Source organism: Serratia sp. H402Y (genome assembly GCF_051172415.1).
In the GTDB taxonomy this organism is placed as follows: domain Bacteria; phylum Pseudomonadota; class Gammaproteobacteria; order Enterobacterales; family Enterobacteriaceae; genus Serratia; species Serratia ureilytica.
Window position 1 is genome coordinate 891,703 of record NZ_JBPIYZ010000001.1, and the last position, 221,035, is coordinate 1,112,737.

Annotated in this window: 248 protein-coding genes, 8 tRNA genes, 3 other RNA genes and 1 pseudogene (2 of these 260 running past the window's edge); 150 read left to right on the forward strand and 110 right to left on the reverse strand. The window is 57.5% G+C overall.

Translation table 11 applies throughout. The features are described from left to right. The 6 genes from rlmKL to rmf all read left to right on the forward strand — a co-directional run. Positions 1-130, forward strand: partial view of a bifunctional 23S rRNA (guanine(2069)-N(7))-methyltransferase RlmK/23S rRNA (guanine(2445)-N(2))-methyltransferase RlmL gene (gene rlmKL, locus ACSBQS_RS04375; protein ID WP_434989751.1) — the 3' portion only. Its footprint begins 1,997 nt before the window's first position; the window shows 130 of its 2,127 coding nt (coding positions 1,998-2,127); its start codon lies beyond the left edge, outside the window; it ends in the stop codon at positions 128-130. A gap of 5 nt (positions 131-135) precedes the next feature. Next, a complete protein-coding gene (locus ACSBQS_RS04380; protein ID WP_046686785.1) occupies positions 136-2,040 on the forward strand; it encodes an ABC transporter ATP-binding protein in 1,905 nt (634 codons plus the stop codon). Between the two features lie 76 nt (positions 2,041-2,116). Then, a complete protein-coding gene (gene pqiA, locus ACSBQS_RS04385; RefSeq protein ID WP_369825817.1) occupies positions 2,117-3,430 on the forward strand; it encodes a membrane integrity-associated transporter subunit PqiA in 1,314 nt (437 codons plus the stop codon). Further along, entirely contained in the window at positions 3,417-5,063 is a 1,647-nt protein-coding gene (gene pqiB / locus ACSBQS_RS04390) for an intermembrane transport protein PqiB (protein ID WP_033642587.1), read from the forward strand. The genes pqiA and pqiB overlap by 14 nt, the downstream gene beginning before the upstream one ends. Beyond that, positions 5,060-5,620, forward strand: a complete 561-nt coding sequence (gene pqiC / locus ACSBQS_RS04395; protein ID WP_117188721.1) for a membrane integrity-associated transporter subunit PqiC — start codon at positions 5,060-5,062, stop codon at positions 5,618-5,620. Before pqiB ends, pqiC begins: the two co-directional genes overlap by 4 nt. A 270-nt stretch (positions 5,621-5,890) precedes the next feature. Then, a complete protein-coding gene (gene rmf, locus ACSBQS_RS04400) occupies positions 5,891-6,061 on the forward strand; it encodes a ribosome modulation factor (protein ID WP_004928150.1) in 171 nt (56 codons plus the stop codon). 64 nt (positions 6,062-6,125) lie between these two features. Here the strand turns inward: rmf and fabF (ACSBQS_RS04405) are convergent, their stop codons facing one another. The 4 genes from fabF (ACSBQS_RS04405) to ACSBQS_RS04420 form a co-directional block, all read right to left on the reverse strand. Further along, on the reverse strand, positions 6,126-7,403 hold the full coding sequence (gene fabF, locus ACSBQS_RS04405) for a beta-ketoacyl-ACP synthase II (protein ID WP_197666398.1): 1,278 nt from the start codon (positions 7,401-7,403) through the stop codon (positions 6,126-6,128). Beyond that, a complete protein-coding gene (locus tag ACSBQS_RS04410; protein WP_033642590.1) occupies positions 7,400-7,927 on the reverse strand; it encodes a winged helix-turn-helix transcriptional regulator in 528 nt (175 codons plus the stop codon). The genes fabF (ACSBQS_RS04405) and ACSBQS_RS04410 overlap by 4 nt, the downstream gene beginning before the upstream one ends. Positions 7,928-8,393: 466 nt before the next feature. Beyond that, a complete protein-coding gene (gene fabA, locus ACSBQS_RS04415; protein ID WP_004928144.1) occupies positions 8,394-8,912 on the reverse strand; it encodes a bifunctional 3-hydroxydecanoyl-ACP dehydratase/trans-2-decenoyl-ACP isomerase in 519 nt (172 codons plus the stop codon). A gap of 68 nt (positions 8,913-8,980) precedes the next feature. Then, positions 8,981-10,729, reverse strand: coding sequence for an AAA family ATPase (locus ACSBQS_RS04420; protein WP_071997787.1), 1,749 nt, complete (start codon positions 10,727-10,729; stop codon positions 8,981-8,983). A 210-nt stretch (positions 10,730-10,939) separates the two neighbouring features. Between ACSBQS_RS04420 and matP the strand changes: the two genes are divergently transcribed. Next, positions 10,940-11,398 carry a macrodomain Ter protein MatP gene (gene matP, locus ACSBQS_RS04425; RefSeq protein ID WP_033642591.1) on the forward strand — a complete coding sequence of 153 codons (459 nt, stop codon included), beginning with the start codon at positions 10,940-10,942 and terminating at the stop codon, positions 11,396-11,398. Positions 11,399-11,499: 101 nt separating this feature from the next. Here the strand turns inward: matP and ompA are convergent, their stop codons facing one another. Continuing rightward, entirely contained in the window at positions 11,500-12,579 is a 1,080-nt protein-coding gene (ompA, locus tag ACSBQS_RS04430; RefSeq protein WP_197666396.1) for a porin OmpA, read from the reverse strand. 357 nt (positions 12,580-12,936) lie between these two features. After that, positions 12,937-13,443 (reverse strand): SOS-induced cell division inhibitor SulA, encoded by a 507-nt coding sequence (gene sulA / locus ACSBQS_RS04435; protein WP_033642592.1) that lies wholly within the window; start codon positions 13,441-13,443, stop codon positions 12,937-12,939. Between the two features lie 229 nt (positions 13,444-13,672). Here sulA and ACSBQS_RS04440 point away from each other — a divergent pair, with 229 nt between their 5' ends. Next, complete coding sequence (locus tag ACSBQS_RS04440; protein WP_033650692.1) at positions 13,673-14,329, forward strand: TfoX/Sxy family DNA transformation protein; 657 nt, start codon at positions 13,673-13,675, stop codon at positions 14,327-14,329. A gap of 4 nt (positions 14,330-14,333) precedes the next feature. Here the strand turns inward: ACSBQS_RS04440 and yccS are convergent, their stop codons facing one another. After that, positions 14,334-16,469, reverse strand: a complete 2,136-nt coding sequence (yccS, locus tag ACSBQS_RS04445) for a YccS family putative transporter (RefSeq protein ID WP_042784133.1) — start codon at positions 16,467-16,469, stop codon at positions 14,334-14,336. A gap of 26 nt (positions 16,470-16,495) precedes the next feature. Further along, complete coding sequence (locus ACSBQS_RS04450) at positions 16,496-16,948, reverse strand: YccF domain-containing protein (protein WP_025302313.1); 453 nt, start codon at positions 16,946-16,948, stop codon at positions 16,496-16,498. Between the two features lie 166 nt (positions 16,949-17,114). Here ACSBQS_RS04450 and helD point away from each other — a divergent pair, with 166 nt between their 5' ends. Beyond that, complete coding sequence (gene helD, locus ACSBQS_RS04455; protein ID WP_033642595.1) at positions 17,115-19,169, forward strand: DNA helicase IV; 2,055 nt, start codon at positions 17,115-17,117, stop codon at positions 19,167-19,169. Between the two features lie 33 nt (positions 19,170-19,202). On the opposite strand, the gene ACSBQS_RS04460 is transcribed toward helD, so the two are convergent. Beyond that, on the reverse strand, positions 19,203-19,661 hold the full coding sequence (locus ACSBQS_RS04460; RefSeq protein WP_033642596.1) for a methylglyoxal synthase: 459 nt from the start codon (positions 19,659-19,661) through the stop codon (positions 19,203-19,205). Positions 19,662-19,782: 121 nt separating this feature from the next. Further along, on the reverse strand, positions 19,783-20,448 hold the full coding sequence (locus ACSBQS_RS04465) for a DUF2057 family protein (RefSeq protein WP_033650694.1): 666 nt from the start codon (positions 20,446-20,448) through the stop codon (positions 19,783-19,785). 256 nt (positions 20,449-20,704) lie between these two features. Between ACSBQS_RS04465 and ACSBQS_RS04470 the strand changes: the two genes are divergently transcribed. After that, positions 20,705-21,118, forward strand: coding sequence for a CoA-binding protein (locus tag ACSBQS_RS04470; protein ID WP_033642598.1), 414 nt, complete (start codon positions 20,705-20,707; stop codon positions 21,116-21,118). Between the two features lie 58 nt (positions 21,119-21,176). Here ACSBQS_RS04470 and hspQ read toward each other — a convergent pair whose 3' ends face one another. Beyond that, positions 21,177-21,494 carry a heat shock protein HspQ gene (hspQ, locus tag ACSBQS_RS04475; protein WP_004928104.1) on the reverse strand — a complete coding sequence of 106 codons (318 nt, stop codon included), beginning with the start codon at positions 21,492-21,494 and terminating at the stop codon, positions 21,177-21,179. A gap of 60 nt (positions 21,495-21,554) precedes the next feature. After that, positions 21,555-22,745, reverse strand: coding sequence for a 23S rRNA (cytosine(1962)-C(5))-methyltransferase RlmI (rlmI, locus tag ACSBQS_RS04480; RefSeq protein WP_042784137.1), 1,191 nt, complete (start codon positions 22,743-22,745; stop codon positions 21,555-21,557). Between the two features lie 93 nt (positions 22,746-22,838). Between rlmI and yccX the strand changes: the two genes are divergently transcribed. Then, positions 22,839-23,117: an acylphosphatase gene (gene yccX / locus ACSBQS_RS04485; protein ID WP_042784138.1), complete on the forward strand. Its 279-nt coding sequence runs from the start codon at positions 22,839-22,841 to the stop codon at positions 23,115-23,117. A gap of 34 nt (positions 23,118-23,151) precedes the next feature. Here yccX and tusE read toward each other — a convergent pair whose 3' ends face one another. Both tusE and yccA read right to left on the reverse strand, forming a co-directional pair. After that, entirely contained in the window at positions 23,152-23,481 is a 330-nt protein-coding gene (gene tusE, locus ACSBQS_RS04490; protein WP_033642601.1) for a sulfurtransferase TusE, read from the reverse strand. 110 nt (positions 23,482-23,591) lie between these two features. Next, complete coding sequence (yccA, locus tag ACSBQS_RS04495) at positions 23,592-24,251, reverse strand: FtsH protease modulator YccA (protein ID WP_033642602.1); 660 nt, start codon at positions 24,249-24,251, stop codon at positions 23,592-23,594. 229 nt (positions 24,252-24,480) lie between these two features. Between yccA and ACSBQS_RS04500 the strand changes: the two genes are divergently transcribed. From ACSBQS_RS04500 to ACSBQS_RS04535, 8 genes are all read left to right on the forward strand, one after another. Continuing rightward, positions 24,481-24,568: transfer RNA gene (locus ACSBQS_RS04500), tRNA-Ser, on the forward strand. A gap of 228 nt (positions 24,569-24,796) precedes the next feature. Further along, the gene (locus ACSBQS_RS04505) at positions 24,797-25,009 is read left to right on the forward strand and encodes a hypothetical protein (RefSeq protein ID WP_004928089.1); all 213 of its coding nucleotides are present in this window, start codon (positions 24,797-24,799) and stop codon (positions 25,007-25,009) included. A gap of 821 nt (positions 25,010-25,830) precedes the next feature. Next, positions 25,831-26,427 (forward strand): fimbrial protein, encoded by a 597-nt coding sequence (locus tag ACSBQS_RS04510; RefSeq protein ID WP_369825806.1) that lies wholly within the window; start codon positions 25,831-25,833, stop codon positions 26,425-26,427. 54 nt (positions 26,428-26,481) lie between these two features. Beyond that, positions 26,482-27,177, forward strand: coding sequence for a fimbrial biogenesis chaperone (locus ACSBQS_RS04515; protein WP_046688451.1), 696 nt, complete (start codon positions 26,482-26,484; stop codon positions 27,175-27,177). 14 nt (positions 27,178-27,191) lie between these two features. Beyond that, complete coding sequence (locus tag ACSBQS_RS04520; RefSeq protein ID WP_434989757.1) at positions 27,192-29,687, forward strand: fimbria/pilus outer membrane usher protein; 2,496 nt, start codon at positions 27,192-27,194, stop codon at positions 29,685-29,687. A gap of 15 nt (positions 29,688-29,702) precedes the next feature. Continuing rightward, on the forward strand, positions 29,703-30,767 hold the full coding sequence (locus ACSBQS_RS04525; protein WP_004928073.1) for a fimbrial protein: 1,065 nt from the start codon (positions 29,703-29,705) through the stop codon (positions 30,765-30,767). Between the two features lie 136 nt (positions 30,768-30,903). Then, a complete protein-coding gene (locus ACSBQS_RS04530) occupies positions 30,904-31,428 on the forward strand; it encodes a hypothetical protein (RefSeq protein WP_049866670.1) in 525 nt (174 codons plus the stop codon). A 91-nt stretch (positions 31,429-31,519) separates the two neighbouring features. Next, the gene (locus ACSBQS_RS04535) at positions 31,520-32,035 is read left to right on the forward strand and encodes a response regulator transcription factor (protein ID WP_197666393.1); all 516 of its coding nucleotides are present in this window, start codon (positions 31,520-31,522) and stop codon (positions 32,033-32,035) included. Between the two features lie 73 nt (positions 32,036-32,108). Here the strand turns inward: ACSBQS_RS04535 and ACSBQS_RS04540 are convergent, their stop codons facing one another. From ACSBQS_RS04540 to ACSBQS_RS04555, 4 genes are all read right to left on the reverse strand, one after another. Continuing rightward, positions 32,109-32,909 carry a DNA/RNA non-specific endonuclease gene (locus tag ACSBQS_RS04540; protein ID WP_033650698.1) on the reverse strand — a complete coding sequence of 267 codons (801 nt, stop codon included), beginning with the start codon at positions 32,907-32,909 and terminating at the stop codon, positions 32,109-32,111. Between the two features lie 187 nt (positions 32,910-33,096). Beyond that, on the reverse strand, positions 33,097-33,411 hold the full coding sequence (locus tag ACSBQS_RS04545) for a hypothetical protein (protein ID WP_016928271.1): 315 nt from the start codon (positions 33,409-33,411) through the stop codon (positions 33,097-33,099). 236 nt (positions 33,412-33,647) lie between these two features. Then, a complete protein-coding gene (wrbA, locus tag ACSBQS_RS04550) occupies positions 33,648-34,247 on the reverse strand; it encodes an NAD(P)H:quinone oxidoreductase (RefSeq protein ID WP_033650699.1) in 600 nt (199 codons plus the stop codon). 78 nt (positions 34,248-34,325) lie between these two features. After that, positions 34,326-34,943 (reverse strand): LysE family translocator, encoded by a 618-nt coding sequence (locus tag ACSBQS_RS04555; RefSeq protein WP_434989761.1) that lies wholly within the window; start codon positions 34,941-34,943, stop codon positions 34,326-34,328. 68 nt (positions 34,944-35,011) lie between these two features. On the opposite strand from ACSBQS_RS04555, the gene ACSBQS_RS04560 reads away from it, so the two are divergent. After that, a complete protein-coding gene (locus ACSBQS_RS04560) occupies positions 35,012-35,935 on the forward strand; it encodes a LysR family transcriptional regulator (protein ID WP_197749728.1) in 924 nt (307 codons plus the stop codon). On the opposite strand, the gene ACSBQS_RS04565 is transcribed toward ACSBQS_RS04560, so the two are convergent. Together ACSBQS_RS04565 and ACSBQS_RS04570 are read right to left on the reverse strand one after the other, a co-directional pair. Further along, positions 35,919-36,386, reverse strand: a complete 468-nt coding sequence (locus ACSBQS_RS04565) for a helix-turn-helix domain-containing protein (protein ID WP_033650701.1) — start codon at positions 36,384-36,386, stop codon at positions 35,919-35,921. The genes ACSBQS_RS04560 and ACSBQS_RS04565 overlap by 17 nt on opposite strands. A gap of 117 nt (positions 36,387-36,503) precedes the next feature. Continuing rightward, positions 36,504-37,079, reverse strand: a complete 576-nt coding sequence (locus ACSBQS_RS04570) for a helix-turn-helix domain-containing protein (protein ID WP_033642611.1) — start codon at positions 37,077-37,079, stop codon at positions 36,504-36,506. A gap of 67 nt (positions 37,080-37,146) precedes the next feature. Between ACSBQS_RS04570 and ACSBQS_RS04575 the strand changes: the two genes are divergently transcribed. After that, entirely contained in the window at positions 37,147-38,070 is a 924-nt protein-coding gene (locus tag ACSBQS_RS04575; protein WP_033642612.1) for a DMT family transporter, read from the forward strand. Positions 38,071-38,120: 50 nt separating this feature from the next. Here ACSBQS_RS04575 and cycA read toward each other — a convergent pair whose 3' ends face one another. Continuing rightward, positions 38,121-39,521, reverse strand: coding sequence for a D-serine/D-alanine/glycine transporter (cycA, locus tag ACSBQS_RS04580; RefSeq protein WP_033642613.1), 1,401 nt, complete (start codon positions 39,519-39,521; stop codon positions 38,121-38,123). Between the two features lie 350 nt (positions 39,522-39,871). Here cycA and ACSBQS_RS04585 point away from each other — a divergent pair. Next, positions 39,872-39,947: transfer RNA gene (locus ACSBQS_RS04585), tRNA-Arg, on the forward strand. Positions 39,948-40,167: 220 nt separating this feature from the next. Here ACSBQS_RS04585 and ACSBQS_RS04590 read toward each other — a convergent pair. Together ACSBQS_RS04590 and ACSBQS_RS04595 are read right to left on the reverse strand one after the other, a co-directional pair. Then, positions 40,168-40,671 (reverse strand): DedA family protein, encoded by a 504-nt coding sequence (locus ACSBQS_RS04590; RefSeq protein WP_033642614.1) that lies wholly within the window; start codon positions 40,669-40,671, stop codon positions 40,168-40,170. A 74-nt stretch (positions 40,672-40,745) separates the two neighbouring features. Continuing rightward, complete coding sequence (locus tag ACSBQS_RS04595) at positions 40,746-42,059, reverse strand: MFS transporter (protein ID WP_434989765.1); 1,314 nt, start codon at positions 42,057-42,059, stop codon at positions 40,746-40,748. A gap of 384 nt (positions 42,060-42,443) precedes the next feature. Between ACSBQS_RS04595 and ACSBQS_RS04600 the strand changes: the two genes are divergently transcribed. Continuing rightward, entirely contained in the window at positions 42,444-42,746 is a 303-nt protein-coding gene (locus ACSBQS_RS04600; protein ID WP_033633403.1) for a putative quinol monooxygenase, read from the forward strand. Between the two features lie 111 nt (positions 42,747-42,857). On the opposite strand, the gene ACSBQS_RS04605 is transcribed toward ACSBQS_RS04600, so the two are convergent. The 7 genes from ACSBQS_RS04605 to ACSBQS_RS04635 all read right to left on the reverse strand — a co-directional run bounded on the left by ACSBQS_RS04605 (position 42,858) and on the right by ACSBQS_RS04635 (position 49,962). Beyond that, complete coding sequence (locus ACSBQS_RS04605) at positions 42,858-43,427, reverse strand: hypothetical protein (RefSeq protein WP_226772991.1); 570 nt, start codon at positions 43,425-43,427, stop codon at positions 42,858-42,860. Further along, the gene (locus tag ACSBQS_RS04610) at positions 43,402-43,968 is read right to left on the reverse strand and encodes a GNAT family N-acetyltransferase (RefSeq protein WP_042784150.1); all 567 of its coding nucleotides are present in this window, start codon (positions 43,966-43,968) and stop codon (positions 43,402-43,404) included. The genes ACSBQS_RS04605 and ACSBQS_RS04610 overlap by 26 nt, the downstream gene beginning before the upstream one ends. Positions 43,969-44,103: 135 nt before the next feature. After that, on the reverse strand, positions 44,104-44,823 hold the full coding sequence (locus ACSBQS_RS04615; protein WP_434989768.1) for an enoyl-CoA hydratase-related protein: 720 nt from the start codon (positions 44,821-44,823) through the stop codon (positions 44,104-44,106). After that, positions 44,816-45,988, reverse strand: coding sequence for an MFS transporter (locus ACSBQS_RS04620; protein WP_434989770.1), 1,173 nt, complete (start codon positions 45,986-45,988; stop codon positions 44,816-44,818). The genes ACSBQS_RS04615 and ACSBQS_RS04620 overlap by 8 nt, the downstream gene beginning before the upstream one ends. Next, complete coding sequence (gene hemA, locus ACSBQS_RS04625; RefSeq protein ID WP_042784152.1) at positions 45,985-47,196, reverse strand: 5-aminolevulinate synthase; 1,212 nt, start codon at positions 47,194-47,196, stop codon at positions 45,985-45,987. Before hemA ends, ACSBQS_RS04620 begins: the two co-directional genes overlap by 4 nt. A gap of 15 nt (positions 47,197-47,211) precedes the next feature. After that, on the reverse strand, positions 47,212-48,423 hold the full coding sequence (locus tag ACSBQS_RS04630; protein ID WP_342162919.1) for an acetyl-CoA C-acyltransferase: 1,212 nt from the start codon (positions 48,421-48,423) through the stop codon (positions 47,212-47,214). A 9-nt stretch (positions 48,424-48,432) separates the two neighbouring features. Then, positions 48,433-49,962, reverse strand: a complete 1,530-nt coding sequence (locus tag ACSBQS_RS04635) for a 3-hydroxyacyl-CoA dehydrogenase NAD-binding domain-containing protein (protein WP_042784155.1) — start codon at positions 49,960-49,962, stop codon at positions 48,433-48,435. A 347-nt stretch (positions 49,963-50,309) separates the two neighbouring features. On the opposite strand from ACSBQS_RS04635, the gene ACSBQS_RS04640 reads away from it, so the two are divergent. The 3 genes from ACSBQS_RS04640 (at position 50,310) to ACSBQS_RS04650 (ending at position 52,492) form a co-directional block, all read left to right on the forward strand. Beyond that, positions 50,310-51,026 carry an autoinducer binding domain-containing protein gene (locus ACSBQS_RS04640; RefSeq protein WP_033642622.1) on the forward strand — a complete coding sequence of 239 codons (717 nt, stop codon included), beginning with the start codon at positions 50,310-50,312 and terminating at the stop codon, positions 51,024-51,026. Positions 51,027-51,205: 179 nt separating this feature from the next. Then, positions 51,206-51,634, forward strand: coding sequence for a universal stress protein (locus ACSBQS_RS04645; protein ID WP_033642623.1), 429 nt, complete (start codon positions 51,206-51,208; stop codon positions 51,632-51,634). Positions 51,635-51,811: 177 nt separating this feature from the next. Next, entirely contained in the window at positions 51,812-52,492 is a 681-nt protein-coding gene (locus ACSBQS_RS04650) for a hypothetical protein (RefSeq protein ID WP_033642624.1), read from the forward strand. A 46-nt stretch (positions 52,493-52,538) separates the two neighbouring features. Here ACSBQS_RS04650 and ACSBQS_RS04655 read toward each other — a convergent pair whose 3' ends face one another. From ACSBQS_RS04655 to ACSBQS_RS04675, 5 genes are all read right to left on the reverse strand, one after another. Next, complete coding sequence (locus ACSBQS_RS04655; RefSeq protein ID WP_033642625.1) at positions 52,539-53,552, reverse strand: Ldh family oxidoreductase; 1,014 nt, start codon at positions 53,550-53,552, stop codon at positions 52,539-52,541. Between the two features lie 18 nt (positions 53,553-53,570). Next, entirely contained in the window at positions 53,571-55,136 is a 1,566-nt protein-coding gene (locus ACSBQS_RS04660; protein WP_262825309.1) for an APC family permease, read from the reverse strand. 44 nt (positions 55,137-55,180) lie between these two features. Continuing rightward, positions 55,181-56,797: an aldehyde dehydrogenase (NADP(+)) gene (locus ACSBQS_RS04665; RefSeq protein WP_197749734.1), complete on the reverse strand. Its 1,617-nt coding sequence runs from the start codon at positions 56,795-56,797 to the stop codon at positions 55,181-55,183. Positions 56,798-56,851: 54 nt separating this feature from the next. Next, positions 56,852-57,772, reverse strand: a complete 921-nt coding sequence (locus ACSBQS_RS04670) for a dihydrodipicolinate synthase family protein (protein WP_434989774.1) — start codon at positions 57,770-57,772, stop codon at positions 56,852-56,854. A 207-nt stretch (positions 57,773-57,979) separates the two neighbouring features. Next, positions 57,980-58,834, reverse strand: a complete 855-nt coding sequence (locus tag ACSBQS_RS04675; RefSeq protein ID WP_033642629.1) for an AraC family transcriptional regulator — start codon at positions 58,832-58,834, stop codon at positions 57,980-57,982. A 387-nt stretch (positions 58,835-59,221) separates the two neighbouring features. Between ACSBQS_RS04675 and ACSBQS_RS04680 the strand changes: the two genes are divergently transcribed. Genes ACSBQS_RS04680 through ACSBQS_RS04695 form a run of 4 tightly spaced genes read left to right on the forward strand, consistent with a single transcriptional unit; the run spans position 59,222 to position 62,811 of the window. Beyond that, positions 59,222-60,169 (forward strand): 4-hydroxyproline epimerase, encoded by a 948-nt coding sequence (locus ACSBQS_RS04680; RefSeq protein ID WP_434989776.1) that lies wholly within the window; start codon positions 59,222-59,224, stop codon positions 60,167-60,169. Next, on the forward strand, positions 60,169-61,293 hold the full coding sequence (locus tag ACSBQS_RS04685) for an NAD(P)/FAD-dependent oxidoreductase (protein WP_434989778.1): 1,125 nt from the start codon (positions 60,169-60,171) through the stop codon (positions 61,291-61,293). The genes ACSBQS_RS04680 and ACSBQS_RS04685 overlap by 1 nt, the downstream gene beginning before the upstream one ends. Further along, entirely contained in the window at positions 61,290-61,550 is a 261-nt protein-coding gene (locus ACSBQS_RS04690) for a (2Fe-2S)-binding protein (RefSeq protein ID WP_164106138.1), read from the forward strand. The genes ACSBQS_RS04685 and ACSBQS_RS04690 overlap by 4 nt, the downstream gene beginning before the upstream one ends. Next, complete coding sequence (locus ACSBQS_RS04695; protein WP_342162908.1) at positions 61,543-62,811, forward strand: FAD-dependent oxidoreductase; 1,269 nt, start codon at positions 61,543-61,545, stop codon at positions 62,809-62,811. The genes ACSBQS_RS04690 and ACSBQS_RS04695 overlap by 8 nt, the downstream gene beginning before the upstream one ends. 47 nt (positions 62,812-62,858) lie before the next feature. On the opposite strand, the gene ACSBQS_RS04700 is transcribed toward ACSBQS_RS04695, so the two are convergent. Beyond that, the gene (locus tag ACSBQS_RS04700) at positions 62,859-63,218 is read right to left on the reverse strand and encodes a hypothetical protein (RefSeq protein ID WP_033642634.1); all 360 of its coding nucleotides are present in this window, start codon (positions 63,216-63,218) and stop codon (positions 62,859-62,861) included. Between the two features lie 542 nt (positions 63,219-63,760). Between ACSBQS_RS04700 and ACSBQS_RS04705 the strand changes: the two genes are divergently transcribed. Both ACSBQS_RS04705 and ACSBQS_RS04710 read left to right on the forward strand, forming a co-directional pair. Continuing rightward, positions 63,761-64,075, forward strand: coding sequence for a hypothetical protein (locus ACSBQS_RS04705; protein ID WP_033642635.1), 315 nt, complete (start codon positions 63,761-63,763; stop codon positions 64,073-64,075). A 174-nt stretch (positions 64,076-64,249) separates the two neighbouring features. Beyond that, complete coding sequence (locus ACSBQS_RS04710) at positions 64,250-64,681, forward strand: hypothetical protein (RefSeq protein WP_033642636.1); 432 nt, start codon at positions 64,250-64,252, stop codon at positions 64,679-64,681. Between the two features lie 17 nt (positions 64,682-64,698). On the opposite strand, the gene ACSBQS_RS04715 is transcribed toward ACSBQS_RS04710, so the two are convergent. Then, a complete protein-coding gene (locus ACSBQS_RS04715; protein WP_025302360.1) occupies positions 64,699-65,040 on the reverse strand; it encodes a GlpM family protein in 342 nt (113 codons plus the stop codon). A 122-nt stretch (positions 65,041-65,162) separates the two neighbouring features. Further along, complete coding sequence (locus ACSBQS_RS04720) at positions 65,163-65,387, reverse strand: DUF2594 family protein (RefSeq protein ID WP_004927950.1); 225 nt, start codon at positions 65,385-65,387, stop codon at positions 65,163-65,165. Between the two features lie 694 nt (positions 65,388-66,081). On the opposite strand from ACSBQS_RS04720, the gene uvrY reads away from it, so the two are divergent. The 7 genes from uvrY to ACSBQS_RS04755 all read left to right on the forward strand — a co-directional run bounded on the left by uvrY (position 66,082) and on the right by ACSBQS_RS04755 (position 70,722). Further along, entirely contained in the window at positions 66,082-66,738 is a 657-nt protein-coding gene (gene uvrY, locus ACSBQS_RS04725; protein ID WP_004927947.1) for a UvrY/SirA/GacA family response regulator transcription factor, read from the forward strand. Then, entirely contained in the window at positions 66,731-68,563 is a 1,833-nt protein-coding gene (uvrC, locus tag ACSBQS_RS04730; protein ID WP_071845073.1) for an excinuclease ABC subunit UvrC, read from the forward strand. The genes uvrY and uvrC overlap by 8 nt, the downstream gene beginning before the upstream one ends. 58 nt (positions 68,564-68,621) lie before the next feature. Then, on the forward strand, positions 68,622-69,170 hold the full coding sequence (pgsA, locus tag ACSBQS_RS04735) for a CDP-diacylglycerol--glycerol-3-phosphate 3-phosphatidyltransferase (RefSeq protein ID WP_434989784.1): 549 nt from the start codon (positions 68,622-68,624) through the stop codon (positions 69,168-69,170). Positions 69,171-69,313: 143 nt separating this feature from the next. Continuing rightward, positions 69,314-69,389 (forward strand) — tRNA-Gly (locus tag ACSBQS_RS04740). A 359-nt stretch (positions 69,390-69,748) separates the two neighbouring features. After that, positions 69,749-70,201: a hypothetical protein gene (locus tag ACSBQS_RS04745; protein WP_047026313.1), complete on the forward strand. Its 453-nt coding sequence runs from the start codon at positions 69,749-69,751 to the stop codon at positions 70,199-70,201. A gap of 351 nt (positions 70,202-70,552) precedes the next feature. Then, positions 70,553-70,626, forward strand: a tRNA-Cys gene (locus ACSBQS_RS04750). A 10-nt stretch (positions 70,627-70,636) separates the two neighbouring features. Further along, positions 70,637-70,722, forward strand: a tRNA-Leu gene (locus tag ACSBQS_RS04755). A 164-nt stretch (positions 70,723-70,886) separates the two neighbouring features. Here ACSBQS_RS04755 and ACSBQS_RS04760 read toward each other — a convergent pair. Beyond that, positions 70,887-72,227, reverse strand: coding sequence for an anaerobic C4-dicarboxylate transporter (locus ACSBQS_RS04760; RefSeq protein WP_033642641.1), 1,341 nt, complete (start codon positions 72,225-72,227; stop codon positions 70,887-70,889). A gap of 237 nt (positions 72,228-72,464) precedes the next feature. Here ACSBQS_RS04760 and ACSBQS_RS04765 point away from each other — a divergent pair, with 237 nt between their 5' ends. The 3 genes from ACSBQS_RS04765 to ACSBQS_RS04775 all read left to right on the forward strand — a co-directional run bounded on the left by ACSBQS_RS04765 (position 72,465) and on the right by ACSBQS_RS04775 (position 73,858). Continuing rightward, a complete protein-coding gene (locus ACSBQS_RS04765; RefSeq protein WP_033642642.1) occupies positions 72,465-72,917 on the forward strand; it encodes a PaaI family thioesterase in 453 nt (150 codons plus the stop codon). Positions 72,918-73,059: 142 nt separating this feature from the next. Further along, positions 73,060-73,341, forward strand: a complete 282-nt coding sequence (locus ACSBQS_RS04770; RefSeq protein ID WP_033642643.1) for a hypothetical protein — start codon at positions 73,060-73,062, stop codon at positions 73,339-73,341. Next, positions 73,307-73,858, forward strand: a complete 552-nt coding sequence (locus ACSBQS_RS04775; RefSeq protein WP_033642644.1) for a hypothetical protein — start codon at positions 73,307-73,309, stop codon at positions 73,856-73,858. The genes ACSBQS_RS04770 and ACSBQS_RS04775 overlap by 35 nt, the downstream gene beginning before the upstream one ends. 55 nt (positions 73,859-73,913) lie before the next feature. On the opposite strand, the gene ACSBQS_RS04780 is transcribed toward ACSBQS_RS04775, so the two are convergent. The 7 genes from ACSBQS_RS04780 to ACSBQS_RS04810 all read right to left on the reverse strand — a co-directional run bounded on the left by ACSBQS_RS04780 (position 73,914) and on the right by ACSBQS_RS04810 (position 83,622). Next, entirely contained in the window at positions 73,914-74,183 is a 270-nt protein-coding gene (locus ACSBQS_RS04780) for a hypothetical protein (RefSeq protein WP_033642645.1), read from the reverse strand. Positions 74,184-74,435: 252 nt separating this feature from the next. Beyond that, the gene (locus tag ACSBQS_RS04785) at positions 74,436-76,061 is read right to left on the reverse strand and encodes a GMC family oxidoreductase (RefSeq protein WP_197749737.1); all 1,626 of its coding nucleotides are present in this window, start codon (positions 76,059-76,061) and stop codon (positions 74,436-74,438) included. A gap of 108 nt (positions 76,062-76,169) precedes the next feature. Next, positions 76,170-77,096 (reverse strand): LysR family transcriptional regulator, encoded by a 927-nt coding sequence (locus ACSBQS_RS04790; protein WP_117188673.1) that lies wholly within the window; start codon positions 77,094-77,096, stop codon positions 76,170-76,172. Between the two features lie 98 nt (positions 77,097-77,194). Then, positions 77,195-78,697 carry a glycine betaine/L-proline transporter ProP gene (gene proP / locus ACSBQS_RS04795; RefSeq protein ID WP_025302375.1) on the reverse strand — a complete coding sequence of 501 codons (1,503 nt, stop codon included), beginning with the start codon at positions 78,695-78,697 and terminating at the stop codon, positions 77,195-77,197. A gap of 414 nt (positions 78,698-79,111) precedes the next feature. Further along, positions 79,112-80,479, reverse strand: a complete 1,368-nt coding sequence (locus ACSBQS_RS04800; protein ID WP_047026309.1) for a TolC family protein — start codon at positions 80,477-80,479, stop codon at positions 79,112-79,114. Between the two features lie 3 nt (positions 80,480-80,482). Next, positions 80,483-82,420 carry a MacB family efflux pump subunit gene (locus ACSBQS_RS04805; RefSeq protein WP_033642649.1) on the reverse strand — a complete coding sequence of 646 codons (1,938 nt, stop codon included), beginning with the start codon at positions 82,418-82,420 and terminating at the stop codon, positions 80,483-80,485. After that, complete coding sequence (locus tag ACSBQS_RS04810; protein WP_434989788.1) at positions 82,417-83,622, reverse strand: efflux RND transporter periplasmic adaptor subunit; 1,206 nt, start codon at positions 83,620-83,622, stop codon at positions 82,417-82,419. Before ACSBQS_RS04810 ends, ACSBQS_RS04805 begins: the two co-directional genes overlap by 4 nt. A gap of 216 nt (positions 83,623-83,838) precedes the next feature. On the opposite strand from ACSBQS_RS04810, the gene cho reads away from it, so the two are divergent. The 5 genes from cho to ACSBQS_RS04835 all read left to right on the forward strand — a co-directional run bounded on the left by cho (position 83,839) and on the right by ACSBQS_RS04835 (position 86,215). Then, positions 83,839-84,687 (forward strand): excinuclease Cho, encoded by an 849-nt coding sequence (gene cho, locus ACSBQS_RS04815; RefSeq protein WP_033650719.1) that lies wholly within the window; start codon positions 83,839-83,841, stop codon positions 84,685-84,687. A gap of 112 nt (positions 84,688-84,799) precedes the next feature. Further along, positions 84,800-84,896: transfer RNA gene (locus ACSBQS_RS04820), tRNA-OTHER, on the forward strand. A 191-nt stretch (positions 84,897-85,087) separates the two neighbouring features. Then, positions 85,088-85,387: a sigma-S stabilization anti-adapter protein IraP gene (locus ACSBQS_RS04825; protein WP_033642650.1), complete on the forward strand. Its 300-nt coding sequence runs from the start codon at positions 85,088-85,090 to the stop codon at positions 85,385-85,387. Positions 85,388-85,510: 123 nt separating this feature from the next. Then, on the forward strand, positions 85,511-86,014 hold the full coding sequence (locus ACSBQS_RS04830) for a YlaC family protein (protein ID WP_047026308.1): 504 nt from the start codon (positions 85,511-85,513) through the stop codon (positions 86,012-86,014). Between the two features lie 69 nt (positions 86,015-86,083). Beyond that, positions 86,084-86,215, forward strand: a complete 132-nt coding sequence (locus ACSBQS_RS04835) for a hypothetical protein (protein ID WP_015377413.1) — start codon at positions 86,084-86,086, stop codon at positions 86,213-86,215. Between the two features lie 60 nt (positions 86,216-86,275). Here ACSBQS_RS04835 and ACSBQS_RS04840 read toward each other — a convergent pair whose 3' ends face one another. From ACSBQS_RS04840 to mdoC, 4 genes are all read right to left on the reverse strand, one after another. Continuing rightward, positions 86,276-86,404: a hypothetical protein gene (locus ACSBQS_RS04840; protein WP_033642652.1), complete on the reverse strand. Its 129-nt coding sequence runs from the start codon at positions 86,402-86,404 to the stop codon at positions 86,276-86,278. 243 nt (positions 86,405-86,647) lie between these two features. Then, positions 86,648-88,369: a potassium/proton antiporter gene (locus ACSBQS_RS04845; RefSeq protein ID WP_004927894.1), complete on the reverse strand. Its 1,722-nt coding sequence runs from the start codon at positions 88,367-88,369 to the stop codon at positions 86,648-86,650. A 283-nt stretch (positions 88,370-88,652) separates the two neighbouring features. After that, positions 88,653-88,877, reverse strand: a complete 225-nt coding sequence (locus ACSBQS_RS04850) for a hypothetical protein (RefSeq protein ID WP_033642653.1) — start codon at positions 88,875-88,877, stop codon at positions 88,653-88,655. Positions 88,878-89,178: 301 nt separating this feature from the next. Then, positions 89,179-90,309: a glucans biosynthesis protein MdoC gene (gene mdoC, locus ACSBQS_RS04855; protein ID WP_047026307.1), complete on the reverse strand. Its 1,131-nt coding sequence runs from the start codon at positions 90,307-90,309 to the stop codon at positions 89,179-89,181. 259 nt (positions 90,310-90,568) lie between these two features. Here mdoC and mdoG point away from each other — a divergent pair, with 259 nt between their 5' ends. The 3 genes from mdoG (at position 90,569) to ACSBQS_RS04870 (ending at position 95,097) form a co-directional block, all read left to right on the forward strand. Next, entirely contained in the window at positions 90,569-92,137 is a 1,569-nt protein-coding gene (mdoG, locus tag ACSBQS_RS04860) for a glucans biosynthesis protein MdoG (protein WP_169539530.1), read from the forward strand. Next, a complete protein-coding gene (gene mdoH / locus ACSBQS_RS04865) occupies positions 92,130-94,688 on the forward strand; it encodes a glucans biosynthesis glucosyltransferase MdoH (protein WP_033650723.1) in 2,559 nt (852 codons plus the stop codon). The genes mdoG and mdoH overlap by 8 nt, the downstream gene beginning before the upstream one ends. A gap of 163 nt (positions 94,689-94,851) precedes the next feature. Then, positions 94,852-95,097: a YceK/YidQ family lipoprotein gene (locus ACSBQS_RS04870; RefSeq protein ID WP_033642658.1), complete on the forward strand. Its 246-nt coding sequence runs from the start codon at positions 94,852-94,854 to the stop codon at positions 95,095-95,097. 6 nt (positions 95,098-95,103) lie between these two features. Here the strand turns inward: ACSBQS_RS04870 and ACSBQS_RS04875 are convergent, their stop codons facing one another. Both ACSBQS_RS04875 and ACSBQS_RS04880 read right to left on the reverse strand, forming a co-directional pair. Then, positions 95,104-95,649, reverse strand: a complete 546-nt coding sequence (locus ACSBQS_RS04875) for a GNAT family N-acetyltransferase (protein ID WP_434989793.1) — start codon at positions 95,647-95,649, stop codon at positions 95,104-95,106. Between the two features lie 33 nt (positions 95,650-95,682). Continuing rightward, positions 95,683-96,060, reverse strand: coding sequence for a MysB family protein (locus tag ACSBQS_RS04880; protein WP_015377419.1), 378 nt, complete (start codon positions 96,058-96,060; stop codon positions 95,683-95,685). Between the two features lie 209 nt (positions 96,061-96,269). On the opposite strand from ACSBQS_RS04880, the gene leuA reads away from it, so the two are divergent. Next, positions 96,270-97,958, forward strand: a complete 1,689-nt coding sequence (gene leuA / locus ACSBQS_RS04885) for a 2-isopropylmalate synthase (protein ID WP_434989795.1) — start codon at positions 96,270-96,272, stop codon at positions 97,956-97,958. On the opposite strand, the gene ACSBQS_RS04890 is transcribed toward leuA, so the two are convergent. Further along, positions 97,909-98,709, reverse strand: coding sequence for an AraC family transcriptional regulator (locus ACSBQS_RS04890; protein ID WP_434989797.1), 801 nt, complete (start codon positions 98,707-98,709; stop codon positions 97,909-97,911). The genes leuA and ACSBQS_RS04890 overlap by 50 nt on opposite strands. Before the next feature lie 137 nt (positions 98,710-98,846). Here ACSBQS_RS04890 and ACSBQS_RS04895 point away from each other — a divergent pair, with 137 nt between their 5' ends. The 4 genes from ACSBQS_RS04895 to ACSBQS_RS04910 are packed head-to-tail and all read left to right on the forward strand — an operon-like array spanning position 98,847 to position 100,408. Continuing rightward, a complete protein-coding gene (locus tag ACSBQS_RS04895; protein WP_033650728.1) occupies positions 98,847-99,164 on the forward strand; it encodes an ArsR/SmtB family transcription factor in 318 nt (105 codons plus the stop codon). After that, positions 99,154-99,588: a YeeE/YedE family protein gene (locus ACSBQS_RS04900; RefSeq protein WP_033650729.1), complete on the forward strand. Its 435-nt coding sequence runs from the start codon at positions 99,154-99,156 to the stop codon at positions 99,586-99,588. Before ACSBQS_RS04895 ends, ACSBQS_RS04900 begins: the two co-directional genes overlap by 11 nt. Before the next feature lie 2 nt (positions 99,589-99,590). Further along, the gene (locus tag ACSBQS_RS04905; RefSeq protein ID WP_033650730.1) at positions 99,591-100,019 is read left to right on the forward strand and encodes a YeeE/YedE family protein; all 429 of its coding nucleotides are present in this window, start codon (positions 99,591-99,593) and stop codon (positions 100,017-100,019) included. Then, on the forward strand, positions 100,010-100,408 hold the full coding sequence (locus ACSBQS_RS04910) for a VOC family protein (RefSeq protein ID WP_047026302.1): 399 nt from the start codon (positions 100,010-100,012) through the stop codon (positions 100,406-100,408). The genes ACSBQS_RS04905 and ACSBQS_RS04910 overlap by 10 nt, the downstream gene beginning before the upstream one ends. Positions 100,409-100,457: 49 nt before the next feature. Here the strand turns inward: ACSBQS_RS04910 and ACSBQS_RS04915 are convergent, their stop codons facing one another. The 4 genes from ACSBQS_RS04915 to ACSBQS_RS04930 form a co-directional block, all read right to left on the reverse strand. Further along, positions 100,458-102,011 (reverse strand): peptide MFS transporter, encoded by a 1,554-nt coding sequence (locus ACSBQS_RS04915; protein WP_197666379.1) that lies wholly within the window; start codon positions 102,009-102,011, stop codon positions 100,458-100,460. Between the two features lie 474 nt (positions 102,012-102,485). Further along, the gene (mdtG, locus tag ACSBQS_RS04920; protein ID WP_197749739.1) at positions 102,486-103,724 is read right to left on the reverse strand and encodes a multidrug efflux MFS transporter MdtG; all 1,239 of its coding nucleotides are present in this window, start codon (positions 103,722-103,724) and stop codon (positions 102,486-102,488) included. Positions 103,725-103,923: 199 nt separating this feature from the next. Then, the gene (locus ACSBQS_RS04925; protein WP_047026300.1) at positions 103,924-104,208 is read right to left on the reverse strand and encodes a YciI family protein; all 285 of its coding nucleotides are present in this window, start codon (positions 104,206-104,208) and stop codon (positions 103,924-103,926) included. 101 nt (positions 104,209-104,309) lie between these two features. Continuing rightward, positions 104,310-105,230 carry a Kdo(2)-lipid IV(A) acyltransferase gene (locus ACSBQS_RS04930; RefSeq protein ID WP_025159951.1) on the reverse strand — a complete coding sequence of 307 codons (921 nt, stop codon included), beginning with the start codon at positions 105,228-105,230 and terminating at the stop codon, positions 104,310-104,312. Positions 105,231-105,636: 406 nt separating this feature from the next. Here ACSBQS_RS04930 and ACSBQS_RS04935 point away from each other — a divergent pair, with 406 nt between their 5' ends. Continuing rightward, complete coding sequence (locus tag ACSBQS_RS04935) at positions 105,637-106,704, forward strand: rhodanese-related sulfurtransferase (protein ID WP_033638032.1); 1,068 nt, start codon at positions 105,637-105,639, stop codon at positions 106,702-106,704. A 43-nt stretch (positions 106,705-106,747) separates the two neighbouring features. Here the strand turns inward: ACSBQS_RS04935 and ACSBQS_RS04940 are convergent, their stop codons facing one another. Further along, complete coding sequence (locus tag ACSBQS_RS04940; protein ID WP_016928208.1) at positions 106,748-107,326, reverse strand: YceI family protein; 579 nt, start codon at positions 107,324-107,326, stop codon at positions 106,748-106,750. A 23-nt stretch (positions 107,327-107,349) separates the two neighbouring features. Next, the gene (locus ACSBQS_RS04945) at positions 107,350-107,904 is read right to left on the reverse strand and encodes a cytochrome b (protein WP_033642671.1); all 555 of its coding nucleotides are present in this window, start codon (positions 107,902-107,904) and stop codon (positions 107,350-107,352) included. 442 nt (positions 107,905-108,346) lie between these two features. Between ACSBQS_RS04945 and ACSBQS_RS04950 the strand changes: the two genes are divergently transcribed. Next, positions 108,347-109,405 (forward strand): AI-2E family transporter, encoded by a 1,059-nt coding sequence (locus tag ACSBQS_RS04950; RefSeq protein ID WP_172755735.1) that lies wholly within the window; start codon positions 108,347-108,349, stop codon positions 109,403-109,405. Here the strand turns inward: ACSBQS_RS04950 and ACSBQS_RS04955 are convergent. From ACSBQS_RS04955 to pyrC, 8 genes are all read right to left on the reverse strand, one after another. Beyond that, positions 109,353-110,357 (reverse strand): zinc-dependent alcohol dehydrogenase family protein, encoded by a 1,005-nt coding sequence (locus ACSBQS_RS04955; protein WP_197666376.1) that lies wholly within the window; start codon positions 110,355-110,357, stop codon positions 109,353-109,355. The genes ACSBQS_RS04950 and ACSBQS_RS04955 overlap by 53 nt on opposite strands. A 3-nt stretch (positions 110,358-110,360) precedes the next feature. Continuing rightward, a complete protein-coding gene (locus ACSBQS_RS04960; protein ID WP_004927822.1) occupies positions 110,361-110,477 on the reverse strand; it encodes a DUF2770 family protein in 117 nt (38 codons plus the stop codon). A gap of 122 nt (positions 110,478-110,599) precedes the next feature. Next, entirely contained in the window at positions 110,600-111,226 is a 627-nt protein-coding gene (locus ACSBQS_RS04965) for a LuxR C-terminal-related transcriptional regulator (protein WP_033642674.1), read from the reverse strand. A 216-nt stretch (positions 111,227-111,442) separates the two neighbouring features. Further along, entirely contained in the window at positions 111,443-112,558 is a 1,116-nt protein-coding gene (gene solA, locus ACSBQS_RS04970; RefSeq protein WP_342162891.1) for an N-methyl-L-tryptophan oxidase, read from the reverse strand. Between the two features lie 139 nt (positions 112,559-112,697). Continuing rightward, positions 112,698-112,952, reverse strand: coding sequence for a biofilm formation regulator BssS (gene bssS / locus ACSBQS_RS04975; protein ID WP_004927812.1), 255 nt, complete (start codon positions 112,950-112,952; stop codon positions 112,698-112,700). 199 nt (positions 112,953-113,151) lie between these two features. Beyond that, positions 113,152-113,433: a hypothetical protein gene (locus ACSBQS_RS04980; protein WP_046686854.1), complete on the reverse strand. Its 282-nt coding sequence runs from the start codon at positions 113,431-113,433 to the stop codon at positions 113,152-113,154. A 130-nt stretch (positions 113,434-113,563) separates the two neighbouring features. After that, positions 113,564-113,803, reverse strand: coding sequence for a DNA damage-inducible protein I (gene dinI / locus ACSBQS_RS04985; protein WP_033650738.1), 240 nt, complete (start codon positions 113,801-113,803; stop codon positions 113,564-113,566). A 75-nt stretch (positions 113,804-113,878) separates the two neighbouring features. Continuing rightward, the gene (gene pyrC, locus ACSBQS_RS04990; RefSeq protein ID WP_047026294.1) at positions 113,879-114,925 is read right to left on the reverse strand and encodes a dihydroorotase; all 1,047 of its coding nucleotides are present in this window, start codon (positions 114,923-114,925) and stop codon (positions 113,879-113,881) included. 213 nt (positions 114,926-115,138) lie between these two features. Between pyrC and ACSBQS_RS04995 the strand changes: the two genes are divergently transcribed. Beyond that, positions 115,139-115,426 (forward strand): putative quinol monooxygenase, encoded by a 288-nt coding sequence (locus ACSBQS_RS04995; RefSeq protein ID WP_025302406.1) that lies wholly within the window; start codon positions 115,139-115,141, stop codon positions 115,424-115,426. A 60-nt stretch (positions 115,427-115,486) separates the two neighbouring features. On the opposite strand, the gene rne is transcribed toward ACSBQS_RS04995, so the two are convergent. Further along, on the reverse strand, positions 115,487-118,855 hold the full coding sequence (gene rne, locus ACSBQS_RS05000) for a ribonuclease E (protein ID WP_089194554.1): 3,369 nt from the start codon (positions 118,853-118,855) through the stop codon (positions 115,487-115,489). Between the two features lie 552 nt (positions 118,856-119,407). On the opposite strand from rne, the gene rluC reads away from it, so the two are divergent. After that, entirely contained in the window at positions 119,408-120,367 is a 960-nt protein-coding gene (gene rluC / locus ACSBQS_RS05005) for a 23S rRNA pseudouridine(955/2504/2580) synthase RluC (RefSeq protein ID WP_004927787.1), read from the forward strand. 6 nt (positions 120,368-120,373) lie between these two features. On the opposite strand, the gene ACSBQS_RS05010 is transcribed toward rluC, so the two are convergent. Beyond that, positions 120,374-120,955: a Maf family protein gene (locus ACSBQS_RS05010; protein ID WP_072055804.1), complete on the reverse strand. Its 582-nt coding sequence runs from the start codon at positions 120,953-120,955 to the stop codon at positions 120,374-120,376. A 141-nt stretch (positions 120,956-121,096) separates the two neighbouring features. Here ACSBQS_RS05010 and yceD point away from each other — a divergent pair, with 141 nt between their 5' ends. From yceD to ptsG, 14 genes are all read left to right on the forward strand, one after another. Continuing rightward, positions 121,097-121,618 carry a 23S rRNA accumulation protein YceD gene (yceD, locus tag ACSBQS_RS05015; protein WP_004927780.1) on the forward strand — a complete coding sequence of 174 codons (522 nt, stop codon included), beginning with the start codon at positions 121,097-121,099 and terminating at the stop codon, positions 121,616-121,618. A 16-nt stretch (positions 121,619-121,634) separates the two neighbouring features. Further along, positions 121,635-121,802 (forward strand): 50S ribosomal protein L32, encoded by a 168-nt coding sequence (gene rpmF / locus ACSBQS_RS05020; protein WP_004927778.1) that lies wholly within the window; start codon positions 121,635-121,637, stop codon positions 121,800-121,802. Between the two features lie 11 nt (positions 121,803-121,813). Next, positions 121,814-122,848, forward strand: a complete 1,035-nt coding sequence (gene plsX, locus ACSBQS_RS05025; RefSeq protein ID WP_071841648.1) for a phosphate acyltransferase PlsX — start codon at positions 121,814-121,816, stop codon at positions 122,846-122,848. Positions 122,849-122,854: 6 nt separating this feature from the next. Then, on the forward strand, positions 122,855-123,808 hold the full coding sequence (locus tag ACSBQS_RS05030) for a beta-ketoacyl-ACP synthase III (RefSeq protein WP_033642683.1): 954 nt from the start codon (positions 122,855-122,857) through the stop codon (positions 123,806-123,808). An 18-nt stretch (positions 123,809-123,826) separates the two neighbouring features. After that, positions 123,827-124,756, forward strand: coding sequence for an ACP S-malonyltransferase (fabD, locus tag ACSBQS_RS05035; protein ID WP_033642684.1), 930 nt, complete (start codon positions 123,827-123,829; stop codon positions 124,754-124,756). A gap of 11 nt (positions 124,757-124,767) precedes the next feature. Further along, entirely contained in the window at positions 124,768-125,502 is a 735-nt protein-coding gene (fabG, locus tag ACSBQS_RS05040; RefSeq protein ID WP_004928729.1) for a 3-oxoacyl-ACP reductase FabG, read from the forward strand. Positions 125,503-125,656: 154 nt separating this feature from the next. Further along, complete coding sequence (acpP, locus tag ACSBQS_RS05045; protein WP_004719003.1) at positions 125,657-125,893, forward strand: acyl carrier protein; 237 nt, start codon at positions 125,657-125,659, stop codon at positions 125,891-125,893. 82 nt (positions 125,894-125,975) lie between these two features. Further along, positions 125,976-127,217, forward strand: a complete 1,242-nt coding sequence (fabF, locus tag ACSBQS_RS05050; RefSeq protein ID WP_033642685.1) for a beta-ketoacyl-ACP synthase II — start codon at positions 125,976-125,978, stop codon at positions 127,215-127,217. A 145-nt stretch (positions 127,218-127,362) separates the two neighbouring features. Continuing rightward, a complete protein-coding gene (gene pabC, locus ACSBQS_RS05055; protein WP_342162889.1) occupies positions 127,363-128,160 on the forward strand; it encodes an aminodeoxychorismate lyase in 798 nt (265 codons plus the stop codon). Positions 128,161-128,173: 13 nt separating this feature from the next. Next, positions 128,174-129,199: an endolytic transglycosylase MltG gene (gene mltG / locus ACSBQS_RS05060; protein WP_089196922.1), complete on the forward strand. Its 1,026-nt coding sequence runs from the start codon at positions 128,174-128,176 to the stop codon at positions 129,197-129,199. Continuing rightward, positions 129,189-129,827: a dTMP kinase gene (gene tmk / locus ACSBQS_RS05065; protein WP_434989813.1), complete on the forward strand. Its 639-nt coding sequence runs from the start codon at positions 129,189-129,191 to the stop codon at positions 129,825-129,827. Before mltG ends, tmk begins: the two co-directional genes overlap by 11 nt. Continuing rightward, positions 129,827-130,834, forward strand: coding sequence for a DNA polymerase III subunit delta' (holB, locus tag ACSBQS_RS05070; RefSeq protein WP_033650744.1), 1,008 nt, complete (start codon positions 129,827-129,829; stop codon positions 130,832-130,834). Before tmk ends, holB begins: the two co-directional genes overlap by 1 nt. Before the next feature lie 19 nt (positions 130,835-130,853). Then, complete coding sequence (locus ACSBQS_RS05075; RefSeq protein WP_033642690.1) at positions 130,854-131,630, forward strand: metal-dependent hydrolase; 777 nt, start codon at positions 130,854-130,856, stop codon at positions 131,628-131,630. A 343-nt stretch (positions 131,631-131,973) separates the two neighbouring features. Beyond that, positions 131,974-133,407, forward strand: coding sequence for a PTS glucose transporter subunit IIBC (gene ptsG, locus ACSBQS_RS05080; RefSeq protein WP_019455831.1), 1,434 nt, complete (start codon positions 131,974-131,976; stop codon positions 133,405-133,407). Between the two features lie 56 nt (positions 133,408-133,463). Here ptsG and ACSBQS_RS05085 read toward each other — a convergent pair whose 3' ends face one another. Together ACSBQS_RS05085 and mntR are read right to left on the reverse strand one after the other, a co-directional pair. Continuing rightward, positions 133,464-133,829, reverse strand: a complete 366-nt coding sequence (locus ACSBQS_RS05085; protein WP_046686859.1) for a DUF4180 domain-containing protein — start codon at positions 133,827-133,829, stop codon at positions 133,464-133,466. A 14-nt stretch (positions 133,830-133,843) separates the two neighbouring features. Next, a complete protein-coding gene (mntR, locus tag ACSBQS_RS05090) occupies positions 133,844-134,314 on the reverse strand; it encodes a manganese-binding transcriptional regulator MntR (RefSeq protein ID WP_089196924.1) in 471 nt (156 codons plus the stop codon). Between the two features lie 230 nt (positions 134,315-134,544). Here mntR and ACSBQS_RS05095 point away from each other — a divergent pair, with 230 nt between their 5' ends. Then, positions 134,545-135,849 carry an Nramp family divalent metal transporter gene (locus ACSBQS_RS05095; RefSeq protein ID WP_033642695.1) on the forward strand — a complete coding sequence of 435 codons (1,305 nt, stop codon included), beginning with the start codon at positions 134,545-134,547 and terminating at the stop codon, positions 135,847-135,849. 9 nt (positions 135,850-135,858) lie between these two features. Here the strand turns inward: ACSBQS_RS05095 and ACSBQS_RS05100 are convergent, their stop codons facing one another. After that, positions 135,859-136,764 (reverse strand): LysR family transcriptional regulator, encoded by a 906-nt coding sequence (locus ACSBQS_RS05100; RefSeq protein WP_047026288.1) that lies wholly within the window; start codon positions 136,762-136,764, stop codon positions 135,859-135,861. Between the two features lie 158 nt (positions 136,765-136,922). On the opposite strand from ACSBQS_RS05100, the gene ACSBQS_RS05105 reads away from it, so the two are divergent. Then, positions 136,923-137,441, forward strand: a complete 519-nt coding sequence (locus tag ACSBQS_RS05105; RefSeq protein WP_434989817.1) for a YybH family protein — start codon at positions 136,923-136,925, stop codon at positions 137,439-137,441. 49 nt (positions 137,442-137,490) lie between these two features. Here the strand turns inward: ACSBQS_RS05105 and ACSBQS_RS05110 are convergent, their stop codons facing one another. Beyond that, positions 137,491-138,240, reverse strand: a complete 750-nt coding sequence (locus ACSBQS_RS05110; protein WP_434989819.1) for an SDR family oxidoreductase — start codon at positions 138,238-138,240, stop codon at positions 137,491-137,493. Positions 138,241-138,339: 99 nt separating this feature from the next. On the opposite strand from ACSBQS_RS05110, the gene ACSBQS_RS05115 reads away from it, so the two are divergent. Beyond that, positions 138,340-138,717: a winged helix-turn-helix transcriptional regulator gene (locus tag ACSBQS_RS05115; protein WP_080273385.1), complete on the forward strand. Its 378-nt coding sequence runs from the start codon at positions 138,340-138,342 to the stop codon at positions 138,715-138,717. Here ACSBQS_RS05115 and ACSBQS_RS05120 read toward each other — a convergent pair. Beyond that, positions 138,714-139,619 carry a transporter substrate-binding domain-containing protein gene (locus ACSBQS_RS05120; protein WP_060659655.1) on the reverse strand — a complete coding sequence of 302 codons (906 nt, stop codon included), beginning with the start codon at positions 139,617-139,619 and terminating at the stop codon, positions 138,714-138,716. The genes ACSBQS_RS05115 and ACSBQS_RS05120 overlap by 4 nt on opposite strands. A gap of 221 nt (positions 139,620-139,840) precedes the next feature. Here ACSBQS_RS05120 and hinT point away from each other — a divergent pair, with 221 nt between their 5' ends. From hinT to ACSBQS_RS05165, 9 genes are all read left to right on the forward strand, one after another. After that, a complete protein-coding gene (hinT, locus tag ACSBQS_RS05125) occupies positions 139,841-140,191 on the forward strand; it encodes a purine nucleoside phosphoramidase (RefSeq protein WP_004928776.1) in 351 nt (116 codons plus the stop codon). An 11-nt stretch (positions 140,192-140,202) separates the two neighbouring features. Beyond that, positions 140,203-140,592, forward strand: a complete 390-nt coding sequence (locus tag ACSBQS_RS05130) for a YcfL family protein (protein ID WP_025302428.1) — start codon at positions 140,203-140,205, stop codon at positions 140,590-140,592. Between the two features lie 26 nt (positions 140,593-140,618). Further along, positions 140,619-141,209: a penicillin-binding protein activator LpoB gene (lpoB, locus tag ACSBQS_RS05135; RefSeq protein ID WP_044031470.1), complete on the forward strand. Its 591-nt coding sequence runs from the start codon at positions 140,619-140,621 to the stop codon at positions 141,207-141,209. After that, on the forward strand, positions 141,190-142,056 hold the full coding sequence (gene thiK / locus ACSBQS_RS05140; protein WP_147880241.1) for a thiamine kinase: 867 nt from the start codon (positions 141,190-141,192) through the stop codon (positions 142,054-142,056). The genes lpoB and thiK overlap by 20 nt, the downstream gene beginning before the upstream one ends. Before the next feature lie 37 nt (positions 142,057-142,093). Continuing rightward, entirely contained in the window at positions 142,094-143,113 is a 1,020-nt protein-coding gene (gene nagZ / locus ACSBQS_RS05145) for a beta-N-acetylhexosaminidase (RefSeq protein WP_201884695.1), read from the forward strand. A gap of 79 nt (positions 143,114-143,192) precedes the next feature. Beyond that, the gene (gene ycfP, locus ACSBQS_RS05150) at positions 143,193-143,735 is read left to right on the forward strand and encodes an alpha/beta hydrolase YcfP (RefSeq protein WP_015377468.1); all 543 of its coding nucleotides are present in this window, start codon (positions 143,193-143,195) and stop codon (positions 143,733-143,735) included. 332 nt (positions 143,736-144,067) lie between these two features. Continuing rightward, the gene (locus ACSBQS_RS05155) at positions 144,068-145,372 is read left to right on the forward strand and encodes an NAD(P)/FAD-dependent oxidoreductase (RefSeq protein WP_004928794.1); all 1,305 of its coding nucleotides are present in this window, start codon (positions 144,068-144,070) and stop codon (positions 145,370-145,372) included. Between the two features lie 356 nt (positions 145,373-145,728). After that, the gene (locus ACSBQS_RS05160) at positions 145,729-146,265 is read left to right on the forward strand and encodes a glycine zipper 2TM domain-containing protein (RefSeq protein WP_004928798.1); all 537 of its coding nucleotides are present in this window, start codon (positions 145,729-145,731) and stop codon (positions 146,263-146,265) included. 265 nt (positions 146,266-146,530) lie between these two features. Then, positions 146,531-147,010 carry an RrF2 family transcriptional regulator gene (locus ACSBQS_RS05165; RefSeq protein ID WP_033642703.1) on the forward strand — a complete coding sequence of 160 codons (480 nt, stop codon included), beginning with the start codon at positions 146,531-146,533 and terminating at the stop codon, positions 147,008-147,010. A gap of 65 nt (positions 147,011-147,075) precedes the next feature. On the opposite strand, the gene sdeB is transcribed toward ACSBQS_RS05165, so the two are convergent. Both sdeB and sdeA read right to left on the reverse strand, forming a co-directional pair. Beyond that, a complete protein-coding gene (gene sdeB, locus ACSBQS_RS05170; protein ID WP_046686866.1) occupies positions 147,076-150,219 on the reverse strand; it encodes a multidrug efflux RND transporter permease subunit SdeB in 3,144 nt (1,047 codons plus the stop codon). Between the two features lie 24 nt (positions 150,220-150,243). Further along, positions 150,244-151,431, reverse strand: coding sequence for a multidrug efflux RND transporter periplasmic adaptor subunit SdeA (gene sdeA, locus ACSBQS_RS05175; protein WP_434989827.1), 1,188 nt, complete (start codon positions 151,429-151,431; stop codon positions 150,244-150,246). Between the two features lie 297 nt (positions 151,432-151,728). On the opposite strand from sdeA, the gene ACSBQS_RS05180 reads away from it, so the two are divergent. Beyond that, positions 151,729-152,085 (forward strand): helix-turn-helix domain-containing protein, encoded by a 357-nt coding sequence (locus tag ACSBQS_RS05180; protein ID WP_033642706.1) that lies wholly within the window; start codon positions 151,729-151,731, stop codon positions 152,083-152,085. A 52-nt stretch (positions 152,086-152,137) separates the two neighbouring features. On the opposite strand, the gene ACSBQS_RS05185 is transcribed toward ACSBQS_RS05180, so the two are convergent. The 5 genes from ACSBQS_RS05185 to ACSBQS_RS05205 all read right to left on the reverse strand — a co-directional run bounded on the left by ACSBQS_RS05185 (position 152,138) and on the right by ACSBQS_RS05205 (position 153,180). Next, a non-coding RNA gene (locus ACSBQS_RS05185) (RtT sRNA) lies at positions 152,138-152,257 on the reverse strand. Positions 152,258-152,304: 47 nt separating this feature from the next. Next, positions 152,305-152,424: non-coding RNA, RtT sRNA (locus tag ACSBQS_RS05190), on the reverse strand. A 47-nt stretch (positions 152,425-152,471) separates the two neighbouring features. Then, positions 152,472-152,561, reverse strand: a tRNA-Ser gene (locus tag ACSBQS_RS05195). A gap of 364 nt (positions 152,562-152,925) precedes the next feature. Further along, positions 152,926-153,046, reverse strand: a non-coding RNA gene (locus tag ACSBQS_RS05200) — RtT sRNA. A 44-nt stretch (positions 153,047-153,090) separates the two neighbouring features. Continuing rightward, positions 153,091-153,180: transfer RNA gene (locus ACSBQS_RS05205), tRNA-Ser, on the reverse strand. 446 nt (positions 153,181-153,626) lie between these two features. Between ACSBQS_RS05205 and ACSBQS_RS05210 the strand changes: the two genes are divergently transcribed. From ACSBQS_RS05210 to ACSBQS_RS05235, 6 genes are all read left to right on the forward strand, one after another. After that, positions 153,627-155,093, forward strand: coding sequence for a peptide MFS transporter (locus tag ACSBQS_RS05210; protein ID WP_353440418.1), 1,467 nt, complete (start codon positions 153,627-153,629; stop codon positions 155,091-155,093). Between the two features lie 127 nt (positions 155,094-155,220). Beyond that, entirely contained in the window at positions 155,221-156,162 is a 942-nt protein-coding gene (gene ghrA / locus ACSBQS_RS05215) for a glyoxylate/hydroxypyruvate reductase GhrA (RefSeq protein ID WP_072627810.1), read from the forward strand. A 90-nt stretch (positions 156,163-156,252) separates the two neighbouring features. Further along, positions 156,253-156,990 carry a phosphatase gene (locus ACSBQS_RS05220; RefSeq protein WP_033642709.1) on the forward strand — a complete coding sequence of 246 codons (738 nt, stop codon included), beginning with the start codon at positions 156,253-156,255 and terminating at the stop codon, positions 156,988-156,990. A gap of 42 nt (positions 156,991-157,032) precedes the next feature. Then, complete coding sequence (locus ACSBQS_RS05225) at positions 157,033-157,611, forward strand: TorD/DmsD family molecular chaperone (RefSeq protein WP_033642710.1); 579 nt, start codon at positions 157,033-157,035, stop codon at positions 157,609-157,611. A gap of 149 nt (positions 157,612-157,760) precedes the next feature. Continuing rightward, entirely contained in the window at positions 157,761-158,414 is a 654-nt protein-coding gene (locus tag ACSBQS_RS05230) for a tellurite resistance TerB family protein (RefSeq protein WP_033642711.1), read from the forward strand. Between the two features lie 68 nt (positions 158,415-158,482). Next, positions 158,483-160,516 (forward strand): S9 family peptidase, encoded by a 2,034-nt coding sequence (locus tag ACSBQS_RS05235; protein WP_047026280.1) that lies wholly within the window; start codon positions 158,483-158,485, stop codon positions 160,514-160,516. A 35-nt stretch (positions 160,517-160,551) separates the two neighbouring features. Here ACSBQS_RS05235 and exoX read toward each other — a convergent pair whose 3' ends face one another. Continuing rightward, a complete protein-coding gene (exoX, locus tag ACSBQS_RS05240; RefSeq protein ID WP_033644251.1) occupies positions 160,552-161,220 on the reverse strand; it encodes an exodeoxyribonuclease X in 669 nt (222 codons plus the stop codon). Between the two features lie 26 nt (positions 161,221-161,246). After that, complete coding sequence (locus ACSBQS_RS05245) at positions 161,247-161,993, reverse strand: carbon-nitrogen hydrolase family protein (protein WP_434989830.1); 747 nt, start codon at positions 161,991-161,993, stop codon at positions 161,247-161,249. Between the two features lie 369 nt (positions 161,994-162,362). On the opposite strand from ACSBQS_RS05245, the gene dksA reads away from it, so the two are divergent. Beyond that, entirely contained in the window at positions 162,363-162,788 is a 426-nt protein-coding gene (gene dksA, locus ACSBQS_RS05250; protein WP_033652008.1) for an RNA polymerase-binding protein DksA, read from the forward strand. A 177-nt stretch (positions 162,789-162,965) separates the two neighbouring features. Continuing rightward, positions 162,966-163,919, forward strand: a complete 954-nt coding sequence (gene pip, locus ACSBQS_RS05255; protein ID WP_033644252.1) for a prolyl aminopeptidase — start codon at positions 162,966-162,968, stop codon at positions 163,917-163,919. 31 nt (positions 163,920-163,950) lie between these two features. On the opposite strand, the gene ACSBQS_RS05260 is transcribed toward pip, so the two are convergent. Then, positions 163,951-164,181, reverse strand: a complete 231-nt coding sequence (locus tag ACSBQS_RS05260; RefSeq protein ID WP_033642715.1) for a DNA polymerase III subunit theta — start codon at positions 164,179-164,181, stop codon at positions 163,951-163,953. A 340-nt stretch (positions 164,182-164,521) separates the two neighbouring features. Here ACSBQS_RS05260 and ftnA point away from each other — a divergent pair, with 340 nt between their 5' ends. From ftnA to ACSBQS_RS05280, 4 genes are all read left to right on the forward strand, one after another. After that, positions 164,522-165,040: a non-heme ferritin gene (gene ftnA, locus ACSBQS_RS05265; RefSeq protein WP_033642716.1), complete on the forward strand. Its 519-nt coding sequence runs from the start codon at positions 164,522-164,524 to the stop codon at positions 165,038-165,040. A 293-nt stretch (positions 165,041-165,333) separates the two neighbouring features. Further along, entirely contained in the window at positions 165,334-165,750 is a 417-nt protein-coding gene (gene copC / locus ACSBQS_RS05270) for a copper homeostasis periplasmic binding protein CopC (protein WP_434989833.1), read from the forward strand. Positions 165,751-165,752: 2 nt separating this feature from the next. Continuing rightward, positions 165,753-166,634 (forward strand): copper homeostasis membrane protein CopD, encoded by an 882-nt coding sequence (copD, locus tag ACSBQS_RS05275; protein WP_197666367.1) that lies wholly within the window; start codon positions 165,753-165,755, stop codon positions 166,632-166,634. 69 nt (positions 166,635-166,703) lie between these two features. After that, positions 166,704-167,045 carry a YebY family protein gene (locus ACSBQS_RS05280; protein ID WP_016928154.1) on the forward strand — a complete coding sequence of 114 codons (342 nt, stop codon included), beginning with the start codon at positions 166,704-166,706 and terminating at the stop codon, positions 167,043-167,045. Between the two features lie 317 nt (positions 167,046-167,362). Here ACSBQS_RS05280 and ACSBQS_RS05285 read toward each other — a convergent pair whose 3' ends face one another. The 8 genes from ACSBQS_RS05285 to ACSBQS_RS05320 form a co-directional block, all read right to left on the reverse strand. Then, complete coding sequence (locus ACSBQS_RS05285; protein ID WP_434989836.1) at positions 167,363-168,445, reverse strand: tyrosine-type recombinase/integrase; 1,083 nt, start codon at positions 168,443-168,445, stop codon at positions 167,363-167,365. Beyond that, the gene (locus ACSBQS_RS05290) at positions 168,420-168,695 is read right to left on the reverse strand and encodes an excisionase (protein ID WP_015377485.1); all 276 of its coding nucleotides are present in this window, start codon (positions 168,693-168,695) and stop codon (positions 168,420-168,422) included. The genes ACSBQS_RS05285 and ACSBQS_RS05290 overlap by 26 nt, the downstream gene beginning before the upstream one ends. Before the next feature lie 75 nt (positions 168,696-168,770). Beyond that, on the reverse strand, positions 168,771-169,838 hold the full coding sequence (locus ACSBQS_RS05295; RefSeq protein ID WP_434989838.1) for a RecT family recombinase: 1,068 nt from the start codon (positions 169,836-169,838) through the stop codon (positions 168,771-168,773). Next, entirely contained in the window at positions 169,835-171,502 is a 1,668-nt protein-coding gene (locus ACSBQS_RS05300) for a PD-(D/E)XK nuclease-like domain-containing protein (RefSeq protein WP_434989840.1), read from the reverse strand. Before ACSBQS_RS05300 ends, ACSBQS_RS05295 begins: the two co-directional genes overlap by 4 nt. Then, the gene (locus ACSBQS_RS05305) at positions 171,499-172,461 is read right to left on the reverse strand and encodes a RecE family exodeoxyribonuclease (RefSeq protein ID WP_434989842.1); all 963 of its coding nucleotides are present in this window, start codon (positions 172,459-172,461) and stop codon (positions 171,499-171,501) included. Before ACSBQS_RS05305 ends, ACSBQS_RS05300 begins: the two co-directional genes overlap by 4 nt. A gap of 521 nt (positions 172,462-172,982) precedes the next feature. Then, positions 172,983-173,291 carry a hypothetical protein gene (locus ACSBQS_RS05310; protein ID WP_434989844.1) on the reverse strand — a complete coding sequence of 103 codons (309 nt, stop codon included), beginning with the start codon at positions 173,289-173,291 and terminating at the stop codon, positions 172,983-172,985. A gap of 79 nt (positions 173,292-173,370) precedes the next feature. Next, positions 173,371-173,565 carry a hypothetical protein gene (locus tag ACSBQS_RS05315; RefSeq protein ID WP_060437647.1) on the reverse strand — a complete coding sequence of 65 codons (195 nt, stop codon included), beginning with the start codon at positions 173,563-173,565 and terminating at the stop codon, positions 173,371-173,373. A 510-nt stretch (positions 173,566-174,075) separates the two neighbouring features. Beyond that, positions 174,076-174,474 (reverse strand): helix-turn-helix domain-containing protein, encoded by a 399-nt coding sequence (locus tag ACSBQS_RS05320; protein WP_332108462.1) that lies wholly within the window; start codon positions 174,472-174,474, stop codon positions 174,076-174,078. Between the two features lie 88 nt (positions 174,475-174,562). On the opposite strand from ACSBQS_RS05320, the gene ACSBQS_RS05325 reads away from it, so the two are divergent. From ACSBQS_RS05325 to ACSBQS_RS05345, 5 genes are all read left to right on the forward strand, one after another. Then, positions 174,563-174,808: a transcriptional regulator gene (locus ACSBQS_RS05325; protein WP_197809094.1), complete on the forward strand. Its 246-nt coding sequence runs from the start codon at positions 174,563-174,565 to the stop codon at positions 174,806-174,808. 10 nt (positions 174,809-174,818) lie between these two features. Then, positions 174,819-175,280 carry a toxin YdaT family protein gene (locus ACSBQS_RS05330; RefSeq protein WP_149570737.1) on the forward strand — a complete coding sequence of 154 codons (462 nt, stop codon included), beginning with the start codon at positions 174,819-174,821 and terminating at the stop codon, positions 175,278-175,280. A 14-nt stretch (positions 175,281-175,294) separates the two neighbouring features. Beyond that, complete coding sequence (locus tag ACSBQS_RS05335; RefSeq protein WP_060443316.1) at positions 175,295-175,531, forward strand: hypothetical protein; 237 nt, start codon at positions 175,295-175,297, stop codon at positions 175,529-175,531. 63 nt (positions 175,532-175,594) lie between these two features. Continuing rightward, entirely contained in the window at positions 175,595-176,596 is a 1,002-nt protein-coding gene (locus ACSBQS_RS05340) for a DnaT-like ssDNA-binding domain-containing protein (RefSeq protein WP_434989847.1), read from the forward strand. A gap of 4 nt (positions 176,597-176,600) precedes the next feature. Then, positions 176,601-177,083 (forward strand): replication protein P, encoded by a 483-nt coding sequence (locus ACSBQS_RS05345; protein ID WP_434989849.1) that lies wholly within the window; start codon positions 176,601-176,603, stop codon positions 177,081-177,083. Positions 177,084-177,182: 99 nt separating this feature from the next. Here ACSBQS_RS05345 and ACSBQS_RS05350 read toward each other — a convergent pair whose 3' ends face one another. Both ACSBQS_RS05350 and ACSBQS_RS05355 read right to left on the reverse strand, forming a co-directional pair. Next, positions 177,183-177,647: a hypothetical protein gene (locus ACSBQS_RS05350; RefSeq protein WP_060445586.1), complete on the reverse strand. Its 465-nt coding sequence runs from the start codon at positions 177,645-177,647 to the stop codon at positions 177,183-177,185. An 8-nt stretch (positions 177,648-177,655) separates the two neighbouring features. Beyond that, on the reverse strand, positions 177,656-178,453 hold the full coding sequence (locus ACSBQS_RS05355; protein WP_060448333.1) for a GTPase: 798 nt from the start codon (positions 178,451-178,453) through the stop codon (positions 177,656-177,658). A 304-nt stretch (positions 178,454-178,757) separates the two neighbouring features. Here ACSBQS_RS05355 and ACSBQS_RS05360 point away from each other — a divergent pair, with 304 nt between their 5' ends. The 10 genes from ACSBQS_RS05360 (at position 178,758) to ACSBQS_RS05405 (ending at position 183,912) form a co-directional block, all read left to right on the forward strand. Next, positions 178,758-178,934, forward strand: a complete 177-nt coding sequence (locus ACSBQS_RS05360) for a hypothetical protein (RefSeq protein ID WP_154637669.1) — start codon at positions 178,758-178,760, stop codon at positions 178,932-178,934. A 59-nt stretch (positions 178,935-178,993) separates the two neighbouring features. Beyond that, positions 178,994-179,590 (forward strand): DUF1367 family protein, encoded by a 597-nt coding sequence (locus ACSBQS_RS05365; RefSeq protein WP_434989851.1) that lies wholly within the window; start codon positions 178,994-178,996, stop codon positions 179,588-179,590. Further along, positions 179,587-180,018, forward strand: a complete 432-nt coding sequence (locus ACSBQS_RS05370; RefSeq protein WP_434989853.1) for an HNH endonuclease — start codon at positions 179,587-179,589, stop codon at positions 180,016-180,018. The genes ACSBQS_RS05365 and ACSBQS_RS05370 overlap by 4 nt, the downstream gene beginning before the upstream one ends. Further along, positions 180,015-180,299 (forward strand): DUF1364 domain-containing protein, encoded by a 285-nt coding sequence (locus ACSBQS_RS05375; RefSeq protein ID WP_434989855.1) that lies wholly within the window; start codon positions 180,015-180,017, stop codon positions 180,297-180,299. Before ACSBQS_RS05370 ends, ACSBQS_RS05375 begins: the two co-directional genes overlap by 4 nt. After that, complete coding sequence (locus ACSBQS_RS05380; RefSeq protein WP_060445584.1) at positions 180,296-180,856, forward strand: DUF1133 family protein; 561 nt, start codon at positions 180,296-180,298, stop codon at positions 180,854-180,856. Before ACSBQS_RS05375 ends, ACSBQS_RS05380 begins: the two co-directional genes overlap by 4 nt. A 159-nt stretch (positions 180,857-181,015) precedes the next feature. Beyond that, positions 181,016-181,849: a hypothetical protein gene (locus tag ACSBQS_RS05385; protein ID WP_147095339.1), complete on the forward strand. Its 834-nt coding sequence runs from the start codon at positions 181,016-181,018 to the stop codon at positions 181,847-181,849. 127 nt (positions 181,850-181,976) lie between these two features. After that, on the forward strand, positions 181,977-182,699 hold the full coding sequence (locus tag ACSBQS_RS05390; RefSeq protein WP_434989857.1) for a protein mom: 723 nt from the start codon (positions 181,977-181,979) through the stop codon (positions 182,697-182,699). 63 nt (positions 182,700-182,762) lie between these two features. Continuing rightward, positions 182,763-183,035 (forward strand): hypothetical protein, encoded by a 273-nt coding sequence (locus tag ACSBQS_RS05395; RefSeq protein ID WP_015377501.1) that lies wholly within the window; start codon positions 182,763-182,765, stop codon positions 183,033-183,035. Next, entirely contained in the window at positions 183,035-183,529 is a 495-nt protein-coding gene (locus tag ACSBQS_RS05400; RefSeq protein ID WP_434989859.1) for a lysozyme, read from the forward strand. Before ACSBQS_RS05395 ends, ACSBQS_RS05400 begins: the two co-directional genes overlap by 1 nt. Beyond that, entirely contained in the window at positions 183,526-183,912 is a 387-nt protein-coding gene (locus ACSBQS_RS05405) for a hypothetical protein (protein WP_434989861.1), read from the forward strand. The genes ACSBQS_RS05400 and ACSBQS_RS05405 overlap by 4 nt, the downstream gene beginning before the upstream one ends. Positions 183,913-183,957: 45 nt before the next feature. Here the strand turns inward: ACSBQS_RS05405 and ACSBQS_RS05410 are convergent, their stop codons facing one another. Continuing rightward, on the reverse strand, positions 183,958-184,845 hold the full coding sequence (locus tag ACSBQS_RS05410) for a hypothetical protein (RefSeq protein WP_233788129.1): 888 nt from the start codon (positions 184,843-184,845) through the stop codon (positions 183,958-183,960). 356 nt (positions 184,846-185,201) lie between these two features. Here ACSBQS_RS05410 and lysC point away from each other — a divergent pair, with 356 nt between their 5' ends. After that, positions 185,202-185,471, forward strand: coding sequence for an Rz1-like lysis system protein LysC (gene lysC, locus ACSBQS_RS05415; protein WP_434989863.1), 270 nt, complete (start codon positions 185,202-185,204; stop codon positions 185,469-185,471). Between the two features lie 192 nt (positions 185,472-185,663). Further along, positions 185,664-186,200 (forward strand): hypothetical protein, encoded by a 537-nt coding sequence (locus ACSBQS_RS05420; protein WP_434989865.1) that lies wholly within the window; start codon positions 185,664-185,666, stop codon positions 186,198-186,200. A gap of 44 nt (positions 186,201-186,244) precedes the next feature. Here ACSBQS_RS05420 and ACSBQS_RS05425 read toward each other — a convergent pair whose 3' ends face one another. After that, on the reverse strand, positions 186,245-186,808 hold the full coding sequence (locus ACSBQS_RS05425; RefSeq protein ID WP_434989866.1) for a hypothetical protein: 564 nt from the start codon (positions 186,806-186,808) through the stop codon (positions 186,245-186,247). Between the two features lie 41 nt (positions 186,809-186,849). Between ACSBQS_RS05425 and ACSBQS_RS05430 the strand changes: the two genes are divergently transcribed. The 18 genes and pseudogenes from ACSBQS_RS05430 to ACSBQS_RS05515 all read left to right on the forward strand — a co-directional run. Further along, positions 186,850-187,581: a terminase small subunit gene (locus ACSBQS_RS05430; RefSeq protein ID WP_434989867.1), complete on the forward strand. Its 732-nt coding sequence runs from the start codon at positions 186,850-186,852 to the stop codon at positions 187,579-187,581. 71 nt (positions 187,582-187,652) lie between these two features. Next, the gene (locus tag ACSBQS_RS05435) at positions 187,653-188,828 is read left to right on the forward strand and encodes a PBSX family phage terminase large subunit (RefSeq protein WP_080437610.1); all 1,176 of its coding nucleotides are present in this window, start codon (positions 187,653-187,655) and stop codon (positions 188,826-188,828) included. Beyond that, the gene (locus ACSBQS_RS05440) at positions 188,825-190,288 is read left to right on the forward strand and encodes a DUF1073 domain-containing protein (RefSeq protein ID WP_434989869.1); all 1,464 of its coding nucleotides are present in this window, start codon (positions 188,825-188,827) and stop codon (positions 190,286-190,288) included. Before ACSBQS_RS05435 ends, ACSBQS_RS05440 begins: the two co-directional genes overlap by 4 nt. Further along, positions 190,245-190,892, forward strand: a complete 648-nt coding sequence (locus ACSBQS_RS05445) for a phage head morphogenesis protein (RefSeq protein WP_434989871.1) — start codon at positions 190,245-190,247, stop codon at positions 190,890-190,892. The genes ACSBQS_RS05440 and ACSBQS_RS05445 overlap by 44 nt, the downstream gene beginning before the upstream one ends. A gap of 75 nt (positions 190,893-190,967) precedes the next feature. Beyond that, complete coding sequence (locus ACSBQS_RS05450) at positions 190,968-191,393, forward strand: hypothetical protein (protein ID WP_434989872.1); 426 nt, start codon at positions 190,968-190,970, stop codon at positions 191,391-191,393. A gap of 61 nt (positions 191,394-191,454) precedes the next feature. After that, complete coding sequence (locus ACSBQS_RS05455) at positions 191,455-192,678, forward strand: DUF2213 domain-containing protein (RefSeq protein WP_434989874.1); 1,224 nt, start codon at positions 191,455-191,457, stop codon at positions 192,676-192,678. A gap of 11 nt (positions 192,679-192,689) precedes the next feature. Beyond that, entirely contained in the window at positions 192,690-193,181 is a 492-nt protein-coding gene (locus tag ACSBQS_RS05460) for a structural cement protein Gp24 (RefSeq protein ID WP_434989876.1), read from the forward strand. A 14-nt stretch (positions 193,182-193,195) separates the two neighbouring features. Beyond that, the gene (locus ACSBQS_RS05465; RefSeq protein WP_237159139.1) at positions 193,196-194,140 is read left to right on the forward strand and encodes a DUF2184 domain-containing protein; all 945 of its coding nucleotides are present in this window, start codon (positions 193,196-193,198) and stop codon (positions 194,138-194,140) included. Positions 194,141-194,174: 34 nt separating this feature from the next. Then, a complete protein-coding gene (locus ACSBQS_RS05470; RefSeq protein ID WP_197809067.1) occupies positions 194,175-194,567 on the forward strand; it encodes an STY1053 family phage-associated protein in 393 nt (130 codons plus the stop codon). Then, complete coding sequence (locus tag ACSBQS_RS05475) at positions 194,554-194,958, forward strand: DUF4054 domain-containing protein (protein ID WP_434989879.1); 405 nt, start codon at positions 194,554-194,556, stop codon at positions 194,956-194,958. The genes ACSBQS_RS05470 and ACSBQS_RS05475 overlap by 14 nt, the downstream gene beginning before the upstream one ends. Continuing rightward, a complete protein-coding gene (locus ACSBQS_RS05480; RefSeq protein WP_421117348.1) occupies positions 194,955-195,518 on the forward strand; it encodes a hypothetical protein in 564 nt (187 codons plus the stop codon). Before ACSBQS_RS05475 ends, ACSBQS_RS05480 begins: the two co-directional genes overlap by 4 nt. Further along, positions 195,505-195,894, forward strand: a complete 390-nt coding sequence (locus tag ACSBQS_RS05485) for a hypothetical protein (protein ID WP_015377517.1) — start codon at positions 195,505-195,507, stop codon at positions 195,892-195,894. The genes ACSBQS_RS05480 and ACSBQS_RS05485 overlap by 14 nt, the downstream gene beginning before the upstream one ends. Beyond that, positions 195,884-196,432: a phage neck terminator protein gene (locus ACSBQS_RS05490; protein ID WP_080436831.1), complete on the forward strand. Its 549-nt coding sequence runs from the start codon at positions 195,884-195,886 to the stop codon at positions 196,430-196,432. Before ACSBQS_RS05485 ends, ACSBQS_RS05490 begins: the two co-directional genes overlap by 11 nt. A gap of 2 nt (positions 196,433-196,434) precedes the next feature. Further along, the gene (locus tag ACSBQS_RS05495; RefSeq protein WP_103798644.1) at positions 196,435-197,916 is read left to right on the forward strand and encodes a DUF3383 domain-containing protein; all 1,482 of its coding nucleotides are present in this window, start codon (positions 196,435-196,437) and stop codon (positions 197,914-197,916) included. A gap of 11 nt (positions 197,917-197,927) precedes the next feature. After that, positions 197,928-198,368 (forward strand): phage structural protein, encoded by a 441-nt coding sequence (locus ACSBQS_RS05500; RefSeq protein ID WP_015377520.1) that lies wholly within the window; start codon positions 197,928-197,930, stop codon positions 198,366-198,368. Positions 198,369-198,378: 10 nt separating this feature from the next. Further along, positions 198,379-198,807, forward strand: a complete 429-nt coding sequence (locus tag ACSBQS_RS05505) for a phage tail assembly chaperone (RefSeq protein ID WP_434989883.1) — start codon at positions 198,379-198,381, stop codon at positions 198,805-198,807. A gap of 56 nt (positions 198,808-198,863) precedes the next feature. Beyond that, positions 198,864-198,989, forward strand: a complete 126-nt coding sequence (locus ACSBQS_RS05510; RefSeq protein WP_015377522.1) for a DUF6889 family protein — start codon at positions 198,864-198,866, stop codon at positions 198,987-198,989. Further along, positions 198,986-200,011 (forward strand): annotated as a pseudogene (locus ACSBQS_RS05515) (lytic transglycosylase domain-containing protein); the annotation flags it as partial. The gene ACSBQS_RS05510 and the pseudogene ACSBQS_RS05515, both read left to right, overlap by 4 nt. A 140-nt stretch (positions 200,012-200,151) precedes the next feature. On the opposite strand, the gene ACSBQS_RS05520 reads toward ACSBQS_RS05515, so the two are convergent. The 13 genes from ACSBQS_RS05520 to ACSBQS_RS05580 form a co-directional block, all read right to left on the reverse strand. After that, the gene (locus tag ACSBQS_RS05520; protein ID WP_434989886.1) at positions 200,152-200,481 is read right to left on the reverse strand and encodes a phage protein Gp27 family protein; all 330 of its coding nucleotides are present in this window, start codon (positions 200,479-200,481) and stop codon (positions 200,152-200,154) included. 26 nt (positions 200,482-200,507) lie between these two features. After that, a complete protein-coding gene (locus tag ACSBQS_RS05525; protein ID WP_041033460.1) occupies positions 200,508-200,870 on the reverse strand; it encodes a Mor transcription activator family protein in 363 nt (120 codons plus the stop codon). Positions 200,871-200,883: 13 nt separating this feature from the next. Further along, positions 200,884-201,309: a gp16 family protein gene (locus ACSBQS_RS05530; RefSeq protein ID WP_052475384.1), complete on the reverse strand. Its 426-nt coding sequence runs from the start codon at positions 201,307-201,309 to the stop codon at positions 200,884-200,886. A 132-nt stretch (positions 201,310-201,441) separates the two neighbouring features. Further along, a complete protein-coding gene (locus ACSBQS_RS05535) occupies positions 201,442-202,170 on the reverse strand; it encodes a DUF2786 domain-containing protein (protein WP_262120901.1) in 729 nt (242 codons plus the stop codon). Then, entirely contained in the window at positions 202,154-202,447 is a 294-nt protein-coding gene (locus ACSBQS_RS05540; RefSeq protein WP_060424514.1) for a hypothetical protein, read from the reverse strand. Before ACSBQS_RS05540 ends, ACSBQS_RS05535 begins: the two co-directional genes overlap by 17 nt. A 193-nt stretch (positions 202,448-202,640) precedes the next feature. Next, positions 202,641-203,165 carry a host-nuclease inhibitor Gam family protein gene (locus tag ACSBQS_RS05545; protein WP_434989889.1) on the reverse strand — a complete coding sequence of 175 codons (525 nt, stop codon included), beginning with the start codon at positions 203,163-203,165 and terminating at the stop codon, positions 202,641-202,643. Positions 203,166-203,180: 15 nt separating this feature from the next. After that, positions 203,181-203,396, reverse strand: coding sequence for a hypothetical protein (locus ACSBQS_RS05550; RefSeq protein WP_434989891.1), 216 nt, complete (start codon positions 203,394-203,396; stop codon positions 203,181-203,183). 3 nt (positions 203,397-203,399) lie between these two features. Then, entirely contained in the window at positions 203,400-203,696 is a 297-nt protein-coding gene (locus ACSBQS_RS05555; protein WP_434989893.1) for a hypothetical protein, read from the reverse strand. A 27-nt stretch (positions 203,697-203,723) separates the two neighbouring features. Further along, positions 203,724-204,887: an AAA family ATPase gene (locus tag ACSBQS_RS05560; RefSeq protein WP_434989894.1), complete on the reverse strand. Its 1,164-nt coding sequence runs from the start codon at positions 204,885-204,887 to the stop codon at positions 203,724-203,726. 8 nt (positions 204,888-204,895) lie between these two features. Further along, on the reverse strand, positions 204,896-206,668 hold the full coding sequence (locus ACSBQS_RS05565) for an integrase (protein ID WP_434989895.1): 1,773 nt from the start codon (positions 206,666-206,668) through the stop codon (positions 204,896-204,898). Between the two features lies 1 nt (position 206,669). Then, positions 206,670-207,581, reverse strand: a complete 912-nt coding sequence (locus ACSBQS_RS05570) for a DUF3102 domain-containing protein (RefSeq protein ID WP_434989896.1) — start codon at positions 207,579-207,581, stop codon at positions 206,670-206,672. Positions 207,582-207,594: 13 nt separating this feature from the next. Next, a complete protein-coding gene (locus tag ACSBQS_RS05575; protein ID WP_060424500.1) occupies positions 207,595-207,903 on the reverse strand; it encodes a helix-turn-helix domain-containing protein in 309 nt (102 codons plus the stop codon). Between the two features lie 3 nt (positions 207,904-207,906). Further along, positions 207,907-208,131: a hypothetical protein gene (locus ACSBQS_RS05580; protein WP_041033437.1), complete on the reverse strand. Its 225-nt coding sequence runs from the start codon at positions 208,129-208,131 to the stop codon at positions 207,907-207,909. A gap of 89 nt (positions 208,132-208,220) precedes the next feature. On the opposite strand from ACSBQS_RS05580, the gene ACSBQS_RS05585 reads away from it, so the two are divergent. Both ACSBQS_RS05585 and ACSBQS_RS05590 read left to right on the forward strand, forming a co-directional pair. Then, positions 208,221-208,637, forward strand: a complete 417-nt coding sequence (locus ACSBQS_RS05585; protein ID WP_434989897.1) for a helix-turn-helix domain-containing protein — start codon at positions 208,221-208,223, stop codon at positions 208,635-208,637. Positions 208,638-208,691: 54 nt separating this feature from the next. After that, the gene (locus ACSBQS_RS05590; protein WP_154610173.1) at positions 208,692-209,060 is read left to right on the forward strand and encodes a hypothetical protein; all 369 of its coding nucleotides are present in this window, start codon (positions 208,692-208,694) and stop codon (positions 209,058-209,060) included. Positions 209,061-209,082: 22 nt separating this feature from the next. Here the strand turns inward: ACSBQS_RS05590 and ACSBQS_RS05595 are convergent, their stop codons facing one another. After that, positions 209,083-209,850 carry a DNA adenine methylase gene (locus ACSBQS_RS05595; protein ID WP_434989898.1) on the reverse strand — a complete coding sequence of 256 codons (768 nt, stop codon included), beginning with the start codon at positions 209,848-209,850 and terminating at the stop codon, positions 209,083-209,085. Between the two features lie 604 nt (positions 209,851-210,454). Here ACSBQS_RS05595 and ACSBQS_RS05600 point away from each other — a divergent pair. The 15 genes from ACSBQS_RS05600 to ACSBQS_RS05670 all read left to right on the forward strand — a co-directional run. Further along, the gene (locus tag ACSBQS_RS05600; protein WP_434989899.1) at positions 210,455-210,736 is read left to right on the forward strand and encodes a hypothetical protein; all 282 of its coding nucleotides are present in this window, start codon (positions 210,455-210,457) and stop codon (positions 210,734-210,736) included. Between the two features lie 134 nt (positions 210,737-210,870). Continuing rightward, the gene (locus ACSBQS_RS05605; protein ID WP_434989900.1) at positions 210,871-211,239 is read left to right on the forward strand and encodes a putative holin; all 369 of its coding nucleotides are present in this window, start codon (positions 210,871-210,873) and stop codon (positions 211,237-211,239) included. A gap of 2 nt (positions 211,240-211,241) precedes the next feature. After that, entirely contained in the window at positions 211,242-211,856 is a 615-nt protein-coding gene (locus ACSBQS_RS05610) for a transglycosylase SLT domain-containing protein (protein ID WP_434989901.1), read from the forward strand. Then, positions 211,849-212,292 carry a hypothetical protein gene (locus tag ACSBQS_RS05615; RefSeq protein ID WP_434990906.1) on the forward strand — a complete coding sequence of 148 codons (444 nt, stop codon included), beginning with the start codon at positions 211,849-211,851 and terminating at the stop codon, positions 212,290-212,292. Before ACSBQS_RS05610 ends, ACSBQS_RS05615 begins: the two co-directional genes overlap by 8 nt. After that, positions 212,213-212,407 (forward strand): hypothetical protein, encoded by a 195-nt coding sequence (locus ACSBQS_RS05620; RefSeq protein WP_434990867.1) that lies wholly within the window; start codon positions 212,213-212,215, stop codon positions 212,405-212,407. The genes ACSBQS_RS05615 and ACSBQS_RS05620 overlap by 80 nt, the downstream gene beginning before the upstream one ends. Continuing rightward, complete coding sequence (locus ACSBQS_RS05625) at positions 212,397-212,699, forward strand: DUF2730 family protein (RefSeq protein ID WP_434989902.1); 303 nt, start codon at positions 212,397-212,399, stop codon at positions 212,697-212,699. The genes ACSBQS_RS05620 and ACSBQS_RS05625 overlap by 11 nt, the downstream gene beginning before the upstream one ends. 11 nt (positions 212,700-212,710) lie before the next feature. Beyond that, entirely contained in the window at positions 212,711-213,007 is a 297-nt protein-coding gene (locus ACSBQS_RS05630) for a VpaChn25_0724 family phage protein (protein WP_160125174.1), read from the forward strand. Position 213,008: 1 nt separating this feature from the next. Next, positions 213,009-213,560: a phage protein Gp27 family protein gene (locus ACSBQS_RS05635; protein ID WP_434989903.1), complete on the forward strand. Its 552-nt coding sequence runs from the start codon at positions 213,009-213,011 to the stop codon at positions 213,558-213,560. Then, positions 213,560-215,239 (forward strand): hypothetical protein, encoded by a 1,680-nt coding sequence (locus ACSBQS_RS05640; RefSeq protein WP_234721399.1) that lies wholly within the window; start codon positions 213,560-213,562, stop codon positions 215,237-215,239. The genes ACSBQS_RS05635 and ACSBQS_RS05640 overlap by 1 nt, the downstream gene beginning before the upstream one ends. Next, complete coding sequence (locus tag ACSBQS_RS05645; RefSeq protein WP_434989905.1) at positions 215,236-216,750, forward strand: DUF935 domain-containing protein; 1,515 nt, start codon at positions 215,236-215,238, stop codon at positions 216,748-216,750. Before ACSBQS_RS05640 ends, ACSBQS_RS05645 begins: the two co-directional genes overlap by 4 nt. Beyond that, on the forward strand, positions 216,740-217,951 hold the full coding sequence (locus ACSBQS_RS05650; RefSeq protein WP_434989907.1) for a PBECR2 nuclease fold domain-containing protein: 1,212 nt from the start codon (positions 216,740-216,742) through the stop codon (positions 217,949-217,951). The genes ACSBQS_RS05645 and ACSBQS_RS05650 overlap by 11 nt, the downstream gene beginning before the upstream one ends. Continuing rightward, positions 217,951-218,514, forward strand: a complete 564-nt coding sequence (locus ACSBQS_RS05655; protein WP_261154006.1) for a phage virion morphogenesis protein — start codon at positions 217,951-217,953, stop codon at positions 218,512-218,514. Before ACSBQS_RS05650 ends, ACSBQS_RS05655 begins: the two co-directional genes overlap by 1 nt. 236 nt (positions 218,515-218,750) lie before the next feature. After that, the gene (locus ACSBQS_RS05660; protein ID WP_434989910.1) at positions 218,751-219,887 is read left to right on the forward strand and encodes a hypothetical protein; all 1,137 of its coding nucleotides are present in this window, start codon (positions 218,751-218,753) and stop codon (positions 219,885-219,887) included. Then, positions 219,884-220,261 (forward strand): capsid cement protein, encoded by a 378-nt coding sequence (locus ACSBQS_RS05665; RefSeq protein ID WP_308370124.1) that lies wholly within the window; start codon positions 219,884-219,886, stop codon positions 220,259-220,261. Before ACSBQS_RS05660 ends, ACSBQS_RS05665 begins: the two co-directional genes overlap by 4 nt. A 68-nt stretch (positions 220,262-220,329) precedes the next feature. Next, positions 220,330-221,035, forward strand: partial view of a phage capsid protein gene (locus ACSBQS_RS05670; protein ID WP_434989912.1) — the 5' portion only. Its footprint extends 227 nt past the window's final position; only the first 706 of its 933 coding nucleotides appear in the window; the start codon lies at positions 220,330-220,332; its stop codon lies off the right edge, out of view.

Below are 221,035 nucleotides of genomic sequence, written 5' to 3' on the forward strand. Positions count from 1 at the left end.
TATGGCAGGGCTGAGTGCGCTGGGCCTGGAGGCGAAAGAGATCACCGCCAAGACGCTGTCGCAGGATTTTGCCCGTAACCGTCAGATCCACAACTGCTGGCTGGTGACTCACGCCGGCGAAGGAAAATAATTACTATGTCGTTAATCAGCATGTCCGGCGCCTGGCTCTCTTTCAGCGATGCGCCATTGTTAGACAACACCGAAATTCATATCGAAGACAACGAGCGCGTGTGTCTGGTCGGGCGCAACGGCGCCGGCAAATCCACGCTGCTGAAAATCCTCGGCAAAGAGATCCCGCTGGACGACGGCCGGGTGATCTACGAACAGGATCTGATCGTGGCGCGTCTGCAACAGGATCCGCCGCGCAATATCGGCGGCAGCGTGTTCGATTTCGTGGCGGAAGGCGTCGCGGAGCAGGCGGAACACCTGAAGGCGTATCACGCGATCTCCCACCTGGTGGAAAGCGACCCGAGCGAGAAAAACCTGGCGCGCATGGCGCAAATCATGGAGATCCTCGATCACCAGGGGCTGTGGCAGCTCGACAGCCGCATCAGCGAAGTGCTGCTGCAGCTGGGGCTGAACGGCGACGCAGAGCTTTCCTCGCTGTCCGGCGGCTGGCTGCGCAAAGCGGCGCTGGGCCGCGCGTTGGTGAGCTCGCCGCGCGTGTTGTTGCTCGACGAACCGACCAACCACCTGGATATCGAAACCATCGACTGGCTGGAAGGTTTCCTGAAAGAGTTCGACGGTAGCATCGTCTTCATCTCGCACGACCGTTCGTTTATCCGCAACATGGCGACGCGCATCGTCGATCTGGATCGCGGCAAGCTGGTTTCCTGGCCGGGTAACTACGATCTGTACCTGCAGAGCAAAGAAGAAGCGCTGCGGGTGGAAGAGCTGCAAAACGCCGAGTTCGACCGCAAGCTGGCGCAGGAAGAGGTCTGGATCCGTCAGGGCATCAAGGCGCGCCGCACCCGCAACGAGGGCCGCGTGCGCGCGCTGAAGGCGCTGCGCGTCGAGCGTTCAGAGCGCCGTGAAGTGATGGGCACCGCCAAGATGCAGGTGGAAGAGGCGACCCGCTCCGGCAAAATCGTATTCGAGCTGGAAGACGTCAATTATCAGGTTGGCGAAAAGGTGCTGGTGCGCGGTTTCTCCGCCCAGGTGCAGCGCGGCGACAAGATTGCGCTGGTGGGGCCGAACGGCTGCGGCAAAACCACGCTGCTGAAACTGATGCTCGGTCAGCTGAAAGCCGACAGCGGCCGCGTGCACTGCGGCACCAAGCTGGAAGTGGCCTATTTCGACCAGCACCGGGCCGATCTCGATCCTGAGCGCACGGTGATGGACAACCTGGCGGAAGGCAAGCAGGAAGTGATGGTCAACGGCCGTCCTCGCCACGTGCTGGGCTACCTGCAGGACTTCCTGTTCCACCCGAAACGCGCGATGACGCCGGTGAAGGCGCTGTCGGGCGGTGAGCGTAACCGCTTGCTGTTAGCTAAGCTGTTTCTGAAACCGAGCAATCTGCTGATCCTCGATGAACCAACCAACGATCTCGACGTCGAAACGCTGGAGCTGCTGGAAGAGCTGATCGACGGCTATCAGGGCACCGTGTTGCTGGTCAGTCACGATCGTCAGTTCGTCGACAACTCGGTGACCGAGTGCTGGATCTTCGAAGGCAATGGCGTGATCAACGCCTTCGTCGGCGGTTACTACGATGCGCATCACCAGCGCGCGACAGCGAAACCGATTCGTCAGGCGGCGCCGAGCGCGAGCAAACCGGCGGCGGAGAAAAAGGCCGAACAGCCGAAGAAAGCGGCGGCCAAGCTGAGTTACAACCTGCTGCGCGAACTGGAACAGTTGCCGCAGCGGCTCGAACAACTGGAAGCGGAAATCGAAGCGCTGCAGGCGCAGATGAGCGATGCCGACTTCTTCACGCGGCCGCACAGCGAAACGCAAGAAGTGCTGACGGCGTTGGCTAACGCTGAGCAGGCGCTCGAGCAGGCCTTCGCCCGCTGGGAAGAGCTGGAAGCGATGAAAAACGGCTGACCGTTGCGATACCGCCCGCGCGCTGCTGCGGGCGGTATCGACGTGCCGGTGAGCAACGTTATTTAGGAGGAATATGGTGTGTTCCCACAACAATCATCAGCAGCATAGTCATTCCGCACCCTCGGCGGCGCAGCAGGATAACCTGATGCTGTGCCCGCAGTGCGACATGCTGGTGGCGCTACCGCCGCTGGCCTATGGCAGCAAAGCGGTATGCCCGCGCTGCAAAACCACGCTCAGCGCCCGCTGGGACGAGCCGCGCAAGCGGCCGATCGGTTACGCGCTCAGCGCCTTGTTCATGCTGGTGCTGGCCAACATTTTCCCGTTTATCAACATGCGCGTCGCCGGCCTCGGCAACGAAATCCGGCTGATCCAAATCCCGGAAGTCATGGTGGCGGAAGACTACGCCAGCATGGCCACCTTGTTTATGGTGTTCGTGCAGCTGATCCCGGCGTTTTGCATGGTGGCGATCATCCTGCTGTGCGCCAGGGTGCGCTTGCCGCTGGGTCTCAAAGAGTGGATGGCCCGGGTGCTGTTCCAGTTCAAGACCTGGTGCATGGTGGAAATTTTCCTCGCCGGGGTGCTGGTCAGCTTCGTCAAGCTGATGGCCTACGGCGACATCGGCATCGGCAGCAGCTTCGTGCCTTACTGCCTGTTCTGTCTGCTGCAGGTGCGCGCTTTCCAGTGCGTGGATCGGCGCTGGCTGTGGCAGGATATCGAACCGGCGCCGCGGCTTAATCGCCCGCTGACGGTGGGGCGCACCGGCATGCGCCAGGGCGTGCGCTCCTGCGCGTGCTGCACGGCGATCCTGCCGGCCGATCAGGTGCGCTGCCCGCGCTGCCACACCAAGGGCTACGTGCGTCGCCGCCACAGCCTGCAGTGGACGCTGGCGCTGCTGGTGACCTCTGTCATGCTGTATATTCCGGCCAACCTGATGCCCATCATGGTGACCGAGGCGCTGGGTAACAAGATGAATTCCACCATCATGGCGGGGGTGATCCTGCTGTGGGGGGACGGCTCTTATCCGGTAGCGATGGTGATTTTCATTGCCAGTATCATGGTGCCGTCGCTGAAAATGTTGGCGATCGGTTGGCTGTGCTGGGATGCGAACGGCAGGAAGAAACCGCGCGCCGACAGCGAGCGTATGCATCTGATTTATGAAGTGGTCGAATTCGTTGGTCGTTGGTCAATGATCGACGTGTTTGTGATCGCCGTGTTGTCGGCGTTGGTGCGAATGGGGCAGTTGATGAGCATTTATCCCGCGACGGGCGCCGTGCTATTCGCGCTGGTGGTGATCCTCACCATGTTCGCCGCCATGACATTTGATCCCCGGCTGACCTGGGATCGCGCAAGTGAAACAATAAACAAGGAGCCGCAAGGTGACGGAAAATAATCATAGCGTCGCGGACGTCGAGAAGATCAAACGCTGGTCGCCGGTGTGGATCATTCCCATCGTGACCGCGCTGATCGGCGCCTGGATCCTGTTTTACCACTTCAGCCATCAGGGGCCGGTGGTGACGCTGGTGACCACGACGGCGGAAGGGCTGGAAGCGGGTAAAACCAAAATCAAAAGCCGCAGCGTTGACGTCGGCGTGGTGGAAACCGTCACGCTGAGCGATGACCTGAGCAAGGTGATGGTGCAGGCGCGTCTCAATTCCGGCATGGAGAAATTGCTGCGCCAGGATTCAGCCTTCTGGGTAGTGAAGCCGCAGATCGGCCGTGAAGGCGTCTCCGGGCTGGGTACGCTACTCTCCGGCGCCTATATCGAACTGCAGCCGGGCAACAAAGGCAAAGACGGCAAAGACAACTATCAGCTGCTCGATGCGCCGCCGCTGGCTTCCCCGGACGCCAAAGGGTTGCGCATCGTGCTGGACAGCGAGAAATCAGGCCAGCTCAACGCCGGCGATCCGGTGCTGTTCCGCGGCTATCGCGTCGGGTCGGTGGAAACCAGCTACTTCGATCCTAAAGAGCGCGCCATGCGCTATCAGCTGTTCATCACCGCTCCTTACGATCAGTTGGTCACCACCAACGTGCGCTTCTGGAAAGACAGCGGCGTGGCGTTTGACATGTCGGCACAGGGCATGCGGGTGGAGATGGGCTCGTTGACCACGCTGTTCAGCGGCGGCGTCAGCTTCGATGTGCCGGACGGCTGGGATCGCGGTGAACAGGCGAAAGAGAAAGCGGAGTACCGGCTGTTCGACAACCAGCGCAGCACGCAGGATTCGCTGTATACCGTGCATAAAGACTACCTGCTGTTCTTCTCCGACTCGGTACGCGGCCTGCAGCCGGGCGCGCCGGTCGAGTTCCGCGGCATCCGTCTGGGGACGGTGGCGCAGGTGCCGTTCTATAAAGACGGCATGGCGCAGCGTCTGGATAACGATTACCGCATTCCGGTGCTGATCCGCATCGAGCCGGATCGCTTCCAGAAACAGCTGGGCGGCAACTTCGATATTGAAGGGCACTTGAAAGATGCGGAATCCCGCGGCATGCGCGCCTCGATGAAGTCCGCCAACCTGCTGACCGGTTCGCTGTACATCGATCTCGACTTCTATCCGCAGGAAAAACCGTGGAAAGGGCCGCGCGAGCTGTTCGGTTATCCGCTGATGCCGACCACCAGCGGCGGTCTGGCGCAGATCCAGCAGAAGCTGATGCAGACGTTGGATAAGATTAATTCGATGCCGATCAATCCGATGATCAGCGAAGCGACCAAGACGCTGGCGGAAAGCCAGAAAACCATGAAGTCGACGCAGCAGACCATGAAGTCGTTGAACGACATCATCGCCAGCAAAGAGATGCAGGCGCTGCCGCAGGACATGCAGAAAACGCTGCTGGAGCTGAACCGCAGCATGAAAGGGTTCCAGCCTGGTTCACCGGCTTACAACAAGATGGTGGGCGACATGCAGCGCCTCGATCAGGTCTTGCGTGAGCTGCAACCGGTGTTGCGCACCCTGAATGAGAAGAGCAACGCGCTGGTGTTTGAAGCCGCCGGCAGCAATGACCCTCAGCCGAAGAAGGCCACGAAATGATGAAATGGATCCCGGTAGCCCTGGCGCTGTTGCTCAGCGCCTGCAGCAGTTCGCCTCAGAAGACTTACTATCAGTTGCCGGCGCTGGGCGCGCCGGCCGTGGCCGGCAGCAGCGGCGCCTCCACGCGCCAGCTGTGGCTGGAGCACGTGAGCGTGGCGGATTATCTGGCGCAGAGCGGCGTGGTGTATCAGACCAACGACGTGCAGTATGTGATAGCCCAGAACAACCTGTGGGCCAGCCCGCTCGATCAGCAGCTGCAGCAAACGCTGGTCACCAACCTGAGCAGCGCGCTGCCGGGGTGGGTGGTCTCTTCGCAGCCGATGAGCAGCGATCAGGATGTGCTGAACGTGACCATCAGCGGCTTCCACGGCCGCTTTGACGGGAAAGCGATCATTCGCGGCGAGTGGGTGCTGAACCGCCAGGGGCGTTTGATCAAAAGGCCTTTCAACCTGGAGCTGAAACAGGGTGAAGACGGCTATGATGCCCTGGTGCGCACGCTGGCGCAGGGGTGGCAGCAGGAAGCCCAGGCTATCGCAGCACAGATGGGCGGCATTTAGTCATAATTTGGTCTAAAATCGTCTAATCCCTGTCGGCGTGAAAAGTCGTTTTTTCTCGCTGGCAGGGATTTCTATTTTATTTCAATTGGTTAACCCCTTCCCCTGCAGATCAGCCACTTAGCATTTTCCTCGGGCGTAGCTCACAAATATGACATTGGCGTGAATTTTGCGCATTGATCTTCTCTTCTTTTAGCGCTATTGATTACTCGTGGCTGCGCAAAAAGCAGCCATTGTTTTCTTTCCACCAGACCAAAATGAGGGAAACGAGGCATGAAGAGACAGAAACGCGATCGTCTGGAAAGGGCGCATTCGAGAGGGTATCAGGCAGGTATTTTAGGGCGTTCCAGGGAACATTGTCCCTACCAATCATCAGTGGACGCCCGGTCTCAATGGCTGGGAGGTTGGCGAGAAGCCATGGAAGACAGGGCTGTGACCGCTTAAGCGGCTCCCTGTCAAATAAAAGGAATAACCTCCGCCCCTTGGCGGAGGTTTTTGTTTCAGGCGCTTATTCATCCCGCCAGCGTTTCAACAAAATACTCGCATTCACGCCGCCAAAGCCGAAGCCGTTTGATAAGGCGTAGGTCATGTTCATCGATTCCGCCTGTTTCGCGACCAGATGCAAACCTGCCGCCGCCGGATCGGGGTTATCCAGATTTAGCGTGGCAGGGGCTATCTGATCGCGCAGAGCCAAGGCGGTAAAGATGGTTTCCAGCCCGCCGGCGGCGCCCAGCAGGTGCCCCGTCGCTGATTTTGTTGAGGTCACGGCGACAGTCCCGGCCGTGCCAAACAGGTGTTTGATGGCGTTGATTTCGCCCAAATCCCCTACGGGTGTCGACGTTGCGTGCGCATTTAAATGCTGAATCTCCTCGGGAACGACGTTCGCCTGCTTCAACGCGATTTTCATCGCCCGATAGGCGCCGTTGCCGTCTTCAGCGCCGGATGTCATATGGTAGGCGTCGGCGCTGGTGCCATAGCCGACGATTTCCGCGAGCGGGGTGGCGCCGCGCGCCAGCGCGTGTTCCAGCGTTTCAATGACCAGCATGCCGGCGCCTTCCCCCATGACAAATCCGTCCCGGGCGCTGTCGAAGGGCCGAGAGGCCTGGTGCGCCAATTCGGCCGGAGCGGTGGACATGGCGCGCGCGGCGGCGAACCCGCCCAGGCTGACGGTATCTATCGCGGCTTCGGTACCGCCGCACACGGCGATATCGGCTTCATCATTGCGGATCATACGCACTGCGTCGCCAATGGCTTGCACGCCGGCGGCACAGGCGGTGACCGGCGCGCCAATCGGCCCCTTGAAGTGGTGTTTGATTGAAACGTGGCCGGCCGCCAGATTGACCAGGAATGAGGGGATGGTGAACGGCGACAGCCGCTTGGCGCCGCGGCTGTCGGTTGTGCGCACCGCCTGGGCAATCGCCGGGAAACCGCCAATACCCGAGGCAATGACGGTGGCTGTGCGCTCTTGTTTTTCGTCCGTATCGGCTATCCAGCCGGCCTGACGAATGGCTTCGTCCGCCGCCGCCATAGCAAACAGGATAAAGCGGTCCATTTTCTTTTGGTCCTTGGGGGCGACGGAGGCGTCGGGGTTGAAGCCCGCTTCAGCATCTTGCGCCAGCGCCGGGACCTGTCCTCCGACCTTGACCGGTAAATCTGCAACGATCTCGTCAGGCAACGCTCGAATGCCGGATTCTCCTTTTAACAAACGTTGCCAGATGGCTTCAACACCGCACCCTAGCGGTGAAACGGCGCCCATGCCGGTAATGACGATACGACGATTGCTCATGATGGCTCCTTGGTAAATTCGGGTAAGTCGGCGAGGCGCCGCTGCCGCATCAGTTCGGCGCGTTGATGTATGCCGTCGCTTGCCGCCGGCCCTGGCGCCAGCGTAATGAACTGCGGCGGCACCGGCTGTTGGGTATCACGATTGACCAACTGGACTTGGATCGGCCGATCGTTGCGTCCGTCGACCAACAGGGCGCTGACGTCCCCGTCGGTCAGATGATTGTTGCCCCATTGTGAGAGCGCCGCCAACACCGGGAGAAAATCGTTGCCGCGCTCAGTAAGCAGGTAGTGATAGCGCACCGGCCGCGTTTGATAACGTTCTTTATACAGAATGCCGTGGGCCACCAAATCCTTCAGGCGACGCGCCAGTAGCGTGGGTGACATCCCCAGACTTTGTTGGAATTCGTCGAACCGGGACAGCCCCTGAAAAGCATCGCGAAGGATCAGGATGCTCCACCATTCCCCCACGCGATCCAATGCACGCGCTACGGGGCAAGGCGCGTCGCTAAAGCGGGTTTTTTGCATACCTTCCTCACTAAGTACAATAATTGTAGTTACTATACTAGTCATGTTAGAGGATCTTGAGGGGCAAGAGAATAACCGGATGCAAAAAAACCGCTATCGCACTGATGCGGGTATTGAGGGAGGCCGCCTTTCAGGCTGCCTGTTGCTTTGGCCGCTTCGGGTAAGCATAGGGCAAAGAGCGGTGGGGGAAGACATTTCGGTGTCGGGCGATGAAATAAGGAGCACCCAGCGCCAATGCCAGCGTGATGCGATATTTCATATCGCCCGATAGCGCATTTTCGCTATCGGCCCTAATCCTCTTTGATGAGAACTGAATAATAAGATGATGCTAATGGCGGCTAAAAAGAGGGGCGGGAGTCTTTGAAAAGCCGGGAAAGGATAAAAGAAAGAAATGCCATCACGTCGAACATGACGGCATGCGAAGAACGTTAGAGAGAAGGCAGTGGCCGCCTTCTCGTCAGCGTGATTAGAACGCGGTGGTATCTTTGAACAGGCCCACTTTCAGATCGGTGGCGGTATAGATCACTTCACCGTCAACCAGCACTTCGCCATCGGCGACGCCCATGATCAGCTTGCGGGTGATGACGCGTTTGAAGTTAATACGATAGGTTACCTTCTTCGCGGTCGGCAGCACCTGGCCGGTGAACTTGACTTCACCGACGCCCAGCGCGCGGCCTTTGCCTTCGCCACCGAGCCAACCGAGGTAGAAACCGACCAACTGCCACATCGCATCCAGACCCAGGCAGCCCGGCATAACCGGATCGCCGATAAAGTGGCAACCGAAGAACCATAGGTCCGGATTAATATCCAGCTCCGCTTCCACATAACCTTTGTTGTGAGTCCCGCCGTCTTCGGTCATTTTGACCACGCGGTCCATCATCAACATGTTACCCGCCGGCAACGGTGGGCCACCGGCGCCGAACAGCTCGCCGCGGCCGGATGCTTCGAGGTCTTCTTTCGTATAGGAATCGCGTTTATCTACCATGTTCTCAGTAAGCCTTATTTTAATGAAGGACGCAGGTTAGCTAACACGTGTACGCTGAACAAGTCCGATCAGCCGTGGTTGAACCAGTTGAGCCAGCGTAGCGGCCATGGACGGCGGCGTTCCTGCAGGCTCACCTGCGCAATCCGTTCCTGAATGGCCGCCAACAAATTCGGCTGTTGTTCGTCAGAGTAGAGGCAACCGGTGAGCAAAGGCAAGGCTTCCGCCGCGCTCTCTACCGCCCACAGGTGGAATTGCCCCTCGCGCACTGCGTCAACGACATCCTGACGCAGGCACAGGTGGCGCACGTTGGTCACGGGCAGTATGACGCCCTGTTTGCCCGTCAGGCCGCGGCGTAAACAAACCTCGAAGAAACCTTCGACCTTTTCGTTAACGCCCCCTATCGGCTGTACGTTGCCGAATTGGTCAACGGAGCCGGTGACGGCGATCTGTTGTGTGATCGGCTGCTGTGACAGGGCGCTGATCAGGGCGCACAGTTCAGCCAGCGAGGCGCTGTCGCCGTCCACTTCACCGTAAGATTGTTCAAAAACGATCGAGGCGGAGAAGGGCAGCTGCTGATCCAGGTCCAGTTCGGCGATCACGAACGCTTGCATGATCATCATGCCTTTAGCGTGCAGGTTGCCGCCCAGCTCGGCCTTGCGTTCGACGTCGGTAAATTCGCCGTCGCCGAGATGCACAACGCAACTGATGCGCGACGGTTCGCCGAAGCTGCGAGGGTGGCCGGGATAATCCAGGACTGACAGGCCGTTGATTTGCCCAACCACTTCACCCTCGGTCTCGATCAGGATCTGACCCAGTTCGATCTCATCCTGCATACGCTCGGCGAGATAGCTTTCACGCCATTCGCGGGCATTCAATGCCGCTTCAAACGCTTTGGCCGTAATGCGGTCTTCTTCGGCGTACAGTGCAGCTTCGGACAACTGCTGCCCAAGCCAAACCGGAGAGAGTGGCAGGATGCCCTGATCGCCACTATAACGCACCGCCTGAACGATCAGCGGCAGCCAGGCATCGGCCGCCAACATCGGTAACTGCCGCTCGGCGATCACACCGTTGACGTAGCCGCACCACTGCGCCATATCATCAACTTCAGTCAGTTGCAGATCGTCTTCATATTCGCCATAGACCGCTTGTTCACTCAGTTCTGGCTCGATATCGTGGAAATCGGCCAGGCCGTGGCGGTCGCCGACTACAATCAGCCGCAGATCCAGCGGCATCGGCGGAATAGCGACCGGCAGCGGGCGGGTTTCGTCAGGCGAAACCCAATGGAACTGACGCTGGCCGATCATTTGCTTCAACCGCAGCCAGAGCAACGGCTGGGCCAGCAGCGCCCGGGCTGACAGGATCAGAATACCGCCGTTGGCCTGGTGCACCAGGCCGGGCTGCAGAGTGATGTCGCCATTGTGGATCCGCACGCAACCAAACAGCTGCTCCGGTTCAATCCACTCTTGGAACACGCAAGCACCGCCGGCAGCGAAAGGTTCATCGCCATGGCTGGCAGGCTCTACGCTGACCTTGCCATCCTGAATGACATAGTGGCTGCCGCGGCATGCCGTGTTTTGCGGCAGCAGTGGTTTGACGGCGTTAGCGATCAGTTCCAGGTATTCTCGCGTTTCTTGCGCTTTCAACAGCATGAATCGCGGTGGCGATTGGGGGTGACAAAATAGCGTCAGGGCATTTTCCAGCCGAGGCTGAATGGCGGAAAAGGGCACGGGTGCCAACTGAGCGGCGGTATCAAATATCGCCTGATAAGGCGTTACGTCCGGCAATAAAGATTGCCATTCAAGTCGGTTATTGGTCAAAGTGTTAGATGCAATCGTTAAAAAGGGAAAGGGCGATTATACAAGAATAACGGCAGCTTGATACATGTGGAGTGCCAGTTGGCATCAGGGAGTTTGACATCGCGCGATGACTGTGCAAAAAACAGTCTAAAAGACGGCTTAATTGCCGGGGAAATTCGGCGTAAAGCTGTTATGCTTATTTGAAGTTACGCGGTCACTGAAGAGCTCAAGATGAAATATCAGCAACTGGAAAATCTGGAGAGCGGTTGGAAATGGAAGTACCTGGTGAAGAAGCACCGGGAAGGGGAACTCATTACCCGCTACATTGAAAACAGCGCTGCTCAGGAAGCGGTTAACGAGCTGCTGAAGCTGGAAAATGAGCCGGTAAAGGTACTTGCATGGATTGCCGCTCATATGAATCCGGATCTGGATAACCGGATGAAACAAACGATCCGCGCCCGCCGCAAACGTCATTTTAACGCAGAACACCAGCATACGCGTAAAAAATCTATCGATCTGGAGTTTTTGGTTTGGCAACGCTTGGCTGCCCTGGCGCGTCGTCGCGGTGTGACGCTGTCGGAAACCGTCGTGCAGCTTATCGAAGATGCTGAGCGCAAAGAGAAGTATGCGAATCAGATGTCGTCGTTGAAAGAAGACCTGAAGGCGATTCTCGGCAAAGAACCTAAATAAACGGGGCAGAGCGCCTTCGTTACACCAGGCCTTGAATGCTCTGACAAAAACAGGACGAAAAAAAACCCCGCATTGCGGGGTTTTTTATTAGGCGAGTAAACTTAGCCCTGAGGCTGAGTTACAACGTCTTTGATACCTTTAACTTCGATCTCTACGCGACGATCTGGTGCCAGGCAAGCGATCTGAGCTTTGGTAGCGCGGCCAGATTTGTAGCCACAGGTGTTGCCAGTAACTGGCTCTGCTTCACCCATACCACGTGCAGAGATTTTGTCTGACGGGATGCCTTTGGAGACCAGGTAGTCAACAACGCTCTGTGCGCGTTTTTCAGACAGTTTCTGGTTGTACTGGTCAGAACCAACGGCGTCGGTGTAACCCAGAACCACTACGGAACCGTCTTTAGGATCCATGGAGCTCAGTTGGGTGTACAGCTGATCCAGAGCCTGCTGGCCTTCTGCTTTCAGAGTAGACTTGTTGAAGTTGAACAGCACGTCAGACTTCAGAGTGAAACGCTTGGTTTCAACAACTGGAGCCGGAGCTGGAGCTGGAGCAACTGGAGCAACTACGTCATCCTGACCGAAGCGGTAAGAAACGCCCAGGCTCAGCATGGTGTTGTCTGGACGCGCGCCAACGGTACCTGCATCACCGATGTTGCTTACGAACTGGTAGTCCAGGCGGGTAGCCCAGTTTTTGGTCAGTGCGTATTCAACACCAACAGCAGCCAGCGGAGAAACGCCGGTGTCGTGGTCGCTCAGGCGAGTGCCGTTGCCGTAGTTAGCTTTGGAGTCTGCGCGCCATACCATACCACCCAGACGAGTGTAGATGTCCAGATCGTCAGCAATTGGGTAGCTCAGTTTAGCGGCCAGTTGAACGCCCTGTGCTTTGAAAGCACCGTTGTTCACGCTGCCTTTGTAAGGCATACGGCCAAGCCAGTCATAGCCCAGTTCGAAGCCCAGGTATTGGTTTGCCTGGTAGCCCAGGAACGCGCCTGCACCCAGCTGATCTTTGTGGGTTGGGCCGTTGCCGATACCGTTCTGGTAACCGTTACCGTAGAAACCAGTGTCATGGTACTGGGACCAACCCAGTTTAGCACCGGTGTACCAGGTGTTATCTTTTGGAGCGGCTTGCGCTACGGTAGCGAAACCTGCCAGTGCCACTGCTAATGCGATAGCTGTCTTTTTCATTTTGCGCCTCGTTATCATCCAAATAGGCAATGAGCTTTAAAGCTGTTTTAAGCCCTTGGTTAAATTCCTTCGCCAAGGTTTAAGCCCTCGTTTGTTACTCGCCAGTTTTTCTGACGTTATAGAGCAACCTTGGCGATGTAAAGTCTACAACGTGGCGCGAAAGTTACAAGTGTGATGTGATAAGGCTCTAAAAAAAAACGCAGAATCGTACATATTTGCTAACATTCTCAGCTCAAAAAAACGGCGATCAACAGGGCATTTTCCCTTGCCAAACCGCGGCTGGACTAGCTTTTTGCCTTATCCCGCAAAGGTTCCCTTTACGGGGTGCGAAAATGATGGGAAAAATCCTAAATTTACTTAATGATACAAAGAAGAGTGAATTTTTAGGGTAGAACACTGTCCGTGAGTCGGGCTAATGTCACGTTGTGGACGCATGATAAACCCGTATGCGTTACCCAATTCTGCCGCACGTCTTAATTTTAGACGATCCTCCTCCGTTAGCTCGGGCAACCAGCCGAGAACCACGCTGTAATTCCCCGTTTGCAGCGCTTTTTCCATTGCCTCAACCGTATTCACCGGGCTGATCTGGCTCAATTGCACCACTTTATCCACCGGCAGGCCGGATTGCTGCAGCCACTGTTTGCTTAATTTTTGCTGCGGCGTGAGCCACAGAAGCCAGCGAGACTGCTTGCCCAGTTGTTGCAGCAGGGGCAACAGCAGTTGAGCCACTGCGGGCTGGCGTTCGTTGTAAACAAGTTCACTGATCAAGCCATTCTCTTTGCCGACATCCGTGTTCTTCGCAACATTGCGCGTTGTATAAGAGCCATGGCCGAAATGAGGTTGGTAGAGTGATTGAGTACGCATAAAGTTCCCGCCCGTCGTGTTACTGTATGTTTATACAGTATCCCTGATTTAGGATAAGATCAACCCAAATTTTCGTAGCGGCTCGCATAATTGCGATCATTTTTTGTACCGATGGTTTTTGTGATTGGCAGGCGGGCGGATAGTGCGTATTTTTCTAATTAGTTGTTCACGTTACTTTTTTCATTGATGAGAGAAATAATACGGCCAGAACCTAAAAAGGAGGAACGCTATGAAAAGGATGTCGACGAGAAGAATCGCGCAGGCTAAAAATTGCTTTGCGGCATTGGGGGCCATCACGACTCGGTCGCAGTTCGGCGGTTACGGTCTGCTGGCTGAGGGCGTCATGTTTGCGGTGATAGCGGAGGGGGAGCTGTATTTGCGGGCTACGGCAAGCATGGAACCCGCCTTTCGCGCCCGCGGAATGGTCAATATGGTCTATTCCAAACGCGGTGTGCCCATTACCTTGCGCTATTACTGGGTTGACGAGTCGCTGTGGCGGGAACGCAACGAGCTGGTGGGGCTGGCCTGGCAGGCTGTCAGGGAGGCGCGCCGGGAGCAGCGGCTTAAGGCTGGCGATCACGGCCGACTGAAGGCATTGCCGAATATTGACGTCAATATGGAACGTCTGCTGTGGCGAGCGGGCATTCGCAACGCTTATGACCTGCGGCTGCATGGCGCCAAACGCAGCTATCTCCGTTTATTGAAACAGCAGACTAATTTGGGGCTACGAGTGCTGCTGTCGCTGGGCGGGGCGATAGCCGGTTATCATCAGGCGGCGTTGCCGGCCGAATTACGCAGCGAGCTAGTGCGTTGGTTCGATCATACGATGGCGATGCGCCGCCATGGGCATGAGCCGGTTATTCAGGGCCCATCGAACGGGCCCTGAATAGTTAGGCTGCCTTATTGATTTGGGCATGCAGCGCGGTGAGCTCCGGCAGCAGTTCGAGCACCAAACCCACCTGCTGCAAGACCAATTGCTCTTTGCTTTCAGGTTCCGGAACGGCTTTGCTGATGCGCTCCGCCAGCTGTTCCAACGCCTGCGCAATGCGCTGGCTGTTCCGTTCTTCCTGATGCAGGGCGCCGTCCACGTAACACACGGCGTCATTGAGCAGATCGAGCGTGGCCGGGGTGTTCAGCCGCTCGCGGTGCGCCCCCAATGCGGAGATATAGCTCAGGAGCGTGTGGTTCAAACAGAGCAAGCGGAAGGCGGCTTCCTGCAGCGCTTTGTCGGCCTTGGGATCGGCTGACATGTTGGAGATAACCGAAGCCAGTTCCGCATCGCTGTTATGGGCATCTCGTCGTGCAATGCGGTAAGCGAGGCCGTTATCCTTACCTTGATGATATTGCACCAAAATGGCGTCCAGATAGCGGCAGTTGGCATTCAGCGTTTTATCCACCACCGCCGGCAGTTGGCGGAACTTCCAGTCTGGCCAGATGAAGCTGACGGCCGCCCAGGCGATGGCGCATCCCAGCAAGGTATCGTAAACGCGCGGGGCGGCCACTTCGAATCCTTCACCCAACAGGTTGAAGCACAGCAACACCAGCAGCGTGATGAACATCGTCGCGTGGGCATATTGCACGGTGCGGAAAGCGAAGAACAGGACGCCGGTGATGACGATCAACACCAGTTGTCCTTCTACGGAAGGCACGAAATAGAGGATTGGCAGGCCGATCAGGATACCTGCCAAAGTGCCGATGATGCGCAGTGCCAGGCGCCGGCGGGTGGCGTTGTAGTTCGGTTGGCAGACGAACAGGCTGGTCAGCAGGATCCAGTAACCGTGCTGCATACCGGTGAACTGGATAAAGGCGTAACCGACGCACAGCACCGCCGACATGCGGATCGCATGGCGGAACAGGGCCGACTGCGGCGTTAAATGGCGGCTGATGCGCAGCCGGATGTCGCTCCAACCGGTCAAGCGATCGTCGGCCAGGCTGTTCTCTTCCGCTTGTCCGCTCGCCAGCGTTTGCTCGGACTCGATATTGGCCAACTGCGCATCTATCGCATGCAGGTTTTTCAGCAGATGCGCCAGCGCCTTGGTCTGTTCGCTATTGCCCTGGGTTTCGGCGATGCGCGCCAACGCTTCCTGAATGCGGCTGAAAGCCGGCTCAAAACGCGGATTGTGCTGGTACTTTTGCCGCAGCAGGATAGATTGCGCCAGCTGGCGGCAGGCGCGCGCCTGCATACTCAGCAAACGCTGGAAGCGGAACAAAATGTCGCTGTGACGGAATTGCCGGCTGAGCGCAGGGTATTGAACGTGAGAAGAACTGGCGCGTTCGTGGATATCCTGCGCGACAAAATAGTAGTGCAAGGTGCGACGGGTGCCGCGCTGGCCGCGATCGCCTTTCAGGCGTGTCAATAACGAGGCTTTGGTCTGGTTGAGTAACGCGACCAACGCGCTGTTGGCCATTGCGACGTCCATCCATGGCAGATCGGCGTCGCGTTCGGCGTCGGGATCGAACAGGTTGGCTTTGGCGTCCAGATAATTGGCCAGTTGATCGTAACAGCGCGCCAGGTTTTCTTGCAGCGGTCGGATCGGGAACAGCAGGTGGCCCGCCAGCGTCAGCAGGTTGTACCACAATGCACCGATCACCAGCAGCAGCGGTTGCTGATACCAGGCATCGTACATGGAAGTGCCGAGCATGGTGTAAACCGCGATCAGCAGCGCACCGAAGGCGATGGTGGCGTAACGTTGCCCCAAGGCGCCCAGCAGGATAAAACCGCAGGTCGAGGTGGTTAAGCCAAGCGCGAACAACCAAGGGTAGGGAAACAGCAGCTCAATCGAGGCGGAAGCAATAAAGAAGCATACCAACGTGATCAGCAGATTGCGTAATCTGCCGGCCAGGCGGTCGTCCAAATCAGTCAGGGCGGCTGCCACCACGCCCAGCGTTAACGGGATAGTCAGCTTGGGAATGCCGAGCCACCAGGGAACGGCGGTGGTGCCGATCAGCGCAATGAGGATGCGCAAGTGATACAGCAGGTTGCTGTTGTAAGTATAACGACGAACTGCGGGTGCAAAAGAGAGCACGAAAAACTCCTCAAACGGAGAAAAAATTAACGCTGTTGATAGTGGCGGCGAGCATTCTCAATACGGGCTTGCTGAGCCATTTCTACCGAGACGACGCGGCGTCCCACCGGCCACAGCGCGATGGCGGCTATTTTGAAATTGGCGATGCCGACCGGAATGCCGATGATTGAAACGCATTGCACGATACCGGCGGCGATGTGTGACAGACACAGCCACCAGCCGAACAGCACCAGCCAGATAATGTTGAGCAGTGAGCCGCCGGCGGAGAGCAGCGCATTGCTTTTTTCCGGATACAGTTCATCGACGTGTATCGCTTCGTTGCCGAACGGCACCAGCGACAGCTTGGTGATTTCCCAACAGGAGCGGGTAAGCGGCAGTGTGATGACAAGCAGCACGCTGAACACTGTAGCAATAAGCCAGCCTAGCGTGGTGAAGAAACCGCCCAACACAAAATTAAGAATATTCAGTACAGTACGCATAGACGTCATTCTGCTCTAATGATAGCCAAACCGCGATGCGGGCGTATTCACGATAAAAACGCAAAATCTATTCTACCCTTTTTTTAGCGCTAGAGTGCCACTGCTTATCGCAGGTAAACTGGCAGATATCCGTTATTTAATCTCAACATAGTCATGGCGCGACGATATGGAACTTAAAGCGACATCGCTGGGGAAACACCTGGCTCAGCACCCTTATAACCGCGTGCGGTTGCTGCACGCCGGCGTTGAGGTGAGCGGGGAAAAACATGAATACCTGATCCCCTTCAATCAACTGATTCAGGTCAGGTGCAAGCGTGGCATCGTCTGGGGCGAGCTGGAATTTGAATTACCGGACGAAAAAGTGGTGCGGTTGCACGGCACCGAATGGCAGGAAACGCAGCGTTTTTATCACTTTCTGCAGCAGGCGTGGCAGCAGTGGAGCGCCGAGATGAGCGACGTCAGCGCCGGCGTGTTGCAACAGCAGGTGGCGCAGATTAAGCGCATTGAACAACAAGATAAATGGTTCAAAAAGTCTGAGCTGGGCAAGCTGCAGCAGCAAATTCGCGAGGCTTTCTCCGCGCTACCGATGCCGGTGGCGCGCCTGGAGGAATTCGATAACTGCCGGGCTGATTACCATCTGTGTTTGCAATGGTTGCAGCAGGGGGAGCGCAGTATCGAGCAACGCAACCGGCAGTGGACCGAGCGCATGCTGGATCAACACCATGATTTCTTCCAGACCGTCGAGAGTTCGCCGCTCAACGACGCCCAGAGCCGGGCGGTGGTCAATGGCGAGGATTCCGTGCTGGTGTTGGCCGGCGCCGGCAGCGGCAAAACGTCGGTGCTGGTGGCGCGCGCCGGCTGGCTGCTGCGTCGTCAGGAGGCTGAGCCGGGTCAAATCTTGCTGTTGGCGTTCGGCCGTCAGGCCGCCGGCGAGATGAACGACCGCATCAAAGAACGTTTGGGTGATGTCGGTATTCAGGCCAAGACCTTCCATGCCTTGGCGCTGCAAATCATTCAACAAGGCAGCCGCAAAGCGCCGGCCATCAGCCGGTTGGAAACCGATGCCAAAGCGCGCAAAGAGCTGCTGATTACCCATTGGCGCCAACAGTGCGCGGAGAAGAAAGCGCAGGCCAAGGGGTGGCGTCAATGGTTGACCGAAGAGCTGGAATGGGAAGTGCCGGAAGGCGACTTCTGGCAGGATAAGCGCCTGGCGGATCGCCTGGCAAGCCGGTTGGAACGCTGGTTGGGGCTGATGCGCATGCATGGCGGCAGCCAGGCGGAAATGATCGAGCAGGCGGATGAAGAAATCCGCGATCTGTTTTCAAAACGCATCAGGCTGATGGCGCCGCTGCTGAAAGCCTGGAAAAGCGCCTTGAAAGAGGAAGGGGCGGTGGACTTCTCCGGCCTTATCCATCAGGCGGTCAACATTCTCGACAAGGGGCGCTTCGTCAGCCCGTGGAAACATATTCTGGTCGACGAGTTTCAGGATATCTCACCGCAGCGTGCGCTCTTGCTGGCGGCATTGCGCCGACAGAACAAGCAGACCTGCCTGTTTGCTGTAGGGGATGACTGGCAGGCGATTTATCGCTTCAGCGGCGCAGAACTGACGTTAACCACGGCCTTCGCCACGAACTTCGGCGAAGGCGCGCAGTGCGCGCTGGATACCACCTATCGTTTCAATGAACGCATCGGCGAGGTGGCCAACCGGTTCGTGCAGCAAAACCCGCACCAGCTGAAAAAACCGCTCAATAGCCTGAGCAAGGGCAATAAAAAGTCGGTGACGATCCTGCCGCACGAGCAGTTGGAGCCGTTACTGGACAAGCTGAGCGGCTACGCCAAGCCGGATGAGCGCATCCTGGTGCTGGCGCGTTACCACCATCTGAAACCGGAAGCGCTGGCGAAAGCGGCCACCCGCTGGCCAAAGCTGGATCTGGAGTTTATGACCATCCACGCCAGCAAGGGGCAGCAGGCGGAATACGTCATCATCGCCGGTTTGCATGAGGGGCGTGACGGCTTCCCCGCCGTGGCGCGCGAGTCGGTGTTGGAAGAGGTGTTACTGCCGCAGCCGGAGGACTTTCCGGATGCCGAAGAGCGCCGTCTGCTGTATGTCGCGTTGACTCGCGCCAAACATCAGGTATGGCTGTTGCAGGATCGTGAACGTCCTTCGGTGTTCGTCGACCACCTGCGTGAACTTGGCGTTCCGGTGCAGAAAAAACCGTAAGCAGCAGGCCTGGCGGTAGCCAGGCCGAAAGGACTATTTCAGGCGGTCTTGCAGGTAACGCTGATAGTCGGGGATGGCGATCGCCACCTCGCTTTTGAACAGCGGGGAGTCAATCAGAAAATCAGCGGTCGAACGGTTGGTCGCCACCGGAATATTCCAGACGGTCGCCAGCCGCAGCAGCGCCTTCACGTCCGGATCGTGCGGAACCGCGTTCAGCGGATCCCAGAAGAAGATCAGCATGTCTATTTTGCCTTCCGCAATCAGTGCGCCGACTTGCTGATCGCCACCCATTGGGCCGCTCAGCATGCTGGTGACGGGAATGCCGCTGGCGCGCTGGATCAGGTTGCCGGTGGTGCCGGTGGCGTACAACTGGTGCTGCGCCAGAATGGTCTTGTGGCTTTCAACCCATTCCAGCAGGGCCTGTTTGCGGTGATCGTGCGCCACCAGCGCAATGTGTTTGCGCTCGGCGATAGTGCGGGTGGTCAATTCCATCTCAGTGTCCTTCGCTAATCGGTGATGTGCGACAGATTACTGAAACTGTTTTTCACTGCCTAGCGTTTGCAGTTGAAAATGCGAAGAAAAGGCGCCTTCGCGGCTAAGGCGCCGGGAGGGATCAGCGAACCGGTTGTTTGTTGGCCCAGTGCAGGAAGCGCTTCTGGGTTTCCTTGTCCGCCTGTTGGAACCAGTATTGCAGCATCTGTTCCGACACGTTTTCACCTTTCAGCGTCACCGTCGGGGCATTCACTGGTGCGCCGGCCGGCAGGGAGGCTGTTGTGTTGCCTGCGTTCGGCTGGACGAAAAGCGGTACGGAAGCCGGGCGGTTTTGGCGGTTGTAATCCGTCATCACCTTTTCCAAATCGGTATTGAAGGTGACGCTGTCGGGATGCAGCACATCATGCTGGAACGGCAGGGCATTACCCTCTTTATCCACTACCCGATAGTTCAGCGTTTTATCGAAGCGTTGCGCGTCACGATCGTTCTCGATGCGCGGCAGTTCGATCGCCACCTGACTGATCTTTTGCGTATTGAAGGTGGCAACCAGCGGCAGGGACGCATAGGCCTGCGTATGCTGGCCGGAACGTACGGTTTTGGTCACTTTAAACAGCAGCTGGTGCTGTCCGCCATCCAGTTCAAGGCTGTCGGCGCCTTTTAACAACGAACCTGTCATTTTCTTGCCGTCGACCACCAGCAGATCGATGTCCGGGGAGAGTTTCAGGGTCGTAGCCGCGGCAGGCATGCTGATGCTGAGCAACGCCGCAACCACCAGACCAAATTTCATCATTATCTCCTTATAAAGTGACGTAGCTCTAAGTGTTGAACATGGCATAGGTTGTGTCAAAATTTTTCAATTGGGTATTTTATTTACATTTTTACATATTTATTTGTAATTAGACACGTCTGTGCGTGGCTGAACCGCGACAGCCTCAGACCATAAGATTACGCTGAAGTTTCCTGCGCGTAGCGTTTAGCCGCGCGAATGCCGATCGGTTACACTTGAAACGGAAGAGTGACGCAGTGATAAACGGGAGTTGAAGATGCAAGATCAAGAGATTGTTGAGTTATTGCAGCAGGTGAAAACCATCGCGCTGGTGGGCGCCAGCGATAACCCGTCGCGGCCCAGCTATGGGGTGATGGCTTATCTGTTGTCGCAGGGATATCAGGTGATCCCGGTGAGCCCAAAACTGGCGGGGCAGACGCTGTTGGGGCAGCCGGTTTATGCCACGCTGGCCGCCATCCCGCAGCCGGTCGATATGGTCGACGTTTTTCGCAATTCGGAGGCAGCCTACGGCGTGGCGCAAGAGGCGATAGCGATCGGCGCCAAGGCGCTGTGGTTGCAGATCGGCGTGATTAATGACCAGGCGGCAGTGCTGGCGCAACAGGCCGGGCTGCAGGTGGTGATGGATCGCTGCCCGAAAATCGAAATCCCGCGTTTGGGGCTGGAACGCTAAATAAAAAGAGCCCGGCGCGATGCCGGGCCCTTTCAGGGTTTCTCAGGTCTTGGCGCGGTCAATTGCGCAAGCGTGGCGCCTGTAACTGGTGACGGATGGATTCCGCCAGTTCATCCAGCGATGGTTGCTCGGGATGCGCTTCCTGGGGCTCGCCATCCAGCTGCGCTTCCGCCAGATAGGTATGCACCGGTTGGCCTTCCTCGTCTTCCATCACCACGTGGTACCAAGGAGCGGAACGCAGTTCATCGTTCGCCGCTATCTCGTCAGCTTTGGGTTGTTCCAAAGAGTATTCAGGGTCGATATCGATAACGACGCCCAAATACCCCAGCAGTTTATGTCTAACCTGTTGTCCGATACCGAATTTGCTGGCAATCATGATGACCTCCTGAGAAACAATGCCTTGCTCATATATGGGGGCAAGGCAGCGCATTTCAAGTTACATCACCCGACAAGCGAAGCCTTTCAGATACAGCCCCTCAGGGTACGTGGCGATCACCGGGTGATCGGCAGCCTGGCGGAACTGTTCTATAAATTGTACATCACGTCCGGCATCTACAGCGGCGTCGGCCAAAATTTTCTGGAACAGATCGGTCGGCATCAGCCCGGAGCAAGAGAAGCTGAGCAGAATGCCGCCCGGGTTCAGCAGCTGCAGCGCCAGCATATTAATGTCTTTGTAGCCACGGCAGGCGCTGGCCAGCTGGTTTTTGTTCTCGACGAACTTCGGCGGATCCATGATGATCAGATCGAATTTCTCGCCCTGGGCGCGGTAGTTGCGCAGCAGTTGGAACACGTCATCGCGAACGAACTCTGCCTTGTTCAGATCCAACTTGTTGAGCTCGACGTTCTGTCTGGCGATATCCAGCGCCGCCTGCGAGGTATCTACACTGATCACCTGCGCGCAGCCGCCCATCAGAGCGGAAACGGCGAAGGCGCCGGTGTAGGAGAAGCAGTTCAGCACCCGGCGGCCGGCGGAGTAGTTACGCGCCGCCAGGCGGCTGTCGCGCTGATCGAGATAGAAACCGGTCTTGTGCCCTTGCTGAATGTCCACCAGCAGTTTCATGCCGTGTTCGGTGATCGGCAGCAGCTCCGGCGGCAGATCGCCCAGCACCGGGCCTTGCGCCAGCGGCAGGCCTTCTTTTTTACGCACCGCCACGTCGGAGCGATCGTAAATCGAACATTCCGGGTAGCAATGCTGCAGGGCGGAAAGCAGCGCCGGGCGCTGATATTCGGCGCCGGCGGACAGCAGCTGCAGCACCAGGAAATTCTGGAAGCGATCGATAGTGATGCCCGGCAGGCCGTCGGATTCGCCGGCGATCAGGCGGTATCCGTCCAGGCCGTCGCGCTGCGCGACCCAATCACGCCAGCTTTGCGCTTGCTGCAGGCGGCGAATGAAGAAATCGATGTTAATCTCTTCATCCTGCTGGAAAGTCCAGACGCGTGCGCGGATCTGCGACTCGGGCGAATAGGCGCCGCGAGCCAGCCATTTGCCCTGGCTGTCGAGAATATCGATGGTTTCACCGGAGAGCGCTTTGCCCTCGACGCGTTGAACGGCGCCGGAGAATACCCAAGGGTGACGACGGAGTAAGGACTTTTCACGTCCTTTGGCGAGAAACAGGCGTACGGTCATAATTAATAATGCTGCCAGCTAGGATAGAAAGAGTGACACGGCGGTGCAAAGGCACGGCAATGCCATAACGAAAACTGAATTAAGGGGGCGATTATGACACAAGTTTGCATTGCTGCGTATGTGTATGGCGTGGTGCAGGGGGTAGGGTTTCGCTATTCCACTCAGCGGCAGGCCGAGGCGCTGGGGGTGACGGGCTATGCGCGCAACCTTGATGACGGCAGCGTTCAGGTGGTGGCCTGCGGCACACAGGCGCAGGTGGACTCGCTGGTCGCATGGCTGAAGCAGGGCGGCCCGCGCAGCGCGCGCGTCGAACGCGTGCTGGTGGAGCCGCAGGGCGTGACCGACTACGACGGGTTCGGCATTCGCTATTAAGCGCTCGCCTGCAGCGGCGCTGCGGGCGGAGCGGTCAGATGCATTTTACCGGTTTGGGCAACCCGGCGATCTTGGTGGCCTGTTTGGCCGGCCCTTTCGGGAACAGGCGGTACAGATAGCGGCTGTTGCCTTTTTCTTCGCCGTATTTCTGCGCCATGGCTTTGACCAGCATGCGAATAGCCGGTGAGGTATTGAATTCCTGATAGAAGTCGCGCACAAAGCGCACCACTTCCCAGTGTGCTTCGGTGAGCACGATCTCTTCCTGCGCGGCCAGCAGCGGCGCCAGGCCTTCATGCCAGTCGGCGCTGTTTTTCAGATAGCCCTGCGCGTCAGTGTCGATAACCCGACCTTCAAACTCCAACATACTGCCTCGATAACGGATAATTCGGAACGGCCGCCAGTTTAGCAAATTTTTTCAGCCGCAAAAAATAAAGCCCCGCCGGAGCGGGGCCTGAAAGGCGGGGTAACACGCGATCAGTTGCTGCGGGCGAAGCCCAGAATGCTCAACAGGCTGATGAACATGTTGTACAGCGACACGTACAGGCTGACGGTGGCGCGAATGTAGTTGGTCTCGCCGCCGTGAATGATGTTGCTGGTTTCCCACAGGATCGCGCCGGCGGAGAACAGAATGAACAGCGCGCTGATCGCCAGGTGCAGAGCAGGGATCTGCAGGAACAGGTTGGCGATCACCGCCACCAGCAGCACCACAAAACCGGCCATCATCATGCCGGACAGGAACGACATGTCTTTACGGGTGGTCAGCACGTAGGCCGAGCAGCAGAAGAACACCGCGGCGGTGCCGCCCAGCGCCAGCATGATCAGATCGCCCGCGCCGGCGTTCAGGAACGAGCTGAGGATCGGGCCGAGGGCATACCCCATGAAACCGGTCAACGCGAACGCCGCCAGAATGCCTGCCGGGCTGTTGGCCAGTTTATGCGTCAGGAACATCAGCCCGTAGAAGCCAACCAGCATCAGCAGCAAGCCCGGCGCAGGCAGGCCCAGCAGGGTACTGGCGGTTGCGGTCAGCGCCGAGAAAGCCAGCGTCAGGGATAACAGGAAATAGGTGTTGCGCAGGACTTTATGCGTGCTGAGCAGGGAGTCGCGCGAGGAAGACGAGACGACAATGCGGTCCATAATGATCTCTCTTATCAGGCCATCACAAAATAATCCCGATGATAGGCAGCGCAAGCGCTTGATTAAAGTTTGTTTACCAATCTTTACCCTTAGTTATCATTGTTGCAACAGCGGGGGGAGCGGCCACGCGTTTGTTCGCCGGCTTGCATCATTCCGTCGATTTTTCGCGCGGTTGAACGCGCCTGGGCTTTACAAGCGAATAAGCTCTGTTTATAGTGCGCGTCGTTGCGGAGGGGTGGCCGAGTGGCTGAAGGCAACGGTCTTGAAAACCGTCGACGGGAAACCGTTCCAGAGTTCGAATCTCTGCTCCTCCGCCATACATTCTGACCCCGCGCTCTTAGAGCGCGGGGTTTTTTTGCTTTTGCGTGCTGAGAACTTGACGGTCGCCCGCAGGAAACGCGAACGGCTATTGATAAGGGCTACGCATCGGTGAGATTATGCGGTCATCAAGGCAGGCTGCTCGGATGCCTGCTGCTGTCAGGCGTGACCGGCACGATAATTAACGCCGCCTTATCGATTTTGCTTAATACTCTTAGGAGACAGAGATGAACTGGTATCAAGTCGCCCTATGGACCATGATTTTTCTCAAGTCCGGCGCTTTCCTGGTGTTCGTATGGTGGTGGATGTTCAAACGTGCGACCAAACCCTATGAGCGTCCGAAAGACGTCGTGGTCGACGAGACGCCGTATGACGATAGCCTTACGATGGAAGAGGTGATGAAGAATCACGGCATCGTACGGACTGAAAAGCCGCTCTGATCGTCGAATGTCTGTGTTGCTATCAACCCGAGCCTGTGGCGCTCGGGTTTTTTATTCCCGCCGTTACTCGCGATGCATCCCTTTTCCCCTATCTTGTTTGACCCCTGTAGCGATTATTTAAATGAATTATCTTTCAGTATATTTTTAAATATACTTTAAAGGTGAGTTTTATATTGATAGGGAAAGATATATTTTTCTCTGAAAAATTCATCCTTATCGACTGAGCAAAGAAAAATTCGGACGCTGTTTCTTGTGTGTCTGAATATTCATGTGCAGAGAGTGTCGCATTTTCGGGCTACTCCTATAGCGGTAGGTCGGATAATTTTTAAGGTAGGGGAAAAGTAAACCTTACGTGAGGGGATGAAGGGGGTTAAGGAATCTAAGATTTTTCTTTGTATGTGTTTTTTCTTTTTATATCAATGGTTTTTTGTTTTTTACGCCACAAGCGCTTTTATGAGGAAATGGCGGCGCTCATTGAACCCGCGCAGTAAGCAGGCTGTCGTACTCACTCTTTTAAGGCGCGCATCCTTCCGGCCATTGCTCGATTCATTTTTTTTATTGTTATGAAAATTATTTGATTCGATGTTGCAATTTTTTTGTCTTTGGAATTAATATGTCCTGCATCTGGCGGTGAATGAGATTTTTCCCATTGTCGGATATCTTTTAGAATACACTTGGATATATATAAATATATACCGTCGCATATAAACTTTTAGATGGCAGGATGCTGTCAATACTCTGCTATTGCCTAAGCTTCGTTAGCCTCTAAACGGTTTAATGGTGTAGGTCATTTTATATATGCTCTCTCAGCGAAGAAAGTAATGGGGTTTATTATGATTAAGCAAGGCATCTCTTTGGCGGTATTGGCTGCCGCGTTAACATCTGTGGGCGCAACGGCGGCAGATAATTCCGCCGGTGGCGTTATTTCGTTTAGCGGTGCCGTTACGGATACCACTTGTACCATCAATGGCGGGAAAAGCGCCGATTTTACCGTTGCGCTCAGCCCGATTTCCGTGACTGATGCGGGCACCGTGGTCGGCCCCATCACCAAAAACAAGAAATCTTTCTCGCTGACGTTCTCCGGCTGCACGCCGGCGGCGGGAACGGCCGGTACGCCGCTGAAGATCTACTTCTCTTCGGCGAATAATATCTCTACCGACGGGAAATATCTGCTGAACAGCTCCGTGAATGAAAGCGACGCCGCCGTAGCGAAAAACGTCGGTTTTTCTCTGGCTGAGCCGGGTTCATCCACGCCGATTCCGTTGAACGTGCCTTATGTCACCAAGATCAAAGGCGATAAAACGGCGCCGGATGCCGAAACGCTGACGCTGGACGCCTATTACTACAAGACCAATGCGTTGGAAGCAAAAGTGGGGGAATTGAGTTCCAACGTGACTTACACCATTTCTTACCTGTAATTGCAATTAAGCCAGGCCTGCGCCCAAGGCAAAGGCCTGGCTTCTGGGGTGACTATGAAACAGTGCTTAATCTTTGCTGGATTGTTTCTCAGCAGCTTTTGCGCCGATGCCAATATTGTAATTAATGGAACGCGCGTTATTTATCCGGAAAAAAACAAGGATGTTATCGTTCAGTTAGTCAACAATGGTGACGATCCGGCACTGGTGCAGGCATGGATTGATGACGGTGATATAAACTCGACGCCTGAAACGGCAAACGTGCCGTTCTTGTTATCCCCGCCGGTTGTGAAAGTTGCCGGAAATAATGGCCAGCAATTACGCATACAAAAAATGAGCGCGGCGCTTCCCGGCGATCGTGAGTCGGTATTTTATTTGAATGTGCTGGATATCCCGCCTACGCCGGAGAATTTGCAGGGCGTCAATACGCTGCAATTAGCCATCAAATCACGCATCAAGCTATTTTATCGCCCGGCAGGGTTAACCGGCAGTGTCAATAACATCACCGACTTCATTGAACTCCAGGCGGCGGGGAAGGGATTTAAGGTTATCAACAAAGGCCCTTACTATTTTACGTTGGCCAATGTTGATCAGAAAGGCAAAAAGAATCTGTTGGTCGATTCAGTGATGGTCGGGCCATATTCCAGCCTCTTTGCCCCGACCAAAGTTGGCGTGAGCCGGAATATTCCCTACACCCTGCTCTATATCGACGACCTGGGGGCTTATAAATCTAAAGCCATTACAGCCCGCTAACGTGAAGAACGGCCATGAAGCTTAAACTAAAATTGCTTTCGATACTGACCGCATCTGTATTCATACCGTTAAATAAAGCATCGGCGATGAAATTCGACACTTCTCTATTGGCCGGTGCGTCCAGCGAATCCGATCTGTCGCGTTTTTACCTCAATAATGACATGCCGGCAGGCACGCAAACGGTCGACGTGTATGTCAACCAGAGTTGGAAAGGGCGGTTCTCGTTGCAGTTCGGCGAACATAAAGGCGATATTCGCATCGCCCATCGTGACGCCGCCCTGTTGGGCATCGATATGAGTCGTTTGTCCATCGGGGTGGACAAGGGGCCGATCCCCGTCCAAACGTTGGTGCAAGGAGGAAGGGCGGACTTCGATGTGGGGACGTTGAGCCTTAAGCTGACGGTGCCCCAGTCGCGAGTGATTCGCGCAGAGGCCGGCTATGTTGACGCCAAATTTTGGGATCGCGGCGTGCCTGCGCTGCTGCTGGCCTATAACGCCACCTATTACCACGTGCAGTCGTTGCAGGGCGACAAGGCGTCAAACGACGATTTCTATACCGGTTTGGAATCGGGGGTCAATCTGGCGGGTTGGCAATTCAGAGACAGCAGCAATTTCCGCAGCAGTTCGCGGCAAGGCAGCGATTGGCAAAATAATACTCGCTATGTGCAGCGTGGCTTCGCCGCCATCAAATCGAACCTGACGATGGGCGATTTCTATTCGCCGGGTGATTTGTTCGACTCGATTCGGGTGCGGGGCGGCGCTTTAGCCTCGGATATCAACATGCGGCCCAATTCGCAGCAGGGCTTTTCGCCGATAGTACGGGGCGTGGCGCAGAGCAATGCCCTGGTGAAAGTATTGCAAAACGGCAACCTCATCTATCAGGAGAACGTGCCGCCGGGCGCCTTTACGCTGGACAATATATTGCCGACCGGTTCTGCGGGGGATCTGTTGGTCGTGGTCAGGGAAGCCGACGGGCGGGAACAATCCTTTACCGTGCCGTTTTCCGCCGTTCCCAACATGTTGAAGCAGGGCGTCAGCAAATATGGCCTGGTTGCCGGTAAGGTCAATCAGGCGGATACCGACTATGCGCCCGCTTTCGTGCAGGGCACGCTGCAGTACGGCTTCAATAATCTGGTCACCGGTTATGCCGGTACGATCCTCAGCGAGGACTATCGCGCCTGGCTGCTGGGCAGTGGCTGGAATCTGCCGTTCGGCGCGGTATCCGTCGATGTGGCTCAGGCCTCGACGCATTTGCAGGATCGCAATGAGAATGGGCAAAGTTTTCGGATCGCCTACAGCAAGTTTTTGGACGCTACCGCAACCAACTTCACGCTGGCGGCATACCGTTATTCGACCAAAGGTTATTACAGTTTCAACGATGCCATCTACACCCATCAAGGCTACCGCGAGCGTGACAAGCGCTTTCACGATTATTGGAACGATCGGGATGACGATGAGCTTGCCCCGCTGGATTTGAATACCTGGGACGCCGTTCGCGCCGCTCGTCCGCGCAATACCTTCAATTTGAACCTGAATCAGAGGCTCGCAGACGGGTGGGGCACGCTCTATTTCTCCGGCACCCAGCGCGACTATTGGTCGGATACGAATAAAAGCCGGGAATACCAGCTCGGGTATTCAAACGCCTTCGCGCGCGTCAGTTACAACATTTCCGCGAGTCGCGTGAGAAATTCCGATCGCAAAGAAGAGACGCGGTTTTATCTCTCTCTGAGCGTGCCGTTGTCGATGTTCGACAACAATGCCTATCTCAGCACCAGCTTATCCGCCACCGATTCGCACTATCAGCAAAGCTCGCTGAGCCTGAGCGGCAATGCGCTGGAATCAAACCGTCTGAGTTATGCGCTTGCCGGCAGCAATCAAAGCGGCGGCAACAGCATGGCGAGCGTGAATGCCGCCTATCGCGCCAACGCGACGACCGTCGGCGGCTCCTACAGTGAATCATCAGACTATCGACAGTTGGGCATGAGCGCCCGCGGCAGCCTGGTGGCGATCCCTTGGCATTTGCTGGCGTCCAACGAAATGGGCAACACCATGATGGTGGTGGACGCGCCCAAGGCCAAAGGGCTGATGGTGAACGGCGACGAGAGCATCGTCACTAACGACGAAGGGCTGGCTTTGGTGCCTTACGCCACGCCTTACCGGCAAAACTCCGTGACATTGTCGGATACCGGCAACAGTTCCGGCGCCGAGATCGTCGGCAATATCGCCAACAGCGTGCCCTATGCCGGCGCCGTCAACTATTTGAGATTCGAAACCGATCGGCGTCGGCCTTATACGCTGCGCGCCTTTAAGCCCGGCAATAAGCCCCTGCCATTTGGTGCGGAGGTGGCGGATCAAAGCGGGCATGCCATTGGCTTCGTCGGGCAGGCCAGCGTCCTGTATCTGCGGGTGGAGCAGCAGCCAACGTCACTGGAGGTCAGGCTGAATGACGGTGTCTGCAAGATTGAACGCCCGAAAATCTCGATGGACAGCGCAGCCAACACATGTCGATAAAAGGATAATTACACCATGCTCAGGATACTCGCACTGACCCTGTCCCTGTTGTTCAGCGGTTACAGTTACGCTTCATGCTACGGCAACGGCATCCAATATGCGCCGCCTATCTACGTCGATTTGTCGGATAAGCTCAGCGATAAAACCCCGGTCTGGGAAGGCAGTTTTTATACGCAATACAGCGGTTCATTCAGTTGTTCAACCTCGAGCAGCGAATTCGGCTATACGCGCATCCTGTCAACCGACAGCACAAAGGCGACCATTCTGGGATTCAACAACGGTAAATATTGGATACGCGCTGAAATAACCAACGACATCGCCAACAAAAAACTTAGCGGTTGGGGATCGCACTCCGCTTCGGAATTGAATCAGCCGATGAATATTCGTTTCAGTCTGGTCAGCAAGACGGGCACATCGATACCCGGCGACACGGTTAGCCTTAAGGACGTGATGTTCGTGACCGATCTGAGCGGGATGTCCTTGCTGGAGATCATTTTGTGGCCCGCCAAGCAGTTGGTGAAGATCTTGACCTGGCTGCTCAACGGTTTCAATTGGCCTTACGATCAGCGCGATATGTACGGACAGCCGATGACCATCAAGTATGCGCCCAAGATGACGACCTGCACTTTCGACAATGCCGGCCTGGCGGTGAAGTTGCCGACGCTGGGGATATCGCAGATTACTCAGGGGGCGCAAAATGGCCTGACGCCCTTTACGCTGAATTTCAGCTGCCAGAATCGGCAAAGTGGCGGCACGGCCGATCGGGATATCAATATGTTTTTATCCAGCAATAATCTGTTGTCTTCGGATAATACGGTTTTGATTGATAAAAGCGCTGAGGCGGCAAAAGGCATTGGCATCCGGCTGGTCAAGACGGCTTCGCCGAATAATCCCGTCACGCTGTCGCTTTCCAGCGTGACGCCAGGTGCGGCGACTTCATTATTTCACGTGGGAACCGGCAATGCCTTGGATGCACAATTTTCCATCGGCATGGCGGCCTATTATTATCCTTACAGCCCCACCGCAATGAGCAGCGGGGGAATTAACACATCGGCTACGCTTAACATTATATATAAATAATTCTTTTGTTATTTTTAATAATAAAAAACAGGTTGCCACATATAAGAAAAATCTTAACATGGTAATTGGTGGCGAATATTATTTGCTTGAATAATATTGGTGTTTAATCCGGATCTCTATGTTGAGGATGAATTGTATGACGGAACAAATCCAGATCGGTGTCAAAGTGGAAAAATCGCTAAAAGATGAGGTTGACGTCATTCTTCGCGGTTTGGATATTAAGCCGACGACGGCGATAAATGGGCTTTATCAATATATCTCGCAGCATGGAGAGCTCCCTTTTGTCATATCAACCAGCGTGAAAACACCGAAGGATATCGCCGGCGGGTTGTTCAAGAACCTGTTTTCCTTACAAAGCACGCTCAGCGTTTTCCTGGATAAAGTGCAAATGAAGCGGTGTGTCAGCAGGGAGGAAGTATTGATTGTGCTCGATATATTGCGCGACTTTATCGTTGGTTTTCGCCAAAGCGCGCAATATCTCGGCGCTTCGCCTTTCGGTCGGCGCGTAGTTTGGAAGGATGCCGTATGCGCCGTCGAGAGTATTCATGAAATTCTAGATAATAACGTGAAATACAGTGAAGATGGCATTATGAATTTGGATGAAAAATATCTCTCATCGCTGTCCGCATTGCTGATCTCATTATGTTCTTCACTTAAGTAAGTCGGACCAATAAAGTTAATTGACATGACTGCCATGGGGGCGTTGTTAAAAACGCGCCCATGACAAATAGCAATGGGGTGATCCTGTGCGAGTGGCTATATTTTCTGATGATTACTATTTATTCTATGGCATATCGCAGATCTTAATGTCGTTGGAGGGCGTTGAAGTTATGGGGCTGCATTCATCTGCACGCCGTGGATTACATGCCATGTATTGTCATGCAGAAGTGGTCATCGTCTCTTTCTCGTCTATCTGTCGGGTTATGAATTTCTTATCGCATATTATCGACAGGCCTGACAATACGATCGTCTTAACCGGCGTGGAAACGCCGCGACTGGCGAATTTTAACTGTCTGAAAAAAAACATTGGTCTTACGACGTTCGTTGAGGCAATAAAAATGTTCACCGCGAGCTGCAAAGGGAAGAGCCTGTCGCCGCGCGAGCTTTCGGTGTTGGCCATGCTGCTGGCGGGAAAACCGAATACCGGCGTCGCTAAGGCGTTGGGCATTTCCGAGAAAACCGTCAGCCAGCATAAAATGAACGCCATGCGTAAATTGGAAATCGAACGTTTTCACCAATTTATTGTTGCGGCGGATGAGCGAGTGTAAGCGTGATGCCGTTGGCGGAGTGAGCGCCGTCTGATGCCCGAGTAAAATAAACCCGCCGAAGCGGGTTTTTCCGTCAGTTTTTGCAGCCCATCAACTCCGGCAGAACGCCGGGCTTGTTCTTCAGCGAAGCCTGTACGTCGTCAGGCAGACCAGCCCAGATGATCAGGCCGGTGCGTTTCTCGATCTCGTCCACCGTCACGCGGAATTGGCAAAAATCGGCGCCCTTCGGCGTGTTTTGATCGAACAGGAAAGCGGCATAGTGGTTCACCGCCGGGCTGTTGTTGATGAAAATCACCTTCCAGTAGGCGCTGGGGATGGTGTGCGCTTTCTGGGTGCCCGGCAGTTTGCCCATATCGCGTTCATACAGCGGCCCGGTCACGGTATAGACCGAAGAGATGTCCGCGCGATCGATAAGCTTGCGCTCCTGATCTTCCAACCGCGCCCAGGCGCCCTGGTTCAGGTCGGACTTTTGCGGCGTGATGTTGGACAGGTAGTTCAGCGATTCCCAGTCGGAAACGCCGGCCAACGAGGCCAGCGGCGCCTGATGGCCGCGATCGACCTTCAACGCCGCGTTGGCGCCGGTGTAATCGGCAGGGGCCAGGGTATCTGCCGGATTGAGCGCCGGGTCGGTTTTCCAGTTGCGCGTCTTGCCGCTGGCCGGCGTGTCTTTGGTGATGTGATAGGCCACCCAGTTGGCGAATTTGGTGGTGCTGTTATTGTTCAACGTATAAGCATGACGCACGATCGACACATTGCTGCTGCCGCCGGTCGGGCAGCCAACCGCGCAGTTGTCGATAGATTCGAGCGTCTCGGCCGACGCCTGTGCGGCGAACAGCAGGGCGGCCAGGGCCAACATCTTGTTGTTAAAGCGCATATTCATATCCTCAATAAGTTAAAAAATACTGTATATATTTACAGTAAATTAAACTTATCGCAGTGAAACGAATACAACAATGCAACACATTCATGTTGTGAATGTGTCAGTCATGGTACAGCGATACCGCACGTTAAAGTCGGCAGAAATAAAAACGGCGTCCAACAGACGCCGTTTCAAAAGGGGGTTATTCCAGCAGGTCGTTGACCGTGCGGCGAACGTAGTGCGTCATCTGCGCCAGATCGTCCGGTGATACCGGCCCGCCGCCGGCGCGCACCACCTGCTGCTCAATTTGGGCGATCTCTTGCTCGACCTTGTTGGCGATCTGCACTTTGACTATCTTGTCCACCGAAGACAGCAGCACCTTCAATACCACTTTCAACGCGATGTTTTCGCAGAACGAGTCGTAGTGATGAACCGGCGGCGGCGGGGCCGGAGCCGGCTCGGGCGCGCGCGGAGCCAGAGCTTTGAAGCTGTCTACATTTTCAATAATAAGATCCATGTCTCTTATTAGTTCATCAAAATCTTTAGACACTGACTTATTCCCTTCGCTGTGCGCAAAAAACAGAACGCCCGTCCTCGGGCTGAAAGCCGATGAGCGACGGGCAGAACGAATTCGGGCCTGGCCTTCAGACGCTGAATGGCCGGGGGAGGGGCATTCTAACCTTGCGGCGGGTCGGCAACAAGATGGGGCCGTGCGAATGCGCGGCCCTTTGAATCACGGGTGCAGGAGGGCGATTAACTTTTCAGCTTGGCGGTGATTTTCGCCACGTGCTCGCCCTGATAGCGGGCAATGGTCAGCTCTTCGTTGCTCGGCTGTCGCGAACCGTCGGCGCCGGCGATAGTGGTCGCACCATAGGGGGTGCCCCCGCGCACCTGCGAAACGTCAAACAGCTCCGGCGTCGCATAGCCGATCGGCACGATGATGAAGCCGTGGTGCGCCAGCGTGGTCCAGGTCGAACTGATGGTTTGCTCCTGGCCGCCGCCGGTGCCGGTGGAGGAGAAGACGCTACCCACCTTGCCGTACAGCGCGCCGGAAGCCCACAGGCCGCCGGTCTGATCGAGGAAGGTGCGCATCTGTCCGGCCATGTTGCCGAAGCGGGTCGGCGTACCGAAGATAATGCCATCATAGTCCGCCAGCTCTTGCGGGGTGGCGACCGGCGCCTGCTGGTGTTGCTTGCCCCCGGCCTTGGCGAAGGCTTCCGGCGTCATGGTTTCCGGCACGCGTTTGACCGTCACGTCCACGTTATCGACCCGATTCGCCCCTTCGGCCACCGCCTGCGCCAGGCGTTCGATGTGGCCGTACATTGAGTAATAAAGCACCAACAGTTTCGTCATGTTTCGTACTCCCGCTCAGATGATTAACAAAAACCCCTGATAAGCATAGAAGCGAATGACGAACTTGGCGTCGTGGCGTTACCTGATGCCGGCGATCGCCAACAGGGCGCCAAAGACAATCAGCAGCCCGCCAAAGGTGCGATCGATGCCGCGGCGCAAACGCAAAAAGCGCGCATTGACGCCCGGCGCGGAAAACAGCAGCGCGACGGCGGCGAACCAGAATACATGGACGGCGGCGATAAAGAGGCCATAGCCGATCTGTACGCCGAGCACGGTGTGGGGAGAGACCACCTGCATGAACAGACTGACGATAAAGATGGTGGTTTTCGGATTTAACGCGTTGGTGAGAAAGCCGGTTTTCAGGGCGGCGAGATCGCTGATGGCGGCCGGCGTCGTGGTGGGCGCGGCGTCGTGATGGGTTGCGTTGCGCAGCAGCGTAAAGCCGAGGTAGATCAGGTAGGCGGTGCCGATGCCTTTGAGCAGGTTAAACAACCAGGGCGACTGTTGGATCAACACGCCGACGCCAATCAGCGTATAGCTGACATGGATCAGTACGCCGGCACCAATGCCGCAGGCGGTGAAGATGCCGGCGCGGCGGGAGAGCAGCAGGCTGTTGCGCGAGACCATGGCGAAATCCGGCCCGGGGCTGATTACAGCGAGTAAAGTAATGGTGACGACAGCGATGAGTTCAGTCATAGTTATCCTTGCGATGTTTATCAATAGAGTGACTGATTTATAAGAGTAATTTTTCTCGGTGACAAACGATGAATAGTGACGATATCGGTGAGAAAAACTCACGCAATAAGGCCAGGCCATTGCCGTTGGGCGGGCTGCGCTGTTTCGAGGCCGCCGCGCGGCTGGAAAGTTTCACCCAGGCGGCGCAGGGGCTGAATTTGACGCATGGCGCCATCAGCCGGGCGGTGAGGGCGCTGGAAGAGGAATTGGGCGTGGCGTTGTTTGAGCGCCGCCATCGGCGGGTACTGCTCACGGCGGCGGGCCGCAAGCTGTTTCAGGCGACACAGCAGGCCTTCGGCATTCTGGACCATACCGCGCTGGAGCTGCGTCAGCAGGCGCTCAATGCGCCGCTGGTCTTGTCCTGTGAACCGACCTTATTGATGCGTTGGCTGATCCCGCGTTTGCCGGCTTTTCAGCGGGCGCACCCGGACATCAACTTACAGCTGGTGGCGGGCGGCGGTCCGTTTTCGTTCCATGACGGCATCACGGCGGCGATCCGGCGCAATGACTTCGATTGGGAAAAGCAGGCGCATAGCCTGGCGCTGTTCAATGAAAAGGTCGGGCCGGTGTGTCAACCCGAGGCGCTGACGAGGCTGACGGCCTCTGTGGACGGACGGCGGCTTTTGCGGCCGGGCGCCAAACTGCTGCATGCCGCGACCCGGCCGGATGCCTGGCGGCACTGGGCGCATCAGCAGGGGGTGACATTGGCGGGGCATCCGGAACAGCGCTTTGACCATTTCTATTTCAGTCTGCAGGCCGCGGTAGCCGGCCTTGGTATCGCAATCGGCCCATGGCTGCAGGTGCGAGACGATCTGGCCGCCGGCTTGTTGAGCGCGCCGTTCGGTTTTACGCCCGACGGCAGCGGCTATTACCTGCTGTCGCCGCAGCCTATCGTGCCGGGCAGCGCGTTGGCCCGGCTGGCCGAGTGGCTAACGCTCACGGCAGGCGCCTGAGTTTTTGCGCCAGCCGCTGTTCCTGCCAACGGCTGAAGACGTTGCGCAGCAGCAGGGTGCGCACCGCCCGCATGATCAGCGCGAGGCTCATGCCGCCGATCGCCCATAGCGCCCAGAGATAGTGCGGGTGGGTAAAGACGTTGACAGCGAGCAATATCGCGCCGATGACGGCGAAACGCACCGCCATGCTCAGCAGTTTACCCTCTGCCGCAACCTGGCGACGAAGGCGCTGCGCCTCAGGCGTCTCCTCCTGCGGTGCCTGCGGCGGCGCGTTGAGATCGCTGACCTGCACGCCCAGCGCGGCGGCGATTGCGGTCAAGGTTTCCAGGCTGGCCTGTTCGCCGTTTTCAATCCGCTGTACGGTGCGGGTGCTGAGGCCGGCGATGGCCGCCAACTGCTCCTGCGACCAGCCTTTTTCCAGGCGTAATGGTCTGATGCGGTACTTTTGCATGGTGCACTCCCGAGTTCGCTGTCACTGTCATCCAGTGTAGGAGGCGCGGGGTAGCGGCGCCACGACAGCGGCACGACAGCGACACGACATCCGCCGCCGGTGCGGGCCGGCGGGCAGTCAGAAGGCGACGTTGCGGATAAAGCGCAGCGGGAGATCGCCGTGGTTGGCGTAAGCGTAGCGCTGATCGCTGTTGAAGGTTTGCGTGGCGCCGGCGCTGAGCGTCAGCGTGCCTTGTTCCAGTTCCAGCGTCAGGGTGCCGGCAATCACGTAGATCATTTCGCTCCAGCCTTCGGCGTCCGGCGCCGAGTCGTAGCGCTCGCCCGGCATCAGCGTCCATTCCCACAGCTCGGCCCGTTGGCGCGCCGGCACGCTGGCGGCAAACAGCGCCTGGCTGCCCGGCTGCGCGCCTTGCCAGGCCAACTCGCCTACCAGATGGCTGCCGCGAGCCTCTGGCGCCTGAATCAGATCGGTGAACGAAATCGCCAGGGCGGCGGCGATCTTGTCGAGCACCGCCAGACTGACGTTGCGATCGCCGGCCTCGATGCCCGCCAGCATGCGGCGGCTGACGCCGGAAAGTTCGGCCAGCGCCATCTGGCTCAGGCCCGCCTGTTGGCGGTAGCCGCGCAGATTGCTGCTCAGGTACTGCAGCACTTTGGGGGGATCGGTTTTCGCGTTATGCGCCGTATTGCTCATCGCCGGACTTTATCTCATACTGGCAGGATCTGTGCATTATATTGCACTCAGCAGGAAGGGCAAGCCGGTGTCAGCAGCAAAAAAATCCTTTATTTCCGCCGTGGTTCCGCAAATCAGGTTGCCGGAAGCGGTGTTGATTTTCATCACCATGATCTGGGGCGGCACCTTTTTGGCCGTGCATCACGCGATGCAAGTCAGCGGGCCGTTCTTTTTCGTCGGTCTGCGTTTCGCCACCGCCACGCTGGCGTTGACGCTGTTTTCGCTGCGCGTGCTGCGCGGCCTGACCCTGTATGAACTGAAGGCGGGCGTACTTATCGGGCTGGCGATCATGTTCGGCTACAGCATGCAAACCGTCGGTCTGCAGACGATTACCAGCAGCCAATCGGCGTTCATCACCGCCATGTACGTGCCGATCGTGCCGCTATTGCAATGGCTGGTGCTGGGGCGGTTCCCCGGCATCATGTCGTGGATCGGTATTCTGCTGGCCTTTACCGGCCTGATGCTGCTGGCGGCGCCGAGCAGCACGGACATGTCGCTGAGCCTCGGCGAAATTCTGACGCTGGCCGGCACGCTGGGCATGGCGGCAGAGATCATTCTGATCGGCGCCTTTGCCGGCAAGGTGAATATCCGCCGGGTGACCATTGTGCAGCTGGCGACCGCCTCGCTGGCCTCATTTTTGATGATGGCGCCGACCGGCGAATCGCCGCCGCCGTATTCGGATTACCTGCTGTACAGCGCCATTGGGCTGGGGCTGGCCAGCGCGTTGATTCAGCTGACCATGAACTGGGCGCAGCGCAGCGTTTCACCCACGCGCGCTACGGTGATCTACGCCGGCGAACCGGTCTGGGCGGGCATCGTCGGGCGGCTCGCCGGTGAGCGTTTGCCGGGCGTCGCGTTGTTGGGGGGCGCGTTGATTGTGATCGGGGTGGTGGTCAGCGAGCTGCGCGTACGGCGCAAGGGGAAAGCGGCGGTGGCGACGGAAGCGGATTAGCGCAGAGGCAAGAAAGAGCAAAGGGGCGGAGATATCCGCCCCTTTTTGCATCACGCGGTTTTCTTCTTGCGCAGGAACACGTAAGACAGGCCGAGCAGGATGAACCACAGCGGGGTAACGATCAGCGCCTGGCGGGTGTCTTCGCGCAGCGACAACAGCACCAACACGAACACGAAGAACGCCATGCACACCCAGCACATCAGTTTGCCGGCCGGCATTTTGTAGATCGATTTCTGGTGCAGCGCCGGGCGCCGTTTGCGGTAGACCAGATACGAACACAGGATGATGGTCCAGACGAACATGAACAGAATCGCCGACACGGTGGTCACCAGGGTGAAGACCGTCATCACGTTCGGGATCAGGTAAATCAGCACCACGCCGCCCAGCAGGCAGATGCAGGAGAAGGTGAGGCCGTTGGCCGGCACCGCGCGCTTGGACAGGTTGGCGAACGATTTCGGCGCGTCGCCTTCCTGCGCCAGCCCGAACAGCATGCGGCTGGTGGAGAACACCCCACTGTTGGCGGAGGAGGCGGCGGAGGTCAGTACCACGAAGTTGATCACGCTGGCCGCGGCTGGCAGGCCAATCAGCACGAACAATTCAACGAACGGGCTCTTGTCCGGCACTACGGAGCTCCACGGCGTCACCGACATGATGACGATCAGGGCGAACACGTAGAACATGATGATGCGGATCGGAATCGAGTTGATGGCGCGCGGCAGTGACTTCTCCGGATCCTTGGTTTCCGCCGCGGTGGTGCCCACCAGTTCAATGCCGACGAAGGCGAATACCGCGATCTGGAAGCCGGCGAAGAAACCGCTGATACCTTTCGGGAACATGCCGCCGTCATTCCACAGATGGGTGAACGAGGCTACGGTACCGGTCGGCGACTGGAACTGCATGGCGATCATCACCAACCCGGCGACGATCAGCCCGACGATGGCGACGATTTTGATCATCGCAAACCAAAACTCCATTTCGCCGAACATCTTCACCGTCGCCAGATTAAGGCCGAGCAGCAACAGCACGCACAGCAGCGAAGCGATCCACTGCGACAGTTCAGGGAACCAGAACTGGGCGTAGGCGGTGATCGCCACGACGTCGGCGATGCCGGTGACCACCCAGCAGAACCAGTAGGTCCAGCCGGTGAAGAAGCCGGCCCACGGGCCGAGCAGATCCGCGGCGAAATCGCTGAACGATTTGTATTCCAGGTTGGACAGCAGCAGCTCGCCCATGGCGCGCATCACGAAGAACAGCATAAAGCCGATGATCATGTACACGAAGATGATCGAAGGGCCTGCCAGGCTGATGGTTTTACCGGAGCCCATAAACAGACCGGTGCCGATGGCGCCGCCGATGGCGATCAGTTGAATATGTCGGTTAGTGAGGTTTCGCCGTAGATGATCTTCTGAGGCGGGCGTCGCGTCAGTCGCTATTTTAGAGTGATCTACCATCTGATGATGTCCTGTTTTACCTGTCATTAGTGAAGTCGTGAGCTCTGAAGTGGCTCTTTTTTATACATTTATCCGGTTGGTCCGGCTTTAGTAAGGTAGTGCAATAACGCCACCTTTGTGCAACATGTTTACAACATTTATACGCGGGATAAAAGTCGATCAATCTTTACACGAGAGGAGGCAAATCGGACGTTCAGGGAGCGGAAGATTACTCTTCAAACGATGGGATTAACAGACCTTATGCGGCTTATCTCGTTGATTAAACAAAGGGTTGTAAAATTCGCATGAGAAAAAGTAATGGGTGTAAGCGTTCGACAGCGAGGCTGACAAGAAGGGCGATTTATCTCGTTGGGCCGTTAGCTCAGGCGGATGAGCCGTTGACGCCTAATCAACGAGACAGAGGTTCGCCCCCTGTACGGCCCGCCAACCAAATCAGCGTGTTACGCTCAGACATTTCTTTGATTGTGCCCTCATGGCGCCGTTTTAAGCGCGTATTCTGCAAAAAAATTCGCATTTTTCGACTGATGTTCAGAAAGGTGATCTGGCGCAAACTGCGATGTTGCACCGTACTTTATACGGCAAGGGAGGCTGTGCGCTGGCGCAACGTCGGCGCAGGGATGGGGCATTTGCCCAAGAATCTTTCAGGTCAAGAAACGGGGAACACATGCGCGGCCGACATCAAGAGCAGTGCCCAAACGGCGGCTGAGAGTGCGGCGGTGGCATAGACGTGCCTCGCCGGCAGTTGCAGCATGCCGGCCATCAGCGGCACGGTGTAACGCATCACCGCCAGAAAACGCGAGGCGAACAGCAGCGGCAGCCCGCGCTTTTGCAAGGAACGTTGCGCTTTGCGCAGTGGGGCGTGAAAGCGTGCCGGCAGCCGGCGGCCAAGATCGCGACGGCAGAGCAGTGCGCCGCAGTGGAAAGACAGGATTGAGCCCAACGCCGCGCCAAGGGCGATGGCCGCCCAAACCGCGCCGATCGGCAGCGCATGTTTGCCCGCAAGGATGCCCATCAGCAGCGTCACCGAGGCAGGCGGCAGGACGGAGGACACCACGATCACGGATTTTCCCAGCGCGAACAGGAAAATCAGCAGCAGCAACATCTCCGGTTCCGGGCTGTATTTGGCGATAATGTGCGTCAATTCATCCATTTAACACCTGTGGGCGAGAGGGCTGACTGTCAGTGTCCCATCCGCAGGTTCAATAATGGCTAAATAACGCGTCGCTATCCGGTTATCTCTGCGTCTTGCTTGCGTGCATCAGCATGCCGATGTCTGAGCGCCCCTAACAGCACGGCGCACAGCAGCGAAAAGGCGGCCAGCACCAGCGGCCCGGCATGCGGGCTGTGAAAACGCTGTTCCGCCTCAGTGCGGATCAGCGGGGCTAAAAAGCTGAATGCGGCGCCGAGCGTGGTGCAAAAACCGATGCCGGCCGCCAGCGCCGGACCGGTGAGCAGCTGAGCGGGAAACGTCCAGAAAATGGGTTGTACCGCCAGAAAACTGACTGCGCAACAGCTCAGGGCGACGATAGCGAGCAACGGGCCGGCATAGGAAGAGACGACCAACCCCAGCGCTGCCGCGACCATGCAGCCAACGGCGATCGGCAATCTTCTGGCGGTTTTTCTGTCGGCATAGCGCGGCAGGAAATAGACGCCAAGCGCGGAGCATGCCCAGGGAATGGCGGCCACCAACGAGGCCTTGAAGCCGAGATGGGTGCCCATCAGCGAGGCGATCTGCGACGGCAGAAAAAACATCAGGCCGTATACGCCGATTTGCAGGGTGCCGTAGATCAACGCCAGATGCCAAACTTTGCCGCTTCTCATCGCCGCTTTAACGCTGTTGGTTTCGGTACGCTGCTGTTCAGCGGCCAGCTGTGTGACCAGCGCATTACGTTCTTCCTCGGTCAGAAAGCGGGCCTGCCCTGGGCTATCGTCGAGATAGAAAAAGGCGAAGACGCCGAGGACGACGGCCGGCAACCCTTCCAGCACGAACATCCAGAACCAGCCGGGCTTGCCCAACACGCCGTGCATCTCCAGCAATGCCCCCGACAGTGGTGAGCCGAGCGTCAGGGCCGCCGGTACGCCAAGCACGAAAATGCCAATGACCGAGGCGCGCACCTTATTGGGAAAGTAGATCGACGCCAGCAGCAGGATGCCGGGGTAAAAGCCAGCTTCGGCGATCCCCAGCAGAAAGCGCAGGACAATAAATTGCTGCTCGTTGGCCACCAGCCCGGTACAGGCCGACAATGCCCCCCACAGCGTGGTGGTGGCGCTGAGCCAGCGTTTGGCGCCCCAGCGATTCATCAACAGGTTGGCCGGAATGCCGAACAGCGCATAGGCGGCAAAGAATATCCCCGCGCCCAGCGCAAAGGCGGATTGCGACAGCGCGATATCGATGGCCATCGCGTCTTTGGCAAAGCCGACGTTGACCCTGTCGATAAACGCAATGAAGTACATGGCGAACATCAATGGCACCAGTCTGCGCCAGGTTTTGCGGATGGCGGCGTTGAGCGCTGGAGCGGCATAGGTGGCGTGATTCACTGGCGGTAACCTCGCTTCTGAGAATGATAAACGTCGGTCATAAGGACCGTCCTGGCGCCGTGGCCCATCATGCGGCGATGACATGGCTTTTCTGCGTGAGCCTTAAAGGTCTAAAGGACTAATGGTCAGGCCTTTAGGGGCGAAAAAAACGCCGCGTATTGCGTCGGCATATCGGTACAGATATCACCATGGTGAATGGTGTGTTGCCTTTTTGTTAATTGAAAGTTCACACAGGGCCAGGAGGCGTTCAAGCGCTTTGATCGAGATCTGTGTGCGCTATCACCGAATTGGGAACCCGATGACAGACACTGGAGAGTGGCGCTTTCATCTCGCGAGGGAGGGCGATAAGGTGAAGCACGGCACAACAGAACGCAGGAGCGCAACATGCTGAAGGTCATTGCTGAAGATTTCATTCACCCGGAACACATTGACACCGTTATGCCGTGGTATCGCGAGCTGGTGGAGAAAACCCGGCAGGAGCCGCTGTGCATCAGTTATGAACTGTGCATCGACCAGCAGGATCCCGGGCACTTTATTTTTATCGAAAGCTGGCCGGATCGCGCGGCGCTCGAAGTGCATTGCCAGACCGAGCATTTCACCCGGCTGGTGCCGCAGATCAATCAGTATCAGCGCAAGCCTTGCACCTTCCTGTTTATGCAGGCGTTCCCTGAAACAGGCGATAAATAGGCGAAAAAATCCCCGCAGGGGGCGGGGTCAATGGCTTCTCAACACTATCTTGTTGTGATTAAAAAATAGGCTGATAATGATTTTCATTCTCTAAGAATGCTCTTAAATTAATCAATCTGGTGAATGATTCGCCGTCTGCTTTTCGCTGGCGGTTTTAATGGCGCGCAGCATGCGGCGTCTTATCAACCCACTCACCAGGCGAATCGCATACCAGTAGGGGGTAAACCGCCGCCGGCTGGCGCTGTCGGGGCAGAAGATGCGCGTTTCCGTTACCAAGCGGCAGCGCCCACCCTCCAGCGGGCTCGCGGCATACCCCAGCGCCAGTTTGGCGACGCCGGGCTGAGCGAAGGCCTGAAAGTCCGCCCCGTCAGCGACCTTCACCAAACCGTATTCGGCCTGCCAAAACCGGCCGATCAGGCCATAGACCAACGCGGTTTCATCCTGCTCAAGCAGGCAAAAGTTATGCAGGCCAAACGGCGGAGGACGAGGCTTATCGCGTGGCATCAGCCGCGCGGGCAATTCGCGCAGCGCTATCATGCTGCGGAAAAAACGATCGCGCTTGGGATCGTAAGCGGCCACGGCGTCCAACACCCGCGATTGCGGCGCGGTGATGACGATCGTATGCCGCTCAGAGAACTGGTATTGCCCGAGGTATTTATTCAACAGCGTCATGTTGTTCATGCTCTCGCCATTCGTTATGCAGCAGGGCGAAACCGAATTCATCACCCCATGCGCCTTTGAAAAACACGTTTTGCCGCCAACAGGCCTCACGGCGAAAGCCCAGCTTGCTGAACAACGCGGCGGCGCGAAGATTACGCGCGTCTACCACGGCGGTAATGCGGTGTTTCGCCAGCGGCCCGAACAGCAGGGCGATGACGGCGCTTAGCGCCTCGCGCGCCTGTCCTTGCCGCTGATGAACCGGATCGAAGGTCACGCCCAGTTCAGCCTGACGCCCTTCATCGAAAAAATGCACCGCGACATCGCCCAGCAACGCGCCGTCCTCGCGGCGCTCGACCGCCAGTTGAAACCAGCTGTCATCACGGTTGAACGCGAGCCGCTGTTGCTGTGCGAAAAAGGCCTGCGCCTGTGCGGCGCTGTAGTCGCTCCAGCTCTGGTAACGCGCCACGTCAGGATGGTTGCGGTAGGCGGTAAAGTGGGGCAGATCGTCGGCGGTGAACGGGCGCAAGATCAGTCTGGGGGTCAGCAGAGGCAAGTGGCGCATTATTTTTCCTTATCAGCGCATGAGGGCTACCGGCAGTGTAGCCCAGCGCCGAGAGGCGGGCTGCGTAAAATGAGCTGTGGCGGGGAGGCGCAGCGGGAAATGCCGGCTCAGGCAAGCCGGCAAGCAATAAGGGGGTTAACGACGAGCGGCCGCCTGACGCAGGCGTTCGACCGGCGCCTGCTGAAAATCGAACGATGGCGCCTCGCGCTGCGTCAGCCCCTGGCGCACGATGGCCTTCACGGCCAGGCTGGCGGCGAGATCCTTCCCGGCGATCTGCTCGGCGATGCGCAGCGCTTCCTCCCGGGCCGAGCCCTCGCTGATACGGGAAATGGCGCCGTGTGACAGGGCCTCCCGCGCACCGACGGTTCTGCCGGTCAGCAGCCAGTCGAGGGCGACATAGGGAGAAACTCGCGCCGGCAAGCGCGCGCATCCGCCTTGCGCGGCGACCAATCCGAGCCCGGTTTCGGGGAAGCTGAAGCGCGCGTTCTGGCTGGCGACGATCAGATCGCAAGCCAGGGCGAGCTCAAAGCCGCCCCCGTAAGCGATGCCGTCAACGGCGGCGATGATCACCTTGGCGATCTGCGCATGGATCAGTCCCCCGAATCCCTCCGGCGTGACGATGGGCAGTTCGCCCTGTCGGAACGCGTTAATATCCATGCCGGCGGAAAATACCGCCGGCTGACCGGCCAGGACGATCGCGCGTATCGTATCGTCATTATCCGCCTGCCGCAGGTAACTGCGGATCAACTCGGCCATCTGCAGGTTGATGGCGTTCTTTTTCTCCGGCCGATTGAGGGTGATGACCGCAACCTGCGCGCCATAACGTTCGTAAAGCACCGGCGGTGATTCACTCATCGCTGGCCTCCCCGCGGAAAAAGATCAGCGTCAGCAGCAGGGCGATGGCGCCGAGCGGCAGCGAAAACAGCGGTAAATAGTGGGCCGGCAACGCGTAGAGCGTCAGGCCGCCCAGCATGCCGCCCGCCGCGATGCCGGCGTACAGCACCGAGCTGTTGAGCGACACGGTCAGCGCGCCAAAACGCTTCGACAGCGACAACAGGTGATGTTGGATCGGCACCAGATACATCCAGCCGGTGATGCCCCAGATAAGAAAGATGGCCAACACCCACCACGGTGAGGTGACGTAAAAGGCCAGCAGGAACAGGGACAGCGTCTGGATCGCCACCGAAAACAGCAGCACGAATTTGCTGCCCAGGGCGTCGGTCAGCGCGCCGGAGGCAAAATTGCCGATCACCGCGCCAATGCCGAACACCAGCAGCGCCAAAGGCAGAATGGCCTCCGGGCCGAACTGGGTGTCTTTCAACAGCACGCTGACGTAGCTGTAAACAATGTGCTCCGAGCACACGGCGAAAAAGGTGATCAGCAGCGTGGTCAGCACCGCCTTTTGCCGCAGCGGGGCGAGCCGTTCTTTCAACGAATGTTTGCCTGGCGCCGCAATAGCGCGCAGCGCCAGCGACAGGCCGAGCAGCGCCACCGCCCCCAGCAGGGCGATGAACAGAAAGATGTCGCGCCAGCCGATCAGTTTGGCCAGAAAGGTGCCGAACGGAATGCCGAGCGCGATGGCCAGCGTCATGCCGCCATAGACGATGGAAATAGCCAGGCCGCGGCGTTTTTCCGCCACCAGCCCCACCGCGGCGGCGGCGGCCTGCGGGGTGTAACAGGCCGCGCCCAATGCCGCCAGCACTCGGCCGAACGATATCTGCAGGTAGCTGGTGGCCCAGGTGCAGGCCAGGTTGCCGGCGATGAACAGCACCAGCGCCAACTGCAGGATGTGCTTGCGGTTGACGTTGCCCAGCAGCCAGGCGGTCAGAGGCGCAAACAGCATATAGGCCAGCGCGAATACCGATATCAACTGCCCCGCTTGCGCGGGGCTGACGGCAAAGGTCGCGGAAATGTCGCTGAGCACGCCGGCGACGATAAAGGCGTCGGTGCCGATGGCGAAGGTGCCGGTCGCCATCAGACACAGCGTGACCAGATGGCCGTTATAATCCGCTAACTTCATCCCGCCCTCCGCAGATCGTTTACCGCCCAGACCCGGCTCAACGCCGCCAGGAAGGTCTCCACGTCGGCATGGGAATGCGCCGAGGTCGGCGTCACCCGCAGCCGCTCGCTGCCTGCAGGCACCGTCGGGGCATTGACCGGTTGCACGTAAATATCGTGCTCATCGAGCAGCACTTTACTGATGTGTTTGTTGCGATGGGGATCGCCGACCCGCAGCGGCAGGATATGGCTATCTGCCGACACCAGCGGGATGCCGGCGGCGCGCAGACCGGTCTTCAGGTGATCGACGATCGCCAGCAGGTGCTTGCGTTGGGTGTCGTGCTCGAGGTTGTATTTAAAGCTGGCCAACGCGGCGGCCACCACCGGCGCCGGCGACGAGGTGCTGAAGACGAATGCCGGCGCCCAGCTGCGCACGGCTTCCACCACCGAACGGGGCGCGGCGATATAGCCGCCCGCCGCACCGTAAGACTTGCCGAACCCGCCCTGGATAATGGTGATTTTATCCAACAGGCCCAGCTGTTCGGCATAGCCCAGCCCCCGTTCGCCATACACGCCGGCCGAATGAATTTCGTCGAGATAGGTCAGCGCCTGATACTGTTCCGCCAGCGCCACAATCTGCGCCAGGGGAGCAAAGTCACCGTCCATGGAATACAGCGACTCAAAGGCGATCAGCTTTGGCCGCGCCGGATCGGCGGCCTGCAGCAGCTCGGCGAGGTGCGCCACGTCGTTATGGCGGAAGATTTTTTTCTCCGCCTTGCTGTAGCGAATCCCGTAAATCATCGAGGCGTGATTCAGTTCGTCAGAGAACACGATCAGATCGGGAATGGCGTCGCACAGGGTGGACAAGGTGGCGTCGTTGGCGCCGAAGCCGGTGGTGAACAGCAGCGCCGACTCTTTGCCGTAGGCGCTGGCCAGCAGCGTTTCCAGTTCAGTGTGATAGACCGAGGTGCCGGAAATGCTGCGGGCGCCGCAGGTGCCTAACCCGACTCGGTTAACCGCGTCGGTGGTGGCCAGCAGCACTTTGGGGTGGTGGCTCATGGCCAGATAGTCGTTTGAGCACCAGACGTTGAGACGGCGCTCGCCTTGCTGCCCGTGGCTGGTGGCCCAGGGTTTGTCCTGCACGCCGCGTTCAAGGTTGAGGAACTCGCGAAAACGCCCCTGTTTTTTGGTTTCCGCCAACTTTTCTTCAAGAATGTTCAGTACGCTCATAGCATGTTCCTTGTGTTAAACGGCTTTAAGGTTTAATGACAGCCCCTGACCGACGCCGACGCACATTGTGACCAATGCGTTGCCGGCCTGCCGATCGCGTAATTCCAGCGCCGCCGACAGCACCAGGCGCGCGCCGGACATTCCCAGCGGATGGCCGAGCGCGATGGCGCCGCCGTTTGGGTTGACGCGCGCGTCGCCGGCGTCGATGCGCCAGTGTTTCAGCGCCGCCAGAACCTGCGCGGCGAAGGCTTCGTTAATCTCGATGATGTCAAAATCATTCAGCGTGAAACCGCCGCGCTGCAGTAAGCGCTCGGTGGAGGCGATTGGCCCCAGCCCCATCAGCGCCGGCGCGACGCCGGCGGCCGCGCTGTCGCCGATCTCCGCCAGCGGTTGCCAGCCCTGGCGTTTCACGTAGCGCCCGGAGGCCAGCAGCAGCGCGGCGGCGCCGTCATTGATGCCGGAAGCATTGCCGGCGGTGACCGAACCACCGGCGGCGAAGGCCGGTTTCAGCGCCTGCAACTGCTGCAGCGTGCTGAGCCGGGGGAATTCGTCCTGTGCGAATATACGGGTGGTTTTACGATCCGCCGGCACATCCACGGGCGTGATTTCCCGCGCCAATCGACCACTGTCGATCGCCCGGCGGGCTTTTTGCTGCGAGCCCAACGCGAACAGATCCTGTTCCTCGCGTGAGATACCCTGCTGTTGGGCCACGTTTTCCGCCGTGATGCCCAGCGGATCGCTGCCGTAGCTTTCCGCCAGGCGCGGGTTGACAAAGCGCCATCCCAGCGTGGTGTCGTACAGCTTTACCCCCTTGTCGAACGGCGTTTCGCCCTTGCTCAGCACATAGGGCGCGCGGCTCATGCTTTCCACGCCGCCGGCCAGAATCAGTTCGCTGAGGCCGCTGCGGATTTTCGCCGCGGCGTAGATCACCGCATCCAACCCGGAGGCGCAAAGGCGGTTGAGGGTGATGGCCGGCACCGACTGATCCAACCCGGAAAGCAGCGTCGCCATGCGGGCGACGTTGCGGTTGTCTTCGCCGGACTGGTTGGCGCAGCCCAGCACTACTTCATCCAGATCCTGCTGCACCACCGGATGGCGCTGAAACAGGCTGCGAATAATCGTCGCCGCCATATCATCGGGGCGGGTATGCGCCAGGCTGCCGCCATAGGCGCCGATCGCCGTGCGCGTGCCGTCGATCAGATAAACACCGTCATCTTTAATGCTCATCATGGATCCTTAAGGCGTGGTGGTCAGCGCCGGTTGGGCGGCGTGCAGAAGGGTGTAATGCGGCGCATAGCGCGCCGCGTGCAGCAATTGCGCCAGGTTGCTCAGCGTCGTCCTGACATTTTCCTCCCCGAGGCGAGTGAGCCAGCCGAAAATGCCGTCGGCGTAGTTCACGCCGGCGACGGCGGCGACATCAATGTCTTCCCGACTGCAGACGCCGCTTTCCACCATGATCACCGACTCGTTGATCAGGCTGCTGAGCACGCGGGCGACGATCAAGGCCGGGGAATCCTTGATAAATTCCACCTGCGGGATCGCGGTGTGCAGCAGGCGTAAAAACAGCGCCTTATTGGCCGCAGAGGCGTGGCGGCTATGCGCCGCCACCAGGTACGCCGTATCGCCGTAGTTCAGGGCGACATCGACGACAAAGGCGTCCGCCGCGGTCTGTTCGGCAAGCTGGTTTGCCGTGCGGCCATCGGTAACGCTGACGGTGAAAGCGTCATTGACCTGAATGGCGGCGCCCAGGCCCGGTAATGTCGGCCGTTGTTCCACGCGCAGCCGCGGCCATTGCAGGGCGGCCCGCTGCTGTAGCAGGGTAAAGAGAGGATGTTCACCGTAAATGCGTAGCGTCTCGACCTCCGCATCGACGGCGGCCGCAAGCGGCGGGGGAGATTCTTCGGTGGAAAAATAGGAGCGGCCGTTCTTTTTGCCCAACAGACCGGCATCGACCAGCGAGCGCTGCAGATGGCCCGGGGTATAGCGCGGATCGTACTGCATGTCCTGCCAAATTTGCCGGCTGACCTGATAGTTGATGTCCTGACCGATAAAATCGGTCAGCTCGAGCGGCCCCATGCGAAAGTGTCCGCCGGCTTTGAGGGCGCGGTCGATCTGCGGCGCACGCGCCACGTGTTCTTCCAACAGGCGGAACCCTTCCAGATAGTAGGGGCGGGCCATACGGTTGACGATAAATCCCGGCGTGGCCTGACAGACGACATCGCGTTTCCCCAACGCCGCCACCAGTTGACGGCAACGTTCGGTGGTAACCTGTGCGGTAAAATAGGCCGGAATGATTTCAATCAGCTTCATCAGCGGCGCGGGGTTGAAAAAGTGCAAACCGATAAAGCGTTCGCTGTGCGTCACCGCCGTCGCCAGCTTATTAAGCGACAGTGAGGAGGTATTGGTGGCGATCAGCGTGTCGGGCTTGACCGTCGCGGCGATGGCCGCCAGCACCTCGAGTTTGGCTTGCTCATGCTCTGCGATGGTTTCGATCACCAGATCGCTGTCGGCGATGGCCCCAAATTCCGCGGAGAACGTCAGATTAGCCAGCACCGCGTCTTTGTCCTGCAGCGCGAGCTTGCCCTGTTCCACCTTTTTGTTCAGGTCTTGCACGATAGCGTCGCGAGCTTGATTGAGGGTATTGCCGTTGCGATTATAAAGCACTGTACGAATGCTTTTTTGCGCCAAAAGATAAGCGATGCCTCTGCCCATCGTTCCCGCGCCGATAATCGCAGCCGATTGAATTGCCGCATTACTTTCTGCCATAGAAAATCCCCGTTACTGTATGCCATGCGAAATTCGCAAATGCTTATTATCTCTTTGGATTTACGGCGGCACCGGGTGCCTGTGAGGAAAGTAATTGGCGGTGTCTTGGCTGTCTAACGGTAGAAATGACAGGTTTACCTGCAGACGGGGTTATGCTATTCGCGTAGTTTTGCGGCTCAGCCCAATAAAAAGGCTTATTCTGAGGGAAATAAACCGGGGAATAGCTTTTTTCGTTATAGCGTTCGTATTTTTTATTATATGAAACGGCTATTGGCGCCGGGCGGCGATATCCTATAGTGAGTCTGACCTATCGATAAATCGACATCGCTATTTGGAGAACCTGCGTTATGGATACCCGCACTCAACGGCTCATGGCGGAGGTGATTGGCAGTTTGACCGATCGCGAACGTTTTCTGACCCAACTGGGGCGCTGCGTCGAGGCGCTGGGTTTTGATTATTTCTCCTACATCGTTTTTTCCTGTTATCCGGCGAGCCGGCCAAAAATGCGGGTTGAAGGAACGTTTCCGGCGCGCTATCTCGAGGATTATCGGCGGCAGCGGGCGTATTTGCAGGATCCTGTCATCGAGCGAGCCCACCATTCCACGCTGCAATTCCAGTGGGACGAAAGTTTTTATCACGAGCGGCCGGCGCTTTGGCAGCGCATGTCGCAGTTTGGTCTGCACACCGGGTGGTCGCAATCGGTCAAGGATTGCTATGGCCGCCTGGGGATCCTGACTTTTGCCGGCAAGACGCTGCCGCAGCAAACGCCGCAGGCCGGCGCGGTGAATGAACTCTTTTTCCTTTGGCTGGCGCAAACCGCCCACAAAACGCTGCGTGAAGCGTTGATATCGGTGAACGACGAAGCGATAAAAGATGTGCTGACGCTGCGCGAGAAAGATATCTTGCGCTGGTGCAGCGAAGGCAAAACGGCGGAAGAGATCGCGCTGCTGATGGGGGTGAGTGAACGTACGATCAATTTCCATATCGGTAACTCGATTAAAAAACTTTCGGTCGCCAATAAGACCGCAGCCACCGCCAAAGCCGTTTATTTACAGCTGATTTAATTGCGAGAAATAAATAATTAATCGCCTATCAGTTAGCGGCGCGATGTTTATATTTTGTTAAATTAAGCATTGTCCTTATCAGTATTTACCTCCGATCACAAAAGCGTGATAAAGCGGTTCACCGCGCCCGTGCGCGGCAGTACTCTGTAGGCACCCGGTTTACATAGAAAGGATGTGATATGTACAAGACTATTTTAGTGCCGATAGATATTGAAGAGGATCTGTTGACCGAGCATGCGCTGAAGCATGTGGAATATTTGGCGAAGATGTCCGGCGCTAAAGTGCATTTTTTCCATGCGCTGCCGGATGCCTCGGCTTTTGTTACTGCCTATTCGTTCGGTCTCAAGGAGTTTGAGAATCAGGCGGAAGTGAAGGCGGTGGAGAAGCTGAAGAAAATCATGTCGGAAATCGATCTGCCGTTAGATCGCCTCAATTACACCGTCAGCTTTGGCTCTGCGCGCGATCAGGCGCTGGAACTGGCGGAAGAGATCGACGCCGATCTGATCATCATCGGTTCGCGTCGCCCGAGCGTGAAAACTTATCTGTTGGGCTCCAACGCCGCCGCCATCGTTCGCCATGCCAATATATCGGTGATGGTGGTCCGATAATCCTCCTTTAAGCCCGCCGTTTTCATGCGCGTTCTGCGGTCGCCGGTCGGCCGCAGAACGCAGGCTGCTTTATTGCCATCTCAGCCTGAGCTGCTACGATTTTAGCTGACGTTTTTTATGCCGACCGGGCCAGCGGCCTTGCGCATATTCTTTATTTCAGCCAGAAGAGGGGCAGCCATGCCATTAGAAGTCGATGGGATCATCAGAGGCGATCGAGGCAGTGAACCGAGCCATTGGCAACATACGCCAACCAAACCGCTTATCACGCTGACCTGGCATCACACCATCCCCTGGAACTGTTTACGCAATGTCTGGAATGGTCTGGTGGCTGGCGAGCACTGGAACGCGCTCGACGAGTTTATGAATCTGATCGGTGTGCCTAACCGCGCCGAGGTGCTCAAACAGATCAAGAATGAAAATCTGCAGGATCGCGATGGGTTACATACCCTGGTGACCTGGCAAGGCTGGAATATCGTCGAGGGTCCGGGTAACGAATATCGCGCGCAGGGTGACGATCCCGGTGAAAATTTCGACGACTGGTCCGGCAAAGGCATGAGCACGAATCAGCAAGCGACGCTACAGCAGGTCAAAGTGTTGTATCAGGTGATGGCACCGCTGGGAAGCCGCGCGCTGGACGCCGCCAGACAGGCGCCGAACATTACTGCGGAAGAAGCGAGCGTCTTGCAACGAACGATTAAACAGACCCGCCCAACGTTGCGCGGAAAGGAACCGATCCGGTGGCAAGAGGGCATGTGGCACAAAGTGCAACCTGGTAAAGAGGCGAAACATTTCGCCCAATGGGACAGCAAACCCGTGTGGCGCAAGCGCCTGCACAGCGACTTGGCTCAGGCAGGCTAAACTTCGCCCCGCGCCGGATTGGCGGCGCGGGGGCATCAATTCGGCGCTAATCGCACAGCGCCGCTATCTCGTCGTACAGCGTCCTGGGGATTTCCACGCCGTATTGTTCGCTGTGGCGTCGTTGCCGATAGCGCCGCTCGCCGGGAATGCGTGCGCCTTGCGCTTGCATGTCGGCAAACATCGCCTCCGCGCTGGCGAAATACCGCTCCTTATCCGCGCCGAGAAAACGCTCGGGATCCAACGCGATGATCAGTTCACCGCCGTAGGGCGATGAACCCGTGCCGTCGTCATAGGCCAGCGATTCTTTGCTGGTCATGTCGCCGATCAGCGGCCCAGCCAACAATTCAACCATGGCCGCCAGCGCCGAGCCTTTATGGCCGCCGAAAGTCAGCATCGCGCCCTCCAACACGCTGGCGGCGTCGGTGGAGGGGTTGCCTGCCTTATCAATGCCCCAGCCTTCCGGCAGCGGGGTGCCGGCGCGGCGATGCAATTCGATTTCGCCGCGCGCCGCCGCGCTGGTGGCCATGTCGAACAAAAACGGCGGCCGAGCCGGGCGCGGCCAGCCGAAGGCGATGGGGTTGGTGCCGAATAGCGGGCGTGAGCCGCCGGCCGGCGTCACCCAGGCGTGGCTGGGCGTGCAGGCTAAGGCCACTAAACCCTGTTCGGTCAGCGGTTCGATGTCGGCCCACAGCGCGGAGAAATGCACGCAGCGGTTGATCGCCAGGGCGGCGATGCCGTTGGCGCGCACCTTATCGATAAAGGCCGGCAGAGCGGTGCGGTAGGCGAGCAGGGAAAAGGCGCCGCCGGCATCGGCGCGCAAGATGGCCGGCGCCTGGTCGAAGAGCCTGGGTTTCGCATCGGCAGAGACTTTGCCCGCCCGTAATGAGCGGACGCAGCCCAACAGCCGGTACAACCCGTGCGAAGCACAGCCGTCGCGCTCGCCCTGAATGACATTTTGCGCCACTGTCTCGGCATGCGCCTGATTGAAGCCGTTGCAGCGCAGTGCGCGTAGCGCCAGTTGATAAGCGTGTTCCAGCGACAAAACGTGCATGGTTGTCATTTCGATGTCCTCCCTGGGTCATTCTTCTTCATCGCCGATAAAATTGGCCTGGGGTAAACAGGTATAGGCGCCCCAGTAGTAAATCGCCAGCGCAATCACCGCCATGGTGAGGGTGTCCCACGGATGAGCAATAGCGCCGATGCCGCCGAAACTGCTGAGGTAGGAAAGCGCGATCGTCAGCGCATAGAAGACGATTAGCCACAGCGAGGACCAAATTTGCTGCCTGAGGCTAACGGCGTGGGTCGGCACCTGATTCTTGAACAGGATGTAGATGAAGAACATCAGTATCTGCAAGCCGAGCAGCCAGGAGACGGTGTCCCAGCCGGACCAGAAGACGATCAGCGCCGAAATGATAAATGACAGCGGGCCGAGCACGCAGAAACCGCGCACCCGGAACGGACGCGGCATATCGGGCGCATTGCGCCGCAGCCCGGCGGCGGTGACCGGGGCGATGGCGTAACTCAGCACCAGCGCGGCGGACACCACGCCGATCAGCTTTTCCCACGATGGGAACGGCAGCGTCCAGAAGACCGAGAGGGCGAAGGTGAGCCACAACGCCGGGCGCGGGATACCGGATTCACCATCCACCCGGGTGAACAGTTTGAAGAAGGTGCCGGCGCGCGCCCACCCGTAGATCACGCGAGGCGTAGCGTTCATGTAGATGTTGCCGGTGCCGCTGGGCGAAACGATCGCGTCGCTGACCACCAGAAACGCCAGCCATCCCATGCCGAGCGTGATGGCGATATCGCGGAAAGGCAGGGAAAACTGTTGGCTGATGCCGGCCCAGCCGCCGCTCAGCATCTCGCTGGGGATACTGCCGAGAAACGCTATCTGCAGCAGCACATAGATGATGGTGGACAGCACTACCGACAGGATCAGCGCGATGGGAATGGTGCGCTGCGGTTTTTGCACCTCGCTGGCGACCGAAATGATCGGCGTCAGGCCGAGGTAGGCGAAGATGATGCCGCCGGCGGAAATGGCGGCTTCAACCCCGGCGGAGCCGAAGGGGGCAAAGCCCTGGCTGTGCAGGTTTTCCGGTTTGAAAAAGCTGAACAGCACCACGATCACCAACAGCGGCACCAGAAACTTCAGCACGCTGATGAGATTATTGGATTTGGCGAAGGTTTTGACGCTGTAGTAGTTGAGCGCGAAGAAAAAGCACAGCAGCGCCAACTGCACCAGCCAGCCGATCGCTGTCGGATCGCCGGAACCCGGCTGGCTGAGGAGCGGGAACCAGGCGGCGGCGTACTGACGGGCGGCGACGACCTCGATAGCGATCAGGCTGGAGAAGGCGATCAGCGTGATAAACCCCAGCAGATAGCCCATCAATTCGCCGTGCGAGAACACCGGATAGCGAATGATGCCGCCGGCGCGCGGCAGGGCGGCGCCCAGCTCGCAGTAGACGATGCCCAGCAGCAGCACCGCCAGGCCGCCGATCAGCCAGGAATAGATGCCGGCGGGGCCGGCGATGGAGGAGACATGGCTGGCGGCGAACAGCCAGCCTGAGCCGAATATGGCGCCCAGACCGATGAACGTCAGATCGGTGAGCGTAAGCTGCTTCTTGAATTTGCCTTGGGTTGTCATGGTATTACCCTTTTGTTATTGAGTGGCAGGCAGATGCGGCCGGGCTAATGTTGGGCAGGTGAAACTATGGGATCTCGGGTGTAAACGCCGTTCACCAGCCGCAGCAGGTTGAGCGGGTTGGCGTCCTGCAGCGGCGGCGGCAGCAGCGCCGCTGGGGTGTTTTGCAGGCAGACCGGCCGCAGGAAACGCTCGATGGCCAGCGTGCCTACCGAGGTGCCGCGTGCGTCGCTGGTCGCCGGATAAGGGCCCCCGTGCACCATGGCGTCGCACACCTCTACCCCGGTTGGATACCCGTTGAACAGCACCCGGCCGGCTTTGCGCGTCAGCAATGCCGTCAGCCCGGCGGCCATATCGAGATCGCCGTCTTCCGCCAGCAGCGTGACGGTCAGCTGGCCTTGCAACGCCGCCAGCGCCGCATGCAGCTGCGCTTCGTTATCTACCGCCACCAGCACGCTGGCCGGGCCGAAGACCTCTGTTTGCAGCAGCGGATCGGCCTGCAGCAGCAATGTTTCCTCCGCCTGATAAAGCTGCGCCGCTGCCCGGTGGGGCAGAATCTCGCGCCCCCCCGCCAGATGCCGTATGTGCGGATGGGCATCGAGCGCGGCCAGCCCGCGCCGGTAGTGCTCCAGCGTGCCGGCATTCAGCATCGGCTGTGGGGGGGCGGCGTCGACCAATGCGCTCATCTTCGCGGCCAACCGTTCGAAGGCGACGCCGCGCAGCGCGACGATCACGCCGGGCTTGGTGCAAAACTGGCCACAGCCGAGTGTGAAGGAGGAGACCAGTTCCTGCGCGATGTGCTGCCCGCGCCGAGCCAACGCCTGCGGCAGGATCACGACCGGGTTAATGCTCGACATCTCGGCGAAGACCGGGATCGGCTGGGGACGCTGCGCGGCCAGATCGAACAGCGCCCGGCCGCCTTGCAGTGAGCCGGTAAACCCCACGGCCTGAATCGCCGGGTGCTGCACCAGCTCGGCTCCGACACGGTTGCCGAAGATCATGTTGAAGACGCCGGCGGGCATGCCCATACGTTCCCTTGCGCGCTCGATCGCCTGAGCGGTCAGCTCGGCGGTGATCATATGGCCGCTGTGTGCCTTGAACACGACCGGGCAGCCGGCGGCGAGCGCGGCGGCGGTATCACCGCCCGCGGTGGAAAACGCCAGCGGAAAGTTGCTGGCGCCGAACACCGCCACCGGACCGAGCGCCGTGCGATATTGACGCAGATCGGGACGCGGCAGAGGAGAACGCAGCGGCAACGCGCAGTCGATGCGCACGCCCTCGACGTCGCCGCGTCGCAGCAGCGTGGCGAACAGCCGCATCTGGCCGCTGGTTCTGGCGCGTTCGCCGCTTAACCGCGCCGGCGGCAGGGCGGTTTCCTGCATGGCGAAGGCGAAGAAGGTCTCATCCAACGCGTCCAGCTCCTCGGCGATGGCGTCGAGAAAACTCGCGCGTTGTTCGGCGCTGCATTGCGAATAGGGATCAAAGGCCGCCGCGGCGGCTTCGGCGGCGGCGGCGGTTTCTGCCGCCGTAGCCTGGTGGAAGCGGTAGCCGGTCGGCTGACCGTCGTCGGCGCGCAGGCTGAGCAGCGCCGCTTCTCCCGTAGCACGGCGCTGGCCGCCGATAAATTGTTGGCCGCTGATGGCGGCATCGCGAGCGTTGGGCATGGGTCCCCCCGGTAGAGAAAGTGCGACGCCCGGCGTGGCCGGGCGGTGAAGGCGTTACAGGCCGATGTTCGGCAGCGCGGGACGAGTGGCCAGCGCTTTATCGATCACGGCGTTGATTTCGGAGAGCGTTTCACCCTGCAGCGCCAGACGCGGCGGGCGAGTGATGGCGCTGCCGCGGCCGACCCGCTGTTCGCACAGCTTGATGCATTGCACCAGATCGGGGCGGGCATCGAGATGCAGCAGCGGCATGAACCAGCTGTACAGCGCCAGCGCTTCCTCATAGCGTTTTTCCTTCGCCAGACGGAACAGGGTTTCCCCTTCGCGCGGGAAAGCGTTGGACATGCCAGAGATCCAGCCTTGCGCGCCGACGGCGATGCTCTCCAGCACCACATCATCCAATCCGGCGAACAGTACGAAGCGATCGCCGACTTCGTTGCGCAGATCGATAAAGCGGCGGGTGTCGCCCGACGAGTCTTTGAAACACACGATGTTCTCGCAGTCGACCAGTGAGGTCAGGATGTCGGGCGTGACGTCATTTTTGTAAATGGGAGGGTTGTTGTAGACCATGATCGGCAGATCGGTAGCGCCGGCGACGCTGCGAAAGTGCGCGGCGGTTTCGTGCGGCTTGGCGGAGTAGACCAGCGCCGGCATCACCATAATGCCGTCGACGCCTGCCTTTTGCGCTTCACGCGCCATGTTTTGCGCGAAGGCGGTGGTGAATTCGGCGATGCCGGCGATCACCGGCACTTGGCCGTCGGCGGCGTCCTTTGCCACTTCGATCACCGCCAGCTTTTCCTGTACCGTCATCGAGGTGTTTTCACCGACGGTGCCGCAGACGACCAGGCCGGAGACGCCGTCGCGCACCAGGTTTTTGATCACCGTATGCGTGGCGTCGAGGTCCAGAGAAAAATCGTTGCGGAACTGGGTCGTCACCGCCGGGAATACGCCGCTCCAGCTTAGGGTTTTATGGCTCATCGTGTTTGTCCTGTCATTCGAAAGTGTTAATAAAAAGTGAATCTTTGGTGAGGCTCACCGACAGATTGACCGGTATTGCACAGGGAGGCTTGACGCTTTTCGCCGATTGCTGCGACGAAATTGGCACAATGGCGCCGGAAAGCGGGCATGCAGAAATCGGGCGCCGGTGCGCCATAAAGAATGATTTTAATTTGGTAAATCAGCGTATTAAGCGGAAAGTGTCAGGCGGAAATCGCGCGGCGTGGAACCGGTCATCGCTTTGAACTGACGGCTGAAGGCGCTGTGATCGGTATAGCCGCACTGCAGCGCGATGTCGGTGATCGGCAGCTCGCCCGCCAGCAGTTCCGTGGCCTTTTCCAGCCGCACTTTGTGGATCATCTGGCGCGGAGTGAGGTGGAAGATACGTTTGCAGTAGCGTTCTATCTGCGCCACCGATAACCCGGTCAACGCCGTCAGCTCCTCGAGCGCGATCGGCCGGGCGTAGTGGCGGCGGATGTATACGTCGATCGCGGCCAGCCGTTGGTAAGCCGGATGATTGGCTTTGGCCTCTTGCAGATCGTGTGAAATGCCCGCCATTCCGATGATTTTTCCCTGCGCGTCGTACAGCGCCAGCTTTTGCGTCAGGCACCAGCCGGTTTCACGGCCGTTGTACAGGTGCATTTCCAGCTGATCCTGGATCAGCACGCCGTGGCGCAATACCCGCAGATCTTGCTCGGTGTAGCCTGATCCGAGCTGCGCGGGGAAAACGTCGGCGGACGTCTTGCCCAGCAGCGGCGCGACGGTCTTGAAGCCGCAGCGCCTGGCCAGCGTCAGGTTGGCCAACAGGTAGCGCGCCTGGGCGTCTTTGATAAAGAACACCACATTGGGAATCGCGTTCAGCAACGGCGCGATCAGCGCCAGCGTATTGAGCAGATCGCGCAGGTTGTTCGGACGCTGCTGCGCCAGCCCGTCGCACAGGCGCGACAAATGTTCGACGGCGAAAACGTCCTCCTGATCCGGCAGCTCCACCAGGGCAGGCGGTGAGGGAGAAATCTGATGTTGATGGTCTGAAATGGATCGCATAGCAGTCCCTTTTCGGTCGTTAGCCGGAAAAACAGGCGGCCAGGTTGGCGCTTTCGCATCAATATTAACTTTTTTGTAACGAATCAAGCGCTATTTCCGGCTGGCTACCAAATATGCGGATCGCCGCATACTTTTGCCGGACGGCGCGCGCCGGTTGCTTGAAAACTGCGGTATTTCTCGCTACGCGGTGGTCTAGCATGAAAGTAACGTCATGATAAATAAGTTATTATTATGGTTGCGTTAAACGTATGCCCGTGATGGGCCAGGCTAGCCTGTCCTCATTGTGCTGATTTCTTCATTCGCCACGCCGAAACGCATCAAGCCGTCATGCGCGCATTCGTTCAGGCTAACGCCATTGGTAACATCTCATTAACCCTGGAGACGCCGATGGCACTTTCTGCGCATATCACCGCTTTGCGGGCGATCGATTCTCATACCGGCGGGGAGCCGACCCGGCTGATCGTCGAAGGCTTCCCCGACCTTGGCGAAGGCAGCATGGCGGAACGGCGGGCGCATTTCGCGCAACATTATGACGATTGGCGCTGCGCGGTGATGCTCGAACCCCGCGGCAATGACGTGTTGGTGGGGGCGTTGCTGTGTCGGCCTTGTTCGCCGCAGGCTACCGCCGGGGTGATCTTTTTCAACAACACCGGCTATCTGGGCATGTGCGGCCACGGCACTATCGGGCTGATTGCTTCGTTGGCGCATCTCGGGCGCATCCGCGCCGGGCATCATCTGATCGAGACCCCGGTCGGCCCGGTGAACGCCACGCTGCATGATGACGGCAGCGTTACCGTAGAGAACGTGGCGGCTTATCGTTATCGCCACCAGGTGCGAGTTGAGGTGGCCGGTTACGGCCCGGTGACGGGGGACATTGCCTGGGGGGGAAACTGGTTTTTTCTCATCGGCGAGTCGCCGTTGACCATCGATAAACACAATCTGGAGGCGCTGACCGCGTTCACCTGGGCGGTCCGGCAGGCGCTTGAACAGGCGGGCATTCGTGGCGAAGACGGCGGGGCGATCGACCATATCGAGCTGTTCGGTGACGATCCGCAGGCCGACAGCCGCAGCTTCGTGCTGTGCCCCGGCAAAGCCTACGATCGATCGCCGTGCGGCACCGGCACCAGCGCCAAGCTGGCGTGTCTGGCGGCGGACGGCAAACTGGCGCCCGATATGCACTGGCGCCAGGCCAGCGTCATCGGCAGCGAATTCCAGGCTTATTACCGCTGGAACGGCGAGCGCATCACCCCCTTTATTCGTGGGCAGGCTTATGTATGCGCCGATAGCCAGCTGTTGCTCGACGAACGCGATCCTTTTGTCTGGGGCATACGCTGATGGGCGGCGGACGGGGAGTTGATGCCATCGTGGTGGGTGCCGGCATCATCGGCGCCGCCTGCGCCTGGCGGTTGGCGAGGGAGGGGTACCGCGTCTCGGTGGTGGACGACTGTCGCGCTGGCGCCACCGCCGCCGGCATGGGGCACCTGGTATGCATGGACGACAACCCGGCCGAGCTGGCGTTGAGCGCTTATTCGCTGCGGTTATGGCGTGAAGTGACGGGCCGGATGCCGCAAGCCTGCGCCTGGCGCGGCTGCGGAACGCTGTGGTTGGCGGAGCAAGCGAATGAAATGGCCATCGCCGAACAAAAGCGGGCGCGGCTGGCGGAGCAGGGCGTGGCGGCGGAACTGCTGACGGCGGAGCAGGTTGCCGCCATGGAGCCGATGCTGCGGCAGGGGCTCGCTGGTGGGCTGCGGGTGCCGGGCGACGGCATTTTGTATGCGCCGCAGGCGGCGCGTTGGCTGTTGGCCGACGCTGGCGTGGCGATCGATGTGGTGCAGGGTGAAGCGATCGCGCTGGACGAGGCGGCTGTGCGGTTGGCGGACGGCAGAGAGCTGGCGGCGCCGGTGGTCGTCTTGGCCTGCGGCCTGCGGGCCAATGATTTGTTATCGCAGCCGTTGCTGCGTGCCAAGAAGGGCCACCTGGCGATCACCGATCGTTATCCGCCGCGGGTGCGGCATCAGTTGGTGGAGCTGGGGTATGGCGCCAGCGCGCATGCCAGCGACGGCGCTTCCGTGGCGTTCAATGTGCAGGCGCGGCCCACCGGGCAATGGCTGATCGGTTCTTCCCGCCAGTTCGATTCCGTCGATTCGTCATTGGATATGCCGCTGCTGGCGGCGATGCTCATGCGCGCGCAGCATTTCTTGCCCACACTGGCGCAGCTGAACATCATTCGCTGTTGGACCGGGCTGCGCGCCGCCTCTGCCGATGGATTGCCGCTGTTGGGCGCACATCCGCGGCATACCTGGTTGTGGTTGGCGTTGGGGCACGAGGGGCTGGGCGTCACGACCGCCCTCGGCAGCGCCGCGCTGCTTGCCGCGCAGATCGGCCGGCAGGCGCCGGAGATTGATGATTCCCCGTATTTGGCGGCGCGGGTGTTTGCCGCCGAGGAGTTGTCCGTATGAAAGAGAGGCAAAACACGCTCGCGTTGAGCATCGATGGCAAACCCTACCGGGTGCCGGTTGGCATCAGCGTTGCCGCGGCGCTCAGTTTGTGCGGCGGGGATCATTGCCGGTGGTCGATTTCACGCCAGCCGCGCGCACCATTTTGCGGCATGGGCGTTTGTCAGGAGTGCCGGGTAACCATTAACGGTCTGCGCCGCCTGGCGTGCCAGACGTTGTGCCAATCCGACATGCGAATTGAGAGGAGCGATGATGAGTGACTTCGATTGCGAGGTGCTGATCGTCGGCGCCGGGCCGGCCGGCATGGCGGCAGCGCTGGCGGCGGCGGAAAACGGGGGGCAGATACGGGTGATCGATGATAATCCGCACCCCGGTGGGCAAATCTGGCGTGATGGGCCGCAGGTGGCTTTGCCTGAAGCGGCGAGACGATATCGGCAGGCGATGGCGGCGCGGGAAAATATTGTGCTGCACTCCGGCTGCAAGCTGGTGGCGCAGTGTGGCGCTAACCGATTGGCGTATGAAGACGCCGAAGGCTGCGGCGTGATTCGCTATCAAAAGCTGATTCTATGCAATGGCGCCCGTGAGCTGCTGCTGCCGTTTCCTGGCTGGACGTTGCCGGGAGTGAGCGGCGCCGGTGGTCTACAGGCGCAAATCAAGCAGGGGCTGGCGATCCGCGGCGAGCGGGTGGTGATAGCCGGCAGCGGTCCGTTGCTGTTGGCGGTGGCGAAAAGTGTGAAACAGGCCGGTGGCGAGGTCGTGCTGGTCGCGGAACAGGCGGCGCTGCGGCGATTGGCGGCGTTCGCCGGCGGCCTGTGGCGTTGGCCGTCCAAGCTGCGTCAGTCGTTTTCTCTGATTCAGACTCATTACCGTGCCGATAGCCGAGTATTGGCGGCATTGGGGCAAGAGCGCTTGACGTCAGTGCGCGTCGGCAACGGCGGGCGGGAAAGTACGGTGGCCTGCGACAGGCTGGCCTGCGGCTTCGGTCTGGTGGCGAATATTGAACTGGCGATGCTGCTGGGATGCCGGATCGCACACGACGCCGTAGCGGTGGATTATTGGCAGCAAACCAGCCAGGCGCAAATTTATGCCGCCGGGGAGTGTACCGGTATCGGCGGCAGTGAATTGGCGCTCACCACCGGCGCCATCGCCGGTTATGCCGCCACAGGACAAAAGGCAAAAGCCGAATCCCTGACGGTGCAGAGGCGGCGATGGCGGCGTTTCGCCACGTCGACAGCGGCCGCTTTTGCGCTTGATAAACGCATGAGTTATCTGGCCAAACCGCAGACGCTGCTGTGCCGCTGCGAAGACGTCACGCTGGAACAGGTATGCCATCAACCTGACTGGAACACGGCCAAGCTGAGCAGCCGCTGTGGTATGGGAACCTGTCAGGGCAAGGTTTGCGCGACGGCGGCGCGGCACCTGTTGGGGTGGCCTTTGCCGCCGCCACGCGTCCCTTTAACGCCGGTGCGGACGGAAACGCTGGTTGCTCTGGGAAGGCATTGCAGCGACGACGATAATTGATGGGGCATCGCGGCAGTGGCGTTTCAGTCCAAATCGATTTCGCTGCATCACCACTGCGGCCAATAGTAGGTTTTCTCTCGCCAGCCCTTGCCGTACATACAAGCCTCGATGGTGGCGTTTCGGGCTGACTGATTGCGATCGGTCTGTACCGTTTTGATCGACGGCTCTTTGTCATAGCGATATCCCGATGGACAATCTTTCTTATTCTTCTCGCAAGGGATGTATTTGTTTTCGTAGCTGAATTCTACGTCCCGCACGACGTCTGGCGGGAAGCGATCGTAGCCCCGACTGCGGCATTCGGCATATTCGGCATTTCGGGTGCTCTCAACTGCGCCGGGTCTTTCCCATTGGGTACAGGCAGTCATCATCAATAACGGCAAAACAATCAAACAACGGTAATTCTTCATGGTGTCCCTAACTCTTCCTCTATCCTGGTGATCACTGACTAGGAATCTTCCCAACCAGCGATGCGAAAAAGTGTAATCAACTGACGACACAATTGGAAATGATAATGGTTATTGTTTAGGTGTGATTGAGGCAACGGCACCCTGAAATGCGCCGTCGGCGATAGGGGAGAGGCTTACAAGGGGCAGATCTGACGATGAGAGTGTGTGGGCAGAGCGATTTTATATCTTTTCTCTTTTTGCTGCATGGCCTGGTCATTATCTCAGCGTTATGAGAGGGAAGAACAGTATGCAAGCTAAGTATTTTCTTATCCTGTTTAAATGGAATTTTGAATTAAGATATTTACCCATGGCCAAGTTTTAATGCACGGTATTAATGCTCTATTTTTTTATTTCTGTTTTTTTATTGTGCCTTTATTTTCGGAATTCTTCCATTAAATACTTTTTAGTTACAGGGAATTCATTTGCATTTTAAATTTGGATTTTTTAAATTCAGCTCAGATGAGGGATAACCGTTAGCGACAGGTTCAAAAAAGGAGTTTATTTTGTCTGGGATAAAGAAAACGCCTGAAAGCCATGGCGGTTTGCCTTCACCATCAGGGGATTATGATAATTTTAAGCACCTTTCCGATGTTGGCACCGTGTTGGGATATGGGCGAACTCGCTTTTATCAGTGGTGCCGCGGACGCGGATTTCTAACGCCGATGAATGTTCCTTCGCATGAAATGCTCAGTCTGGGATATATGGTGGCGGTGCTGTCAGAGACCGGTCATACCCGGGTTTACGTCACGCCGGATGGCTTCAGCTATGTCAGTGATGCGTTTGCGGCAGATATCCAACGCGGCATGGTAAAGTTTTAAATTTGTAAAAATCGCCTTTATTTCAAGGTCTTTAATGCAGAATCTTCTTATCCGGAAAGACGCGCTGGGCGATGAGTGGGAAGTTATCCGATTTTTTCGTCTTTGCGACATGAAGGCTACTGACAGCAGCTATTCTCTTGTTACGATAAGCATTATTTTTTTCAGGAGCCAAGGATGAAGCATTACGCCGCGTTGTTGTTCGCCTCTGCACTGTTGACGGGATGTGCGACCCAAGCCGTACCACCGCAACAGGCTGAATTACCGCCCCCAAGCCGTCTGATGCTTTATCAGAATATCCCGGATACGCCATACGCCACGGTGGTGGTGGTGCGCGACAGTGGAATGCTGGCGGGTAGCTGCCGCACCGGCGTTTATGTGAATGGGGAGTTCGCCGCTTCGCTGGGCGCGAAAGAAAAAGCGGAGTTTCGCGTGCCGCCGGGCAATACTTCGGTGAGCATCGGGCAAGATATGATAGAGAACTCTCTGTGTATTTGGCGAGATACCAGCGGCAGCGTGCCGATGACGCTGCGCGCCGGTGAAAGCCGCTATCTGCGGATCGCCGGCGATCGGCAGCGAGGCTTCGTTTTGCAGGCTGGGCGGCCGTAACCGCCCAGGCAAGGGCGTTAACGCCCTTGCCACCATCCCCACAGTGTAATTAATAGCCACGCCGCCGCAATCCAGCACAGTACCGCCGCACCCAGCGCTAACGACAGCCGCAGACTGTTAATCAGGAAATACAGCGAAATCAAATACACCAGATAGGGCAACACCGCCCACATGCCGAAAATCAGCGTCGTTTTCAGCGCCGCTATTGAACGTTCGCTGCCGACAACATAATGCGCAATCAAAGCGAAAGTGGGGAAGAGCGGGACTAAACCGGCGATATAATAGTTGCGCGTTTTGGCCAGCAGGCCGATCAGAACCACGACCAGCGCGCCTATCAGCGCTTTGACAAGGATGCCCATAACGGTCTCGGGTGTCGGGGGAAAGCCAACACACTGCCCGAAAGCCTGAGCAGAATCAATGGCGTATTGCGTAGTGCGGGGAAAAACAGACCCGCATGAATCGCGGGTCTGAGCGGCAACGTTTACTGGCGGTAAGCGTGCTTGATTTGCTGAATGCTGTTCTTGAAGATTTCCGCCTGAGTCGGATCTTCAATCTGGGCGATGAAACGTTCCATGTTGATGATGACTTTCCCGGCATCGGCCTGGCCGATCGACTTCAGGATCAGCGTCAGCGTGGCTTTGAGGCAGGCAACCTCGGTCGCCAAGATCTCCGGGTTTGCAGACGTAGTGAAATCAACGTTGCTCATTTTCTCTCCTGATTTTTGAGGCCGTAGCCTGATACAAGCTGCTTTAGCGCACCGCGCGCGGACTATAGGCAAGTTGCCCACGCACGGCGGCGAATTTAACTGGGCGCGGAGTATAGCATAGCATGCGTCAGCCATCTGCACCGGGCTTGCTCTGGCGGCGCTGGTGGGTGAAGTTTGCTCATTGCACGTCCGGGTCATCCATTGTCGGCCAGTTATTTCGAGGCGGTTAACAAGTATTTGCCCGGCTCGTTATTGTTGAACAATCGGGGTTATTATAATTATTAGGGGCGGGTGGCACTGATTTTGCCGGCGTTGGTCGGTAATAATAGTTTTGTACGCTGGCTGTCAGGCTCGCGTTGGCCGCGGCTTTAAATATCAAATGATTACAAACAGCCAACAGCCGTGTTAATATTATTCATGTCGTGATTGCTTACACAGATTTCTCCCTCGCGGCATGATTGTCGCGCTATCCTGTGTCTGACGCAGCGCGACGAAATTATTTTCGTCGCTCGATCTTTTCCGACGTGACGATTTATCGGCGGCATAGACGGCTAAAATTGAAAAATCAGCTATGCTCCGCAAAGTTATTCGGAAGTATGTATTAATCTGTGTTCATTCTTGTCTGAAAAACAAGTAATATCTCTGGCGAAAACAGAGGCTGATTGCGTTACTCCCTTTTTTTGGAGAATTTTCCTTGATTAGCGTTCTTCTTGTTGATGACCACGAACTGGTGCGCGCAGGGATACGACGCATTCTTGAAGATATCAAAGGTATAAAAGTTGTCGGTGAGGCCCAGTGCGGTGAAGACGCCGTAAAATGGTGCCGTGGCAACGCTGTCGATATCGTGCTGATGGACATGAATATGCCGGGCATTGGCGGGCTGGAAGCCACGCGCAAGATTGTGCGTTATGCACCCGACGTCAAAGTCATCATGCTGACTATCCATACCGAAAATCCCTTGCCCGCGAAGGTGATGCAGGCGGGTGCCGCCGGCTACCTGAGCAAGGGCGCCGCGCCGCAGGAAGTGATTAACGCCTTGCGTTCCGTGCATGCGGGGCAGCGCTACATCGCGTCTGACATCGCCCAGCAAATGGCTCTGAGCCAGCTGGAGCCGCAGGCCGAAACGCCGTTCAGCTGCCTGTCTGAGCGCGAGCTGCAGATCATGTTGATGATCACCAAAGGCAAAAAAGTGAATGAGATCTCGGAGCAACTGAGTCTCAGCCCGAAAACGGTGAACAGTTACCGTTACCGTATGTTCAGCAAATTGAATATCAGCGGCGACGTCGAACTGACCCACCTGGCCATCCGACATGGATTGTTCAATGCGGAGACGTTGTTAAGCAGTGAATGACCGTTTTGATGCCAAAGCTTTCCTGAGTACCGTCACCAGCCAACCTGGCGTCTATCGTATGTATGACGCCACTGGCACGGTGATCTACGTCGGTAAAGCCAAAGACCTGAAAAAACGTCTCGCCAGCTATTTTCGGCAGCAGGTCAGCAGCCGTAAAACCGAAACGCTGGTTAAAAATATCGCGCAAATAGACGTAACGGTTACCCATACCGAAACAGAAGCGCTGTTGTTGGAACATAACTACATTAAATTGTACCAACCGCGATATAATGTTCTTTTGCGAGACGATAAATCTTATCCGCTGATTTTTCTCAGCGCCGATACCCATCCCCGTTTAGCGGTGCATCGCGGCGCCAAACACGCCAAGGGCGAATATTTCGGTCCTTTTCCCAACTCTTACGCCGTGCGCGAAACGCTGGCGCTGCTGCAGAAGCTGTTCCCGATCCGCCAGTGCGAAAACAGCGTGTATCGCAACCGTTCGCGCCCGTGTCTGCAGTATCAGATCGGCCGCTGCCTGGGCCCTTGCGTCGCCGGCCTGGTGAGTGAAGAAGAGTACCGGCAACAGGTGGACTATGTGCGGCTGTTTCTTTCGGGCAAAGATCAACAGGTGTTGCACCAGCTGATTGCCCGCATGGAAGAAGCCAGCAAGCTGCTCAATTTCGAAGAGGCGGCGCGCATACGCGATCAAATTCAGGCCGTGCGCCGTGTTACCGAGCGGCAGTTCGTCTCGGGCGACAGTGACGATCTGGATGTCATCGGCGTGGCGTTCGACGCCGGTATGGCATGCCTGCACGTGCTGTTCATCCGTCAGGGCAAGGTGTTGGGCAGCCGCAGCTATTTCCCTAAGGTGCCGGGCGGTACGGATATGAGCGAAGTGGTGCAGACTTTCGTCGGCCAGTTTTACCTGCAGGGCAGCCAGGCGCGCACGCTGCCCGGCGAGATCCTGTTGGATTTCAGCTTGCCGGAAAAGGACCTGCTCGCAGAATCGCTCTCCGAGTTGGCGGGGCGCAAGATCCAAATTCAAAGTAAGCCGCGCGGCGACCGCGCCCGTTATCTGAAGCTGGCCCGCACCAACGCGGCAACGGCGTTGACCACCAAGCTTTCGCAACAGTCGACGATCCATCAGCGGCTGGCGGAATTGGCCAAGGTGCTGAATCTGGCGGAAATCAATCGTATGGAGTGCTTCGATATCAGCCATACCATGGGCGAACAGACCGTAGCTTCGTGCGTGGTGTTCGACGGAAACGGCCCGGTGCGTTCGGAATATCGGCGCTACAATATTAGCGGCATCACCCCCGGCGATGACTACGCGGCGATGACGCAGGTGCTGAAACGCCGTTACGGCAAAGCGCTGGAAGAGAAAAAAATCCCGGATGTCATTTTCATCGACGGCGGCAAAGGGCAGCTCGGCATGGCGATCGACGTGTTCAACTCGCTGAACGTCACCTGGGACAAGAATAAACCGTTGCTGATCGGCATCGCCAAAGGCGCCGATCGCAAGGCCGGGTTAGAAACGTTGTTCTTCGTGCCGGAAGGCGAAGGGATTTCGTTGCCACCGGATTCGCCGGCGCTGCATGTGATCCAACACATCCGCGATGATTCACATAATCATGCGATTACCGGTCACCGGCAAAGAAGGGCGAAAGTCAGAAATACCAGCGCACTGGAACTGATTGAGGGCGTAGGGCCGAAACGGCGCCAGGTGCTGTTGAAGTATATGGGCGGACTGCAACCTTTGTTGAACGCCAGCGTGGAGGAAATTGCAAAAGTGCCGGGTATTTCACAAGCATTGGCAGAAAAGATCTACAATGCATTGAAACACTGAGGGCAATGTAGCAACATACTCTTAATTTCCACTTTAGCCAGATAGTTACCGTAGCATTATGCAATTGAATATACCGACTTGGCTTACCCTGTTTCGCGTAGTTCTGATCCCATTCTTTGTGCTGGCGTTTTACCTGCCGTTCAGCTGGGCTCCGATGGTTTGCGCCGTTATCTTTGTGTTTGCCGCTGTCACCGACTGGTTTGACGGTTTCCTGGCGCGCCGCTGGAAACAAACGACGCGCTTCGGGGCGTTTTTGGATCCGGTCGCGGACAAAGTGATGGTGGCGGTAGCGCTGGTGCTGGTGGCGGAGCACTACCACAGCTGGTGGATCACGCTGCCGGCGGCCACCATGATCGCCCGCGAAATCATCATTTCGTCGCTGCGCGAGTGGATGGCGGAAATTGGCAAACGCAGCAGCGTGGCGGTGTCCTGGATCGGCAAAGTGAAGACCATGGCGCAGATGATGTCGCTGGTGGGCTTGCTGTGGCGCCCGGATCGCTCTGTGGAATATGTGGCGATCGGCTTGCTGTATATTGCGGCGGTGCTGACTTTCTGGTCGATGTTCCAATATTTGAACGCGGCGCGTAACGATTTGCTGGAACAGTGATCGATACGCTGCAAAAAGCGGCAAACGATCGTGGAGGGCCAACAATTTTATTGACTCATCACGTCAGGTAAGTAGAATGCATCGCATCAGACGACAACGATGAATTGCAAAAGATAGCAAAGAAATCAGTCAGTTCTGGTAATGCGGGAATAGCTCAGTTGGTAGAGCGCAACCTTGCCAAGGTTGAGGTCGCGAGTTCGAGCCTCGTTTCCCGCTCCAAATATTAGCCTGTTGAATCCCCCGTGATTCGGCAGGTAAGGAAAAGGGGCTTCGGCCCCTTTTTCGTTTTCTGCTTCTGCGCCATTCGGCGAAACCTTTCTTCATCTTCCCATATCGATTATTGACTCTTCTCACGTATCTTTCCTGTCGTTGTCATACTGTTGGATGCAGCCGTTAAACGGTGAAACAATAATTTGATACGTCCGGCGGTTCGCCATGCAAGAAGAAAATAATGCGGCGTATGACGCCATCTGAGCACTCAGGCACAGCCATGCATCGCTGTCGCCTCGTCAAATCGCTGGGTTATCGGCAAAGTGAAGCTGTAGGTCGGTCTTTTGAAACCGGGCATAGGAGGATGTATGGAATCTGGTGCTTTAAAGCATCTGATAAGAACGGCGGCGGGATGTGCGCTGTTCTTCGGCCTGGTCGCCCCGCCGTTGGGGGGCGTGCTCATGTTTCTGCTGATGGCGTTCGGCAGCGGTGAGTGGGTGGGAATAAGTCTTCTCGATGCCGGCGACTTGCTGGGCATGGCGGGGTTTATCGGCATTTTTTCTTATGCGCTCGGTTTTTTGCCGGCATGTTTGGCGGGGGCTATTGCCGGTATCGCCCATTCAGGCATTCGCCAATTGCGGTGGTTTCTGCTGTTGTGTGCGGTGGTTTCCGCCATTGCTCCCGGTTTGCTGAATGCCGATCAGCGTATTTTTGGCGCGATCGCGGTCTTACCGGGAATGTTCGCCGGGTTTTTATGGTGGCGTCGAAGATTGCGTGATGCCCCGACCGATGAGGTTTTGCACGATAGCCCTTCGCCATAAGCAAGCGAAAAGCCGGGGAGAGCTATTCCTGTCGAGAAAAAGAACCGTTTTGCCCATGAATTTCTGAGCCGATGCATATAATATCAACATTGCGCTTGCCTTTTCGTTGGCATTGTGAACAGTGCGCCCACAAAATAAGCAGTTGAAAGCGTTAGAGAACTTTTTGCTATTTCGGGGGGTTGCCAAGGTGGGGGGTTTAGTCCATAATGCAGTCCATCGATTCGGCAGTAACGAAATAAATTACTTAAGAATCAGATGATTAGGATAAGCGATTTTATCATCGCAATCCCGAAGAACAAAACGAAGTGGGTGATTCACCGGCTTTGGCCTGAAAAGGCAAAACAGAATAAAGGCGCGTTAACAAAGCGGTTATGTAGCGGATTGCAAATCCGTCCAGTCCGGTTCGACTCCGGAACGCGCCTCCAACTTTCCCGAGCCCGGGTGGTGAAATCGGTAGACACAAGGGATTTAAAATCCCTCGGCTTATGGCTGTGCGGGTTCAAGTCCCGCCCCGGGTACCAGGGAACGAAAATACCGAATAATCAAAGCAATAAGTAGTAATGTCGTAGACCGCCGAGAGGCGGTTTTTTTGTGTCTGAAATTCGCATTACGCCTGCATTTTTTTCCTTTCTTGTCATGCCGCCACCCTGCCTGCAGGGAGCCCCGCAGGGCTCCACACTACAGATCATAAGAAACCGAACGCCGCGGCGAGGATCCAGCCGAAGACGCAGGAGACGCTGACGCCGATCAGGCCCGGTAGAATGAAGCTGTGATTGATCACGAAGCGGCCGATGCGGGTGGTGCCGGAGCGGTCGAACTGAATTGCCGCCAAATCGCTGGGGTAGGTCGGTAAAATATAATAACCGTAGCAGGCCGGCGCCGAAGCGACGATATAGGCCGGGTTGACGCCGATCGCCAGCGCCACCGGCACCAGCGCCGCCAGCGCGGCGGCCTGCGAATTGACGAATTTCGACACCAGCAGCAGGATCAGCGCATAGGCCCAGGGGTACTCTTTCACCAGCACGCCCAGCGTGGCTTCTATCTGCGTCAGGTGCGCGCCGAACATGGTTTCCGCCATCCAGGCGACGCCATACACCGCCACGATGGCAATCATGCCGGAACGGAACACCTCGTTTTTAGAGATAGACGCCGGGTTGGTGCGGGTAATGATGACGATCAGCGCCCCGGCCATCAGCATGCACATCTGGATCACCAGAACCATGGAAAGTGGCTTGCCACCGAAGCTGGGCCGCAGGTCGGAAAAAGCCCCCAGCACCGCCACCAGGGCGATCGTGGCGAGGAAAATCCACATGGCGATCCAGTTGCTGCGTGGCAATACCCGGTCCAGCAGGGTGGCGGCGTCGCCATAGACGTAGCGATGGTTCTCCGGCACCGAGATGAATTTCTGAAACTCGGGATCTTTGTCCAGGTCTTTGCCGCGGAACCAACTGAAGATACCGATCGCCAGAATGCCGCACAGGGTGGAAGGAATGGTGATCGACAGCAGATCGAGGAATTCCAGATGGCGGCCATTGAAGGTGTAGCTGCTGAGCATCGCCACCAGTGAAACGACAGCCACCGAGACCGGGCTGGCGATAATGCCCATCTGCGCGCCGATCGAGCTGGCTGCCATCGGCCGTTCCGGGCGGATGTTATTTTTGATCGCCACGTCATAGATGATCGGCAAGATGGTGTACACCACATGGCCGGTGCCGCACAGAATAGTGAGAATGCAGGTGACGAACGGCGCGATGATCGAGACATATCGCGGGTTGCGCCGCAGCATCCGCTCGGCGATCTGGAGCATGACGTCCAACCCGCCTGAGGCCTGCAGGGTGGCGGAGGCCGCCACCACCGCGATGATCACCAGCATCACGTCTACCGGCGGTTTGCCGGGCTGCAGGTGAAAGCCGAACACCAGAATCATCAAACCGATACCGCCCAGCAACCCCAGCGCAATGCCGCCTTTACGCGCCCCATACAGCAGGCATGCCAATATAACCGCTAATTGCAGAAAGAAATCCATGATAGATACGCCTTAATAATGTTGAACTTAACTACGTTCAGTTTCCGGCGGCGTTTACAGCAGAAAGTTGTTTTAAATCTAAAGGCATTAATAAATTGTGGTTATTAACCTTAAAGAGTGATGTCGGTCACATTCAAAGAACATAGAGAGCGGGCGGAAAGCGGCATCAGCACGAAAAAGCAAGCCAAGAGGTCAGACCTCTCCTATATGACGGATTTACCACCAGAGGAGAGAGTTATGGATCCGACAAAAATGACGGGGCTGGCGTTATTACAGGCAGCGATGGCCGGCAAAATTCCACCGGCTTCGATCGCTGAAACGGTGCCCATGAAACCGGCCGCGGTTGAAGAGGGATATATCCGCATCGTGGCGCGGGCCGACGAACGCCATCTTAACCCGCTGGGCGGCGTTCATGGCGGCTTCGCCGCCACGGTTTTGGACTCGGTGACCGGTTGCGCGGTGCACAGTACGCTGGGCGCAGGGACGGGTTATGGCACCGTCGATCTGCAGGTGAAAATGTTGCGCCCGGTACCGAAGGAGATTGATCTGATCGCCGAGGGGCGTCTGGTCTATGCGTCGAAAAACGTCGCTTTCGCGGAAGGCACGCTCAAAACGGCGGAAGGAAAATTGCTGGCTTCGGCAACCGCCACTTGCTTTATCATTCGCTCTACCGAACAGCCGCCACAATAACCTGCCATTTATCAGGCCCCGGTTCTTCCATCCGGGGCCTGATGCATTTCTCTGTCGGCTGCACCGATCGCCGCGATACGGCCGCAGGCGCGATGCGTCATTGTGGTCTAGTATTCTTGGGTAAAAATTTATCGGGGTGAGTATGCAGCCGTATAAAGAGGTTGAGTTTGATCATGAGCTTTGTCTGGCGATCGGCAGAGCCGTATTGGACGTGGTAGCGCAAGGGGAAGAAACCAGCGCGACGTCGGTGATGAGCGCCATTGAGCGGGCGGTGGAACAGGGGCTGAACGACGACGACACCGCCGTTGCCGACGACGCGCTGGATTTGATGGCTCGTCTCATTCACGGCTGCGGATTTATTAATCTATCGGGTGAAGAGGAGACTTCCCATGCATTGGTTGAATTTCAAGCGCTACAAGAGTGACGTCGCCAAACAGGCCGTGCCGCCGCATCTGAATGCCGCTGAATTTGCGCGGCATTATGCCGATAAGCCGCAGGAGAATACGGAAGAGTATCTTTCGCTCAGCGGGGAGATGTGTTGGGATGCGGTGGTGCTGTGCGCCCACCGTTCCGGCGCGCTCAGTAAGGCGAAATACAAGCAGCTGTGGCTGACGGTGTTCGATAAGCAGTACAAACATTTCGTCAGCCCCGACGATACCGAGATCCGCACCATGGCGGATATGCTGCGCGCCCCGCAGGGATGTTTTATCGGGATATTCTCCATGCGCGACGCGGCCTCGCCCCGATTGCTGCATGCCATGATCGGCACCGGCGCGGGATTTGCCGCAGGCAATAAAAATCTTTGCATCGGCGTGGGAGGCGCGGTCGGCTGGGAAAATCTCAATCTGGCGCGCGATCTGCGCTGGCAGCCGGAAGGCGGTTTTCTACGCCAGGGCGACAGTGAAGTGCTGCGTATTTTTTATCGGCCTTTCCCCGCCTGAAATGGTCCGGACGCTTTTTAGGGTAAAAAAACCGCCGTTGGGCGGTTTTTGCGTCTTATTTGAACCCGCCGCTGCGGATGAAGTCGAGACCGGCGGCGGTGATCCGCGTTTGGTGCGGATCGATATCATAGTTGTTCTCGTCGATGTCGCTCATCACGTAGGCCTGTATCAGCCCCTTGGTTTTGAGATAGGCGAAGGGATCCGCGAAGGCGTGCGGGCTGGTGGCGTCCTGCTTCCACAGTTCGTAAGTTTTCTCATCCAGCGTGCCGGGATGATTGGCGGCCAGTCGGGTCAGGATCTGATTGTAGAACACATAGTCGGTCATGATGCGGTCCTCTTTATCGCGAGCGACAGTCTCGGAAAATGACGTAACGTCTATCAATCATAGCCGATGTTTGCTCGCCGCCTGCGTTATCGCGAATCCAGGTTATCCACGCTGGCTTTCGAACCAGTGAAACAGACGCGAAATGGTAAGGCTGAGATCGCCGATGTTGAAGAGCGCGCCGCTGCGGAATGGCGAAGGCCGGCCATCAGGATGACCGGCCGGGTTTCAACAGCCTATCTTGCCGCCAAACGGTCAGGCATAGTGGCGGGCGATATGCTCGGCGGTGGCGATCGTCGTCACATTAGTGGCGACGGAGGGCACGTCGGGGAAAATGGAGGCGTCGACAACCCGAAGCCCGTGCACGCCGTGCACGCGGCCCTGAAGGTCAACGACCGCCTTCGGGTCGCCGGCATTCCCCATCGGCGCGGAGGAGGTCGGGTGATGATAGGTATCCAACGTCGCCGTCATCGAGGCCAGAATGGCCTCGTCGCTGTCTGCGGCGGGCGCAAGCTCGCTGTGGATAAGCGTAGACAGCGGGGCGGTTTGCCCTATTTTTCGCGCCAGTTTAACCCCCTCCAGCAAGCGAACACGGTCGCTCTCTTGCGCCAGGAAGTTAAGGTCAATGTGAGGGGCTGCCATTGGATCGCGGCTTTCCAGCCAGATGCGTCCGGTGGATTGCGGCCGGGTCAGCGCCACCGCCAGGACAAAACCGACGCCGGTGGGGCTTTGGTCATGTGGGAACAGATGCGTCGCGGTAATGTGCAGATCGAGCTCCCCCGGTTCCGCCCGGCTGCTGCGGGTCCACAGCTTGGCGCCGATAACCGGCGATTGGCTGCCGATGACGTCGGGGCGGGCTGCGTAGGCATTGTAATAAAAGGGGTGATCGACCAGGTTTTCACCGACGGGCAAATCGGCGACGACGGGGATCCCCAGACGCTTCGACTGTTGCGCAGGCGCAATGCCGGATCGCATCAAAACGGCGGCGCTGCCGTAGGTTCCGGCGCTCAGGATCACTTCAGCGGCATGGATTTCTTCGCCACTGGCCAGGCGAACGCCGATCGCGCGCTGCCCGTCAAATATCACGCGGTCGACCAGCGTATCGGCACGCAGGATGAGATTGTCTCTGGCGCGCGTTTTCTCATCCAGATAGGCCATGCCGGTGTTAACGCGCACACCGTTGACGATATTCATCGGGTAGGGGCCGACGCCATTCGCTGAAGGGCCGTCAAAATCGTCGATGGCGTCATAGCCGTTGGCGCGCGTGGCGGCGACGAAAGCGCGTTGCATTGGCGTGATGTCATCCAATGTGAGTTGCACGACGGGGAAAGGACCGCTATCGCCATGGATTGCGCGGTCGTGCAGGCCATGACGAGTCTCCAGTTTTTTGAAGGAGGGCAGCAGATCCTGATAGCGCCATCCCGGCAGATCCCAGCGTTTGAAATCTTCCGGGCGGGCGCGGATCGCCACGGCGCCGTTGACGCCTGAACTGCCACCCAGGACTTTACCGCGGATGGCGCCGATCGCGTGGCTGACATAGCCGGGTTCTGTCCGGTATCCCCATTCGAATTCCGGGTCGCCATTGGCGCCGAGCACGTCGCTGTTCGCGATGAGGCGCGGATAATCGTAGGGCGCGTAACTGTGTCCGGCCTCTATCAGCAGGACCCGGCGCGTTGGGTTTTCGCTGAGGCGAGCCGCCATCACCGCGCCGGCGGAACCGCCGCCGACGATGATCACGTCGAAGGTGGATGGCTCGCTGGCGCGTTGGGCCGGTTGTGTTTGCGCCGCCGACGCGGAACTTGATGCGCAAGCGCTGAGCGTGGCGGCGGCTGAAACGGCCAGCGTTTGGGATATCAGCTGACGGCGTGACAGGTCTTTCATGGCGTAGTCTCCAGAGCGGGCGGAAGGTGTGTTCTGCAGACTAAAACCCGGAGATAAAAGCGACAAGCGGGCGAAATTCGAACCTGCTGTTCGCGTTCTGCGAACCTTTCAGGTTGACGTCAGGAAAGGGGACAGCGCGGTTTCCCAACTGGGCGTAGGGCCAATGTGCTCACTCAGAAAGTCCACCAGCGCCTTGATCTTGGGGGATGCGCGTTTTGAACGGCGATAGACGGCGGAAATGTCGCCGCCGTCGGGTGAATAGGCGGCCAGCACAATGCGCAGTTCCCCTGCGCGTATCGCGTCGGCGGCGATAAATGCGGGCAGGATGGCGAGGCCCAAACCGGCTTTCGCCGCCGCCAGCAGGTGAAAAGCATTATCGGTGCGCAGGCGTTTGCCGATACGAAACGATCGGATCTCGCCTTCGATGGGGAGTTGCAGCATGCCGGTCGGCTCGCGGTGAATATACAGCAACCCCTGATGCTGTTGCAGGTGTTGCGGGTGCGTCGGCGTGCCTTGACGCGCAAGATAGGCTGGGCTGGCGCAAATCAAGTGACGGTTGGCGCAGATGCGCTGCGCGATCAGGTCGGAATCCGCCAAGGCGCCGATACGGATGGCGACGTCGAAATTTTCCTGATTCAGATTGGCCAGGCGATCGCTGTACTCCACGTCCAGATTGAGGTTCGGGTATTGTTCCATAAAGGCGGATAACAGCGGCGCCAGATAGCGGATGCTGAACGCCATCGGCGCGGTTAACCGCAGTGGGCCCTGCAGTTGGCCGTGCAGTGTTCGCACCGACTCTTCGGCATCGCTCACTTCGCTTAATATGAGAACGGCGCGCTGATAGAACAGGTGGCCGGCGTCGGTCAGCCCAAGCGTTTTCCCGCGTTCGAACAGCACAGTCCCAAGGCGCGTCTCCAACTGCTGGATGCGTCTGCTGACCACCGACTTGGTGGTGCCCAAGCGGCGGGCGGCGGCGCTGATGTTGGCGGCCTCGACCACGGCGATATAGGTCGTCATCTCCTGAAACTGATTCATTCATCTCTCCTTCGGCATCCGCCGGGTCAAGTTACCACTCTGTGCACGCCAGGCAAAAAAAACCACCCGGGCGGGTGGTTTTTGCTTGTCAGAGCGAATCAGTCCAGTTTGGGGTGCTGGTCGATCAGGATCTGTTTTTTCTTTTCCAGTTCGGCGATCTGCGCGTTGATGTCCTCGACTTTCTGTTCGATGTTGTCGTAGGTTTCCTGCAGCAGCTCTTTTGCCTCGGAGCGGTCAGAGGCGGCCGGCGTCGCGCCGCGTAGCGGCTTGTTGGCGGTTTCTTTCATGTACAGACCGGTGATAAGACCGATCACCGCAACAACCATCAGGTAGTAGGCCGGCATGTACAGGTTGCCGGTTGCTTCCACCAGCCAGGCGGCAACGGTCGGCGTCGCACCGGCGATCAGTACCGAAATGTTGAACGAAATCGCCAGCGCGCTGTAGCGAATGTGCGTCGGGAACATCGCCGGCAGGATGGAGGCCATCACCCCGGTGAAGGAGTTGAGCAGTACCGCCAGCACCAACAGGCCGACGAAAATCAGGCCGATGACGTTGCTGTTGATCAGAATGAAGCACGGGATCGCCAACGCCAACAGGCCGATGCTGCCGCCGATGATAAACGGCTTACGGCCGATGCGGTCACTGGTCAGGCCGATCACCGGCTGCACGAACAGCATGCCGATCATGATGGCGATGATGATCAGAACGCCGTGATCTTCCGAGTAGTGCAGGTTATGCGACAGGTAGCTCGGCATGTAAGTCAGCAGCATGTAATAGGTCACGTTGGTGGAAATCACGATACCGACGCACACCAGTAAACTTTTCCAGTGCTTGGCCGCGATCTCTTTGAACGAGGTCTTTGGCGGATTCTCGATGGCGTTGCGATCCTCTTTCTCCATCTTGTCCACGTGCTGCTGGAACGCCGGGGTTTCTTCCAGCGCATGGCGCAGGTAGAGACCGATCAGGCCCAGCGGCGCGGCGATGAAGAACGGGATACGCCAGCCCCAGTCGAGGAAGTTGGCTTCGCCGACGATGCTGGAGATCAGCACCACTACGCCTGCGCCCATCACAAAGCCGGCGATGGAGCCGAAGTCCAGCCAGCTGCCCATAAAGCCGCGTTTGCGGTCCGGTGAGTATTCGGCGACGAAGATCGCCGCACCGGAATATTCACCGCCGACGGAGAAGCCTTGCGCCAGTTTGGCCAGCAGCAGCAGGATCGGCGCCCAGATGCCGATCGACGCATAGGACGGGATCAGGCCGATACAGAAGGTGCTGACCGCCATGATGATAATGGTGACCGAGAGCACTTTTTGACGGCCGAACTTGTCGCCCATGGCGCCGAAGAACAGACCGCCGAGCGGACGCACCAGGAAGGGGACGGAGAAGGTCGCCAGCGCGGCGATCATTTGTACGCCGGGAGAGGCGCCGGGGAAGAAGACCTGGCCAAGCGCATAGGCGACAAAGCCGTATACGCCGAAGTCGAACCACTCCATTGCGTTGCCGAGGGCCGCGGCGGTAATGGCCTTCTTGAGTTTGCTGTCATCGATGATGGTGATGTCGTTAATGTGCATCGGTTTATGTCGTTTTTTTCTTAACTTCATATAATCATCCCTTAATGAATTATTCGTTGTTCGTGAAAGCGTAATCTCCGTTCACTGTTGTTTTCGAGTTATCAAGTCGGCTAATCGAATCGCGGTTCAAGACGATTCATTATCCACATTTAAGTTGAGATGTGGATCACAAAATAGCGTCGCTCATGCCGATGTTATGTCATTTAGGTGACTAATTATTTTGCATCTATAGCTTAACGTTATATCTTGCGGCGATCAAATCCAGCAGCTTAACTTAAGTGTTTGCACCGATTTGGTGCGAGAATGGTCTGATAATTGTGCGATCTGGCGATTTTTCGGCTGATTGATGGTGTTTCCAGTATAGAGAATACGGGAGATAACAAAGGAAAAATTGATGTGTTCGCCGCTAAAAAAGCGCCTGGCCGGGTGGCCAGGCCGCTGAGATTACGGCGCCGATGAACCGCCGAATTCGAGATAGATTTTCGCCAGATTCTGGTACTGCGCGAAACGGTTTTCATCCACCGCCAGTTCCGCCTGACGGCGTTGTTCCTGAGCGTTCAGCCAGTCGGTAATGGTGACGGCGCCCTGTCGATAACGCACCTCGTTCAACCGCTCCGATTTACGCGCCAACGCCAGTGAGGCGCGCAACTGCGTCTCCTGCGCCAGCAGCTGCGTGCGCAGTGACAGCGCGTTGTTCACATCGCCCATCGCTCTGTACAGCGCCTGCTTGAAGGCCAGAACTTGCTGTTCATAGTCGTTGCGGGCGATCTTGATCTCCACGCCCATTTGCCGCCACTGCAGGAACGGCAGCGTCAGGCCGGCGCCGAGGCTGCCCGTCGGGTTGCGCAGGAATTCCAGTAGCGCGCTGCTGCTGGCGCCCAGTGAACCGGTCAGGCTGAACGCGGGATAGTATTGCAGACGTTTTTCATCGACGTTGGCCAGGGCGGCGCGCAACCGCAGCTCTTGAGCGCTGAGATCCGGGCGACGGCTCAGGACGCTGGCGGGAATGCCGGTGTTGATCTGCGGCATCGCCGTCGTCGGCAGGCGCGCGGGTGCGATGGTGGCCTGGCCTGATGGCGCGCCCAGCAGCACCGCCTGTTCGTTCAGCGCCTGTTGACGATCGTGTTGTAACGCCACCAGGCTGCGTTCCTGAGTCAGCAAGTTTTGTTCCGCATTCACTACGTCCAGCGCCGAGATGCTGCCGGCCTGATAACGGGCGTTGGCCAGCCGCAGCGTCGTTTTGGCATAGGCGATGCTCGCCTGGCTGACGCTGATTTGTTGATTGAGAAAACCGATGCGCCAGTAGTTGGTGGCGGCATCGGCCAACAGCTTCAGGCGCGCCGCCTGCAGATCCTGCACGGAAGCCTGGCTGCTCCACTCGGCCGCGTCGCGCTGGCGCGCCAGCTTGCCCCACAGATCGACCTCATAGCTGGTGGTGAGCGACGCGTTGCTGGTTTTATTCCACGCGGAGGACTCGGACAGCGGGCGATTAATGCCGCTGCCTAATGAGGCGCTGACGCCGGGCGCGGTGCTGATGCCGACGCGTTCCGCCTCGAGCCGCGCGCGGTAAACGCGCAGCACGGCGGCGGCCAGATCGTTATTGCTCGCCATCACCTGTTGCAGCCAACGATCGAGCTCGGGATCGTGGAAATCGCGCCAGTCGAACGGCGTCGGCGCGGCGTTGTCGGCAGCGTATTGCCACCCCGCAGGATAGTTGACCTGCGGCGCCCGGTAGTCGCTTTTCAGGGCATTGCCGCAGCCGGCGGTGAGCAGGGCGGCGAGGCTTAACGCCAGGGGAGATAAAATTTTCATGGGTTACTCGCTGGCCAATGAAACGACCGGATCCATCCTTGCCGCTTTGCGGGCGGGGAGATAACCGAAGATCATGCCGATTAAGGTTGAACAGAAAAATGCCGTGGCGGCGGCTTGCCAGGAATAGATGGCGGTGAACATGCCGCCCGCCAGCGAGGTGAACAGCGACCCGGCGGCGAACGACAGCGCGATGCCCAAAGCGCCGCCGATCAGACAGACCAGCACCGCCTCTATCATGAACTGTTGCATGATGTCGCTGCGCCGCGCGCCGACCGCCATGCGCACGCCGATTTCGTGGGTGCGTTCGGTCACCGAGACCAGCATGATGTTCATCACGCCCAGGCTGCCGATCACCAGCGCGATGGACGCCACCATCAGGATCAGCAGGCTGAAAGTCATTGACGTGCGTTCGATGGACTTTCGGATTTTATCGAAGTTGTACAAACGGAAATCTTTTACGCCATGGCGTTGGGTCAACAGCTGTGTGATAGCGGTGACGGCCGATTCGCTGGCGACATTGTCCTTTAGCCGAACGGTGATGCCGCTGAGCGTCGGTTTGCCTACCATGCGATACATCACCGTGCTGTAGGGCATCCAAACAGTAATGCGATTGGGCGCGTAGTTGCGATTGCTTTTCGCCACACCGATCACTCGGGCCGGCACCGAGCCGAGAAACACGATCTGGCCGAGCGGCTCGACGCCGAAATCGCCGAACAGCGCCTGGCGCGCATTGTCGTCGATGATCACTTCCTGCAGCGCATTACGATCGTCGCGGAAAGTCACGCCTTGTAACAGCTCGACGCCGTTAACGCGGAAATAGTCGCGCCCGACGCCGGTGATCGAGGCGGTGGCGGATTTGCTGCGAAAACGGATGCTGTCGGAAGCGTCTACTTCCGGGCTGACGCTGTCGACGAAGCTTTGCTGCGCCAGCGCGTCGGCATCGGCCGGCACCAGAGTGCGGATGCTGTCGATGGCGTCGTCGAAGAAATCGCGGCCCGGATAGATGCTTACCACGTTAGTGCCGAGATCTTTGAGGTTTTCCAGCGTGCGCTGTTTGGCGCCTTCGCCCAGCGCCACTACCGTGACCACGGCGGCGATGCCGAAGATGATGCCGGTCATGGTCAGCGCGGTGCGCAGACGATGAGCGTTCATCGCTTTCAGCGCCATGTGCAGCGATTCGCGGGTGCGGTCGATCAGGCGTTGCCAGCCGCTTTGCCGGCTGCGGTTCGGCGGCGGCAACGATGGGCCGGACGCCGACTTGCGGCCGCTGTCAGCGATGATCTTGCCGTCTTGCAGTTCGATGACGCGCTGCGCATGTTGCGCCACTTTCATATCGTGGGTGACGATCACCACGGTGTGGCCGCGCTGATTCAGTTCGCTCAGGATCGCCAGCACTTCCTGGCCGGATTGGGTGTCCAGCGCGCCGGTCGGTTCGTCCGCCAGGATGATCTCACCGCCGTTGATCAGGGAGCGGGCGATGCTGACGCGCTGCTGTTGGCCGCCGGAAAGCTGGCCGGGCTTGTGGTCTTCGCGTCCCTCAAGCCCCAACCGCGCCAGCAATTGCGCCGCCCGCTGCCGACGCTGATCGCGCCGGGCGTTGGCGTAGATGGCCGGGATTTCGACGTTGCCCAGCGCGCTGAGATCGGGCATCAGGTGATAGCGCTGGAAGATAAAACCGATATGTTCGCGGCGCAGGCGGGCCAATTCGTCCGGCGACAGGTGGGCGGCGTTTTGGCCGCTGATGTAGTAATCGCCGCGATCCGGCACGTCGAGGCAGCCCATGATGTTCATCAGCGTCGATTTGCCGGAGCCGGAGGCGCCGATGATCGCCACCAGCTCGCCGGCGGCGATGGTCAGATCGATATCTTTCAACACCGTTAACGCTTGACCGCCGTTGGTGTACGTTCGGCTGATGCCTTTTAGTTCGATGATCGCGTTCACAGGAAGATGCCATCCTCAGCCGATTTGGCGGCGGGCTGCGACAGCACCACGGTTTCACCGGCTTTCAGGCCGCTGAGGATCTGAATGTCGACATTGTTGGTGATGCCAGTGGTCACTTTGCGCGTTTCCAACCGCTGGTCCTGGGTCAGCACCTGCACCTGCTGCTCTTTGCCATCGATTTTATGCACCGCCTGGATCGGCACCAGCAGGGTGTTCTTCGCGTCGCCGAGCAGCAAGGACACCTGCGCGGTCATGGCGATGCGCAGGCGGTTTTCCGGGTTTGGCACGTCCAGCAGCGCGTTGTAATAGACCGAGGCGTTCGAGGTGCCGGAGCCGGAAGCGGAGCTGGTGCTGGCGAGCGAGTCGTCTTTCATCACCGATTCCGGTGCCAGCTCGATGGTGCGCAGCGTGGCGTCGTAGCGCTTATCCGGATCGGAAAAAATAGTGAAGTAAGCCTTTTGTCCCGGCGAAATGCGGGTGATGTCGGCTTCGGAGATCTGCGCCTTAATGGTCATCATATCCAGCCGCGCCAGCTTGACGATGGTCGGCGCACTTTGGCTGGAGTTGACCGTTTGTCCCTGCTGCGTGACCACGGCGATAACAATGCCGTCCATCGGCGCAACCACGCGGGTATAGCCCAGATCGATTTTTTTCTTCTCGACTTCGATCTGCGATTGCACCAACTGCGCATTGAGCGCCTGCAGATCGGCGCGAGTGGTGGCGAGCGAGGCTTCGGCGGTCTCGAAGTCTTCCCGAGAACTGGCTTCGTCGTTCAGCATGCGGCGCTGGCGTTTGAAACGCGACTCCGCCTGTTTCAGCAAGGCCTGTTTAGCTAACATATTGGCTTTGACTACGTTCAGCGCCGCTTCGGCATTGCGCAGATCGTTGCGCTGTTGCAGATCGTCGATGTCGGCGATCGGTTGCCCTTTGGTGACGCGATCGCCCAGCTTGACCTTCAGCGATTTGACTTCGCCGGAGACGCGGGCGCCGACGTTGACGCGTTCGATGGCATCCAGCCGCCCGGTGGCCAGCACGGCGTTTTCGATATCGCCCAGGCGGGCCGGCGCGGTAACGTAATCCTGCTGCGGCGGGCGTTGCCAAAAGATGGCCAGCGCGACGGCGACGGCGATGAAAACGATGGCGGCGATCAACGCCAGACGGCGGGAGGGGAGTTTCAGTGATGACATACCCAGGTTTTCCATAACGATAAAAGCGGCGGTTCCAGTCTGCCATCATGGCAGCGCCAGCTTGAACTGGCGCTAAACGTGAGGCGCTTTCCCGCTGGAAAGGGGATAGTAAAGGCTTTCCCGTTAAAGATCACGGTGAGTTATTATCCGCCGGGTGTGCAACCGGCTGCGTTGGGCGTTATACTGGGTAAAAAACCAGTATTCATTCATCAGCAGGATAATGCCACCGCCATGATGCCAAACCGCCTCGAGCCGGAACTCGACATTTATCAATACCCGGAGCACCTGCGCGCCTGCCTGGCGCCGTTGCCTAAAGGGCCGGGCGTGTATGTGTTTCACGGTCAAAGCGAGAGCCTGCCGCTTTACATCGGTAAAAGCGTCAATATACGCAGCCGGGTGATGGCGCACTTCCGCGCGCAGGACGAGGCTAAAATGCTGCGCCAAACCCGACGCATCAGCTTTATCGAGACCGCCGGCGAGTTGGGCGCATTGCTGCTGGAGGCGCAGTTGATCAAACAACAACAGCCGCTGTTCAACAAACGTCTGCGGCGCTCGAAACAGCTGTGCGCGCTGCGCTTGCAGGCTGATGCGGTGACGATTGCTCACGCCAAAGAGATCGACTTCGCCGTCACGCCCCATCTCTACGGGCTGTTTGCCAATCGCCACGCCGCGCTGGAAAAGCTGCGCGCCATCGCCGACGAGCATCGTTTATGTTACGGCAAGCTGGGGATCGACAAGCTGCCGGCGGGGCGAGCCTGTTTCCGCTACAGCCTGCGCAAGTGCGCGGGCGCCTGCTGTGGCGTGGAGTCGGCGCAGGAGCATGCGCTGCGGCTCAGCGCGGCGCTTGAGCAGTTGCGCATCGCCTGTTGGCCGTTCGCCGGGCGCGTGGCGCTGGAGGAGCAGGGCGAGACGCTGCGTCAGTACCATGTGATCCACAATTGGTTTTATCTGGGCTCGGTCGGCAATCTGGCGCAGGCGGAGCGGCTACAGAGCGCGGCCAGCCATTTCGACAGCGATGGCTACAAGATTTTGTGCAAGCCGCTTATCGCCGGCGATTACCCGATTATTGAGCTGCCGTAAGGCCATAACGCTGGCGATAACCTAAGACTTATCCGTAAAATCAGGGCATTATGCTAAAAAAGCTTGAGTCCATAATATTGTTATGGATAATAACGCCCCGAAGCGAAGGAACGCGCTATTAACTCAGTTGGCAGAGTGATTGGTTTTATAATGGCTTGTTTTGGCTTGAAAATTGATAGACGCGGGTTCGAGTCCTGCATAGCGCGCCAGCTTTCTTTCACTTCACTTCATCTCATCGCGCTTATCGTAAAGCGCACCCGGGTTGATTTGCACTATCGGCTCCTCGTTGGGATTTTCGGGTGTGCTTTACCGTAACCGCTGGCTTTCCTTCCTCTTTCTCTCTCGATCCTTTGCTAAACTGTAATCAGGCAGGCTTGCTGCCCGGCAACAGGAGGTCGATATGTCCCACTCCGAGCAACTGCAGGAACTCTTGCAACGCGTCGCCGCCCTCGAGGCGAGAGAGAAGGCGCTGACCGCCGCGTCCAACGCTTACCAGGCGATTATCACCACCATGTTGGGCAATATGGAGAAGACCGAACGGGATCGCATCATCGCGATGATCGATCAGGCCCATGAAATCGCCTACGCCCGCGCCATTCAACGCAGCAACGAACCGCAAAAGCAGAAAATCAAACAGGCCGACGACGTCGCCCAGCGCATGTTCATGTTTGCGCAAGGCAAAGCCGCTCAACCGCGCTGAAGCCGAACTATAACAGTTGCCGCCATTAAGTTGGTTAACTGATCTACCCGGCAAAACTGTACTTGTGTTACTTTTAGCGGTGAGATTTGATGGCAATGCTGTTTCCAGCATAAGGTTGTAACGATGGACGCGATTAAAAGCATCTTGGTTAAAGAGATTGAACAGATCAATCGGCGCGAAGGGCGCGACGGCAAGCCGCGCTTCAACAGCGAATTCGCCCGCACTCACCGCTATTTGTGCCTTGCCATGTTCGCCGGTTACTTCGCGGTGATCGCCGTGATGTATCAGGTGCCGTACATGGGGATGTATGCCTTCCTCGGCTTCACCGCCTTTGTGCTGTTCATGTTCGCCATGCTGCTGATAGAGATCCGGCCGGTCTACCGCTTTGAAGACATCGGGGTGCTGGATCTGCGAGTGTGCTATAACGGCGAGTGGTACTTCACCCGCGCGCTGTCGCCTTATGCGGTGCAGCAGCTGCTGGATGAGCCGTCCATCGGCGCCGCGCTGAAACAGAAGATGCGGGTGATCATCGGCAACAAGGGCGAAATCGACTTCTACGACGTGTACGACATGGCCTACGGAAAAAAGCCGCAGGATGAGCCATCGCAGCTGGCGGCGGCAAACTGAAAGGTTTCCGGCCGGCGGCTTGTCGATTATACTCAGCGTTTGAACGCGAAGCAGAATGAGGACCAAGCGATGAGTGATGATATTTTCGATTTTGATATCGATGCCGAACTGGCGAAAGCCGAAGAAAAAGCGGCGCAGAAGGTAAAAGAGGTCCCTGAATTCCTCGAAGACGAAGCGGACTGCGAAGGTTGCAAGATCTGATCGCCTGACCCATAAAAAAACCGCCGCGGCGGTTTTTTTTATCTCTGAGCGTCCTCGGTATCAATCCAGCATGAATCCCCAGATGAGGAATGCCGCCACCAGAATCAGGCAAAGCGCGGACACCGTCACCAGTATTTTCCCCAGAATGTCTTTTTCTTGTTCCCGCTGCGTCACGTTGAAATTATCCAATTAAAAGTCTATGGACCAAACCGGCGATGCTGAGATCGAGCGCCGCTACGCCCAGCGCCATAATCATCATCACCGAAAGAAATCGAGTCTTGCCGTTCACATCCCTAATCCCCGTTGGCGCCGCTGTTAAATTATTTTTATATCAAACGGATATAATTCAGCGACGCCGTACTTCATACATCATGATAGTGATTAAGAACGTTCTTAAGGCCAGAAGTTCCCTCATCTGATAGCGCGGCCGCGTTAGTCGGTCACGATCCTGACGCCTATCTTGCTGACCTGATTGCCCTCCATTTCGGCAATGGTCCAGGTCAGGCCGTCCCATTCCACCTGGTCGCCGATCACCGGTTCACCGCCGATCAGCTGAATGACGAACTGCCCCAGCGTCTGTTGCTCGTCGACATCGTCTTGCAGATTGAGTCCATAAACCTGCGAGATGTCGCTTAAACGGGCGTCGGATTGCAGGATAAAGTCGCCGAAGAAGCGTTCGTCTAGCGTCACGGCCGGCGCTTGGCTAAACAGTTTGCCGAGGATCGGCAGATCGTGCTCATGGCCGATAACGCACAGGATATCGTTCTCGCGCAGCCGGGTACTGCCGCTAGGGTGCAGTAGCTCTTTGCCGCGGAACAGGGCGGCGATGCGGGTATTGGGCGGCATTTTCAGCTCGCGCAGCGCGGCGCCGACGCACCAGTTTTCCGCCGAAAGCTGATACACAAACTGTTCCCACTGGTTTTCCGGGTGCACGTCCAGCCCAACGCGGGAGATCGGCGTCAGCGCCGGCGGCACGATCACCTTGGCCTTTTTGGCGGCGAAAGACAGCGTGGTGCCTTGCAGCAGCAGGGAGACCAGCACCACGAAGAACGCCACGTTAAAGAACAGCTGGGCGTTGGGCAGCCCGGCCATCATCGGGAACACCGCCAGGATCACCGGTACCGCGCCGCGCAGGCCAACCCAGGAAATAAAGCCGCGTTCGCGCAGGGTAAAGCTGCGGAACGGCAGCAGGCCGATAAACACCGACAGCGGGCGTGCGAACAGGATCATCCACAGCGACAGCAGCAGGGCAGGGATAGCGATAGGCAGCAGCTCATGCGGGTTGAGCAGCAGGCCGAGCACCAGGAACATGCCGATCTGGCTGAGCCATGCCAGGCCATCGAAGGTTTGCACGATGCCGTGACGGTTGCGAATTGGACGGTTGCCCAGCAGCAGGCCGCACAGGTACACCGCCAGAATGCCGCTGCCGTCCAGCGCCGTGGTCAGCGCGAAAATAAGAATGCCGCCGCTCACCGCCAGCAGCGGGTAGAGGCCGTCCGCCAGCTTGATGTGGTTAATCAGCGTCAGCAGCAGCCAGCCGCCGCCGAGACCGAAGACGATGCCCATGCCGAACTGCTGCATCAGATGCAGCGGGAAGGTCCAGCTCAGCGCGGTTTCCCCGGCGGCGATCATCGCAATCAGCGTGATGGTGAGAAATACCGCCATAGGATCGTTGCTGCCGGACTCGATCTCCAGCGTGGCGCTGACGCGTTCGTTCAGGCCTTTGCCGCCCAGCAGCGAAAATACCGCGGCGGCGTCGGTAGAACCGATGATGGCGCCGATCAGCAACCCCTGCAGCAGATCGAGATTGAACAGCCAGGCGGCGGCCATGCCGGTCAGGCCGGCGGTGATCACCACGCCGACGGTGGCGAGAGACAGTGCCGGCCACAGCGCCACGCGGAATGAGCTGACCCGGGTGCGCATGCCGCCGTCGAGCAGGATCACCGCCAACGCGAGGTTGCTGACCAGATAAGCGACCGGGTAATTGCTGAAGACGATGCCGCCGGGGCCGTCAACGCCGGCCAGCATGCCGATCGCCAGGAAGATCACCAGGATCGGAATGCCGAGCCGGGAAGAAAATGAGCTGAGCAGAATGCTTGCCCCCACCAGCACGGCACCGATGACGAACAAGCTGTTAATGGTGCTGGCATCCAAAATATCGTTCTCCTGAGGCTGGGGGATAGTGGGCACTGCGCGTGTTTCGATGATAACGTGTTTAGTGGGTAAAACGCCAAGGCTGATTGCGAAAACAATCGATCAATTATTACCCTTTGGTGCGATTAAACTAAGAAAGTGAGGGGAAGAGGTGAAGTTCTGCCTTTTATCCAACATTATCAGGCTGCTGTATTTCGGGTTTGGCAATAATGCCGGGTTTGCACGGCGGGAAAAACCATTAAGCCCGCGCAGGCAGGCTTAATGGTTTGCAGGCGCGGTAGGGTTAATGGTCGAGCGATTCCAGCGACCGTTTGATCAACTCGGTGGCCAGTTTGCGTTCCGCTTCGGAAATGCCGTCGAGATTGAAGTTGGAGAGCTCAGCGACCAAAACGCTGCGTTCTTTACCGCTGATCGAAGCATCCAGCGCGGACAGCAACCTGCTGAGGATCTTCAGCAGGGTGGCGTTTTCCGCTACGGCTTCCTGAGCCTGGGTGTTTTTATCGGTCATTCAAAATCCTCTCTGTCGTGACGGAAGGGAGAGACAGGTAACGCCATCGAATCAATCAAGCGATCGCGCAGCCCTTCGGGGGTTGAGCCCAATCACTACCGTAAGGCAGGGATCCGGATTTCTACTTATGCATTGCAGTTATAACGGCCATGTTATCTATGCCGCCGTATCACTTTGCCTTAACGGACGACGTCAAGCTGAACAATGTGTGCTCTGCATGCAAACGACCAGTATAGGCTTTTTGCGCGGCGGTAATATGACAGAAAACCCCTGCAAACATTCGGGTTTACAGGGGCCAGGTTTATTGCGGCTTGCCGGAGAACAGGAAGCGCAGCACCGGGATGCGTTTGTGCAGCTCATATAAAGCGAAGGCCAGCGAGAACACAAACAGCAGGCCCAGCAAGAACCCCAACAGGTTGTTGCCGATATAAGGCGTCACGAAAGCGCCATATATCAGGGTCAACGGATGGTGCACCAGATATATAAACAGCGAGGCGTTGACCAGATAGGTGATGCGCGGCGAGTGATAATTCAGCAGGTTATGCCCGAAAGAGAACACCACATTGGTCATCAGGATCCCCATTAGGGTTTTGATCACCACTTCCAGCTCGAACATATAGCTGCTGTGCGCCAACAGTTTCTGGTTCAGCATATATGCGATAAACAGCAGCAGCGAGCCGAGCAGCGCCAGCGGCGAACGGCGCAGGAAAATCTCTTTAAGCCACACATACTTAAACGCATAGGCGCCGAGGATGAAGAACGGCAGGTAGAACATCGTCTCCATCACCACGAAATTGAACAGGCCATTGGATAATAGCTGCGGCGCGAAAATTAAAATAATACGGTGCGCGGCCGAGTAGCATACCGCATAAATAAAGAAACACAGTGAGATGTTTCCTAATCCACGCATTCTGTTGATTAACGCTGGAATAGGCTCGCGGGTTTGACGCTTGATTTTGCGGAACAGATAAAAGCAGGCGAAGGTTAACAATGACAGGGTCAATAAGAACCACAGATGAGACACCAATTCCCAAACTGTTACATTTATTTTCTGATAGAGAGAAAACTCGTCCCAGCCGTTTAATTTATCGGTGAAATATTTCAGCATGAAAAATTGCGGCACCGTAATTAGCGGGATGGAGCTCAACAGCGGGATCGCCACCCGCTCCAGCCTGACCTTCAGCCACTGATGGCGCTCGTAACGTTCGTAGAGCATGTAGGAGAAGTAGCCGGAAATCACGAAGAACACCTGCATGCGGAAGGCGTGGATGAAGTCGTTCAGCACCGTGAGTGAGAAGGAGGGCGACGCGCTGTTCACCGCCCAGACGTGGCTGGAATAAATCAGGGAAAGGTGAAACGGAATGCCGAGCAGCATCAAATAGGCTCGGATCGAATCGAGGAAAAACTCGCGCTGTTTGCTGCCTTTAGTCATAGATTACCGCTGGTGATTTAATCGGGTGCTCATTAACACGCTTAATAAGTCGTCAAACGTTAAATTGTTATCCGGAACCCTACTATAGCCCCTCGCATTTTTCCATAGCGTCTTGTTGCGCGGCTTGCTACGCTGGTGCTCCATCAGCTGCTTAAACAATGAGCCGTAAACATGAACCATCCATTTATCATGTTGTCGGAAAGCTGAGTAATCCATTAATATGGATTTAAATGATTTGAGCACACGAATAGGGGGGGATGTGCTAGTTAATATATTATCCGGACAACCACGCGCCGCGAGCGTTCGTTGGTTAGGTGCTACCGTATTGTTCACGCTGTTCAGTTCGCCGGCATGGGCCTTTTCTATTGATGATGTGGCCAAGCAGGCGCAGGATCTGGCTGCGAAAGGTTTCGAAGCCCCGAAGAGCAACCTTCCTTCTCAGTTCCGCGAGATGAAGTTCGCAGACTATCAGCAGATTCAGTTCAATCACGATAAAGCCTATTGGAGCAAGCTGAAAACCCCTTTCAAGCTTGAGTTTTATCATCAGGGGATGTATTTCGATACGCCGGTGAAAATCAACGAAGTCACCTCTACCAGCGTAAAACAGATCAAGTACAGCCCGGATTACTTCAACTTCGGCTCGGTCAAACACGATCCTGAATCAGTGAAGAACCTCGGCTTTGCCGGCTTCAAGGTGCTCTACCCGATCAACAGCGCCGACAAAAACGATGAGATTATGAGCCTGCTGGGCGCGAGCTATTTCCGCGTGGTGGGTAAAGGGCAGGTTTACGGGCTTTCCGCTCGTGGCCTGGCTATCGATACCGCTTTGCCTTCCGGCGAAGAGTTCCCGCGTTTCCGCGAATTCTGGGTTGAGCGTCCGAAGCAGGGCGACAAACACCTGGTGATCTACGCGCTGCTGGATTCCCCGCGCGCCACCGGCGCTTACCGTTTCACGGTGATCCCGGGCCGTGACACCACCGTGGACGTCGAGTCCAAAGTGTTCCTGCGCGATAAGGTGGGCAAATTGGGCCTGGCGCCGCTGACCAGCATGTTCCTGTTCGGCCCGAACCAGCCGTCGCCGACGCTGAACTACCGCCCGGCGCTGCACGATTCCAACGGTCTGTCTATCCATGCCGGCAACGGCGAGTGGATCTGGCGTCCGCTGAACAATCCTAAACACCTGTCCGTCAGCACCTATACCGTTGAGAATCCGAAAGGCTTCGGTCTGCTGCAGCGCGGTCGCAACTTCAAAGAGTACGAAGATCTGGACGATCGTTACGATCTGCGCCCGAGCGCCTGGATCGAACCGAAAGGCGACTGGGGCAAAGGCAAGGTCGAGCTGGTGGAGATCCCAACGGCGGATGAAACCAACGACAACATCGTCGCGTTCTGGACGCCGGATACCTTGCCGGAAGCCAAAAAACCGCTGACGCTGAGCTACCGTCTGAACTTCACCCGCGATGAAGACAAACTGCATTCGCAAGACATCGCCTATGTGGCGCGGACCATGCGTTCGACCGGTGACGTGAAGCAGTCCAACCTGATCCGCGAGCCTGACGGCAGCGTCGCCTTCCTGGTCGATTTCGTCGGCCCGGTGCTGAAAGCGCTGGACGCCAATACGCCGGTCGCTTCTCAGATCAGCATCGGCGACAACGGTGAAATGGTAGAAAACAACGTCCGCTATAACCCAGTGACCAAAGGCTGGCGCCTGACGGTGCGTCTGAAAGTGAAAGACGACAAGAAGCCGGTAGAAATGCGCGCGGCGCTGGTCAATGGCGATAAGACACTGTCGGAAACCTGGAGCTATCAGCTACCTGCCAATGAATAAGCCTACTCAACCCGCCCAGGATTATCTTGCGGCGCTGCCTCTGACCGCCGAGCGGTCGGAGGCGCTTACCCCTAAAACGGCGGATGACGCTCAGGCTCTGGAGGCGCTCCATCGGCAGATGGGCGCCGCCGACGCCAACGTCAATAGCCTGTCGGCGGATGACGTGGCGCTGGCCTCGGTCAAACCGCGCATCGAAAGCGCCTGGCCGGATGCGGTCAGCGATGACGACTTCGATACCGACGCCGAAGGGCGCGCCATTCTGAAGGCGACGCCGCCGATCAAACGCACCACCATGTTCCCGGAAGCCTGGCGCACCAACCCGGTGGCGCGCTTCTGGGATTCTCTGCTGGGGCGGTCGCCGCACAATCGGCACGCCACCAAAGAGGAGGCCGAGGCCGAGAACCGCTGGCGTACCGTCGGCTCCATGCGCCGCTATGTGCTGCTGGTGCTGATGCTGGTGCAAACCGGCATCGCCACCTGGTATATGAAAACCATCTTGCCTTACCAGGGCTGGGCGCTGATCGATCCTATCGCCATGCTGGACCAAGATCTGATGCAGTCGGTGCTGCAGCTGCTGCCGTATGTGCTGCAAACCGGCATTCTGATCCTGTTCGCCGTGCTGTTCTGCTGGGTCTCGGCCGGTTTCTGGACCGCGCTGATGGGCTTCCTGCAGCTGCTGATCGGCAAGGACAAATACAGCATTTCCTCCACCATCAAGGGCGATGAGCCGATCAACCCGGCGCACCGCACCGCGCTGATCATGCCGATCTGCAACGAAGACGTCGAACGCGTGTTCGCCGGCCTGCGCGCGACCTATGAGTCCGTCGCCGCGACCGGCCAACTGGAACACTTCGATATCTACGTGCTGAGCGACAGCTACGATCCGGACATCTGCGTGGCGGAGCAAAAGGCGTGGATGGAGCTGTGCCGCGATGTCGACGGCCACGGCCGCATCTTCTATCGCCGCCGCCGCCGCCGCGTCAAACGCAAGAGCGGCAACATCGACGACTTCTGCCGTCGCTGGGGCGGTGAGTACAGCTACATGGTGATCCTGGATGCCGACAGCGTGATGAGCGGCGAATGCCTCACCGGGCTGGTGCGGCTGATGGAAGCCAACCCGAACGCCGGCATCATCCAGTCCGCGCCGAAGGCGTCCGGCATGGATACCCTGTACGCGCGCGTGCAGCAGTTCGCTACCCGCGTTTACGGGCCGCTGTTTACCGCCGGTCTGCATTTCTGGCAGCTGGGCGAGTCGCACTACTGGGGCCATAACGCCATCATCCGCGTGAAGCCGTTTATCGAGCACTGTGCGCTGGCGCCGTTGCCGGGCGAGGGCTCCTTCGCCGGTTCTATCTTGTCGCACGACTTCGTTGAAGCGGCGCTGATGCGCCGCGCCGGCTGGGGCGTGTGGATCGCTTACGATCTGCCGGGCAGTTACGAAGAGCTGCCGCCGAACCTGCTGGACGAGCTGAAACGCGACCGTCGCTGGTGCCACGGCAACCTGATGAACTTCCGCCTGTTCCTGGTGAAGGGCATGCACCCGGTGCACCGCGCGGTGTTCCTCACCGGCGTGATGTCCTACCTGTCGGCGCCGCTGTGGTTCATGTTCCTGGCGCTCTCCACCGCATTGCAGGTGGTGCATACCCTGATGGAGCCGCAATACTTCCTGCAGCCGCGGCAGCTGTTCCCGGTCTGGCCGCAGTGGCGGCCCGAGCTGGCGATAGCGCTGTTCTCCACCACGCTGGTGCTGCTGTTCCTGCCGAAGCTGCTCAGCATCGTGCTGATCTGGGCCAAGGGGGCGAAAGAGTATGGCGGCGCGTTCCGTTTGTTCATTTCGATGCTGATGGAAATGCTGTTCTCGGTGCTGTTGGCGCCGGTGCGCATGCTGTTCCATACCGTGTTCGTGGTGAGCGCCTTCCTCGGTTGGGAAGTGGTGTGGAATTCGCCGCAGCGTGACGACGACGACACGCCGTGGGGCGAAGCGTTCCGCCGCCATGGCTCGCAGATGTTGCTGGGCCTGGTGTGGGCCGGCGGCATGGCGTGGCTGGATCTGCGTTTCCTGTGGTGGCTGTCGCCAATCGTGTTCTCGCTGATCCTGTCGCCGTTCGTGTCGGTGCTGTCGAGCCGCGCGACGCTGGGCATGAAAAGCAAACGCGCCAAGCTGTTCCTGATCCCGGAAGAGTACAATCCGCCGCGTGAGCTGCTGGCGACGGAAGAGTACCTGCATCTCAACCGCAACCGCGCGTTGACCAACGGCTTTATGCACGCGGTGGTCAACCCGTCCTTCAACGCGTTGGCGACGGCGCTGGCGACGGCGCGTCACCACCTGCGCGCGACGCTCGATCGCAATCGCGAGGAGCGGGTAAACGAAGCGTTGCAGCTGGGGCCGGAGAAGCTGGTGAAGGGCAAGCGTCTGGAACTGCTGAGCGATCCGGTCACGCTGGCTCGTCTGCACCAGCGCGTCTGGCTGCTGCCGGAAGGCGCTGCCTGGCGTGAACACTACCAGCAGTTGCCGCACAACCCGCTGGCGCACCCAACGGGCCGGCGTTAATCGCTTAACGGCAACGCTTAGACGGGGAATGCGCACGGCGCGTTCCCCGTTTTTTTTACCTTTTGCCTGAGCGCGCCGGTGCCGGTGAAAAAAGGGAACTGTGATAGACTGCGGCCGATGCGTTGTTCACTCGCGAAACAACCCCTTTCTCAGAGTCAATGTCGTGAAGCTCTCTTCCTACTTTCGCCTGGCCTGCGTGACGGCCGGCGTGATGGCCCTAACCGGCTGCGGCAGCATCATCAGCCGCACCGTGCCCGGCGCCGGGCACGGTCACCAGTATTATCCCGGCGTGCAGTGGGATCTGCGCGATACGCCCTGGCGCTACGTCACGGTGATAGACGTGCCGCTGTCGATGGTGGTGGACACCTTTATGCTGCCGTTCGATGCGCAGCATGGCCCCTACGAGTAACTTCGTTCAGCGGGTGGCGAACACCACCAGCTGGTAGCCTTTCTGCCCGCAATGGAAAGGCGCCAGCGCCGTCATCCCCAGCCCTTGCACGTGAGCGGCCAAAGAATGCGGATTGTCGTCGTCGATAAACAGTGCGCCCACGTCGTAATCATGGCGGGTGTGCGCTTTGACTGCGGCGTAGAGGCGCTTTAATACGCCTTTGCCGCGCCAGGCCATGCCGAGGCAGACCGGGCCGTAGAGAAATACCCGCTGCTCACGCAGCGGCCGTCCGGCGAATGAGTGCGTGGCGAGCGTCGCCAGCATCGCATCCACCACCGGCGGCCGCGGCTGCGCGTCGGCGGGCATCAGGCAAACGAACCCCGCCAGTTGGCCTTCCTGTTCCGCCACCCATATGCCGATGCTACGGTTGATCGCCGTCAGCTGCGCCTCATTCATGCGCGATACGATAAATCCCTGCCGTTTTTGGCGCTCATCGAGCGCTTCCGGCACGTTTTCCGCCTGCAGTTGCAAAATGGCGGGGTAGTCGGTGGGGCGGGCCTGGCGAATGTTCATGCTGCCTCCTTGGCGTTCAAAGCGTCGTGCGGGTTAACGTTCATCCCACTCATCGGCGGCGGCCTGGCCTTCTTCGGTATCCAACGGCGGCTCGAGCTGGAAGTCGCCTTCCTCCCATTCGTACAGGGTGTTTTCGTCTATCCACTCGGCGGTGATTTCCACCTCGTCGTAGTCACCGTCGAAGATCGCCTGCGCCGCCGCACCGCTGCGCAGCGTCAGGCATTCCACCGCCTCGCCTTCTTCTTCGAAGAACTCCGCCTGCCACATCGTGTCGCCATCCTGCATCACGTACTTTTGCAGATTGAACTGCTGCGGCACCGGCGGTTCGTCACCGCCGCCGCCTTCGGCGGTGTCGAGAAACTCTTCGCGTGCGGCCTCGATGGCTTCTTCCAGGGTTGCATACAGGCTCATGTTCGCCTCCGTTGACAATGAGAGTAAAGCGTCCGGCGTGCTGCCGGCGCGGTGGGGGAAACGTCAAAACTAATTGTTGTCTCACTGGCGCAGGATGCAAATTTTTTTGTTGTCCGCTCTGCGACGACGGTTGTCCGCAAAGCGGGAGAAGCAGGCGCGGAGGCGGGAAATAATGACGGTATCGTTCACTCAGGCATCAGGAGAAGCCCATGTTAATCGACCCTTCAAGCAAATACCGACCGTTCCCGCCGGTGACGTTACCGGATCGCCAGTGGCCTTCGCGTACCCTGCGACAGGCGCCGCGCTGGTGCTCCAGCGATCTGCGCGACGGCAACCAGGCGCTGGCGGAGCCTATGGATAACGCGCGCAAGCGCGAGTTCTATCAGCTGCTGTTGCAGTGCGGTTTCAAAGAGATTGAGGTGGCTTTCCCTTCGGCGTCGCAAACGGACTTCGACTTTGTGCGCGCCCTGATCGACGAGCGGCTGATCCCGGACGATGTCACCATTCAGGTGCTGACGCAGTCGCGCGACGATCTGATCGACCGCACCTTCGAGGCGCTGCAGGGAGCGCCGCGGGCTATCGTGCATCTGTACAACGCCACGGCGCCGATGTTTCGCGACATCGTGTTCCGCCAGGATAAGGCGGCTACCGTGGCGCTGGCGGTGAACGGCGCGCGGCGCATTCGCCGGCATTGCGAGGCGCAGCCCGATACCGTCTGGTGCTTCGAATATTCGCCGGAAACCTTCTGCTTTACCGAATTGGCGTTCGCGCTGGAGATCTGCGAAGCGGTGGCGGATGTTTGGCAACCGGGGGCACAGCGGCCGATGATCATCAACCTGCCGGCGACGGTGGAGGTGAGTACGCCCAACGTGTATGCCGATCAGATCGAATGGTTCTGTCGCCACTTCAGCCGTCGCGCTGATGTGACGATCGGCGTGCACCCGCATAACGATCGCGGCACCGGCGTCGCCTGCGCCGAGCTGGCGCTGCTGGCCGGCGCCGATCGGGTCGAAGGCTGCCTGTTCGGCAACGGCGAGCGTACCGGCAACGTTGATCTGGTCACGCTGGCGTTGAATCTCTATACCCAGGGCGTGGCGCCGGGCCTGGACTTCAGCCGCTTGAAGCAGGTGGTGGAGGTGGTGGAGCAGTGCAATCAGCTGCCGGTACATCCTCGCCATCCTTATGCCGGTGAGTTGGTGTTTACCGCCTTCTCCGGATCGCATCAGGATGCGATCAAGAAAGGCTTCGCCGCGCAACGGCAGCGGCAAGATGGCTGGTGGCAGGTGCCTTACCTGCCGCTCGATCCCGCCGATGTCGGCTGCAGCTATGAGGCGGTGATCCGGGTTAACAGCCAGTCCGGCAAAAGCGGCGCCGCCTGGCTGTTGGAGCAGAACCATGGGCTGGCGTTGCCGCGCGGTTTGCAGATTGATTTCAGCCAGGTGGTCCAGCGGGCGACCGACGGCAGCGGTAAGGAAATGAGCGTCGCGCAGCTGTGGCGCTTATTCCGCGACTCTTACGGGCTGGTGGAGCAGCCGCGCTTGCAGCTGTTGAGCTATCAAACGGAAAGTCACGGCGTGGAAGCGTACAGTTTCAACGCGCGAGTCGCCTGGCAGGGGGAGCCTCTGCAGCTGCAGGGGGCCGGCAACGGCCTGCTTTCCAGCGCGGTGGATGCGCTGCGCCAACGCTTCGGTTTGCCGTTGGCTATCGAAGATTACCACGAGCATACGCTGGGGCATCAGAGCGACAGTCGAGCGGTGGCTTACATTCGCTGCGTTTTGCCGTACGGCGAGGCGAGCTACGGCGTTGGCATCGACGTCGACTCCGCCAGCGCTTCGCTGCAGGCGTTGTTCAACGTCGCCGGGCGCTATCTGGCGTCAACGTCGGCGCGGCCCGGCTGAAATAGTCGCTGGGCGCGACCCCCAGCACTCGGCGAAACATGGCGCTGAACGCGCTGGGGCTGTCATAGCCGAGATCCAGCGCCACTTCCAACACCGAGCGTCCGGTCGCCAGCGCGTTCAGCGCCGCCAGCAAACGGGCGCGTCGCACCCAATCGCCAAAACGCAGCCCGGTTTCTCGCTGGAAGCGCCGCGACAGGGTGCGTCCGCTGACATTGAGGCGTTCGGCCGCCTGTTCCAGCGTCCAGGGCTGCGCCAGCGTGACCTGAATATGGCGGCACAGGGCGAGCAGCGAGGCCTCGCGCGGTTCGGGCAGGTGCAGCGGCAGGCTCGGCAGCACCCGTAATTCATCCAGAATCAACTCCATGATGCGCTCGTCGCGCCCGCCGCTGGGGTAGCCGGACGCAATCTCCATCGCGCTGATAATCAGCTCGCGCAGCAGCGGCGACACCTGCACCACCTGGCACTGAGCCGGCAGATCGGCGCGCGCCAGCGGATCGATGAATAACGTCCTGGCCGCTACCTGGCCGGTGATGCGTAGACTGTGCACCACTTTCGCCGGTACCCAGACGCCGCGGCCGGGCGGCACCACCCAACTGCCGAGCCGGGTAGTGACCTGCACCACGCCGCTCAGGGTGTGGATCAGCTGCGCGCAGTTATGGTAGTGCTCCGGCTCGCTGTCACCATGATGATAATCCCTGGCTAACGGCCGGACAGGCTGATCGGGCGGCAGAACGTCGTGAAAAAACAGCATCGCTGGCGCCCTCCGCGCGGCAAAAGGATAAGACCAAACAGCATGCCATGCGGCGTTATTTCACGCCAGCCGGTGGCTTTGCGTGCCAATACTTTATAAAATAATATTATATAATTTTGTATATTGATGGAGGGGCAATGGATATTGACGCGATGCGTAAGGCGGCGGCGCAGGCCGGCGCGATGCTGCGCACCCTGGGTAACGAAGATCGGCTGCTGCTGCTGTGCCGGCTCAGTCAGGGCGAGATGGCGGTGAGCGAACTGGCGCAGGCGCTGGATATCCGCCAGCCGACGCTGTCCCAGCAGCTTGGCGTGCTGCGGGAGGAAGGGTTGGTGTCCACCCGGCGCGCCGGCAAGCAGATTTACTATGCGGTGGCCGATGCCAAAGCGCTGGCGCTGCTCCATACCCTGTATCAGCTTTATTGCCCACCACCGGAGAACCGCGATGACCATTGACTGGCAACACTTCACGCCTTATTCCGCGCTGGCGGGCGGGGCCATTATCGGCGGCGCGGTGGCGCTGCTGCTGCTGTTCAACGGCCGGATTGCCGGCATCAGCGGCATTACCGGCGGTGTATTGAGTGCCGGTGGCCGGGAGCGGGGCTGGCGCGCCGCATTTATTGGCGGGTTGCTGCTCTCTCCCTGGCTGTATGCTGCCGCTGCGGCTTTGCCGTCCGGTGAGATCGCGGTCGGCAACGGCGGACTGGCGGCCGCAGGGCTGTTGGTGGGATTGGGCACTCGATTGGGCAGCGGTTGCACCAGCGGGCATGGCGTGTGCGGCGTCGCACGGTTGGCGCCGCGTTCGCTGGCCGCCACGGCGGTGTTTATGCTGCTGGGCTTTATGACCGTGTGGTTGATGCGCCACCTGGCGGGAGGTTGAGAATGCTTAAAACGCTGTTGGCGCTGCTGAGCGGCGTCATTTTTGGTCTGGGGCTGATCGTCGCCGGCATGGCCAATCCGGCCAAAGTGTTGGCGTTTCTCGACGTTACCGGCGCGTGGGATCCCTCGCTGGCGTTGGTGATGGCTGGTGCGATCGCGGTGGCGGCGCCGGCCTTCCTGTGGGCGAGGCGACGAGAGCGTAGCCTGTTGGGGGAAACGCTGCAGATCCCGGCCGCCGGGCGTCTGGATCGTCGTTTGCTGGCGGGCAGCGCGCTGTTCGGCATCGGCTGGGGCATCGCGGGTATTTGCCCCGGCCCAGCCTGGGTGTTGGCCGGGGCGGAGATAAGCCGGGTATGGCCGTTCCTGCTGGCAATGCTGGCGGGCATGGCGCTGTATGACGTTATCATGAGGAGGAGGAGGACATGTCGATAGCCAAAGCGGTGTTGCGCATCGCGCGCCCGACCGATCGGTTGCAAGAGATTGCTACGCTGTATTGCCGCGGGCTGGGGTTCGAAAAGCTGGGCGAGTTTGTCGATCATCAGGGGTTCGACGGCATGATGATCGGGCATCCGCAGCATGCCTACCATCTGGAGTTCACGCAGCATCGCGGGGTACGGGTCGGGCAGGCGCCGACGCAGGATCATCTGCTGGTATTTTATCTGCCGGATGAGAACGAATGGCGGGCCGCGTGTGAGCGGATGCGGGCGGCGGGATTCTTAGCGGTCGCCGCCTATAATCCCTATTGGGATCGGGCGGGGCAAACCTTTGAAGATCCTGATGGCTACCGGGTGGTATTGCAGCATCAGGCCTGGCAAGCATAAAAAAACCGGCGCATCGAGCGCCGGTTTGCGAGATAAAACGGGCTATCCGTCAGGCGTTGGTCGCCGGTTTTTGCGCGCTCTTGGACTGGGTATTTTCCAGCATGCGGCGAATCGGCACGATCAGCACGATAAGCACGGCGGCGCAGATCAGCAACGCGACTGAGCAGCGGGCGAACAGATTCGGCAGCATATCCAGTTGGTCGGCCTTGACGTGACCGCCGATCAGACCGGCTGCCAGGTTGCCCAACGCGCTGGCGCAGAACCACAGCCCCATCATCTGACCGCGCATTCTCTCCGGCGCCAGCAGCGTCATGGTGGCCAGCCCGATCGGGCTCAGGCACAGTTCACCCAGCGTCAGCATCAGGATACTGCCCACCAGCCACATCGGCGATACGCCGGCGCCGCCGTTGCTCAGCACATTCTGCGCGGCCAGCATCATCAGGCCAAAACCGCCGGCGGCGCACAGGATACCGATCACGAACTTGGTGATGCTGCTCGGACGCACGTTATTGCGCGCCAGCGCAGGCCAGGCCCAGCTGAAGACCGGTGCCAGCAGGATGATGAACAGGGCGTTGATCGACTGGAACCATACCGCCGGGATCTCGAAGTCGCCGATCATGCGATTGGTGTAATCGTTGGCGAACAGGTTAAACGAGGTCGGTTTCTGTTCAAACGCTGACCAGAAGAACGCGGCGGAGATCAGCAGGATGAAGCACACCAGCAGGCGTGCGCGCTCTTTGCGGCTCAGGCCGGCAAAGGCGAACAGATAAATGAAGTACAACGTGACCGACGCGGCGATCACGTACACCAGCACGCTGGCCACCTCGACCGGATTGATGACGATAGTGCCTTGGGCGATCAGCACGATGACCGCCACCAGGATGGCCGCCAACGCCAGCAACCAGGCGCCGACGCCTTTTTTCTTCGCGACCGGGCTGTTCCAGGTGGAGTCCAGGCCCACTTCGCGGTCATAGCGTTTCATCGCCGGGACGGCGAACACCCGGAAGATCACCAACGCCACCAGCATCCCGATGCCGCCGATGCCGAAGCCCCAGTGCCAGCCGTGTGACTTGATCAGCCAGCCGGAGATCAGCGGGGCGATGAACGAACCGATGTTGATGCCCATGTAGAACAGCGAGAAACCGCCGTCGCGACGCGCATCGCCTTTCTTGTACAGCGTACCGACCATCACCGAGATACAGGTCTTGAACAGGCCGGAACCGAGCACGATGAACATCAGACCGATGAAGAACAGGTTGGTGCCCATCACTGCGGACAGCGCGATCGACAGGTGGCCGAACGCGATCAGGATCGAACCGTACCAGACGGCCTTGCGTTGGCCGAGCCAGTTGTCCGCCAGCCAGCCGCCCGGCAGCGCCGCCAGGTACATGCTGCCGGCGAAGATGCCGACGATCGCCGACGCGTTCTCGCGCGCCAGGCCCAGGCCGCCGTCGTACACCGTGGCGGCCATAAACAGGATCAGCAGCGGACGGATGCCGTAGAACGAGAAGCGCTCCCACATTTCGGTGAAGAACAGAGAACCCAGCGGATAGGGATGGCCGAAGAAGGTCCGGCTTTCTGACTTATTGACAGAGGATTGCATAACGATTTCCCAATAAAAGGCGCTGCAAGGCTGCAGCCCGTACTGTGGTATGTATGTGTATTTAATGAAGGCGATCCGCCCAATGCGGATTACCCGACAAAACCGCGGCTGCAACGCTGATAAACCGTGGAAAGCGTGCTGACCTTTTCTTCACTTGGCCGATGGTTCACATCTGGCGTGATATTATTTAACCATTTGATAACTGGTCGTTGGTTTTGTCTAGTACCTGTATCCCATTTTTTAGACGAAAAGTCGACAAGCATCTCCTTTTCTGGTTTTTCTGTTGGTTGTGACAGGAATATGATTGACAGCGGGTTTTATGCGCTGAAAGTTAATTATTTGTTGATAAACAAGATGTTGTATTAAGAAAGTTCTGAGTTAGGTGAAAATTCACCGGCGGCGAGAAAGCATTATTAAAAATAGGGGAAACGCGCCGTTGATCCGGCCAACGGCGGAAACTGGCGATAAATGCAGCTATTGCTCTTCCTGCAGCGTATCTTCCCGCATATAGCCCGGCCGTCGTCGCAGACACCACCAGGAATAGCCGGCGTTGAACAGCACCACCAGCGCGGTGACGCCGAAGACCGCGCGAAAACCGTAACCGGCGGAGACTGCGGCGCCGAGCAGCGGGCCGCTGACGTTGCCGACGTCGCGGAACGACTGGTTATAGCTGAAAATACGGCCGGCCACCTGATTGGTGCAGTTATAAATCAACAGCGTCTGTACCGCCGGCAGCAACGCGCCGTCGGCCGCCCCCAGCAGAAAACGCAGCACCCCGAGTTGCCACGGTGTTTGCACGAACGCCATCGGGATCAGCAGCAGCACCGAAACGATCAGCATGAACACCAGTATGCGTTCCGGGCCGATGCGATCGCCCAGCTTGCCCAGCCGCGGGGCGCTCATCAATGCCGCGACACCGGGCACCGAGGCGATCAGCCCGCTGATAAACGCCAGATTGTGGGTGGCGCCGGCCAAATCGCGCACATACAGCGTCAGGATCGGCGCGATCGAGCCGGTGGCGATCTGGATGATCATGGTGGTGACGAACAGGCTGAGCACCAGCTTCGGGTTTTTCAGCGAAGCGAACACCTGTTTTGCGTGCAGCATGTCGCGCTTTTGCACCGGGGTGAATTGTTCTTTGACATACAGCAGCGTCAGCATGAAGCAGACGAACAGCACCGCGGCGGTGATATAAAACACCGGGCGCAGGCCGTATAAATCGGCCAGCAGCCCCCCGATCAGCGGGCCGATCAGCGCACCGCCGACGCCGCCGGTGGACAGGGTGCCGAGCGCCCAGCCGCTGCGGTTGCGCGGCACCTGGGTGGCGATCAGCGCGTTGGCGTTGGGAATGAACCCGCCGAGCAGCCCCAGCACCGCACGCAGTGCGAGAAACTGCCAGACCGTTTGCGCCATGCCCATCAGCGCCATGACGATCGCCATACCGAGCGCCGAACGCAGCAGCATCAGTTTGCGGCCGCGTCGATCGGCCAGGGCGCCCCAGAACGGTGCGGCGATAGCGGAAAACAGGAAGGTGATGCTGAACAGCAGACCGGACCACATGTTGAGCGCCTGATGGTCGGTAACGCCCAGCGTCTCTACGTACAGCGGCAGAAACGGCATCACCAGGCTGAAGGCGGCGCCGGTGAGAAAACATCCCAGCCAGGCGACGAAAAGATTGCGTTTCCAGTTAACGGGGTCTGCTGCCGAAGCCATAAATGTCCACTGCCGAAAGGTGACGCGTTTTGCCGGTGGCGAGATGATGGGGCAAAACGTGAAAGTTAGCGTGGTAAGTATGCGCCGCAGGCGCGGCGACGGCAAACGAGGGGACGCAGATAGGGCAAAAAATGAAATAAAGTTTTAAAAATGGCGTTTAAACCTTATTCCGCGCTTGGCGCGCGGAATTTACAGCGTTTTATAGTCCGGTCAGCGCCTCGAAACCGGCGGCGGTGGTGGTGGCGCTAAAGTCGGTGACCTCGTAGTGGGCCACGGCGTTGAACGGATCTTCGGCCAGGATGGCGTCCAGCCGAGCACGCTCAATGCCTTTGGCCAGGATCACGCCGCCGGTGCGGGGATTCTTGCGGCCGGAGGCGACGAAGGTGCCGTCCTGAAAATATTTCTTAAGCCAGGCGATGTGCCCGTCAAGGTGGCTGTCGACGTCGGCGATCGGGCGATGGTAGGTCAGGCTGACAATGTACATGGCGGCTCCAGGGGTGGCGGCAAAAGCATTACCATCCCACCCTCGCCGGCGATTCTCAAGGGGCGCGCAATAAAAAACCCGCCGCCGGCGGGTTTGCGTGATCAGTACAGCGAAGGCTCGCCTTCCGGGCGGGTCTTGAAGCGGCGGTGCAGCCACATGTATTGGTCCGGCGCCATCAGGATCTCTTTTTCCACCACTTTATTCATGAAGGCGGCGGCGTCGAGTTCGTTGTCCAGCGGGAAGTTTTCCACCGCCGGCTGCATGATCAGCTCATAGCCTTTGCCGTCCGGCAGGCGACGCGGGGTGAACGGAATGATCGCCGGTTTGCCCATCCGCACCAGCACGTAGCTGCCGGTGGTGGTGGCGGCTTTATCCACCGCGAACAGCGGCACGAAAACGCTGCTGCGCGGGCCGTAGTCGTGATCCGGCGCATACCAGATGATATCACCCTGTTTCAGGGCGCGGATCATGCCTTTGACGTCTTTACGATCCAGCATCGATTTGTTGGAACGCATCCGGCCCCAGGTTTGCAGCCAGTCCATCAGCTTGTTGTCGTGCGGGCGGTAAACGCCGATGCCCGGGTTGTGAATGCCAAAAATGCGTGCGCCCAGCTCCAGCGTCAAAAAGTGCAGGCCAATCAGCAACACGCCCTGATGGTTGTCGCGCGCTTTTTGAATGTGCTCCAGGCCGCTGACCTTGAACCAGCGCTCGATGCGCCAGTTCGGCCAGAACCACGCCATGCCGGTTTCAAACAACCCCATGCCGACCGATTCGAAATTCTTTACCACCAGCGCATCGCGTTCAGCCTGCGGCATGTCGGGAAAACAGAGTTCGAGGTTACGTTGGGCGATAACGACGCGCCGCTTGAGAAAGCGCATGGAAAATCGCCCGATCGAGGTGCCGAGCCAGTAGATGACGGGATAAGGCAGCAACACCAGCAGATACAGCAAGCCGATGCCTACCCAGGTCAGCCAGTAGCGCGGGTGCAGTAAGGAGCGATTGAAAGTAGGAACTTGAGTCATGGGTTCTCTGTTTTAATACGGTTGTTTAAGTGTAATGACAGAGTCATAGCATGGTCTGACGGCCGGGTGGGCTCGGTCGCTAGGTTCGTTTCTGCCGATTGTTTGCGACTATTGTGGCATTTTTCTGACGATCCGGGAAAACACAACGCATTAAAATCCCCTTTTGGGCGTTAAATATGCATCGAATGCCGAATTTTTCCACAATGTTTCCTGCCAAAAGCCCATGGCGATATCATTATCAGGAAGGTCAATACGGTGGCATCCGGGATGAGTGCGCGATGCAGGTATGCGCACGCGAGCGCCAGGGCTGCGCGGCGGCGGTTTTTCGGGTATGATGTGCGCCGCGCGCGGGCCGGCTGGCTGCGCGCGGTAATCAGTCACCTCCCGAAAGACAGGAAAGTACACCATGCCAGTGTTACATAACCGAATTTCTAATGAGGAACTGAAGGCGCGCATGCTGGCGGAAACCGAGCCGCGCACCACAGTTTCTTTTTACAAATACTTTTCCATCGACGATCCCAAGGCGTTTCGCGACAGCCTGTACGTTCAGTTCGAAAAACTGAAGGTGTTCGGCCGCATCTACGTGGCGAAAGAGGGCATCAACGCGCAGATCAGCGTGCCGCAGCATAACTTCGACGCGTTCAAAGCCGCGCTGTTCGCCTCGCACCCGGCGTTGGATCAGGTCCGCCTGAATATCGCGCTGGAAGACGACGGCAAATCCTTCTGGGTGCTGCGCCTCAAGGTGCGCGAGCGCATCGTGGCTGACGGCATCGATGACGAGAGCTTCGATCCGAGCAACGTCGGTGAGTATCTGCAGGCCGATCGCGTCAATCAGATGATCGACGATCCGAATACGGTATTCGTCGATATGCGCAATCACTATGAGTACGAAGTCGGCCATTTCGAAAACGCCATCGAGGTGCCGTCGGATACCTTCCGCGATCAGCTGCCGATGGCGGTGGAGATGTTGCAGGACAGCAAAGACAAGAATATCGTCATGTACTGCACCGGCGGCATTCGCTGTGAAAAAGCCAGCGCCTATATGCTGCACAACGGCTTTAAAAACATCTATCACGTGGAAGGCGGGATTATCGAGTACACCCGCAAAGCGAAAGAACAGGGGTTGCCGCTGAAGTTTATCGGCAAAAACTTCGTGTTCGATGAGCGTATGGGTGAGCGCATCTCCGACGATGTGATCGCCAACTGCCACCAGTGCGGCGCGCCGTGCGATACCCATACCAACTGCAAGAACGACGGCTGCCATCTGCTGTTCATTCAGTGCCCGAGCTGCGCCGCCAAGTTTGAAGGATGCTGCAGCGAGATTTGCCGCGAAGAGCTGAAGCTGCCGCGCGAAGAGCAACGCGCGCGCCGTGCCGGCCGCGAAAACGGCGTCAAGATTTTCAATAAATCGAAAGGATTGTTGCAGACCACGATGCACATTCCGGCACCGGAAGAAGAAGGCCCAGCCCGCTGAGCCTGAGGAACCGACAAGCCCGGCCGCCAAGCCGGGCTTTTTTTTATTTCTCGCGCACGCCTTCTACGGAGATGATCAGCTCAACGTCTTGCGACGCCGGGCCAAGATCGGTGGTGATGCCGAAATCTTTCAGCTTGATCTTGCCGTTAGCTTCAAAGCCGGCGCGGTAGCCGCCCCACGGATCGTTGCCCTGGCCAATCAGTTTGGCATCGAGCGTAACCGGTTTGGTGACGCCGTTCAGCGTCAGGTTGCCGACCACCGCGTAACCGTCGCCGCTTTTCTTCACTTCGGTGGATTCAAACTTGGCTTGCTTGTTCTTCTCCACGTTGAGGAACTCGGCGCTGCGCAGGTGCTTGTCGCGCTCGGCGTGGTTGGTGTCGACGCTGGCGGTATTGATGGTCACGTTGACCTTGTCCTTGGACGGATCTTTCTCGTCGAAAGTGAAGCCGCCGTCGAAGTCTTTAAAGCTGCCGTACAGCCAGCTGTAGCCCAGGTGCTGGATGCGGAATTCGATAAAGGCGTGTTGGCCTTGTTTGTCGATCTTGTAGTCTGCCGCCAGTGCGGAACCGGCGCTCAGCAGCAGGGCGCCTGCGGTCAGGCCCAATACGGTCTTTTTCAACATAGCAATCTCCATAAATCCAAAGGTTAATCGGCGCTGCTACCCAGCATCCGTTTCAAAGTGACATCACGATCGATAAAGTGATGTTTAAGCGCGGCCAGCCCGTGCAGTACCGAGAGCACTACCACGGCCCAGGCCAGGTAAAGGTGTATGGCGCCGGCGGTGTCGGCCTGTTCCGCCATGCCGGTCACGGTGGCGGGCACGTTGAACCAGCCGAACACGCTGATCGGTTGGCCGTCTGCGGTGGAGATCAGATAGCCGCTGATCAGAATGCCGAACAACACGGCGTACAGCGCCAGATGCGCGAGGATGGCGCTGACGCGAGTGAGGCGGCCATAGCTGGCCAGCGGTTTGGGCGGCGGTGAGACAAAGCGCCAGACCACGCGGATCACCATCACGATGAACAGCAGCGTGCCGATGCTTTTGTGGATCTCCGGCGCCTGATGGTACCAGACGTCGTAATAGCCCAGCGTGACCATCCACAGGCCGAGTGCGAACATGCCGTACACCGTCAGCGCCACCAGCCAGTGGATCAACACTGACACATGGCCGAAACGATCGGCGGTATTTTTCCAGAGCATCCTGTTTCCTTCGATTACCGATTGGCTGGCTGCAATAATTAAACTTTAGGAAACATAAAATCAATAATAAATTTAACTATGTTACTACTTTGAAATATTAGTCAGTGAATTTGTTCGAGATGTTCGGAGTTAATCAGATAAATCGTTGGAGATAATATTATTTCGCTCACGAGAGGTTCATGCTAGTCATTGAAAAATGGGGCTATTATCTATTAATGTCAGCTTTTGTCATTTTACGTAAGCCCCTCGTGAGTTGCCCGGCGAGATTATTTGTTGGCAAAGGTTATGCCTATTTATTGCGGCGCAGGGCAGGGCGGAAAGATTAACTTTGTCGAACGGTTGCGCTAAATCCCCTGCGGTGCAGCGGCGGATTTTGCTACCATTAGCGCCAAGAGCCGGCGCCCTGGCGCCGGTTAACCCAGTGAAATAACAAGGAAACGTCATGGGCCGAACCCGTGTGACCGACAGCAGCCTGCGTCTGGCCGTCCTGCTGGCGATGTTGGTGATCATTTTGGCCGGGGTGAAAGCCGCCGCCGACATTGTGGTGCCGTTTTTGCTGGCGGTATTTCTCGCCATGGTGCTGAATCCGCTGGTGGCGATGCTGGAGCGTAAACGGGTGCCGCGTATCGTCGGGGTGACACTGCTGGTGACGGCGGTGATCGTGGTCGTGATGCTGTTTATCGGCATGCTGGGGGCTTCGCTGAATGAGTTCGCCCGTTCGCTGCCGCAGTACCGCGGCATGATGATCGAGAAGCTGCGCGAGCTGCAGCATTACGCCGGCCGTTTCAATATCAGCCTTTCCAGCGAAGCGATGCTACAGTATGTCGATCCCAGCGCGGCGATGAATCTGGTCACCCGCATGCTGGGGCATCTGTCTGGCGCGATGACCAACGTCTTCCTGCTGCTGATGACCGTGGTGTTTATGCTGTTCGAAGTGCAGTTGCTGCCTTACAAGCTGCAGCAGGCGCTGGATAAGCCGAACGAGGGGCTCGCCGCGATGCGGCGGGCGCTGGATGGCGTGACGCGCTATCTGGTGATTAAAACCATCATCAGCCTGGCCACGGGGATAATCGTCTGGATCTTCCTGGCGGCGGTCGGCGTGCGTTTTGCCTTTATCTGGGGGCTGCTGGCATTTCTGCTTAACTACATTCCCAACATTGGCTCGGTATTGGCCGCCATTCCGCCGCTGATTCAGGCGCTGTTGTTCAACGGATTAGGAGATGCGCTGGTGGTGGCGGGCGGCTTTATCGCTGTCAACATGGTGATCGGCAATATCCTCGAGCCGCGCGTGATGGGGCGCGGGCTGGGGCTGTCGACGCTGGTGGTGTTCCTGTCGCTGATCTTTTGGGGCTGGCTGCTCGGCCCGGTGGGCATGTTGCTGTCGGTGCCGCTGACGATCGTGGCGCGCATCGCGCTGGAGACCACCGAGGGCGGCTATCGGCTGGCGGTTATCCTGGGGGACGGCCGCCCGCCGCGCCAGCCTCCGGCGGCGCCGGAGTGAGGAATATTTTGCCATTCACGCCGGGCTGGGCGGCGTGCTGCAGCGCCGCTGCGTACTGACGCAAAGGATAAATCGCGGCGGGTGGGCGCAGCGCCAGCTGGCCGCGTCGCAGCAGCAGGAATAACTGATAAAACGCCGTCTGCCATTGCGCCGGCGCTGCCTGTGCGTTCCATTTGCGCAAGTGGAACAGCGAAGCGCGCAGCTTTAACTCGTCCACCACGCGCCGCCAGTCTACCTGGCGGCCGCTCAGCAGGCCCAGCGCCACAAAATCGCCGCCGGTGCGGACCGCCCGTGCCAGCTGCAATCCGTCTTCTCCGCCAATGCAATCGATGGCCGCACGGGCGCCAAAATTCGTCATTTCCGCCAGCTGCGGCGCTTCGATAACGCGCCAGGCGCCGGCGGCCAGCAACGCCTGGCGATGAGCGGCATTGCGCACCACGACCGCCAGACGAATGCCGCGCAGCGCCGTCAGCTGCGCCAGCAGCTGGCTGACAGCGGAGCCGCCGCCGTTGAGCAGCAGTACGTCGCCGGCGCTGAGCGGCAGCCATTGGGTCAACAGCACCCAGCAGGTGAGCGGGTTGATATAGATTTGCGCTGCGCAGGCGTCGTCGATGTCGTCCGGCACCCAGACCACCCGATCTTCAGGCAGCGTGACGAACGTTTGCCAACTGCCGTTACCCGCTACTGCCAGCGCGCGGCGGCCCGTTGAATGCCCATTCTGCGGATTGACGACGACGCCCACGCCTTCATATCCCGGCACCTGAGGAAGGGCGATGCGGTGCGCGTATTGGCCGTGGATCGGGATCAGATCGGAAGGGTTGATCGGGGCATAGCGCATCTGCAATAACCGCTGTCCGGGGCGCAGCAGCGGTCTGCTCGTCTGCTGCAATTCCAGCACCTGGGCGGGATCGCCGAAGCGGTTGAAGCTCAATCGGGGAAATAACGGCGGCATGGATTACATGACGAAGAAGAAATAGACATCCAACGCCAGCAGCACCAGCCACAGACAAAGGTACAGCACCAGATGCTCACGCACATTGTTGACGATAGCCGCCAGTATTCGGTTTAACATTTCAGCCGCCTGAAGAGAAGGACCCTTGATTATAGTCCTTTTCTCGGCGTCATTTATAGCGCGCCGCGCGTGAGTGGCGGGAAAGTGGCGATAAAAAAGCCTGCGTTATCGCAGGCTTGAGGTTACACGGCCAACAGCGCCAGCGGCGTTGAATTCGCCGGCGTGCTCGGCGGGTAGAAATAGCGCAGCACGTTATACAGCGAGTAAAACTCCAGCCGGTTGCGCGCGTTGATCTTTTCCGTGATGTGACGCTTGTGCACATAGACCGTATGGGAGCTGATCTGCAGTTTTTTCGCAATGCGGTAGTTAGGCATCTCTGCCATCCAATACTTCATTACCGTCAGCTCCTGCGGGCTGAACAGGGAACGCTCTTCGCCGTCATCGGCCAGCGCCAGCGGATTCTCGCGCAGCGTGCGTAAGGTGAGCGGCAGAATGCTTTTATTGAACAGAAAAGCGTTATCGGCGATGCGCATTGGCGCTTCGCTGTAAGGGTAAGGTGTGTCGAGATAGATAAACAGCAAGGCGGACTGGCTGGCTTCCATAAAGGCCTGCAGTTGCGCGTCCGCTTCGTTATAGCGGCATTGGTTGCTGAGGTTCACCAGAATGTGGCTCGGCTGAAAGCTGGCCAACAGCGATGTAGCGTATTCAATGCTGTGGCAGCACTTGATCGTCGTGATCCCACTATCAGCAAAGTAGCTGGCTATACCGACCCGGGTGAAGCAGCATTCGTCCACGACAAGTAGTTTCATGGTGACGTCCTTGTTGAAAGCCGATGGAGCATATCTTCTGTAAAATAGGACTTACACTGCAAGTGTTCAATTCGGAAATTCAACTGCTGAATATAAGAAATTTCCGTTATCAGGATTTTTACTTGGTATTTAAAAGAGTTAGCAGGTTAACAAATTGTAACCGCCAAATTTCGCTGTCCAGTGCCAGAGGGGGACTTGGACAGCGAAATCCTTCGCTCAGCTAAATCGTTTCAGACCAAAGCTTGAGACGTCAACCGGCGGCGCTTTGTCCTGCGCGAACAGCGCGGCGATCTCGCCCAGAGCGCTGGCGAACTTGAAGCCGTGGCCGCTCAATCCGCTGATGACCATCAGGCGATCGCAATCCGGCAGGGTATCGATAATAAAGTCTTCGTCGGGGCTCATATCATAGCTGCAGGCTTCACCGTGTAAACATACGCCTACACCCGGCAAAAATTGCCGCAGGAAGGAGAAAACTTCCGTGCCGTCGCTGGCGTAGCTGCCGAAGGGTTTGCGCTGCTCGGGGGCATCCATCGGCTGGCCGCCGTCATGTTTGCCCACTTTCAGGCCGTCGTTATCCGCCGGAAAACCGTAATAGTGCGTGCCGTCTTGCGCTTCGACGGTAAAGGCCGGGAAACGATTGTTCACGCTGTAGCGGCCATCTGCCTGATGCCAGGAGAAGACTTTGCGCAGTGGCGCGATCGGCAGTTGCGGCAACAGCGCTTTGACCCAGGTGCCGGCGGTGATCACCGCTTTTCGCGCCGTGAAACGCCCTTCGCCGGTGATGACCTCAACGCCGCCATCGATGGGTTCTACCGCGTTGACCGGGCAGTTGAACAGCTGGCTGCAGCCGGCTTCTTTCGCCAGCTTGATCAGGCTGGTTATCGCCAGCTCGGCACGCAGGAACCCCGCGTCTGGCTCGAATACGCCGACATAACCTTCCGGTGCTCGGAATTCCGGCCAGCGCTGATTGATCTGTTCGGCGCTGAGGGTTTGCGCGTTCAGGCGGAATTTTTGCGCGCTGAGCTGCGCATTGCGAATGAATTCGGAGTGCTGTGGCCCCAGGTTGAGCACGCCGCACGACTGGAACAGTTCCTCGCCGGATTGTTGAATCAGCGCATTCCACAGCGCCTGCGTGCGCAGCACCAGCGGCACGTACTTTTCGCCTTCGCCGTATGCGTGACGGATAATGCGGGTATCGCCGTGATGGCTGCCGTTTCGGTGCGGAGGGATAGCGCTGTCGATCATCAGCACTTTCAAGCCGGCCCGCGTGGCATAATAGCCTGCCGCCGCGCCGACGGAACCGCTGCCCACCACAATCAAATCATATTCCACGTGCCAACCCTCTCTGATAGCGATTTCTTATGCCCCCATGATAAAAGGTTGGCGGACGCAATGCACTGATTGAACGGCGAAAGGCGAAGAAAAGGCGCCGGGAAAGGTCGCGGCGCCTTAGGGGGGAGGAGACGATGAATCAATGTTTTCTGCGATCAAGATCCTGGTAATCCGTAGCTTCAATCTTGGCGATGCCGGCCTCTAAGATATTGATTAATTGACGGGCGACATCTGTGGTCAGCCAAAGCGTTCGGTCTACTTGGGCTTCTTCGGGCGTTTGGTCTAGTGAAGACAGGTAATGAAGGCGTATCATCATGGCGTCGTAAACGTCGACAGTACTGATATCCCAACCGACAAGCGGGTGCGTCTGAATTACTTCATCATTTCTGTCCATAAAGACCCCTTATTGAGTAGTAACTACCGTGAGTGACTAACGAGGATCAATGCGGCTCATCATCATGAGAGCAATTACAGTATACGCATCCGCTTTCATCGGTGGAGGGGTTGTCACCTAAAATTGCAAAATAAATATTTATTTGAACAATTATTCTACAAATTCGGGTGCGAACGCGCGATGAGTAAAGCCTGTGGCGTTATTCCGCGCCGCCGGTGGGTGGGGCGGAGCCGTGCAGACATTTTTCCAGTTCTTCTGCCAAGTGCGCGAAATGTTTCTGCGTTTCGGCGTCGCGATTCTGGCTTTGCGATTCCAGCCTCAGGCTGTGGATCAGCCGTTGGTTGGCTTTGTCATCCAGGCTGAAGGCCAGGTAAGAGAAGGCCACTTCCAGTACGTTCAAGCGTCTTTTTTGATCGGCAATCAGCGCCAGCAATTCGCCAAACGTCATTGCGTCTTCGGATTTCACCTTGTCCGGGGCCATGCTTACTCCTTTGCGTTAAATACAGCGCTGAGGCGGATTTGGTTCCAGAGTAAGGGTAAGCGATGAATGGGCAGGGCGCCAGAAACAAAAAAGCCGGAGAGCGACCCCCGGCAAAAACAGCATTGCAGTGTTATTCTGCGCTGAACCATTCGTCCGCGCTTTCCCAGGTTTCCTGAAGGATTTCCTCAATCAGATCCCGGTCGGTTTTGGCGCCCCCCAGCACAGAGAGCCCGTTAGCGCCAGCATAACGGACGTGCACGACGGCGCCTGGAAACTGGCGATTGACCCGTTTGCCCAGCTCGCCGGTCAGCGCCTCAATGGCGCCCGACGGCAGCGGCCGGGTTTTATCTATAGTGACTTCAACACGCATAATTGCCCCCGAAGCGATTTACTGTTTATTTATACAGTTAACCGTAAGCGAGGGCAAGAGGGCGAAGCAAAAATATCAGCCTTTCAGCGACCAGTTCAGGGTTTCGCCGGCCAGGAATGGGATCACGGATTCATTGCCCAGGGCGATCTCTTCCGGCTGGGTGGTCGGCACGCGCTGCAGTTCGATGAAGTCTTCGTTGAGCGGCAGGCCATAGAAGCGTGGGCCGTTGAGCGAGCAGAAGGCCTCGAAGTGCTCCAACGCGCCGAGCTGTTCGAAGACGGCAGCGTAAGCCGGGATCGCATTCGGCGCATTGAAGCAGCCGGCGCAGCCGCAGCTGGACTCTTTGCGATGCTTGAGGTGCGGCGCGGAGTCGGTGCCGAGGAAGAAACGGTCCGAGCCGCTGGCCACCGCCTGACGCAGCGCTTCCTGATGGACGTTGCGCTTGAGGATCGGCAGGCAGAACAGGTGTGGGCGAATGCCGCCGACCAGCATGTGGTTGCGGTTGAACATCAGGTGCTGCGGGGTGATGGTGGCGCCGAGGAAACGGTTGCCTGCCTGCACGTACTGCGCCGCTTCTTTGGTGGTGATGTGTTCGAAGACGATTTTCAGTTCCGGGAAGTGACGGCGGATAGGCTCCATCACCTGTTCGATAAAGCGCGCCTCGCGGTCGAAAATATCGACGGCAGGATCGGTCACTTCACCGTGGATCAGCAGCGGCATGCCGATTTTTTGCATTTGCTCGAACAGCGGGTAAATGCCGGTCACGTCGCTGACGCCGTGGCTGGAGTTGGTGGTGGCGTTGGCCGGATACAGCTTGGCGGCGGTAAACACCCCTTGTTCGAAACCGCTGACCAGTTCACTGGCCGCCAGAGAGTTGGTCAGGTAACAGGTCATCAGCGGAGTAAAGTTGTGACCCTGCGGCACCGCCGCCAGAATCCGATCGCGGTAGGCGCGCGCGGCGGCCACGGTCGTCACGGGCGGAACCAGGTTCGGCATCACGATCGCCCGGCCAAATACCTGGCTGGTATAGGGCACCACCGTTTTCAGCATCTCATCGTCACGCAGGTGGATATGCCAGTCGTCTGGGCGGCGGATTTTCAGAACTTGAGGTTGTGCGGTCATCTAGCTAGGCTCCGGCGGTCAAATACGTCTAATGAAAAGCGAATAATGGGTTTATTCACGCCGGGGTGTAAGGATAAGCGGAAAGTGCCGCAGATGCATCTGTTTGTTGGCGACAAGTTGAAATCAACGGCGCAGCAGGCGCATAGTGACAATGATTTCAACGATGCCGACGCCAATAGCGTCGACTTTCATCAAGTGGAAAGGGAGAAAACAATGGAAGTACGCGTTATCGCCACCCTGCAAGCGAAAGCGGGATTTGAGGCCGCAGTCAGTGAAGCGGTGCACGACATTCTCGAGCCGAGCCGCCAGGAGCTGGGCAACCTGCAATATGATTTGCATCGCGATCTGGAAAAGCCGGGCACCTTCGTGTTCTTCGAGCGTTGGGCCAGCAGCGAAGCGCTGGATAAGCATAATGAGACGGCGCATTTTCAGCAGTTCGTCAGTCGACTTGACGGCAAGTTGGATGTTCTGGACATCAAAAAACTGAAAAAGATCGCCTGAGCTTTTTGCAGGCAAGAAAAAACCCGCCGTCGGCGGGTTTTTTTAGGGGGGCAGATTAACTTATTCGTTAACCGGCTGCGGCTTGGTGGCCGGCGCGGTGGCCTGGCTCACTGCAGAGTGACCACCGGCTGAACCTTTGCCTTCAAAGTTGAAGGAAGGGCGCTGCCAGTCGCTGTGCTTGCGTTCTTCCGGCACGTAGGCCGGCGCAGGCGCTTTGGTCATCGGCGCAGTGGCGATGTGTTTGTACAGCGCGTCCTGCACGGCTTTCACCGGCGCCGGCTGCTGAGCAACCGCAGGCGCAGGCTCGGCGGCCGTTGGTTCCGGCGCTTTTTCTACCGGAGCGGCTGCCGCTGCAGGTGCGGCTTCTACCACTGGCGCTTCTTCCGCCGGCGCGGCTTCTACCGGTGCAGTTTCGACCACAGGCTCGTCTTCCGCTGGCTTAGCTTCAACCACTGGCTCTGCCGCTACGGTTTCAGCTACCGGCTGAGCTTCCACTGCAGGGGCAGTCTCTTCCGCTTTCGGTTCTTCAACCGCAACCGTTGCCGGGGCGGTTTCCACCGGCGCCGGGGTTTCCTCGGCCGGGGTGGCAACAACCGGCGCTACGACTGCCGCTTCTTCCGTTACGGTGACGGCGGCAGTTTCAACGGCGGCTTCTGGTGCCGGTTCGTTGACGCTGGCCGCGGCCTGAGTTTCTTCCACGGCAACGCTGTGCTGTTCAACCGCTGCGGCGACAACCGGCGCCTGCTCTACGGCTTCGGTTTGCACTTCGGCTTCTTCAACCTGAGCGACCGGGTAGCTTACCCAGACTTTGCCTGATGCCATTTCCGGAGAAGCGAACGCGCCCACCAACGGCATTGGGGATTGCAGAGGGTAACGCTCGTCGCGGTAACGACGGCGACGCTGGCCGCTGACGCGCAGGTGACGCGGTGAACGACGGGAACGACGCGGCATGCCTTCGCCGTTGCCGCGGTTTTCGCCCTGGGCATCGTCTTCCGCCTGAGCGGCAACGGTTTCCGGCAGCAGCTTCACGCTGTCGTCGGCGGTTGGCTGCGCATCTTCGGCTTTCGCTACCGGCGCTTTCGGCGCCAACAGCTCTTCCGCTGCGCGCTGCAGCTCTTCTTCCGCGGACAGGATGCGCACTTTCTGCGTCAAAGGGCGGCGCTGACGGCGCTGCATGTTCTGCTGCTGGCGTTCTTCCTGCTCTTCGTCGGTGCTCTCGACCGCGTCAACGCTTTCCAGCGCTTTCACTTCCTGCTGAGCCTGGCGTTTCTCTTCCTGACGACGACGCTGGCGTTCAGCACGCTGTTCACGGCGCTGCTGCTGATCTTCGCGCGGCGCTTTAGCGCTTTCTTCCGAGGCAGTTTCCTCCGCTACCGGCGCGTTCTGCTGCTGGTTGCGGCGGTTACGGCGCTGCTCATCGCGGGATTCACGCGATTCACGGCCTTCACGGTTCTCACGCGGTTCACGGTTGTCGCGTTCGCGATTGTCACGGCCTTCACCGCGCTCTTTACGTTCGCCGCGTTCCGGACGATCGCCACGGTCGCTACGCTCACCGCGCTCTTTACGGCCGGTGCCTTGACGGCGCTGACCGCGACGATCCTGACGACGGTTTTCACCGTTGCCTTCCGCCTTCGGCGTTTCGGCCGGTTTGGCTTCTTCGACGGCAGGTTGTTCTTCACCGGCGAACAGGCTCTTCAAACCACCGAACAGGCGGCCCAGGAAGCCCGGCTTGGCGGCGGCCGGCGCTGCGGCTTTAGCCTTGGCGGCTGCAGCGACAGGTTTGGCAACGGCGACGGGTTCTTCAGCCGGCGGCGGCACATCGGCGGACAGGGAGAAGGAAGCCAGGGCCGGTTGCTCCGGACGCTTGCGTTCCATCGGCGCATCTTCCAGCGGACGCTCCATGTCTTCTTCGTGCAGTTTCGGCAGCAGGTAGCTGAGGGTAGAGGTTTCCTCGCCCTTGCGTACGCGCAGCACCGAGTAGTGCGGGGTTTGCATTTCATCGTTCGGCACGATGACGGCTTTCACGCCACCCTGACGTTTTTCGATCGCGCTGACGGATTCACGCTTTTCGTTCAGCAGGTACGAAGCGACCTGAACCGGTACGATAGCGTGAACTTCTTTGGTGTTTTCCTTCAGCGCTTCTTCTTCGATCAGGCGCAGGATGGACAGTGCCAGCGATTCGTTGTCGCGGATGGTGCCGGTGCCGTTACAGCGTGGGCACACGTGGTGGCTGGATTCACCCAGCGACGGGCTGAGGCGCTGACGCGACATTTCCAGCAGGCCGAAACGGGAGATGCGGCCGATTTGGATGCGCGCGCGGTCTTGACGCACGGCGTCGCGCAAGCGGTTTTCCACTTCGCGCTGGTGGCGTACCGGCGTCATGTCGATGAAGTCGATGACGATCAGGCCGCCGAGATCGCGCAGGCGCAGCTGGCGAGCGATTTCGTCCGCCGCTTCCAGGTTGGTGTTGAACGCCGTCTCTTCGATGTCGCCGCCGCGGGTTGCGCGTGCGGAGTTGATGTCGATGGCGGTCAGCGCTTCGGTGCTGTCGATGACGATCGAGCCGCCGGACGGCAGGCGCACTTCGCGTTGGAAGGCGGATTCGATCTGCGATTCGATCTGATAGTGGCTGAACAGAGGAATTTCACCGCTGTACAGTTTGATTTTGCTGCTGAAATCCGGGCGGCCCAGCGCGGCGATGTGCTCTTTGGCCAGATCGAGAATTTTCGGGTTGTCGATCAGGATTTCGCCGATGTCCGGGCGCAGGTAATCGCGGAAGGCGCGCACGATAACGTTGCTTTCCTGGTGGATCAGGAACGGCGCAGGGCGGCCTTCGGCGGCTTTTTTGATCGCTTCCCAGTGCTTCAGACGGAAGGAGAGATCCCACTGCAGCGCGTCGGCGGATTTGCCTACGCCCGCGGTGCGAACGATCAGGCCCATGCCGTCCGGCAGTTGCAGCGAAGAGAGCGCTTCTTTCAGCTCGGTGCGATCGTCACCCTCGATGCGGCGAGAAATACCGCCGGCGCGCGGGTTGTTCGGCATCAGCACCAGATAGCTGCCCGCCAGGCTGATGAAGGTGGTCAAGGCGGCGCCTTTGTTGCCACGTTCTTCTTTGTCTACCTGAACGATGACTTCCTGGCCTTCGCGCAGCACATCTTTGATGTTCGGGCGGCCATGGGAAGAGTAATTGCTAGGGAAGTATTCGCGGGCGATTTCTTTAAGAGGGAGGAAACCATGTCGTTCTGCGCCGTAGTCCACGAACGCTGCTTCAAGACTTGGTTCAATGCGGGTGATTTTGCCTTTGTAAATATTCGCTTTTTTCTGCTCATGACCCGGACTTTCGATATCCAAATCATACAGCCGCTGTCCATCTACGAGGGCAACACGCAACTCTTCCTGCTGAGTTGCGTTAATCAACATTCTTTTCATCTTAACTTACTCGTTATTTTTACATTATCGACAAAGCTGCGGGCAAAATAACCTCATGGCCGGAGTTAAACCGAAAGCCCCGTGTCTTCTCGCAAAGCCGTCAACCTCACGGTTGTCGCCTGCATAGGGGCGCATTATCTCGGTAAGCCTGCTTTTCTTTGTGAAAGACAGCACTTTTACTAGGGGAATAGCCTCTGATTTACGTCGACAGATCTGATTCCATTTGCCGGCCAAGCTGCAACCCGCAGCCCGCTAATTGTTTGATTTCGCATTACGTCTTACGCCATTGCTGCGTTTTTGCGCGATCAGACAAATTTTATAATTCCACCGTTTTCCCTGTTTAACGAGAATCAACGCGGAAAGTGACTGCATTATTCCACTGCTGATGCCGTTATAGCAAGGTGACTTTTCCTTAACTGCGGAAGAAATCGCAAACGTTCAAATCGGCTTGCTGCCTTATTGTCCGCTGGGGTTTCGCCCGCCGTCAGAGAGACAGTTAAGCACAGAAAAAGATGTGGCGCTATTCACGCGCTCTATTTAGAATCCCGCACCATGAAAACGAACAATCCAGCAGTACAATTCATCACGATTTCCGACGACGAAGCCGGTCAGAGAATCGACAACTTTCTACTCGCTCGCCTGAAAGGCGTGCCGAAGAGCATGATTTATCGCATCGTGCGCAAAGGCGAGGTGCGGGTTAATAAAGGGCGCATCAAGGTCGAATACAAATTGGCGGCCGGCGACGTGGTGCGCGTGCCGCCGGTGCGCGTGGCCGAGCGCGAAGAGGCGCCGGTGTCGGCGAAGCTGGATAAGGTGGCGGCGCTGGCCGACTGCATTCTGTATGAAGATGACCACCTGCTGATCCTCAACAAGCCTTCCGGCACCGCGGTGCACGGCGGCAGCGGCCTGAGCTTCGGCGTGATTGAAGGGCTGCGGGCGCTGCGCCCTGAGGCCCGTTTCCTGGAGCTGGTGCATCGGCTCGATCGCGATACCTCCGGCGTGCTGTTGGTTGCCAAGAAGCGTTCCGCGCTGCGTTCGCTGCATGAGCAACTGCGGCTGAAGGGCATGCAGAAGGATTATCTGGCGCTGGTGCGCGGCCAGTGGCAGTCCCACTGCAAGGCCGTACAGGCGCCGCTGCTGAAAAACATTCTGCAAAGCGGTGAACGTATCGTGCGCGTCAACAGCGAAGGCAAGCCTTCGGAAACCCGCTTCAAGGTGGAGGAGCGTTACGAATTCGCCACCCTGGTGAAGGCCAGCCCAATCACCGGGCGTACCCACCAGATCCGCGTGCACACCCTGCATGCCGGGCATCCGATCGCCTTTGACGATCGCTACGGCGACCGCGAGTTCGATCGTCAACTGGCGGGTACCGGCCTGAAGCGTCTGTTCCTGCACGCCGCGGCGCTGCGCTTCGAGCATCCGGCCACCGGCGAAACGATGCGTATCGAAGCGCCGATGGACGAAGAACTGCGTCATTGCCTGCAAGTGCTGCGCCGACAGGCCGCCAAATAATCCGCGTCACACCAGCGGGTTGATGCCTTCAGCCCGCAACATCGCCAACAGCGCGATCAACGGCAGGCCGACCAAGGCGTTCGGATCCCGGCCTTCCAGCCTGTCGAACAACGCGATCCCCAATCCCTCGCTTTTGAAACTGCCCGCGCAGTTCAGCGGTTGCTCCAGACGCACATAGGCGGCGATCTCCGCTTCGCTCAGCGCGCGAAAATGCACGTGGAAAGGCTCGCACAGGGCCTGCAGCTGCTTGCTGCGGCCGTTGTACAGCGCCAGGCCAGTATAGAAGGTCACGGCCTGGCCGCTTGCCTGGCGCAGCTGCGCGCGGGCGTTTTCCTCGGTATGGGGCTTGCCGGTGATGCTGCCATCGATCACGCAGACCTGATCGGAACCGATGATCAGATGCTCGGGGTAGGCGAGGGCCAGCGCCTGAGCCTTCGCTGCCGCCAGGCGCAGCACCAGCGCTTCCGCGCCTTCGCCCGGTAGCGGGGTTTCATCCACCTCCGGCGCGGCGCAGTCGAACGGCAGCTGCAGTTTCTCCAGCAGCATTTTTCGATAGGGGGAGGTGGAGGCTAAAAGCAATCTCTGCATAATTTTTTTCGCAAACCGTAGCGTAAATGGGTACGGCATTTTAAACTGTCGGCCGCTGTGGAAGCGAATATTGGTGAAAGGAGCCGTTTTACGGCCTTTTTCTTTGACTCTATGTCGTTACAAAGTTAATATGCGCGCCCTATGCAAAAGGTAAAATTACCCTTGACCATTGATGCGGTACGTACCGCTCAGAAACGCCTGGACTATGCTGGTGTCTATGCGCCTGAGCAGGTTACTCGTGTTGCCGACTCCGTGGTCAGTGTGGACAGTGATGTTGAGGTGTCGTTGTCGTTTAATATCGACAATCAACGCCTCGCGGTGATAACAGGGCATGCGGACGTCACGGTAACGTTGATGTGCCAACGCTGTGGAGTCCCGTTCGAACATCAGGTTCACACAACATATTGTTTTAGCCCGGTCGTCAATGATGAGCAGGCTGAGGCATTACCGGAAGCGTACGAACCGATCGAAGTTGACGAGTTTGGCGAAGTCGATCTGTTGGCAATGATTGAAGACGAAATTATTCTTTCACTGCCTGTCGTTCCGGTACATGAATCTGAACACTGTGAAGTGTCCGAAGCGGACATGGTATTTGGCCAACTGCCTCCCGAGGCGGAGAAACCGAATCCGTTTGCCGTATTAGCCAGTTTAAAGCGTAAGTAATTGAGGAGTAAGGTCCATGGCCGTACAACAGAATAAACCAACCCGTTCCAAGCGTGGCATGCGTCGTTCTCACGATGCTCTGACCACGACTACTCTGTCTGTAGACAAAGTATCCGGTGAAACTCACCGTCGTCACCACATCACTGCCGACGGTTTCTACCGCGGTCGCAAGGTTATCGGCTAAGTAGCGATACCTTGACTCGTCTAACCCTGGCGTTAGATGCAATGGGCGGGGACTTCGGTCCCTGCGTCACAGTGCCTGCTTCGTTGCAGGCACTGGCCTCTAATTTACAGCTTCATCTCTTGCTGGTCGGTAATCCCGACGCCATCTCCCCTTTGCTTGCCCACGCCGATCCGGTTCTTCTGGAGCGTCTGCAAGTCGTGCCCGCCGAGTCTGTGATCGCCGGCGACGCCAAACCCTCACAAGCGATACGCGCCAGCCGCGGCACGTCGATGCGCATTGCGCTCGAACAGCTCAGCAGCGGCAACGCGCAGGGCTGCGTCAGCGCCGGCAATACCGGCGCGCTGATGGGATTGGCGAAGCTGTTGGTCAAGCCGTTGGAGGGCATTGAGCGCCCGGCGCTGATGACGGTGATCCCGAACCAGCAGCGCAGCAAAACCGTGGTGCTGGATCTGGGCGCCAACGTCGAGTGCGACAGCACCATGCTGGTGCAGTTTGCCGTGATGGGCGCGGTGATGGCGGAAGAGGTGATCGGCATTGCGCAACCGCGGGTGGCGCTGCTGAATATCGGCGAAGAAGAGACCAAAGGCCTGGATAATATCCGCGAAGCGGCCGCTGTGCTAAAAAATACTCCGGCAATCAACTATATTGGTTACCTGGAAGGAAACGAACTGCTCACCGGCAAGACCGATGTGTTGGTCTGCGACGGCTTCGTGGGCAACGTCACGCTGAAAACCATGGAAGGGGTGGTCAGGGTGTTCTTATCGCTGCTGAAATCGTCCGGCGATGGAAACAAGCGAGCCTGGTGGCTGAAATTGTTGGGCCGTTGGTTGCAAAAACGGGTGGTCAAGCGGTTCGGCCACCTGAACCCCGACCAGTATAATGGCGCATGTCTGTTAGGATTGCGCAGCACCGTAGTCAAGAGCCACGGCGCTGCGAACCCTCACGCGTTTGCAGTCGCAATCGAACAGGCTGTGCAGGCGGTGCAGCGGCAAGTCCCGGAAAGGATTGCTGCGCGCCTTGAGGCTGTATTACCTAAGAGTGACTGATCGTACATGTATACAAAGATTCTCGGTACGGGGAGTTATTTGCCCGTACAAGTGCGCACCAATGCTGATTTGGAAAAAATGGTGGATACCTCTGACGAGTGGATCGTCACGCGTACCGGTATTCGCGAACGTCGCATCGCCGCTGCGGATGAAACCGTCGCGACGATGAGCTTCCAGGCCGCTGAGAAAGCGCTGGAAATGGCAGGTGTGGCTAAAGAAGACATTGGGCTTATCGTCGTGGCGACCACCACGACGACTCACGCGTTCCCGAGTGCGGCGTGCCTGGTGCAGCAAATGTTGGGCATCAAAGACTGCGCGGCGTTCGATCTGGCTGCGGCCTGCGCCGGCTTTACTTATGCGCTCAGCGTGGCCGATCAGTACGTGAAAAACGGCGCGGTCAAACATGCGCTGGTTATCGGCGCGGACGTCTTGTCGCGCACGCTGGATCCTGAAGATCGCGGCACCATCATTCTGTTTGGTGATGGCGCAGGGGCGGTGGTGCTGGGGGCTTCTGAAGAGCAGGGCATTCTGTCTACCCACCTGCATGCCGACGGCAGCTACGGCAGCCTGCTGACGCTGCCTTACAAGGATCGTCAGAATCAAGACAAGCCGGCCTATGTCACCATGGCGGGCAATGAAGTCTTCAAGGTTGCCGTCACCGAACTGGCGCGCATCGTCGATGAGACGTTGCAGGCCAACAACATGGACCGCAGCGAGCTGGATTGGCTGGTGCCGCACCAGGCCAACCTGCGCATCATCAGCGCAACGGCGAAAAAACTGGGCATGGGGATGGACAAAGTGGTGGTGACGCTCGATCGTCACGGCAACACCTCTGCCGCCTCGGTGCCTTCCGCACTGGACGAAGCCGTGCGAGACGGGCGAATTCAGCGTGGCCAGCTGGTGCTGCTGGAAGCCTTCGGCGGCGGCTTTACCTGGGGCTCGGCGCTGGTTCGTTTCTGATTTGAACAGGAATAAAAAATGACGCAATTTGCTTTTGTTTTCCCGGGCCAGGGGTCACAGGCCGTTGGCATGCTTGCCGAATTGGCCGCACAGTTCCCGATCGTCGAAGAGACTTTCGGCGAGGCCTCTTCCGCGCTGGGTTACGATCTGTGGCAGCTGGTGCAGCAAGGCCCGGCGGAAGAGCTGAACAAGACCTGGCAGACCCAACCGGCTCTGCTGGCGGCTTCCGTGGCGATTTTCCGCGTGTGGCAGCAGCAGGGCGGTAAAGCGCCCGCATTGATGGCTGGCCACAGCCTGGGCGAATACTCGGCGCTGGTCTGCGCCGGCGTGCTGGACTTCAAGGCGGCGATCCGCCTGGTCGAGCTGCGCGGCAAGCTGATGCAGGAAGCGGTGCCGGAAGGCACCGGCGCTATGTACGCCATCATCGGCCTGGACAACGACGCGATCGCCAAGGCGTGCGAAGAGTCCGCGCAGGGACAGGTGGTTTCTCCGGTCAACTTCAACTCGCCGGGCCAGGTGGTTATCGCCGGCAATAAAGAAGCGGTGGAACGTGCAGGCGCCGCCTGTAAAGCGGCGGGCGCCAAACGTGCACTGCCGCTACCGGTGAGCGTGCCTTCGCACTGCGCGCTGATGAAACCGGCCGCCGACAAGTTGGCCGTGGCGCTGAAGGACATCACCTTTAACGCGCCGCAGGTGCCGGTGGTGAACAACGTCGACGTACGCACCGAAAACGATCCTGAAGCGATCCGCAGTGCGCTGGTGCGTCAGCTGTACAGCCCGGTGCGTTGGACCGAGAGCGTAGAATTTATCGCAGCACAGGGAGTGACGTCGCTGCTGGAAGTGGGGCCGGGCAAAGTGCTGACCGGTCTCACTAAACGTATTGTTGACACCCTGACGGCTGCGGCGGTGAACGACACCGCCAGCCTGTCGGCGGCGCTTGAACAATAAAGAGGAAAATGATGAGCTTCGAAGGTAAAATCGTTCTGGTCACCGGCGCGAGCCGCGGTATTGGCCGAGCTATTGCAGAAACGTTTGTGGCCCGCGGCGCCAAAGTGATCGGCACCGCGACCAGCGAGAGCGGCGCTGAAGCGATCAGCGGCTACCTGGGCGCAAACGGCAAAGGGTTTATGTTGAACGTTGTTGATGCGCAATCTATCGACAGCGTGCTGGCATCGATTCGCGCCGAATTTGGCGAAATCGACATTTTAGTGAATAATGCCGGCATTACGCGTGATAACCTGCTGATGCGTATGAAGGATGATGAGTGGGAGGATATCCTCGACACTAACCTGACTTCCGTATTCCGCCTGTCAAAAGCGGTAATGCGCGCTATGATGAAAAAGCGGTTTGGCCGTATCATCACCATCGGTTCCGTTGTCGGCACCATGGGGAACGCAGGGCAGGCGAACTACGCGGCGGCTAAAGCCGGTCTGATTGGTTTTAGCAAATCTTTGGCACGTGAAGTTGCTTCTCGTGGCATTACGGTCAACGTCGTGGCACCTGGCTTTATTGAGACGGACATGACACGGGCGTTGACAGATGATCAACGCGCAGGCATTTTGTCATCAGTTCCAGCCAACCGGCTGGGCGATGCTAAAGAAATCGCCAGCGCTGTTGCATTTTTGGCCTCTGATGAGGCCGGCTATATCACCGGTGAAACGTTACATGTCAATGGCGGCATGTACATGATTTAAAAAATGTGAAAACCATTTGCGTTATTTGAGGCAAAAACCGCAAAATAGCGTAAAATCGTGGTTTGACCAGCCGGGATTTAGTTGCATCTTTTTCAGCATTTTATACACTACGAAAACCATCGCGAAAGCGAGTTTTGATAGGAAATTTAAGAGTATGAGCACTATCGAAGAACGCGTTAAGAAAATCATTGTTGAGCAACTGGGTGTTAAACAGGAAGAAGTTTTGAACAACGCTTCTTTCGTTGAAGATCTGGGCGCTGATTCTCTTGACACCGTTGAGCTGGTAATGGCACTGGAAGAAGAATTCGACACCGAGATTCCAGACGAAGAAGCTGAGAAGATCACTACTGTTCAGGCAGCTATTGATTTCATCAACGCTAGCCAGCAGTAAGAGAACATATCTAGGCGGTCGTTCGACCGCCTAAGTTTTTTCTATCCCTAGTGTCATATTTTTCCCTCCCTGGAGGACAAACGTGTCTAAGCGTCGAGTAGTTGTGACCGGACTGGGCATGTTGTCTCCTGTCGGCAATACGGTAGAGTCCACGTGGAACGCTCTTCTTGCCGGTCAGAGTGGCATCAGCCTGATCGACCATTTCGATACCACTGCCTATGCGACCAAGTTTGCTGGCCTGGTAAAGAATTTTAATTCTGAGGATTTCATCTCTCGCAAAGATGCGCGCAAGATGGACGCCTTTATCCAGTACGGTATCGCTGCCGGCATGCAAGCCATGCAGGATGCAGGTCTGGACATCACCGAGGCTAACGCCAGCCGCATTGGAGCCGCGATCGGTTCCGGCATCGGCGGCCTGGGTTTGATTGAAGAAAACCACAGTTCACTGGTTAACGGTGGCCCACGGAAAATCAGTCCGTTCTTCGTGCCTTCCACCATTGTGAATATGATTGCAGGTCACCTGACAATCATGTACGGCATGCGTGGCCCAAGCATTTCCATCGCCACCGCCTGTACTTCAGGTGTACACAACATCGGCCATGCCGCGCGTATCATTGCTTACAATGATGCGGATGTGATGCTGGCCGGTGGGGCAGAGAAAGCCAGCACCCCATTGGGCGTCGGCGGCTTTGGCGCAGCGCGCGCCCTGTCCACCCGTAATGACAACCCGCAGGCGGCGAGCCGTCCGTGGGATAAAGACCGCGACGGCTTCGTGCTGGGCGACGGCGCCGGCATGATGGTGCTGGAAGAGTACGAACACGCGAAAAAACGCGGCGCGAAAATCTACGCCGAAGTGGTTGGCTTTGGGATGAGCAGCGATGCTTATCACATGACGTCACCACCGGAAAACGGCGCTGGCGCTGCGTTGGCGATGGAAAATGCCCTGCTTGACGCCGGTGTGACCCCGTCACAAATCGGTTACATCAACGCACACGGCACCTCTACGCCAGCGGGCGACCAGGCGGAAGCGCAGGCGGTGAAATCCGTGTTCGGCGCTGATGCCCAGCGTGTGCTGGTGAGTTCGACCAAATCGATGACCGGCCACCTGTTGGGTGCGGCGGGCGCGATCGAGTCCATCTTTACCGTGCTGGCGCTGCGCGATCAGGCGGTACCGCCAACCATCAACCTGGATAACCCGGATGAAGGTTGCGATCTGGACTTCGTGCCTCACGAAGCGCGCCAGGTCAGCGATATGGAGTACACCCTGTGTAACTCTTTCGGCTTCGGCGGCACCAATGGCTCGCTGATCTTCCGCCGAGTGTAACTCGCGCGGTTGTTCGCTGATGAAAAGCCCGGTTTTTTAACCGGGCTTTTTTACGCCTGGCGTCCGGCCGTCAGCAGGGCTGCGTATTGCCTCGCCGCCTGCTATTCTGCGAGCGTAATGAAATTACCCGGCGACAGGAGGAAGCATGTACTGGATTAACGGACAACGCCACGATGCGCTGGCGCCGAGCGATCGTGGTCTGCAGTTCGGCGACGGCTGCTTTACTACCGCCCGGGTTATCGACGGTAAAATCGAGCTGCTGCCCTGGCATCTGGAGCGGCTGCAACAGGCGGCCCAACGGCTGATGCTGCCCGCCACCGATTGGCCGGCTTTCGAGCGCGAGATGGCGCAGGCGGCAGAATCAATTTCGCTCGGCGTGGTCAAAGCGATACTGACGCGCGGCAGCGGTGGACGAGGCTACAGCCCGACGGGGTGCGAAAACCCGACGCGCATCGTCGCCCGCAACAGCTACCCTGCGCACTATTTGCAGTGGCGCGAGCAGGGCATCACACTTGCGCTCAGCCCGGTGGCGCTGGCGCGCAATCCGCTGCTGGCGGGTTTGAAGCATTTGAACCGCCTGGAGCAGGTGCTGATCCGCGCGCATCTTGACCAGACGGCCGCCGACGAGGCGCTGGTGCTTGACACTGCCGGTATGCTGGTGGAATGCTGTGCGGCTAATTTGTTCTGGCGTAAGGGAAAAGCGGTGTTTACCCCGGATCTGAGCCAGGCGGGCGTCGCGGGCCTGATGCGGCGACGAGTGATCGCGCTGCTGGCGGGATCGGAATACCGTCTGCACTGCGTCAGCGAGCCTCTGGAGACGCTGGCCGATGCCGACGAAGTCCTGGTGAGCAACGCGCTGATGCCGCTGCTGCCGGTAAACGTTGCTCAATCATGGCGTTATCATTCGCGCCAGCTGTATGATTTTTTGCGTCCACACTGTTAACCATGGCTGATTGATGAAGAAAAGAAAGCTGAAGGTCCTGTCTGTTATTGTTGTTCTGGCATTGGCGCTGCTGTTTTGGGGCTACCAGAAGATCGAACGCTTTGCCGATACGCCGCTGGCTATCCAGCAAGAGACTATCTTCAAACTGCCTGCCGGCACCGGCCGGGTGGCGCTGGAAGGGTTACTGGTGCGCGATAAACTGGTGCGCAGCGGCCGCTGGTTCCAGTGGCTGCTGAAACTGGAACCGGAGCTGGCGGAGTTCAAGGCCGGAACCTACCGGTTCACGCCGGGCATGACGGTACGCCAGATGCTGAAACTGTTGGCCAGCGGCAAAGAGGCGCAGTTCACCGCGCGCTTTATCGAGGGCTCACGCCTGCGTGACTGGCAGCAGGTGCTCCAGCAGTCCAAATACCTGAAACACACTCTGGCGGGCAAAAGTGACGCGGAGATCGCCGCCGCGCTCGGCATTGCTGCAGGAGAAACTCCGGAAGGGCGGCTGTATCCGGATACCTACCAGTATACCGCCGGCATGAGCGACATCGCGCTGCTCAAACGCGCCCACGTCCGCATGAACAAAGCGCTGCAGGCCGCCTGGGACGGCCGCGACACCAGTCTGCCGTACAAAACGCCGGAAGAGCTGCTGACCATGGCATCGATCGTCGAGAAAGAGACCGCAGTGCCGGAAGAGCGCAGCAAGGTGGCGTCGGTGTTCGTCAACCGTTTGCGTCTCGGCATGCGTCTGCAGACCGATCCGACGGTGATCTACGGCATGGGCGAGAGCTATAATGGCAACATCACGCGCAAGGATCTGGAGACGCCGACGCCTTACAACACCTATGTGATCGCCGGCCTGCCGCCAACGCCGATCGCCATGCCGGGCGAGGCCTCGTTGCAGGCGGCTGCCAATCCGGCTAAAACGCCTTATCTCTATTTTGTCGCCGACGGCAAGGGTGGGCATACCTTCACCACCAATCTGGCGAGCCATAACCAGGCGGTGCGCGTGTACCGCCAGGCGTTAAAGGAAAAGAATGAAAAGTAAATTCGTTGTAATCGAAGGGCTGGAAGGCGCGGGCAAAACCACCGCGCGCGACACGGTAGTCAATGTGCTGTGTGAACATGGCATCAACGACATCGTCTTCACCCGTGAACCCGGCGGCACGCCGTTGGCGGAGAAGCTGCGCGACCTGTTCAAGCGCGGCATCGACGGCGAATTGCCGACCATCAAGGCCGAAGTCTTGATGCTGTACGCTGCGCGCGTGCAGTTGGTGGAAACCGTGATCAAACCCGCCCTGGCGCGTGGCTCCTGGGTGGTGGGCGATCGCCACGATCTCTCTTCACAAGCCTATCAGGGCGGCGGCCGTGGCGTGGATCCGCAGCTGATGACCTCGCTGCGCGACACCGTGCTGGGGGATTTTCGCCCGGATCTGACGGTCTATCTCGATCTGCCTCCGCTGGTCGGCCTGCAACGCGCGCAGGCGCGCGGTCAGCTGGATCGCATCGAGCAGGAGGCGCTGCCGTTCTTCGAACGCACCCGCGCTCGCTATCTCGAACTGGCGGCGCAGGACGAAACGATCGTCACCGTCGACGCCGCCCAGCCGCTGGAGCAGGTGACTGCGGCGATCCGCGACTGCGTCAGCCACTGGCTGCGGCAGCAGGAAGGCGCATAATGAACTGGTATCCGTGGCTGAATGGCCCTTATCGCCAGCTGATTGGGCAGTACGCCGACGGCCGTGGCCATCATGCGCTGCTGCTGCATGCGGCGGCGGGCAATGGTGACGATGCGTTGGCCTACGGCCTGAGCCGTTGGTTGATCTGCCAACAGCGCAACGGCGAAAAAAGCTGCGGCGAGTGCCACAGCTGCCGGTTGATGCTGGCGGGCAATCACCCGGATTATCACGTGTTGGCGCCGGAAAAGGGCAAGAGCAGCCTGGGCATCGAACCCATCCGCCAGGTGATTGAAACGCTGTACGCCCACGCGCAACAGGGCGGCGCCAAGGTGATTTGGCTGCCGCAGGCGGAACAGCTGACCGAGGCGGCGGCCAACGCGCTGTTGAAAACGCTGGAAGAGCCGCCGGAGAAAACCTATTTTCTGTTGGGTTGCCGTGAGCCATCGCGGCTGATGGCGACGCTGCGCAGCCGCTGCCTGTACTGGCATTTGGCCAGCCCGGATGAGCAGCTCAGCCTGCAGTGGTTGGGCCGGCAGGCGGCGGGCTCTCAGACAGACCGAGTCACGGCGCTGCGCCTGCACGACGGCGCGCCCCTGGCCGCCGAACAGCTGTTGCAACCGCAGCAGTGGCAACAGCGCGGCGCCCTGTGCGCCGCATTGAGCGCCGCGCTGCCGCAACGCGATATGCTGTCGCTGTTGCCGGTGCTAAACCATGAAGACGTCGCCGAACGCCTGCATTGGCTGTGCGCGTTATTGGTGGACGCAATGAAGTGGCAACAGGGCGCGCATCACTATGTATTGAATCAGGATCAGCAGCCGCTGGTGCATCAGCTGGCCAGCCTGCTGAGCAGCGCTTCGCTGCAACAGATTGTGCAGCAGTGGCTGAACTGCCGTCATCAGCTGCTCAGCGTAGTAGGCGTCAACCGCGAGCTGCTGCTGACCGAACAGTTACTTCGCTGGGAACAGATGCTTGGCGCCGCCGGCTATTCCCAACCTCATTCGCTGTAAAGTAAAAGAGTTAAAAATTATGTTGTTAGTCGATTCTCATTGCCACCTTGACGGCCTGGATTACCAAACGCTGCACCAGAATGTGGACGACGCGCTGGCCAAGGCCAAGGCGCGCGACGTCGGCTATGTGCTGGCGGTCGCCACCACGTTGCCGGGTTACCGTTCCATGACCGAACTGATCGGCGAGCGCAACGATGTGGCTTTCTCCTGCGGGGTGCATCCGCTTAATCTGGAAGAGGGCTATGATTACGCCGAGCTGCGTCGCCTGGCTGCGGCGGAGCGGGTAGTGGCGCTGGGAGAGACCGGGCTCGATTACTTCTACCAGAAAGACAACCTTGAGCTGCAGCAGGACTCTTTCCGCGAACATATCCGCATTGGCCGTGATCTGAACAAGCCGGTGATCGTCCACACCCGCGAGGCGCGCGCGGACACGCTGGCGATCCTGCGTGAAGAGAACGCGCAAGACTGCGGCGGCGTGCTGCACTGCTTCACCGAAGATCTGGCCACGGCCGAAGCCTTGCTGGATCTGGGCTTCTACATCTCCTTCTCCGGCATCGTCACCTTCCGCAATGCCGAACAGCTGCGCGAAGTGGCACGCTACGTGCCGCTGGATCGCATGCTGGTGGAAACCGACTCGCCTTATCTGGCGCCGGTGCCGCATCGCGGCAAAGAAAACCAACCCGCCTATGTGCGTGATGTGGCTGAATACATGGCGGTATTGAAGGGCGTCAGCCTGGAACAACTGGCCGAAGCGACCACCGCCAACTTTTCACGCTTATTTCACCTCGAACTGTGATCTTTGACCTAGGCTATAGCGGTAGGTCATTGTCTGCGTAATTTTTTTTAAGCTCGTAATTAATCACTGAAACGGGTAAGGTTCGCTCCCGTTTCAGGGTGATTGGCGCGTGTTTTTTGCTCATTTTTGCCAAAAAAACGCCGGTTTATGCAAAGTTGCCGCGGCTCGATCATCGAAACGTGATTGTCATCAAACATTGCGCAGACTATTTATTTTACTCTGCGTAATAAATTCAAGGGGTGCTCAGACACCCTGAATTGCAGGGGTTTTTCTCCCCCCCTTGCAGCGCGACCAATCGCGACAAGAAGTAGCAAAGCATTATTACTCAGGAGCACACTCAACTATGTTCAAGAACGCATTTGCAAACCTGCAAAAAGTAGGTAAATCGCTAATGCTGCCGGTGTCCGTGTTGCCTATCGCAGGTATCCTGCTGGGCGTCGGTTCCGCCAACTTTAGCTGGCTACCTGCGGTAGTCTCCCACGTGATGGCGGAAGCGGGCGGTTCGGTCTTCGCCAACATGCCGCTGATTTTCGCCATCGGCGTCGCCTTGGGCTTCACCAACAACGACGGCGTTTCCGCGCTGGCGGCGGTGGTGGCTTACGGCATCATGGTGAAAACCATGGCGGTGGTTGCGCCGCTGGTGCTGCACTTGCCGGCTGAAGAAATTGCGGCCAAACACCTGGCGGATACCGGTGTGCTCGGGGGGATTATCTCCGGCGCCATCGCGGCCTATATGTTTAACCGCTTCTTCCGCATTCAACTGCCGGAATACCTGGGCTTCTTTGCCGGTAAGCGTTTCGTGCCGATCATTTCCGGTCTGGCGGCGATCGTTCTGGGCGTAGTGCTGTCCTTCATCTGGCCGCCGATCGGTACGGCTATCCAGACCTTCTCGCAGTGGGCGGCTTATCAGAACCCGGTCGTGGCCTTCGGCATCTACGGCGTGGTTGAGCGTGCACTGGTGCCGTTCGGTCTGCACCACATCTGGAACGTCCCGTTCCAAATGCAAATTGGTGAGTTCACCAACGCGGCGGGCCAGGTATTCCACGGTGATATCCCTCGCTATATGGCGGGCGACCCGACCGCGGGCAAACTGTCCGGCGGCTTCCTGTTCAAAATGTACGGTCTGCCTGCTGCGGCCATCGCCATCTGGCACTCGGCCAAGCCGGAAAACCGCGCGAAAGTCGGCGGCATCATGATCTCCGCCGCGCTGACCTCGTTCCTGACCGGTATCACCGAGCCGATCGAGTTCTCCTTCATGTTCGTCGCGCCGATCCTGTACGTGATCCACGCTATCCTGGCCGGCCTGGCGTTCCCAATCTGCATCCTGTTGGGCATGCGTGACGGCACCAGCTTCTCGCACGGCTTGATCGACTTTATCGTACTGAGCGGCAACAGCAGCAAAATCTGGCTGTTCCCAATCGTCGGCATCATCTACGGTCTGGTGTACTACACCATCTTCCGCGTGCTGATCGCCAAGCTGGATCTGAAAACGCCGGGCCGTGAAGACACCGCTGCCGAGCAGACTGCGCAGGGCGGTTCCGAAATGTCCGCCGCGCTGGTTCAGGCCTTCGGCGGTAAAGAAAACATCACAAACCTGGATGCTTGCATCACCCGTCTGCGCGTCAGCGTGGCCGACGTGTCCAAAGTCGACCAGGCGGGCCTGAAGAAACTGGGCGCAGCCGGCGTAGTCGTCGCTGGCTCCGGCGTGCAGGCCATCTTCGGCACCAAGTCCGACAACCTGAAAACCGATATGGACGAATACATCCGTAATCACTGATTCAGGCAGGGGAGTTATCAAGGGAGGCGAAAGCCTCCCTTTTTTATTGCCTGTCGTCAGGCGCTAAGGCGCTGTTCGAGTTCGGCGAGAGAAGGAAGGAACCAGACCTGTTCGCCGCGGTTGGCTTCGCGCACGAAATCTTGCAGCGCGTTGCTTTTCGCCAGCCAGGGGGTGATATCGCCTAGCAGCGCCACGCGCAGGCGGTAGTTGATGAATTTCTGCAATACGGCGCCGGCAATGCCGCTTCTGAGCTGGAAAAAGGTGGCGTCCAGGCGGTTGACGGGGAGGGCAATCATCCCTGCCTCATGTTCAAAGGCGGGCGCGATAAACAGGCTGACGTCGTTTTCGTCTTTCAACATCGGCCCGGCTTCGGCGAAAACCACCAGGCACAGATCATGGATTTGCTGCACGGCGTAGCTCATCGGTGCTCCGGGAGTCAGGGGTTGGCATGTTTTTGCAGGTAATGCTCGAACACCGCCAGCGTTTCGTCCGAGATATGGTGTTCAATCCCTTCGCTGTCCAGCTCGGCGGTTTCGCTCGGCACCCCGAGGCACATCAGCAGATCGACCACGATGCGGTGACGGCGGCGCACCTTCTGCGCCAGCTGTTCGCCTTCCTCGGTTAAAAACACCCCGCGATAAGGGCGCGACTCCACCAGCCCGGCGCTTTTGAGCCGTGCGATATTTTTGATCGCCGTCGGGTGAGAGACGCCGAAGCGGCGCGCGATATCGGTGGTTCTGGCTTCGCGGGTGCTTTGCAGCAAATCGGCGATCAGCTCAACGTAATCTTCGATCAGCGCATTGGACTGCGCTTCGCGGGCGCGGCTAAAACGCATGGCGTGCTCGGCCTCGTCCGGCATGTCGGTCTGGGCGTGGCGGTCGGCGTTATCTGGCGCGCGGGTAACCATAGCGTAGGGCGTCCTGTAAGAATAAAAAAGGCGTCTCCCGGCAATAGCGGGAGGGTTGCCCTAAGTTAGTCCAAATAGCACACATTATCAATTCGATGCCATGCATTGTGGTAGTTAGAAATATCTCTACACAAAGCCCATTAATTTCGCCTGTTGCATAAAGTGTAGCCGATGCTACATTGTCAGCATGATCGGTGGAAAAATAACCAGTAAAAGATTAAGGGTACTTCATGCGAGACGCGGCAACCCCCTCATCGTTAACCGAACGGACCAACATCGCGATTGGCGCCGCCCTTGCCGGACGCAAGCGCGGCGCCTTCACGCCGCTGCTGTTCGCCGGCCCGGCGGTGATTGCCTCTATCGCCTATATGGACCCCGGTAACTTCGCCACCAACATCCAGGCCGGGGCGAAATACGGCTATAGCCTGCTGTGGGTGGTGGTGATGGCCAACCTGATCGCCATGCTGTTCCAGGCGCTGTCGGCCAAACTGGGTATCGTCACCAACCGCAATCTGGCGGAGATGTGCCGCGACCAGTTTTCACGGCCGGTGGTGATCGGCATGTGGCTACTCAGCGAAGTGGCGGCGATGGCCACCGATCTGGCGGAGTTTCTCGGCGGGGCGATCGCGCTGGCGCTGCTGTTCCACATGCCGCTGCTGGCGGGCATGGGGGTGACGGCGGTGATCACCTATGCGCTGCTGATGGTGGAGAAAAAAGGTTTTCGTCCGGTTGAGCTGATGATCGGCGGCCTGGTGGGCATCATCGCGCTGTGCTACCTGGTGGAAATGTTCATTGTGCCGGTGGATTGGCAGGCGGCCGGCATCGGTATGGTGACGCCGCAGTTGCCGGATGCGCAGGCGCTGACCATCGCCGTCGGCATTATCGGCGCCACCGTAATGCCGCACGCCATTTTCCTGCACTCGGGGCTGACCCAGCACCGCAGCCCGGCCAGCGACAACGGCGAGCGGCGCAAGCTGCTGCGTTTTTCCAATATTGAAGTGGTGATCGCGCTGGCCCTTGCCGGGCTGGTGAATATTGCGATGGTGATCATGGCCTCGAGCGCCTTCCACGCCGGTAACAGCGACGTGGCCGAAATCGGCACCGCCTACCATACGCTGACGCCGCTGTTCGGCGCGGCGGCGGCCGGCATCTTCCTGGCGTCGCTGATCGCCTCCGGTATTTCCAGCTCGGTGGTGGGCACCATGGCCGGGCAAATGATCATGCAGGGCTTCGTCGGTTTCCGTATCCCGGTGTGGGTGCGCCGTCTGGTCACCATGGTGCCGGCGTTCATCGTGGTGGCGATGGGCGTCAACGCCACCGACGCGCTGGTCTACAGCCAGGTGGTGTTGAGTCTGGCGCTGCCGGCGCCGATGATTGCGCTGGTAATGTTCACTCGCCGCCGCGACATCATGGGCGAGTTCGCCAACGGCCGCTGGACCAGCCTGGCGGCGGTGGTCGGCACGGTGGTGATTGTGCTGCTCAACGTGGTGTTGCTGCTGCAGACTTTCGGTGTCGATATCCCCGGGTTGGGATGAGCTGCGCGGTCAGTGCCCGGCGGATTTACCGGCGAACAGTTCGCTGATGAAGTCGACGAAAACCCGAATTTTATGGCTGCGATCCCGCAGGCGCGGATAGAGAATATTGATTGGCGCCCCAAGGGGCGCCCACTCCTGCAGTATCGGTTCCAGTTCGCCCGCCTTCAGATAGTTTTCCAGCGTGCAGTCCAGCAAGTAAACCAGGCCGAGATGGTTCCTGGCCACCTCACACAGCGATTGTGAATGGTTGAAGCTCAACAGCGGGCTGGGCGCCAGACGGTAGCGCTCGTCATCACGAATGAACTGCCAGTCGTCCGCCGCCGCCGCGCCTGAACGGATAAATCCCAGCCGCTGATGGCGTTGCAACTGCTCCGGGTGTTCCGGCCGGCCGTGGCGCGCAAAATAATCGGGAGACGCACAGCACAGATAACGGGGTTGCAGCAATGGGCGGCTGACCATCTCGGGGATGTTGCCGGCGCCGATGCGAATAAACACGTCGGCGCGATCTTCCGCCGGATTGACCAAGCGATCGCTGACCGACACGCTGAGCTGCAACTCTGGGTATTGCGCCAAAAAAGCCGGGAGCGCCGGGGCGATATGCATGCTGCTGAGCATCGAGGCTATCTCGACCCGCAGCGGTCCTCGTGGTTGTTCAAAATCGCACGACATGTCGTTTTTCAGCCGGTCAAACTGCTGCAGAATTTCTTGCGCGGTGTGATAGCAACGCTCCCCGGCGCTGGTCAGCGAGAAGCGCCGGGTTGAACGCTTGAACAGGGGTTGCCCGAACTGTTTTTCAAGCTGATTGATGCTGTATGTGACGCTGGCCGGGGAGAGCCCCATTTTGGTTGCCGCCTGGCTGAACCCCTCCATTTCCACCACCTGGCAGAATACGCGCAGCGCGTGCAGTTCATTCATGTTAACGGCTTCCATTATTTAAATTATTAAAAGAGTATTTTTAAATATGCCGGCTGTCAATTTAACGCGGCATTGGATAATTTATTTCCAGCGTTTTTATTTATCTGAAATCGCATCCTGTATTGCCATAATGAAATAACGCCTGAGAGGATATTTATATGAAAAAATTAACTGTCGTATTGTTATTGGCGGGCGTGGGCTTGTGTGGCCAAAGTTATGCCGCAAGCAGCGAGGCCGCATCGCAAAGTTACAGGGTTTCCGCTGAGGTGGGCGTCGCGGCCGAGCAGAAGGCGGTGTATAACCTGATAAACCGCTACCAGACAGCGCTTAACGCCGGCGATACGCAAACAATTTTGTCACTTTTTGCCCCGGAAAGTTACTCGCAATGGAACGAAAAACCGACGGCGGACAGCAATGAAAAACGCCGACAACAATATGACAATTTATTTAAAAACGAGAAATTTGAAACCGAGTTTGCTTATGACAGCATCAGTGTGAACGGGAATATGGCCTATGTGCGCACGCACCATCATCGCGGCGCGACGGTAACCCGAATAAGCGACGGAGCCACCTTGATCGATTTAAACCGTGAAGTATTTGTATTGGAGAAACAGCAGGGCCAGTGGAAGATCGTGGTCTACACCTTTAATACCAACCCGATTCAAGGGGTGAGTTGAGTGACACTGACAAAGGCCGCGCAAGCGGCCTTATTGTGTCGCGCGACGGCTAAAGATTCCCCACGCCGCCGTCCATCTGCAGCTCCGCGCCGACCATAAAGGCCGACTCATCCGCCGCCAGAAACACCGCCGCTTTGGCCAGCTCCAACGCGCTGCCCATGCGGCCGATCGGCACCAGCGCGCGGATATCGTCGCGCAAGGCCCGCTCATCCGCTTCCGCCAGCCCCAGTTTTCCCAGCGCCGGGGTTTCGGTCGGGCCGGGGCTGAGGCCGTTGATGCGAATGCCGCGCGCGTGCAGCTCGCCGGAGAGCGTTCTGGCCAAAGACAACAAACCGGCTTTGCTGGCGGCGTAGGCGCTGCTCTGCGGCAGGCCGATATGGGCGCTGACCGAACCGCACAGGATCACTGAAGAAGGGTTGGCCAGCAGCGGCAGCAGCGCCTGGATCAGAAAGAACGGCCCCTTCAGGTTGATGTCCATCAGCCGCTGGTAGCTCTGCTCATCCCACTCCTGCAGCGGGCGATGCGTGACGTCGCCGGCGTTAACGTACAGCACGTCCAGCCGCGGCCACCGTTGCTCCAACTGCTGCGCCAGCGCGCGCTGCTGTGGGATGTTGCCGGCGTCGCTCAGCAGCAGCAGCGCGTTGCCTGCCAATGCCTGGCCCGCCGCGTCCAGGGCGCGTTGGCTGCGGCCGGTGATCGCCACCGTTGCGCCCTCGGCGATGAATTGGCGGGCGGTTTCCAGCCCGATGCCGCTGGTGCCGCCGGTAATCAATGCGTATTTGCCTTGCAGTCGTGACATAACCGATTCCTCTTTAGCGTCTGTTGCGGCATTATTTGCGCTATAGTTCCTTTTGCATAGTAGGCACCTTTTGAATACTAAAGGACGAGGTGGGATGAAATGACGACGCAAGCGCCCTTAACGGCGGAAAATAATTTGTCGGCGCTGCCGACGGCGGGCGAACCCTGCCCGATGGTGGACTTCGTCAATCTGGTGTCGGGCAAATGGGCGATACCCATCCTGTACCGGCTGATCATAATCGATGGCCCGGTGCGATTCAGCGAGCTGCAGCGGGCGGTGGCGCCCATCGCGCAAAAAGAGCTGACGCGCCAGCTGCGGCTGTTCGAACAACGCGGTCTGGTGACGCGGCAGGTGTATCCCGAAGTGCCGCCGCGGGTGGAGTATCAGGTCACCGCGCTGGGCAAATCGCTGCGGCCGACGCTGGACTCGCTGGCCGAGTGGATGCGTCGGCATGCCCCGCAGCTGATCGGCGGTTAGTCGCCGATGCCCGGCGGGTTGATGGTTGAACGCTCGACCTTTTCGTCGCCTTCGCCCCAGCGTTCCAGCACCTGCGCGTATTCGCCGCTGACGATCGCGCCATTGATCGCGGCGTTGACGGCGTTCACCAATCCGTTGCCTTTTTTGGTGGTGACCGCGACGTAGGCCACGTTGGGGCCGATGCCGACCATTTTGGTTTTGCCGGTCAGCGCCGCCTTGTAGGCGCCGGTGGAGTGGGGGCCGAAGAACGCATCGGCGCGCCCGGACTGAATGCTGAGGTTGGTGGCGGCGTCGTCGGTCACGTAGATCGGCTGTACCGGCGGCAGCCCGGCGGCGCGATTCTGCTTATCCCATCCCAGCAGAATGTTTTCCTGATTGGTGCCGGATCCGACGATGATCCGCAGCCCGGCCACGTCCTGCGGGCGGTTGATCGAGGTGATGTGGCTGGTGGATTTGACGTAAAAGCCCAGCGTGTCCACCCGGTAGGTGGCGAAATCGAATTTGGTTTTACGCTGTTTGGTGACGGCGATGTTGAAGATCGCCGCATCGTATTTGCCCGCGCTGATGCCCAGCGGCCAATCTTCCCAGGAGGTGGGCACCAGATTCAGCTCCAGCCCGAGGCTGTCGGCCACCAGGCGGGCGATGTCCGGATCGCTGCCGATCAGCGTTTTATTGTCTTCGGCGAACAGCGCCAGCGGCGGAGAGTTCTCGAATGCTACCGCCACCGTCAGCTTGCCGGGCACCGCGAAGTGAAAGTTCGCCGGGATCAGCGCGATAGCCGCCGGGTTTTTCTCCGCGCGTATCGGCTCTCGGTTAGCCTGCAGGTCGATACCGCCCGTCGTGGCCGCCTGCACGGCGGCGCTCAGCAACAGCGCGCACAGCGCCGCAATCTTCAGTGGCATAGTACCCTCTATCCTTTGTTAATCATGGGGTTACTATTGGCGGCGGCGCGGGGCAAGTAAAGCAACAATAGTGAATAACCAAAGTGAAAAGATGCACAAGCGGGGCGACGGCCTGCGCGAATCTGCAGCACTCGACGTGGAAAGTGCGCAATCAGGTTGAAAGCAGTAGAATTTGTCACTCATACTGCGTACAGCTAATTGTGTAAAACAAGGAACGCCAGATGGCCGAAGAAACGATTTTCAGTAAAATTATCCGCCGCGAAATCCCTGCTGATGTGGTTTACCAGGATGAACTGGTCACCGCTTTCCGTGACATCTCCCCCCAGGCGCCCACCCATGTGCTGATCGTTCCCAACGTGCTGATCCCAACCGTCAACGACGTGACCGTGGAGCATGAGGCCGCATTGGGCCGGATGATCACCGCCGCGGCAAAAATCGCCGAACAGGAAGGCATCGCCGAAGACGGCTACCGCCTGATCGTCAACTGCAACCGCCACGCCGGTCAGGAGGTCTATCATATTCATATGCACCTGGTCGGTGGCCGCTCGCTGGGGCCGCTGCTGTCACGTTAAGCGAGGAAATCATGCGCGGTAAAAAAACTCTGCGTTGTCTGATGGCGTTGGCGCTGCCCGCCGCGTTGCTGATGGGGTGCAGTTCACCATCCGGCATTGCGGTTAACCGGGGGCAAACGGTGGTGATGGATCCTTCGGTGCTGACCGCCGGCATTTTTGCCGATACGCCCTCTGTCTCGAACGCTTCCGGGCGGGTGATGGCGACTTCGGTGCTCAATAACAGCCAACCGACGCCGGTCACCGTGCATTATCGTTTCTATTGGTACGACGCGCAGGGGCTGGATATTCGCCCCTTCGAGAAACCGCGTGAGATCGTCGTGGCGCCTAACTCGGACGCCAAAATCTACTCGATTAACGGTAATCTGGAAGCTAAAAGCGCGCGTCTGTATCTGTACCTGTAAGCGCTTGCCAGGTTTGGAGAAAAAGCATGAAAAAGTACGTCTTAGTGGCGCTGGCCGCATTCACCCTGAGCGGCTGTCTGTCGCGCCCGCCTGAGCCGGATCAGCCGTTGCCGCCGGTCACCGCCGAACCGGAACAGCCAACGCCGCCGGTCGAGCAGCCGCAGCCGCCAACCACCGAGCCGGTGCCGCAGCCGCCGAAAATCCAGCAGCTTGACTGGCTGGGCAGCGTTCAACCGCTGGTGAATCAGATGCTGAAGGCCGATGGCGTCACGGCCGGCAGCGTGCTGCTGCTGGACAGCGTCAAGAATAACACCAACGGCTCGCTGCAGATGGGCAAAGCCACCGCGGCGCTGTATAAGGCGCTGGCGTCGAACTCCACCTTCAGCGTGGTGCCGGAAGCGAAGCTGACGAGCGCCAGACAAACGCTGGGCCTGTCGGCGGATGACAGCTTCGGTTCGCGCAGCAAGGCGATTGGCCTGGCGCGCATTGTCGGCGCGCAGTACGTGTTGTACAGCGACGTCAGCGGCGACGTGAAGTCGCCGGCGCTGGATATGCAGCTGATGCTGGTGCAAACCGGCGAGATCGTCTGGTCGGGCAATGGCGCCGTTAAACGCTGAGGCCGCGCTGCGACAATTGATGGAAACCAGACTGCCGGCGGTGAATACCGCCGGTTGTCATTTCAGCCCGGTGCAGGGGCTGACCGGCGAGAGCTGGCGCATCGACGGATCGGGCATTACGCTGCTGGCGCGGCAAAACAGCGTGGAGAAACGCGCGCTGGGCGTGAGCAGACGGCGGGAAGCGCAGGTCTTGCGTCGCTGCGCGTCGGGGCTCGGGCCACGGGTTTTCGCGCAGAATAATCAGTGGCTTGTCCTCGAATGGCTCGACGGTGACATCGTCACAGAAGCTGAATTTGACATGCTGAATCAACGCGGCGAGCTGGCGGCGATGGCGACGACGCTGCATCGGCGGCCGCTCAGCGGTTACCGGCTGGATCTGCGGCGGCAGTTCCTCCGCTACTGGCAGCAGCTGGATACGCGGCGTTTAACCCCCGTCTGGCTGCGTTGGCAGCGTCATTTCTTACGCTGCGCGCCGCCGCGGCCATTACGCCTGGCGCCGCTGCACATGGACATCCACCCGGGCAATTTGCTCGCGACCGGCGAGGGGCTGCGGCTTATCGACTGGGAGTATGCCGCCGACGGCGATGTGGCGTTGGATATCGCCGCGCTGTTTCGCGGCAACGGCTGGACGGCTGAGCCGCAGCAGCGCTTTTTGCAGCACTATGCGCGTCAGGGCTATCACGACGTCGCCCGGCTGCAGGCGCAGGTGCAGCGCTGGCTGCCGTGGGTGGATTATCTGATGCTGCTGTGGTTTGAAGTGCGCTGGCAGCAGAGCGGCGACGTTGAATTTTTGCGCTGGGGCGCGGCGCTGCGCCGGCAATTCTGTTTATCATCATCCGAATTCTGAACGAACAATATGAAGTGAGGTGCCCGTGGGCCCAGTAATGCTAGATGTCGCCGGCTACGAGCTGGATGCAGAAGAACGCGAGATTTTGAAACACCCGCTGGTTGGCGGATTGATCCTGTTTACCCGCAATTTCCACGATGCGGAGCAGCTGCGTGAGCTGGTGCGCCAGATCCGCGCCGCTTCGCACGATCGGCTGGTGGTGGCCGTGGATCAGGAGGGCGGACGCGTGCAGCGTTTCCGCGAAGGCTTCACCCGCTTGCCGGCGGCGCAATCGTTCGCCGCCTTGAACGATGCGCAAGAAGGCGGTCGCCTGGCGCAGGAGGCCGGCTGGCTGATGGCGGCGGAGATGATCGCGCAGGATATCGACATCAGCTTTGCGCCGGTGCTGGACATCGGCCATGCCAGCGCGGCGATTGGCGAGCGTTCGTTCCACAGCGATCCGCAGCAGGCGTTGGTGATGGCGGAGCGCTTTATCCTCGGCATGCACAGCGCCGGCATGAAAACCACCGGTAAGCACTTCCCGGGGCACGGCGCTGTCAGCGCCGATTCGCACAAGGAAACCCCGCGCGATCCGCGGCCGCTGGCGCAGATCCGCGAGCATGACATGGCGATCTTCCGCGAGCTGATCAATCGTCAGCTGCTGGACGCCGTCATGCCGGCTCACGTCATCTATACTGAAGCGGACCCGCGTCCGGCCAGCGGCTCGCCGTACTGGCTGCAGCAGATCCTGCGTCAGGAGCTGGGTTTCGACGGCGTGATTTTCTCCGACGATCTGTCGATGGAAGGCGCCGCCATCATGGGCAGCTATGCCGAACGCGGCCAGGCGGCGCTGGATGCCGGTTGCGACATGATCCTGGTGTGCAACCACCGCGAAGGCGCGGTCAGCGTGTTGGATAACCTGTCCCCGGTCAAAGCAGAGAAGGTGAAGCGGTTATATCATCGCGGTCAGTTCACCCGTCAGGAGCTGCGCGACTCCGAGCGCTGGCAGCAGGCGCACAAGGCGCTCAGCGCGCTGAGCGAACGCTGGGAGGAGCACAAGCAGCGTTCGCAAGGGTGAATCCAGGCGCCGCATCGCGGCGCAGAGCGGAAATGATGAGGGCCGCGCCCGCGGCCCTTGGCTTGTTGCGAGGATCCACATGATTATCTATTTGCACGGCTTCGATTCCACCAGCCCCGGCAATCATGAAAAGGTGTTACAGCTGCAGTTTATCGATCCGGATGTGCGCTTTATCAGCTACAGCACTCTGCACCCGCGTCACGACATGCAGCATCTGTTGAAAGAGGTGGACAAGGCGGTGCAGCAGGGCGGCGATGCGCACCCGTTGATCTGCGGGGTCGGCCTCGGCGGCTTCTGGGCGGAGCGCATCGGCTTCCTGTGCGGCATTCGCCAGGCGATGTTCAATCCCAACCTGTACCCGGAAGAGCACATGCACGGCAAGATAGACCGGCCGGAAGAGTATCGCGATATCGCCACCAAGTGCGTGGAGGATTTCCGCGAGAAAAACCGCGATCGCTGTCTGGTGGTGCTGTCGCGCCACGACGAGGTGCTGGATAACCGGCGCAGCGCCGAATTGCTGCATCACTACTACGAGATCGTGTGGGATGAACAGCAGACGCACAAGTTCAAAAACATCTCGCCGCATCTGCAGCGGCTCAAGGCGTTCAAGGCGCTGGGTTAACAGTTTCATAACGCTGCCGCGAGCCGCGCTCCCCGTTTTTCACCGACGGAAAGTGCGGCTTTTTTGTGCGCCAAAGCCAGATTTTGCGTGGCAATCGGCAAAATTTAAAACTGTGACTTAGCGCTAACTATTTGAATCGCAATCCCCAAAAAATGCCCTCGTCCAGCCTTTAACCAAAAAAAATTGATGTACGTCAATTTTGGTATGACCAAATAACCTCACATGCTATTCTGGCTGCAGAGAGCCGATTTATTTTACGCGAACCCTATGTATTCTAAGGATATTATTTATTTACCCTGGGATAACAAATGGTTCACATTTAGGGGGTTATTTTGACAACGCCAAAGAAGAAAATCGTTATTGTCGGCGGCGGCGCCGGTGGTCTGGAGCTGGCGACCAGCCTGGGCCATAAACTTGGCCGCAAGAACAAAGCCGAGATCACGCTGGTGGATCGCAACCACAGCCATTTGTGGAAACCGCTGTTGCACGAAGTGGCGACCGGCTCCCTCGATGACGGCGTGGATGCGCTCAGCTACCTGGCGCACGCGCGCAATCACCATTTCAGCTTCCAGCTGGGGTCGTTGACCAACATCAACCGCGAGACGCAAACGCTGCAGCTGGCTCAGATCTGCGACGAGCAGGGCGGCGAGCTGGTGCCGGCGCGTGAACTGCCGTACGACATCCTGGTGATGGCGCTGGGCAGCACCTCAAACGATTTCGGTACGCCGGGCGTGAAAGAGCACTGCATCTTCCTGGATAACCCGCATCAGGCACGTCGTTTCCACAACGAAATGCTTAACCTGTTCCTGAAGTTCTCGGCGCAGCCGGGGCAAAAAGAGCGGGTCAACATCGCCATCGTCGGCGGCGGCGCCACCGGCGTTGAACTGTCCGCCGAACTACACAACGCGGTGAAACAGCTGCACAGCTACGGTTTTGAAGGCCTGGACAACAGCGCGCTCAACGTGACGCTGGTCGAAGCCGGCGAGCGCATTCTGCCGGCGCTGCCGCCGCGCATTTCCGCTGCGGCGCACCAGGAGCTGATCAAGTTGGGCGTGCGCGTGCTGACCAACACCATGGTGACCAGCGCGGACGCCAAAGGCCTGAATACCAAGGGCGGCGAGTTCATCGACGCCGATCTGATGGTGTGGGCGGCGGGCATCAAGGCGCCGGACTTTATGAAGGACATCGGCGGCCTGGAAACCAACCGCATCAACCAGTTGGTGGTGGAGCCGACGCTGCAGACCACGCGCGATCCGAACATCTTCGCCATCGGCGACTGCGCCTCTTGCCCGAAAGAGGGCGGCGGTTTCGTGCCGCCGCGCGCCCAGTCGGCGCACCAGATGGCCTCACGCTGCGCCACCAATATCCTGGCGCTGATGAACGGTCAGACGCTGAAGCCTTACGTGTACAAAGACCACGGTTCGCTGGTGTCGCTGTCGCGCTTTAGCACCGTTGGCAGCCTGATGGGCAACCTGATGCGCGGCTCGATGATGGTGGAAGGGCGCATTGCGCGTTTCGTCTATATCTCGCTGTACCGCATGCACCAGGTGGCGCTGCACGGCTACATCAAAACCGGCCTGATGATGCTGGTGGGCGGCATTAACCGGGTGATCCGCCCGCGTCTGAAGATGCACTGATCCCGCCGTTGTCGATCAACCCGCGCCGGTTCGCCCGCGCGGGTTTTTTTATGGCGGGGCGAGGCTAACGGCGGCGGTTGCTTGATTCTTCAGCATAAGCTGTCGCCGACATGGGTAAAATTCTTAAGATTCCTCCTAAACAACGGCAAAACGGCCGTTTTCCCGCATTTTTGGTCCCCTTGTCTTATTGCGAGCCCTCAAATCATTGTGCAGACTTTACCTCGTTTACAGACGGCGCGTCGCGCACGCCGTAAACCGGGATACCGCAAGCCGCCCATGCGCAAAATAATAAGCGCGGTGCCATGCCGGTAACAGACCCGGAAAAAATGCGTGGTAACACTTTCAGGAGGTTTCCTGTGAACAAGTCAATGTTAGCCGGTGTTGGGATTGGCATCGCTGCCGCTCTGGGGATTGCCGCGGTAGCCAGCCTGGACGTCTTTTCTGCCGGTCCGCAATATGCGCAGGTGCTCGCCGCAACGCCGATTAAAGAAACCATCAAAACGCCGCGTCAGGAATGCCGCAACGTCACCGTCACGCACCGTGCACCGGTGCAGGATGAAAACCGCATCGCCGGTTCTGTGCTGGGCGCAGTGGCGGGCGGCGTGATCGGCCACCAGTTCGGCGGCGGTCGCGGACGCGACGTGGCGACCGTGGTGGGCGCTCTGGGCGGCGGCTACGCCGGTAACCAGGTGCAAGGGGCGATGCAGAATAACGACGTCACCACCAGCGTTCAGCAGCGTTGCAAAACGGTCTACGACAAGTCTCAGAAAATGCTGGGCTATGACGTGACCTACAAGATCGGCAATCAGCAGGGCAAGATCCGCATGGATCACGATCCGGGCACCCAAATCCCGTTGGACAAAAACGGCCAGCTGGTGCTGAACAGAGCCTGATCGACGCATTCGAATTAAACCCGCGGGCAGTGTTAGTTCTGATCGTTTAACTCGGTTAAGCGAGCGGCGTTAACATTGACGCGGGTTTCTGCTTTTTGTCTGCCCGCGAATTCGACGATCGTTCTAATGTCTGCGTGCGATATCACTGGGCAAAACTTCAAAAAAGCCCCCGCGTTTGTTATATTATTGTGCGATTAAGCGGTGTGTTCGGCGCTAATCGCCGCACCGGCCAAACCCGAGTATTTCGTCTCGCAGAGATAACGACATGTTAGATTTTCGCTTTCCGACAGCGTTGCAAATGGTCCTTAGCGTCGCCGTAGCTGAGAAGCAGGGCATGCGTTCGACGAGCGCCACGCTCGCCGCCACTCTGGAAGCTAACCCGAGCTTTATCCGCAAACTGATGGTGCCGCTGACCAAAGACGGCATCATCGTTTCCACCCTGGGCCGAAACGGCTCTATCCACCTTGGCCGCCCGGCGGAAGAGATTACCCTGCGGGATATCTACCTGGCGGTGATCGACGACAAGCGCATCTGGGCCTCACGCCCTGAAGTGCCGGCCCGTTGCCTGGTGAGCGCCAACGCCTGTTGGTATTTCAAATCGGTGGTGAACGAGGCCGAGCAGGCTTCGCTCGCGGTGCTGGCGCGCCACACCGTGGCTGACTCGCTGGCCGAACTGGAGCGGGGCGACAAGCGCGCCTGTGCGGAATACGCCGCCGCGCAAGAGGCCGAAACCGCCGATAAATAATCGCGGTTCGCATGCATAAAGAAAGGTCGGGCAATGCCCGACCTTTTTGCATGTTAAGACGAGGATTACGCCGTCTGCGTCTGCGTTTTGCGTGCCACCAGGCGACGCAGGGTGACGTAGAACACCGGCGTCAGGAACAGCCCGAACAGCGTGACCCCCAGCATGCCGGAGAACACCGTGATGCCGGTGACGCCGCGCACTTCGGCGCCGGCGCCGTGGCCGAGGATCAGCGGGATGGTGCCGGCGATGAAGGCGATGGAGGTCATCACGATCGGTCGCAACCGCAGGCGACAGGCTTCCAGCGCTGCCTCGACGATGCCTTTGCCCTGCATTTCCAGCTCGCGGGCGAACTCGACGATCAGAATAGCGTTCTTGCAGGCCAGCCCCATCAGAACGACCAACCCGACCTGCACGAACACGTTGTTGTCGCCGCCGGTCAGCCATACGCCGAACAGCGCCGACAGCATGGTCATCGGCACGATCAGGATCACCGCCAGCGGCAGCGTCCAGCTTTCATACAGCGCCGCCAGCGCGAGGAACGCCAGCAGCACCGCGACCGGGAACACCACCAGCGCGGCGTTGCCCTGGGTCGATTGCTGGTAGCTCAGATCGGTCCACTGGATGTTCATGCCGTTCGGCAACAGCTTGTCGGCCATTTGCGTCAGTGCGCTCATCGCCTGGGTAGAGGAGAGGACGCGCGGATCGGCGTCGCCGATCAGGTCCGCCGCCGGGAAACCATTGTAGCGGATCACCGGATCCGGGCCGTAGGTCGTGCCGATGCTGACCATACTGCCGATCGGCACCATTTCGCCTTTGTCGTTGCGGGTACGCAGGTTGGCGATGTCTTCCACGCTGTCGCGGAACTGGCCGTCGGCCTGCGCCATCACCTTCCAGGTGCGGCCGTAACGGTTAAAGTCGTTGATGTAAGACGAACCGAGGTAGGTCTGCAGCGTGCTGAACAGCGCATTGAGCGGCACCCCCTGAGCTTTGGCCTTGTCGCGATCGATTTTGGCGTCCAGCTGCGGCACGTTGGCCTGATAAGAGGAGATCGGGAAGCCCATGCCCGGCGTTTGCATAATGGCGCCGGACATCGTGTTGATCGCGGTCTGCAGCGCGCCGTAACCCAGCCCGCCGCGATCCTGCACGTACAGCGAATAGCCGGAACCCTGGCCGATGCCGAGGATCGGCGGCGGCATGATCGAGAAGGCGAAACCTTCCTGGATCTGCGAAATGCGCGCGTTGATCTCGGCGTTGATCTGCGCCGCGGTGCGGGTACGGGTGCTCAATGACTCCAGCGCGAAGAACACCGTGCCGGTATTCGGCGTATTGGTGAACTGCAGCGCGTTCAGGCCGGGGAAGGCCACCGCATCGGTGACGCCGTCCACGCTCAGGCCGATGGCGCTCATCTTGCGGATCACCGCATCGGTGCGCTCCAGCGAGGCGCCTTCCGGCATCTTCACGCCGCCAATCAGATACAGCTTGTCCTGCGTCGGGATAAAGCCGCCGGGCACGGTCTTGAACATCACCCCGGCGGCGACCAGCAGCAGCAGGTAGACGACGAACACTGCGCCGCGTCGGCCCAGCACGCGGGATACCCCGTGCTGATAACGCTGCGAGCCGCTGGCGAAGAAGCGGTTGAACGGCCGGAACAGCCAGCCGAACAGCCGGTCGATCAGGCGCGACGGCAGATCTTTCGGCGCGCCGTGCGGCTTCAGCAAGCGCGCCGCCAACGCCGGCGACAGGGTCAGCGAGTTGATGGCGGAGATCACCGTCGAGATGGCGATGGTGACGGCGAACTGTTTGTAGAACTGGCCGGTAACGCCGGAGAGGAACGCCATCGGCACAAACACCGCACACAGCACCACGGCGATGGCGATGATCGGGCCGGAGACCTCGCGCATCGCCTGGTGCGCCGCCGCCAGCGGCGACAGCCCCTCTTCGATGTTGCGCTCGACGTTCTCCACCACCACGATGGCGTCATCCACCACGATGCCGATCGCCAGCACCAGCCCGAACAGGCTGAGGGTGTTGAGCGAGAAGCCGAGCAGATACAGCGCGGCGAAGGTGCCGACCACGGAGATCGGCACCGCCAACAGGGGAATGATCGAGGCGCGCCAGGTCTGCAGGAACAGAATGACCACCAGCACTACCAGGATCACCGCTTCCAGCAGGGTGTCCACCACCGCGCGGATCGAATCGCGCACGAACACCGTCGGATCGTACGGTGATTTCCAGCTCATGCCGTCCGGGAAGCGGGTCGCCAGCTCGGCCATCTTGCCGCGCACCGCGTCCGACAGCTCGATGGCGTTGGCGCCCGGCGACTGGAAGATGCCGATGCCGACCGCATCCTTGTTGTTGAGCTGGGCGCGCAGCGCGTAGCTGCCGGAACCCATTTCGATGCGCGCCACGTCGCGCAGCCGCACGATCTCGCCGTTATCGCCGCTCTTGAGAATGATGTTGCCGAACTCTTCTTCGGTTTGCAGGCGGCCCTGGGCGTTGATCGACAGCAGATAGTCGCTGCGCGTCGGCATCGGCTCCGCGCCGAGCTGGCCGGCGGAGACCTGCACGTTCTGCTCCTGCATGGCGCTCACCACGTCGGAGGCGGTCAGGCCACGCGCGGCGACCTTGTTCGGATCGAGCCAGATGCGCATTGCGTATTCGCCGGCGCCGAAGATCTGCACCTGACCGACGCCCGGCAGGCGGGCCAGTTCATCCTTGACCTTCAGGGTGGCGTAGTTGCGCAGATACAGCGAGTCGTACTTGCCGGAAGGCGATACCAGATGCACCACCAGCGTCAGCGCCGGAGACTGTTTCTGGGTAGTGATGCCCTGGCGGCGTACGTCCTCCGGCAGGCGCGCTTCGGCCTGCGCCACGCGGTTTTGCACCTGTACCTGCGCCTGATCGGGATCGGTGCCCGGGCGGAAGGTGACGGTGGTCACCAGCACGCCGTCGGAGCCGGCGACCGATTTCATGTACATCATGTTTTCGACACCGTTGATCGCTTCTTCCAGCGGCGTCGCCACCGTTTCAGCAATCTCTTTCGGGTTGGCGCCCGGGTATTCGGCGCGCACCTGTACGCTGGGCGGCACCACGTCCGGGTACTCGCTGATCGGCAGCAGCGGAATGGCGATCACCCCGGCGACAAAAATCAGTATCGACAGCACCGCGGCGAAGATCGGCCGGTCGATGAAAAAACGGGAAAAGTCCATGGGTCAGAATTCTCTGCTGGGAGCTTAGTTAAGGGCGGAGGCGGTGGTGGTCATGGCGACGCTTTTCGCGTCGACCGGCATGCCCGGCATAAACACTTTCTGCATGCCGTCGACGATCACCCGATCGCCGTTCACCAGGCCTTTTTGCACAATGCGCAATCCTTCGGCCATCCGGCCCACGTCGATGTCGCGGCGCTGCGCCTTGCCGTCTTTATCGACGATGTAAACGAACTTGCGGTTCTGATCGGTCATCACCGCTTTGTCGTCGATCAGCATGGCGTTGAACTCGGCGCTGCCGGGCATCTGCACGCGGGCGAACAGCCCCGGCGTGAAGCGGCGATCGCGGTTGTCGAGCAGGGCGCGCATGCGGATGGTGCCGGTACCGGCGTTCAACTGATTGTCGGTGAAGTCCACCAGCCCCTGATGCGGAGTGCCGTCTTCGCCCACCAGGCCCACCTTCACCGGCAGGCGCGCGTCGTGTCGGCCCTGCTGCTGATAGCGCAGGAAGGTCGCCTCATCCACGTCGAAATAGACGTAAACCTTATCGAGCGATACCAGCGTCGTCAGCACGCTGGCGCTGTCGCCGGCGGTGACCAGGTTGCCGGCGGTGATCATCGCGCGGCTGGCGCGCCCGTCGATCGGGGCGGTGACGCGGGTAAAGTCGAGATTAAGCTGCGCCATATCGAGCTGGGCCTGCGCCGCCAGCACGTTGCTTTGCGCCTGCGCGGCGGACGAACGGCGCTGTTCCCACACCTCTTGCGAGATGGCCTGAGTGCCGATCAGTTTCTCGGTTCGCGAAGATTCGCTGCGCGCGAGGGCTGCCTGATTGCGCGCCCGCACCAGCTCCGCCTGCGCCTGTTCGCGCGCGGCGCGGTAGGTGCGATCGTCAATGATGAACAGCACCTGGCCTTTCTTCACCTCGTCGCCTTCGGTGTAGTTGACCCGCTCGATGTAGCCGGAAACCCGCGGGCGCAGCTGTACGCTTTGCACCGCTTCGACCCGGCCATTGAACGCATCCCACTGGCTGATCGGTTTGACCACCACGCTGGCGGCGCTGACCACCGGCGGCGGTGGCGGGGCGTTGTGCGCGACGCTGTTGTCACACCCGGCGAGCAGGGCGGCCAGCAGCGCCACCCCGGAGAGCCGCTGGCCCAGAGCGAAGGCGCGCGTGCGGCGGCCGGCGTTGAACGATGAGTTTGGTTGATTTGGCATTATTTTTATTCCGATAAGTAAGCGCTGTCTGGCCCCATACCCAGCCCTGTTTTCCGGGCTTTTCCCTTCATGCCGGCGTTCGGCGAAAGGGGCGCCGCGCCTTGTCATGGCGCAACGTTAGGTTTTGAAACATATTGGTGTCACATTAATGTATCAATATCGGTTACATTAATTGGGTGGAGTATAGAGGCGGCTTTCTGGTAAATGCAATAATAAAAATTGCATTTAAAGCGAAACTGTTGCAACGTATGCGCACTGGGCAGAGGGGGACCCTGCCGACATGATGGGAGCATCAGCATGAACACGACGGGTTTCATTACCGATTTGAAGACGTGGATCGACAACAATCTGGAAGAAAAACTGGATATCAACACCGTAGCGGACCGCGCGGGCTACTCCAAATGGCATCTGCAGCGCATGTTCAAGCGCCAGACCGGCTATGCGTTGGGGGAGTATATCCGCATGCAAAAACTGAAGGTGTCGGCGGAGCGCCTGGCCAACAGCGGCGAACCGATCGTCAGCGTGGCGATCTCGCTTGGCTTCGACTCACAGCAGTCGTTCAATCGCAGCTTCAAACGCCAGTTCGGCCAAACGCCGGGGGATTGGCGCCGCGCACTGGCGCAGCCGACGGCGGTGAGATGCACGCATCACTGAGCGGTTTGGCAGTGGGAATAAAAAAGCCTGAATTTGCGTTCGGGCTTTTTTATGGCGGTGAGGGAGGGATAGATTCGCTGCGCTCACCCTGCGGGCCGCCGTTGGCGGTCCAAAACGCAGGCGTTTTGTCGAACCCTGTTGAGGATTCTCACCCTCCCGGTTGGTGCGCTATGCATACAAAAAAGCCTGAACTTTCGCTCAGGCTTTCTCGTTAGAATATGGCGGTAAGGGAGGGATAGATTCGCTGCGCTCACCCTGCGGGCCGCCGTTGGCGGTCCAAAACGCAGGCGTTTTGTCGAACCCTGTCGAGGATTCTCACCCTCCCGGTCGGTGCGCGATGCAAACAAAAAAGCCTGAACTTTCGCTCAGGCTTTCTCGTTAGAATATGGCGGTGAGGGAGGGATTCGAACCCTCGATACACTTTCGCGTATACACACTTTCCAGGCGTGCTCCTTCAGCCACTCGGACACCTCACCATATTTTTTTGTTGCGAAATCATCGCTGCAACGGGGCGCTACTATAGGGAGTGGGGCCGATCCGGTCAAGAATAATTTCTGTGTTTTTGCTTGTCCGCTCAAGCCGTGTTCACTTTGTTGAAAACTGCGGCGAACTACACGTCAGAAGTCATGAAAGGGCGAGAAAATCAGAGAGGCGGTTCTAGGAGAACCGAGAAAAAGGGGAACCTCGGCAGCGTAAGGCGGGAGGCGTTCGCGGCGGGCCGCCGTTGGCGGTCCAAAACGCGGGCGTTTTGTCGAACCCTGTCGGGGCTTCTCACCCCTCTCGGCGGTGCACCATGCAAAAAAAAAGCCTGGACGCGAATCCAGGCTTTCTCTTTGAATTTGGCGGTGAGAGAGGGCTTGATTCGCTGCGCTCACCCTACGGGCCGCCGTTGGCGGTCCAAAACGCGGGCGTTTTGTCGAACCCTGTCGAGGCTTCTCACCCCTCTCGGCGGTGCGCCATGCAAAAAAAAAGCCTGGACGCGAATCCAGGCTTTCTCTTTGAATTTGGCGGTGAGAGAGGGGTTCGAACCCTCGATACACTTTCGCGTATACACACTTTCCAGGCGTGCTCCTTCAGCCACTCAGACACCTCACCGTTTTGTTGCCGATAACGCCTTGCGCTGTCGACGGGCGCTAATGTAGGAGAATCTGATCTCAGCGTCAACCCTCTTATTTCATTCTCATGACTGTTTAGCCAAACTTGCAGCAATTTGCTGATTTACCGAACGATATCCTGACTCTCGGCCGCCGGCGGACAGGGCGGCAGCGAGCAAAATGCGTGAAAGCCGATTGTTTGACTTTTTTCTGTACAGATAGCTCAATATCTCGCCATTGAGGTTGGGTTGTTTGCTGTTATATGCATTAATACTGGATTATTAGTCAGATGTGTCGCTAAATGGAATCATGTCGGCGCGGCGTTTTTGGCAAGGAACATCACGTCGCCGCGCAGATTGCCGGTTGACAGGCCGGCGATACCGCAGACAGGGACAGACTCATTACATAATAATGCAGTAGAGGTTCGTTTTGACTCCTTCAGATGCCATGCCGGCGCCGCAAGCGCGCCATGCCATTCCCCCCGGCGCGGGGGCGCTGTTCTTCATCCAGATCTTCGCCACGCTGGGTTTCGCCGTGCTCTATTCCACGCTGGTGCTGTACGCCACCAAGCGATTGGGTTTCAACGAAAGCAGCGCCAATGCCATGATGGGCGTGTTCGGCGCCTTCAACTATGGCCTGCACATGTTCGGCGGCTATCTCGGCGGCCGTTTCCTCAGCAACCGCAACCTGTTCGTGCTCGGTATGGTGCTGCAGGTGTTCGGCTGCGCGCTGATTGCCGTCGCGGGCGTGTGGGGGTTGTACTGGGGGCTGGCGATGTTCCTGACCGGCAGCGGTCTCAACGTGACCTGCATCAATATGATGCTCACCCAGCGTTTCAAACCGGACGATGATCGGCGCGAATCGGCGTTCCTGTGGAATTACGCCGGCATGAACCTCGGGTTCTTCGTTGGCTTTACTGTGGCCGGGTATTTCCAACTGACGGAAAATTATCGCGCGCTGTTCCTGTTCGCCACGCTGGGCAACGCGGCGGCGATCATCGTCGCCGTCTGTCGCTGGCGCATTCTGGCCGATCTCAATACGCCGCTCCACGACGCCAGCCGCAGCCAATACCGCTGGCGCATGCTGGTCGGGTTGGCGGTGCTGGTGGCGCTGGTGCCGATTATCCGCGTGATGCTGACCCATGCCGAGTTCAGCGGCCATTTCGTGATCGTGCTCGGCGCGCTGATCTTCCTGATGCTGTGCCTCGTGACGCTGCGCCACCATCCGCGCGATGAGCGCCGCAGAATGGCGGCCTATCTGATCCTGGCGCTGGGGTCGCTGGTGTTCTGGGCGCTGTATCAGCTGGCGCCGATGGGGCTGATGCTGTTCTCCGAGCACAACATCAATCTGAACGTTTACGGCATTCAGGTGGCGCCGCAGTGGATCCAGAACATCAACACGCTGGTGATCGTGGTGGGCGGCCCGCTGCTGGCCTGGTGGTTCAACCGCCTGCGCGCTCGCGGCTGCAACATCGACATTCCGCTGCAGTTCTCCGGATCGCTGTTTTGCATCGGGCTCGGCATGCTGGTATTGCCGCTGGGCATCAGCATGGCGGGCGGCGACGGGCTGGTGGCGTTTAAATGGATCGTCATCAGCTATGTGCTGCAAAGCGTCGGTGAATTGATGATCTCGCCGATCGGTTACGCGATGATCGGCAAGCTGGCGCCGCCGCGCTATCAGGGCGTGATGATGGGCTGCTGGATGATGGTGACCGGCGTCGCTTCGGTGTTGGCGGGCTACGTATCCGGCCTGATGCCGGAAAACAGCGGCAGCACGCCGCTGCAAACCAATCCCGGCTACAGCGAAATCTTCAGCGCGCTGGGTTGGGGGGCGACGGGCGTCGGCCTGGCGATGCTGATTCTCATTCCGCTGTTGCGGCGTCTTATCCGGCGCGACGGCGCGTCTGCCGCCTGATTTTGCGCACATGCACAACAGCCCCACTGGTCGGGGCTGTTTTTATTTTGGGCTTTAACGCTTGCATCCGGCGATGAATCGCGGAAGGCTGAAGGAAAACCAATAAAAACAAACGGGAGCCCGCAGTATGAACATCATCTATTACCATCCCTTATTTAACGCCCAGGAATGGCTGACCGGCATCAAGCAACGCCTGCCGCAGGCCGAGATCCGCGAATGGCAGCGCGGCGACGAGCGGCCGGCGGATTACGCGCTGGTATGGCGCCCGCCGCACGAGATGTTAGCCAACCGCCGCGATCTGAAAGCGGTGTTCGCCCTCGGCGCCGGCGTCGACGCCATTCTCGATCAGGAGCGCAAACACCCCGGCACGCTGCCCGCCGGCGTGCCGCTGCTGCGGCTGGAGGATACCGGCATGGCGCAGCAGATGCAGGAATATGCGCTGAGCTATGTGCTGCGCTATTTCCGCCGTTTCGACGAGTATCAGGCGTTGCAGCAGCGGCAGGAATGGCAGCCGCTCGATCCGCACTCGCTGGATGATTTCACCATCGGCATCCTAGGCGCCGGCGTGCTGGGGCAGAGCGTGGCGCGTAAGCTGACCGAGTTTGGCTTTAGCGTGCGCTGCTGGAGCCGCAGCGCCAAACAGATTGACGGCGTGCAAAGCTTCGCCGGGGAGGATCAGCGCGCGGCCTTCCTCGACGGCGTCAAACTGCTGATCAACCTGCTGCCCAATACGCCGGAGACCGTTGGCATCCTCAACCGCGAGCTGTTCGCACAGTTGAGCGCGGGCGCCTACCTCATCAACATCGCGCGCGGCGCGCACCTGGTGGAAGCCGATCTGCTGGCGGCGTTGGAACAGGGGCAACTGGCCGCCGCCACGCTGGACGTGTTCGCCCGCGAGCCGCTGCCGCAGGATCACCCGTTCTGGCGTCATCCGCGTGTCACCATTACCCCGCATATTGCTGCCATCACGTTGCCGCAGCAGGCGATGGATCAGATCGCCGCCAACATTCGCGCGCTGGAGGCGGGGCATACCCCTGCCGGCGTGGTCGACAGGCAACGGGGGTACTGATCCTTCAGCCGCCGTTCGGTAACTGATAAGCTGACACCGTCATCGCGCCCGCCCGCACCGCTGCGGGCAGGCCCTCTGGAAGGAGAAACAATGTATCCCGTTGATTTGCATATGCACACCGTCGCCAGCACGCACGCTTACAGCACGCTGCACGATTACATCGCCGAAGCCCGGCAGAAGGGCATCCAGCTGTTCGCCATCACCGATCACGGCCCGGACATGGCCGATGCGCCGCACTACTGGCACTTTATGAACATGCACGTTTGGCCGCGCCGGGTGAACGGCGTGGGCATTTTGCGCGGTATCGAAGCCAACATCAAAAACCTGCAGGGCGATATCGACTGCACCGGCCCGATGCTGACGGCCACCGACGTGATCATCGCCGGTTTCCATGAGCCGGTGTTTGCGCCGCAGGATAAAGCGTCCAATACTGAAGCGATGATCGCCGCGATGGCGCAGGGGGATGTGCATATCATCAGCCATCCCGGCAACCCGCGTTATCCGATCGACATTCCCGCCGTCGCGGCGGCGGCGGCCAAATACGAGGTGGCGCTGGAGCTGAATAACTCGTCGTTCACCCACTCCCGCAAGGGCAGCGAGGCCAACTGTCGGGCGATCGCCGCCGCGGTGCGCGACGCCGGCGGCTGGCTGGCGCTGGGCTCGGATTCGCACGTCGCCTTTTCGCTGGGTAACTTTGAGCACTGCGAGCGCATTATCGAAGAGGTGGGCTTCCCGCAGGAGCGCATTCTCAACGTCAGCCCGCGCCGGCTGCTGGATTTTCTCGAGCGGCGCGGCAAGCCGGCGATTGCGGAATTGGCCGATTTGTGACATCGTCCCGGCAAAATTTTCCGTATTGAATAAGGCTTTATCATGAATGAGTTTTCGATTGTCTGCCGCGTGCTGGGTACGCTGTTCTACCGCCAGCCGCAGGATCCGCTGTTGGTGCCGCTGTTCGCGCTGATTAAAGAGGGCAAGCTGCAGCAGCACTGGCCGCTGGAGCAGGATGACCTGCTGAAGCGCCTGCAGCAGGGCGGCGACGTCAACCAACTGGCGACCGACTTCAATGCGATGTTCGTCGGCAGCGAATGCAGCGTGCCGCCGTTCCGCTCCGACTATGTCGAAGGCGCAAGCGAGGCTGAAGTGCGCGCCTTCCTGCAGCAGCGCGGCATGCCGCTGGCTGAGGCGCCGGCCGACCATTTCGGCCAGCTGCTGCTGGCGGCATCCTGGCTGGAAGATCAGTCGCAGGAAGATGAAGCGCAGGCGCAGATCGCGCTGTTCGACGAGTTCCTGCTGCCGTGGTGCGGCCGCTTCCTCGGCAAAGTGGAAGCGCACGCCACCACCGGTTTCTACCGCACGCTGGCGCTGATGACCCGCGACGCCCTCCAGGCGATGCGCGACGAGCTGGCCGAGTACGAGCAGGACGACGAAGCGGGCGACGAAGACGCGTAACGCCGCAGCCATCCTGGCGGGCCGCCCGGCCCGCTAAACACAGGTTTGCATCCCCCAGACGTAAATTGACAAAAGATCCCCTAATCTGGCGGTTTACCGTCGGTTCGGCCGCGCCTGCGCGCCGCGTTTTCTCACGCAAGGGGTAGATGATGAAAAGTAACTGGATGCAGCAGATTCAAACGTTGATCGGGCAGAAGGCCGGCGCGATGGGCGGGGCAGAAGGCATCGGCAAACTGCTGGCGCCCACGGCGCTGGGCGGCCTGGTCGGCGTGCTGTTGGCCAACAAATCTTCGCGCAAGCTGGTGGGTAAGTTCGGCAAGAATGCGCTGATTATCGGCGGCAGCGCGGCGGTGGGCGCGGTGCTATGGAACAAGTACAAGCAGCGGGTGAAAGAGACCCATCAGGACGAACCGCAGTTCGGTTTGCAAACCACGCCGGTGGATCTGCGCGCCAAGCGTTTAGTGCAGGCGCTGGTGTTCGCCGCCAAAAGCGACGGCCATATCGATGCCGACGAGCAGCGCGCCATCGATCACAGCCTGGCGCAGCTGCAGGTGGGGGAAGAGGCGCAGGGCTGGGTGCAGGAAGCGCTCGACCAGCCGCTCAACCCGGCGTTAATCGCCCGCAGCGTGCAAAACGAAGACGAGGCGCTGGAGGTTTATTACCTGAGTTGCCTGGTGATCGACGTCGATCACTTTATGGAGCGCGGCTATCTTGATGCGCTGGCGCAGGCGCTGAAGATCCCGGCGGACGTCAAGCAGGGCATCGAGAGCGACGTCAACGAGAAAAAGCGCGAGCTGGCATAGCGCCGCTTGGCAAGCCGGGGGGAATCGTGTCACTCTTGCCGCAATCTATGTAAGCGGATGATTTAGCAATGATGACCCCACCGAAAGCGGAAAAACGGCCTTATCCCATCACTATCCACGGCGATACGCGCGTGGATGACTACTACTGGCTGCGCGACGATGAGCGCGCAGATCGTCAGGTGCTGGACTACCTGCAGGCGGAGAATGCCTACACCGATGCGATGTTGAAGCCGCAGCAGGCGCTGCGCGAAGCCCTGTACGAAGAGATGGTGGCGCGCATCCCGCAGCAGGAACATTCGGTGCCTTACGTGCGCCACGGCTATCGCTATCAGACGCGCTATGAGCCGGGCAACGAATACGCGATTTATGTGCGCCAGCCGCAGGCCGAGAGCGAGCAGTGGGATGTGCTTATCGACGGCAACCAACGCGCCGAGAACCACGAGTTTTACACCCTGGGCGGGCTGGACGTCAGCCCCGACAATCAGCGGCTGGGGGTGGCGGAGGATTTCCTGTCGCGCCGCCAGTATGACATTCGTTTCAAGAACCTGGCCGACGGCAGCTGGGCCGACGAAGTGCTGGAAAACACCTCCGGCAGCTTCGAGTGGGCCAACGATTCCTCGACGGTGTACTACGTGCGCAAGCACGCCAAGACGCTGTTGCCGTATCAGGTTTATCGCCACGTAGTCGGCAGCGATCCGCAGCAGGACGAGCTGATTTACGAAGAGCAGGACGATACCTTCTACGTCGGGCTGGAGAAGACCACCTCCGAGCGCTTTATTCTGATCCACCTGAGCAGCACCACCACCTCGGAGATCCTGCTGCTGGACGCCGATCGGGCGGATGCCAAGCCGCAGCTGTTCGTGCCGCGGCGCAAGGATCACGAGTACGCCATCGATCACTATCACCAGCATTTCTATATCCGCTCCAACAAGGACGGCAAGAACTTCGGCCTGTACCAGAGCGAGCAGGCGGACGAAGCGCAGTGGCAGACGCTGATCGCCCCGCGCGCCGACGTGATGCTGGAGGGCTTCAGCCTGTTCCGTGATTGGTTGGTGGTCGAAGAGCGCAATGCCGGCCTGACGCTGCTGCGCCAGATCCACTGGCAAAGCGGCGAAGAGAAGCGCATTGCCTTCGACGATCCGACCTACACCACCTGGCTGGCGTATAACCCGGATCCGGAAACCGCGCTGCTGCGCTACGGCTATTCGTCGATGACCACCCCGACCACGCTGTACGAGCTGAACATGGACAGCGGCGAGCGGACGATGCTCAAACAGCAGGAAGTGAAGAATTTCACGCCGGACAACTACCGCAGCGAGCGGGTGTGGGTGAAGGCGCGCGACGGCGTCGAGGTGCCGGTTTCGCTGGTGTATCGCCAGGACAGCTTCCAGCGCGGCGCCAACCCGCTGATGGTGTATGGCTACGGCTCTTACGGCAGCAGCATGGATCCGGCGTTCAGCGCCAGCCGCCTGAGCCTGCTGGATCGCGGTGTCGTGTTCGCGCTGGCGCACATTCGCGGCGGTGGCGAGCTGGGGCAGCTGTGGTATGAAGACGGCAAGTTGTTCAACAAGCAGAACACCTTCAACGACTTTATCGACGTGACCGAAACGCTGGTCGCCCAGGGGTACGGTGATGGCAAGCGAGTGTTCGCGATGGGCGGCAGCGCGGGCGGCCTGCTGATGGGCGCGGTGATCAACCAGGCGCCGCAGCTGTTCCACGGCGTGGTGGCGCAGGTGCCGTTCGTCGACGTGGTGACCACCATGCTGGATGAGTCCATTCCGCTGACCACCGGCGAATACGACGAGTGGGGCAACCCGAACGAGCAGGCCTATTACGACTACATCAAGCAGTACAGCCCGTACGATCAGGTGAAAGCGCAGGAGTACCCGCATCTGCTGGTGACCACCGGCCTGCACGATTCGCAGGTGCAGTATTGGGAGCCGGCCAAGTGGGTGGCCAAGCTGCGCGAGCTGAAAACCGACGATCGGCAGCTGCTGCTGTATACCGACATGGATGCCGGCCACGGCGGCAAATCCGGCCGCTTCAAGGCCTATGAGGATATTGCGCTGGAGTACGCCTTCATTCTGGCGCTGGCGGAATAATAGCGTTCGGCGGGCGGCCTGCGCCGCCCGCCGTGTTAGCCAATCAGATAGTATTTCAGCGTGTGTTTCATGTCCGGGCTCAGATCGTCGATGGATTTCAGCATCCAGCGCAGATAGCCGGGGTCTTCCTGGGCGATGCGGTCGATCTCCTGCCCGCGATACTTGCCGAACTTGAACTTCTTCAGCAGCACCGGCTGTTCGGTGATCTGCACCATTTGCTCCGGCGTCCAGCCCGAATCCTTGATGATGCGTTGCAGCAGCGCGGCGGTGACGTAGCAGTCATACAGCGCGCGGTGCGGGTACAGCGTGGCGTCTGCCGGCAGCTGCACGTCCAGATTCAGCGCGTAGCGCAGATACTGGTTGCCGTACTTGATGTCCGGATACAGCGTGCGCGCCAGCTTGAGGGTGCAGATCCAGGCGCCGTTCATCTCCGGCAACACCCCGCGATCAAAGGCGGCGTTGTGCGCCACATAGTAGGGGCTGCCCTGATAGCGGCCGATCGCCACCGCAATGCGCGGTTTGCCTTCCACCATCTGTTCGGTGATGTGATGAATAGCCATCGCGTCGAGGCTGATGGGGCGGTCCGGGCTGATCAGGTCGCTCATCGGGTTGGTCAATTGGCCGTCGAGCAGATCGAGGGAGGCCACTTCCACCACGCCGCCGTCCAGCCCGCAGGTCTCGGTATCTATTACGCGTAACGTCATGCTTTCCTCCGCGTTGCCGTCAGGTTTCAGCTTAACCGGCACAGGCGGCCGTGCCAACCGTCGCGGGTCTTGCCGGCGATGATAAGACCAGGGGCGTCATCCGGCGCGGCAACCAAAAGCGCTCCCGTTTCATCCCAGATGGCGCTGCGGCCTGCCGGGATCCAGCCTCCGGTCGGCGCCGCATGGTTGGCCATCAGCGTGACCATGCCATAACGACGGGCATAGCCTGCCAGCGCAGCGCTGTCTTTCGCGTAACCGGCTTCAGATACCAGCACGCCGGCGGCATAAATCTGCGCACCCGCCAGCGCGGCGGCGCTTGCGTGGCCGGGTTGCGAGGTGTCGGCGCAGATAGCCAGCGCGATGCGTTGCCGATGTATTTCCAGCAGCGTGCCGCCATTACCGGGCAAGAACCGTTGCTGTTCCGCGCCGTGCAGATGTTGTTTGGTATAGGCGGCCACCGCGCCGTTGGGGGAAAAGATCAAGGCGGCGATATGCAGCGCCTGGCCGCTGCGCAAGGGTGCGCCGACGATGATCGTCATCTGATGCGATTGCGCCGCCGCAGCGAGCGGTTGCAGACGCGGATCGCCCAGCGTCAGCGCCAGTTCGGCAGCATCGGCCAGCTCATAGCCGCTTAGCGACAGTTCGGGAAAAAACAGCAGTTGCACCTGCTGTTCGGCTGCCTGCGCGACAAATTCAAGGTGACGTTCAAGGTTGCAGGCGATATTGGCCGCAGCGGCGGGGTATTGGGCTGCGGCGAGGGTAAAGCAGGGCATTGGCCATCTCTCCAGTGAGGCAATAAAAAACCCGCCTTGGCGGGTTTAATGACGGATGGAAGGACGCTTACTCACCAGACGGATGCGCTTTTTTGGCGCGTTTCTCCGCACGTTTCTCTGCGGGGGTTTTCAACGGCTTCTTCTTCGCATTTTTTTTGCTATCCATTCCCTTACTCATGATGGCCTCTCGTTACCTATGATTGGGTGGCTTGCTCAGCCATTAACCGCCTAAAGCCGACAGGATGCAAGCGACAAAGTGCAAGTAGTATGTAACCGGCTGTTTGCACGTGAAATTTTGTTTTTGGATGACCGGGTGCTTAAAATAATTATTATGTTATAATATTACACTTTTAGGGTTCGGAGAACGCAATGACAGTGATGACATTACCGGATGCGCAGCAACTGCTGGCCATGCCGGATTCTGATTACATGAACTCGGTTCAACGGGCTTTTTTCCGCCAGCTGCTGCAGGATGAGCGGCAAAAACTGCTGTTGCACATCGATGAGCTGAAGAAGGCGATCGACAGCGGCGAAGCGACGGGCGATGAAGCCGACAAGGCGGCGCGCGAAGAAGAGCTGCGCCTGTTGTTCCGCCAGTTGGATCGCGAAAGCCGCCTGCTGCCGAAAATCGATGCGGCGCTGGCGCGGTTGCAGAACGGCGAATACGGCTACTGCCGGGAAACCGGCGAACCCATCGGCTTGGCACGCCTGATGTTGCGCCCGACGGCGGAGCTGAGCATCGAGGCGAAAACGGCACAGGAGATGCGCGAGCCGCATATGCGTAAAGGCGTGTAGGCGTAACAAGGCGTGAACTGATCGGGCCTGTGGGCATTTTGCAGGCGGGTCGTTGCGATTTTGAGCAAACGCGCGCCGAGTTCCCGGCGCGCGTTCGAGTTTTCAGGTTTTACCGTTGACCTGCCGGGCGGCTTCCGCTTTGATGAAAGCATGACTCACAGAGAGACGGAAAGCGCCATGGAACAATTACGAGGTTTGTACCCGCCGTTAGCGGCATACGACAGCGGTTGGCTGGACACTGGGGATGGCCACCGGATCTACTGGGAGCTGAGCGGCAACCCGAACGGGAAACCGGCGGTCTTCATTCATGGCGGGCCGGGCGGCGGCATCTCTGCGCATCATCGCCAGCTGTTCGATCCCGAGCGCTACAAGGTGCTGCTGTTCGATCAGCGCGGCTGTGGCCGCTCCCGTCCGCACGCCAGCCTGGACAACAACACCACCTGGCATTTGGTGGCCGATATCGAGCGGCTGCGCGAAATGGCCGGCGTCGAGCAGTGGCTGGTGTTCGGCGGCTCCTGGGGATCTACGTTGGCGCTCGCCTATGCGCAGACCCACCCGGAGCGCGTCAGTGAAATGGTGCTGCGCGGTATCTTTACCCTGCGCAAGCAGGAGCTGCATTGGTATTACCAGGACGGCGCTTCGCGCTTCTTCCCGGACAAGTGGGAGCGCGTGCTGTCCATTCTGTCGGATGACGAGCGCAAAGACGTGATTGCCGCCTATCGGCAGCGGCTGACTTCAGCCGATCCGCAGGTGCAGCTCGAAGCGGCCAAACTGTGGAGCGTGTGGGAAGGGGAAACGGTGACGCTGTTGCCAAGCCGTGAATCCGCTTCGTTCGGCGAGGATGATTTCGCGCTGGCGTTCGCCCGCATTGAAAACCACTACTTCACGCATTTGGGGTTCCTGGAGAGCGATGACCAACTGCTGCGCAACGTGCCGCTGATCCGCCATATCCCGGCGGTGATCGTCCACGGCCGCTATGACATGGCCTGCCAGGTGCAGAACGCCTGGGATCTGGCCAAGGCCTGGCCGGAGGCGGAGCTGCATATCGTGGAAGGGGCGGGGCATTCGTTTGATGAACCGGGCATTTTGCACCAGCTGATGATCGCCACCGACCGGTTCGCCGGCAAGTGACACGAAAAACCCGCCGTAACGGCGGGTTTTGTTATTTGGCCTTCGGTTCGTAAGGCAGACGCGAAAACTTGTGGGATTCCGCGCGGTAGTGCGCCACGCGCTCGCGAAAATAGTCGCGCAGCGGCTCCGGCTGCTCGCGCTCCACCACTTCCGGGATCACCGGCATGTTGTAACGCTCTTTGTACGCCACGCCTGAGGCGGCGAGATCCACATTCACCCTGTCCATTTCTTCTTTGGACAACTCGGCCAGATTGTAACCCACCTTATGCTCCTTACTTTGCCGCATTGAATCTGCGCAGAAGGTAATCCACCCGGCGGCGCTTGGCAAGCCCGTTGCGCCGCGGCGGCGGGCGATATTTATCCAAGAGTAATGCAATCTATTTATTCTTTTAAATAAGAATGATTCGCTTTATGATTAAAATAAAAGATCTAAATAATTCTCATGTTAATTACCAATAACTCCATGATATTTTAACTTATTGATATAATTTGTTTTTGTAATTGATTTGGTTTGAATGTAAATAAGGTGTTTTTATTTTTACGGCGACAGGGCATAATGCGCGAAAATTAAATTCATGACCTGCAAAATAAAAGGAATGATTATGCTGACGCAAGAAATGACTCAAAAGCTGAATGAGCAACTGAATCTGGAGTTCTACTCCGCCAACCTGTATCTGCAGATGAGCGCATGGTGCAGCGACAAAGGCTTTGAAGGCGCCGCCGCATTTCTTAAAGAGCACTCTCAGGAAGAGATGCAGCATATGCAACGTCTGTTCGACTACCTGAGCGACACCGGCTCTCTGCCGCTGCTGGGCACCATTGCGGCCCCGCCGGTGGCGTTTGAGTCGCTGGCGGACGTGTTCGAGCAGACCTACGAACACGAGAAGCTGATCACCCGTCAGATCAACGAGCTGGCGCACGCGGCAATGTCCTCGCACGATTACTCCACCTTCAACTTCCTGCAATGGTACGTGGCGGAGCAGCACGAAGAAGAGAAACTGTTCAAATCCGTGCTGGATAAGCTGGCGCTGGTGGGCACCAGCGGCAAAGGCCTGTTCTTCATCGACAAAGACCTGAAGAAAATGGGCGCGATGGGCCAGGGCGGCAACGGCCAGGCCTGATCCCTGACTGAACATTGAAAAACCGCGCGCGGGGCAAACCCGACGCGCGGTTTTTTTTACCCTGCGTTTATCGCGGTTATGCGGCGATACGTGCTGCCGGATCGCAAAATGCCAGTGATGCGCTCGACTTGCTGAGGCGTGCTCGCTATGATTTACCGCGATACGCTACAGGGATGGTAGAGTCAAAACAGCGGGTTAGCCGATACAACCCGTTTTTCTGTTTACCCGTGGCGCAATCATTTGCGGTGGGTTGGGGCCGCTGATACATCGCCTTGGCTGTGGCCTTAACCCTTATGACCCTCTTTATATTGTTAAGGGATACCACTGTGATCGGTAAAATTCGTTCCTCCTGTCGCCTGCTTTCCACCGTTTTCGTCCTGTTCGTTGGCTTGTCTTCACAGCAAGCGTTGGCGCACGCTCACCTGAAAGTGGAAACGCCGAAGGCCGACGCCAGCGTCAGCCCGGCGCCGAAGGCGCTGACTCTCAGCTTCTCCGAAGGCATCGAGCCGAACTTCAGCGGCGTGAAAATCATCGGCCCGGATAACGCCGTGGTGAAAACCGGCAAGCTGCAGCTCGATCCGAACAACAACACCCAGGTCAACGTGCCGATCGAAGGCGAGCTGAGCGCGGGCAAATACAACGTCAGCTGGCATGTGGTGTCGGTCGACGGGCATAAAACCAAAGGCCAGTACAGCTTCACCGTAAACTGATCGTGAGTCTGGCGACTCTGTTCGTTCTGTGTCGCTTGGTGCACTTTGCGGCGGTGATGCTGATGTTTGGCATCAGTCTGTTCACCGCCTTATTGGCACCGCAGCGCCTTTCCCCGATCCTCTCCCGCGATGTGCGTCCGCTGCTGCTTGCCGGCACCTGGATTGCCGGGCTTTCCGCCGTGGCGCTGCTGGCCATTCAGGCTGGGCAGATGGGTGACGGTTGGCAAGACGCCTGGCGGCTGGAGGTTTGGTGGGCGGTGCTCGGCACCACCTTCGGCGAAGTGTGGCGCTGGCATCTGGGCCTGTCGCTGCTGGCGCTCCTGAGCCTGCTGCTGCCGGAACGGCCGCGCGCGCAGGCGTTGGCGCTGTGCTCAGCGCTGCTGCTGGTGAGCCTGGCGTTCATCGGCCACGCGGCGATGCACGAAGGCGCGCTGGGTGCGCTGCACCGCGCCAACCATGCGGCGCACCTGCTGGCCGCCGGTTACTGGTTCGGCAGCCTGGCGCCGCTGCTGGTTTGCCTGCGCTACCTGCAACCGCCGCAATGGCGCAGCGACGCCATCACCACGCTGATCCGTTTCTCGCGCTGGGGGCACCTGGCGGTGGCGGCGGTGATTGTTACCGGCATCGTCAACAGCCTGATCATACTCGGCGGTTGGCCGCTTAATCTCAGCTCGCCTTATCAGCGCCTGCTGCTGATCAAAACCGCGCTGGTGGCGCTGATGGTGATGGTGGCGCTGGCAAATCGCTACGCCATCGTGCCGGCGATGAGCCGCGTACCGGCGCTGGCGCAGCGCGGGGTGGTGCTGGCCTGCTGGCTCGAAGTCGGGCTGGGGATGGCGGTGCTGCTGCTGGTCAGTTTATTTGCAACCTATGCGCCGGTTTGACATTTCAGCTTGCCGCAGGCCGGCAAGCTGCGGGAAAATCGACGCGAATAGCAACCTTAAGGCCATCACATGAAATCGGTATTACTCGGCATTACGCTGCTGGCAACCGCGACCGGCGCGCTGGCGGCAGACAAACTGGTTAACATCACCAAACTGGAGTACGGCAAACAGTGGGCGTTCACCAAGGAAGAGGTGACGCTGCAGTGCCGCAGCGGCGGCGCGCTGTTCGTGCTGAATAACAGCACCCTGATGCAATACCCGCTCAACGACGCGGCGGAGCAGCAGGTGAAGAAGGGCCATCAGCGCGCACAGCCGCTGGACGTGATCCTGCTGGACGATCCCGCTGAACCGGGGAAGAAAATGAGCATGGCGCCGTTTATCGAACGCGCCGAGAAGCTGTGCGCTGACTAACCGCTTGTTTGCCAACGCCTTGCCCAGCGCGCGCAGATTGATGCGCATTTGCCGCATAGTTATTTCGTCACGAAACTATCACGCGGCCGCCGGGCGGCTGGCAAAACTGGCGCGGTAGGCTACTCTTAAAGTGCACGGCTGAACAAGCCCTGCATTAAATGCCAACTTTTAGCGCACGGCTCTCTCCCAAGAGCCATTTCCCTAGACCGAATATAGGAATCGTATTCGGTCTTTTTTTGTGTGATTGATTTATAAGTGTTTTTTTTTGAAAAAATCGAAATTACTCGAAATTTACTCGAATTTTGATATTCGGTCTTTTACAACATTACGTACTCTTTACCCCTCGTATTGAGATATTTCAACGTCATCGTTTCTGATGAATGCCCCAGCAGTTTTTGCGCAAAATCTTTCCCTCTTTCCTTCTCATACAGCCGGCCAGCCAAACTGCGGATCTCGTGAAAGGTCGGAGGACTTTCCTCGAACGACAAACCTGAAGCCTTCCGCGCCGCAACAAATTTTTTCGTTAGTCCATCAGGATGCAGTGAGCCGTCAGGGCTGTTTTTGCGGATTCCTGCGCTGATCATAAAGTCTGTCGTGCTGACTAACCTGCATCGATCGATCACTGTCCCGAGGCGAAGGCCTACGATTTTCAGCTCCAGATCGAGGGGTAGGGAAATCATGGCGCCAGTCTTCCCTTGCTCGACAAGCAGTCGACCATCTACGACATGGCTGAAACGCATCTGAGTCAGATCTTCGCGGCGCTGACCAGAAACCAAAGCCAGATCCATCGCCAAGCCGAACCAGGGCGGCATTGTGTCTGCTGCACCACGAATAGGCCCGTATTGTGCCAGTTCCAAGCGTTCCCGCTTCACCACGACTTTTGCGGCGCGGGTAGGCGTTACGGGATTGTTTTCGATATGACCTTCAACGATTGCTTCGCGGAATATATCGGACAGTACTGAACGCATGGTGGCAGCCATTGTTTTTTTGTCCTGGGCGATCCAGAACTCCAGAAACTCGGCGACGTGTCGAGTCGTGATTTTTGAAAGCACCAAGCCGCCTAAGCGCTCGCGGATAATGGCAAGTTGCCCGGCGCGCACCTTGTAAGTGTTTTCGGCAAGCTGGCGGCGTTTGAATATTACCTCGTACCGTTCGATCCAAGAATTCAGTGTGTACTCATGGCTGCCTTTGATTTTCTCCAGTAACAAGACAGGAGAGTAGTTCTGTTCGATGTAGTGATTAGCTTCGATCGCCTGCGCAATGGCGTCACGGCGTGCAATCTGCCCCAGGGATATCTCCCTCTTGGTGACTGGGTTGCGCCAATAGAAGGATTTTCCCTTGCTGCGAAACGTTAGGTTTTTTGGCAAACGCATGTCATAACCCTCCCTTCGCCGTGCCATTGATCACTTTCTCCATGAACGCGAGCCTCGCGGGATTTGGGCTCTGCGCTTCCTTTATTTTTCTCCCCAGGTTGAAGTCCTTGGGGTTGATGTAAATAGTCCCTGGTGTCAGCCGGTACTGCTTGCCGTGCTTCTCCGCCGGCGGGTAGAAGTTTCCGTTGCGCGCCCAGCGCCAGAGCGTCTGGATGCTTGGTTTTTTATCGGTGTAGTTATCATCTCGCCATTCTTCGAGAGTCATCCATTTAGCCATTGGTCATGCCTCACTACTCAGCACAACCGGCCACAATATTAGCCGTGGCCGGCGTTGTGCGTTGATTTTCCAAAATCAGCCCTGAAACTCTGGGCGCATATCGTCGAGCGCTAGCTGGAAACGCTCCATGTCATCAGCGCTTAGATCTCGCTCTGACCGTCGCACCAGCGCCTCTACCGCGGCGAATTCCTCGGCGTTCCGGCAGTCTTTCAGCTGGCTGCTGATGCTGCCGCATGCGGTGATCTGCCGGTGGCGTTTAATCACTTTGTTTTTCAACTCGGTGTAAGCGGCGATCCCCAGCTTTTGACGTAACTCTTCAACCTGTGCGCGGATATTTGATGCTTGGTCTGTTGTTTCTGCCTGATCGATAGCTGTCCGAATGCCGCCGGCAATATCATCCGTATCGACAGGCGGGGCGCTCTGCTGCACGGGGGCGGCGGTAGGTCCGTCCGCAAGCTGGCTCACACTGACGCGCGAGGCGCCGCGCTGCGGGTTAATTTCGCGTTCTTCTGTCTTTTCCAACTCGTCGATCGTGTAGACGCCGAGAATCACTTCCGGGCAGTACAGGCGCGCCCAGCGTTTCACTGCCAGATAGGCCAGTTGTTGGCGCGGATCATCAGCCCAGAGCGTAGAGTTGCGGGTGCGGGCCTGCGCCAGCATGAGCACTAACTCCCGCGGTTTATCCTCCCCCCTCAGCGTTGCCCAGACGCGGATCCCGATCCCTTCTTCATCAGCCAGGCGCCAGCCAGGAATGCGATACTCCCCTTTATCCCCTTTGCGAATATCAAATTTGCCGATCACCTTTTCCCACGGACCGAACCAGTCATAGTTGATGCGGTCGACCAGCGGCCCGCGGGTAGAGATCACCGCATTAACCAGTTGCGCCTCATACCCGAGAACGCCGCTCACGATGAACGTTTTCTGAGCCACCGCGAAGGGGTTCATTTGCCACTGGGCGGCCTGCATGGCGATCGCCATGCAGTCGGCCGGGTTCCCTCGCAGATGGGCGGGAATCGTCGCTGTACCGCTCGCCATGACCTGCGCAAATTGGTTGATAGCGGTCAGGTATTGCGGGTTGAACAGCGCGATGTTCGAGTCAGTAACCGATGCCGTTTTTTCTTCAGGAATGCTGATATTGCTCATAATATTTTCTCCCCTAATGCAACGCGCAGCTCTTCCAGTCGGCGCTGGTCATAATCGTTTAAGTCGGCAACGATCTCTTCGATGATTGGCGCCGGCCAGGTGTCGGTGTCGTATGCGTTTTTGATGCCTCGCAACGCCTTTTTATACTCAAGCCGGCCAAGTTCCAGTAGGTCAGGAGAAGCCTCGACGATAGCTACCCAGTGATAGCCCTCGTCTTTGTTGACGAAGATCCAGAAGAACTGGTCAAAGGCGGCGATGTCGCTATACATGGCGGCGCTAAGGTGGTAGTCCCGATCGGTAATCTCCCAACGCAGCTTTGTGCGTAGCGCGTTTTGCTTCACGCGGCCCATGCTGACTGTTTTCAAATCAACACCGACGCGCACGCTGTTAAGATCGATCTCAAGGTCGGGGCGGACGCGGACCTCGAGGCCAGTTTCCTCATCAAAGCCGAAATAACTCGCTTCAACCGCACGATGCTCATGCTGCAACAGTGGCCCTGCGTACGGGTGCGTAAATAGCGCGCGCTGAATGGCTTTGGCATGCTGCATTTGCTGCTGGGTGACCAGCTGGCGGCCGTCGTCGGAATTTTTCCAGGCATCGATCAGTTCGTCGGCGAAGACCGCCGTTGGCAAAATCGTTTTGATACGCGCGGCCATATCCTCTTTGCTGCCGCTGACCGGCAACGGCGCCGGAATCGCGCGCTCTTTCTCGACAAACTCCGGATCGATGGTCGCCAACTGTTCCAGCAGTGCGTCGCGGCCGCCGGTGGTTTTCAACGGCGCCGGCAGGGTGGCGTTGTACTTCTTGATGCACCCCTTCATAGCTGAAGCCGTAGGTTCGGCCGTTGCCAGGCTTTGAAACTCAACCGGCAGTGAAACATAAAATTGCGCGGTTTCTTCGTAATTTCCGCCCAACGCATACGACGCCGGTAGGGTGGCGTTATGCTTCTCGATCACGGCGCGTAGCGTATCGGCGTCGGTCTGTTTCGGCAGGTTGGTGTTGTGCTGTTCGATAAATGCGCGCATTGAGGCGGTATTCGTGAAAGCGCCGTCCGGGATAATCGGCTCTACGTTGAAATCTCGCTCCAGATTCTCTGGCTCAAGCGCCAGCGTGTGCACCAGCGAGCCGAACGTCAGCGCGTCGCTGCGTTCCCGGCCGATCGTTTTGATGACGTGGCGCCCGTGGTAATACATCAGGCTGATACGCGCGTCCTTCACCTGTGTGCTGCTGATGCCGTTCGCAGCGTGATAGTCTGTGTTTGAAATATCAGCGTAACGGCCTGGCTCGAAATACGCCGGCTGTTGACTTCCTGCAGGCTCATCTTCCGGCTGCAGCGCTACTTCCACTTTTTCACTGTCAATTAAGTCTTCAGCCTGCGTCGGTGCTGGGATCTGCTGCTGCAGCGCGCCATCGTCGGAAGGGGCATTGTCAACCTGCACGGCAGCCAGCGGCGAGGCTTCAAAAAGGCTCGATGCGTCGAAGCGGCCACCGCCTAAACTGACAAGCTCTGGCTCTGGCTCTGGCTCTGGCTCTGCAGCCAACTGCACGGCATCCGGCGCCGCGCCAAATTCATAGACGCCATGCTCAGACAAATATTTCTCAATCCAGCCGCGGAGTGTGGCGGGGAAGTGGTACATATCAGACGATGGAACATTGCGGATCACGCCGAAATTGTCTCACGGCTGTATTTTAGGATGTTCGGGGCAGCGCGCAGCGCCATTGACCAACGCTTAAAGTCTTCGTCATCGTTTTTTATTTTTTTCTGCGCCCAGCGATCGATCTCACCGGCGATATTTTGGCAGTCGACATCACCGACCCACAGCGCGCAGGCGATCTCACGGTCAAGGGCGTCATACGTTTGGGTATAGCCGCGCTTATGTACAGTTTTCGTCGTTTCTGCTTCCGGCTCCAGGGCCGGTTTCAGCAGCTGCTCAACGTATTTGCGGATATTGATGAAGGTCGATTCAGGATCGGTTTCTTCATAGCGACGCGCGACCCCTGCAACGAAAGCCGCGAAACGCTCGGGATCCATGCAGGAAACGGCAGGCAGGCGTAGAGCCTGCAGCATATCGGCGATATAAGCGGATTCGCCGCTCAATGCGGTGTTGATGACATTGGTCATCTGCGATTTACCCAGCACGGTGTCGATCACCTCGAAACCATGCAGGATGACGGCGACAGCCCGCGTGTCAGCGCTCATTTTTGCGAAGTATGCTCGCGGCTCTTGCCCGTGAGCTGGATCCCCGCCGTCATTGGTCGTCTGGTCTATCTGTGGCTTTTGGATGCCGGATTCTGGCGCACCAGCATCACCTGCAGGTTTGTGCTGCTCCTGCACTTGTTCGCGCTCAGTCGCAGGGATGACCTGCCACGACAGGTTATCGTCCAGTTTGTACCGCAGGCACCAGGTATCACAGAACGCTGCTTCTGGCGGCAGATCGTCAACCACGGGGTAATTGGTGCGCACCGGCTTGAAGTAAGCGGATTGATCCAGCTCGGCGTCCTCGATATGGTTTTCGAGGTCACGCTTTGCCCGCGCATCGTTCTTTGCTTCAAACCAGATGAAAAGCGAGGGTTTCCCTGACTTTTGCTTTGCCTTTAAGTGATAGGCGTAGACGTTTTGCATTGTGCAATTCTCCTGAGTTTAGGTAGAATGCAGGCCGATCGGTGCTGCATCCTCGATGTGGTCATTGGTCATGCCTCGGCTGTTAGGGTTGGTCCCCTGGCAGCCCGTCACCGGGACGTTAAGCCGGTAGACTGGCCCGCCTTGTGCGGGCCTTTTTACTTTTAATCGCAATAACTCATTCGGCAGTGCGGGCAATTAATAATGTGGGTGCTCGCTGCCTTTTCTACGGAAATTCCGGAAACAAAGTCGCCGTGTTTATTCTCAACTGGAACGTAAACATCTTTGTTGCAACGGTAACAAATCCCGTCAATTGGCGAGAAATTCGGAAGGCGGTTGTCATTGCAATATTGGCTTTGGGCCTCAATTGCTAATTCAGTGTTGAAAGTTTGCATTATATAAACCCTCTCTTTGATTTATTGAAATGCGCCCTACGAGTTGACGCCCCGGGAGGGAAACGCATGACGCATTTCAATATTTGAAAAAGCCCCGCCATCGCTGGCGGGGAAGACTACACACAGCAATTAGCGGGTTGTGCGTTCTGCTGAGCCGCCAAGCATTGCCATCATGAAGGCCAAAAGCATTTCTTTCTTTTCGTCGCTGGTAATTAAATGACCGTCAGTAATATTGTTTGCTTTGCGGTAAATTTCTTTTACTGCGCAGTCAGGACAATCAAATTCACCGAGATCGGTTCCGTCTGCTAAAACTGCACCAACAGGTAATTCATCGTTTTTGGTCTTAGCGATATATCCAATGACATTATCGTTTTCATATACGGAATGAATACCTGCGTGAATTTTTTCACAAACTAAAGTTGCGCTGGTTACTTTCATGGTCATGCCTCATTCGAATAAAGTGCGTGTTTGGTCCTGCCCATAAATTCGGGCATTTTACTTCTGCTTCAGGTGGTGCTTAGTGCGTGCCGGCTGGCTCGAATTCCGGCGGGATCCGCAGGGATTCAAAAGGGCGCTTGATGGCCCGCAGATTGCCGACCGGTTCGAACCGGTAGCGGCCGCGGATGTAATCGAACGATGCTACCCACGGCGCGCCGGTGCGCGAGTTGCGGAGGCTGACGGCCTTACCGCTGTTTGGGACGATCTTGCTCATTGTCATGCCCCCTTAAAAATCAGTGCTGCTACGATGACTCCCATCCAGAACAGGCCGCAGGCGCCGACGACAATTACAATCCAAAACCCTCTGTCGCTCATGATTGCCTCGGTGGCGCCCCGTAGGGCGCGGTGAGTGTTACTGGAGAGCTGCGTTAAATTCTGCTTCTGACATGGCCTCTTCGCCTTCCGCCAGACTGTCGAAATACTCTTCGTATGATGTGAACATCGTGTTGCCCTCTGCTGTGTGGTCTGTTGGTCATGCCTTGGTGCTGTCTTTCCAGCTGTCAGAACGTTTTTCACCTGCTGCGTTAGCGAATCATCCCGGTCTTCGTGCGCCCCGGGCGGCTACTTCGTGGGCTTCCTGCCTGTTCGCTGCTGCTTGATGAAATGAATTGTGAGCTAAAAGCTAACATGTGTCAACACAAGGCTAACCAAAAAGTTTTCTGAGGGCATAAAAAAAGCCGCTTTTTAAGCGGCCTTTGATAGATAGTTCTATATATGTGGTTGATTATTCTTTGTTTCTTAAAACGTACCGAGTGTAGAATTCTTTTAATTCATTCAGGCGCATTTCAAAAGCAGCCAACATGTTAGCCTGCTCAATTCCCGGTAATTGGCGATATAAATCGAGAAGCTTTTTTTCTTCTTGGCTGAGATCACCACTTCCTTCTGTGTCGTCACCAAGCAGCCAGGCTATTGAGACACCAGTAGCGCTCGAAAGCTTGGAAGCAGCCTCTTTACTGATGCTCCCCCTTTTAAACCATCCGTTAACTGATGATCTGCTGACATCAGCAATTCGTGCCAAGTCAGCTTTTGAAAGATGCTTGGCTTCCATCAATTCATTTAGGCGCTGGGTAACCAGCGAGGTCAGGGCGTCGTCTGTATTTTTCATCATGTGAGTATAAGCCACCGGCTAACACCCCTCAATTTCTCTTGTTGTTGACAAGTGTTAGCTTTATGCTCACACTTGTTGTGTTTTAACTTCAAGGAGGTCTGCAATGACCGGACTAGACAAAGCCATCAAGGTTGCAGTTAACCAGCGTCGTTTGGCTCTTATGTTAGGGATAAAACCCTCTTCTCTGAATCGCTGGGTAAAGAAATATAACGGCCGTGTCCCAGAGGCTCATTTGCTGAAAATTTATGAACTAACAGGCGTCACGCCACATGAAATTCGGCCTGACATTCACCCAAACCCAACCTCTGGCTTACCACCAGAACCCCAGGATAACAAACCTGGAACTTAAGGATTGATATATGGAAATCAAACACGAGCAGATCCGCGACGCGCTGCGTGGATGGGCCACGGAGGCCACTCAGCGCACGGTCGCGGCAGAAATCACCCGCGCTTACTTCAAGTTGGAAATGCAGACACCGCAGCTGGCGCAGATCGAACGCGCCGACGGCAGCGTTGATGATGCTGCATGGCACAACAATAAGCAGCAGATCTTTCGCTGGCTCGACAGCGATAGTGCTGGCGCCCGCCAGAAAATCCAGGAACTGCAGCCGGCGATCCTTGCTGCGCTGCCGGCGGTGCTGCGCGCCCGGCTGGTGGCGGGGAACAGCATCGAATACCTGGCAATCCGCGCGCTGAAGGAACACCAGGAGGCGATCGCCGCCGCGCTGCTGCACGCATCACCGGCAGATTTTGAAAGAGAGTGCGACGAGGCAGAGCGCAGCTTCTACGAGCTGCGGCGAGCCTACAGCGCACTGCATTAACCGAGGCATGACCAATGACCATTAATCACGACGATTTCCTGCAGAAGCAGATCACCGCGCAGCTGCGCGAGGCACGGTTCGACGAGGCGGTTGCCACGACGTCGGCGGCGGCTGCCGTACAGCACCAGCGCCACAACCCGAACATGAAACTGCCCGACCTGTTGGTCTGGGCGCGAAGTTTTGCAAAGCACTGCCAGCGTTTGAAAGGGAAGCCAGCGCCGCAGGGAGCACGCGCGACGGCGCGAAACTGACCTTTTAAGAAACGCAAACCGTAACGCTGTCGGCGTTACAGATTACAGAAAGTTGAGGCACATATGGCGGCAAGTTGGATCAAGGTTGAAGTGATAACCCCGGATAAACCGGAGGTGTTCCAGCTGTCGGAAATCCTGAATCTGGACCCGGACGCTGTGTTAGGCAAGTTGGTCAGATTATGGGCGTGGGCCGATCAACAGACCATTGACGGTAACGCAAAGTGTAACGCTGCGAGCGTTACAAAAAATGCAGTTGATCGGATCACTTTCGTTTCCGGTTTTGCAGATGCGCTGATCAGCGTTGGCTGGCTGGAGCTCGATGGGGAGACGTTGGTTTTTCCGAACTTTGAAAGGCATAACGGGAATTCATCGAAAAAACGAGCACTTACGAATAATCGCGTTGCAAATTCCAGGAAAGTGAAACGCGGGAGTAACGCAAAAGGTAACGCAATTAGTAACGCTGCGAGCGTTACAGATGCGTATCAAAAAGCGTTACCAGAAGTAGAGGAAGAAGAAGATCTAAAAGATAAACCCCTCTCTCTATCGGGAGCGGGCGAAATTTCACCAGATGGACAGGGAACAGGGCCGACACCCTGGGAAGACCAAGACGACGAGAACCCATGCGGAAAATTTCCGATGAGCGCCAACTGGGCGCCGACGGTTGATTTCCAGCGATTGGCGGCGTTGTGGGGCCGAATTATCGACGGTCCGGCGCCGGGATATACCCCGCATGAGCTGGCGAGCTTCCAGGCGTACTGGAAAGCCGAGGGCAGGGTATTTAACCAGACGCAGTGGGAGCAGAAATTCGCTGACAGCGTGCTCTACGAGCGCCAGGCGGCGGCCAAACGAAAGCAGCATGCAGGAGGTTCAAATGCGACCAGATACACCGCAGCAGCCGCTACCGCTCAGCAACAGGTCAGGGCCGCACGAAACGCAGAACGGGAGCGAAAGGGCTTGGCTCCTCTGGGAGACGATGGCGGGGATTTACGCCAACCGCTGGGTGACCAAAAACGGGGTGGCACCATCCACGATCTGGGGCCAGACGATTTCGAAATTCTCAGATGACCAATTGGCCTACGCCGCGCGCCGGTGCATGGAGCGCTGCAGCGCCGGTAACCACTGGCCGCCTGACCTCGCGGAATTTACCGCGATCGTCGGCGAGTGCACGGCTAACCCGTTCGGCTTGTCGGCGGACGACGTCATGACCGAATACCGGCGTTGGCGCAACGAATCTTGGCGTTTCGACGGCGCAGATAGTTTCGACTGGCGCCACCCGGTGCTGTTCCAGATTTGCCCGGAGCTCCGCCGCGCCGGCGTAGAGCGCAAGCTGGGACACAACGAACTCGCCGCACTGGCCGGCCGGCTGCTGGCAAAGTGGGCAAAGCAGGTGGAAATGGGATTCTCCATCCCGCCAGTGCGAAAAACGAAAGCGTTTGAGAACAGGCCGCCGGGCGACGCACAAGTCGCTGACACGGACGGCCGCTATCAGCGAAAGGGCATGGAAATGCTGGCACGGATCCGTGCCAGCATGAGGAACATCAGCATGAAATAGCCTAAGTAAGAACAAAACTTATAAAATCAGTAAGGTACATGGATTTATATAAGAGGATATAAATCCAGACTTACTTACTTGGCAACGTTAAGTTAATTCTTAATAGAATTTAATTCTATTAAGCCTAATCTCAATTATTACCATTCCTACTACATCATGCTCATGAACCATTGATACTATCTCTTTAATATTATAAATTACTTCTAAAATCTCCATTAAAGATCTTTTTTCTATCTTTATCTCAGTGTTTAATTTTTTTATTTTCTGGACTGATAGTGTCATCAAAAGCATTATAAATATGGCGCAAGATGGCATTACTATAAACAAGAAAACATTAAAGATAGTATCGCTCCCGTGTTTTGTTATGTAATAGCTTGATACCAATGCTAAAATGGAAAATAACGCAAGCGCCCACAAAAATGACAGTCTTATTTTCAACAAGGCTTCATTAGCACTTTTAAGTCTATCACTTGATATTTCTGCTAAATCAATTAGTTTCGTTAATTGCCCAATGCTTTCTTCTATAGAGCTATTATATATTTTTTCGAAGCGAATATCATTCATATATAACCTCAAAAGTACATTTTCATTTCTGTAAGGAAATTTCGGAATAATCCTATTTTTTCTTCTTCGCTTCTTATCATTCTCGAGCGAATTTCTTTTCCTTGAAATTCATAGTTACAACGGTCACTGCAAACTGGAATGAAGTTAATCTCGGAACCATTTCTTGTCAAGCTTGCGATTCTCTTTATAATTTCTTTGAAGCTGTCATCGTTAGTATAGTATTTTAAAGCTCTTCCTCGATCATACAAATCAACTTTATTTAAAACGAAAACAAACCAATCGATTTTTTCACTCCTCGACTCAAGTATTTCCACCATAGATTTGACATGAGAAAGCTCCATCTTTCTATTGAAATCTATTAAATCATCGATGCTCTTAATACCATGTGATGATACGACTGTTTTTATTGTTTCATGCCTGTGATGTGCATGTCCCCAATCAAGAATATGTATTACACCTTTTAGTTTTTTATTGTTAACTATATTATCGACTATGTTTACATGTGCTTTATTGACCATCTGTCCGGGGATTATTGTAAGCTTATTAGGGAATATGCTATCACCTAGATAAAAAACCTTATTCTCAACTGATGTTGAAATCTCAGGCTTTACTGCTCGCTTACCTGATATTTCTTTCCTTAGAGATTCGAAAAAATAACTTTTTCCGACACCTGGATAGCCTGTGACGACCACATCAGAGTTTTTCATCCAATAAATAGATTTTGCTACAAACTCGCTAATCGCCTTTCTATTCGAGTAAAGAGCCGCAAGCGATTTTATGGTTATAGGTAGTGAATCAATTGCCATTACATGTTCCTTACGTAAAATTCCAGTTTATTTTAGTATCTATTAATTATTTAGTAAATGGTTTTGTAAACTAAAATAAGCATAAAATCAACAGGTTGTACGTGACCTGGATAAAACACCACCTATGCCTATCTGTTCGTGCTGAAAAATGACCAGGCCATCTTAGTGCGGCTTCACCTGACTGGGAACTTAATCATAAAATTTGACTTTCTACTAGCTAATGAATTTTACTGTATTAATATACAGTATTGTAGTGTAATAATTACGATGTGAAGCGATTCCGAGAATGTCGGAGATAAATATAATGATTGAAAAACAAAGTATTGCACAACATTTGCCCGATGAAGGCCGGGTATTGGTTTACTTGACTCACGGAGCCGTTAGCGCTGTTCTGCCACTCAAAGATGAGCAGATAGTCGCTGACCCAGAATTAATGATTGTGCTTCTACGCCGAATGGGCTACGAAGTGCGAAGAAAGTGATATAATCCTCTCATCAGCCTGAACAGCTGATCACCTGCTGCGCCACCACGGAGACGAACATGGCGCAGTATTCGTTTTACAAATCCCAAGGCGGGATCCTCGTGCCGGCAACGCCCGACACGGCCGATTTCGTCACGAAAAAACTCAAGCTGGGGGCGGTCGTCACTGGCGAGTTTAAGCGCGCCCGAAATCCCGGACTGCACCGCAAATTTTTCTCACTCCTGAATCTCGGTTTTGAATACTGGACCCCGACTGGTGGCGCAGTATCAACGTTTGAGCGCCAATTTCTCCGCGGGTATATCAATCGCCTGGCTCGCCATGTTGACGATGCTGGCGTGTTCTATGCGCTGGCGGACGAGTACCTGCAGCTGGTTGCCGAGAAGCGCGCCGAACGGCTGACGATTACAAAATCCTTCCACGCTTTCCGCCGATGGGTAACCGTCGAAGCGGGGCATTATGACCTTTTTGAACTCCCCGACGGTTCGACCCTGCGTGAGCCGCGTTCGATCTCATTCGCAAAAATGGACGACCTCGAATTTAACGATCTGTACCAGGCAGCGCTTAACGTGCTGTGGACCTTCATCTTAAACAAATCTTTCCCAACCATCGCCGAGGCAGAGAACGCCGCGGCTCAGCTTATGGAGTTTTCGTTATGAGTGATTGTGTTTATTGGGAAAAATGCAAAGACAAAGACGGCTACGGCATGACGTTTCATAACGGTAAAGTCGTAAGGGCTCATCGGTTGGCATATTGCGAGGCAAATAACCGCAATCTTGTCGAAATAGAGGGGCTTGTTGTTAGGCATAGGTGCAACAACCCGTCATGTGTGAATCCAGCACATCTTTTAATCGGAACTCAAGCCGACAACAACAGAGATCGCGTGTACGCCAATCGATCGCATCGTCCATCCGGTGAAAAAAATTGTTCCGCAGTATTAAGTGAATCAGCAGTAAGGGAGATCAAACGCCGACATAAACGTGGGCTAAAAGACACTCATGAAGCGCTAGGCAGAGAGTTTGGTGTATCACAGGCAACCATTAGTCGAATTATATCTGGGAAGCGTTGGGGGTATGTAAAAGCATGAGCAAACTGACAGACGAGGCCCGCGGCCGTGATTGCCAAATCAGGATCCCCGCCATCTGTAACCGAAACCCAGAAACAACCGTCGCCGCACATTACCGGCTGGCCGGCACCTGCGGCACGGCAATAAAGCCAGACGACACACAGGCAGCCTGGGCCTGCAGCGCTTGCCACGATGAAGTAGACCGACGCACGCGCCTTATCGACGCCAACGACGCCCGACTGATGCACGCCGAAGGCGTCATGCGCACGCAAGAAATTTTGAGAAAGGAAGGAAAGCTATGATCTACCCCGACAACATCGGTAAAGGCGACGGCAAAGAGCTGCATTTGCGTGCATTGGAGCGCGTTTGGATACAAGGGCGGCTGAAAATGTGGGGCCGGTGGTCAGGGATGGAAAGTTTCGGTAGGGCCGGCAACATGTTTAACCGACTTCTGACGAGCAACAAGGTGACAAAAGCGGCGATCACCCAGGCGCTCAATCAGCTGAAAAAGGCGGGATGCGAGCAAGAAGAATTGCGCCAGTATTTGCTCGACATTCTGGAGGGAAAACAAAAAAGCAGCCTGGCATTTTGCACTGATTCGGAGGCGGCGATTATGGATCGGGTGATCGGGGCCGTCCTGCTGGATTACCCAGGGCTGAAATTTATCATTCAGCAGCGCTATATTGGGAAAGGAAAAAGCCTGAAGGAGATGGCCGCAGATCTGCATGATTATCGCCCTGATTGGTGCATGCGAACCTGCGAGACGCGCGTCGCGGTATGGGTAAAAACGGCGGAATTCATGCTTTACCGTCCGATGAGTGATGCATTTGAGATGAATAGCGAACGATTTTATCGTTGACTTTGCGCGGAAATTGATTAAATTGGAGTAAGCTTCGCGAAGTAGTACCCGCAGCGACAAATTCAAAAGAAACCCGCCGTCGAGCGGGTTTTTTATTATCATAACTTAAGTTTTACCTTATGATTTGCTATGTGTTTCTTATTATCAAGGTTGAAACTAATGGTTGAAGAAAACATCACAACTACTCATCTTAGCAAGGAGGACTTTTTCTTAGCCCTTCGAAATTTTGATTGTGCGGTTTGTGAGGCGCTTGCTGTGAGCCAATCTGTTGGCGTAAGGGAGGCCGAAGCTTATATGGGCTGGTCTACGCATATTTTTGCGAGGATATGTGTTAACGCAACAATCATGATTGGGAATATACCAGGCTCCCGATGGGGGAAAAGAGATTATGATTTTTGGGATTTCTCGCTTGTTGCGCCATATACACGAGCACTTATAGAGTCTGAGTTGCTTTTATTTTATCTGTCGAGGATACCTAGCTCACAAGCAGAGTGGTCAGCAAAACTCAATGTTATGCACATGAGCGACTGCATGAAAAGAATGGAGCACTTTTCTCCCGACCCTGAATCAGATGCAGCTTTCGAAGAGCAGCGTGAAATGATAGCAAAGAGGTTGCATGAAAATGAGCATTTTAACGCTTTAGATGCTGGGACCAAAAAAAGATGTTTGAGCGGAAAAGCTCTAACAATTAAAAATAGAGATGAGATACTAGATGACATGGGGGTTGACAGAAAGCAGTTTAAAAAGATTTTTGACCTCTTATCTCATTATACCCATGTATTACCGATGTCTTATTACCGTATGGAGGCTAATGGGCGAGGTACGGGGTGTTTTAATCAGGTGGATTATTCATATATATATCTTGCTATGGAGATTTGCACAGAGGTTCTGACAAGATGTACGGATATAATCACTGAGATGTTCCCAGACACAAAAAAAAGCATGAAAGGTTTAAAATCCAAATTTAGTTTGGGTCCTAAACCGAGGAAATAGTTTTCAGCCTATAGAATACATAAATTAATTAACGCTGTGATGGTCGCCCCGGAGAGTTGCCGCTCTCCGAGGCAGTATGCCCGAGCCAACAGTCACGAGCACACCTCTCTATTGGAGTGCCGAGACATTGAAAAATCATTCAAATGCTGTTGTGTCACGCGCCTGCGGAAAGCCAGCGCCGATCGTCTACGCCGGCGAAACCGTCGGTTATGGATGTGACGATCTCCACGTCGCAACGATCCCCGTTTGGCTTGCCCGCCTGGTGATCAGCCATTTTCACTACAGCAAGCGCGTAGTGAATAACTCCTATTTGCACCTTGGGATTTTCGACGGACGCGAACTGGTGGGCGTTATGCAGTGGGGCTACGCAATGAACCCGAGCAGCGGGGCGCGCGTCGTGACCGGCACCGGCAACCGCGAATACATGGAGTTAAACCGCCTCTGGGTGCATGACCGGATGCCGCGCAATACTGAATCACGCGCAATCAGCTACGCGCTGAAAACTATCAAGCTGCTCTATCCCGCGGTGGATTGGGTGCAGACGTTCGCCGACGAACGCTGCGGCCCGTTCGGCGTCGTGTATCAGGCGAGCAATTTCGATTACGTCGGCAGCCATCAAACGACGTTCTACGAGCTCGACGGCGAGTGGTATCACAAGATCGCAATGACGACGAAAGGGCGCAAAGCTGGCACCCGTGGAAATTTCTTGCAGGCGAATGCACACCGCGCCACCGCCCATACGTTTAACCAATTTCGCTATATCCGCTTTTTGAACAAGCGGGCGCGCCGGCGGCTTAACACGAAATTGTTCAGCCCGAAGCCGTATCCTAAACCCGAAATTTCACCCTAGCCCGGCTGCCGTCGGGCTTTTTCAATTCTGCACTGCCCGCCGCGGCCCGCGGAGGTGGGGATCATGAAAATGAACGACAGCTACTCGAACGCTACCTATTGGCTTGCGGGCATATCTGCCTTTTTCGCCGGGTTAACGCTGCAGGACTGGGGTTTCATCATTGGCCTGGCTGTCAGTATCGCCCTGGGCATATTGACCTACCGCCTCAATCGGCGAGAGCAGATGAAACGAACGCAGATCCTGCGCGACATTTTGAGCAAGACCAACAGCGCCAACCCATCAGCCACCGCGACAATCGTCGCAGAATTGGGCCAAAAAGCTCCGAGAGAAATCTGATGAATTCCATCCTGAGAAATAAAATTGTCGCTGCCATAACCGGTGGCGGCGGGGCGATTGCGATCGCCACTGCAATGCTCGGCGGCCACGATGGGTTAGAGGGGCGGCGGTATGTGGCCTATCGCGACGTCGTCGGCGTTCTGACGGTCTGCGATGGACATACCGGCGCCGATATTATCCTCGGCAAGCGATACAGCGACGCAGAATGTGATTCGCTGTTGCAATCTGACCTGCAGAAAGTAGCACGGATTGTCGATCCGGCTATCAAGGTGAAAACCACGGAAACCCAGCGCGCCGCTATTTACTCGTTTTCGTACAACGTCGGCCCGTATGCGTTTATCGGCTCCACTATGCTGAAAAAATTGAATACCGGCGACCCGGCCGGCGCGTGCGGTGAACTGAAGCGCTGGAAGTATGCCGGCGGCAAAGAGTGGAAAGGGCTGATCACCCGGCGTGAAGTCGAAAACACCGTCTGCATCTGGGGCCAATCATGAACGGCTGGATGAGCAAGATCGCCGGCGGCAGCCTGGTGCTTCTGTTGATGGTGGCTATTTTTCTTGGCGGTTACAACTCGCTGTTGTCGCACCGGTTGGAGCTGGCACGCCATCAGGCTGCAGAACAGCAGAAGACGCTTGCACAACAGGCCGGGCTGATAGCCACGCTGCAGACGCAAGATGCGCAGAATCGCGCGCTGATGGCGGCGCAGCAACAACGCGAGCAGCAGCTGCGCCAGCAGCACGACACCGCCCAAAGGAAATACCGTGAAGCGATTAAAAACGATCCCTGCGCTGGTCAGCTTCTGCCTGCTGTTGTACTTGAGCTCTTGCACGCGACCGCAGGCATAAACCCCGGTGTCGTTAATCCTCCTTCCCCCTGAATCCGTATTTACTCAATGCGAAATGGTTGGATGCAATTTTTCTTATTAACGCTTTGTATTAAGCAAAGAGAAATAATTATCAACAGATTTCAAAGCATACGTGCGACGTTCCGTGTCATACATATAATGTTTGATTAATTCGACAGCTAGTATGTCGGTTCTTGTGATTTGCTTGATAAGTTTATCTATCCCTTGTAGTGGTCCCTCAATTTTATTGTAAATCGATTTCTTAATTTTATTTTGAGATAGGTTTGGGTCCAGTGCTGATAACATTTTCGGGTCTGCTGCCATTAATAATGCGTGGATCAAAATCACCCTAATGAAATCGAACTCCCCATAACACTTGATGCGCAGTTTAGGTAGTATTGAAAAAAGATGCTTTCCGCCATCATTAATAAATGACTGAATGATTTTGTTTATCTCATCTTCAACCGTGCCTGCTGAGATTTTATTGTCATATCCATAATAAAATGCAAATGGTAACCTTTCATTTTTTGGTATGTGTTTTATTAGTTCATAAGAGTGACAGAATCCAGAAATTACCGTCAAATCACCATTGCATCTCTTGGTTACTCCATAAAAAAGCTCAATCAATTTTGACCATTCTATGAATGAATTATCAGGAAGCTGAAGGCCGTTTTTCTTGTCTCCATGAGCATGAATTATAAACATGGGTTTAAAACCAGGATTGTTGAAATGTTGAAAAAGAGCTTCAAAGAAATGCAAAAACTCTTGTTTGTTTGCACATGTTATCAATTTTAGATTTTGCTCTATTTTCTCTGGATTATCTTTTCCTACTAATTTTACTCGCAAATCATCATGGTTTCTCCTTGGAGATGAAATATCAGAAACAGGATTGAGGCAATCCAAAATAACAATAAAGTTAGAATTGGAAGTGTTAGAAGTCTTTAAGGTAAAAATTGGAATGCTCATGCATTAATCCTTTTAATGCGTTAGTTTAAAAATAAGCTGTGGCAAATAAAAAACGTCTTGTGATGTACGTTTAAGAAGTTTAACTCAGTAATAAATTTTAAAACAGATAGATACTAGAAAATTTTATGGCTAAACAGGACTAGGTCGAGCTTCAGCAACGGTTCTAGCCGAGTATTATTCCCAAGCTAGAAGATTCCCGAAAGAATGGCGTGAATCAAACAGACTTAACTACGCGATAGTCTGTCGGTACATAGTAATCAGATACCTAGGAAGCACCAAATTTGGCTCCAATGACTGTGCAATTGCAACAAGAATAGCCGGTGGCCACTAGCAAGACGCCTAACAAAGGAAATACCGTGAAGCGATTAAAAACGATCCCTGCGCTGGTCAGCCTCTGCCTGCCGCTGTGCTTGAGCTCTTGCTCCCGGCCAACGGCACACCAGCCCGCGCCGTTAATCCTCTTTCCTCCTGAATCTGTGTTCACTCTATGTGAGCAGCCAGAAATGGCTGGCGATACATGGGGCGAGGCCGTCAGCTATACGCTGGCACTACAAACCTCACTGAAAATTTGTGCCGGCAGAATTGCCACGCTGAATGCCTGGCGGGCCGGCTTATCGAAACGGTGACATTACCTAAGCGCCGTGTTGTCGCCGTCCTCCTGCTTTAGCTGTGAGACGCTCCTCTCGACGAGCTATGAATGGTTACAGCGGAAACTATAATCGAGATAGAAATATTGGCGTCACAGCTGAATAGTCTGAAAGCGTTCACTAAAAACATTCTGGATGCTAAAATACCTCTCTAAAAACTGAGAGGTGTTTATGAGTGAATGGTTCAATGAAAATGCGCCGGCGATTATTGCTGCTTCAGCTGCTATTTTGGCAGCAATAGTTGCAGCTTTAGCCGCCTTCGGTGGTGCATTAATAAACAATAAATCCAATCAAGCTTTGAGGGAAGGGCAATTTATTACAGAACAATGGAAAGCAAATAGAGAGCTATACTTAAAAAAAGGAGAGGAGATTTTCTCTTTATTTAACTCCTGGGCTGAACACACGAATCTCATGCTCCAATTTGTTCGTGAAGATAGTGCAAATTTGGATGTGTATTTACAGGAGGAAAAGGAGTTAAGATCAAAAGTTGATGTCCTGATATCACTCTATTTTGGAGAGTTGTCTGAGGATTTTGAGTCAATCAAAAGAGATTTGTATGACGCGCACTTAGCTTATCTCGAGTCAGGGTTTGATGATTCGAATAAGGAGAAGTTACTTGTGGGGGTTGTTAGGAAAATAAGCGATGTTCAAGTAAAGTCTACTGTTTTTAGAAAAAGATTGGCAAAAGAGACCCAGAAGTACTTTTAATGGCTTCTGGGTTTTTTAATTACGATTTTCGTTATCGTTCTAAGCTAATTAAATGCCGAACGGGCTAAGGTGTACCCTTTTAGAACATTTTTATGATTAAGAGGTTCTCTATGGTGAAAGGTCGATTCACCTGGCCCACCAATTTCATATCCGGCATAAGCGAACGAGTGTAACCAATAGACCCGTTCATCTCGCCTGTCCTCATGAATGAAATATCGCCACTCGGGAGTGGTTAAGATATGTGATATGGGAACCAATTGCCCCCATTTATCCAACGGTAGTATGTTTGGAGTCTTAGGTGAAGGAGCCCCGGCAGCTAACCACACGCGCTGATCAGGGTTATCGAAAGATAGTATTCTAGCTTTTCTACTTTCTGTTGAAATAATCTCATCATTAGCAGGCTTTACTTCGAAGTATGCTTTAAAGTCATCTATGTAGAAGTCGGGTATATATATCTCTCCCGTTGATAATTTTATTTTTTCAGGCTCGTAGTGATAGGTGACGCCCAAAGCATCAAAAAAAACGGCCCATCGAGCTTCAGTTTGAGAGCGGTACGTGATTCCTCTATACGTAGTCGGCCTAGCATTTTCGCCACGAGTGTTTTTCATTTATTCACCTTAATCTCATAAAAGTTGAGTAGGGATATTATATGGCAAAATCGGACTGGGGAGCCATTCAAAAGCTGTTCCTCGCCGAATACGCCAAAACCAAAATCTCCCCGAAAGAATGGTGTGAGGCTAACGGCTACAACTACGCCACAGCACGCCGGCACATAAAAATCCCTGCGCAAGGGAAAGAGAAGAAAGCGCAGAAAAAAATGCGCAGTGCGCAAGATGCGCAAATTCCCGAAAATCCTGCGCCCGTTACGCCCGGCGTTTCAGCTGCTGGTGGCGATGACGAGGGGAAGGGCAAAGAAAGCCCAAGCCTTTTAAAACCACAGCATGAACAATTTGCGCAGAACATTGCGCAAGGCATACCGCAGAAAGAGGCCGCGATTTGCGCAGGCTACGCGCCGACGAATGCCGAATCGCAGGCCTCAATCCTGATGAGCAGGCCGGACGTAAAAGCTCGCGTGCAGGAACTGCGCAATAACGCTGCGCTGTTGGTTTCCTTCAACGCCGGCCACCTGGCGGAGCTGTCGTATAAATCTGCGCAGTTGGCGCTGCAGAATAAAAAATTTGGTCAGGTCGCGCCGAACGTAAAAAACGCCGCGCAGCTGACCGGCATCGACATGAGCACGAATAAAACCGAGGTGAATGTCGATCTGGCCGGCTTGAGCTACGGCAAAGTTTGCATCGTGACCCCGGCAAACTGCCCGGCGGACGTGTGGGCTGCTCACATGGAAAAGCTTCGCGAGGGAAAGCCGACGGCCCAGTCATAATTGACGGCGTTCTGTACGCATTCAGCAGTGACTGGGCGACAGATGTCCTGTACGACACCCCGATCGGTTCCGTGCGCTGGCGCTGGACCTACGGCGGCCGCGGCGGTGGTAAATCGGTAGAGATTGCGCGCGCGCTGGTTATCCTCGGTGCTATCGATCCGATGATCATTCTCTGCGCCCGCGAATTCCAGAACTCAATCAGCGATTCTGTGCTGGCGCTGCTGGAGGCCGAGATTTATGCCCTGGGCCTCAACCATTTCTACACCGTAAAAAATAACGAGATCACCGGGCGCAACGGCACCCGATTCACGTTCAAAGGGCTGCGCACCAACCTGCAATCCATCAAGTCGATGTTTGGTATCAAAATTTGTTGGGTGGAGGAAGCGCAGACCGTTTCCCAGGAGAGCTGGGACACCCTCGGCCCGACGGTGCGCGCCAATAATTCCGAGGTCTGGGTTTCGTACAACCCGCGGGAAGCCACCGACCCGACCTACACCTTGATGAAGCGCCACGAGGTTGATCCACCGGACGGCGGCGTCATCATTCGCCAGGTCAATTATCCCGATAACGCGTTTTTCCCGGACGTGCTGCGGCAGGAAATGGAGTATTGCAAGCGCGTTGACTATGAAGCCTATGAGCACATCTGGTTAGGGCTGCCGAAGGCGCTCAGCGAGGCGGTTATTTTCTCAGGAAAATATCGCGTTGAGGCATTTCCTGATGATCTTTATCTGCAGGCTGACCGGCTTTTCTATGGCGCCGACTTCGGCTTCTCGCAAGACCCTTCCACGCTGATCCGCTGCTTCATCATCGGGCGAAAACTCTACATCGAATACGAGGCCTACGGCGTCGGCGTTGAGCTGGACGAAATGCCGCAGTTTTACGATTCGATCCCCGAGGCTCGCAAGTGGCCGATACATGGCGACTGTAGCCGCCCCGAAACGATCAGCTACATGGCGCGGCAAGGCTTCAACATCGACGGCGCCACGAAATGGGCCGGCAGCGTTGAGGACGGGATCACCTACCTCCGCGGCTTCGAAGAAATCGTCATCCATGAGCGCTGCAAGCACATGATCGACGAGGCCCGGCTTTATTCCTACAAAACAGACCGCCTCACGGGTGAGGTGTTACCGATCGTCCTCGACAAACACAATCACTGCTGGGATGCGGTGCGCTACTCGCTGGACGGTTATATCACCAGCTCCGACGGCCTCGGCACCTGGGCGCAATTGGGTAGACAAGACGCATGAGCCAAAAAAAAGACGGGGTGCGCGCGTGGTTCCGGGACAGTTACCAGAACTTCACGGCGCGCCTGGGGCTTCGCACGCCCAATATGAGCAGCGACGGCACCTATCAGCCGAACTGGACCAGCCGCAACCGCCTGCAGATCGAGAACGCCTATCGCAGCTCCTGGCTGGTGGGTGTGACCGTGGATGCCGTTGCCGACGACATGACCCGCAAGGGCATCACGATCACCGGCGGTTTGAAGCCTGAAGAAAAATCCAAGCTGGACAACGCCTGGGAGGAATTGGCGCTCTGGGATCGCCTGAACGATACGATTAAGTGGGGCCGGCTATATGGCGGCGCGATCGGCGTCATCATGATTGACGGGCAGGACATGAGCTCGCCGTTGCGCATGGAAACGGTCGGCCCGGGCGCGTTCCGCGGCGTGATGGTCCTCGATCGTTGGATGGTTACCCCGACCACGCAAGACCGCGTTACCGACATGGGGCCGGATTTCGGCACACCAAAATTTTATCAGGTGGTGACGACGGCCACCGGGATCCCTCCGTGGAAAATCCACAACAGCCGAATCATTCGTTTCGACGGCGTCACGCTGCCTTATCAGCAGATGCTGACCGAGAACGATTGGGGGCAATCGGTGGTTGAGAGAATCTTCGATCGTCTGATGGCATTCGATAGCGCCACCACCGGCGCCGCGCAGCTGGTCTACAAAGCGCACCTGCGAACCTATTCGATAAAAGGTCTGCGCTCAGTCCTTGGTATGGGGCAGAACACCGCGGCCTACAAAGGGCTGATGGCCCACATGGACATGATCCGTCAGTACCAAAGCATCGAAGGGATGACGGTCATGGATGCGGAGGACGCATTCGCGACCCACAGCTACACGTTCGCAGGGCTGTCCGACGTTCTGGCGCAGTTCGGCCAGCAGGTCGCCGGCGCGGTAGGAATTCCACTGGTGCGCCTGTTCGGCCAGTCACCGGCCGGATTCTCGACCGGTGAAACCGACCTATCCAACTACTACGACAACGTCAGCACACAGCAGGAGCGCCGGCTGCGCCGCCCGCTGCATAAAGTCATGCAGGTGCTGCACATGTCGCTGTTCAGCCGGCCATTACCGGACGATTTCGCCTTCGAATTTAATCCGCTGTGGCAGATGAGCGAACCCGATCGCGCAGGCGTGGCTGTGAACACGGTTGAAGCGGTGACGAAAGCCGTCGACGCCGGGCTGATGACGCCAAAAGCCGGCGCGCAGCAGTTGAAAGAATCGTCACGGATCACCGGCGTTGGTTCAACCATCACCGACGAGGACATCGAAAATGCGCAGGACATCGACCCGCCGGCGTTCGAGGGCAACGATCTCGACCCAGACGCCGAAGGGGCTACAGCGCCAGTACGCAACGCAGCTACGAAAGATAGCGCAGGTGGTCGGGGACATCGTCTCGACTTCTTACGATGGTTCCGATAATTCCGTCATCCTCATCAACACCCGCCTGACCCGTTACTCCGAACTGATCGCCCCCTGGGCGGAATCCGTTGCCCTGAAAATGTTTGATGCCGTCGCGCGCCGAGAGGCGACACAGTGGCGCCAGATCTCGCAGGAAATTTCTGCCGGGCTGCGTTTTCAGATGGAGAGCACCTCAGTAGGCCAGGTGGCGCGAAATATCGTTGAGGAAAACATCAAGCTGATGAAATCGCTGCCGCTGCATGCAGCTGACCGGGTGAGCGGGATCCACGCCCGCGCCATTGAGGCGATGATCAGCGGCGAGCGCAGCAAAGATTTTGCCGCTGAAATTTTCCGAAGCGGCGATGTTGCCTGGTCACGCGCGAAGCTGATCGCCAGGACGGAAATAGGCCGCGCCACGCAGGCGCTGACGCAAGCCCGGGCGACCGCTATTGGCTCCGAGGGTTACATCTGGCGAACGGCACACGACGGCGACGTCAGGCACTCTCACGCCAAAATGGAAGGCAAATTCGTCCGCTGGGGTGACCCGCCGACGCTTGACGGCATGACCGGCCACGCCGGCGCGCTGCCTAACTGCCGCTGTTACTGCGAAGTGATTTTACCTTGATGAGTTGTCCTATGACGGAGCAAATAAACTCCATTGTGCTAAATTTCTCATTTACTTCCTCAAGGAGGCTTAAAATTGAGAAATATATCGGTCAAGAATGGTTTTGAATATTATTGTGAGAAGCACAATTTTGGAGTTTGGGTCCATTATTGGTACTACAGACCACAAGGAAAGGATGAATGGATCAATTTCTATCTTCCTGTGACTTTAGGTAGAGCCAAAAAACAAGACTTATTGGATTTTTTAGATAATCCAGCCGAAGCACTAAAGAAATATGATGAGAGAATTGCTTACCTCTCAGATGTAGAAGAAGCTCGTCGTGAAATTGAAAGATGTAAAGCTACCTTAGACCGTGTTACTCATCCTGATTGGGGCGGAAGAGGTAATAACCCAGATAAAGATGCCAGAAGAATACGTGACGCTAGATCTGCGTATAGTTCAGCGGAAGACAGGTTAGAGTATGCCATTAAGCTAAAAGAGAGATTAAGTAAAAGCGTTTGAACTATCCATAGAAAGGTCGCTAAGGCGGCCTTTTTTATGTCGTAAATTCAGTAGGTTACCTATGAAGTATTTCTTTAACACCCGGCTCGGTAACACCCGTTACGAGTTAGCCGACGGCTCCCTATTGTGCGAAGCCGTACCGATCGCACGGGTTGGCTGGCAGGTCTACAACGCCGTAGAACTCGACGAGATCGAACCTGACAGCGATGGTGAAATTTCCGTTTATCGCTCCCCCGAAGAAGTTTTCCGCCCAGAGACGATCGCCTCATTCGAGGGGATGACGTTCACCGTTTTACACCCTGAGCAAATGGTCAACCCGTCGAACTGGCGGGAGAACGCCCACGGACACGCGACCAATATCCGCCGCGGCACCGGCGAACAGTCGGATTTGTTGCTGGCAGATCTCGTTGTGAAAAGCAGCGAGGCCATCCAGGCGATTTATCAGGGCGTGGATCAAATCTCCTGCGGGTACGACGCCGAATATCGGCAGACGGCCCCGGGAAAAGCCGAGCAATACGACATTGTCGGCAATCATGTCGCGCTGGTTCCTGCCGGCCGCGCGGGAATCCGCTGTTCAATTGGAGATAGCAGAACAATGGCAACTAAAAAAACGTGGTTTGATTCGCTGCGCCGCGCGCTGAAAACCAAAGACAACGCGGCGATCGAAGAGGCCATGAGTAATGCGCCGGCCGACCTCACCACCGATGATGGCGAGGGCGGGGGCGATTTGCCGAAGGCCATCAACATCAACATCAGCCCGCAATACCCACTCCCGGATAAGGATCCGGAGATGGGCGGCGGTCCGGGCATTACTAAAGATGGCGAGGAGGACGTGCCAGCCTGGGCGCAAGCCATTCTCGCGCGCCTGGATAAATTGGAAGGCGGCGGCACGAACGACGGCGAACCCGGCGACGATGACGACGAAGAGGAAAAGAAAAAGGCGACCACCGACGCCGGCTATCAGCAGGCGGTGATCGCCCGGGCTGAATTGCTGGTTCCGGGGATCAAACTGCCTGAGGGTGGAAAGCTGGCGACGTTTAAACGCGAAGTGCTCGATGCTGCATTCCGCACGCAAAAAGGCGCGCAGATCCTTGTCCCGTTGGTCGGCGACAAGCCCGATTTTAAATCCATGCCGAAAGCGTCGCTGGATGCCGTATTTACCGCGGCCAGCGAAATCGCCAAACGCGCCAACCAGCCCGCAGCCCAGCTGCGCACCTTCGACCATCAAAACCGCAACTCACCGGCAGCGCTGAACAAAGCCTTCGCCGAATACTGGAAAAAATAAGGTAAAAGCCGATGACTGCTTACACGTACCGGATGCCTGCGGGCATCGCCGGGGCTGTTTCACGCCCTCATCACCTCACTGCAGAGCCTGTCGCGCTGAATAACGCCAAAGCGTTCGGCGCTTACGGCCTGGCGGGTAAAGACGTTGGCGGCTATTTCGTGCCGCTGGAAGCCGGTGACGCCGTCGGCGTGATCCTGGCCTTCTACATTCGCCCGTACCCAACCACCTCGACGCCTGATCTGGTCCGCCAGGTAGGCACCGATAAAAACCTCACCGGCGACCGCCTGCGCCGCGGCTACATGACCGTGAATGTCGGCGTTGACGCGTCCGGCATCACACCGCATACGCCGGTGAATATCCGCATCGCCAACCCGAGCGCGACGAGTCCGCTTGGCGCGCCAGTGGCCGCAGCCGTGGCTGATGAAACCGTCGTCCTGCCGACCGCATTTTTCACCGGCCCCGGTGATGCCGCTGGCAACGTCGAAATCGAATACAACATTTAAGGAAATCGCTGATTATGTCACTTCATACCTTTGACCAGGCGACCGTAGACAGCACCGGCGCATTTCTGATCGGCGAGCTGGAACGGCTCGACCAAGAACTGAATATGCCGCTGGTGGGCTATACGTGGAGCCGCGATATTGAGCTGCGCGAGGACGTGTCGATCGCTGACGACATTTCCAGCTTTACCAACACCGAGCTTGCTGCCTCCGGTACGCCAAACCCGAACGGTAAAAACTGGATCGGCAAGAACTCTACCGAGATCGCGACCGTTAATCTCGACATCAACAAAACCGGTTTCCCGCTGACCCTGTGGGGGATGGAACTTGGCTGGACTGTTGTTGAGCTGGCTGCCGCGCAGCAGGTTGGCCGCCCGGTTGATGCCCAGAAATTCGAAGGCATGCAACTGAAGTGGAACATGGACACCGACGAGCAGGTTTACCGCGGCGATTCGCTGATTGGCGTAAAAGGCCTGGTGAACTACAACGGCGTGCTGACCACCAACGCCCCGAAAGTCTGGACGGCCTCAACCGCTGACGAAATTCGTCAGTCGATCAACTCCGTACTGTCGGCCGCCTGGGCAAACTCGGGTTACACGATTTGCCCGCGTGATTTGCTGCTGCCACCGGATCAATTTGCGCTGCTCTCCAGCATCATCGTGTCGTCTGCCGGTAACCAGTCGCTGCTGACCTACTTGCAGACGAACACCATCGCCTACCACCAGAACGGCGTTCCGCTGAACATCCGAGCCGTGAAATGGCTGAAAGGTGCGGGCGCAGCCGGCAAGGATCGCATGGTGGCCTATACCAACAGCAAAAAGTTCGTGCGATTCCCAATGGTTCCGCTGCAGAACATCCCGATTCAGTATCGCGGCATCTACCAGCTGACAACGTACTACGGCCGCCTGGGCGCCGTTGAGTCCCCATATCGCGAAACTCTGGCTTACGTAGACGGCATCTAAAAACAGCCCCGCAAGGGGCTTATAGGAAAAGCACATGAAGCAATCACTGGTAAAAATCCGCGTACATACGCCATTCACTTTCACGCACCTGAATTATGAGGTGGAGAAGTTCGCTGTTGGTGTGCACTCGGTGGCGCCGGAGGTAGCCGAAAACTGGTTCATCCAGGAATATGCGGAAATTCTCGACGACGGCCAACCAGACAACGCCGGCGCGCCAGCGGAGGTGCTGGCGCAGATCGCTGACCTTCAGAAGCAACTGGCGGAGGAAAAAAGCAAAGTAGCCGACCTGACGACGGAACGTGACGAACGCGATCAGATCATCGCCGAGCACGTCTCCACTATCGGCAAATGCGATGACACGATCGCCGACCTGCAGAAGCAGCTGGCGGCGGCGCTGACTGAGGGCGCGAAAGGTGGCAAAAAATAACCATCTGCCGACCGTCGATAAATTCCGCGAAGATTTCCCGCAGTTCGGCAACGCCGTCACCTTTCCCAACGCTCAAATTCAATTCCGCTTAAATCTGGCTGACCAACTGCTCGATGAAAACAATTTCGGCGAGGTATTCCCGTACCTGGCCGAGCTTTTTGCCGCGCATTACATGGCGCTCCAGGCGGCGGATAACCGGGCGGCGGCGATCGGTGGTGGTGGTGGTGCGAATAGCGGCGTTGTGTCGTCGAAATCGGTCGACAAAGTCAGCGTGAGCTATGACAGCAGCGCCACGATGAACCCGGACGCGGGCTTCTGGAACAACACCCGCTATGGGGCCGAATTCTGGCAGCTGATCCAGATGTTCGGCATGGGAGGGCGGCAGCTATGAAAAGTGGGTTGAAGGTGCGGGCCGATCGGTCGCAGGCCGTTTTTTCTGCGCTGAATGAAATCGCGCGCCGCGACGTGCTGGTCGGCATTCCTGAGGCGGCATCCGACCGGCAACCGGAAGACGGTGAAAAGCCCGGGATAGGCAACGCACAGATCGGCTACATCAACGAGTACGGATCGCCGGCGCAGAACATCCCGCCGCGCCCGCACCTTCAGCCCGGAGTGAAATCGGTGCATGCCGAGACAACCGCCAAAATGAAGGCCGCGGCGCAAGCGGTGTTTGATGGTCGCACCGGCGCTGCTACTGCGGCGCTGGAGTCGGCCGGCACGATCGCCAGCCAGGCGGTTAAAAGCTACATGACCAGCGCCGATTTTACGCCGCTGTCGCCAGCAACGCTAAAAGCCCGGGCGAGCCGCGGGCGCAAAGGTGCGGCTAAAGAATTGCAGAGCCGGGCCGCCGGCAACGCGCCGGACAATGCCAACGCTCGCCCCCTGATCGATGAAGGGCAATACCGGCGCGCGATGACCTACCTCGTGAGGGATAAAAATGCCAACTCTTGACGTTACAGACGTGCTTTTCGATCCCGAGTTTTGCGACACCTCCCTGATTGTCACCCGCAACCAGCAGACCGTCGACGATGACGGCTTCGCCACCAACGCCCCGGTAAAAATGCCGTTTGCCGGAGTGGTTACCGTCGATCGGTCGCTCGAAGCGCGGCGCATGATAGCGGGCCAGGTGGTCACCGGCGCAATCCTGATTGTGACCACTGAGCGGCTCACCGCCGGGCAGACGGCGCGCGACGCGGACATCGTGACATATCAGAACCGCGATTACCGTGTGACCTTCGTCGACCCTTACACGGCCTACGGGGCGGGATTCGTTCAGGCGCATTGTGAGCTGCTGCCGTTCGATGGAGGGATCCCCGTTGAGCAATAACACCAGCACGCAGGCCGGTTACCTGACGCCAATTTCGCCCGGCCCTGATTATGATGAGGCGCTCGAACGTGCGCTAAATCGTTGGGTGCTCGGTATAACCGGGCTGCCGCCGGGCAACGTGCGACCACGCTGGACACCCACGCAGCCACCATTGATGCCGCCTGATGTGGACTGGTGCGCCGTGGGGATCTCCGGCTTTATCGGTGATGATAATCCAGCGTTTACGCGGCAGAGCGACGACAGCGCGGAACTGTGGCGCCATGAGGTGACCGAATGCCTGGCATCGTTCTACGGGCCGCACAGCCAGCGTATCGCGACAACTTTCCGTGATGGCTTGACGCTGTCACAAAACAACGATCAGTTGATCGCCGTCGGCCTGTCGCTGGGATCTATTGGCGACATCATTCCTTTCCCTGAACTCATCAATAACCAGTGGGTGCGCCGGTATGACATTACCGTCCGCCTGCGCCGCAAAGTTGTTCGCGAGTACGGCATCAAGCCGATCGCAGAGGCAACGGTAAAATTCTTCGGAGAATAATTATGGCTCAGCAGGGGTTACCTGTTCGTAACGTCGTCGGCGTTGCGATTAATATGGCCTTGCGCGCGGCGCAGGCTCGAAACTTTGGTTCGTTGCTGATTATCGGGGCATCGCCGGTGATTGACGCCAGCGAGCGCATGCGCGCTTATTCCGGCATTACCGGCGTGCAATCTGACTTCGGCATCCAGGCGCCTGAGGCATTAGCCGCTCAGGTTTACTACTGGCAGCGCCCGCAGCCGATCGATCTGTACGTTGGCCGCTGGGTGAAAGTGGACACTGCCGCCGCGTTGCGCGGGGCAATCCTGAATACTGCGCAGCAGGCGATGACCAATTTCACAACCGTGACCGATGGCGCGATGAAAATCAGCGTCGATGGAACGGTCAAAACGGTATCCGGCGTTGACCTGTCGGCAGAGACCAACCTGAACGGCGTCGCCGCGCGTGTGGCTGAAAAGCTGACTGCGGCGAGTGTCGTCTGGGATGCGAACAATGCGCGGTTTGTCGTGAGCTCGAAAACCACCGGCGAGGCGTCCGCAGTCGGCTTTGCTACGCCAAACGCCACGGGAACCGATATTTCCGCGCTGATGGGCATTCTTGAAGGCACCGGCGCGAAAATTATCGCGCGCCAGCCAGCGGAAACCATCACTGAATGCGTCGCGAAATTTATCGACCTGTCGTCGAAATGGTATGGCCTGTATATCGCCGAGACGATTTCTGATGATGACGTGCTTGCAGTTGCCGGCCTGATCCAATCCGATGATGTTTCCCGCATTTACGCCCACACCACGCAAAATACCGCCGTGCTCGATGCGGACAACAACACCGACATTGCCAGCCGGCTGAAAGCCGCGGCGTTCGGTACAACCTGTGTCCAGTATTCCAGCCAGAGCCCTTACGCCGCGGTGTCGATTCTGGGCCGTGCCTTTACGGTCAACTTCGCCGGCTGGCGCACCACGATCACCATCAAATTTAAGCAAGAGCCGGGGATCGTCGCGGAAACGCTGACACAAACCCAGGCGCTGACCCTGCAGCAGAAAAACTGCAACGTGTTCGTCAATTACGACAACGACACGGCAATCCTGCAAGAAGGCGTGATGTGTAACGCTGATTTCTTTGACGAGCGCCACGGCCTGGACTGGCTACAGAACTACGTTCAGACCAACTACTACAACCGCCTCTATACCAGCTCGACAAAGGTTCCTCAGACCGATGAGGGCATTACCGATCTGCTGACCAACGTCGAAGCATCACTGGCGCAGGGCGCTGAAAACGGCCTGATTGCGCCTGGCGTGTGGGGTGGCGACGGTTTCGGCGCGCTGAATACCGGCGACACGCTGACAAAGGGGTATTACGTCTATTCCCCCCCGATTGCACAGCAGGCGCAAGCGGAGCGCGAAGCCCGCAAAGCCCCGGTGATGCAGGTGGCGATCAAACTGGCCGGCGCCGTGCACTTCGGCGACGTCATCATCAACGTTAACCGCTAAGGAGCTGGTGAATGTCAACTTATAGCTTTTTGGATGTGTCCGCCAATATCACCGGCGTGGGCGGTTCGATTGACCTCGGCAACGGTGCAGCGACTTCCGACGAGGGGATTGTCGTTGCAATGGGCGGCGACAAAAACACGATGGTGACCGGCGCCGATGGCGAGGGGATGCACAGCTTGCACGCCGATAAATCGGGCACGATCACCGTCAACCTACTCAAAACCAGTCCGACGAACGCCAAGCTGTCGGTGATGTATAACGCGCAGTCGCTGTCATCTGCGACCTGGGGCAATAACGTCATCGTGATCCGCAACAAATCCAGTAACGACGTGACCACGGCGCGCGGCGTCGCGTTCAAGAAATTGCCGGATTGGCAGAACGCCAAAGACGGTAACACCGTCGCCTGGGTGTTCGACTGCATCAAGATCGACCAACTGCTCGGCACGTTTTAAGGGGTAATGCATGGAATTTGAAATTAAGGGCCAAAAATACCGCGCGGCCAAACTGAATGTTTTCGAGCAGTTGAAGGTTTCCCGGAAGCTACTGCCGCTGCTGTCCGGCCTGCTGGGGGAAATTAAGGTGTTGCGCCAGCTGAAAACCGGACAGGTATCGATTGAGGATGCGCTCAAAGTGGCGCTACCGGTGATCGCCCAAACGCTGGCAGACATCAGCGACGATGACAGCAACGCGATTATTCATCCCTGCCTGGCGGTGGTGTCACGCCAGAATGGCACCGTCTACACGTCGATCTTTACCGGCGGTCAACTGATGTTCGATGACATCGACATGATGGACATGCTGCAGATCGTCGCGCGCGTGGTCGGGGACTCGTTGGGAAATTTTTTGCCCGCACTCCCCGACAGCGAGACGAAAGACCAGCCGCCGGCCTGACCCTGGACGTCCTGCCGGGCGGCGAGGATTACCTGTTACGCCCGGTGGATGCCGGTATGTGCAGCTTTGAGGCGCTCAAGGATGGGCGCCTCGATTTGTTCGACGTCGCGCTGATGAATGATTACCTGGACATGAAAGCGGATAACGAAGCCCGGATCGCCAGGTGGAGAGAGGATCAATGAACGCTGAAACCATCAAGGATTTTTTGATTTCTCTGGGCTTCGAAATCGACTCCGCCGGCGAGCGAAAATTCTCGGCTGTTGTCGCCGGCGTCACGGCGAACGTGCTCAAAATGGGGGCGGCAGTAGAAGGGGCTGCGCTGACGATCGTCGGCTTCACCACGCAGATCGCCAATGGCCTGGATAAAGTCTATTTTGCATCGCAGCGCACCGGAGCCTCAGTGGCGGGCATCCGCGCGTTGGGATATGCCGCCTCGCAGATGGGCGCAGACGCAGCCGCGGCACAAGGCTCGCTGGAGAGCCTCGCGCGATTCATCCGTAACAACCCGGGCGCTGAAGGTTTCCTGAACCGCCTGGGCGTGCAGACGCGCGGTGCGAACGGTCAGATGCGCGATGCCGCCGCCATTTTTACCGGTGTCGGCGATAAGCTGCGCAGCATGCCGTATTACCGAGCGAATCAGTATGCGCAGATGCTGGGGATCGACGAAAACACGCTCCTCGCCATGCGCCGCGGAATTAACGGTTTTACTACCGATTACCAGAGCATGCTGAAAGCCACCGGCCTGAACGCCGACCGCGCGGCGCAGCAGTCTAATAAATTCATGACCTCCATGCGCAGCCTGACCGCGCTGCTTGGTATGGCAAAAGACAAAATCGGCTCTGATCTGGCCGGCGGCCTGAGTGGCTCACTGGATACGCTGCGCCGGCGCATCATGGATAATTTCCCGAAGATAGAAGGATTCATCACCAAAACCGTTCGAGGCGTTCTCTGGTTAGCCGAGGTTTTCGGGCGGATGCTTTACCGTGGTTATCAGGCTATCGATCAGGTGATCACCTGGTGGAAAAGCCTCGATACCGAATCCCGTAAGCTGATCGGGATTTTCGGCGCACTGCTGGTTGCCTGGCGGCTGCTGAATAGCGCTTTCCTGATGTCGCCGATTGGGATGATCACTGCGCTTATCGTGGGTATCGGCCTGCTGTGGGACGATTACCGCACTTGGAAAGAAGGCGGAAAAAGCCTCATCGTGATTAGAAGTGAGATAAGTATATAGGGGAAAGCGAGATAAATGGGATTTACTGGCAGGGTCGGGGATTTATTGGGATAAGAAATTGTAATTTCATTTCAGCATGTGAAACTAAAAGAGGGGTGTTGCCACCCCATCAATCAATACCCGAACAAAGCCCATTTTAGAATTTCTTCAGCATCGTTCTTCAGACTGCCAATATCCTTCTGAGGAGAGATTACAGCGGCGACATTCAATGATGCAAGTCGCAACTGTGCCTGGTGGAACTTACTCTCCTCATTGAGGCCCAGAATCTCTTCCTTATGTTTAACTGCGTAACGTTGAATAGCAGAACGAGAAATATCGTAACCTCGTTCGCTCAACCAAAAAAACATAGAGTCATAATCAGTGAAGTGAGTCCGAAGCAGCTCAGCGTGTAATGCGCTCCGGACATCTTCTGGAAGTTTATCAAGTATACTCGGGCGAGCCATTATTGCCTCCTTATTGATAATCGAATCTACTCCCCGCCACCGAACAAATCCAGCATCGGCTGCTTGTGCTTCATCACTCGTTTATGCACTCGGTGAATCAGCTTGCGCAGCCCTCGTTCGGTGATGCCATATCGGGAACTCAGGTCGGCCCAATTGTTGCCTTTGAACTCGTTGTAAATCTGCAGATCACGAACGGCCAGCTTATAAACGTAATCACGAGGAAACGTGAAATTCTGCCCACCGAAATGCTCTGCCAGGAAATTTGCCACCGCCAGCCCCAGATGCTCGGCCTGCTCAGTTGAACACCCATAGTCAGATGCTGTCTCGGCGACATGGTCAGCAACCTCAGATAACAGCTTATGGCGCTTTTCTTCCATTGGCGTAATCATGATCTGCCCCCCGTTATTGCAATGCGGCTTGAGCCTTCAGCTCGCGTTTCTGCCACTTCTTCAACGTCTCGATAACGCGACTGGCCTGATCCGTTCCCAGCCACTCCAGCCGACCTACACCTGTTATACGGTGAGCATACGCATTGATCGCACGCTCCGAACTATCACGGACAAACCCCGCTTCAAACATCTCCAGCCACAATGACCGGATTTTTTTCGATTGCTCGTCTGTCGCCGTAATCTTTCCAGGTCTTTTAAATACCGGCCTGAACCCCAGACCATAAAACGCGTCCATCACAGATTCTAATTGCTTGATGGTCATTTCTTTCGTTGAGCTTAAACCCGTATAGCTATCGAGCAGTTGGCGGTAGGTATCGTCATCCAGGCGACGGTCACGTTTGGCGACATGAATTAATTTTACCAGGTTAATACGGTTCATCACATTACCCCCGTGCGTGTTTTATTAGCGACACCACCCATTCAATTAATAAATAACTGCCCCAAATACTCGATGACCAGAATACAGCGCAGAATAACGCCATTAATAGCCACGTTCCTCCTCGTGAAATGGTCATGGTTTTACTCCTATCCCAGTCAAGGAACTGCCTTGGCCGTGTACAGCTTGGTGCAGCTGAGCCTGCTTACCAGCCCAGTAACCAGCATCAGCCGCATCATCACCGCCACGGCATTTTTTTGCAGCCCGAGGGGCAAACTTCTCGAACTCCATTTCGTCGTTCATACGGTTGTAATAGGCCGTCATGAGCGTCTTTTCAGGTTCGGAAACGCGGTATAAATCGATAACGCAGTATGCACCGTTTACCCACCCTTCACAGAACTGATCAGCGCGGGAAACTTTTGTGCTGGGCTTTATATTGCGTCGCATCTTAGCGGTAAACTCACGACGCGCTTTTATTAATTGGCGTGACAAGACGTCAAATGCATATGCTGCAATTTCAGGCCTTTCATTAGGACCATAAAAAATAACTGTCCGGCGACCATTGCCATTCGAATAGAACGCACTTGCATATTCGTAGTAACAAGCCACACCAAATGCACGGCAAACCATTCTGCCCAGGGCGCTCATATATGCCGGTATTTTCTGCGCCTGTGATGGTGCGCCTTTACTGCTGGCGCGGCCAATCTCCATCAGGTCAATATCCGTCTCAGTGAGACTATGCTTGCGCATTAATGCCTGAGCCTGGCTCAGTGCATTCGCGGCTTCATTGCTGTTGGTGCTGCGTCTGGCTAGGTTCAGCAGCTTCTTGATCTTCGCCAGATACTTTTCATTGTTGTGGGTCATAGTTAACTCCCAGGCGTTCTGCCAGCCGCATGAGTTTTTGCCGCTTGTGAAAATCAATGGCCGTATCGAGGCCGTTCAGGCGAAATTGCTCGATCATGATCTCCACGTCGGCCATTTCGCTGGCCAGCTTCATTTCGTCGCTAAGGCCGTTCAGGTTGCGCGACACCTCAGTGCTCAGTTCGCTGGCCTCCTCGGCCAGCTTCAGGAGTTGAGAGTCTGGGCCAAAGCGTTTCATGGCCATGCGATACAACGTCGAACGGTTAGTCGCTATAGACATATCCCCTCCGAATAATCATCGTGAGGTAAGGGCTGGAGCTCGCTGGTGGGTACAAACGCGTTGTAGGTCTGCCCGCAATGCGGGCAGACCAGGATAAGGTCCACACACCAGGTGCCGTCATGCCCCTGAGTAATGGTTGCCTGCTCGGAATCGAGCTCATCTACGTCTTCGCTACAGGTTTTGCATTGCAGGCTCATTGGGCGATCTCCTGTTCAAATGGCACTATGGCGAAATCTTCCAGGTTGCGATTAATAGTGATGCCCGGAATATCTTTTACTGCCGCCTGTTCGTTTAATATCGCGTCCTTATTAATTTCCTCCTTGTAACGAATAAATCGAATCAGCTTGAGTCTTTTCAGAGCGGCTATAACTGCCTCGGCACCGCGTATCGTGCAGCTCGGTGGCCGGTTGCGCCAAATCACCTCGCCGGTGGTTAAATTGACGGTCTTTGTTTTTCCGTCCTGGGTCAGTTCGGTGCGATTGGCCTCGCACCAGGTCTGGATACCTTGCTGCAGACCGCTTATCTCGGCCTTCAGTCGTTCAATCTCCGGCGAATGGTATTGCGTTACCGATGCAATCTGGTCATTCATTTCCGTTTCGATACGGGTTAATTGACGCTGTAAATCACCGAGGGATTTAATACCGTCAATTACCTCAGTTTTCGTTTGCGCGGCGTACGGAACCGCCGCAGCTTTAAGCCGCTTTTTACCTTTTGCCATTTTTAAATACCTTGATTAGTGGTGAGTCTTGCCTTTGCTGGAAAAGTTAATGGCAGGTTTAAATCCCCGGTCTATTAACGCTTTCAGCGCCATTTGTTGAAAAGCGGGTTTCAATTCCTCCAAAAGCTTTAGTTCAACTTCGGTGGCATCTTTTGAGTTTGCAGCCACCATCTGTAAACTCATTGCCCCACCGGGCAGAATGGTGATAATTGACTCTATTTTAATTGCCATGATTTACACTCTTTCCTCCCATACGACCCGACACTTATCCAGCTGATACTGGAATTTTTGATAACGCCCCTGGTCATCGACCCCAGTTGAATATCGAACCGCTTTACCCAGGGCTACCATCCTGCGCGTGGTAGCGTTCGGGTGAATGACCACCGTCGGTCGGCGGCCTTCTTCGATATCGATACGTTTAACCGTAATTCCCTGGGCAGATAATGTAGTAACCGCCTTACTTGTGGTGATGATGGCTATTTGAATTCCCTCGCTTTCCACCACCAACGATAATTTATGAGTAGTACGCATAATCCCTCCGACCTCATTAATTAATAGTTAAATGCCTTTAATTACGTCGGCATTAACCACCGGCACGCCGATTTGGGCGGCGAGGTTCATTGCCGCGATGGTTAAATTGCTGACGGCCAGCGGGTATAACAGGCTAACAACACCTTTGCGGCCGCCGATGTTATTGCTGAGCCTGGCGCGAATTGCGTCGGTGGCGCTGGCGTCCAGAACCTCTTTTACCGATTTACCGGCGCGGTCAAACTTAAACGTCAAAAACGCCTCCAACTGGGTATCCAGCGGCAGCAGCTCGACAACTTCACAGCGCTGTACCACCTCGCGGACCTCCTGATTGCGTTCTGACAGCTTCATCGCCAGCTCCGGCTGGCCGACCAGCACAATGGAGAGCAGTTTTTTAAACCCATTCTCTAGCTCAAAGAAGCGTTTGAGGTGCTTCAGCGTCGGCAGCGGCAGCGAGTGGGCCTCCTCAATCACCAGAACATGGCTGTAACCGGCGTTGCTGCTGTCTTTCAGCACGCGGTGGAGTTGGCGGAACCGGGCCTCCTGGCTGCGTTTGACGCCCTCCAGCGGCGCGAGAGTATTGATGATCGCCTCGGCGATCGACGCCGCTTTCAGGGTCTTGCCCTTGTTGTCGTTGTCTTCCATCGCGATGATGTACGGCTCAATCACAATCACCGGCGCATTTTCGCGGTTGATGCGTTCAATCAGGTCGCGGCGCAGCGTGGACTTGCCCGCACCGGACTCACCGACCACCGCCAGGAACCCACCGTGGCGCGCCGTCTGGAACAATGCCTCACGGACGTAACGAATGTCCGGGGTCGTGAACACATCCTCAGAGCCCTGGAGGGCGTCGTCGGCGAACGGGTCGCGGAACAAACCGAAATGCTTTTTCGTTGCTGGATGTAATACCTGTTTTGCGAGTAACATATTGTCGTCTCCTTCCTTATTTGCCTGTTGCGAGACATTGGTGCAGGCGGTGTCCGCCGCCTGCACCTCTTCAAATGCGCCAGCTGTATCCAGCCCGCGCGCTGCTAAAAATTGGCTGATGCTTTCCCGCACCTCTGCAGTGCGGCGTTTTGGCCAGATGCCGTGGTTCACTATCTGCGAAATGGTCGGTTGAGAGACCTGGGCAGCGTCAGCGACCATCTGCTGATCAATACCGTGTTCCTGCATCAGCGCCTTCAGTACCAACATGCTGCCTCCTATTGGCCGTTAACGACGCTCAGCGTCACGGTGTGCTTGCCAGCCAGGTCACCGGCAATCGTGTCGATATCGTCCGCCGGAACCCCGTCCGGGAAACGCTGAACCAACTGGTTATAGTGCTGCGCCTGCCACTCCCGGCCCTGCGCCGTGAATATCTCCCGTAGCGCTTTCGCTGCCTCAACGTGCGTCAGCGGACGCTGTTCTATACGTGGGCCGCGCACCTCCGACTCCTGGCCGCGTTTCGGCAGGTAGGACGGCAGCTCGGTGTCGTCAATCGTGCGATACGGGTCAAACCGCCCACCAAACGGCAGCGCTTTGGCTTTGCGCGCCGCCGCTGCAGCGTCGACAGAGTCGGTGCCGGTAACCAGTTGCTCAATCTCCTGATTGACCTGCTGGGAGACGGTATCCGCCGGTTTGCGGTAGCTCTCGCCGATAATCGCGGCGTTGGTTGCAAACCCAAACTCGTTCTCCGGCACTTCATCCACCAGGTGGAACACCTCGTGGCCATCCTCGCCGGTCAGCACAATCTGAGCGACATCGGTGCGCCAGGGGTTACGGGTCACCATCACATACTCGCCAATCATCACGCCTGGAACGCCAGATACATCGTACTTGCGGCTCTGGAATGGAATTTCCAGTGTGGACTGCACCTTACGGCGTACCGGTGCGGCGACGGCCAGTTCGCGACAGACCTCCACAGAGGGCGCTTTAATCAGCTGTTCGGCGGTGATACGCAACCAGATATCGTTGCGGCAGAAGCCGTGGCGGCTATGGATAGCCGTGGCGTTAAAATGGCTGCGCCACTTCTTCGCCATCGCGTTCAACTCTTCCAGGCTGTTAACGGCGACGAACTTCAGACCAGGCTCGAACTTGCGCTCGATGATGTCGCGAGCTTTCTCGACCTGGCCGGTCGCGCGGGCGTTCCCCGCCTTGTGGGCGATCATCTCTATGCTCAGTGCCCGGCACAGGTTTTTTGTCATGGCGGCGGTGTTGGCGGAGCCGGGGTCCATGAACAGAATTTTCGGCACACCGTGCAGCACATCAGCGCCGCCGCGCTCCTGCATGGCGTTAATCAGCACCGAGCACAGGTTCTCGCCGGATTCGGCGCCGAGAACGTATTCGACGTAGATCCAGCCGCTGGTGTGGTCTGTGATTTCATAGCTCCAGACGCGGTCGTGGGCGATACGCGCCAGGTTCTTCGGCTTGTTCTTGTAGAACTCAGCGCTGTCCATCACCTGCAGGCCGGTGGTTTTCTTACCGTTCTGCAGGTAGTAGAGGGTGCAGAGTGAGGCATCGACCAGCCAAACGTGGTTAGGATGCAGGCTGGCTAGACGGGTGCTGGGCTCTGGTGCCATCAGTTGGTCGGGATGCACACCGTAGGCCCGCATGGCGCGAATGATGGCGCTTTCTGACAGCAGACGAACTTCGCCCGTACCTTCATCGATGGATTCGGCTGAAATCATGCCGTTGGCCCGCAGCTCTGCTACCGCGTCGGCGACTGCATACAGGCGCTTGCCGTTCTTGCGGGTAGATTCAGTCAACAGTGCGGAGATCATCATGGCATCCTCGCGCGTCAGCGCGCTGGTGCCCGCATCCGTGCGGCGTTTGCGTGTGTCTGTCATCGCGACCTCCTTGATTTTTCGTAACAGCGTTGCGCGGGATATACCCAGCTCAACGCAGGCCTTTTCATAGATAGCGCCGCGCTCACCGTGCCCGGCATTGCGGGCAGCCTGCGCTATCGCAACCAGTCGTTCGGTCAGGGCTGCGCTCATATCACATCACCGTTGCGTTGTTGTTATCGTTATCCGGCAGGTCAACCCAGTCCGGCCGGTCATTGCCGGTGGGGGCTGACTCCAGGTCATAGGTATCGCGCAACTGGTTGACCGCGCGTTCGACCTGGCATAGCAGTCCGGCCATAAAATCGTATGGCGGATCGACCTCATGGTCTGAGCAGTGAGTGGTGAGAACAGAGAAAGCCTCGCGCAGCTTGCCGCTCAAGACGGCCTCTGCCTCATAGGCGATGGCACTGACTTCTTTACGCAGCTTTTCAGCTTCGACGTCCGGTGCAGGCGGCTTGATCTTCGACTGTTTCTGCAGCTTGGTTGTCAGGTCGTCAATTTTGGTGTTCTTGTCGGACAACACGCGGCGCTGGGCGTCGGCATCTTCGCGCGCTTCACGCAGTGCGGCTTTCAGCTCGCGGCTGGTCATGCGGTCGATATCGTCAATATCCAGACCAGCAATGGTGCCGCCTTCGGCGAGCGCTACCAGCTCGTCATCGTCTTCGGTCATCAACTCGAACAGCTTGGTCTTGCCCAAATGCGCAAGCGCCTGCGCTTTTGACTCCAGTTTTGGCGATAAATATTTGAGGGATGCCTGCATCATGACCTGTGCTGTGCGCTTCGAGAGCGCCAGCTGGGATTCAATAATGTCGGTGAAATCGCCGTGCGGTTCGTTCTCCTTGAGAATGACCAGGCGCTTGCCCGCTTCCAGCATGGCTTCGGCACTTTGCGCCATATAGAACTTGGTCTCATGCACAATACGAGAGCGCTCATACGGCAGGCCTTCTCCAAATTGCTCCATGATCTGCTGCTGGTGTAGTGCCATCTGGTTTTGATTTTCGCTCAGGTCAGCAGGTAAAAAGGTGTCGCCTACCATTGGTGCCGGTTCGTTTTTAGGTCTGGCCATTTGTCTCTATCTCCTAACGTGTTCCAGCCATGATGCGCTGGGTGGTTTCATTCATACGGGCCTGCATGCGGGACATGTGCTCGGCGTGAGCCGTGGCGATCTGCAGCATTTGGATGCTGTGAGCGTAGCGGCCGTTGTCGAGTTGAATTACAAGGCCGACGTCCACTAGGGTGGCTAAGTCGCGGCTGATGTTTGCCGGTGAGACGTTCAACGCCTTGGCCAGCTCGCCGTTTGACAGGCCAGTCATCGTGTAGCCTTTGAGGGCAATCAGCACACGCAACGTGCGAGTTGCTGATGATGAGGTGCCGGGTTTCTTGCTCATGCTTTACTCCACATTACCGAGAATGCCAGGGGTGACTTCCCCGCCAATTGCGACAGACAGGTCTCGCAAAATCTTGTACGTCAGCCTGCCTCGCGGTAGCTCTTTTTTACCGGCCCAACGGCTCACCGCCTGAGTGACAGTGCGCGGCTCGTAACCCGCACCAAGCGCGAACTGGCGAAAGTTACTACCACGCTCAATCAGACGAGCCTGAATCTGTCGTTTGTTCATAGCTTGGTTGTTCCTATTGGGTTATTGTGTAAACATTACGAATAAGCGTACTTATTTGGAACAAATAAATCAAGTGAGTTTTATGCAATATGAATAAAAACAGTGTGGACGCGGTCTTGGCGCGCTTAATGGAACTACTTGGAGCCGGAAACGATAGTGAGCTGGCCCGGATGTTAGATGTAAATCGGCAAACCCTTGCAAGCTGGAGAAAGCGCGATTCTATACCTTATTCAATTTGCATAAACCTGTCTGAAGAGCGGGGATATTCGCTAGATTGGCTACTTACAGGTCGTGGGCAGGCTATGCTTGATAAGCAAGCTCCAGCAAATGCAGATGTGATCTTTTCCCGTTCTGACCTGACATTGTTGGAACTGATGAACCAGTTAGATCCTGAAGTAAGGAAAGATTTAATGCGAAGCGCTGAGGAAAAACAGCGAATGATCGAACTTGAGAAAAAAGTAAACGAGCTCTCTTCTGAACTTCAGAAGAAAAAAAATGCGAGCTAATTTGTTCTCATTGGGAACGGTTTATTCGTTTTGGTTGATATTGGATGGGTAGACATGAGCAACTCGAAATTGAAATATGTAAAATTGCTTCTCATATGTACTGGCTTGGTAGGTATTTCTACTTCACATGCAGACGAAAAGTCATTGCGGACTGAATCTCGTGAGCAGATGAAAAACCTGTTGTTAAGTACTCTTAAGGACCCATACTCCGCAGACATTAAAGTGATAAAGGAATTCCCGGCTACCGGAGAAATCAAGATGCTTTGCGGCTTAGTGAATGCTAAAAATGGGTATGGTGGATATAACGGGTTTGAGAAGTTTTATATCCGTGATAATGAAGTGACCTATGTGGCAAAAGATGGGGCTTTTGAGTTCATTACTAATTTGGCTTGGGACGTCTGTGAGTATGCGGTTCAGAAATAACGGCGCATTTAGCGCCGTTCTATCACCAATTTCTAATAACGAGCTCTTTCTGTCGCGACACCGATCTGCCAACACCCTGCAAAGTGTAATGAATGCTAACGCTCTCCATATGAAGCCCCGAAAAAACTGCCCGCATTTCAGGGATATCGTTCACTGAGATCAGCATTTTGCCCGCCATCGACCTGGCTAACTCAGCCATCACCACGTAGTTCTCGAACCCAAAATCGACGCCATAGCCCTCGGTCTGCCAGTAAGGTGGGTCGCAGTAAAACAGCGTATGCGGCCGGTCATAGCGCTGGATACATTTGGCCCAGTCCATGTGCTCAATACAGGTACGCGCCAGCCGCATATGGGCCTGTGACAAATCCTCTTCGATCCGCAGCAGGTTGAAACGCGGCGGTGACGTTGTTGCAGTGCCGAAGGTTTGCCCCTCGACTTTGCCGCCGAACGCCTGCTTCTGAAGGTAGTAGAACCGTGCAGCGCGCTGAATATCCGTGAGCGTTACCTCTGGCGTGATCTGCAACCACTCGAACATCTGCCTGCTCACCAACGCCCACTTGAACTGCTGAATGAACGCTTCTAGGTGATGCTGAATCACCCGATACAGATTCACCAGTTCGCCGTTAATGTCGTTGATCACCTCGGCCTTACTGGGCGGCTTCATAAAGTACAGTGCTGCTGCGCCGCAGAACGGCTCGACATAGCAGGTGTGTTCAGGGAACTGCGGCAAAATTTTTTTAGCCAGGCGGCGCTTACCACCCACCCAAGGTATGATCGGGGTCGATTTCATAAACTGTAAGCCTTTTTCATATGATGAAAATGCAGTAGGCTTAATCTGTCTCGCGAGACGGACTGAGCCCTGGGTCGACTCACAGGTCTAAGCTGTGGTGTTGATGGCCTGCCGGGTGTTCCACCACCCGACGGGCCGCTCTTTCTTAGTTCAGGGATAGTTTGCATAAAAGGTTTGATAGGAATCTTTGGTCCAGGGACATAAAAATAGAGAGGCGTAAACTTGAAACAGGATAAATTCGAGGTCCCTAGAGAAATTCAGAGTCGTTTGGAGCAAGTGTCTGCTGACGATTTTGCCTTATTCTTGGTAGAAAAAAATGTAGGTCGACTGTTTTGTCCTATTTGCCGTAGTCGTGACATGTCCGTCCCACAAGTTGAAGCCTTTGGCTATGCAGTTTGTAATCGCCCACCAGTCGGAGGCATCACTAGCGATTTACGATATTCATATATCGAATTTATTTGCATTGACCCGAGCAAACCTGATTCCATTTATAGCTATCAGTACAGGATAATTTGCAAAAACTGTGGTTTTACAAGTCATTATGCCGTTCACCCGGTCCTTGAGTGGTTTGAGCATAGCGACAAAAAGCAGCGAGAGGATTAGAATGGGGTCAAATCTTGTTGATTTTCCATCACACCGTATTTCTGAACAACTACATTATTCGCATGGGTCTGATGGAGGTGGAGGCAATGACATGTTAGAAGCGAGAGTAGCCAAACTAGAGTCTGATGTTGAATATATCAAACGCGATATTTCTGAAATAAAAACAGATATTAAAGAATTAAGAACGATCCAGAGAAGTGACTTCCATAAACTCTTTGGCTCGCTAATAGCCGCTGCAATCGGCCTTGCGGGGATTATGGCAAAGGGGTTTGGTTGGCTGTAAACGCCATTATCGACACTTTTAACGCTACAAAGTCTAAATAATCTGTCCCAGGGCAAATTACTCCACAGTCTGTCCTATCGCACAATGTTCCCTGTCTATTGAGCTATTCCACCTCATCAACAGGGAACATCATCATGTCGTTACTTCACAAAGTCCGTCACCAGCGCCTGCGTAACTGGATCATACTCGCAGTCGTTCTGCTGCTCGCCATCGCTATCGTTTCACCGATGCAGCTCGGCGTTACGCTGTACAAGTTGTCGCTGGTGTCCATCGCAGCCATTCTCGGCTATCACCTCGACCGCGCGCTATTCCCGTACGCCAGCCCCGGCAGCTACCTGATTGACGACTGGAAAGAGACCCAGGGTAAACCACTAATCCCGTCAGGCCGCAACGAGCCGGAGTTCCCTGTCGCGACCGGCTACGAGCTGGTGTTTGCCGCTGTGTTGCTGCGCCGGGCACTGATTGTCTCAGCCATCTGTATCGGCGTCACGATGGGGTTATAAGCATGAGATGCCTGCTCTCTTGCCTGTTTCTGCTGCTTAGCGCCTGTCATCCGGTGGCCGCTGCTATCCCTGAGGATGCCCGGCAATATCAGCGCGAACTGACCCGCAACGCCCGCGTAGTCTGGGGGCTGGATGCGCCGGTGGCGACATTCGCCGGTCAAATTCATCAAGAGTCGACCTGGCGCGCCACGGCAAAATCGCCTGTCGGTGCGCTGGGACTGGCGCAGTTTATGCCTGCGACAGCGGGCTGGATTGCGGGCATCTACCCCCAAAGTCTCGGTGATAACCAGCCGCTGAATCCGTCCTGGGCGATACGGGCACTGGTGGCCTATGACCGTTGGCATTATGACCGTATCACTGCTGCGACCGAATGCGACCGTTGGGCCTACGTCCTATCAGCTTATAACGGCGGTCTGGGCTGGGTGCAGCGTGACCGCAAGCTGGCGGCATTGCGCGGACTGGATGCCAGGCGCTACTGGAACGTGGTCGAGAAGGTGAACGCCGGGCGCTCTGCCACCAATTTCCGTGAGAACCGGGGCTACCCAGTTCGTATCATTTACTCGTGGCAACCGCTGTATGAGCGCGCGGGCTGGGGTTCGGGGGTCTGCCATGAGTGATTGGCTGAAAGTTATCGCACGGTATGTGATTTGGGCAGCCCTCATCCTTGGAACCCTATGGGCATTCTACGATGCAGGCCGAAAACAAGGTGTGTTTGAGGCTCGTCTGGAGTGCTCCCGAGGCCAGACCCGCCAAGCTGCTGATGCCCTCAACCAGTTTATTGCCGGTGCCAAAGAACTGACTGCGCAAGCCAACGCCGCCAGCCAGCAGTTGGCGCAGCAGATCGCCGACCGCGCTGCAGCTGATAACCAATCCACTCGGGAGATCCGCGATGCCCTCAAAAAAACCGCTGACCGTCGCGTTAATTGCGAGTTTGACGCTGACGTCATGCAGCAACTCGCCGCCGCCCAGCAGCGTGCTGCTACCGCCACAACCAGCGGTATTGCCAGCAGAATTGGCGGTACGGTGCCCGCCACCGGCGCTGCCGGACGATAACAGCGCCGACGCCGCCGTCGTCGCGCTGAAAACGGTTTACGACCAGTACGGCGTCTGCGCCGGTCGGCTGGCCAATATTATTCAATGTGTTCAAGGGGGTAGTTGTGGAAATTAATGAATTGAGGTTCGACTGGGCATTTCTGCAGTGGGCAGTGATGGCCGTCGTCGGGGTATATACCTGGTTGATTGGCCGCCAGTCGGCCAGCCAGAAAGAACTGCTGGAGTTACGCACCCGCATTACCACCGTTGAAGCGCAGATTAAATCGGTGCCAACACAGTCACAAATCACCGAGCTCATCAGCAAGCTGAGCCGGGCTGAGGCCCAGATGCATGGGATGCAAGAGCAGATGGCCGCGACCTATCGTCGTACCGAGAATATCGAAGCCTATCTGCTGCAGAAGAAATAACGGAGGACACCATGAGTTTTGCCGACTTCCTGCGCGAAGATCAGCGCCTGGTCATGTTGCGCTTTCTGGCCGAGATGCCGAGTTACAGTTCCAATAGCTCAGTGATTTACCAGGCACTGACTCGCTATGGCCACGCTCCGAGCCGTGACCAGGTCAAGTCAGAGCTGCGCTGGCTCGAGGAACAGGGGCTGGTACGTATCGACGATATCGAGACTGTGCTGGTTGCCCGCCTCACCGAACGCGGTGCCGATGTCGCTGCCGGTCGCGCCATTGTCCACGGCGTTAAACGTCCTGGCGCAGGAGGCTGAGATGGGCCGTAAATCGACCATTCACAAACTGCCGACCGACGTTCGGGCGCATATCGAACGCCGTCTGCGCGAGGACCAGCTGACGCTGGATGAGCTGCTGGATGACATTCGCCAGCATTTCCCTGATGCGGACGAAACCCCGAGCCGCAGTGCGCTGGGACGCTATAAACAATCGTTCGGCGAGATGGTTGGCCGCATACGCGAGCAAGACCAGATGGCCCGGCTGCTGGTGAGCGAACTGGGTGAGAACCCGGACGAACGCGCCGGGGCGTTGATGGTTCAGGCTGTCACGACGCTCACCTCCCACGCTACATTTGCTGCGCTTGAACAGCCGGAGACGGATATCGATACCGTGCGTCACCTGGCGCGCGCGGCTAAAGATGTTCTGCAGGCGCGTAAAGAATCCCTGCAGGAACGCCAGCAGATTGAACGCGCTGCCCGCGAACGTCTGCTGCAGGAGCAGGAGGCGAATCTGGAGAAAGTCGCTACTGCTCAGGGGCTGAGTGAAGATCAGGTGCAGTTCTGGCGTGAAAAATTCCTGGGGATCAAGTGATGAAACCGCTGGCATCTACCGTTCGTAATGTTGAGTGGGACGAGCTGCCCGCCAGAGCCCGAGATATTCCGTTCGCGTTCAACCCCTTCGCCGACGGCGTGCTAATGGCACACCAGGTGGAGTGCCTCAAATTCGATGTCTCTATCCTGGCTATTCCCAAGGGCCGACGCACCGGCATCACTTTCGCCTGGGGGCTCAACTCGACGCTGATTGCCGGTGCGCAGAAAGCCGCTGGCGGCGACAACGTCTACTACATCGGTGACACCAAAGAGAAAGGCCTGGAGTTTATCGGCTACGTGGCCAAGTTCGCGCGTGTGATTGCCGCTCAGCAATCTGAGTCGGTGTCATCCATCGAGGAGTTCTTGTTCGAGGACCAGGACGACAAGGGGAATACACGTCAAATCACGGCCTACCGTGTGCGATTCGCCAGCGGGTTTCAGGTGGCGGCGCTGTCCTCTCGTCCAGCCAATATTCGCGGCCTGCAGGGCGTGGTCATTATCGACGAGGCGGCATTCCACCAAGACGTTCAGGGCGTGCTGGATGCAGCGACCGCACTGCTGATCTGGGGCGGGCGTATCGTCATCATCAGTTCACATAACGGCAAAAATAACGCGTTCAATCAGTTATGTACTGATATTGAAGCCGGGCGCTATGGCAAGGATGCGGCGGTGTTTACCGTCACGTTCGACGATGCTGTGGCCAATGGACTCTACGAGCGATCATGCGCCATGAAAGGTGAAGTCGCCACTATTGAGGGGAAAGAAGCCTGGTATAACCGCATCCGCAACGCCTATGGTCCGCGTAAAGCGGCGATGCGCGAGGAGCTCGACGCGATCCCTCGTGACGGTAATGGTGTGTGTATTCCTGGGGTCTGGATTGAGCGGGCCATGCCGGAAGAGCGGCCGGTAATACGTCTCGCGTTGGATGATGAATTTATCAATATGACCGAGACTGACCGAACCGCATGGGGTAACGAATGGATTGACCGTGAGTTGCGCCCCGTGATGGTAGCAACACTGAACCCCGAATGGCGGCATGTATTCGGCATGGACTTTGCCCGTCACAGGCACTTTTCCTCCATCATGCCCGTGGCCATCACACAAAACTTGCGTCGCGATGTCCCGTTCCTCCTAGAGCTGAACAATGTCCCGTCCGCACTCCAGCAGCAGATATTGTTCTGGTTCATCGACCATCTTCCACGGCAATCCGGCGGTGCGATTGATGCCACCGGACCGGGTATGGTACTGGCTGAATATACTGCTGACCGTTACGGCCGCCCGCGTATTGCCGAGATAACCCTGAGCCGTCAGTGGTACGGCATCTGGATGCCTAAATTCACCAGTTTGTTTGAGGACAGCATGATAACCCTGCCTCGCGATGAAAACGTCGCGCAGGATCTGCGAACCGTGGAGAACATCGACGGCATACCGATGGTGTCACGCCTGGAGAAAAAAGACCTGAAGGATGCCGAACTGGTGCGCCACGGTGACTCGGCTATTGCCGGTTGCCTGGGCAACTATGCTGCGCTCAACCTGGCGGCGGAGATCGCCTTTGAATCCACCGGCGCGCGGCCAGTTTATCAGGTGCTGTCGGGCTATGGCTCTACAGGAGGCGGCGAGTTGACGGATACCGGCTTCGGTACGGTGCGCGGATTGAATGACTTTGGAGGATTTATATGAGCCGTAAGAACCGTCGCCGCTCAAGCCAGGCGACACCAGCCATGCTTCGTCCACAGCTGGGCCAGGAGTTTGCGTCCACCGGCGACGGCCGCGACATTACCCGTCCGTGGGTCGGTGCACTGGCGCTCGCAGAGGACAGCGTTCTGCAGAGTCGTGGAGCGCCGGACCTCAAGATTTACCGTGAGGTGCTGAGCGACGAGGAGGTAAAATCCGCGTTCACCCAGCGCCAGGATGCGTTGATCTCCCGCGAGATCAAGGTCGAAGCTGGTGGCGAACGGCCGATTGATATCGAAGCCGCCGACGCCATGCGCCAGCAGATTGAGAGCCTGGGCTTTGACCGTATCACCCGTCTGATGCACTACGGCGTGTTTTACGGCTATGCCGTTGCCGAGCTGATTTACGGCGTGCGCGACAATCTGTTGTGGTTCGATGAGGTCAAAGTCCGTGACCGTCGGCGCTTCCGCTTCAGCCCGACAGGTGAGTTGCGGTTGCTGACACCGCAGAATATGACCGTTGGCGAACCGTGCCCGGCACCGTATTTCTGGTCGTTCGCGACCGGCGCTGACCACGATGACGAGCCCTACGGTATGGGCCTGGCGCACTGGCTCTACTGGCCAACGTTCTTCAAACGCAACGACATCAAGTTCTGGCTGATCTTCCTGGACAAGTTCGGTATGCCGACAGTCGCGGGCAAGCACCCGGAAGGTGCGACACCAGAGCAGAAACGTAACCTGTTGGCGCTGACGCGCGCGATCTCCACAGACAGTGGCGTCATCATGCCGGAGGGCATGGCGATAGAAATGTTGGGCGCATCGCGCTCGGGCGCTGCCGATTACCAGGCGATGTATAACGCCATGAATGAGGCCATCCGACGTGTGGTGGTCGGACAGATTTCCAGTTCTGGCGGTGCATCAAAAGGCATCGGCGGTGACGAGTCTCTGCAGGATAAAATCCTTACGTCGATCGCCAAATCCGATGCGGATGTGATCTGCGAGTCGTGGAACCGTGGTCCAGGCAAATGGCTGACCGAGTTCAACTTCCCCGGCGCTGCCGTACCGGTAGTCTCTCGCGTGTTTGATGATCCGGAAGACCTGGCCGCGCGCGCAGAGCGTGACAAAGCCGTCAGCGAAACCACCGGGTTCCGCCCAACGCTGGCCAGCACCCAGGAAACCTATGGCGGGGAGTGGGAACCGAAACCGGCTGTTGAAACGCCACTCTCCGCAGGTGCGAAAGCCAACGTCGAATTCGCTGAACACAGCCATCAACCTGACGCTCCGGCCGCGATGGCCAACCGTCTAAATCGTGAGTTGGCACCGACCACCGATGGCTGGATGGCGCAGCTGCAGCAGTTGGTCGATAACGCCGAGTCACTGGAGTCGCTGCGCGACGGCCTGGATAAACTACTGCCGGACATGGACCTGGAACAGTACGCCGAGGTGATGGCACAGGCGATGTCTGCCGCCGCGCTGGCGGGACGCTATGAATTGCTGGAGGAAATGAATGGCCGGTAATGTTGCCTACGGCTCGCTGCCGTTCCGCGAGCAGCTTGCCTTTTTCCGACGCAAGCTCAATACCAAGACTGATGCCTGGACGGATGTTTACGGTGCCGAGCATGACAACGAGTTTATTGTGGCCGGAGCCAATCGCGACGATCTGCTGGCAGATTTTCGCCAGGCGGTTGAACGCGCCATCGCCGAGGGGCGCACGCTGGCCGACTTCCGTAAGGATTTTTCAAGCATCGTTGCGCGTTATGGCTGGAGCTACAACGGCGGCTTTGGATGGCGCTCCCGCGTCATTTACGAAACCAATCTCCGGTCATCGTATATGGCAGGTCGCTTCCAGCAGCTGATGGCCATGCGGGATTCCCACCCCTACTGGGAGTACGTCCATAGCGACGTCGTCAAGGAGCCGCGCGAAGAGCATCTGGCCTGGAATGGTATGGTGCTGCGCTGGGACGACCCTTGGTGGGTGTATCATTTCCCGATCAACGCCTGGGGTTGTCAGTGCAGCGTGATCGCCCGCACGGAGGACGACCTTAAACGCATGGGGAAAGCCGGGCCGGATACCGCACCGACCATCAAGTTCGTGCAGCGGACCATCGGGCAACGCAGCCCAGGCGGGCCGCGCATGGTGTTTGTGCCCGAGGGCATTGACCCCGGCTTCGAGCATACGCCGGGCCGCAGCAAATATTTCAGCCAGGTGCCATCACCACGAGACGGTTCACCCACTGCGCCTGCAGCACCCAATGAAACGCCGCCAGCGCCGCCGCTATCTTCGCCACGTCCAGCGCGTGATCCAGCTCCAACCGGGAATGGTCCAGAGGCATTTCTCAATGTCTTTGGCGCGACAACTACACAGCCTGTTGCCTTCCGTGATGCCGCTGGCCAGCGTATCGCCATCGGTGCCGAAATGTTTGCTGCCCGTGACGGCGCGGGCCAGATAAATGATGCTGCAGACCAACTGCTGCTGTTGGCTCAGGCTATCCAGGTTCCCGATGAAATATGGGCACAAGTGGTCTGGCAACCCGGCATGGATCAAGCGGTGGTTCACCGTCGGTACCTGGCGCGTGTTGAGGTTGCTGGCCAGCCTGATCCGGTGTCGGTGATATTCGAGACCGGCACTGACGGCTGGGCCGGAAATGTCTCCACCGACGATGCCCTGCTGCAGTCAATGCGCCAGGGCGTGATGCTGTATCAGCGAGGAGACGAGTGATGGCCGGTGCAACGCTGACGTTTGACTATCAGGATGCGCTGAATACGCTGCTCAACACCCAGGCGGCGCTGGCTGACCCCGCGCCGTTGCTGGCTGGTATGGGCGAGAAGCTGCTGGAGTTTCACCAGCAGCGGTTCAGAGAGCAAAAGTCCCCGGACGGTGTGCCCTGGGCGGACCTATCGCCGCGCTATAAAAAGCGCAAGCGCAAGAACAAGGACAAAATCCTGACGTTGGATGGCCCTTTGCGTAATACGCTGCGGTGGCAGATCAACGCCGAGGAGCTGCTGTTCGGTACCGACCGCGTGTACGGTGCCATCCACCAGTTTGGCGGCACCATCGAAATCGCTGCGCGGAGCCAGCAGGCGTACTATCGGCAGAAGAAGAACGGCAAGGTCGATAACCGGTTCGTTCGCAAATCGAAGTCCAATCTGGCCAAGTGGCATACTCTCCCGGCGCACACGGTCACCATTCCGGCCCGCCCCTGGTTGGGGGTATCTGCCGAGCAAGGTGATCGCCTGGTCGAACTGGCGAAGAATTACCTGCAACGGCAATTAAATCCGTGACCGCCGCAAACGCGCTGTAACGGCCTCAGAGACGTTCTGTGGCATGATGGCACCAATCCTGTTGCCGAGCCGTATTATAATACGTTCTAATACGGCTATCGGCGCAGTTCCTCTCCCGTGCTAACCCCGACTTCCGCTTCCACCCCATTATTATCTGTCCGAGGGCAGATTACCCCCGCGCTGCAATTCGCCATTATCACTCCGTAACGTTCTTGCACGTCTGACGGATGATAACGATGACCACCCAAACCTCTACCGCCACACTCGCTGTTTTTGCACCAGGTACCCATACCGCGATGGATGGGCGCACCATGACGCTAACGGCCGAAGACTGCATCGACATGGCCAACAGCTATGATCCGACCCTGTCTGAAGCCCCCTTTGTCATCGGGCATCCCAAACTGACCGCACCGTCCTACGGCTGGTCTCGCCGTTTCGAGTATCGCGACGGTTTCTTGTATACCGAGCCGCACCAGGTGAACCCGGCGTTTGCCGAAGCTTTCAATGCGGGCAGCTACAAAAAACGTTCGCTGTCGTTTTACCTTCCGAACACACCAGGCAACCCTAAGCCGGGCCACTTTTATCCGCGCCACGTTGGCTTCCTGGGGGCTGTTCCTCCCGGCGTAAAAGGCCTGCCGGATGCCGAGTTCGCAGAATATGCCGAAGGTGACGATGCCCCGGTGTCGTTCGCCATTCCCTGGGAAACCGAAGTCCTGACCGACTTATTGCGCGGTGTGCGTGATTACATCGTGGAAAAAGATGGCGCTGAACGTGCCGACCAACTGATGCCGCAGTGGCGTCTGCGAACCCTCGAAGAGATCGCAGCCAATGCGGTGGATGACTCTCGTATCTCACCATTGGCGTATGCCGAGGAGACCAATGTGGACCCGAACAAAAAGCCCCCCGTTACGGCGGAGACACTCGCCCAGCGCGAAACAGAGCTGGCAGAGCGTGAAGCCAAATTACGCAAAGATGAAGAAGCTGCGAAGGAACGCGAAGCGAAAGCACGTCGCGAAGCGATCGTCAGCTATGCCGATGGCCTGGTGAAAGCCGGTTCCATTCTGCCGCGCCAAAAAACGGGTGTGGTTGAGGTTCTGCTCAGCCTGGACAGCGCGCCACTGTCTTTCGCTGACGGTGAAACCACGGTGAACAAAACGCCGGAAGAGCTGCTGCGCGATGTGCTGAATGAAAAGCCCAAGGTGGTCGATTTCAGCGAGAAAACGCGCCAGGAAGATGGTGCCGCGCTGGACTTTGCCGACGTTACCGTCGTGGCAGACGCCGCCAACGCCTATGTTGCTGAACAGGCAAAAAAGGGTCGCACGGTTTCCTATACCGATGCTGTCAATCACGTGAAGAAAGGAGCTCAGCAATGAATATTCCGGTTCTGATCACAGCGCACAAGGTAGAGGCAGCAACGCTGCCGCGCCAGTTGGTCATGCACGGTAACGTGGATGACGAAATCACCCCGGCCGTTGACGGCAGCAAACTCATCATCGGTGTCACCAGCGCCATCGGCAACGATATCGGTGAAGCGGCGGACGTTATCCGCTCCGGCCTGGCGATTGTTCGTTATGGCGCTGACGTCACCGTCGGGCAACCGCTGACGGCCGATGACGAAGGCCGTGCCGTTCCTGCTGCTGCGGGTAACTTCTACATCGGTTTTGCGGAATACGCTGGTGCGGAAGACGACATCGGTTCGGTGTGGATTGCGCCGGGGCAAATGGCGGCGGCCGCGGCGGGCGGTTAACGCCGTTCAAACCGAATGTTTTCGCCGGATAACACCGGCACCTAATCCCTTTTTTGGAGAGTGACAGTATGTCAAAAGCACCGTTTCCTATTGACCCGCACCTGACGGCCATCGCCATCGCGTACCGCAATACCAGCATGATCGCCGATGAGGTTTTGCCTCGCGTCCCGGTCGGTAAAGCTGAGTTCAAGTGGTGGAAGTACGACCTCGGTCAGGGCTTCACCGTGCCGAACACCAACGTGGGTCGCACTTCGCAGCCCAACCAGGTCGAATTCAATGCAGAAGAGGAAACCTCGTCGACTAACGATTATGGCCTGGATGCACCGGTACCGCAGTCGGACATTGATAATGCGCCGGCGAATTACGATCCATTGGGGCGTGCTGCAGAGCGCACCTCCGATTTGATCCTGCTGGACCGTGAAGTGCGTACCAGTAAAGAAGTCTTCAACGCAGCGAACTATGCGACCGGCAATAAGGAAACGTTGGCTGCCGCCGACCAGTGGAGCAACGACACCAGCAAGCCAATCAAGAAAATCACCACCGCGCTCGACAAGATGATCATGCGCCCGAACGTGGCCGTGTTTGGCCGTGCAACGGCAACCGCCTTGCGGCAGAACCCGTCGGTAGTGAAGGCGTACAACGGCACGATGGGCGAAGACGGCCTGGTGCCACTGCAGTTCCTGCGCGACCTGCTTGAGCTCGACGACATCCTGATCGGCAGCGCGTTCGTCAACATTGCCCGCCCTGGTCAAAAGCCGGTGCTGGTGCGTGCCT

Coding starts and splice junctions, on each gene's coding strand:
- ACSBQS_RS05570 (WP_434989896.1), bottom strand. CDS start 207,581: ATGGCCAGACCTAAAAACGAACCGGCACCAATGGTAGGCGACACCTTT.
- ACSBQS_RS04710 (WP_033642636.1), top strand. CDS start 64,250: ATGAAGCATTACGCCGCGTTGTTGTTCGCCTCTGCACTGTTGACGGGA.
- yccX (WP_042784138.1), top strand. CDS start 22,839: ATGACACAAGTTTGCATTGCTGCGTATGTGTATGGCGTGGTGCAGGGG.
- ACSBQS_RS04650 (WP_033642624.1), top strand. CDS start 51,812: ATGCCATTAGAAGTCGATGGGATCATCAGAGGCGATCGAGGCAGTGAA.
- ACSBQS_RS04915 (WP_197666379.1), bottom strand. CDS start 102,011: ATGCAATCCTCTGTCAATAAGTCAGAAAGCCGGACCTTCTTCGGCCAT.
- ACSBQS_RS05360 (WP_154637669.1), top strand. CDS start 178,758: ATGATTGAAAAACAAAGTATTGCACAACATTTGCCCGATGAAGGCCGG.
- ACSBQS_RS05355 (WP_060448333.1), bottom strand. CDS start 178,453: ATGGCAATTGATTCACTACCTATAACCATAAAATCGCTTGCGGCTCTT.
- matP (WP_033642591.1), top strand. CDS start 10,940: ATGAAATATCAGCAACTGGAAAATCTGGAGAGCGGTTGGAAATGGAAG.
- ptsG (WP_019455831.1), top strand. CDS start 131,974: ATGTTCAAGAACGCATTTGCAAACCTGCAAAAAGTAGGTAAATCGCTA.
- ACSBQS_RS05305 (WP_434989842.1), bottom strand. CDS start 172,461: ATGCAAAACGTCTACGCCTATCACTTAAAGGCAAAGCAAAAGTCAGGG.
- ACSBQS_RS05395 (WP_015377501.1), top strand. CDS start 182,763: ATGAAAATGAACGACAGCTACTCGAACGCTACCTATTGGCTTGCGGGC.
- ACSBQS_RS05530 (WP_052475384.1), bottom strand. CDS start 201,309: ATGAACCGTATTAACCTGGTAAAATTAATTCATGTCGCCAAACGTGAC.
- ACSBQS_RS05110 (WP_434989819.1), bottom strand. CDS start 138,240: ATGTCACGACTGCAAGGCAAATACGCATTGATTACCGGCGGCACCAGC.
- ACSBQS_RS04645 (WP_033642623.1), top strand. CDS start 51,206: ATGTACAAGACTATTTTAGTGCCGATAGATATTGAAGAGGATCTGTTG.
- ACSBQS_RS05340 (WP_434989847.1), top strand. CDS start 175,595: ATGGCGGCAAGTTGGATCAAGGTTGAAGTGATAACCCCGGATAAACCG.
- mdoC (WP_047026307.1), bottom strand. CDS start 90,309: ATGACTAAAGGCAGCAAACAGCGCGAGTTTTTCCTCGATTCGATCCGA.
- ACSBQS_RS04950 (WP_172755735.1), top strand. CDS start 108,347: ATGGGCCGAACCCGTGTGACCGACAGCAGCCTGCGTCTGGCCGTCCTG.
- tusE (WP_033642601.1), bottom strand. CDS start 23,481: ATGTTGGAGTTTGAAGGTCGGGTTATCGACACTGACGCGCAGGGCTAT.
- proP (WP_025302375.1), bottom strand. CDS start 78,697: ATGAAGTTAAGAAAAAAACGACATAAACCGATGCACATTAACGACATC.
- ACSBQS_RS05575 (WP_060424500.1), bottom strand. CDS start 207,903: ATGAGCAAGAAACCCGGCACCTCATCATCAGCAACTCGCACGTTGCGT.
- tmk (WP_434989813.1), top strand. CDS start 129,189: ATGAAAAGTAAATTCGTTGTAATCGAAGGGCTGGAAGGCGCGGGCAAA.
- ACSBQS_RS05325 (WP_197809094.1), top strand. CDS start 174,563: ATGACCGGACTAGACAAAGCCATCAAGGTTGCAGTTAACCAGCGTCGT.
- ACSBQS_RS05555 (WP_434989893.1), bottom strand. CDS start 203,696: ATGCGTACTACTCATAAATTATCGTTGGTGGTGGAAAGCGAGGGAATT.
- ACSBQS_RS05290 (WP_015377485.1), bottom strand. CDS start 168,695: ATGGCTAAATGGATGACTCTCGAAGAATGGCGAGATGATAACTACACC.
- ACSBQS_RS05505 (WP_434989883.1), top strand. CDS start 198,379: ATGGAATTTGAAATTAAGGGCCAAAAATACCGCGCGGCCAAACTGAAT.
- ACSBQS_RS04590 (WP_033642614.1), bottom strand. CDS start 40,671: ATGGATGAATTGACGCACATTATCGCCAAATACAGCCCGGAACCGGAG.
- ACSBQS_RS04470 (WP_033642598.1), top strand. CDS start 20,705: ATGCAAGATCAAGAGATTGTTGAGTTATTGCAGCAGGTGAAAACCATC.
- ACSBQS_RS05180 (WP_033642706.1), top strand. CDS start 151,729: ATGAACACGACGGGTTTCATTACCGATTTGAAGACGTGGATCGACAAC.
- ACSBQS_RS04775 (WP_033642644.1), top strand. CDS start 73,307: ATGCATTGGTTGAATTTCAAGCGCTACAAGAGTGACGTCGCCAAACAG.
- ACSBQS_RS04540 (WP_033650698.1), bottom strand. CDS start 32,909: ATGCGCTTTAACAACAAGATGTTGGCCCTGGCCGCCCTGCTGTTCGCC.
- ACSBQS_RS05115 (WP_080273385.1), top strand. CDS start 138,340: ATGACGACGCAAGCGCCCTTAACGGCGGAAAATAATTTGTCGGCGCTG.
- sdeB (WP_046686866.1), bottom strand. CDS start 150,219: ATGGACTTTTCCCGTTTTTTCATCGACCGGCCGATCTTCGCCGCGGTG.
- ACSBQS_RS04465 (WP_033650694.1), bottom strand. CDS start 20,448: ATGAAATTTGGTCTGGTGGTTGCGGCGTTGCTCAGCATCAGCATGCCT.
- ACSBQS_RS05075 (WP_033642690.1), top strand. CDS start 130,854: ATGTTGTTAGTCGATTCTCATTGCCACCTTGACGGCCTGGATTACCAA.
- yceD (WP_004927780.1), top strand. CDS start 121,097: ATGCAAAAGGTAAAATTACCCTTGACCATTGATGCGGTACGTACCGCT.
- ACSBQS_RS04960 (WP_004927822.1), bottom strand. CDS start 110,477: ATGTTAAACCGAATACTGGCGGCTATCGTCAACAATGTGCGTGAGCAT.
- hemA (WP_042784152.1), bottom strand. CDS start 47,196: ATGAGCGTACTGAACATTCTTGAAGAAAAGTTGGCGGAAACCAAAAAA.
- ACSBQS_RS04995 (WP_025302406.1), top strand. CDS start 115,139: ATGGAAGTACGCGTTATCGCCACCCTGCAAGCGAAAGCGGGATTTGAG.
- ACSBQS_RS05470 (WP_197809067.1), top strand. CDS start 194,175: ATGAAGCAATCACTGGTAAAAATCCGCGTACATACGCCATTCACTTTC.
- ACSBQS_RS05335 (WP_060443316.1), top strand. CDS start 175,295: ATGACCATTAATCACGACGATTTCCTGCAGAAGCAGATCACCGCGCAG.
- copC (WP_434989833.1), top strand. CDS start 165,334: ATGACCCTCTTTATATTGTTAAGGGATACCACTGTGATCGGTAAAATT.
- holB (WP_033650744.1), top strand. CDS start 129,827: ATGAACTGGTATCCGTGGCTGAATGGCCCTTATCGCCAGCTGATTGGG.
- sdeA (WP_434989827.1), bottom strand. CDS start 151,431: ATGCCAAATCAACCAAACTCATCGTTCAACGCCGGCCGCCGCACGCGC.
- fabG (WP_004928729.1), top strand. CDS start 124,768: ATGAGCTTCGAAGGTAAAATCGTTCTGGTCACCGGCGCGAGCCGCGGT.
- ACSBQS_RS05540 (WP_060424514.1), bottom strand. CDS start 202,447: ATGTCTATAGCGACTAACCGTTCGACGTTGTATCGCATGGCCATGAAA.
- cho (WP_033650719.1), top strand. CDS start 83,839: ATGATGCCAAACCGCCTCGAGCCGGAACTCGACATTTATCAATACCCG.
- ycfP (WP_015377468.1), top strand. CDS start 143,193: ATGATTATCTATTTGCACGGCTTCGATTCCACCAGCCCCGGCAATCAT.
- ACSBQS_RS05605 (WP_434989900.1), top strand. CDS start 210,871: ATGTCGTTACTTCACAAAGTCCGTCACCAGCGCCTGCGTAACTGGATC.
- ACSBQS_RS04620 (WP_434989770.1), bottom strand. CDS start 45,988: ATGAAGTTAGCGGATTATAACGGCCATCTGGTCACGCTGTGTCTGATG.
- hinT (WP_004928776.1), top strand. CDS start 139,841: ATGGCCGAAGAAACGATTTTCAGTAAAATTATCCGCCGCGAAATCCCT.
- ACSBQS_RS05245 (WP_434989830.1), bottom strand. CDS start 161,993: ATGCCCTGCTTTACCCTCGCCGCAGCCCAATACCCCGCCGCTGCGGCC.
- lpoB (WP_044031470.1), top strand. CDS start 140,619: ATGAAAAAGTACGTCTTAGTGGCGCTGGCCGCATTCACCCTGAGCGGC.
- ACSBQS_RS04760 (WP_033642641.1), bottom strand. CDS start 72,227: ATGGATTTCTTTCTGCAATTAGCGGTTATATTGGCATGCCTGCTGTAT.
- ACSBQS_RS04965 (WP_033642674.1), bottom strand. CDS start 111,226: ATGAAACTACTTGTCGTGGACGAATGCTGCTTCACCCGGGTCGGTATA.
- ACSBQS_RS04835 (WP_015377413.1), top strand. CDS start 86,084: ATGAGTGATGATATTTTCGATTTTGATATCGATGCCGAACTGGCGAAA.
- pqiC (WP_117188721.1), top strand. CDS start 5,060: ATGATGAAATGGATCCCGGTAGCCCTGGCGCTGTTGCTCAGCGCCTGC.
- ACSBQS_RS05565 (WP_434989895.1), bottom strand. CDS start 206,668: ATGAGCGCAGCCCTGACCGAACGACTGGTTGCGATAGCGCAGGCTGCC.
- yccA (WP_033642602.1), bottom strand. CDS start 24,251: ATGGACCGCATTGTCGTCTCGTCTTCCTCGCGCGACTCCCTGCTCAGC.
- ACSBQS_RS05645 (WP_434989905.1), top strand. CDS start 215,236: ATGAGCCGTAAGAACCGTCGCCGCTCAAGCCAGGCGACACCAGCCATG.
- ACSBQS_RS04890 (WP_434989797.1), bottom strand. CDS start 98,709: ATGCTGTTTTTTCACGACGTTCTGCCGCCCGATCAGCCTGTCCGGCCG.
- ACSBQS_RS04765 (WP_033642642.1), top strand. CDS start 72,465: ATGGATCCGACAAAAATGACGGGGCTGGCGTTATTACAGGCAGCGATG.
- fabF (WP_197666398.1), bottom strand. CDS start 7,403: ATGAGCAATCGTCGTATCGTCATTACCGGCATGGGCGCCGTTTCACCG.
- ACSBQS_RS04565 (WP_033650701.1), bottom strand. CDS start 36,386: ATGCAAAAGTACCGCATCAGACCATTACGCCTGGAAAAAGGCTGGTCG.
- ACSBQS_RS04945 (WP_033642671.1), bottom strand. CDS start 107,904: ATGCTCTGGAAAAATACCGCCGATCGTTTCGGCCATGTGTCAGTGTTG.
- ACSBQS_RS04635 (WP_042784155.1), bottom strand. CDS start 49,962: ATGGCAGAAAGTAATGCGGCAATTCAATCGGCTGCGATTATCGGCGCG.
- ACSBQS_RS04980 (WP_046686854.1), bottom strand. CDS start 113,433: ATGGCCCCGGACAAGGTGAAATCCGAAGACGCAATGACGTTTGGCGAA.
- ACSBQS_RS05580 (WP_041033437.1), bottom strand. CDS start 208,131: ATGAACAAACGACAGATTCAGGCTCGTCTGATTGAGCGTGGTAGTAAC.
- acpP (WP_004719003.1), top strand. CDS start 125,657: ATGAGCACTATCGAAGAACGCGTTAAGAAAATCATTGTTGAGCAACTG.
- mdoH (WP_033650723.1), top strand. CDS start 92,130: ATGAATAAGCCTACTCAACCCGCCCAGGATTATCTTGCGGCGCTGCCT.
- mdtG (WP_197749739.1), bottom strand. CDS start 103,724: ATGGCTTCGGCAGCAGACCCCGTTAACTGGAAACGCAATCTTTTCGTC.
- ACSBQS_RS04655 (WP_033642625.1), bottom strand. CDS start 53,552: ATGACAACCATGCACGTTTTGTCGCTGGAACACGCTTATCAACTGGCG.
- ACSBQS_RS05165 (WP_033642703.1), top strand. CDS start 146,531: ATGTTAGATTTTCGCTTTCCGACAGCGTTGCAAATGGTCCTTAGCGTC.
- ACSBQS_RS04925 (WP_047026300.1), bottom strand. CDS start 104,208: ATGTACATTGTCAGCCTGACCTACCATCGCCCGATCGCCGACGTCGAC.
- ACSBQS_RS04605 (WP_226772991.1), bottom strand. CDS start 43,427: ATGAACAACATGACGCTGTTGAATAAATACCTCGGGCAATACCAGTTC.
- mltG (WP_089196922.1), top strand. CDS start 128,174: ATGAAGAAAAGAAAGCTGAAGGTCCTGTCTGTTATTGTTGTTCTGGCA.
- ACSBQS_RS04545 (WP_016928271.1), bottom strand. CDS start 33,411: ATGGATCTTATTATTGAAAATGTAGACAGCTTCAAAGCTCTGGCTCCG.
- pgsA (WP_434989784.1), top strand. CDS start 68,622: ATGCAATTGAATATACCGACTTGGCTTACCCTGTTTCGCGTAGTTCTG.
- ACSBQS_RS04440 (WP_033650692.1), top strand. CDS start 13,673: ATGAAAAGGATGTCGACGAGAAGAATCGCGCAGGCTAAAAATTGCTTT.
- ACSBQS_RS04520 (WP_434989757.1), top strand. CDS start 27,192: ATGAAGCTTAAACTAAAATTGCTTTCGATACTGACCGCATCTGTATTC.
- ACSBQS_RS04905 (WP_033650730.1), top strand. CDS start 99,591: ATGCTTAAAACGCTGTTGGCGCTGCTGAGCGGCGTCATTTTTGGTCTG.
- ACSBQS_RS04600 (WP_033633403.1), top strand. CDS start 42,444: ATGCTGAAGGTCATTGCTGAAGATTTCATTCACCCGGAACACATTGAC.
- wrbA (WP_033650699.1), bottom strand. CDS start 34,247: ATGACGAAACTGTTGGTGCTTTATTACTCAATGTACGGCCACATCGAA.
- ACSBQS_RS04630 (WP_342162919.1), bottom strand. CDS start 48,423: ATGAGCATTAAAGATGACGGTGTTTATCTGATCGACGGCACGCGCACG.
- ACSBQS_RS04810 (WP_434989788.1), bottom strand. CDS start 83,622: ATGGAAAACCTGGGTATGTCATCACTGAAACTCCCCTCCCGCCGTCTG.
- ACSBQS_RS05655 (WP_261154006.1), top strand. CDS start 217,951: ATGGCCGGTGCAACGCTGACGTTTGACTATCAGGATGCGCTGAATACG.
- ACSBQS_RS05650 (WP_434989907.1), top strand. CDS start 216,740: ATGGCCGGTAATGTTGCCTACGGCTCGCTGCCGTTCCGCGAGCAGCTT.
- mntR (WP_089196924.1), bottom strand. CDS start 134,314: ATGGTTACCCGCGCGCCAGATAACGCCGACCGCCACGCCCAGACCGAC.
- ACSBQS_RS04800 (WP_047026309.1), bottom strand. CDS start 80,479: ATGAAAATTTTATCTCCCCTGGCGTTAAGCCTCGCCGCCCTGCTCACC.
- ACSBQS_RS04530 (WP_049866670.1), top strand. CDS start 30,904: ATGACGGAACAAATCCAGATCGGTGTCAAAGTGGAAAAATCGCTAAAA.
- ACSBQS_RS05405 (WP_434989861.1), top strand. CDS start 183,526: ATGAACGGCTGGATGAGCAAGATCGCCGGCGGCAGCCTGGTGCTTCTG.
- ACSBQS_RS04525 (WP_004928073.1), top strand. CDS start 29,703: ATGCTCAGGATACTCGCACTGACCCTGTCCCTGTTGTTCAGCGGTTAC.
- ACSBQS_RS04615 (WP_434989768.1), bottom strand. CDS start 44,823: ATGAGTGAATCACCGCCGGTGCTTTACGAACGTTATGGCGCGCAGGTT.
- ACSBQS_RS04825 (WP_033642650.1), top strand. CDS start 85,088: ATGTCCCACTCCGAGCAACTGCAGGAACTCTTGCAACGCGTCGCCGCC.
- ACSBQS_RS05280 (WP_016928154.1), top strand. CDS start 166,704: ATGAAATCGGTATTACTCGGCATTACGCTGCTGGCAACCGCGACCGGC.
- ACSBQS_RS04745 (WP_047026313.1), top strand. CDS start 69,749: ATGGAATCTGGTGCTTTAAAGCATCTGATAAGAACGGCGGCGGGATGT.
- ACSBQS_RS04685 (WP_434989778.1), top strand. CDS start 60,169: ATGGGCGGCGGACGGGGAGTTGATGCCATCGTGGTGGGTGCCGGCATC.
- ACSBQS_RS05420 (WP_434989865.1), top strand. CDS start 185,664: ATGAGTGAATGGTTCAATGAAAATGCGCCGGCGATTATTGCTGCTTCA.
- ACSBQS_RS04410 (WP_033642590.1), bottom strand. CDS start 7,927: ATGCAAAAAACCCGCTTTAGCGACGCGCCTTGCCCCGTAGCGCGTGCA.
- ACSBQS_RS05235 (WP_047026280.1), top strand. CDS start 158,483: ATGATGACCCCACCGAAAGCGGAAAAACGGCCTTATCCCATCACTATC.
- ACSBQS_RS04830 (WP_047026308.1), top strand. CDS start 85,511: ATGGACGCGATTAAAAGCATCTTGGTTAAAGAGATTGAACAGATCAAT.
- ACSBQS_RS05610 (WP_434989901.1), top strand. CDS start 211,242: ATGAGATGCCTGCTCTCTTGCCTGTTTCTGCTGCTTAGCGCCTGTCAT.
- pip (WP_033644252.1), top strand. CDS start 162,966: ATGGAACAATTACGAGGTTTGTACCCGCCGTTAGCGGCATACGACAGC.
- ACSBQS_RS04955 (WP_197666376.1), bottom strand. CDS start 110,357: ATGCCGCCGTTATTTCCCCGATTGAGCTTCAACCGCTTCGGCGATCCC.
- ACSBQS_RS05535 (WP_262120901.1), bottom strand. CDS start 202,170: ATGACCCACAACAATGAAAAGTATCTGGCGAAGATCAAGAAGCTGCTG.
- ACSBQS_RS05660 (WP_434989910.1), top strand. CDS start 218,751: ATGACCACCCAAACCTCTACCGCCACACTCGCTGTTTTTGCACCAGGT.
- ACSBQS_RS04690 (WP_164106138.1), top strand. CDS start 61,290: ATGAAAGAGAGGCAAAACACGCTCGCGTTGAGCATCGATGGCAAACCC.
- ACSBQS_RS05495 (WP_103798644.1), top strand. CDS start 196,435: ATGGCTCAGCAGGGGTTACCTGTTCGTAACGTCGTCGGCGTTGCGATT.
- ACSBQS_RS04700 (WP_033642634.1), bottom strand. CDS start 63,218: ATGAAGAATTACCGTTGTTTGATTGTTTTGCCGTTATTGATGATGACT.
- ACSBQS_RS05385 (WP_147095339.1), top strand. CDS start 181,016: ATGGTTGAAGAAAACATCACAACTACTCATCTTAGCAAGGAGGACTTT.
- ACSBQS_RS04850 (WP_033642653.1), bottom strand. CDS start 88,877: ATGACCGATAAAAACACCCAGGCTCAGGAAGCCGTAGCGGAAAACGCC.
- ACSBQS_RS05630 (WP_160125174.1), top strand. CDS start 212,711: ATGAGTTTTGCCGACTTCCTGCGCGAAGATCAGCGCCTGGTCATGTTG.
- dinI (WP_033650738.1), bottom strand. CDS start 113,803: ATGCGTGTTGAAGTCACTATAGATAAAACCCGGCCGCTGCCGTCGGGC.
- ACSBQS_RS05330 (WP_149570737.1), top strand. CDS start 174,819: ATGGAAATCAAACACGAGCAGATCCGCGACGCGCTGCGTGGATGGGCC.
- ACSBQS_RS04380 (WP_046686785.1), top strand. CDS start 136: ATGTCGTTAATCAGCATGTCCGGCGCCTGGCTCTCTTTCAGCGATGCG.
- ACSBQS_RS04910 (WP_047026302.1), top strand. CDS start 100,010: ATGTCGATAGCCAAAGCGGTGTTGCGCATCGCGCGCCCGACCGATCGG.
- ACSBQS_RS04665 (WP_197749734.1), bottom strand. CDS start 56,797: ATGCCCAACGCTCGCGATGCCGCCATCAGCGGCCAACAATTTATCGGC.
- ACSBQS_RS05410 (WP_233788129.1), bottom strand. CDS start 184,845: ATGAGCATTCCAATTTTTACCTTAAAGACTTCTAACACTTCCAATTCT.
- ACSBQS_RS04510 (WP_369825806.1), top strand. CDS start 25,831: ATGGGGTTTATTATGATTAAGCAAGGCATCTCTTTGGCGGTATTGGCT.
- ACSBQS_RS04935 (WP_033638032.1), top strand. CDS start 105,637: ATGCCAGTGTTACATAACCGAATTTCTAATGAGGAACTGAAGGCGCGC.
- ACSBQS_RS05510 (WP_015377522.1), top strand. CDS start 198,864: ATGTGCAGCTTTGAGGCGCTCAAGGATGGGCGCCTCGATTTGTTCGAC.
- ACSBQS_RS04930 (WP_025159951.1), bottom strand. CDS start 105,230: ATGACTCAAGTTCCTACTTTCAATCGCTCCTTACTGCACCCGCGCTAC.
- leuA (WP_434989795.1), top strand. CDS start 96,270: ATGTTAATCGACCCTTCAAGCAAATACCGACCGTTCCCGCCGGTGACG.
- ACSBQS_RS04560 (WP_197749728.1), top strand. CDS start 35,012: ATGAATAGTGACGATATCGGTGAGAAAAACTCACGCAATAAGGCCAGG.
- rpmF (WP_004927778.1), top strand. CDS start 121,635: ATGGCCGTACAACAGAATAAACCAACCCGTTCCAAGCGTGGCATGCGT.
- ACSBQS_RS04505 (WP_004928089.1), top strand. CDS start 24,797: ATGAACTGGTATCAAGTCGCCCTATGGACCATGATTTTTCTCAAGTCC.
- ACSBQS_RS05485 (WP_015377517.1), top strand. CDS start 195,505: ATGCCAACTCTTGACGTTACAGACGTGCTTTTCGATCCCGAGTTTTGC.
- ACSBQS_RS05285 (WP_434989836.1), bottom strand. CDS start 168,445: ATGGCACGGCGAAGGGAGGGTTATGACATGCGTTTGCCAAAAAACCTA.
- cycA (WP_033642613.1), bottom strand. CDS start 39,521: ATGGTAGATCACTCTAAAATAGCGACTGACGCGACGCCCGCCTCAGAA.
- ACSBQS_RS04675 (WP_033642629.1), bottom strand. CDS start 58,834: ATGCGATCCATTTCAGACCATCAACATCAGATTTCTCCCTCACCGCCT.
- ghrA (WP_072627810.1), top strand. CDS start 155,221: ATGAACATCATCTATTACCATCCCTTATTTAACGCCCAGGAATGGCTG.
- ACSBQS_RS04610 (WP_042784150.1), bottom strand. CDS start 43,968: ATGCGCCACTTGCCTCTGCTGACCCCCAGACTGATCTTGCGCCCGTTC.
- pabC (WP_342162889.1), top strand. CDS start 127,363: ATGTACTGGATTAACGGACAACGCCACGATGCGCTGGCGCCGAGCGAT.
- ACSBQS_RS05030 (WP_033642683.1), top strand. CDS start 122,855: ATGTATACAAAGATTCTCGGTACGGGGAGTTATTTGCCCGTACAAGTG.
- ACSBQS_RS04670 (WP_434989774.1), bottom strand. CDS start 57,772: ATGAGCCATAAAACCCTAAGCTGGAGCGGCGTATTCCCGGCGGTGACG.
- fabD (WP_033642684.1), top strand. CDS start 123,827: ATGACGCAATTTGCTTTTGTTTTCCCGGGCCAGGGGTCACAGGCCGTT.
- sulA (WP_033642592.1), bottom strand. CDS start 13,443: ATGCGTACTCAATCACTCTACCAACCTCATTTCGGCCATGGCTCTTAT.
- ACSBQS_RS05545 (WP_434989889.1), bottom strand. CDS start 203,165: ATGGCAAAAGGTAAAAAGCGGCTTAAAGCTGCGGCGGTTCCGTACGCC.
- ACSBQS_RS05440 (WP_434989869.1), top strand. CDS start 188,825: ATGAGCCAAAAAAAAGACGGGGTGCGCGCGTGGTTCCGGGACAGTTAC.
- exoX (WP_033644251.1), bottom strand. CDS start 161,220: ATGACGTTACGCGTAATAGATACCGAGACCTGCGGGCTGGACGGCGGC.
- ACSBQS_RS05315 (WP_060437647.1), bottom strand. CDS start 173,565: ATGAGCAAGATCGTCCCAAACAGCGGTAAGGCCGTCAGCCTCCGCAAC.
- thiK (WP_147880241.1), top strand. CDS start 141,190: ATGGCGCCGTTAAACGCTGAGGCCGCGCTGCGACAATTGATGGAAACC.
- ACSBQS_RS05010 (WP_072055804.1), bottom strand. CDS start 120,955: ATGCAGAGATTGCTTTTAGCCTCCACCTCCCCCTATCGAAAAATGCTG.
- ftnA (WP_033642716.1), top strand. CDS start 164,522: ATGCTGACGCAAGAAATGACTCAAAAGCTGAATGAGCAACTGAATCTG.
- ACSBQS_RS05230 (WP_033642711.1), top strand. CDS start 157,761: ATGAAAAGTAACTGGATGCAGCAGATTCAAACGTTGATCGGGCAGAAG.
- bssS (WP_004927812.1), bottom strand. CDS start 112,952: ATGGACAGAAATGATGAAGTAATTCAGACGCACCCGCTTGTCGGTTGG.
- ACSBQS_RS05105 (WP_434989817.1), top strand. CDS start 136,923: ATGAAAAAATTAACTGTCGTATTGTTATTGGCGGGCGTGGGCTTGTGT.
- ACSBQS_RS05595 (WP_434989898.1), bottom strand. CDS start 209,850: ATGAAATCGACCCCGATCATACCTTGGGTGGGTGGTAAGCGCCGCCTG.
- fabA (WP_004928144.1), bottom strand. CDS start 8,912: ATGGTAGATAAACGCGATTCCTATACGAAAGAAGACCTCGAAGCATCC.
- ACSBQS_RS04640 (WP_033642622.1), top strand. CDS start 50,310: ATGGATACCCGCACTCAACGGCTCATGGCGGAGGTGATTGGCAGTTTG.
- rluC (WP_004927787.1), top strand. CDS start 119,408: ATGAAAACGAACAATCCAGCAGTACAATTCATCACGATTTCCGACGAC.
- ACSBQS_RS05425 (WP_434989866.1), bottom strand. CDS start 186,808: ATGAAAAACACTCGTGGCGAAAATGCTAGGCCGACTACGTATAGAGGA.
- ACSBQS_RS04660 (WP_262825309.1), bottom strand. CDS start 55,136: ATGACAACCCAAGGCAAATTCAAGAAGCAGCTTACGCTCACCGATCTG.
- ACSBQS_RS04460 (WP_033642596.1), bottom strand. CDS start 19,661: ATGGAATTGACCACCCGCACTATCGCCGAGCGCAAACACATTGCGCTG.
- ACSBQS_RS05120 (WP_060659655.1), bottom strand. CDS start 139,619: ATGCCACTGAAGATTGCGGCGCTGTGCGCGCTGTTGCTGAGCGCCGCC.
- ACSBQS_RS05295 (WP_434989838.1), bottom strand. CDS start 169,838: ATGAGCAATATCAGCATTCCTGAAGAAAAAACGGCATCGGTTACTGAC.
- ACSBQS_RS04790 (WP_117188673.1), bottom strand. CDS start 77,096: ATGAATCAGTTTCAGGAGATGACGACCTATATCGCCGTGGTCGAGGCC.
- rlmI (WP_042784137.1), bottom strand. CDS start 22,745: ATGACCGTACGCCTGTTTCTCGCCAAAGGACGTGAAAAGTCCTTACTC.
- ACSBQS_RS05220 (WP_033642709.1), top strand. CDS start 156,253: ATGTATCCCGTTGATTTGCATATGCACACCGTCGCCAGCACGCACGCT.
- pyrC (WP_047026294.1), bottom strand. CDS start 114,925: ATGACCGCACAACCTCAAGTTCTGAAAATCCGCCGCCCAGACGACTGG.
- ACSBQS_RS05130 (WP_025302428.1), top strand. CDS start 140,203: ATGCGCGGTAAAAAAACTCTGCGTTGTCTGATGGCGTTGGCGCTGCCC.
- rmf (WP_004928150.1), top strand. CDS start 5,891: ATGAAGAGACAGAAACGCGATCGTCTGGAAAGGGCGCATTCGAGAGGG.
- ACSBQS_RS05455 (WP_434989874.1), top strand. CDS start 191,455: ATGAAGTATTTCTTTAACACCCGGCTCGGTAACACCCGTTACGAGTTA.
- ACSBQS_RS04715 (WP_025302360.1), bottom strand. CDS start 65,040: ATGGGCATCCTTGTCAAAGCGCTGATAGGCGCGCTGGTCGTGGTTCTG.
- ACSBQS_RS04940 (WP_016928208.1), bottom strand. CDS start 107,326: ATGTTGAAAAAGACCGTATTGGGCCTGACCGCAGGCGCCCTGCTGCTG.
- ACSBQS_RS05365 (WP_434989851.1), top strand. CDS start 178,994: ATGGCGCAGTATTCGTTTTACAAATCCCAAGGCGGGATCCTCGTGCCG.
- ACSBQS_RS05600 (WP_434989899.1), top strand. CDS start 210,455: ATGGGGTCAAATCTTGTTGATTTTCCATCACACCGTATTTCTGAACAA.
- ACSBQS_RS05550 (WP_434989891.1), bottom strand. CDS start 203,396: ATGGCAATTAAAATAGAGTCAATTATCACCATTCTGCCCGGTGGGGCA.
- ACSBQS_RS05225 (WP_033642710.1), top strand. CDS start 157,033: ATGAATGAGTTTTCGATTGTCTGCCGCGTGCTGGGTACGCTGTTCTAC.
- ACSBQS_RS04720 (WP_004927950.1), bottom strand. CDS start 65,387: ATGAGCAACGTTGATTTCACTACGTCTGCAAACCCGGAGATCTTGGCG.
- ACSBQS_RS05400 (WP_434989859.1), top strand. CDS start 183,035: ATGAATTCCATCCTGAGAAATAAAATTGTCGCTGCCATAACCGGTGGC.
- ACSBQS_RS04895 (WP_033650728.1), top strand. CDS start 98,847: ATGGATATTGACGCGATGCGTAAGGCGGCGGCGCAGGCCGGCGCGATG.
- ACSBQS_RS05590 (WP_154610173.1), top strand. CDS start 208,692: ATGAGCAACTCGAAATTGAAATATGTAAAATTGCTTCTCATATGTACT.
- ACSBQS_RS05525 (WP_041033460.1), bottom strand. CDS start 200,870: ATGATTACGCCAATGGAAGAAAAGCGCCATAAGCTGTTATCTGAGGTT.
- ACSBQS_RS05500 (WP_015377520.1), top strand. CDS start 197,928: ATGTCAACTTATAGCTTTTTGGATGTGTCCGCCAATATCACCGGCGTG.
- ACSBQS_RS05635 (WP_434989903.1), top strand. CDS start 213,009: ATGGGCCGTAAATCGACCATTCACAAACTGCCGACCGACGTTCGGGCG.
- ACSBQS_RS04515 (WP_046688451.1), top strand. CDS start 26,482: ATGAAACAGTGCTTAATCTTTGCTGGATTGTTTCTCAGCAGCTTTTGC.
- ACSBQS_RS05585 (WP_434989897.1), top strand. CDS start 208,221: ATGAATAAAAACAGTGTGGACGCGGTCTTGGCGCGCTTAATGGAACTA.
- ACSBQS_RS05665 (WP_308370124.1), top strand. CDS start 219,884: ATGAATATTCCGGTTCTGATCACAGCGCACAAGGTAGAGGCAGCAACG.
- ACSBQS_RS04900 (WP_033650729.1), top strand. CDS start 99,154: ATGACCATTGACTGGCAACACTTCACGCCTTATTCCGCGCTGGCGGGC.
- ACSBQS_RS05430 (WP_434989867.1), top strand. CDS start 186,850: ATGGCAAAATCGGACTGGGGAGCCATTCAAAAGCTGTTCCTCGCCGAA.
- rne (WP_089194554.1), bottom strand. CDS start 118,855: ATGAAAAGAATGTTGATTAACGCAACTCAGCAGGAAGAGTTGCGTGTT.
- ACSBQS_RS05100 (WP_047026288.1), bottom strand. CDS start 136,764: ATGAATGAACTGCACGCGCTGCGCGTATTCTGCCAGGTGGTGGAAATG.
- ACSBQS_RS04450 (WP_025302313.1), bottom strand. CDS start 16,948: ATGCGTACTGTACTGAATATTCTTAATTTTGTGTTGGGCGGTTTCTTC.
- ACSBQS_RS05380 (WP_060445584.1), top strand. CDS start 180,296: ATGATCTACCCCGACAACATCGGTAAAGGCGACGGCAAAGAGCTGCAT.
- ACSBQS_RS04785 (WP_197749737.1), bottom strand. CDS start 76,061: ATGAAAGACCTGTCACGCCGTCAGCTGATATCCCAAACGCTGGCCGTT.
- ACSBQS_RS04875 (WP_434989793.1), bottom strand. CDS start 95,649: ATGAACATTCGCCAGGCCCGCCCCACCGACTACCCCGCCATTTTGCAA.
- ACSBQS_RS05370 (WP_434989853.1), top strand. CDS start 179,587: ATGAGTGATTGTGTTTATTGGGAAAAATGCAAAGACAAAGACGGCTAC.
- ACSBQS_RS04880 (WP_015377419.1), bottom strand. CDS start 96,060: ATGAGCCTGTATGCAACCCTGGAAGAAGCCATCGAGGCCGCACGCGAA.
- ACSBQS_RS05615 (WP_434990906.1), top strand. CDS start 211,849: ATGAGTGATTGGCTGAAAGTTATCGCACGGTATGTGATTTGGGCAGCC.
- ACSBQS_RS05350 (WP_060445586.1), bottom strand. CDS start 177,647: ATGAATGATATTCGCTTCGAAAAAATATATAATAGCTCTATAGAAGAA.
- ACSBQS_RS05520 (WP_434989886.1), bottom strand. CDS start 200,481: ATGGCTCGCCCGAGTATACTTGATAAACTTCCAGAAGATGTCCGGAGC.
- nagZ (WP_201884695.1), top strand. CDS start 142,094: ATGCTAGATGTCGCCGGCTACGAGCTGGATGCAGAAGAACGCGAGATT.
- ACSBQS_RS04695 (WP_342162908.1), top strand. CDS start 61,543: ATGAGTGACTTCGATTGCGAGGTGCTGATCGTCGGCGCCGGGCCGGCC.
- ACSBQS_RS05310 (WP_434989844.1), bottom strand. CDS start 173,291: ATGAAAGTAACCAGCGCAACTTTAGTTTGTGAAAAAATTCACGCAGGT.
- ACSBQS_RS05460 (WP_434989876.1), top strand. CDS start 192,690: ATGACTGCTTACACGTACCGGATGCCTGCGGGCATCGCCGGGGCTGTT.
- ACSBQS_RS05465 (WP_237159139.1), top strand. CDS start 193,196: ATGTCACTTCATACCTTTGACCAGGCGACCGTAGACAGCACCGGCGCA.
- hspQ (WP_004928104.1), bottom strand. CDS start 21,494: ATGATTGCCAGCAAATTCGGTATCGGACAACAGGTTAGACATAAACTG.
- dksA (WP_033652008.1), top strand. CDS start 162,363: ATGACAGTGATGACATTACCGGATGCGCAGCAACTGCTGGCCATGCCG.
- ACSBQS_RS04555 (WP_434989761.1), bottom strand. CDS start 34,943: ATGACTGAACTCATCGCTGTCGTCACCATTACTTTACTCGCTGTAATC.
- ACSBQS_RS05560 (WP_434989894.1), bottom strand. CDS start 204,887: ATGTTGGTACTGAAGGCGCTGATGCAGGAACACGGTATTGATCAGCAG.
- ACSBQS_RS04570 (WP_033642611.1), bottom strand. CDS start 37,079: ATGAGCAATACGGCGCATAACGCGAAAACCGATCCCCCCAAAGTGCTG.
- helD (WP_033642595.1), top strand. CDS start 17,115: ATGGAACTTAAAGCGACATCGCTGGGGAAACACCTGGCTCAGCACCCT.
- ompA (WP_197666396.1), bottom strand. CDS start 12,579: ATGAAAAAGACAGCTATCGCATTAGCAGTGGCACTGGCAGGTTTCGCT.
- ACSBQS_RS05640 (WP_234721399.1), top strand. CDS start 213,560: ATGAAACCGCTGGCATCTACCGTTCGTAATGTTGAGTGGGACGAGCTG.
- ACSBQS_RS05085 (WP_046686859.1), bottom strand. CDS start 133,829: ATGAGCTACGCCGTGCAGCAAATCCATGATCTGTGCCTGGTGGTTTTC.
- ACSBQS_RS05480 (WP_421117348.1), top strand. CDS start 194,955: ATGAAAAGTGGGTTGAAGGTGCGGGCCGATCGGTCGCAGGCCGTTTTT.
- ACSBQS_RS04680 (WP_434989776.1), top strand. CDS start 59,222: ATGGCACTTTCTGCGCATATCACCGCTTTGCGGGCGATCGATTCTCAT.
- ACSBQS_RS04780 (WP_033642645.1), bottom strand. CDS start 74,183: ATGACCGACTATGTGTTCTACAATCAGATCCTGACCCGACTGGCCGCC.
- ACSBQS_RS05210 (WP_353440418.1), top strand. CDS start 153,627: ATGCCGGCGCCGCAAGCGCGCCATGCCATTCCCCCCGGCGCGGGGGCG.
- ACSBQS_RS04770 (WP_033642643.1), top strand. CDS start 73,060: ATGCAGCCGTATAAAGAGGTTGAGTTTGATCATGAGCTTTGTCTGGCG.
- ACSBQS_RS05375 (WP_434989855.1), top strand. CDS start 180,015: ATGAGCAAACTGACAGACGAGGCCCGCGGCCGTGATTGCCAAATCAGG.
- ACSBQS_RS05095 (WP_033642695.1), top strand. CDS start 134,545: ATGCGAGACGCGGCAACCCCCTCATCGTTAACCGAACGGACCAACATC.